This window comes from Streptomyces sp. NPDC051662 (assembly GCF_040681655.1).
Lineage (GTDB): Bacteria > Actinomycetota > Actinomycetes > Streptomycetales > Streptomycetaceae > Streptomyces.
In genome coordinates, this window is record NZ_JBFAZD010000009.1 from 113,566 (window position 1) to 313,131 (window position 199,566).

Annotated in this window: 170 protein-coding genes, 5 tRNA genes, 4 pseudogenes and 1 riboswitch (1 of these 180 only partly in view); of the genes and pseudogenes, 124 read left to right on the forward strand and 55 right to left on the reverse strand. The window is 70.4% G+C overall.

Features of this window, described 5'->3' with window-relative positions; translation table 11 throughout:
• The 11 genes from AB0M67_RS17105 to AB0M67_RS17155 form a co-directional block, all read left to right on the forward strand.
• A protein-coding gene (locus AB0M67_RS17105) for an AAA family ATPase (RefSeq protein WP_365746185.1) crosses the window boundary here: on the forward strand, positions 1-639 show its 3' portion. Its footprint begins 111 nt before the window's first position; 639 of the gene's 750 nt are visible here — the last part of the coding sequence; its start codon lies off the left edge, out of view; the stop codon is at positions 637-639.
• A 149-nt stretch (positions 640-788) separates the two neighbouring features.
• Positions 789-1,529 carry an enhanced serine sensitivity protein SseB gene (locus AB0M67_RS17110; RefSeq protein ID WP_365746186.1) on the forward strand — a complete coding sequence of 247 codons (741 nt, stop codon included), beginning with the start codon at positions 789-791 and terminating at the stop codon, positions 1,527-1,529.
• A gap of 277 nt (positions 1,530-1,806) precedes the next feature.
• Positions 1,807-2,592, forward strand: coding sequence for an enhanced serine sensitivity protein SseB C-terminal domain-containing protein (locus AB0M67_RS17115; RefSeq protein WP_365746187.1), 786 nt, complete (start codon positions 1,807-1,809; stop codon positions 2,590-2,592).
• Between the two features lie 382 nt (positions 2,593-2,974).
• Positions 2,975-3,973 carry an ABC transporter permease gene (locus AB0M67_RS17120; protein ID WP_365746188.1) on the forward strand — a complete coding sequence of 333 codons (999 nt, stop codon included), beginning with the start codon at positions 2,975-2,977 and terminating at the stop codon, positions 3,971-3,973.
• Between the two features lie 42 nt (positions 3,974-4,015).
• Positions 4,016-5,776 (forward strand): ABC transporter substrate-binding protein, encoded by a 1,761-nt coding sequence (locus AB0M67_RS17125; protein WP_365746189.1) that lies wholly within the window; start codon positions 4,016-4,018, stop codon positions 5,774-5,776.
• 137 nt (positions 5,777-5,913) lie between these two features.
• A complete protein-coding gene (locus tag AB0M67_RS17130) occupies positions 5,914-6,924 on the forward strand; it encodes an ABC transporter permease (protein ID WP_365746190.1) in 1,011 nt (336 codons plus the stop codon).
• The gene (locus AB0M67_RS17135; RefSeq protein ID WP_365746191.1) at positions 6,921-7,973 is read left to right on the forward strand and encodes an ABC transporter ATP-binding protein; all 1,053 of its coding nucleotides are present in this window, start codon (positions 6,921-6,923) and stop codon (positions 7,971-7,973) included. The genes AB0M67_RS17130 and AB0M67_RS17135 overlap by 4 nt, the downstream gene beginning before the upstream one ends.
• Positions 7,970-9,190: a dipeptide ABC transporter ATP-binding protein gene (locus AB0M67_RS17140; protein ID WP_365746192.1), complete on the forward strand. Its 1,221-nt coding sequence runs from the start codon at positions 7,970-7,972 to the stop codon at positions 9,188-9,190. The genes AB0M67_RS17135 and AB0M67_RS17140 overlap by 4 nt, the downstream gene beginning before the upstream one ends.
• Before the next feature lie 92 nt (positions 9,191-9,282).
• A complete protein-coding gene (locus tag AB0M67_RS17145; RefSeq protein ID WP_365746193.1) occupies positions 9,283-9,951 on the forward strand; it encodes a trimeric intracellular cation channel family protein in 669 nt (222 codons plus the stop codon).
• A gap of 45 nt (positions 9,952-9,996) precedes the next feature.
• Complete coding sequence (locus AB0M67_RS17150) at positions 9,997-10,830, forward strand: thioesterase family protein (RefSeq protein WP_365746195.1); 834 nt, start codon at positions 9,997-9,999, stop codon at positions 10,828-10,830.
• Between the two features lie 111 nt (positions 10,831-10,941).
• Positions 10,942-12,105 carry a cysteine desulfurase family protein gene (locus tag AB0M67_RS17155; protein ID WP_365746196.1) on the forward strand — a complete coding sequence of 388 codons (1,164 nt, stop codon included), beginning with the start codon at positions 10,942-10,944 and terminating at the stop codon, positions 12,103-12,105.
• Between the two features lie 18 nt (positions 12,106-12,123).
• Here AB0M67_RS17155 and AB0M67_RS17160 read toward each other — a convergent pair whose 3' ends face one another.
• From AB0M67_RS17160 to AB0M67_RS17170, 3 genes are all read right to left on the reverse strand, one after another.
• Complete coding sequence (locus AB0M67_RS17160; protein ID WP_365746197.1) at positions 12,124-13,461, reverse strand: ABC transporter permease; 1,338 nt, start codon at positions 13,459-13,461, stop codon at positions 12,124-12,126.
• A gap of 3 nt (positions 13,462-13,464) precedes the next feature.
• A complete protein-coding gene (locus AB0M67_RS17165; protein ID WP_365746198.1) occupies positions 13,465-14,298 on the reverse strand; it encodes an ABC transporter ATP-binding protein in 834 nt (277 codons plus the stop codon).
• Positions 14,299-14,526: 228 nt separating this feature from the next.
• The gene (locus AB0M67_RS17170; protein ID WP_365746199.1) at positions 14,527-15,231 is read right to left on the reverse strand and encodes an N-acetylmuramoyl-L-alanine amidase; all 705 of its coding nucleotides are present in this window, start codon (positions 15,229-15,231) and stop codon (positions 14,527-14,529) included.
• 60 nt (positions 15,232-15,291) lie between these two features.
• Here AB0M67_RS17170 and mnmA point away from each other — a divergent pair, with 60 nt between their 5' ends.
• Positions 15,292-16,425 (forward strand): tRNA 2-thiouridine(34) synthase MnmA, encoded by a 1,134-nt coding sequence (mnmA, locus tag AB0M67_RS17175; RefSeq protein ID WP_365746200.1) that lies wholly within the window; start codon positions 15,292-15,294, stop codon positions 16,423-16,425.
• Here the strand turns inward: mnmA and AB0M67_RS17180 are convergent, their stop codons facing one another.
• Positions 16,426-18,120, reverse strand: a complete 1,695-nt coding sequence (locus AB0M67_RS17180) for an alpha-amylase family glycosyl hydrolase (RefSeq protein ID WP_365746201.1) — start codon at positions 18,118-18,120, stop codon at positions 16,426-16,428. It abuts the gene before it with no gap.
• 211 nt (positions 18,121-18,331) lie between these two features.
• Here AB0M67_RS17180 and AB0M67_RS17185 point away from each other — a divergent pair, with 211 nt between their 5' ends.
• A complete protein-coding gene (locus tag AB0M67_RS17185; RefSeq protein ID WP_365746202.1) occupies positions 18,332-20,893 on the forward strand; it encodes a beta-galactosidase in 2,562 nt (853 codons plus the stop codon).
• A gap of 293 nt (positions 20,894-21,186) precedes the next feature.
• On the opposite strand, the gene AB0M67_RS17190 is transcribed toward AB0M67_RS17185, so the two are convergent.
• From AB0M67_RS17190 to AB0M67_RS17200, 3 genes are all read right to left on the reverse strand, one after another.
• Positions 21,187-22,800 carry a peptidoglycan-binding protein gene (locus AB0M67_RS17190; RefSeq protein ID WP_365746203.1) on the reverse strand — a complete coding sequence of 538 codons (1,614 nt, stop codon included), beginning with the start codon at positions 22,798-22,800 and terminating at the stop codon, positions 21,187-21,189.
• Between the two features lie 262 nt (positions 22,801-23,062).
• The gene (locus tag AB0M67_RS17195) at positions 23,063-23,848 is read right to left on the reverse strand and encodes an alpha/beta hydrolase (protein ID WP_365746204.1); all 786 of its coding nucleotides are present in this window, start codon (positions 23,846-23,848) and stop codon (positions 23,063-23,065) included.
• A 57-nt stretch (positions 23,849-23,905) separates the two neighbouring features.
• Entirely contained in the window at positions 23,906-24,241 is a 336-nt protein-coding gene (locus tag AB0M67_RS17200; RefSeq protein WP_365746397.1) for a DUF427 domain-containing protein, read from the reverse strand.
• Between the two features lie 109 nt (positions 24,242-24,350).
• Here AB0M67_RS17200 and AB0M67_RS17205 point away from each other — a divergent pair, with 109 nt between their 5' ends.
• From AB0M67_RS17205 to AB0M67_RS17285, 17 genes are all read left to right on the forward strand, one after another.
• Entirely contained in the window at positions 24,351-24,890 is a 540-nt protein-coding gene (locus AB0M67_RS17205) for a TIGR00730 family Rossman fold protein (RefSeq protein WP_365746205.1), read from the forward strand.
• Between the two features lie 29 nt (positions 24,891-24,919).
• The gene (locus AB0M67_RS17210; protein ID WP_365746206.1) at positions 24,920-25,609 is read left to right on the forward strand and encodes an SDR family oxidoreductase; all 690 of its coding nucleotides are present in this window, start codon (positions 24,920-24,922) and stop codon (positions 25,607-25,609) included.
• Positions 25,610-25,752: 143 nt separating this feature from the next.
• Complete coding sequence (locus AB0M67_RS17215; RefSeq protein ID WP_365746207.1) at positions 25,753-26,706, forward strand: methionine synthase; 954 nt, start codon at positions 25,753-25,755, stop codon at positions 26,704-26,706.
• A 41-nt stretch (positions 26,707-26,747) separates the two neighbouring features.
• On the forward strand, positions 26,748-28,952 hold the full coding sequence (gene ligA / locus AB0M67_RS17220; RefSeq protein WP_365746208.1) for an NAD-dependent DNA ligase LigA: 2,205 nt from the start codon (positions 26,748-26,750) through the stop codon (positions 28,950-28,952).
• Positions 28,953-29,214: 262 nt separating this feature from the next.
• Complete coding sequence (locus tag AB0M67_RS17225) at positions 29,215-31,350, forward strand: bifunctional diguanylate cyclase/phosphodiesterase (RefSeq protein WP_365746209.1); 2,136 nt, start codon at positions 29,215-29,217, stop codon at positions 31,348-31,350.
• A gap of 180 nt (positions 31,351-31,530) precedes the next feature.
• The gene (gene gatC / locus AB0M67_RS17230) at positions 31,531-31,827 is read left to right on the forward strand and encodes an Asp-tRNA(Asn)/Glu-tRNA(Gln) amidotransferase subunit GatC (RefSeq protein WP_010984178.1); all 297 of its coding nucleotides are present in this window, start codon (positions 31,531-31,533) and stop codon (positions 31,825-31,827) included.
• A 5-nt stretch (positions 31,828-31,832) separates the two neighbouring features.
• On the forward strand, positions 31,833-33,344 hold the full coding sequence (gene gatA / locus AB0M67_RS17235; RefSeq protein WP_365746210.1) for an Asp-tRNA(Asn)/Glu-tRNA(Gln) amidotransferase subunit GatA: 1,512 nt from the start codon (positions 31,833-31,835) through the stop codon (positions 33,342-33,344).
• Positions 33,341-33,583 carry a hypothetical protein gene (locus AB0M67_RS17240; RefSeq protein WP_365746211.1) on the forward strand — a complete coding sequence of 81 codons (243 nt, stop codon included), beginning with the start codon at positions 33,341-33,343 and terminating at the stop codon, positions 33,581-33,583. The genes gatA and AB0M67_RS17240 overlap by 4 nt, the downstream gene beginning before the upstream one ends.
• A 16-nt stretch (positions 33,584-33,599) precedes the next feature.
• Positions 33,600-35,108: an Asp-tRNA(Asn)/Glu-tRNA(Gln) amidotransferase subunit GatB gene (gene gatB, locus AB0M67_RS17245; RefSeq protein WP_365746212.1), complete on the forward strand. Its 1,509-nt coding sequence runs from the start codon at positions 33,600-33,602 to the stop codon at positions 35,106-35,108.
• 222 nt (positions 35,109-35,330) lie between these two features.
• The gene (locus tag AB0M67_RS17250; protein WP_365746213.1) at positions 35,331-36,587 is read left to right on the forward strand and encodes an SLC13 family permease; all 1,257 of its coding nucleotides are present in this window, start codon (positions 35,331-35,333) and stop codon (positions 36,585-36,587) included.
• Positions 36,588-36,592: 5 nt separating this feature from the next.
• Positions 36,593-37,069, forward strand: coding sequence for a universal stress protein (locus tag AB0M67_RS17255; protein ID WP_365746214.1), 477 nt, complete (start codon positions 36,593-36,595; stop codon positions 37,067-37,069).
• Between the two features lie 132 nt (positions 37,070-37,201).
• Complete coding sequence (locus AB0M67_RS17260) at positions 37,202-39,376, forward strand: phosphocholine-specific phospholipase C (protein ID WP_365746215.1); 2,175 nt, start codon at positions 37,202-37,204, stop codon at positions 39,374-39,376.
• Positions 39,377-39,498: 122 nt separating this feature from the next.
• Positions 39,499-41,733, forward strand: a complete 2,235-nt coding sequence (locus tag AB0M67_RS17265; RefSeq protein WP_365746216.1) for an MMPL family transporter — start codon at positions 39,499-39,501, stop codon at positions 41,731-41,733.
• Positions 41,734-41,794: 61 nt separating this feature from the next.
• Positions 41,795-42,373, forward strand: a complete 579-nt coding sequence (locus AB0M67_RS17270) for a GNAT family protein (RefSeq protein WP_365746217.1) — start codon at positions 41,795-41,797, stop codon at positions 42,371-42,373.
• Positions 42,374-42,469: 96 nt separating this feature from the next.
• Entirely contained in the window at positions 42,470-43,117 is a 648-nt protein-coding gene (locus tag AB0M67_RS17275) for a hypothetical protein (protein WP_365746218.1), read from the forward strand.
• Between the two features lie 186 nt (positions 43,118-43,303).
• Positions 43,304-43,480: a hypothetical protein gene (locus AB0M67_RS17280; protein ID WP_365746219.1), complete on the forward strand. Its 177-nt coding sequence runs from the start codon at positions 43,304-43,306 to the stop codon at positions 43,478-43,480.
• Between the two features lie 47 nt (positions 43,481-43,527).
• Positions 43,528-46,587, forward strand: a complete 3,060-nt coding sequence (locus tag AB0M67_RS17285; RefSeq protein WP_365746220.1) for an AAA family ATPase — start codon at positions 43,528-43,530, stop codon at positions 46,585-46,587.
• A 28-nt stretch (positions 46,588-46,615) separates the two neighbouring features.
• Here the strand turns inward: AB0M67_RS17285 and AB0M67_RS17290 are convergent, their stop codons facing one another.
• Together AB0M67_RS17290 and AB0M67_RS17295 are read right to left on the reverse strand one after the other, a co-directional pair.
• Positions 46,616-47,776, reverse strand: a complete 1,161-nt coding sequence (locus tag AB0M67_RS17290; protein WP_365746221.1) for a PQQ-dependent sugar dehydrogenase — start codon at positions 47,774-47,776, stop codon at positions 46,616-46,618.
• Positions 47,777-47,879: 103 nt separating this feature from the next.
• Positions 47,880-48,875: an aldo/keto reductase gene (locus tag AB0M67_RS17295; protein WP_365746222.1), complete on the reverse strand. Its 996-nt coding sequence runs from the start codon at positions 48,873-48,875 to the stop codon at positions 47,880-47,882.
• Positions 48,876-48,947: 72 nt separating this feature from the next.
• Between AB0M67_RS17295 and AB0M67_RS17300 the strand changes: the two genes are divergently transcribed.
• From AB0M67_RS17300 to serA, 6 genes are all read left to right on the forward strand, one after another.
• Positions 48,948-49,886 carry a 2-hydroxyacid dehydrogenase gene (locus AB0M67_RS17300; RefSeq protein WP_365746223.1) on the forward strand — a complete coding sequence of 313 codons (939 nt, stop codon included), beginning with the start codon at positions 48,948-48,950 and terminating at the stop codon, positions 49,884-49,886.
• Between the two features lie 409 nt (positions 49,887-50,295).
• Entirely contained in the window at positions 50,296-53,145 is a 2,850-nt protein-coding gene (locus tag AB0M67_RS17305; protein ID WP_365746400.1) for an EAL domain-containing protein, read from the forward strand.
• A gap of 238 nt (positions 53,146-53,383) precedes the next feature.
• A complete protein-coding gene (locus AB0M67_RS17310; RefSeq protein WP_365746224.1) occupies positions 53,384-55,234 on the forward strand; it encodes an acetolactate synthase large subunit in 1,851 nt (616 codons plus the stop codon).
• A 44-nt stretch (positions 55,235-55,278) separates the two neighbouring features.
• Positions 55,279-55,803: an acetolactate synthase small subunit gene (gene ilvN, locus AB0M67_RS17315; RefSeq protein ID WP_030351817.1), complete on the forward strand. Its 525-nt coding sequence runs from the start codon at positions 55,279-55,281 to the stop codon at positions 55,801-55,803.
• Positions 55,804-55,965: 162 nt separating this feature from the next.
• Positions 55,966-56,967: a ketol-acid reductoisomerase gene (gene ilvC, locus AB0M67_RS17320; RefSeq protein ID WP_365746225.1), complete on the forward strand. Its 1,002-nt coding sequence runs from the start codon at positions 55,966-55,968 to the stop codon at positions 56,965-56,967.
• 240 nt (positions 56,968-57,207) lie between these two features.
• Complete coding sequence (gene serA / locus AB0M67_RS17325; RefSeq protein WP_365746226.1) at positions 57,208-58,800, forward strand: phosphoglycerate dehydrogenase; 1,593 nt, start codon at positions 57,208-57,210, stop codon at positions 58,798-58,800.
• Between the two features lie 67 nt (positions 58,801-58,867).
• Here serA and AB0M67_RS17330 read toward each other — a convergent pair whose 3' ends face one another.
• Complete coding sequence (locus tag AB0M67_RS17330) at positions 58,868-60,118, reverse strand: helix-turn-helix domain-containing protein (protein WP_365746227.1); 1,251 nt, start codon at positions 60,116-60,118, stop codon at positions 58,868-58,870.
• A gap of 190 nt (positions 60,119-60,308) precedes the next feature.
• On the opposite strand from AB0M67_RS17330, the gene AB0M67_RS17335 reads away from it, so the two are divergent.
• The 4 genes from AB0M67_RS17335 to AB0M67_RS17350 all read left to right on the forward strand — a co-directional run bounded on the left by AB0M67_RS17335 (position 60,309) and on the right by AB0M67_RS17350 (position 64,055).
• Complete coding sequence (locus AB0M67_RS17335; protein WP_365746228.1) at positions 60,309-61,235, forward strand: proline dehydrogenase family protein; 927 nt, start codon at positions 60,309-60,311, stop codon at positions 61,233-61,235.
• 57 nt (positions 61,236-61,292) lie between these two features.
• Positions 61,293-62,924 (forward strand): L-glutamate gamma-semialdehyde dehydrogenase, encoded by a 1,632-nt coding sequence (pruA, locus tag AB0M67_RS17340; protein WP_365746229.1) that lies wholly within the window; start codon positions 61,293-61,295, stop codon positions 62,922-62,924.
• 140 nt (positions 62,925-63,064) lie between these two features.
• Positions 63,065-63,625 carry a GNAT family N-acetyltransferase gene (locus AB0M67_RS17345; RefSeq protein WP_365746230.1) on the forward strand — a complete coding sequence of 187 codons (561 nt, stop codon included), beginning with the start codon at positions 63,065-63,067 and terminating at the stop codon, positions 63,623-63,625.
• A 298-nt stretch (positions 63,626-63,923) separates the two neighbouring features.
• Positions 63,924-64,055 (forward strand): hypothetical protein, encoded by a 132-nt coding sequence (locus AB0M67_RS17350; RefSeq protein WP_106982032.1) that lies wholly within the window; start codon positions 63,924-63,926, stop codon positions 64,053-64,055.
• A gap of 12 nt (positions 64,056-64,067) precedes the next feature.
• On the opposite strand, the gene AB0M67_RS17355 is transcribed toward AB0M67_RS17350, so the two are convergent.
• The gene (locus AB0M67_RS17355) at positions 64,068-65,645 is read right to left on the reverse strand and encodes a metallophosphoesterase family protein (RefSeq protein WP_365746231.1); all 1,578 of its coding nucleotides are present in this window, start codon (positions 65,643-65,645) and stop codon (positions 64,068-64,070) included.
• Positions 65,646-65,773: 128 nt separating this feature from the next.
• On the opposite strand from AB0M67_RS17355, the gene AB0M67_RS17360 reads away from it, so the two are divergent.
• The 3 genes from AB0M67_RS17360 (at position 65,774) to cimA (ending at position 70,245) form a co-directional block, all read left to right on the forward strand.
• The gene (locus AB0M67_RS17360) at positions 65,774-66,823 is read left to right on the forward strand and encodes a 3-isopropylmalate dehydrogenase (RefSeq protein WP_365746232.1); all 1,050 of its coding nucleotides are present in this window, start codon (positions 65,774-65,776) and stop codon (positions 66,821-66,823) included.
• A gap of 224 nt (positions 66,824-67,047) precedes the next feature.
• A complete protein-coding gene (locus AB0M67_RS17365) occupies positions 67,048-68,136 on the forward strand; it encodes a branched-chain amino acid aminotransferase (protein WP_365746233.1) in 1,089 nt (362 codons plus the stop codon).
• Positions 68,137-68,628: 492 nt separating this feature from the next.
• Positions 68,629-70,245: a citramalate synthase gene (cimA, locus tag AB0M67_RS17370; RefSeq protein ID WP_365746234.1), complete on the forward strand. Its 1,617-nt coding sequence runs from the start codon at positions 68,629-68,631 to the stop codon at positions 70,243-70,245.
• A 61-nt stretch (positions 70,246-70,306) separates the two neighbouring features.
• Here the strand turns inward: cimA and AB0M67_RS17375 are convergent, their stop codons facing one another.
• On the reverse strand, positions 70,307-72,196 hold the full coding sequence (locus tag AB0M67_RS17375) for a ricin-type beta-trefoil lectin domain protein (protein WP_365746235.1): 1,890 nt from the start codon (positions 72,194-72,196) through the stop codon (positions 70,307-70,309).
• A gap of 301 nt (positions 72,197-72,497) precedes the next feature.
• Here AB0M67_RS17375 and AB0M67_RS17380 point away from each other — a divergent pair, with 301 nt between their 5' ends.
• Together AB0M67_RS17380 and AB0M67_RS17385 are read left to right on the forward strand one after the other, a co-directional pair.
• Entirely contained in the window at positions 72,498-73,478 is a 981-nt protein-coding gene (locus AB0M67_RS17380; RefSeq protein ID WP_365746236.1) for a LacI family DNA-binding transcriptional regulator, read from the forward strand.
• Between the two features lie 69 nt (positions 73,479-73,547).
• Positions 73,548-74,936 carry a hypothetical protein gene (locus AB0M67_RS17385; protein ID WP_365746237.1) on the forward strand — a complete coding sequence of 463 codons (1,389 nt, stop codon included), beginning with the start codon at positions 73,548-73,550 and terminating at the stop codon, positions 74,934-74,936.
• Between the two features lie 40 nt (positions 74,937-74,976).
• Here the strand turns inward: AB0M67_RS17385 and AB0M67_RS17390 are convergent, their stop codons facing one another.
• Positions 74,977-75,594: a YceI family protein gene (locus AB0M67_RS17390; protein ID WP_365746238.1), complete on the reverse strand. Its 618-nt coding sequence runs from the start codon at positions 75,592-75,594 to the stop codon at positions 74,977-74,979.
• Between the two features lie 250 nt (positions 75,595-75,844).
• Between AB0M67_RS17390 and AB0M67_RS17395 the strand changes: the two genes are divergently transcribed.
• Positions 75,845-76,354 carry a hypothetical protein gene (locus AB0M67_RS17395; RefSeq protein ID WP_365746239.1) on the forward strand — a complete coding sequence of 170 codons (510 nt, stop codon included), beginning with the start codon at positions 75,845-75,847 and terminating at the stop codon, positions 76,352-76,354.
• Between the two features lie 149 nt (positions 76,355-76,503).
• Here the strand turns inward: AB0M67_RS17395 and AB0M67_RS17400 are convergent, their stop codons facing one another.
• Positions 76,504-77,709: a glycoside hydrolase family 64 protein gene (locus tag AB0M67_RS17400; protein ID WP_365746240.1), complete on the reverse strand. Its 1,206-nt coding sequence runs from the start codon at positions 77,707-77,709 to the stop codon at positions 76,504-76,506.
• 263 nt (positions 77,710-77,972) lie between these two features.
• On the opposite strand from AB0M67_RS17400, the gene AB0M67_RS17405 reads away from it, so the two are divergent.
• From AB0M67_RS17405 to AB0M67_RS17415, 3 genes are all read left to right on the forward strand, one after another.
• Positions 77,973-80,318, forward strand: coding sequence for a polysaccharide lyase 8 family protein (locus AB0M67_RS17405; protein WP_365746403.1), 2,346 nt, complete (start codon positions 77,973-77,975; stop codon positions 80,316-80,318).
• Between the two features lie 151 nt (positions 80,319-80,469).
• Entirely contained in the window at positions 80,470-82,053 is a 1,584-nt protein-coding gene (locus AB0M67_RS17410; RefSeq protein WP_249953780.1) for an acyl-CoA carboxylase subunit beta, read from the forward strand.
• A gap of 46 nt (positions 82,054-82,099) precedes the next feature.
• On the forward strand, positions 82,100-82,303 hold the full coding sequence (locus tag AB0M67_RS17415; protein ID WP_249953779.1) for an acyl-CoA carboxylase subunit epsilon: 204 nt from the start codon (positions 82,100-82,102) through the stop codon (positions 82,301-82,303).
• Between the two features lie 111 nt (positions 82,304-82,414).
• Here the strand turns inward: AB0M67_RS17415 and AB0M67_RS17420 are convergent, their stop codons facing one another.
• From AB0M67_RS17420 to AB0M67_RS17455, 8 genes are all read right to left on the reverse strand, one after another.
• Positions 82,415-82,996: an ATP/GTP-binding protein gene (locus AB0M67_RS17420; RefSeq protein WP_031229389.1), complete on the reverse strand. Its 582-nt coding sequence runs from the start codon at positions 82,994-82,996 to the stop codon at positions 82,415-82,417.
• The gene (locus tag AB0M67_RS17425; protein ID WP_365746241.1) at positions 82,977-83,576 is read right to left on the reverse strand and encodes a DUF742 domain-containing protein; all 600 of its coding nucleotides are present in this window, start codon (positions 83,574-83,576) and stop codon (positions 82,977-82,979) included. The genes AB0M67_RS17420 and AB0M67_RS17425 overlap by 20 nt, the downstream gene beginning before the upstream one ends.
• Before the next feature lie 102 nt (positions 83,577-83,678).
• Complete coding sequence (locus AB0M67_RS17430) at positions 83,679-84,092, reverse strand: roadblock/LC7 domain-containing protein (protein WP_010984131.1); 414 nt, start codon at positions 84,090-84,092, stop codon at positions 83,679-83,681.
• A 10-nt stretch (positions 84,093-84,102) separates the two neighbouring features.
• Positions 84,103-87,423: a nitrate- and nitrite sensing domain-containing protein gene (locus AB0M67_RS17435; RefSeq protein WP_365746242.1), complete on the reverse strand. Its 3,321-nt coding sequence runs from the start codon at positions 87,421-87,423 to the stop codon at positions 84,103-84,105.
• A 339-nt stretch (positions 87,424-87,762) separates the two neighbouring features.
• Positions 87,763-88,344, reverse strand: coding sequence for an ATP/GTP-binding protein (locus tag AB0M67_RS17440; RefSeq protein ID WP_189282429.1), 582 nt, complete (start codon positions 88,342-88,344; stop codon positions 87,763-87,765).
• Positions 88,325-88,732 carry a DUF742 domain-containing protein gene (locus tag AB0M67_RS17445; protein WP_030351795.1) on the reverse strand — a complete coding sequence of 136 codons (408 nt, stop codon included), beginning with the start codon at positions 88,730-88,732 and terminating at the stop codon, positions 88,325-88,327. Before AB0M67_RS17445 ends, AB0M67_RS17440 begins: the two co-directional genes overlap by 20 nt.
• Before the next feature lie 107 nt (positions 88,733-88,839).
• Positions 88,840-89,253, reverse strand: a complete 414-nt coding sequence (locus tag AB0M67_RS17450; RefSeq protein WP_030351794.1) for a roadblock/LC7 domain-containing protein — start codon at positions 89,251-89,253, stop codon at positions 88,840-88,842.
• Positions 89,254-89,262: 9 nt separating this feature from the next.
• Positions 89,263-93,132 carry a nitrate- and nitrite sensing domain-containing protein gene (locus AB0M67_RS17455; RefSeq protein ID WP_365746243.1) on the reverse strand — a complete coding sequence of 1,290 codons (3,870 nt, stop codon included), beginning with the start codon at positions 93,130-93,132 and terminating at the stop codon, positions 89,263-89,265.
• Between the two features lie 576 nt (positions 93,133-93,708).
• Here AB0M67_RS17455 and AB0M67_RS17460 point away from each other — a divergent pair.
• The 9 genes from AB0M67_RS17460 to AB0M67_RS17500 all read left to right on the forward strand — a co-directional run bounded on the left by AB0M67_RS17460 (position 93,709) and on the right by AB0M67_RS17500 (position 97,628).
• Positions 93,709-93,885, forward strand: a complete 177-nt coding sequence (locus tag AB0M67_RS17460) for a hypothetical protein (protein ID WP_365746244.1) — start codon at positions 93,709-93,711, stop codon at positions 93,883-93,885.
• Between the two features lie 131 nt (positions 93,886-94,016).
• Complete coding sequence (locus AB0M67_RS17465; RefSeq protein WP_365746245.1) at positions 94,017-94,802, forward strand: fumarylacetoacetate hydrolase family protein; 786 nt, start codon at positions 94,017-94,019, stop codon at positions 94,800-94,802.
• On the forward strand, positions 94,795-96,267 hold the full coding sequence (gltX, locus tag AB0M67_RS17470) for a glutamate--tRNA ligase (protein WP_365746246.1): 1,473 nt from the start codon (positions 94,795-94,797) through the stop codon (positions 96,265-96,267). Before AB0M67_RS17465 ends, gltX begins: the two co-directional genes overlap by 8 nt.
• A gap of 78 nt (positions 96,268-96,345) precedes the next feature.
• Positions 96,346-97,065, forward strand: coding sequence for an HAD family hydrolase (locus AB0M67_RS17475; protein ID WP_365746248.1), 720 nt, complete (start codon positions 96,346-96,348; stop codon positions 97,063-97,065).
• An 87-nt stretch (positions 97,066-97,152) separates the two neighbouring features.
• Positions 97,153-97,224: transfer RNA gene (locus AB0M67_RS17480), tRNA-Gln, on the forward strand.
• Between the two features lie 19 nt (positions 97,225-97,243).
• Positions 97,244-97,316 (forward strand) — tRNA-Glu (locus tag AB0M67_RS17485).
• A gap of 61 nt (positions 97,317-97,377) precedes the next feature.
• A tRNA-Glu gene (locus tag AB0M67_RS17490) sits at positions 97,378-97,450 on the forward strand.
• Between the two features lie 17 nt (positions 97,451-97,467).
• Positions 97,468-97,539, forward strand: a tRNA-Gln gene (locus AB0M67_RS17495).
• Positions 97,540-97,555: 16 nt separating this feature from the next.
• A tRNA-Glu gene (locus AB0M67_RS17500) sits at positions 97,556-97,628 on the forward strand.
• A gap of 237 nt (positions 97,629-97,865) precedes the next feature.
• Here the strand turns inward: AB0M67_RS17500 and ndgR are convergent.
• Entirely contained in the window at positions 97,866-98,582 is a 717-nt protein-coding gene (gene ndgR, locus AB0M67_RS17505; protein WP_030351789.1) for an IclR family transcriptional regulator NdgR, read from the reverse strand.
• 181 nt (positions 98,583-98,763) lie between these two features.
• Here ndgR and leuC point away from each other — a divergent pair, with 181 nt between their 5' ends.
• The 4 genes from leuC (at position 98,764) to AB0M67_RS17525 (ending at position 101,931) form a co-directional block, all read left to right on the forward strand.
• The gene (leuC, locus tag AB0M67_RS17510; RefSeq protein WP_365746250.1) at positions 98,764-100,203 is read left to right on the forward strand and encodes a 3-isopropylmalate dehydratase large subunit; all 1,440 of its coding nucleotides are present in this window, start codon (positions 98,764-98,766) and stop codon (positions 100,201-100,203) included.
• A 2-nt stretch (positions 100,204-100,205) separates the two neighbouring features.
• Complete coding sequence (leuD, locus tag AB0M67_RS17515; protein WP_365746251.1) at positions 100,206-100,814, forward strand: 3-isopropylmalate dehydratase small subunit; 609 nt, start codon at positions 100,206-100,208, stop codon at positions 100,812-100,814.
• A 104-nt stretch (positions 100,815-100,918) separates the two neighbouring features.
• On the forward strand, positions 100,919-101,146 hold the full coding sequence (locus tag AB0M67_RS17520) for a hypothetical protein (RefSeq protein ID WP_249953757.1): 228 nt from the start codon (positions 100,919-100,921) through the stop codon (positions 101,144-101,146).
• Between the two features lie 143 nt (positions 101,147-101,289).
• A complete protein-coding gene (locus AB0M67_RS17525) occupies positions 101,290-101,931 on the forward strand; it encodes an HU family DNA-binding protein (RefSeq protein ID WP_365746253.1) in 642 nt (213 codons plus the stop codon).
• A gap of 113 nt (positions 101,932-102,044) precedes the next feature.
• Here AB0M67_RS17525 and AB0M67_RS17530 read toward each other — a convergent pair whose 3' ends face one another.
• Both AB0M67_RS17530 and cofC read right to left on the reverse strand, forming a co-directional pair.
• On the reverse strand, positions 102,045-102,248 hold the full coding sequence (locus AB0M67_RS17530; protein ID WP_365746255.1) for a hypothetical protein: 204 nt from the start codon (positions 102,246-102,248) through the stop codon (positions 102,045-102,047).
• 43 nt (positions 102,249-102,291) lie between these two features.
• Positions 102,292-102,981 carry a 2-phospho-L-lactate guanylyltransferase gene (gene cofC, locus AB0M67_RS17535; protein WP_365746257.1) on the reverse strand — a complete coding sequence of 230 codons (690 nt, stop codon included), beginning with the start codon at positions 102,979-102,981 and terminating at the stop codon, positions 102,292-102,294.
• 172 nt (positions 102,982-103,153) lie between these two features.
• Between cofC and AB0M67_RS17540 the strand changes: the two genes are divergently transcribed.
• The 3 genes from AB0M67_RS17540 to AB0M67_RS17550 all read left to right on the forward strand — a co-directional run bounded on the left by AB0M67_RS17540 (position 103,154) and on the right by AB0M67_RS17550 (position 106,182).
• Positions 103,154-103,900: a lysophospholipid acyltransferase family protein gene (locus AB0M67_RS17540; RefSeq protein WP_365746259.1), complete on the forward strand. Its 747-nt coding sequence runs from the start codon at positions 103,154-103,156 to the stop codon at positions 103,898-103,900.
• The gene (locus AB0M67_RS17545; protein WP_365746261.1) at positions 103,897-104,898 is read left to right on the forward strand and encodes an NAD(P)H-dependent glycerol-3-phosphate dehydrogenase; all 1,002 of its coding nucleotides are present in this window, start codon (positions 103,897-103,899) and stop codon (positions 104,896-104,898) included. The genes AB0M67_RS17540 and AB0M67_RS17545 overlap by 4 nt, the downstream gene beginning before the upstream one ends.
• A 111-nt stretch (positions 104,899-105,009) precedes the next feature.
• On the forward strand, positions 105,010-106,182 hold the full coding sequence (locus AB0M67_RS17550) for a D-alanine--D-alanine ligase family protein (RefSeq protein WP_365746263.1): 1,173 nt from the start codon (positions 105,010-105,012) through the stop codon (positions 106,180-106,182).
• A gap of 45 nt (positions 106,183-106,227) precedes the next feature.
• On the opposite strand, the gene AB0M67_RS17555 is transcribed toward AB0M67_RS17550, so the two are convergent.
• Both AB0M67_RS17555 and AB0M67_RS17560 read right to left on the reverse strand, forming a co-directional pair.
• Positions 106,228-106,722, reverse strand: coding sequence for a DUF3515 domain-containing protein (locus tag AB0M67_RS17555; protein WP_365746405.1), 495 nt, complete (start codon positions 106,720-106,722; stop codon positions 106,228-106,230).
• A 26-nt stretch (positions 106,723-106,748) separates the two neighbouring features.
• Positions 106,749-106,982, reverse strand: a complete 234-nt coding sequence (locus AB0M67_RS17560; protein ID WP_030351778.1) for an Lrp/AsnC ligand binding domain-containing protein — start codon at positions 106,980-106,982, stop codon at positions 106,749-106,751.
• 209 nt (positions 106,983-107,191) lie between these two features.
• Here AB0M67_RS17560 and AB0M67_RS17565 point away from each other — a divergent pair, with 209 nt between their 5' ends.
• Both AB0M67_RS17565 and thiD read left to right on the forward strand, forming a co-directional pair.
• Positions 107,192-108,163: a thiamine-phosphate kinase gene (locus AB0M67_RS17565; protein ID WP_249953751.1), complete on the forward strand. Its 972-nt coding sequence runs from the start codon at positions 107,192-107,194 to the stop codon at positions 108,161-108,163.
• Positions 108,164-108,173: 10 nt separating this feature from the next.
• Positions 108,174-108,989, forward strand: a complete 816-nt coding sequence (gene thiD / locus AB0M67_RS17570; RefSeq protein ID WP_365746264.1) for a bifunctional hydroxymethylpyrimidine kinase/phosphomethylpyrimidine kinase — start codon at positions 108,174-108,176, stop codon at positions 108,987-108,989.
• 98 nt (positions 108,990-109,087) lie between these two features.
• Here the strand turns inward: thiD and rpmB are convergent, their stop codons facing one another.
• A complete protein-coding gene (rpmB, locus tag AB0M67_RS17575; RefSeq protein WP_003957616.1) occupies positions 109,088-109,273 on the reverse strand; it encodes a 50S ribosomal protein L28 in 186 nt (61 codons plus the stop codon).
• Positions 109,274-109,528: 255 nt separating this feature from the next.
• On the opposite strand from rpmB, the gene AB0M67_RS17580 reads away from it, so the two are divergent.
• The 9 genes from AB0M67_RS17580 (at position 109,529) to mutM (ending at position 118,797) form a co-directional block, all read left to right on the forward strand.
• Positions 109,529-111,175: a DAK2 domain-containing protein gene (locus AB0M67_RS17580; RefSeq protein ID WP_365746266.1), complete on the forward strand. Its 1,647-nt coding sequence runs from the start codon at positions 109,529-109,531 to the stop codon at positions 111,173-111,175.
• Positions 111,176-111,200: 25 nt separating this feature from the next.
• Positions 111,201-113,423, forward strand: a complete 2,223-nt coding sequence (gene recG, locus AB0M67_RS17585; RefSeq protein WP_365746267.1) for an ATP-dependent DNA helicase RecG — start codon at positions 111,201-111,203, stop codon at positions 113,421-113,423.
• 145 nt (positions 113,424-113,568) lie between these two features.
• Positions 113,569-114,153 carry a 16S rRNA (guanine(966)-N(2))-methyltransferase RsmD gene (gene rsmD, locus AB0M67_RS17590; RefSeq protein WP_365746269.1) on the forward strand — a complete coding sequence of 195 codons (585 nt, stop codon included), beginning with the start codon at positions 113,569-113,571 and terminating at the stop codon, positions 114,151-114,153.
• 26 nt (positions 114,154-114,179) lie between these two features.
• A complete protein-coding gene (coaD, locus tag AB0M67_RS17595) occupies positions 114,180-114,659 on the forward strand; it encodes a pantetheine-phosphate adenylyltransferase (protein WP_365746407.1) in 480 nt (159 codons plus the stop codon).
• Between the two features lie 98 nt (positions 114,660-114,757).
• A complete protein-coding gene (locus tag AB0M67_RS17600) occupies positions 114,758-115,915 on the forward strand; it encodes a cell division initiation protein (RefSeq protein WP_365746271.1) in 1,158 nt (385 codons plus the stop codon).
• A gap of 161 nt (positions 115,916-116,076) precedes the next feature.
• Positions 116,077-116,745 (forward strand): DUF177 domain-containing protein, encoded by a 669-nt coding sequence (locus AB0M67_RS17605; RefSeq protein ID WP_365746409.1) that lies wholly within the window; start codon positions 116,077-116,079, stop codon positions 116,743-116,745.
• Positions 116,746-116,747: 2 nt separating this feature from the next.
• Positions 116,748-116,921, forward strand: a complete 174-nt coding sequence (rpmF, locus tag AB0M67_RS17610) for a 50S ribosomal protein L32 (RefSeq protein ID WP_003965982.1) — start codon at positions 116,748-116,750, stop codon at positions 116,919-116,921.
• A 19-nt stretch (positions 116,922-116,940) separates the two neighbouring features.
• Positions 116,941-117,840: a ribonuclease III gene (rnc, locus tag AB0M67_RS17615; RefSeq protein ID WP_365746273.1), complete on the forward strand. Its 900-nt coding sequence runs from the start codon at positions 116,941-116,943 to the stop codon at positions 117,838-117,840.
• A 96-nt stretch (positions 117,841-117,936) separates the two neighbouring features.
• A complete protein-coding gene (gene mutM / locus AB0M67_RS17620) occupies positions 117,937-118,797 on the forward strand; it encodes a bifunctional DNA-formamidopyrimidine glycosylase/DNA-(apurinic or apyrimidinic site) lyase (RefSeq protein WP_365746275.1) in 861 nt (286 codons plus the stop codon).
• Here mutM and AB0M67_RS17625 read toward each other — a convergent pair.
• Together AB0M67_RS17625 and AB0M67_RS17630 are read right to left on the reverse strand one after the other, a co-directional pair.
• Positions 118,770-119,138: a helix-turn-helix domain-containing protein gene (locus AB0M67_RS17625; protein ID WP_365746277.1), complete on the reverse strand. Its 369-nt coding sequence runs from the start codon at positions 119,136-119,138 to the stop codon at positions 118,770-118,772. The two genes, mutM and AB0M67_RS17625, sit on opposite strands and share 28 nt — an antisense overlap.
• 102 nt (positions 119,139-119,240) lie before the next feature.
• On the reverse strand, positions 119,241-120,152 hold the full coding sequence (locus tag AB0M67_RS17630) for a CAP domain-containing protein (RefSeq protein WP_365746279.1): 912 nt from the start codon (positions 120,150-120,152) through the stop codon (positions 119,241-119,243).
• Between the two features lie 134 nt (positions 120,153-120,286).
• Between AB0M67_RS17630 and AB0M67_RS17635 the strand changes: the two genes are divergently transcribed.
• The 4 genes from AB0M67_RS17635 (at position 120,287) to AB0M67_RS17650 (ending at position 126,608) form a co-directional block, all read left to right on the forward strand.
• Positions 120,287-120,568 (forward strand): acylphosphatase, encoded by a 282-nt coding sequence (locus AB0M67_RS17635; RefSeq protein WP_365746281.1) that lies wholly within the window; start codon positions 120,287-120,289, stop codon positions 120,566-120,568.
• 381 nt (positions 120,569-120,949) lie between these two features.
• Complete coding sequence (locus tag AB0M67_RS17640) at positions 120,950-121,168, forward strand: hypothetical protein (RefSeq protein WP_030351764.1); 219 nt, start codon at positions 120,950-120,952, stop codon at positions 121,166-121,168.
• A 199-nt stretch (positions 121,169-121,367) separates the two neighbouring features.
• Entirely contained in the window at positions 121,368-125,018 is a 3,651-nt protein-coding gene (locus AB0M67_RS17645; RefSeq protein ID WP_365746283.1) for an AAA family ATPase, read from the forward strand.
• 171 nt (positions 125,019-125,189) lie between these two features.
• Positions 125,190-126,608, forward strand: coding sequence for a sugar porter family MFS transporter (locus AB0M67_RS17650; protein ID WP_365746285.1), 1,419 nt, complete (start codon positions 125,190-125,192; stop codon positions 126,606-126,608).
• Between the two features lie 10 nt (positions 126,609-126,618).
• Here AB0M67_RS17650 and AB0M67_RS17655 read toward each other — a convergent pair whose 3' ends face one another.
• Positions 126,619-128,055: a cytosine permease gene (locus AB0M67_RS17655; RefSeq protein WP_365746286.1), complete on the reverse strand. Its 1,437-nt coding sequence runs from the start codon at positions 128,053-128,055 to the stop codon at positions 126,619-126,621.
• A gap of 165 nt (positions 128,056-128,220) precedes the next feature.
• Here AB0M67_RS17655 and ftsY point away from each other — a divergent pair, with 165 nt between their 5' ends.
• Positions 128,221-129,423 carry a signal recognition particle-docking protein FtsY gene (ftsY, locus tag AB0M67_RS17660; RefSeq protein ID WP_365746288.1) on the forward strand — a complete coding sequence of 401 codons (1,203 nt, stop codon included), beginning with the start codon at positions 128,221-128,223 and terminating at the stop codon, positions 129,421-129,423.
• Between the two features lie 578 nt (positions 129,424-130,001).
• Here ftsY and AB0M67_RS17665 read toward each other — a convergent pair.
• Entirely contained in the window at positions 130,002-130,664 is a 663-nt protein-coding gene (locus AB0M67_RS17665; protein ID WP_365746290.1) for a bifunctional DNA primase/polymerase, read from the reverse strand.
• Between the two features lie 428 nt (positions 130,665-131,092).
• Between AB0M67_RS17665 and AB0M67_RS17670 the strand changes: the two genes are divergently transcribed.
• From AB0M67_RS17670 to ffh, 5 genes are all read left to right on the forward strand, one after another.
• Entirely contained in the window at positions 131,093-132,574 is a 1,482-nt protein-coding gene (locus AB0M67_RS17670) for a hypothetical protein (RefSeq protein ID WP_365746292.1), read from the forward strand.
• Positions 132,575-132,916: 342 nt separating this feature from the next.
• Positions 132,917-134,209 (forward strand): ammonium transporter, encoded by a 1,293-nt coding sequence (locus tag AB0M67_RS17675; RefSeq protein WP_365746294.1) that lies wholly within the window; start codon positions 132,917-132,919, stop codon positions 134,207-134,209.
• Positions 134,206-134,544, forward strand: a complete 339-nt coding sequence (locus AB0M67_RS17680) for a P-II family nitrogen regulator (protein WP_030351756.1) — start codon at positions 134,206-134,208, stop codon at positions 134,542-134,544. Before AB0M67_RS17675 ends, AB0M67_RS17680 begins: the two co-directional genes overlap by 4 nt.
• Positions 134,545-134,560: 16 nt before the next feature.
• Positions 134,561-137,029 carry a [protein-PII] uridylyltransferase gene (locus tag AB0M67_RS17685; RefSeq protein WP_365746296.1) on the forward strand — a complete coding sequence of 823 codons (2,469 nt, stop codon included), beginning with the start codon at positions 134,561-134,563 and terminating at the stop codon, positions 137,027-137,029.
• A 157-nt stretch (positions 137,030-137,186) separates the two neighbouring features.
• Positions 137,187-138,725 carry a signal recognition particle protein gene (gene ffh / locus AB0M67_RS17690; RefSeq protein ID WP_365746298.1) on the forward strand — a complete coding sequence of 513 codons (1,539 nt, stop codon included), beginning with the start codon at positions 137,187-137,189 and terminating at the stop codon, positions 138,723-138,725.
• A gap of 512 nt (positions 138,726-139,237) precedes the next feature.
• Here ffh and AB0M67_RS17695 read toward each other — a convergent pair.
• From AB0M67_RS17695 to AB0M67_RS17735, 9 genes are all read right to left on the reverse strand, one after another.
• The gene (locus tag AB0M67_RS17695; RefSeq protein ID WP_365746299.1) at positions 139,238-140,446 is read right to left on the reverse strand and encodes a phosphopentomutase; all 1,209 of its coding nucleotides are present in this window, start codon (positions 140,444-140,446) and stop codon (positions 139,238-139,240) included.
• 12 nt (positions 140,447-140,458) lie between these two features.
• Positions 140,459-141,619 (reverse strand): alanine racemase, encoded by a 1,161-nt coding sequence (locus tag AB0M67_RS17700; protein ID WP_365746301.1) that lies wholly within the window; start codon positions 141,617-141,619, stop codon positions 140,459-140,461.
• A gap of 2 nt (positions 141,620-141,621) precedes the next feature.
• Complete coding sequence (locus AB0M67_RS17705) at positions 141,622-142,722, reverse strand: aminotransferase class V-fold PLP-dependent enzyme (protein WP_365746303.1); 1,101 nt, start codon at positions 142,720-142,722, stop codon at positions 141,622-141,624.
• A gap of 1 nt (position 142,723) precedes the next feature.
• Positions 142,724-143,695 carry a phosphotriesterase gene (locus AB0M67_RS17710; RefSeq protein ID WP_365746305.1) on the reverse strand — a complete coding sequence of 324 codons (972 nt, stop codon included), beginning with the start codon at positions 143,693-143,695 and terminating at the stop codon, positions 142,724-142,726.
• 57 nt (positions 143,696-143,752) lie between these two features.
• Positions 143,753-145,120, reverse strand: a complete 1,368-nt coding sequence (locus AB0M67_RS17715) for a YhfT family protein (RefSeq protein ID WP_365746307.1) — start codon at positions 145,118-145,120, stop codon at positions 143,753-143,755.
• 34 nt (positions 145,121-145,154) lie between these two features.
• Positions 145,155-145,511 carry a DUF2620 domain-containing protein gene (locus AB0M67_RS17720; RefSeq protein ID WP_365746309.1) on the reverse strand — a complete coding sequence of 119 codons (357 nt, stop codon included), beginning with the start codon at positions 145,509-145,511 and terminating at the stop codon, positions 145,155-145,157.
• 34 nt (positions 145,512-145,545) lie between these two features.
• The gene (locus AB0M67_RS17725) at positions 145,546-145,932 is read right to left on the reverse strand and encodes a PRD domain-containing protein (protein ID WP_365746310.1); all 387 of its coding nucleotides are present in this window, start codon (positions 145,930-145,932) and stop codon (positions 145,546-145,548) included.
• A gap of 130 nt (positions 145,933-146,062) precedes the next feature.
• On the reverse strand, positions 146,063-147,001 hold the full coding sequence (gene yhfZ / locus AB0M67_RS17730) for a GntR family transcriptional regulator YhfZ (RefSeq protein WP_365746311.1): 939 nt from the start codon (positions 146,999-147,001) through the stop codon (positions 146,063-146,065).
• A gap of 67 nt (positions 147,002-147,068) precedes the next feature.
• Entirely contained in the window at positions 147,069-148,010 is a 942-nt protein-coding gene (locus AB0M67_RS17735; RefSeq protein WP_365746313.1) for a methyltransferase domain-containing protein, read from the reverse strand.
• A 204-nt stretch (positions 148,011-148,214) separates the two neighbouring features.
• On the opposite strand from AB0M67_RS17735, the gene proS reads away from it, so the two are divergent.
• The 18 genes and pseudogenes from proS to AB0M67_RS17825 all read left to right on the forward strand — a co-directional run bounded on the left by proS (position 148,215) and on the right by AB0M67_RS17825 (position 163,144).
• On the forward strand, positions 148,215-149,630 hold the full coding sequence (gene proS, locus AB0M67_RS17740; protein ID WP_365746315.1) for a proline--tRNA ligase: 1,416 nt from the start codon (positions 148,215-148,217) through the stop codon (positions 149,628-149,630).
• Between the two features lie 273 nt (positions 149,631-149,903).
• Positions 149,904-150,497 carry a hypothetical protein gene (locus tag AB0M67_RS17745; RefSeq protein WP_030351743.1) on the forward strand — a complete coding sequence of 198 codons (594 nt, stop codon included), beginning with the start codon at positions 149,904-149,906 and terminating at the stop codon, positions 150,495-150,497.
• Between the two features lie 210 nt (positions 150,498-150,707).
• Positions 150,708-151,151, forward strand: a complete 444-nt coding sequence (gene rpsP / locus AB0M67_RS17750) for a 30S ribosomal protein S16 (protein ID WP_249953720.1) — start codon at positions 150,708-150,710, stop codon at positions 151,149-151,151.
• Positions 151,152-151,153: 2 nt separating this feature from the next.
• A complete protein-coding gene (locus AB0M67_RS17755; RefSeq protein ID WP_030351741.1) occupies positions 151,154-151,393 on the forward strand; it encodes an RNA-binding protein in 240 nt (79 codons plus the stop codon).
• 106 nt (positions 151,394-151,499) lie between these two features.
• Positions 151,500-152,120, forward strand: coding sequence for a ribosome maturation factor RimM (rimM, locus tag AB0M67_RS17760; protein ID WP_365746411.1), 621 nt, complete (start codon positions 151,500-151,502; stop codon positions 152,118-152,120).
• Positions 152,120-152,941 carry a tRNA (guanosine(37)-N1)-methyltransferase TrmD gene (gene trmD, locus AB0M67_RS17765; protein WP_365746318.1) on the forward strand — a complete coding sequence of 274 codons (822 nt, stop codon included), beginning with the start codon at positions 152,120-152,122 and terminating at the stop codon, positions 152,939-152,941. Before rimM ends, trmD begins: the two co-directional genes overlap by 1 nt.
• A gap of 129 nt (positions 152,942-153,070) precedes the next feature.
• Positions 153,071-153,421: a 50S ribosomal protein L19 gene (gene rplS, locus AB0M67_RS17770; RefSeq protein WP_129772195.1), complete on the forward strand. Its 351-nt coding sequence runs from the start codon at positions 153,071-153,073 to the stop codon at positions 153,419-153,421.
• 70 nt (positions 153,422-153,491) lie between these two features.
• Positions 153,492-154,385, forward strand: a complete 894-nt coding sequence (gene lepB, locus AB0M67_RS17775) for a signal peptidase I (RefSeq protein WP_365746320.1) — start codon at positions 153,492-153,494, stop codon at positions 154,383-154,385.
• Positions 154,378-155,506 (forward strand): annotated as a pseudogene (gene lepB, locus AB0M67_RS17780) (signal peptidase I). The gene lepB (AB0M67_RS17775) and the pseudogene lepB (AB0M67_RS17780) overlap by 8 nt, the downstream one beginning before the upstream one ends.
• Positions 155,448-156,317: a signal peptidase I gene (gene lepB, locus AB0M67_RS17785; RefSeq protein ID WP_365746322.1), complete on the forward strand. Its 870-nt coding sequence runs from the start codon at positions 155,448-155,450 to the stop codon at positions 156,315-156,317. The pseudogene lepB (AB0M67_RS17780) and the gene lepB (AB0M67_RS17785) overlap by 59 nt, the downstream one beginning before the upstream one ends.
• Before the next feature lie 84 nt (positions 156,318-156,401).
• On the forward strand, positions 156,402-157,172 hold the full coding sequence (gene lepB, locus AB0M67_RS17790) for a signal peptidase I (protein ID WP_365746324.1): 771 nt from the start codon (positions 156,402-156,404) through the stop codon (positions 157,170-157,172).
• 79 nt (positions 157,173-157,251) lie between these two features.
• A complete protein-coding gene (locus tag AB0M67_RS17795) occupies positions 157,252-157,746 on the forward strand; it encodes an NUDIX hydrolase (protein ID WP_365746325.1) in 495 nt (164 codons plus the stop codon).
• A gap of 54 nt (positions 157,747-157,800) precedes the next feature.
• On the forward strand, positions 157,801-158,109 hold the full coding sequence (locus AB0M67_RS17800; RefSeq protein ID WP_014675276.1) for a DUF2469 domain-containing protein: 309 nt from the start codon (positions 157,801-157,803) through the stop codon (positions 158,107-158,109).
• A 192-nt stretch (positions 158,110-158,301) separates the two neighbouring features.
• The gene (locus tag AB0M67_RS17805) at positions 158,302-158,679 is read left to right on the forward strand and encodes a YraN family protein (protein ID WP_365746327.1); all 378 of its coding nucleotides are present in this window, start codon (positions 158,302-158,304) and stop codon (positions 158,677-158,679) included.
• A complete protein-coding gene (locus AB0M67_RS17810) occupies positions 158,679-160,304 on the forward strand; it encodes a YifB family Mg chelatase-like AAA ATPase (RefSeq protein ID WP_365746329.1) in 1,626 nt (541 codons plus the stop codon). The genes AB0M67_RS17805 and AB0M67_RS17810 overlap by 1 nt, the downstream gene beginning before the upstream one ends.
• Positions 160,301-161,443: a DNA-processing protein DprA gene (gene dprA / locus AB0M67_RS17815; protein ID WP_365746331.1), complete on the forward strand. Its 1,143-nt coding sequence runs from the start codon at positions 160,301-160,303 to the stop codon at positions 161,441-161,443. The genes AB0M67_RS17810 and dprA overlap by 4 nt, the downstream gene beginning before the upstream one ends.
• A gap of 245 nt (positions 161,444-161,688) precedes the next feature.
• Entirely contained in the window at positions 161,689-162,525 is an 837-nt protein-coding gene (gene whiG / locus AB0M67_RS17820) for an RNA polymerase sigma factor WhiG (RefSeq protein ID WP_030351730.1), read from the forward strand.
• Between the two features lie 61 nt (positions 162,526-162,586).
• Positions 162,587-163,144, forward strand: a complete 558-nt coding sequence (locus tag AB0M67_RS17825; protein WP_365746413.1) for a TetR/AcrR family transcriptional regulator — start codon at positions 162,587-162,589, stop codon at positions 163,142-163,144.
• A gap of 206 nt (positions 163,145-163,350) precedes the next feature.
• Here the strand turns inward: AB0M67_RS17825 and AB0M67_RS17830 are convergent.
• Positions 163,351-163,899, reverse strand: a pseudogene (locus AB0M67_RS17830) (peptidoglycan DD-metalloendopeptidase family protein); the annotation flags it as partial.
• 242 nt (positions 163,900-164,141) lie between these two features.
• Between AB0M67_RS17830 and rpsB the strand changes: the two are divergent.
• The 9 genes from rpsB (at position 164,142) to AB0M67_RS17875 (ending at position 174,114) form a co-directional block, all read left to right on the forward strand.
• Complete coding sequence (gene rpsB / locus AB0M67_RS17835; protein ID WP_351393759.1) at positions 164,142-165,062, forward strand: 30S ribosomal protein S2; 921 nt, start codon at positions 164,142-164,144, stop codon at positions 165,060-165,062.
• Positions 165,063-165,155: 93 nt separating this feature from the next.
• The gene (gene tsf, locus AB0M67_RS17840) at positions 165,156-165,992 is read left to right on the forward strand and encodes a translation elongation factor Ts (RefSeq protein WP_365746333.1); all 837 of its coding nucleotides are present in this window, start codon (positions 165,156-165,158) and stop codon (positions 165,990-165,992) included.
• Between the two features lie 156 nt (positions 165,993-166,148).
• Entirely contained in the window at positions 166,149-166,928 is a 780-nt protein-coding gene (gene pyrH / locus AB0M67_RS17845) for a UMP kinase (protein WP_249953709.1), read from the forward strand.
• 127 nt (positions 166,929-167,055) lie between these two features.
• A complete protein-coding gene (gene frr, locus AB0M67_RS17850; RefSeq protein WP_030351725.1) occupies positions 167,056-167,613 on the forward strand; it encodes a ribosome recycling factor in 558 nt (185 codons plus the stop codon).
• The gene (locus AB0M67_RS17855) at positions 167,613-168,683 is read left to right on the forward strand and encodes a phosphatidate cytidylyltransferase (protein ID WP_365746336.1); all 1,071 of its coding nucleotides are present in this window, start codon (positions 167,613-167,615) and stop codon (positions 168,681-168,683) included. The genes frr and AB0M67_RS17855 overlap by 1 nt, the downstream gene beginning before the upstream one ends.
• Positions 168,684-168,855: 172 nt before the next feature.
• Entirely contained in the window at positions 168,856-169,968 is a 1,113-nt protein-coding gene (gene rlmN, locus AB0M67_RS17860) for a 23S rRNA (adenine(2503)-C(2))-methyltransferase RlmN (protein WP_365746338.1), read from the forward strand.
• Positions 169,969-170,015: 47 nt separating this feature from the next.
• A riboswitch (TPP riboswitch) is annotated at positions 170,016-170,141 on the forward strand.
• A gap of 78 nt (positions 170,142-170,219) precedes the next feature.
• Complete coding sequence (locus AB0M67_RS17865) at positions 170,220-171,341, forward strand: thiamine ABC transporter substrate-binding protein (protein ID WP_365746340.1); 1,122 nt, start codon at positions 170,220-170,222, stop codon at positions 171,339-171,341.
• A gap of 77 nt (positions 171,342-171,418) precedes the next feature.
• Entirely contained in the window at positions 171,419-173,032 is a 1,614-nt protein-coding gene (locus AB0M67_RS17870; protein WP_365746341.1) for an iron ABC transporter permease, read from the forward strand.
• Entirely contained in the window at positions 173,032-174,114 is a 1,083-nt protein-coding gene (locus AB0M67_RS17875) for an ABC transporter ATP-binding protein (protein ID WP_365746343.1), read from the forward strand. Before AB0M67_RS17870 ends, AB0M67_RS17875 begins: the two co-directional genes overlap by 1 nt.
• Here the strand turns inward: AB0M67_RS17875 and AB0M67_RS17880 are convergent.
• From AB0M67_RS17880 to AB0M67_RS17905, 6 genes are all read right to left on the reverse strand, one after another.
• Positions 174,063-174,494 (reverse strand): nuclear transport factor 2 family protein, encoded by a 432-nt coding sequence (locus AB0M67_RS17880; RefSeq protein ID WP_365746415.1) that lies wholly within the window; start codon positions 174,492-174,494, stop codon positions 174,063-174,065. The two genes, AB0M67_RS17875 and AB0M67_RS17880, sit on opposite strands and share 52 nt — an antisense overlap.
• A gap of 333 nt (positions 174,495-174,827) precedes the next feature.
• Positions 174,828-175,952, reverse strand: coding sequence for a Rossmann fold nucleotide-binding protein (locus AB0M67_RS17885; protein ID WP_365746345.1), 1,125 nt, complete (start codon positions 175,950-175,952; stop codon positions 174,828-174,830).
• A gap of 160 nt (positions 175,953-176,112) precedes the next feature.
• A complete protein-coding gene (locus AB0M67_RS17890; RefSeq protein WP_365746347.1) occupies positions 176,113-177,447 on the reverse strand; it encodes a hypothetical protein in 1,335 nt (444 codons plus the stop codon).
• Complete coding sequence (locus tag AB0M67_RS17895; RefSeq protein WP_365746349.1) at positions 177,429-178,157, reverse strand: ATP-binding cassette domain-containing protein; 729 nt, start codon at positions 178,155-178,157, stop codon at positions 177,429-177,431. The genes AB0M67_RS17890 and AB0M67_RS17895 overlap by 19 nt, the downstream gene beginning before the upstream one ends.
• 240 nt (positions 178,158-178,397) lie before the next feature.
• Positions 178,398-179,777 (reverse strand): aspartate aminotransferase family protein, encoded by a 1,380-nt coding sequence (locus tag AB0M67_RS17900; protein ID WP_365746350.1) that lies wholly within the window; start codon positions 179,775-179,777, stop codon positions 178,398-178,400.
• Positions 179,762-180,202, reverse strand: coding sequence for an Lrp/AsnC family transcriptional regulator (locus AB0M67_RS17905; protein WP_365746417.1), 441 nt, complete (start codon positions 180,200-180,202; stop codon positions 179,762-179,764). Before AB0M67_RS17905 ends, AB0M67_RS17900 begins: the two co-directional genes overlap by 16 nt.
• Positions 180,203-180,470: 268 nt before the next feature.
• On the opposite strand from AB0M67_RS17905, the gene AB0M67_RS17910 reads away from it, so the two are divergent.
• Positions 180,471-181,910, forward strand: coding sequence for a gamma-aminobutyraldehyde dehydrogenase (locus tag AB0M67_RS17910; RefSeq protein ID WP_365746352.1), 1,440 nt, complete (start codon positions 180,471-180,473; stop codon positions 181,908-181,910).
• 366 nt (positions 181,911-182,276) lie between these two features.
• Positions 182,277-183,149 (forward strand): MIP/aquaporin family protein, encoded by an 873-nt coding sequence (locus AB0M67_RS17915; RefSeq protein WP_365746419.1) that lies wholly within the window; start codon positions 182,277-182,279, stop codon positions 183,147-183,149.
• Between the two features lie 76 nt (positions 183,150-183,225).
• Here AB0M67_RS17915 and AB0M67_RS17920 read toward each other — a convergent pair.
• The 5 genes and pseudogenes from AB0M67_RS17920 to AB0M67_RS17940 all read right to left on the reverse strand — a co-directional run.
• A pseudogene (locus AB0M67_RS17920) lies at positions 183,226-183,786 on the reverse strand (serine hydrolase domain-containing protein); the annotation flags it as partial.
• 13 nt (positions 183,787-183,799) lie between these two features.
• Positions 183,800-184,080 (reverse strand): annotated as a pseudogene (locus tag AB0M67_RS17925) (sensor histidine kinase); the annotation flags it as partial.
• Between the two features lie 127 nt (positions 184,081-184,207).
• The gene (locus AB0M67_RS17930; protein ID WP_365746354.1) at positions 184,208-185,023 is read right to left on the reverse strand and encodes an SAM-dependent methyltransferase; all 816 of its coding nucleotides are present in this window, start codon (positions 185,021-185,023) and stop codon (positions 184,208-184,210) included.
• Positions 185,024-185,116: 93 nt separating this feature from the next.
• Positions 185,117-185,878, reverse strand: coding sequence for a glycerophosphodiester phosphodiesterase (locus AB0M67_RS17935; protein WP_365746421.1), 762 nt, complete (start codon positions 185,876-185,878; stop codon positions 185,117-185,119).
• Positions 185,879-185,880: 2 nt separating this feature from the next.
• The gene (locus tag AB0M67_RS17940) at positions 185,881-186,906 is read right to left on the reverse strand and encodes an adenosine deaminase (protein ID WP_365746356.1); all 1,026 of its coding nucleotides are present in this window, start codon (positions 186,904-186,906) and stop codon (positions 185,881-185,883) included.
• A gap of 166 nt (positions 186,907-187,072) precedes the next feature.
• Here AB0M67_RS17940 and AB0M67_RS17945 point away from each other — a divergent pair, with 166 nt between their 5' ends.
• Entirely contained in the window at positions 187,073-187,864 is a 792-nt protein-coding gene (locus AB0M67_RS17945) for a DUF4190 domain-containing protein (RefSeq protein ID WP_365746358.1), read from the forward strand.
• A 54-nt stretch (positions 187,865-187,918) separates the two neighbouring features.
• Here the strand turns inward: AB0M67_RS17945 and AB0M67_RS17950 are convergent, their stop codons facing one another.
• Positions 187,919-188,509 (reverse strand): NADAR family protein, encoded by a 591-nt coding sequence (locus AB0M67_RS17950; protein WP_365746360.1) that lies wholly within the window; start codon positions 188,507-188,509, stop codon positions 187,919-187,921.
• A gap of 181 nt (positions 188,510-188,690) precedes the next feature.
• Here AB0M67_RS17950 and AB0M67_RS17955 point away from each other — a divergent pair, with 181 nt between their 5' ends.
• The 8 genes from AB0M67_RS17955 to AB0M67_RS17990 all read left to right on the forward strand — a co-directional run bounded on the left by AB0M67_RS17955 (position 188,691) and on the right by AB0M67_RS17990 (position 198,549).
• Positions 188,691-190,208 carry a gamma-aminobutyraldehyde dehydrogenase gene (locus AB0M67_RS17955; RefSeq protein ID WP_365746362.1) on the forward strand — a complete coding sequence of 506 codons (1,518 nt, stop codon included), beginning with the start codon at positions 188,691-188,693 and terminating at the stop codon, positions 190,206-190,208.
• Positions 190,209-190,253: 45 nt separating this feature from the next.
• Positions 190,254-191,501 (forward strand): spermidine/putrescine ABC transporter substrate-binding protein, encoded by a 1,248-nt coding sequence (locus AB0M67_RS17960; RefSeq protein WP_365746364.1) that lies wholly within the window; start codon positions 190,254-190,256, stop codon positions 191,499-191,501.
• Between the two features lie 75 nt (positions 191,502-191,576).
• The gene (locus tag AB0M67_RS17965; RefSeq protein ID WP_365746366.1) at positions 191,577-192,743 is read left to right on the forward strand and encodes an ABC transporter ATP-binding protein; all 1,167 of its coding nucleotides are present in this window, start codon (positions 191,577-191,579) and stop codon (positions 192,741-192,743) included.
• Positions 192,740-193,672: an ABC transporter permease gene (locus tag AB0M67_RS17970; RefSeq protein WP_365746369.1), complete on the forward strand. Its 933-nt coding sequence runs from the start codon at positions 192,740-192,742 to the stop codon at positions 193,670-193,672. Before AB0M67_RS17965 ends, AB0M67_RS17970 begins: the two co-directional genes overlap by 4 nt.
• On the forward strand, positions 193,672-194,466 hold the full coding sequence (locus AB0M67_RS17975; protein WP_365746371.1) for an ABC transporter permease: 795 nt from the start codon (positions 193,672-193,674) through the stop codon (positions 194,464-194,466). The genes AB0M67_RS17970 and AB0M67_RS17975 overlap by 1 nt, the downstream gene beginning before the upstream one ends.
• A gap of 35 nt (positions 194,467-194,501) precedes the next feature.
• Positions 194,502-195,959 carry an FAD-binding oxidoreductase gene (locus AB0M67_RS17980; RefSeq protein WP_365746373.1) on the forward strand — a complete coding sequence of 486 codons (1,458 nt, stop codon included), beginning with the start codon at positions 194,502-194,504 and terminating at the stop codon, positions 195,957-195,959.
• Positions 195,960-196,106: 147 nt separating this feature from the next.
• On the forward strand, positions 196,107-196,595 hold the full coding sequence (locus AB0M67_RS17985; protein WP_365746375.1) for a hypothetical protein: 489 nt from the start codon (positions 196,107-196,109) through the stop codon (positions 196,593-196,595).
• Between the two features lie 127 nt (positions 196,596-196,722).
• The gene (locus tag AB0M67_RS17990; protein ID WP_365746378.1) at positions 196,723-198,549 is read left to right on the forward strand and encodes a glycoside hydrolase family 18 protein; all 1,827 of its coding nucleotides are present in this window, start codon (positions 196,723-196,725) and stop codon (positions 198,547-198,549) included.
• Here the strand turns inward: AB0M67_RS17990 and AB0M67_RS17995 are convergent.
• The gene (locus tag AB0M67_RS17995) at positions 198,503-199,360 is read right to left on the reverse strand and encodes a phosphatase PAP2 family protein (RefSeq protein ID WP_365746380.1); all 858 of its coding nucleotides are present in this window, start codon (positions 199,358-199,360) and stop codon (positions 198,503-198,505) included. The two genes, AB0M67_RS17990 and AB0M67_RS17995, sit on opposite strands and share 47 nt — an antisense overlap.
• Between the last annotated feature and the right edge of the window lie 206 nt (positions 199,361-199,566).

The window sequence follows — 199,566 nt, forward strand, 5'->3', positions numbered from 1 at the left end:
ACGTTCCGGGACGGCGCGGCCCGCCTCGCGCGGGTCGTCCGCGATCTGCGGGGGCGGGGGCCCGCGGTGGCGGGCGGCGCGCGAGGGCGCGGCACGAAGAGCCTGGTCTTCGCCGAGGGCGATCTGGTGGTCGTCTCCGGGCTGCCGGGCAGCGGCAAGTCGACCTTGATCCGGCGAGCCGCCGAGGCCACCGGTATCGACTCCCAGGACACCCGGGACCGCTGGGCGCGCAAGCTGCCGCGCGCCCTGCCCTACGCCGTCTACCGCCCGCTCGTCCGGATAGCGCACTACGCGGGCCTGTGGCGCGCGCTCGGCTCCGGCGGGAGCGTCGTCGTCCATGACTGCGGTACGCAGGCGTGGGTACGGCGCCGGCTGGCCCGTGAGGCGCGCAGGCGTGGCCGCCGGCTCCATCTCGTCCTGCTGGACGTCCCGCCCGAGGTGGCGCGCGAGGGGCAGCGGGAGCGCGGCCGGGGTGTGTCCGGCTACGCGTTCGCCCGGCACCGCCGCGCGGTCCGCCGGCTGCTCGCCGACGCCGAGACCGGCCGCCTCCCCCGGGGCTGCGCCTCTGCGGTCCTCCTGGACCGGGACGCGGCGGCGGCGCTGGAGCGGATCGCGTTCCCGGCCACCCGGGCGGAGTGAGCGACCGCCCCACCCGCGCGTGTGTCCTCGGAGCCGGGGACACGGTCCGGCCAACCGGCCGTACGGACGGAGCCGTTCGGGGGCGGCGCGGGGGCCCGCTCTCGGTCTAAGGTGCTGCCGCGGGGACGAGGGTGGCGAAGGAGAGCACGGTGAACACAGCATGGCCGGGCAACGAGCTGGAAGAGGTGCTCATGGCCTCGCTCGGCGCCGACGCGGCGGGCGGACGGCTGGTCGAGGTCCTGGGACGCAGTGAGGTCTGGGTGCCGCTGCCCCAGGGCGGCGGTCCCGACAGCCCCGACCTCGATCTGCCGACACTGGAGATAGAGGGCCTCCCCTATGTCCCGGTCTTCAGCTCCGAGCAGCAGTTCCTCCAGTGCGTCGGCGCCCATATGGCCTTCACCGTCGCGCCCGCCCGTGACTTCGCCCGGGGGCTGCCCCCGCAGCTCGGTATCGCGGTGAACCCGGGCGGTGTCGTCGGGATGCCGCTGCCGCCGCCGGCCGTCGCCGAGCTGTGCCGGGTGGGGCGCACGCCGCTCGACGGCCCGGCGAGCGGGGGCCGGGTGCGGCTCTTCGAGCCGGACTGGCAGGAGGATCCGGTCGAGTTCCTCGCCGCCGCCGGGGCCGAGTTCGAGGCCTCCGGCGTGGTGCTCTCGGCCCGCCGCGCGCTCGCCAGCGTCGAGGGTGAGCACCCCGCGCTCTTCATCGGTGTCCAGCTCTCCTCCTGGGAGGCCGCGGACCGTAACGCGCCCATGGACGCGCTCGGCCGGGCGCTGGGCCGGGTCGCGGTGGGCTGGCCCGTCAATCTCGTCCTGCTGGACGTGGCCCAGGACCCGGTCGGTGACTGGCTGCTGGAGAAGGTGCGGCCGTTCTATCAGCGCGCCCACGCATAGTCGAGGGCGGAACGGGCAGTCGGTACGGGCGGTCGGTGCGAGCCGACAACCACGGGCGGGGCAGGGAAAGAGACCGGCCACGCCCGCGCCCCTGTGGCGGGCGCGCCGGTCGTCAAGTCTGTGTCAGGAAGCCCCTCTAAGCTGGTTTGATGGCTGGGCCGTCGCACCGTGTGCCCGGCGGGTCGCCCTTCCCGCGGCGGACCGCCCCGGGCACCCGGGGACGCGCGGACTTCGGGGGGCTGGACGAGTGGTGGATCGAAGAGGGGCGGGACCCAGAGTGAGCGCGTCAGGCACCGCGGCGGCCGGGCAGGTCGAGCACATGCTGCGCCAGGTGACGCCGGGACGTTACGACGCGTACGAGGCGCTGCTCCAGGCGCTCGCCGACGACAGTGTCTGGATGCTGCTCTGGCACGGCCGCGCCGGATCGCCCGATGCCCAGTACGGCAACATGGAGATCGACGGCCTCGGGTACGCCCCGTGTGTCACCTCCGCCCAGGAGTTGGCGGTCAGCGGCTGGACGCGGGCCCATGAAGTGGTCTCGGGGCGCGACATCGCCCGCGCCCTCTACCCCGACCGCTGGGGGATCTGGCTCAATCCGCATGCTCCCGGCGGCGGTGTCGGCATCCCCTGGCTCGATCTGCGCCGGATCGCCACCGGTCTCGACCGGATGCCCGCGGGACCGCTCAGGCTCTCCGAGCCCGCCATCGAACTCCCGCAGTTCTACGCCCAGCTCACCCAGAACGCGCACCGCACGCCCGCCGTGCGCTCCCTGCGCCGCGCCTGGGTGCAGCCGGCCCTCGGCGCCCCGTATCTCGCGATCGGCCTCGACCTGTACGACACGGGTCCGGCCTCCGTCGACTCCGTACGCACGATGATGGGGCAGTCGATCGCCGCGGTCCCGGACGGGCTGCCGGTCTCGACGGTCGCGATGTCCGACGAGTACGACCCGGTCACGATGTGGCTGCGCGCCAACACCAGGCCCTTCTACGACCGCGAGGCGCATGCCGCGCCCGCGCCGTCTCCGGGATACGGCTACCCGCCGCCGGCCACCCGCGCGTACTGAGCGGCACCGCGCGGGGTACGGCGCCGCGTCACCGGGCGCGCATGCACTGGTTCCCCCCTGTATGGGGGGAAGTTGGGCGTCATGCCCGATCTGGGGGAATAGTGACCGAGATGGTCCGCTGAGAAGATCACAACGTCCGGATAACGGTAACCCTCGGATCGCATCACGGTTGAGCAAACATTCCCTGTGAGGGCTGGCGGGTGATCGCGATAGGACTGAAGACTCCCTGCAGCAGGTGGACTCGGCCTAGTGTGCGATGCGCTGACAGAAGCAGTTCCCCCCACATATTCCGGGGGACCACCATGCGACATGTGAAGTGAAAGAGCCGCTACAGCGGCGGTCATGGGCCGGCCACCGTCGGCCGAGAGGGGTCTCCAGCGTAATGACGGCACCTATCGAGACCACCGGGTCGGCGGCGCAGGCGCAGCCGGAAGCGGTGCTGGAAGGCGCCGGGGGCAAGCAGATCGAGGGCCGTTCGCTCGGCCGGATCGCGTGGACGCGTTTCAAGCGGGACAAGGTCGCCATGGCGGGCGGCGTCATCGTGATCCTGCTCGTCCTTGTCGCCGTACTCTCCAAACCGCTCCAGTCGGTCTTCGGTCTTGACCCCAACGCCTTCAACCAGGACCTCGTCGATCCGACGCTGCTCGCGCCCAAGGGCAGCTTCGGCGGCATCAGCTGGGATCACCCCCTGGGTGTCGAGCCGCAGACGGGCCGCGACATCCTCGCCCGCATCATCGAGGGCTCCTGGGTCTCCCTGGTCGTCGCGGCCGGGTCCACGCTGCTCTCCGTCGTCATCGGCGTCGTGATGGGCGTCGTGGCGGGCTTCTACGGCGGCTGGGTCGACAGCGCGATCAGCCGCATGATGGACACCTTCCTCGCCTTCCCGCTGCTCCTCTTCGCGATCTCCATCTCCGCGTCGCTCCAGGGCAGTGTGTTCGGGCTCGAAGGACTCTCGCTGCGCATCGCCGTACTGATCTTCGTCATCGGCTTCTTCAGCTGGCCGTACATCGGCCGGATCGTGCGCGCGCAGACACTCAGCCTGCGGGAGCGGGAGTTCGTGGAGGCGGCCAGGTCGCTCGGCGCGCGCGGCCCGTTCATCCTCTTCCGGGAGCTGCTGCCCAACCTGATCGCGCCGATCCTGGTCTACTCGACGCTGCTGATCCCCACCAACATCCTCTTCGAGGCTTCCCTGAGCTTCCTCGGCGTCGGTATCGCCCCGCCGCAGTCCTCATGGGGCGGCATGCTGTCCACCGCGGTCGATCTGTACCAGGTCGACCCGATGTTCATGATCATTCCCGGCATGGCGATCTTCGTCACCGTGCTGGCCTTCAATCTGCTGGGGGACGGGCTGCGTGACGCACTCGACCCCCGTGGCAAGTAATCGCGGCCTCGCCGCACCATCGATCGAGGGGGCTTTCCTCAGGTGAACAGCAGAAAGACAGCATCGGCCATAGCCGTCACGCTGGCGTTGGCGCTCGGTGCGACCGCCTGCGGCAGCGGTGACAGCAAGGACAAGGACGGCAATGGGGGCGGCAGCGCGAAGGCCGATGCCGGACTGAGCAGCATTGTCAACGCCAGCACCAAGAAGGGGGGAACGGTCACGTACGAGCACTCCAGTGGCCCGGACTCCCTGGACCCGGGCAACACGTACTACGGCTGGGTGCAGAACTTCTCCCGCCTGTACGGCCGTTCCCTGGTGACGTTCAAGCCGGCCGCCGGCAAGGAGGGCCTCCAGGTCGTTCCCGACCTGGCGACCTCGCTCGGTAAGGGCAGCCCCGACGCCAAGACCTGGACGTACACGCTCCGCAAGGGCGTCAAGTTCCAGGACGGCACCGAGGTCACCTCCGCGGACGTCAAGTACGCCATCGAGCGCTCCAACTTCGCGCCCGAGGCCCTCTCCAACGGCCCGACGTACTTCAAGTCGTACCTGGAGGGTGGCGAGAAGTACAAGGGACCGTACAAGGACAAGTCCCCCGAGGGTCTCAAGTCCATCGAGACGCCGGACAAGTACACGATCACCTTCAAGCTGAACAAGCCGTTCGCGGACATGGACTACCTGGCCGCGTTCTCGCAGACGGCCCCGGTCCCGCAGAAGGCCGACAAGGGTGCCGAGTACGTCCAGAACATCGTGTCCTCTGGCCCGTACAAGTTCGACTCGTACAGCGAGAGCCGCGGCGCGACGCTCTCCCGCAACCCCGAGTGGGACCCGGCGTCCGACCCGATCCGTAAGGCGCTGCCGGACAAGATCGAGCTGAAGTTCAACGTCAACGCCTCGACGATCGACGAGCACCTGCTCAGCGACTCGATCACCGCGGACATCGGTGGCACCGGGCTCCAGTCCAAGACGCAGCCGAAGGTGCTCGTCAAGGCCGCCGAGAAGGCCAAGACGGACAACCCCTACGCGGGCGCGCTCCAGTACCTGGCGATGAACGTCAACGTGAAGCCGTTCGACAACATCGACTGCCGCAAGGCCGTGCAGTACGCCGTGAACAAGGCCGGTGTGGTCGACTCCATCGGCGGTGCGGTCAAGGGCGAGCCCGCCTCCACGATGATCCCGCCGTCGGTCGCCGGGTACAAGAAGTTCGACCTGTACCCGACCCCGGGCAACAAGGGCGACGCCGCCAAGGCCAAGGAAGCGCTCACCAAGTGCGGTCAGCCGAAGGGCTTCAAGACCTCGCTGACGGCGCGTTCCGACCGTCCCGACGAGGTCCTGGCCGCGACGCAGATCCAGCAGAGCCTGCAGGCGATCGGCATCACCGCCGACATCAAGCAGTTCCCGGCCGACAAGTACTTCACGGACTTCGCGGGCTCCCCCAAGTGGGTCCACGACAACAACGCCGGTCTGATGATGATGGCGTGGGGCGCCGACTGGCCCACCGGGTACGGCTTCCTCGACCAGATCGTGAACGGCTCGGCCATCAAGCCGTCCGGTGGCACGAACCTGATGGAGCTGAACGACCCGACGATCAACAAGGCGCTGACCGACGGGATCGGCACCCTCGACGCCACCGCCCGCGGTGACAAGTGGGCCGAGGTCGACAAGCTGGTCATGGAGAACGCCTCCGCGGTTCCGCTCTTCTACCGCAAGAACCTGCTCTACCGCCCGGAGTCGGCGACCAACGTCACCGTCGCCGAGTCGTACCTCGGTATGTACGACTACGTGCTGATGAGCTCGTCCAAGTAAGTCCGCGGGACCCGCACAGCACATTCGGTAACACATTCAGTAACACCTGTTACATCAAACAGCACCCCCCGAAAGGCAGGTGAAGGTGTCGGGTCGTACGGGCGCACCCCGCCCGTACGACCCGACACCGCACGGCTGTGGCTGCGTACATCATCCGACGCGTATTCGCCGCGGTGTTGCTGCTGCTGGTGGTCAGCGCAGTCACGTTCGCGATCTTCTTCCTGGTGCCCCGGCTGGGCGGCCAGACGACCGATTCACTGGCCGCCCAGTACGTCGGTAAGGGCGCCGATCCCGCCGCCATCGCCGCCATCAAGGCGAACCTGGGACTGGACGATCCGCTCTACCTTCAGTACTGGCACTTCATCAAGGCCATCGTGGTCGGCGCCGAGTACAACCTCGGCCCCAACCCCTCGGTGTGCCACGCGCCGTGCTTCGGCTACTCCTTCAAGACCCATGTCGAGGTCTGGCCCGAGATCCTCCTGCGCATCCCGGTCACCTTCTCGCTGGCCATCGGCGCGGCGGTCATCTGGGTCGTCTCCGGTGTCGCCATCGGTGTCCTCTCCGCGCTCAAGCGGGGCTCGATCTTCGACCGGCTGACCATGGGCATCGCCCTGGCCGGCGTCTCGCTGCCGATGTTCTTCACCGGCCTGGTCTCCCTCGCCCTGTTCAGCTTCCACTGGACGATCTTTGAGAACGTCACGTTCGTGCCCTTCTCCGAGAACCCCGGCGAATGGGCGTGGAACCTCGTCCTTCCCTGGTGCACCCTCGCCTTCCTGTACTCCGCCCTCTACGCGCGGCTCACTCGCGCCGGGATGCTGGAGACCATGGGCGAGGACTACATCAGAACCGCGCGGGCGAAGGGTCTGCGCGAGCGCCAGGTGGTCGTCAAGCACGGCCTGCGCGCCGCACTGACCCCGCTCGTCACCATCTTCGGCATGGACTTCGCGCTGCTCCTGGGCGGCGCGGTCATCACCGAGGAGGTCTTCTCCTTCCAGGGGATGGGCGCCTACGCCATCCAGGGCGTGACCAAGAGCGACCTGCCCATCGTGATGGGTGTGACGCTGGTCGCCGCCTTCTTCATCGTCTTCTGCAATCTGCTGGTGGACCTCGTGTACGCCGCGATCGACCCCCGGGTGAGGCTCTCATGAGCGACGTGCGCACGACGAAGGACGCGGGCGGCTCGTTCCTCTCCGTACGGGACCTCCGTATCCACTTCGACACCGACGACGGGCTGGTGAAGTCCGTCGACGGCGTCAGCTTCGACCTCCAGGCGGGCAAGACCCTCGGTATCGTCGGTGAGTCCGGCTCCGGGAAGTCCGTGACCTCCCTGGGCATCATGGGGCTGCACAACTCCGAGCGCGCCCGGATCTCCGGCGAGATCTGGCTGGACGGCGAAGAGCTGATCGGCGCGGGCCCCGAGCGGGTGCGTGAGCTGCGCGGTCACAAGATGTCGATGATCTTCCAGGACCCGCTGTCCGCGCTGCACCCGTACTACAGCATCGGCGCGCAGATCGTGGAGGCGCATCGCGTCCACAACAAGGTCGACAAGAAGACCGCCAAGAAGCGGGCCATCGAGATGCTCGACCGGGTCGGGATCCCCGAGCCGGCCCGGCGCTTCCACGACTATCCGCACCAGTTCTCCGGCGGTATGCGCCAGCGCGCGATGATCGCCATGTCGCTGGTGAACAACCCCGAGCTGCTGATCGCCGACGAGCCGACGACCGCCCTGGACGTGACCGTCCAGGCGCAGATCCTCGACCTCATCCGGGACCTCCAGAAGGAGTTCCGCTCGGCGGTCGTCATCATCACCCACGACCTCGGCGTCGTCGCCGAGATCGCGGACGACCTGCTGGTGATGTACGCGGGGCGCTGTATCGAGCGCGGCTCCGCCGAGAAGGTCTTCTACCAGCCGCAGCACCCCTACACCTGGGGCCTGCTCGGCTCGATGCCGCGCATCGACCGGGAGCAGACCGACCGGCTGGTGCCGGTCAAGGGAACCCCGCCCAGTCTGATCAACGTCCCGTCCGGCTGTGCCTTCCATCCGCGCTGCCCGTACGCCGATGTCCCCAAGGACAACCTCACCCGCACCGAGCGTCCGGACCTGAGGGAGATCACCGACGGGCACTTCTCCGCCTGCCATATGTCGCGCGCGGAGCGGGAAAAGATCTGGACCGAAGAGATTGCGCCGAAGCTGTGACTGAGCTGAAGAAGAAGATTCCGGAGCAGGAGTCGGGGGCCGGGTCCGCGTCCGGGTCCGACAGTTCAGGACCCGAGCCGATCCTCAAGGTCAGCGGCCTGGTCAAGCACTTCCCGATCACCAAGGGCGTGCTGAAGCGCAAGGTCGGAGCGGTCCAGGCGGTCGACGGACTCTCCTTCGACGTGCGCCCCGGCGAGACCCTGGGCGTCGTCGGCGAGTCGGGCTGCGGCAAGTCGACCATGGGCCGGCTGATCACGCGGCTGCTCGAACCGACCGGCGGAAAGGTCGAGTTCGAGGGCCGGGACATCACGCATCTGTCCGCCGGAGCGCTGCGCCCGATGCGTCGCGACGTACAGATGATCTTCCAGGACCCGTACGGTTCGCTGAACCCGCGGCACACCATCGGCGGGATCGTCAGCACCCCCTTCAAGCTCCAGGGCATCGAGCCCGAGGGCGGCGTGAAGAAGGAGGTGCAGCGGCTGCTGGAGCTGGTGGGCCTCAGCCCCGAGCACTTCAACCGCTATCCGCACGAGTTCTCCGGCGGCCAGCGCCAGCGCATCGGTATCGCCCGGGCCCTGGCGCTCAATCCGAAGCTGGTCGTCGCGGACGAGCCGGTCTCGGCGCTGGACGTATCGATCCAGGCGCAGGTGGTCAACCTGCTGGACGACCTCCAGGACGAGCTGGGTCTGACGTACGTGATCATCGCGCATGACCTCTCGGTCATCCGCCATGTCTCGGACCGGATCGCGGTGATGTACCTCGGCAAGATCGTCGAGCTGGCCGACCGTACATCGCTGTACGAGTCGCCGATGCACCCGTACACCAAGGCGCTGCTCTCGGCGGTACCGGTGCCCGACCCGAGCAGGCGCGGCGGGAAGAGCGACCGGATCCTGCTCAAGGGCGATGTGCCGTCGCCGATCTCGCCGCCGAGCGGCTGCCGGTTCCACACCCGGTGCTGGAAGGCGACGGAGATCTGCAAGACGACCGAGCCGCCGCTGATCCAGCTGGCGCCGGGCCACCAGGCGGCCTGCCACCACCCGGAGAACGCTCCCGACCAGCGTCCGAAGGACACGGTGTCGGTGGCGGCGCGGGAGACGGTGGAGCTGGCGGCGGAGACACCGGCCGAGGCTCCGGATGTGACACCGGCCACCGGTGACGTGGCTGCCGAAGCGCCCGCGAAGGACGCGGAAGGCCCGGCCGGGGAAGCCAAGGAGTAGGGGCCCGCGCTCCTGAGCGCCCGGGACCGGACCGCTGGGTCCGCCGGGACCGTCCTTCGGGACGTGTCCCGGCGATCCCGCACAATGTCCGAGTGCTCCACGACCTCTTCACGCCCTCCGTCCAGCATGCGCTCGACCTCGCCGGGATCTTCGTCTTCGCGATATCCGGCGCCCTGCTCGCCGTACGCAAGAACTTCGATGTCTTCGGTATGGCGGTACTGGCCGAGATCACCGCGCTGGGCGGGGGGCTGCTCCGTGACCTGATCATCGGGGCCGTCCCGCCCGCCGCCTTCACGGATCTCGGCTATTTCTCCATGCCGTTGGTGGCCACCGCGCTGGTGTTCTTCCTCCATCCCCAGGTGGAACGCATCCAGGGGGCGGTCAATGTCTTCGACGCGGCGGGGCTCGGCCTCTTCTGCGTGACCGGCACGACCAAGGCGTACGAGTACGGTCTCGGCCTCACCGCCTCGGCGGCGCTCGGGCTGGCCACGGCGGTCGGCGGCGGTGTGCTCCGTGACGTCCTCGCCAATGAGGTGCCCTCGCTGCTGCGCTGGGACCGCGATCTGTACGCCGTCCCGGCCATCGTCGGCGCCGCGATGGTGGCGCTCTGTATCCGCTTCGACGCGCTCAATGGGCTGACCAGCGCCTTCGCCGTACTGACCGCGTTCGTCCTGCGCCTGCTCGCGATGCGGTTCCACTGGCGGGCGCCGCGTGCCTGGAACCGGCGCTCGGCCGCGGCCGAGGAGCCTTCGGCCTCGTAAACGTAAGCTACCGCTTAGTACAATCCTGTTGTACGGTTACCTGTCATGGCACAGGCATCCATCGGTGACAGCGAGTTCGACCGCGGTACCGCCGTCACCCTTCGCGAACCGGGCGTCTACGACGCACAGCTCTCCACGGGCTGGACGATCATGAACGTCGCCAACGGCGGCTATCTGCTGGCGCTGCTGGGCCGCGCCCTCGGGGACGCGCTGCCGCACTCCGACCCCTTCGCCGTCTCGGCCCACTACCTCACACCGTCGACACCCGGTCCCGCCGTGGTGCGCACCATCGCCGTTCGGACCGGCCGTACCCTCTCCACCGGACAGGCCTCCCTCTTCCAGACCGCCGAGGACGGCCGCGAGGTCGAACGGATCCGGGTCATCGCCTCCTACGGGGATCTGGACGCGCTGCCCGACGACGTACGGACGGCCGCCAAGCCGCCCGTCATCCCGCCGCTGGAGCGGTGCGTCGGCACGGACGCCGGCCCGCCGCCGCCCGGCGACTTCTCGATGCTGGACCGCCTCGCCATACGCATCGACCCGGCCACGGTCGGCTGGGCGGTGGGCGCGCCTTCCGGGCAGGGCGATATGCGCGCGTGGTTCGAGTTCGCGGACGGCCGCGACCCCGATCCGTACTCGCTGCTCCTCACCGTCGACGCCCTGCCGCCGACCTCCTTCGATCTGGGGCTGACGGGCTGGACCCCGACCATCGAACTGACCACGCACGTCCGCGCCCGTCCGGCTCCTGGCCCCCTCCGGGTGGCGATCACCACCCGCAACCTGGCCGGTGGCTTCCTGGAGGAGGACGCGGAGGTCTGGGACAGCGCGGACCGGCTGGTGGCCCAGTCGCGCCAACTGGCCCGCGCGCCCCGGGAATGAGCCGTCCGGCGCGGCCCGTGCGGAGAGCGGCCGGAACGGGGCTGTACACCGGACGTTCCGGCGGACCGGCTGCGTGCCCGGCGGGTCCCGGCTCGTAGAATCGGGACCACCATGGCTTACCTCGACCACGCCGCGACCACTCCGATGCTGCCGGAGGCGATCGAGGCGATGACCGCCCAGTTCGGCCTCGCCGGCAACGCCTCCTCGCTCCACGCCGCCGGGCGCCGGGCCCGCCGTACCGTCGAGGAGGCCCGCGAGACGCTCGCGGAAGCCCTTGGCGCACGGCCGAGCGAGGTGGTGTTCACCTCGGGCGGTACGGAGGCCGACAACCTCGCCGTGAAGGGCCTGTACTGGTCCCGGCGCGCCGCCGACCCGGCCAGGACCAGGGTGCTCGCCAGCCCCGTGGAGCACCATGCCGTCCTCGACGCGGTGGAGTGGCTGGGTGAGCACGAGGGCGCGACCGTCGAGTATCTGCCGGTCGACTCCTACGGCCGGGTGCGCCCCGAGGCGCTGCGCGAGGCCATCGGGCGCGACCCGCTGGATGTCGCGCTCGCCACCGTCATGTGGGCCAACAACGAGATCGGCACCATCACGCCGATGCGTGAACTGGCCGAGGTGGCGGCCGAGTTCGACATCCCCCTGCACTCCGACGCCGTCCAGGCGCTCGGCCAGACCGAGCTGGACTTCGGAGCCTCCGGGCTCGCCGCGATGACCGTCTCCGGCCATAAGGTCGGCGGCCCGTACGGAATCGGCGCGCTGCTCCTCGGCCGCCAGTACACCCCCGTACCCGTGCTGCACGGCGGCGGCCAGGAGCGGCATGTGCGCTCCGGGACCCTCGATGTCCCGGCGATCGCGTCCTTCGCCGTCGCGGGGAGGCTCGCCGCCGAACGGCGCGAGGACTTCGCGCGCGACATCGGCGCCCTGCGGGACGGACTGATCGAGGCGGTACGTACGGCCGTCCCCGACGTGGTACTCGGCGGCGACCCGGACCACCGGCTGCCCGCCAACGCCCACTTCAGCTTCCCGGGCTGTGAGGGCGATTCGCTGCTCCTGCTGCTGGACGCCCAGGGCATCGAGTGCTCGACAGGCTCCGCCTGTACGGCCGGAGTGGCCCAGCCCAGCCATGTCCTGCTGGCCACCGGCAGCGATCCCGACCTGGCCAGGGGCACCCTGCGCTTCTCCCTCGGCCACACCTCCACGGCGGCGGACGTGGAGGCGGTGGCGAAGGCCATCGGGCCGGCCGTGGACCGCGCCAGGAGCGCGGGCCTCAGCTGAGGCGGGGGCGGTGCCGTCTCAGGCCGGCGCCGCCACCGCCGCCACCGCCGGGCCACGCAGTGTCCTGTGCGCCGTACCGACACTCGTGATCAGCGTCGCCGCCGCGGCGACCGCCGTGACACCGAGCCAGATCCATGGCCCCTGGCCCGGCAGGACCTCGTCGGTACGCACCAGACTGAACGGCACGCTCCCCGCGAGCCCCGCCACCGCGCCGAAGAACACCCCGGTCACCGTCAGCGCCAGCCCTTCGACGCCGACCATCCCCAGCACCTGGCCCGGGGTGGCGCCCGCGAGCCGCTGCTGACCGAACTCGCGGCGGCGGTACGAGGTCGCCGCGTACAGGCTGTTGATCAGCGTGACGCAGGAGAAGACCACGATGATGCCGACGACCACCAGATTCACGGTCTCCAGGTTCTTGTCCTCGACCGATCTGGTGAGACCGGACGCCGCGATCGCGTCGTTCTCCAGCGACTGCATGGTGAGCGTCGCCGTGGCGATACCGGTGAAGAGGGTCAGCGGCATCAGCACGCCGGACAGCCGCGTGGCACGGTGGCGCATGGTGTGGACGCTCAGATAGCCGCTCGCCCCGGTGAGCGCGGTGAGGGGCCGCTCCAGCGCGCCCAGCAGCGCCCGCAGCAGCGCCGGGGCGAAGTGCGCGAGGCCCACGGCGAGCAGGATGGCGCCGCAGGCCGGTGCGGCCATGAGCGCGGGCGCCGTCGGATCGATCGTGAACGTGACGCACACCCCCGCCGTCCCGACGACGAGCGCGGCGGCGCCGGCGGCGTTCCTGCCCCGGCCCCGGGGCTCGGCGGCGCCCGCCAGGGCCCGGGTCGCGCGGCGCACCGCGAGGAACGCGGCGCCCGTCGCGGCCAGCAGCGTGATACCGAGTCCGGAACCGAGCGCGATGGGTCCGAAGGCGTAGGCGACGTCATCGGCGACCTGGCCGGTGTCCTGGAACACCGAGAGCAGCGCCCGTCCGCCGAGCATCGCCGGACCGATGGCCAGCACCGCCCCGGCCAGGGCGACCGCGGCCGATTCGCCCACGATCATCCGGGTGATCTGCGCCGGGGTGGCGCCGGTGCTGCGGAGCAGGGCGATCTCCGTACCCCGCTGCCGTACGTTCACGGTCAGCGTGGACGCGACGGCGAAGAAGACCAGCAGCGCGCCATAACCGCCGACGACGTTCGCCACCAGCCCGAGCGTCTCCGCGCTGGCGGAGTCGATGTCCCGGGCCCCGGCCGTGTCGTGCAGGGAATGGAACGCCATGATGATCCCCGCGCCCAGGAAGGCGGACAGCAGGGTGGCGAGAAAGCGCCCGGGACGCGTCGCGATGGATCGCAGGGCCAGCGAGAACATGGCTCACACCCCAGCCGTCAGGTCGTGCCGCGGCGGGTTCGTGCCATGCCGCGCCTGGTTCGCGCCGTGGTCCACCGCGTCGCCCAGATGCGCGAGCCGCTCGGCCACCGCGTCCACGGTGGGCGCGGTCAGCCGCCCGGCCAGCCGCCCGTCCGCGAGGAACAGCACGGAGTCGGCGTACGAGGCGGCGACCGGGTCATGCGTCACCATCACGACCGTCCCGCCGTGGACCCGTACGGTCCGCTGGAGCAGCGCCAGGACGTCCCGCGCGCTGCGGGTGTCCAGCGCGCCGGTCGGCTCGTCCGCGAAGATCACGGCGGGCTCGGTGACCAGCGCGCGGGCGATGGCGACGCGCTGGCGCTGACCGCCGGAGAGCTGGTCGGGACGGTGGGTCAGCCGGTCGCCGAGACCGACCTGGGCGAGGATCTCCCCGGCCCGTGCCCGGTCGACATGGCGCCCGGCCAGCTTCAGCGGCAGGGTGGTGTTCTGCGCCACGGTGAGCGTGTCCAGCAGGTTGTACTGCTGGAAGACGAAGCCGATCCGGCGGCGGCGGAACTTCGTCAGCGCCGCCTCGCTGCCGCCGGTCATCTCCGCGCCGTCCACCATGACCAGCCCGCTGTCCGGCCGGTCGAGCCCGGCCGCGCACTGGAGCAGGGTCGACTTGCCGGAGCCGGAGGGCCCCATGACCGCGGTGAAGCTCCCGGCGGGAAGGCTCAGCGACACATCGTCCAGCGCGGTCACGGCGTTCCCGGCGGACCCGTAGACCTTGCGGACCTTGACCAGGCGCAGCGCCTCGGCGCTCCTGGCGCGCTCGGTCGTTCTCGTACGGCGAAACATGGCGTTCCCTCCCCGTTCGGACGCTCTCGGCGCCCGGCGTGACGCCCGTGCGTCCCGCTCGTCCATGACGCTACGGACGGGGGAGGGCCGCCACATTGGGCATAGGGCCCGGATGCGGGGGTGGTGCTGGGTACACCTCCGCGTGCCGCACGGGGTACACCTCCGCGTGCCGCGCGGGGCTCAGGTTCGCGTGCCGCGCGGGGTTCAGGTCCGCGTGCCGCGCGGGGTTCAGGCGTCCGCCACGAACTTCATGTAGCGGTCCCAGTCCCACTTCGTCCCCGGGTCCGTGTGGTCCGTGCCGGGGACCTCCACATGCCCGACGATGTGCTCGCGGTCGACGGGTATCGCGTACCGCCTGCAGATATCGGCGGTCAGCCGCGCCGAGGAGCGGTACATCGCGTCCGTGAAGGACGAGGCGTTGTCCACCCAGCCCTCGTGCTCGATACCTATGGAGCGCTCGTTGTACTCGCGGTTGCCCGCGTGGTACGCCACGTCCAGCTCGCGGATCATCTGTGCCACATGGCCGTCCTTGCGCACCACATAGTGCGAGGCGGCGCCATGGCCGGGGTCGCGGAAGACCTTCAGCGCGACCTGGTAGCTGCCCTGGACGACATGGATCACCACCCGGTCGATCGTGTAGTCGTCGGGGCGGTCCGCCCGTCGCCAGTTCGCGGAGGACGCCGCCACCCACTCGGAGCCCGCGTAGTCCAGCTCACCCTCCTTGCGCGGCTTGGCGACGCCGGGAACGCGGTACCACAGATGCCCCAGCTCCTCCCGCGCGAGCACGCCCCCGCCGAGCACGGCCGCCGCGCCGCCGATCAGCACCGCCCGGCGGCGGACCTTCGTGCCGTCCGACGGCGCGCGACGGCTCCCGCCCGCGCGATGGCTCCCGCCCGCGCCGCTGCCCGTCGTGCCCTGTGTGTTCTCGCCCATGTGATCGTCAACGCATACTCGCGCGACTGTGGTTCCCCCGGGCCGTACCCTGGTTGGGCTATGACTCAGAATTCCCAGCGCACTCGCCCTCTTCGCGTACTCGCCGCCATGTCGGGCGGCGTGGACTCCGCCGTGGCCGCCGCCCGCGCCGCCGAGGCGGGCCACGACGTGACCGGCGTGCATCTCGCGCTCTCCGCGAATCCGCAGTCCTTCCGTACCGGCGCGCGCGGCTGCTGCACCATCGAGGACTCCCGCGACGCGCGCCGCGCCGCCGATGTCATCGGCATCCCGTTCTATGTGTGGGATCTCGCCGAACGCTTCCGTGAGGACGTCGTCGAGGACTTCGTCGCGGAGTACGAGGCGGGCCGCACCCCGAACCCGTGTCTGCGCTGCAACGAGAAGATCAAGTTCGCCGCGCTGCTCGACAAGGCGCTCGCCCTCGGCTTCGACGCCGTGTGCACGGGCCACTACGCGACGGTCGTCATGGGCCCCGACGGCGCCCGTGAGCTGCACCGCGCGAGCGACATGGCCAAGGACCAGTCGTACGTACTGGGAGTCCTCGACGAGCGTCAGCTCGCCCACGCGATGTTCCCGCTCGGCGACACCCTCACCACCAAGGACGAGATCCGCGCGGAGGCCGAGCGCCGGGGCCTGGCGGTGGCGAAGAAGCCCGACAGCCATGACATCTGCTTCATCGCGGACGGCGACACCCAGGGCTTCCTGGCGGACCGGCTCGGCCGGGCTGAGGGCGACATCCTCGACGAGTCCGGTACGAAGGTGGGCAGCCACGACGGCGCGTTCGGCTTCACCATCGGCCAGCGCAAGGGCCTGCGGATCGGCCACCCGGCCCCCGACGGCAAGCCGCGCTATGTGCTGGACATCTCACCGGTCGACAACACGGTGACGGTCGGTCCCGCCGCCGCGCTGGATGTCACGGCGCTGACCGCCCGCAAGCCCCGCTGGTGCGGCACGCCCCCCGCCGGCCCCGGCGGCTACACCGCCCAGCTGCGCGCCCACGGCGGCGAGACCGCGGTGACGGCGGAGCTGGCCGACGGCACACTCCATGTCCGCTTCGAGGAGCCCGTACGCGGCGTGGCGCCGGGCCAGGCGATCGTGCTGTACGACGGCACGCGTGTGGTCGGCTCGGCGACGATCGCGACGACGGAGCGGCGTACGGGAGCCCTGGCGGGCTGATCAGCCCGCGGGCTTCGGGGGTGTGAGGTCGAACACGCCGTACGCGAAGCCCTGGGCCGTGATCGTGTCGCCGTCGACCGCCACGCCGGAGACTTCGAGTGCGTGTGCGTACGTGGTGTCGAGGGCGTCCGCCGTGAAGTCGGCCGGGGTCGCGCGCGGGTTGACGACCACGAGATGGCGCCCGCCCCTGACGTAGACGAACGGGTAGCCGGAGTGGAGCACCTCGACGCCGCCCGCCGGGCCGAGTTCCGGCGTCGCCCGGCGCAGGGCGATCAGACGGCGTACGAGATGGAGCAGCGAGCCCTCGTCGGCCCGCTGGGCGGCGACGGTGGGGCGGTCGGGGCTCGGGTCGAGGGGGAGGTAGAGGCTGTCCGGGGCGGAGACGGCCGAGAAGCCCGCGTTCGGGGTGTCGTCCCACTGCATGGGCGTACGGGAGCCCGCCCGGTTGTAGCGCGGGCCCAGGACGCTGCCCTCGGTGTCGGGCAGGCCGGGGATGAAGCGCATGCCGATCTCGTCGCCGTAGTAGATCGCGGGCAGGGTCGGCCAGGTGAGCTGGAAGGCGAAGGCGGCGGGGAGCTGTTCGGCGGTGCGCGGGCCGCAGTTGAGGCGCGCGAAGTCGTGGTTCGCGGTGGGCAGGGCGACATGCCCGCCGGCACCGATGACGGAGACGGCGTCCCGCCAGGCGTCCACGAAGGTGCTCGGTGAGCCCTTGCCATCGGGGTCGAAGTAGCAGTCGACCGGGTCCCAGCCGTCATTGTCCGTGCCGTGCCGGTTGTTCCACAGGGAGCGCAGGGGACGTCCCTCGGTCGGGCCGCCGAACTGGAGGAAGAAATCGGTGTGGAATCCGGCGGGGACCGATACGGCAGGATCGCCCCACTCGGCGAGCAGGACCGCCTCGGGATGGGCGGCGTCGAGCCAGTGGCGCAGCTCGGTCCAGAGCTTGCGGGTCTCGTTCCGGCCGGGGTCGTCCTTGACGAGCGAGGCGGCCATGTCGACGCGGAAGCCGGCCAGCCCGAGACCGAGCCAGTGGTCCATGATCTCCCGCAGGGCGGCGCGGTTGGCCCGGGGACCCGGGGCGTCGGGGGCCTGACGCCAGGGTTCGGCCGGATCCCGGCGCGCGTAGCCGAAGTTGAGCGCGGGCTGCGAGTCGAAGAAGTTCGGCAGATAGGCGCCGGGGCGGGTGCCGGGAGAGGCCACGAACCCGGCGGGCGGTGGCGCGTCCGTCCCGGATCCGGTGTGCGGTGGCGCGTCCGTTCCGGATCCGGTGTGTGTGGTGTGGGGACCGGCCCAGATGTAGCGGTGGTCCTCGGGGTCGTCGGCGGATGCCGTGAACCAGGGGTGCCGGTCGGAGGTGTGTCCGGCGACGAGGTCGAGCAGGACGCGTATGCCGCGCCGGCGGGCCTCGTCCACCAGCCGGGCGAGATCGTCGTCGGTGCCGTAGCGGGGCGCGACGGTGAAGTAGTCGCTGACGTCGTATCCCGCGTCACGGAAGGGCGAGGCGAAACAGGGGTTGAGCCAGACCGTGTTCACGCCGAGCCAGGCGAGATGGTCGAGGCGGCCGGTGATACCGGCGAAGTCACCGATGCCGTCGCCGTCGGAGTCGGCGAACGACTGCGGGTAGATCTGGTAGAAGACGGCGTCGGCGAGCCAGGCGGGGGCGGGGCGGAACGGAGTCGCGGGTCGGTACGGAGTCATGGGTCGGCACGGCCTTTCCCTGCGGTGACCGGGAGTTCAGCTTGTCATGCCCGTTACAGAAGCGTGACCGGGCGGACTCTTGTGGGTGTCGAAGAGCCTCCCCCAGGGTTCTGTATGCGCATACAGGCAGCGCATACATGCTGCCATACGCACCCGGAGCCGCCACCCGCTCTCCTCCACTGAGGAAGTACGACTGAGGAAGTACGACGCCATGACGCATGTCCCCGCACCACGCCGCCGCACGGTCCTGGGCGGCGCCGCCCTCGGCACACTCGCCACCGCGGGCCTCTCCGCACCGGCCGCCCCGGCCGCGCACGCGGCGCAAGCCGTGCGGGAAGCGCCCGCGGCCCCGGCCGGCTCTGTCTCGTATCGGAACAAGCAGTTTCTTGTCGATGGCGAGCCCGCGCTCGTCCTCGCCGGCGAGATCCACTACTTCCGGCTGAAGCGGGCGGACTGGCAGTCACGGCTCGACCGGGCGAAGGCCGCCGGCCTCAACACCATCGCCTCGTACATCCCCTGGATGTGGCACGAGCTCCCGGACGGCACCATCGATGTCACCGGCCGTACCCGCCCCGAACGCGACCTCGGCGCCTTCATCGATCTCTGCCACCGCAACGGCTTCCTCTTCATAGCCCGCCCCGGCCCCTTCACGATGGCCGAACTCAAGGGCGAGGGCGTCCCCGACCGGGTGCGCGATGACCACCCGGAGATCGTCTCCACCGGCTGGTACGACGCCCCCGCCACCACCCCCACCGTCGACTACCTCGCGCCCGCCTTCCTGCAGGAGGCGCGCCGCTGGTACGCGGCGGTGATGCCGGTGCTCGCGGAACGGCTGCGCGGCAGGGGCGGCCCCGTCGTCTCCGTACAGCTCGACAACGAGATCGGCATGCTGGCGTGGGTCAGCAACTCGCCCGATCTGACGGACCATCTGACGGCGGACTTCGACGGCTGGCTGCGCGAGGAGTACGGGGACGAGCTGGCCGGCCGCTACCCGTTCGCCGGCGCGGACCCGGCCGGACGGCGCAAGGCGATCCGGCACCCCGAGGACGCCTATGGCGCGGCCCTGATGCACGATCTGGGCCGGTTCATGCGGGGCCGCTTCGCGCGGTACGTCACCGAGCTGCGCCGGGCCGCCGAGACGCACGGCGTCACGGGCGTCCCGTTCGTCATCAATATCCACGGCACCTCGGACAGCCGTGCCGAGCCGTTCCCCATCGGCATCAGCCAGCTGATGGAGACCTACGCGGGGATCGAGGGGACGATCTCCGGCGCGGACTTCTATCTGGGCGATCTGACGCTGCGCAATGTCACCGATCTGTATCTGATCAATGCCTTCATGGATGCGGTCAATGACAAGGATCAACCTGTCACGGCTCTGGAGTTCGACGCGGGGCATGCCGACTACGGGCAGAACATGGACAGTCAGACCAGCCCGTCCGGGGTCGATCTGAAGACCCGCCTCTGTGTCGCGCAGGGCGCGAAAATGATCAACTACTACCTGTTCGCGGGCGGATTCAACCCGAAGCTCGACACACCGGTGGGTGACGGTAACGACCGCATCGGCATCACGGGCGAGCGGCACGGCTTCGCGGCGCCGGTCGATCCGGAGGGCCGTCCGGGCGTCAGCTACGCGTCGACGCGCCGGACGGTACGTGCCATGGGCGGGCTGGCCGAGGTCCTCGCGCCGATGCGGGCGACCTATGACGAGGTGGCGCTCGGCTTCGTACCCGATCACTATCTGACCGAGTACCACCCGCCGAAGCTCGCGTCGGTCCAGCGCGTGCTGGACGAAGCGGTGAACACGCGCGGTGCCGGCCCCCGGGGCTCGCTGGCCCGCGCGATGCTCCTCGGCGGCTTCCGCTACCGGAGCGTCAACCTCCAGGCGGGCGAACTCGACCCGGCGCGCGTACCGGTGCTCGCGCTGGCCACCGGGGAGCATCTGGGGGCGGAGCTCCAGCGCCGGCTGGTCCGCTATCTGGAAGCGGGCGGAAAACTGCTGCTGTCCGGCAGGCTTCCGGTCAAGGACATGGCGGACCGGCGGTGCACGGTGCTCGCGGAAGCGCTGGGGCTCACGGCCGGCGACACACTGACCGACGCGAACCGTTTCTGGCTCTCGGTCACCGCGGCCGGCTGGGCGGCGCCCCTCCCGGAAGTACGCCTCTCGCGAGCCCAGTTGTGCGCGCCCGCGCGCGGTACGACGGTGCTGCGCGAGCTCTCCACGGGCAAGGGCTGTGGCTTCGACATCCCCGTGGGCCGGGGACGGGCCGTGGTGATCACCACCGACTACCAGTGCGATCTGACCTTCTGGAGCCGCGCGTTCCGTGCCCTGGACGCCACCCCCGCCCTCCGGCACAGCGCGACCGACCCGGGTGTCTTCCTGCTGACGACGGCGGACGAGGCGCGTGGACGGCTGCTGCACGCCTTCAACGTCTCCTCCGGATACGACCAGGACTTCACGGTCACCGAGCACGGCAAACCCCTCTTCGGCGGGGAGAGGCTGCGTCTGCCGGGGCGTACGGCGGCGATGCTGCCGCTCGGACTGGCGGCGGGCGGGATGCGGATCGCGTACGCGACGGCGGAACTCACCGGTGTCGCCGACGGCAGGGCGACCTTCCGCGCGCTCGGCGGGGAAGGCGGCGCGGGCGCGGAAGGCGGGGAATCGGTGGTCGCGGTGGAGGGCGGGGCGGTCTGCGACGGCGCCCGGGTGTCGACGGAGGGCGGACGGACAGTGCTGCGCGTACGGCGCGCCGAGTTCACCGTCCGCCGTGCCTGACGCACCGCGCGGCCCCGGGGAAAGCCCGGGGCCGCGCGGTGCGTCGGCACGATCAGTGCGCTTGCGATCGGCGCGATCGGCGCGATGGGACGGGTCGGCGCGGTCGGAGCGGGGGGCCAGGGCCTGTCGTTTGGATCTGGCCGGATCAGGGAGCGGGGTCTGGTGCCGTGGATCGCAAGGCGGAGGAGGGAGCCCACGCGGAGCGTAGGCGAGTGACGACAACGCGGCGAGGCGCGGTGCCAGGGCACGCGAGCCCGGCAAGATCCAAACGACAGGCCCCAGGCCCTGTCCGGCTACCGGCCCGCCTGAAGGGCCGACCAGGTCGCGGGACCGGCGATGCCGTCGGCGGACAGACCACGGCCGCTCTGGTACTCGCGGACGGCCTGGGCCGTACCCGGCCCGAACCGGCCGTCGGCGGACACGGTCCGGCCGAGGGCCGCCGTCAACGCGCGCTGAAGACGCTCCACCACGGCGCCCGTACTCCCCTCCCGCACCTCGGCGGTGGTCCCCGCGGCGAGCAGGGCCGTCCAGGTGCGGGCGCCGACAACACCGTCCGCGGACAGCCCGCGCGCGGTCTGGAAGGACTTGACCGCGTTCGCGGTTCCGGTGCCGAAGACGCCGTCCACGGCGCCGGCGTTGTGCCCCTGCTGGTTCAGCAGGGTCTGAGCGGCCTTCACCTGGGCACCGGTGGAACCGCCGCGCAGGGTGTCGTACGAGGGGAAGCCCAACTGGACGCTTCCGCCGCCCCCGCCGCCGGTGCCGCCTCCCACCAACTGCATGAAGTAGTTCCAGTTCCAGTTCGGTCCCGGATCGGTGTGGTCGTTGCCCGGCACCTCCGCGTGGCCGACGATATGCGCCCGGTCCTTGGGTATGCCGTACCGGTCGCACAGGTACCTGGTGAGGGCGGCCGACGACCGGTACATCGAGTCGGTGAACCAGCTCGGGTCGTTGACGAAGCCTTCGTGCTCTATCCCCAGGCTGGAGGAGTTGGCCGAGCGGGCGTGGTACGCGGTGTCGCTGTCGCGGACCATCTGGGTGATGGCGCCGTCCGAGGAGCGGACCACGTAGTGGGAGCTGACCTGCGAGGCCGGGTTCTGGAACCAGCTGATGGTCCCGGCGTAGGAGCCCTGCGTGACATGCATGACCACACTGCTGATCGACGCGGACCGGCCGGCGGCGTAGTTGGCCGAGCCGGCCGGCACCCATGCCGCGTCCGGGTAGTCGGGGGAGAGCGCGGCGCGCCGCCGGTCCGCGTCCGTGGCCGCGTACGGGCCGCGTTCGGGCTCGACGGCGCGGGGCCGTACGGTGACGCTCTCGCCGCCCGCGACGTCCGCGTCGATGCCCTGCGCGAGGAGCGTGTAGACGGTGTCGGCGTAGAGCCGCGCGGTGCTGATGTCGCTCGCCCCGCCGTACCGCGCCACCACCGGATACCACGCGTCGACGCTGTCGCGCTCCGCGGTGTCCAGCCCCAGCCCGTCGGCGTAGGCGCGCAACACGGCCGCGCCGCCACGGATGTTCGCCGCCGTGTCCTCCCGCAGCTCCGTGCTCGGCTCGCCGGTCAGCTCGGCGGCCTTCTCCAGGGTGCGGTGCGTGGGATTGCTCACCAGGTGCATCACCCCGTAGCCGTTGGCCTGGCTGGGTTCGCCCCGGTGCCCGTCGAGGTGGGTCTCGCCGTACCCGACCGCCACCAACAGGTCCCGGGGGACCTGGAATTCGGCCGCGGCCCGGGTGAAGGCCCGGCTCATGCCGTCCCGGTCCGAGGGGGTGACGGGCGCGGGCGCGGCGCCCGCGGACTGGGCCGTGGCGAGGAGCACCGTGGTGACCAGGCCGCCGAGTGCGGACAGCGCCGTTCTCTTCGACGGCGTCCTCCGCCATGGCCTGTTCCCTGGGGTCGATCGTCGGTACATGCTTCCTCCTGGCCGTTTCGCGGTCTCCGCCGGAGCGGATCTGTGGGGGCGACGCGAGGTGGGTCTACGCGCGTGGGTCTGCGTACGTGGGGGTAGGCGAGTGGGGGTCTACGCGAGTTGAACGCACCACTCCTATCGAGTGGTCATGCTCATGTCAAGATCGCGCGTCGCGTACGCCACTGAAGTGACCCATCGACCAGAAAGCGCGCTTACCGGTGAAAAGCCTTACGTGCAGAGCCTTACGCCCTGCCGGTGAGAAGCCCTACGCCGCGAAGAACTCCTCCAGGACCGGTGCCAGCACATGGGGCGCCACCTCATGCGTCTGACCCGTCAGTGTGCGGTGCCGGCCCCGGGGGAGTGCCTGGGCCACCGCACGGGCGGCGTCGCGCAGCGGCAGCGGGCTCGCGCCGCCGTCCACCACCATCGCGCGGGTCCTGATCGTCGCCAGCCGGTCGGCCGGGATGAGCCCCGGGCCCAGTACGGCGTTGTCGTACGCCAGGGTGTGCGCCAGCCCGGCCAGCTCCGGCCACGTCGGGGACCGGCGCACGCGGGCGATCATGTCGGGCACCATCCCCACCAGCGAGAGGAACAGCTCCACCGCCTCGCCCCGCCGCCCCCGCGCCAGCAGCTCCATGAGCCGCTCGCGATAGGCCGCGTTGCCCGGCAGCTCGGCCGGATCGGTCGCGTAAGGAGGCTCGTACACGGCGAACTGGGTGATCGGCACGCCCGCCGCCGTCGCCTCCAGGACCAGGGCCGCGCCCGAGGACATGCCGTACACGGACGCGCTCCCGCCCGCCACCTCGACGAGCGCGGCCAGATCCTCGGTCTCCCGCTCCACCGCGTACGGACCGCTCTCGCCGCTGGCGCCTCGCCCGCGCCGGTCATAGGTGATCACGTCGAAGCGCGGCGCGAGCAGCTTCGCCAACGGGGCGTCGGATTCGGCGGTGTTGAGCGCGCCCCCCACCAGAATCACCGACGGGCCGTCCCCCGACCGCCGGTACGCGATCGGGGTGCCGTCCCCCGATGTCACCGTGCACACATTGTCCATACCGACTCAGACCGGCGTGCCCGGCGCAACTCATCGTTCGCGGGGGAAGTTTTTTCCTCAGGCCCCGACGACCTCCGTGCCGTAGAAGCAGAAGTGGTCCTTGACCTGGGCGACTTCGGCCTTGGGCGTGGGGTACGCCCAGACGGCGTCCGGCGCGCCGGGCAGCGACCAGTACGAGGCGTCGCCCTTGAACGGGCAGTGGGTGGAGGTGTCGGAGGGCGTCAGCAGATCTGTGCGCACGTCCTCGGGCGGGAGGTAGTAGCGGACCGGACAGCCGGTCTCGCGCAGGAGCAGCGGGTTGTGGCTCTCCGCGACGATCTGTCCGTCGCTCACCACACGTACATGCTCGGTGCCCTGCTCGATGGTGATGGTGTGTCCTGCGGTCATGATGATCTGCCCCTTCGGAGGTGCGGCTGTTTCCCCCCGCGTCATCCTTGCGCGGTCCCTCTGTACGTTCAGCAACGAACCATGGCGGGCTCTTCCCGCCCGTACCGTTTACCTCATGAATATCTGTGTCTTCCTCTCCGCGGCCGATCTCCCCGAGCGCTACACCCGCCCCGCCCGTGAATTCGCCGAACTGATCGGCAAGGGCGGCCACACCCTCGTATGGGGCGGCTCCGACAGCGGGCTGATGAAAGTGGTCGCCGACGGTGTGAGTGCGACGGGCGGGCGGCTGGTCGGTGTCTCCGTGGACTTCCTCAGCGACGTCGCGCGCCCGGAGGCCGACGAGATGGTGATCGCCAAGGACCTCGCCGAGCGCAAGGCCCTGCTGCTCGCCAAGTCCGACGCGGTCGTGATCATGGTCGGTGGTACGGGGACGCTGGACGAGGCCACCGAGATCCTGGAGCTCAAGAAGCACGGCCTGCACACCAAGCCCGTGGTGCTGCTCAACACAGCCGGTTTCTACGACGGGCTGAAGCAGCAGTTCCGGCGGATGGACGAGGACGGCTTCCTGCCGCTGCCCCTCACCGACCTGGTGTTCTTCGCCGAGGACGGGGTGAGCGCGCTCGCTTATCTGGAGGAGTCCGCGGGCGTTCAGTGATCGGGGCGCGGTGATGCGACCATGACCGCATGGCTACCCATCTGATCACCGGTGCGGGCTCCGGCATCGGCGCCGCTGTCGCGCGCCGGCTGCACGAGCGCGGCGACGACCTGATCCTGTTCGCCCGTGACGCCGGCCGCGCCGGGGAACTCGCCTCGGCGTTCCCCGGCGCCGGTACCCTCGTCGGCGACCTCGCCAACCCGGACCGGCTCTCCTGGGCGCTGGCCCAGCAGTCGCTGCCGGACAGGCTCGACTCGCTGCTGCACATCGCGGGCGTCGTCGACCTGGCCGCTGTCGGGGACCTGACCCCCAAGACCTGGCACCACCAGCTGAATGTGAACCTGGTCGCCCCCGCCGAGCTGACCCGGCACCTGCTGCCCCAACTCCGGGTCTCCCATGGCCAGGTGATCTTCGTCAACTCGGGCGCCGGGCTCAGCGCGCACGCCGAGTGGGGGGCGTACGCCGCGTCCAAACACGGCCTCAAGGCGCTCGCCGACGCGCTGCGCGAGGAGGAGCGGGCGAGCGGCCTGCGGGTGACGTCCGTGTATCCGGGCCGTACGGCGAGCCCCATGCAGGCCAAGATCCACCAGCAGGAGGGCAAGGAGTACGACCCCGCCCGCTGGATCGACCCCGGGTCCGTGGCGACGACGATCCTCGCGGCGCTGGACCTGCCGCGCGACGCCCGGATCGACGATGTGACCGTACGGCCGGGCCGGTGAGCGCGCCGATGGACGAGTCGCGTAATGAGTCGCGCAACGAATCGCGTAATGAGCCGCGTAATGAGCCGCGGAACGAGCCGGGCGCCGGGGCGCCGGCAGAACCGGCCGGGAGGGTCTGGGGAGCCGCCACGGGGATCGGTTCGATGCCGGGCGGTGACGCGCGGGAGACCGCCAAGGCCGTGACCGGCAGCTTCGAGGACTTCCCGCATCTGCCCGAGCTGCCCGCCCGCGGCCCCGGCGCCGACATGATCGGCCGGACGACCGGGCTGCTCGTCGAGGTCTACGCGCGTGTGGAGCCCAGCGGCTGGCGGATCGGCGACCGGCCGGGCCGTGACACCAAGCGGGCCCGGTCCTGGATGGGCGAGGACCTGGACGCGCTGGAGGAGTTCACCCAGGGGTACGAGGGCCCGCTCAAGGTTCAGGCCGTCGGACCATGGACGCTGGCCGCGTCGCTGGAGCTGCGCAACGGCGAGTCGGCGCTGAGCGACCCCGGAGCCTGCCGGGATCTGACCGGCTCGCTGGTGGAGGGGCTGACCGCGCATCTCGCGGAGGTACGGCGCCGGGTGCCCGGCGCCGTGCCGGTGCTCCAGATCGACGAGCCGTCCCTCACCGCCGTACTGCGCGGCCATGTCAGGAGCGCCAGCGGCTACCGCACGCACCGCGCGGTGGACCGCCAGGTCGTGGAGAGCGCGCTGCGCGAGGTGACCGCGCTCAGTGCCGGGACGGCGGTCGTGCACTCCTGCGCGCCCGATGTCCCGTTCGCTCTGCTGAGGCGGGCGGGCGCGGCGGCGGTCTCGTTCGATTTCGGTCTGCTCACCGAGCGTGACGAGGACAGCATCGGTGAGGCGGTCGAGGGCGGAACGAAACTCCTCGCCGGAATCGTGCCGGGCACCGACGGCCCATTGTCAGACCCTGCCGGTAGCGTCATGGGTGTCAGGACGATGTGGCGCAGGCTGGGGCTGAGTCCGGGGATTCTCGCGGAGTCCGTGGTGCTCACCCCGTCGTGCGGGCTCGCGGGGGCCTCTCCCGCGTACGCGCGCGCCGCCATGGCGCACTGCGTCAGGGCCGCGAGATCCCTCGTGGACAACCCTGAGTGACGATCCGGATGACGGGTCATGGTGAACGGGAGGACGAAACGGTGGCTGGCGAACAGCGGACGGCGGTGCCCGCCGAGGCACGGGAGCGGCATGGCCGACTCGCCGAGCAGATCGAGGAACACCGCTTCCGGTACTACGTGAAGGACCAGCCGGTCATCAGCGACGGCGAGTTCGACACGCTGCTGCGGTCGCTGGAGGCGCTGGAGGAGGAGCATCCGGAGCTGCGTACGCCCGACTCGCCGACCCAGAAGGTCGCGGGGGCGTACGAGACGGACTTCACCGCGGTCCAGCACCGCGAGCGGATGCTCTCCCTGGACAACGCGTTCGACGACGAGGAGCTGGCGGCCTGGTCCGACCGGGTCGCCAAGGATGTGGGCACGCCCGATTTTCACTATCTGTGCGAGCTGAAGGTCGACGGGCTCGCGGTCAATCTCACCTATGAGCACGGCAGACTGACCCGCGCCGCCACCCGCGGCGACGGCCGTACGGGCGAGGACATCACACCCAACGTCCGTACGATCGCCGAGATTCCGCACCGGCTGGCGGGCGAGCACGTCCCGGCTCTGGTGGAGATCCGCGGCGAGGTCTACTTCCCGATGGAGGCGTTCCAGGAGCTGAACGCGCGTCTGGTGGCCGCCGGTGACAAGCCGTTCGCCAACCCGCGCAACGCGGCGGCGGGTTCACTGCGCCAGAAGGATCCCAAGATCACCGCCACGCGCCCGCTGCACATGGTGGTGCATGGCATCGGGGCCCGTGAGGGCTTCGACATCGACTGCCTCTCGCACGCGTACGAACTGCTGCGCGGGTGGGGGCTGCCGACCGCCCGGCACAACAAGGTGGTCGGATCGATCGAGGAGGTACGGGAGTTCATCGCGTACTTCGGCGAACACCGCCACTCCGTGGAGCACGAGATCGACGGTGTGGTCGTCAAGCTCGACGAGATCCCGCTCCAGGGCCGGCTGGGCTCCACCTCGCGCGCGCCGCGCTGGGCGATCGCCTGGAAGTACGCGCCCGAGGAGGTCAACACCAAGCTGGTGAACATCCGGGTGGGTGTCGGCCGCACCGGGCGCGTCACGCCGTACGCGCAGGTCGAGCCGGTCACGGTCGCCGGTTCCGAGGTCGAGTTCGCCACACTGCACAACCAGGACGTGGTGAAGGCCAAGGGCGTCTGGATCGGTGACACGGTCGTGATCCGCAAGGCTGGCGATGTCATCCCGGAGATCCTCGGCCCGGTCATCGATCTGCGGCCCGAGGACGCGTACGAGTTCGAGATGCCGGCGGTGTGTCCCGAGTGCGGTACGGAGCTGCGGGCCATGAAGGAGGGCGATATCGACCTCCGCTGTCCCAACGCCCGCACCTGCCCGGCCCAGTTGCGCGAGCGGCTGTTCTATCTCGCCGGCCGTAAGTGCCTGGACATCGAGAACTTCGGCTATGTGGCCGCCGCCGCCCTGACCAGACCGCTGGAGCCGGACACACCGCCGTTGGTGGACGAGGGCGATCTCTTCGATCTGACGGTCGAGCGGTTGCTGCCCATCAAGGCGTATGTACTCGACCAGGACAGCGGGCTGCCCAAGCGCGACCCGAAGACCGGCGAGGAGAAGGTCGCCACGGTCTTCGCCAATCAGGAGGGCGAGCCGAAGAAGAACGCCCTGGCGATGCTGGGGAATATCGCGGCGGCCAGGGAACGCCCACTGGCGCGGATCATCGCCGGGCTCTCCATCCGCCATGTGGGGCCGGTCGCCGCCGAGGCGCTGGCCAGGGAGTTCCGCTCGATCGACCGGATCGAGCAGGCGACGGAGCAGGAGCTCGCGGACGTCGACGGGGTCGGGGCGATCATCGCCACCTCCGTCAAGGATTGGTTCGAGGTCGACTGGCACCGCGAGATTCTGCGCAAGTGGCGGGCCGCCGGGGTACGTATGGAGGAGGAGGGCACCGGCGAGGACGAGGCACCACGGCCGTTGGAGGGCCTGACGGTCGTCGTCACGGGCACGCTGGAGCAGTTCACGAGGGATGGCGCGAAAGAGGCGCTTCAAACCCGTGGCGCGAAGGTGACCGGGGCTGTCTCGAAGAAGACCGCCTTCGTGGTGGTCGGGGAGAACCCTGGTTCGAAGTACGACAAAGCGATGCAACTGAAGGTTCCGGTCCTGGACGAACAAGGGTTCACCATCCTGCTCGAAGAGGGTCCGGACGCGGCCAGGGAGGCCGCGATCAGGCCGGAAGAGGCATCGGTCACACCCGAGGAGTAGCGCGACAATCCCCCGGAAAGCGGAGTCCCACCCCGTCCAATTCGGGCCGCAAAGCTCACCCGTTCGGCGCATACCAGATGGATAAGGATGGGCAGGTCGCATTCGGGCAACAGCTGTAGAGCGCTGCCCGTCGGAGCGTTCAGCGGCCTACTGTTGAGAGGTGCGCCTGTCGTGAACGGCTGAGTGGTGTGATTCCGGCCGTGTGTGCATGACAACGTGACATCGCGTGGCATCGGCTTCGCCGGCTGTGAGAGGGACGGGAATGAAACCGACCGAGAGCGCCGCCCCGGTCCCACCCCCGCGCGGATTCGCGCGAATTGCGGGCCTTGCGGCCAGGACGCCCGCTCTTGTGGTGGGATTCGCCGTCGTCGTCCTGGCGACGGGACTGTTCCATACGGTGCGCGACGGCCACGCGCTCTTCCCCGGTGGCACGGAGGGATGGGCACTGGCCGTGCTGACCGGCATCATCGTGGGCCATCTGGTCGCCCTCGGCCGGGACCGCTGGTGGGGCGGCACGGGCTCCGGCGCCGCCCTCACCCTGGCCGTCCTGCTGCTCTACGGCTGGGTGGCGGCCGGACTGGTCTCACTGGCCGTCGTGGTGCTGGTCGGGGTGGCCCGCAGACACCGCTGGCGGCTCGGCGTCCTGCACGGCGCGGCGGACATGCTGGGAATCGGCGCCGCCGCGCTCGTGCTCGCGTTGTTCGGTGTGGTTCCCACCGTCGAGCGCCCCTGGCAGCCGCTCGACTGGGATTTCGCCAGCGTTGTGGAAATCGTGCTGGCCGCCGCGGCCCATCTCGTGGTCACGCGGGTGCTGCTCTGGTACGCGCTCTCCCCGCAGAGCGGCGGGCTGCCGACCGTCGCCCGAACGGCCCTGTACCGGCAGGGTCTCGTCGCGGTCGCCCTGCTCGGTATCGCGCCGCTGATCTGTGTGGTCGCGGTCTCCCTGCCGGTGCTGCTGCCGCTCTTCGCGATTCCGCTGATCGCCCTCGACTCCACACTCTGGATCGCCCGGGCACGGGCCGAGGAGCAGCTGCGCGACCCGCTCACCAAACTGCCCAACCGGCAGTGGCTGCTGGAGCGCACCTGGGCGGCGCTGGAGGAGGCGGAGGGACTGGGCGCCAGGGCCGGACTGGTCCTGATCGACCTCGACCGCTTCCGCTCGGTCAATGACACGCTCGGTCACCTCGCGGGAGACCGGTTGCTGTTGCAGATAGCCGACCGGCTCCGGCTGGCCCTGCCACGCGGCGCCGAGGCCGCGCGGCTCGGCGGCGACGAGTTCGCGGTGCTGCTGCCCACCTGCGACTCCACGACCAGCGCCCAGCGGGTCGCCCGCCATCTGGTGGCCGCGCTGTCCTCGCCGCTGGACCTCGACGGGCTGACGCTCGTCCTGGAGGCGAGCGCCGGAGTCGCCGTCTATCCCGAGCACGCGGTGGACGCCGAAGGGCTGCTGCGGCGCGCGGACGTCGCGATGTACCAGGCGAAGCGGGACCGTACGGGCGTCGAGGTCTACGAGTCCAAGCGGGACTCCAACACCCCGGACCGCCTGGGCCTGCTGGGCGATCTGCGCCGCGCGCTGGACGCCGGCGAGGTGGAGCTGCACTACCAGCCCAAGGTCAGGTTCGACGGCCAGGTCGCCGGGCTGGAGGCGCTGGTGCGCTGGGTGCACCCGGAGCGCGGCCGGGTCCCTCCCGACGACTTCATCGCGATCGCCGAGTCCTCCGGTCTGATGCCTCATCTCACCGAATACGTACTGGAGATGGCGCTCGCCCAGGTCGCCCGCTGGCGGTCCCAGGGCCTGATGGTGCCGGTGGCGGTCAATGTCTCCCCGCGAGATGTGCACACCCCCGGGTTCGCGGGCGCGGTGGCGGCCCGGCTGGCCCGGCACGGCGTACCGGCCGGCTCCCTTCAGCTGGAGATAACGGAACACGTCCTGCTGGAGGACCCCCAGCGGGCGGCCGACACCCTCGCGGGGCTGACCGGGCACGGCGTGAAGATGTCCCTCGACGACTTCGGCACGGGGTACTCCTCCCTGGTGCATCTGCGGCGGCTGCCCGTCAGCGAGCTGAAGATCGACCGCTCCTTCGTGGCCAAGCTCGCCGTCGACACCGAGGACGCGGAGATCGTCCGCTGCACGGTCGATCTGGCGCACTCACTGGGCCTGCTGGTCGTCGCGGAGGGCGTCGAGGACGACGAGACATGGGAGCGGCTGCGAGATCTGGGCTGTGACGCGGTACAGGGCTGGCTGGTGGCCGCCGCGATGCCGCCGCACGAGGCGACGGCCTGGCTGCTGGCCAGGGGCGAGCGGGGCTGGCAGCGCCCGGCGGAGCTGGAGGCGGCGCGCGCCCGCAGGCTGGCCGTCGAGCGCGCCAGGGAGCAGTCGGGCCAGGTGGTCCAGTGACGGCCGCCCGGGCGGCGGCCCGCTGACGAGAGCGGGCCGCGGTGAGGACGGGCGGGGGCCTTTGGGACGGGGTTCCCGGGGCCCCTGGGACGGGGCGAGGGCAAACCGTTTCGTGGCCAGGGCGCCCGGCCCCATAGGATTGGGCGAAAACCAATCACACTCACCCCTGAGGATCGCTGCATGCCTGGCATTACGCGCGAGGAGGTCGCCCACCTCGCCCGGCTGGCGCGTCTGGAGCTGAAGGCCGAAGAGCTCGATCACTTCGCCGGACAGCTCGACGACATCATCGGCGCGGTCGCCCGCGTATCCGAGGTAGCCGACCAAGACGTACCGCCGACCTCCCACCCGCTGCCGCTGACCAATGTCATGCGCGCGGACGAGGTCCGTCCTTCGCTCACCCCCGAGCAGGCGCTCTCCGGCGCCCCTGCCCAGGAGCAGCAGCGTTTCAAGGTGCCGCAGATCCTGGGGGAGGACTAACAGCCATGACGGTCAACAGCAAGATCGAGAACTGCGTCAAGCTCACCGCCGCCGAGATCGCCGCGAAGATCGCCTCCGGCGAACTCACGGCCGTCGAGGTCACCGAGGCCCATCTCGCCAGGATCGAGGCCGTCGACGAGAAGGTCCACGCCTTCCTCCATGTCGACCGCGAGGGCGCGCTGGCCCAGGCCCGCGCCGTGGACGCGAAGCGGGCGGCGGGCGAGAAGCTCGGGCCGCTGGCCGGTGTCCCGCTCGCGCTCAAGGACATCTTCACCACCGAGGGCGTGCCGACCACGGTCGGTTCCAAGATCCTCGAAGGCTGGCTCCCGCCCTACGACGCGACGCTCACGAAGAAGCTCAAGGCGGCCGACGTCATCATCCTGGGCAAGACCAACATGGACGAGTTCGCCATGGGGTCCTCCACGGAGAACAGCGCGTACGGCACCACCGGCAACCCCTGGGACCTGACCCGGGTGCCCGGCGGCTCCGGCGGCGGCTCGTCCGCCTCGCTCGCCTCGTACCAGGCGCCGCTGGCCATCGGCACGGACACCGGCGGCTCCATCCGCCAGCCCGCCGCGCTGACCGGCACGGTCGGCGTGAAGCCGACGTACGGCGGGGTCTCCCGCTACGGCATGGTCGCCTTCTCGTCCTCCCTCGACCAGGGCGGCCCCTGCGCCCGTACGGTCCTGGACGCCGCCCTGCTGCACGAGGTGATCGCCGGCCACGACCCGCTCGACTCGACCTCCATCGACGCCCCGGTCCCGCCGGTCGTCGAGGCGGCCCGCAACGGCTCGGTCGACGGGATGCGCGTCGGGGTCGTCAAGCAGTTCCGCGGCGAGGGCTACCAGGCCGGTGTCGTCCAGCGCTTCGACGAGTCCGTCGAACTGCTCAAGGGGCTCGGCGCCGAGATCGTCGAGCTGGACTGCCCGTCCTTCGACCTCGGCCTCGCCGCGTACTACCTGATCGCGCCGTCCGAGTGCTCCTCGAACCTCGCACGCTTCGACGCCATGCGCTACGGCCTGCGGGTCGGCGACGACGGCACGCGGTCCGCCGAGGACGTCACGGCCCTGACCCGAGAGGCCGGCTTCGGCGACGAGGTCAAGCGCCGCATCATGCTCGGTACGTACGCGCTCAGCTCCGGCTACTACGACGCGTACTACGGTTCGGCGCAGAAGGTCCGCACACTCATCACCCGGGACTTCGAGAAGGCGTTCGAGCAGGTCGACGTGATCGTCTCGCCGACGACCCCGACCACCGCCTTCCCGATCGGCGAGCGCGCCGATGACCCGATGGCGATGTATCTCGCGGATCTGTGCACCATCCCGACCAACCTGGCCGGCAACGCCGCCATGTCGCTGCCCTGCGGTCTCGCGCCGGAGGACGGCCTCCCGGTCGGACTGCAGATCATCGCCCCCGCCATGAAGGACGACCGGCTCTACAAGGTCGGTGCGGCCGTCGAGGCGGCCTTCGTGGAAAAGTGGGGCCACCCGCTGCTTGAGGAGGCTCCGTCACTATGACCAGTGCAATGAGCAAGGCCAAGGGCTTCAAGAAGTCCAAGACCGGCACGTATCTGTCGATCGGGACCACCGCGTTCGGCGCGATCAGCGTCGTCAAGCAGGCCAGGACGGCCCGCAAGGACAACGACACGCTCCGGCTGGTCGACGCGGTCGTCTCCGCCGCCGCCATCGTCACGGGCGTCGCTCTGCTCCTGCGCGAGCTGAAGCGCCTGGGCGACGACGACGTTCTGCTGGGCTGAGAGGGAAAGTTTCACCGTGACTGTCACTGAACTCGTGTCGTACGAGGACGCCCTCGCGACGTACGACCCCGTCATGGGCCTGGAGGTCCATGTCGAGCTCGGCACCAGGACCAAGATGTTCTGCGGCTGCTCGACCGAGCTGGGCGCCGAGCCCAACTCGCAGACCTGCCCGACCTGTCTGGGCATGCCGGGCTCGCTCCCGGTCGTCAACGCGATCGGCGTCGAGTCGGCCGTCAAGATCGGTCTCGCGCTCAACTGCGAGATCGCCGAGTGGTGCCGCTTCGCCCGGAAGAACTACTTCTATCCGGACATGCCGAAGAACTTCCAGACCTCCCAGTACGACGAGCCGATCGCCTTCAACGGCTATCTGGACGTCCAGCTGGAGGACGGCGAGATCTTCCGCGTACAGATCGAGCGCGCCCACATGGAGGAGGACACCGGCAAGTCGCTGCACGTCGGCGGCGCCACCGGCCGGATCCACGGCGCGTCCCACTCCCTGCTCGACTACAACCGCGCGGGCATCCCGCTCATCGAGATCGTCACCAAGCCCATCGAGGGAGCGGGCGAGCGAGCCCCCGAGGTCGCCAAGGCGTATGTCGCCGAGCTGCGCGAGCTGATCAAGGCGCTCGGCGTCTCCGAGGCCCGGATGGAGATGGGCCAGATGCGGTGCGATGTGAACCTCTCGCTGCGCCCGCACGGGCGGGAGAAGTTCGGTACGCGCTCCGAGACGAAGAACGTCAACTCGCTGCGCAGCGTGGAGCGCGCGGCCCGTTACGAGATCCAGCGCCACGCCGCGGTGCTGAACTCCGGCGGCACGATCATCCAGGAGACCCGCCACTTCCACGAGGAGGACGGCTCCACCACCTCGGGACGGGTGAAGGAGGAGGCCGAGGACTACCGGTACTTCCCGGAGCCCGACCTCGTGCCCATCGCCCCGCCCCGTGACTGGGTGGAGCGGCTCAGGCAGGGGCTGCCCGAGCTGCCGCGGGTGCGGCGCAACCGGCTCCGCGAGGAGTGGGGCGTCTCCGAGCACGACATGCAGTCGATCCTCAACGCGGGCGCGATCGAGCCGATCGTCGCCACGATCGGCGCGGGCGCCCCGGCCGACCAGGCCCGCAAGTGGTGGATGGGCGAGCTGGCCAGGCACGCCAACGAGTCGGGCCGCGCGCTGGACGAACTGCCCATCACCCCGGCGCAGGTCGCGCGGGTCGCGGAGCTCGTCACATCAGGCGATCTCAACGACAAGCTGGCCCGTCAGGTGCTGGAGGGCGTACTCGCCGGCGAGGGCGACCCCGACACCGTCGTGGAGAAGCGCGGACTCAAGGTCGTCTCCGACGAGGGCGCGCTCGGCGCGGCCGTGGACGAGGCCATCGCGGGCAACGCGGCCATCGCCGACAAGATCCGCGCGGGCAAGGTCGCCGCGGCGGGCGCGCTGGTCGGCGCGGTCATGAAGGCCACGCGCGGCCAGGCGGACGCGGCGCGGGTGCGCGAACTGATCCTTGAGCGGCTCGCTCCGGCGGAATGATCCGGCGCGGCGCGCGGCAGCCGGGTGTCGAGGGCTGACGCCGGTTCGTCCGTACGCCACTGGGGGCGGCGCACCTGACGGGTGCGCCGCCCCCGTTCGTTCGTCACCGCATCGTTCGTCGCCGCACGTTCGACACCTCACCGCACGTTCGTCGCCGCATCGTTCTCACCGCAACGTTCACCGAAGCAGAGGCCGGCCCTTCCCCGTGAATGCCCGTGAACCGTGAACTCCGTCGTCGCTGAGATCGTCTCCGTCGCACTGCTACTCGGCGTGCTGGCGTTCGCCGTCGTACGGCCGCGCGGTCTGCCCGAGGCGGTCGCGGCCGTGCCCGCCGCGCTGCTGGTCATCGTGGTCGGCGCGGTCTCGCCCGAGGACGCCAGGGCACAGACGTCCACGCTGCTGCCCGTCGTCGTCTTCCTCGCGGCGGTGCTGGTGCTGGCTCAGCTCTGCGCCGAGGAAGGGCTGTTCACGGCGGCGGGCGAGCTGGTGGCCCGGTTCTGCGGCGGCCGGCCCCGGCGGCTGCTCGGCGGAGTGTTCGCCGTCGCCGCCGTCATCACCGCCGTACTGAGCCTGGACGCCACGGTGGTGCTGCTCACCCCGGTCGTCTTCGCGACCGCCGCCCGGGTCGGTGCCCGGCCCCGGCCGCATGTCTACGCCTGTACGCATCTCGCGAACTCCGCGTCCCTGCTGCTGCCGGTCTCCAACCTCACCAATCTGCTGGCGTTCACGGCGAGCGGGCTCTCCTTCACCCGGTTCGCCGCGCTGATGGCGCTGCCGTGGCTGGCCGCGATCGCCGTCGAGTACGCCGTCTTCCGCCGCTTCTTCGCCGCCGATCTGGCCGCCGGGGCGCACCCCACGAGCACGGACGAGCGCCGCGAGGTGCCGGTGTTCACGCTGGTGGTGCTGGGGCTGACCCTGGCCGGGTTCGTGGTCACCTCGTTCGCCGGGATCGAACCGCTGTGGGCGGCCGTCGCCGGCGCGGCCGTACTCGCGGTCCGCGCCCTCCGGCAGAAGCGGATCACCCTCGGGGGGCTGGTCCGGGCCGCCTCCCCGCTGTTCTGTCTCTTCGTCCTCGCGCTCGGCGTGGTGGTCAAGGCGGTCGTCGACAACGGCCTGGACGCCGGGATCAGCCGGCTGCTGCCGGACGGCTCGTCGCTCCCCTCGCTGCTGGCGATCGCGGCGATCGCCGCCGTACTGTCCAATCTGATCAACAACCTGCCGGCGATCCTGGCGCTGCTGCCGGTCGTCGCGCCCGCGGGCCCCGGACCGGTGCTCGCCGCGCTGATCGGCGTCAACCTCGGACCGAATCTCACGTATGTCGGTTCGCTCGCCACCCTGCTGTGGCGGCGCATCCTGCATGAGCACGACACCGAGCCCGCGCTGGGCGCTTTCACCCGGCTGGGTCTGCTGACCGTGCCCGCGACGCTCGTCGTCTCGACCGTGGCGCTGTGGGGCACGCTGCTCCTGATCGGAGGCTGACCGCTGTGACCGTACCGCCGCCCGCTCCACCGAGGACCGTTCTCGTCTGGATCACCGAGTCCACCTGGCCCGCCTGTGTCGACGCGGCGCGCGAACGCGCCCCGCACGACGACGTGGTGCTGCTCCATGTCAGTGACGACGAGATCGCCGCCGCCGCGCACCAGGCCTTCACGGGGCTGCTCGGCCGCGGCCACCGCCCCGACCGCGACCCCGGCGCCCGGCTCGAAGCCCTCTCGGGCACGGCCGCGGCCGATCTGCTGGAGGCCGCCGCGCACCGGCTCGGCCGGCCCTGCGAACTGCTCGACCACCATGGACGCGTGGAGCACGAGGTCGTACGCGCGGCGGCCGGCGCGGCGCTGCTGATCTGCGCGCGTGACGGGGAGCGCGACCGCCCGGGGCCGCACAGCCTGGGCCGGACGACCCGGTTCGTGGTCGACCACGCGGAGTGCCCGGTGCTGCTGGTGTGGCCGTACGGGGAGTAGGGGGAGCAGCGGGACGCGGGGCCGGGGCCGGCGGTGACGCCGCCGCAGGAGGGCATGGCTCTTTTTGGACGTTCACTCCTCGGCCGTTGCCGGGTCTTCTCGCGGACACCGGGCTTCACTACCGTCGCGGCCATGTCTCCGGAGATATCGCGCAGAAGAATGCTCGCCCTCGGCACCGGCGCCCTGGGTACGGCGGCGGTCGGATCGGTGCTGCCGCCGTCCTTGCAGGCCGCGCTGGCCGCCGAGCCGGCCTCGGGCGGGATGCGGGCGATCAAGCATGTGGTGATCCTCATGCAGGAGAACCGCTCCTTCGACCACTACTTCGGCACGCTGCGCGGCGTGCGGGGCTTCGGGGACCGTAACGCCGTCGAGCTGCCGTCGGGGAAGCCCGTCTTCGAGCAGCCGGGGCCGCTGGGGACCGTTCTGCCCTTCCCCATCCGGGACGCGGCCGAGACGCAGAAGAAGGACCTCCAGTACATCGGGGACCTGGACCACTCCTGGAACGGCGGCGCCGCGGCCTGGAACAACGGGTGGATGGACCGGTGGGTCTCCGCCAAGACCGCCGCCACCATGGCGTACTACGACCGCCAGGACCTCCCGCTGCACTACGAGCTGGCGGACACGTTCACCATCTGCGACGCGTACCACTCCTCCGTCCATACGTCGACGAGCCCCAACCGCAACCACCTGTGGAGCGGCTGGACCGGCTTCGAGGCCGACGGGCGGCGGGCCGTGGGCAATGACGCGTACGACGAGGCCAACCACCCGGGCTACCCGTGGCCGACCTACGCCGAGCGGCTGGAGAAGGCCGGGCGGAGCTGGCAGACGTACACGGAGTGGGAGAACTTCACCGACAACAACATCGAGTTCTTCACCACCTTCAAGGACATCGCACGCAAGGCGCTCACCAAGGCGCGTGCGCTGCCGGGCCAGGCGGGTGCGGCCGGCTTCACGTACATGGAGGCCTTCTACGCAGCCGTGCGCGACACCGAGGACACCGCCGAGCGCGAGCGGCTGCTCGCCGCGCTCGACGAGGGCGTGGCCGCGCTGACCCGGCGCGAGCGCTCGCTCTTCGAGCGCGGGCTGCGGCGGGTCGAGAGCGGCACCCTGGCCGAGCGGTTCCGGGCCGATGTGGCCGCCGGGACGCTGCCCGAGGTGTCCTATCTGGTGCCGTCGGCGATCGACTCCGAGCACCCGGGATCGTCGTCGCCGATCGCCAGCGCCACGCTCGTCTACAAGGTGCTCGACGCGCTCGGCGCGCACCCCGACGTCTGGCGGCACACCGTCGTACTGATCAACTACGACGAGAACGACGGCTTCTTCGACCATGTGCCGCCGCCCGTGCCGCCGGCCGAGGGCCCCTCCGGCTCCGCCGAGCGCTGGCAGGGCCGGCCGGTCGGGCTCGGTGTGCGGGTGCCCCTGCTGGTCGTCTCGCCCTGGACCGTCGGCGGCTATGTCTGCTCGCAGGTCTTCGACCACACGTCCGTGGTCCGCTTCCTGGAGAAGTGGACCGGTGTGGACGAGCCCAACATCACCGCGTGGCGGCGCACTGTCACCGGCGATCTGACCTCCGCCTTCGACTTCCAGCGCGGCCGGGGGCTGCCCGAGGTCGAACAGCCGGGCGAGATCCCGCCGTTCACCGGCCGCTGGCGGCCCGTACCGCCCGCCGAGCAGCGGATGCCCGTACAGGAGAAGGGCGTACGCCCGGCCAGGCCGCTGCCGTACCAGACCGACGCGTCCGGCCGGATCGAGGGGACGGACGAGAGGCGGGTGTTGAAGGTCGCGCTCAGCAACACGGGCCGCGCGAGCGCGCACTTCGCGCTCTATCCGTACGCCGGCGAGTTCGCGATCCCGCAGCACCGCGATGTAAGGGGCACGGCGCAATGGGAGGTACCCCTTACCGGGCTGACCGGTGACGCGTACCGCTTCACGATCACCGGGCCGAACGGCTTCCGCCGTGAGTTCGCCGGACCGGTGGCCGGACACGGCGCGGAGGTCTCCTCGACCGTCGACCACCACGACCGCGATCTCCATCTCGATCTGCGCAACAGGGGCGACCGGCCGATCACGTTCACGCTGCGGCCCCTGGGCTATGTCGACGAGGCGGATCTGGACGGCTGGACCCGGCAGATCACGGTGAAGCCGGGCCGCGGCAGGACCGTCGTGCACTCGGCGGCGGACGCGCACGGCTGGTACGACATCGAGATCACCACCGACGGGGACACCGGCGCCGGTGCCGACGGGACCGGTTTCCGCCGGCGTCTGATGGGCCACATCGAGAACGGGCGGGTGAGCGTCTCCGGCTGAGCGGCCGGAAGTCCGGCCGGGTTCCCGCACGCCGCACGCTGTGAGTAAACCCACCAAACGGACAAACGATCACTATTCGCTGCGACAGTGGATCTCCCACGAGTGACTCAGGGAGCAATCCGTTGGCAGCCATAGCACGGTGGTGCATCAGGCACCGTCTCCTGGCGGTTCTCCTCTGGCTGCTCGCCCTCGGCGGTGTCTCGACCGCCGCGGGCGTGCTGGGCTCCTCGTACTCCAACGACTACGAGGCTCCCGGCACCGAGTCGGGCCGCGCCGCCCAGCTGCTCAACGACGGTTTCCGCGGGCTCGGCGGCGACGACAACACCATCGTCTGGCACGCGGACCGCGGCTCCGGCACCGGTCCCGGGTACGGCTCCGTCCGTACCCCCGATGTCCAGCAGCGCATGGGGGAGATGCTCGACAAGGTCGGGAAGCTGCCGGGCGTCTCGTCCGTCGCCGGCCCCTACGCGGCCGACGGCGCCGCTCAGATCAGCGCGGACGGACGGACCGCCTACGCGCGGATCACCTTCGCGCAGCCGACGGACGAGATACCCGTGTCGCGGGCCGAGGCGGTGGTCGACACCGCGAAGGCAGCGGCCGACGACGGACTGGACGTACAGCTCGGCGGCAGCGCCGTCGCCCTCACCGAGTCCACCACGGCGCACACCGCCGAGATCGTGGGCGTGGGTGTCGCCGCCGTCGTTCTCTTCCTCGCCTTCGGCTCGCTCGCCGCCAGTCTGCTGCCCCTGGCCACGGCGCTGGTCTCGGTCGGCACGGCGTACGCGGGCATCGCGCTGCTCGGCCATGTGATGACGGTCGCCGACTTCGCGCCGATGCTCGGGCTGCTGATCGGCCTCGGGGTCGGTATCGACTACGCCCTGTTCATCGTGACCCGGCACCGGACGGGCCTCAAACGCGGCCTGAGCGTCCACGAGGCGGCGGTTGACGCGGTCGCGACCACCGGCAGAGCCGTCGTCTTCGCCGGGGCCACCGTCTGTATCGCGCTGCTGGGCATGCTGATCCTGGGGCTGAGCTTCCTCAACGGTGTCGCGATCGCCGCCTCGCTCACGGTCGTCCTGACCGTCGCCGCGTCGGTGACCCTGCTGCCCGCCCTGCTCTCGTACATCGGTACGCGGGCGCTGAACCGGCGCGAACGCGCGCGGCTCGCCGCGCACGGGCCCGAGCCCGAGCCCGAGCGGCCCACGACCTTCGCCGCCCGCTGGTCCCTCTTCGTCGAACGCCATCCCAAACTGCTCGGCGCCGTGGCCGCCGCGGTGATGCTGGTCCTCGCCCTGCCCACCTTCTCGCTGCATCTGGGCACCTCCGACCAGGGCAACAACCCGGCCTCCTCCACCACCCGGCAGGCGTACGACCGGCTCGCGGAGGGGTTCGGCCCCGGCGTCAACGGTCCATTGACGCTGGTCGCGCACCTGGACGGCGCCGACGACCGGCTCGCCATGGACCAGCTGCCCAGCACGCTGCGTACGACGGAGGGTGTCGCCTCCGTCGGCCCGATCACCTTCAACGGCAGCGGCGACACGGCGGCACTCACCGTCGTACCGGACACGGCGCCCCAGGCGAAGGACACCAGCGAGCTGGTCGACCGGCTGCGTACGGATGTCCTTCCCGAGGCCGAGGCCGGTACCTCCCTGGACGTCCACGTCGGCGGACTCACCGCGAGCTACGACGACTTCGCGGAGATCGTCATCGGCAAACTGCCGCTCTTCGTCGGGGTCGTGATCACCCTCGGCTGTCTGCTCCTGCTGCTCGCCTTCCGGTCCGTGGGCATCCCGGTCAAGGCCGCGCTGATGAATGTGGCCGCCGTCGCCTCGTCCTTCGGGGTTGTCGTCGCGATCTTCCAGTGGGGGTGGGGGAGTGAGCTGCTGGGGCTCGGCAGCGCGGGCCCGATCGAGCCCTTCCTGCCCGTGATCATGGTCTCGGTGCTCTTCGGGCTCTCCATGGACTACCAGGTCTTCCTGGTCGGCCGGATGTACGAGGAGTGGCTGGAGACGGGGGACAACCGGCGGGCGGTCCGCGTCGGCCTCGCCGAGACCGGGCGGGTGATCAACTCCGCGGCGGTCATCATGATCTCTGTCTTCCTCGCGTTCGTGCTGAGCGGCGAGCGGGTCATCGCCATGTTCGGGATCGCGCTGGCGGCGGCGGTCGCGCTGGACGCCTTCGTCCTCCGTACGCTGCTGGTCCCGGCCCTGATGCATATGCTCGGCGGCGCCAACTGGTGGCTGCCGCGCCGACTCGACCGCTGGCTGCCGCGGATCAGTATCGAGGCGCCCGAACGGCGCGAACGTGCGAAGATCCCCGAGCCGCGCGAGACCGAGGACAGCGTGCTCGTGCGGTGAACACCCGTACGGCTGTTCATTCGCAGGCAGCACCTGTTCACTCGCACGCTGAAGGAGCACGATGTTCGCGATACCACTGGGTGACGGCGCGGAACTGCGCCCGCTGGAACCATGGCGGGCCGAGGAGTTCCTCGCCCATATGGACCGTGCCAGGGATCTGGTCGATGAACACATCAAGCTGGCCGCCGCCGTCACCGATCCCGTGTCGGCCCGCGCGCTGCTCACCTCGTACGCGGAGAAGCAGGCGGCCGACAGCGGTCGGATCTACGGGATCTGGCTCGACTCCACCCTCGTCGGGGACTTCACTCTCGTCGGAGGCGTGCTCTTCCGCCTCTTCGACACGGCGACCGGCACCTGCGAGGTCGGCTGCTGGCTGGAGCCCGCCGCGACGGGGCGCGGTCTGGTCACGCGCGCGGCGCGGATGCTGATCGACTGGGCGGTGGAGGAGCGTGGGATGCACCGCGTGGAGTGGCGGGTGTCGTCCGCCAACACCGCGAGCGTCAACGTCGCGCGGCGGCTCGGTATGACACGGGACGGGGTGCTGCGGGAGAACTATCCGCACCGCGGTGTACGGCAGCACACCGAGATCTGGTCGGTTCTGGCGTCCGAGTGGCGCGAGCGCGCGGGCACCGCCGGCTGACCTCGCGGACCCTCGGCACCACCTCGAAACGCTCTTTTCACCACGAGTTTCGGCGTTCTCAGGAAGTTCTCAGACAGGGCCCCTAGCGTGCGCCGTATGAACCCGACCCCCGAGACCGAGACCGCCGCTCAGACCACCGACCCGGAGACGGCCGAGACCGCCGCCTCCGGCGCCGAGGCGGCGGCGGAGACCAAGACCGGCCCCAAGGCCGACCTCACGAAGGGGTCCGCCGCCGAGCACACCGACAAGGACGCCACCTCGGCCGAAGACCGTGACGACGACGCGGCGGACGCCGAGGACGCGGAGGACGCCGACCTGGACGCCGAGGAGGCCGCCGCGGCGAGCCGCCCGTCCGGGCTCGGCTCCGCCGCCGCCTCCATCGTCGCCGTCTGCCTCGGGATCGTCGCCCTCACCGGCACCTGGACCAGCCGAGTCCTCGCCGAGCGCCAGGGCCTCGTCGGACAGCTCAAGAGCGGCCAGACCAGCACCACGGAGCAGCAGATCTCCGCGATCTACGCCGACGGCTGGCACGTCACCGCCGCGATCAACGGCGGCGTGGCCCTGGTGGCGCTGCTCGCCGGAGTGATCGTGCTCGCCCTGCCGCAGCGCACCGGCTGGGTGCGGCCCGTCGCGCTGGCCGGAGCGATCCTCGGCTTCCTGGGGCTGCTGGTCTCCTTCGGCATGTACTTCGACCTCTTCGCGGCCCTGCCCACTGCGCCCGCCGCCCCCGCCCCCACCCCCTGAGCCCGAGAGGCCCTGAGGCCCACGCGGCGGCACAGCGGGGGCCTTAGGCCGTACGGCGGTCCGCGCCCCTGTTTCTAAGGCACCGGGGCCCGCCAAGATGCGGCACTCTCCCGATGTGGCCGTACCCCCTGGGAGACGAAGGTAGAGGCATCACCAGACGCCAGACACCTTCACCAGGGGGACCCGATGTTCGAGTACGAACTTCACAAGATCAACTCGGCCGAGCTGATCCGCAGGGCCGACCAGCGGCGGCTCGTACGCGAGATCCGCACCGCCCGCCGGCAGGCGCGACGAGCGGCCAAGGAAGCCCGGGAGGGCCGGGTGAACACGCCGCACCACCGGTTCGCGCGCGGCCTGACATGACGGCGCTCCACCCGATAACCAGTGCCGCGCTGTCAGACCCCTGTGCGATGCTCGGGCCCGTGCAGACCAGGTCAGTCAGCCCCGTGTTCGTCGGCAGATCCGGCGAACTCACCGCCCTCACCCAAGCGCTCGCCCGCGCCACCGCGGGCGAGCCGCAGGCGTTGCTCATCGGGGGCGAGGCCGGCGTCGGCAAGACACGGCTCATCGAGGAGCTGCACACGGCGGCCTGCGCGGAGAAGGCCGTCGTGGCGGTCGGCGGATGCGTCGAAATAGGCGCGGACGGGCTGCCGTTCGCGCCCTTCTCCACCGCGCTGCGCTCCCTGCGCCGTCAGCTGCCCGACGAGCTGGCGGCGGCGGCCGAGGGCCAGGAGGACGAGCTGGCCCGGATCCTGCCCGAGCTGGGGCAGTCGGACCGTGGCGCGCTCGGGGAGGACGGCACCGCCCGGCTCTTCGAGCTCACCGCGCGCCTGCTGGAGAGGCTGGCGGCCGACCGTACGGTCGTGCTCGTCCTGGAGGATCTTCACTGGGCGGACGCCTCCACGCGCCATCTCCTCGCCTATCTCTTCCGTGCCCTGCGCCGCGGCCGGCTCGTCGTGCTCGCCACGTACCGGGCCGACGACATACACCGCCGGCACCCGCTGCGCCCGCTCCTGGCCGAGCTGGACCGGCTGCGCTCCGTCCGCCGTATCGAGCTCTCCCGTTTCACCCGCGCCGAGGTACGGCGCCAGCTCACGGGCATCCTCGCGGCCGAACCGGACCCGGCCCTGCTGGAGCAGATCTTCGAACGCTCCGACGGCAACGCGTTCTTCGTGGAGGAGCTGGCCTGTTCCCTCGGGACGGGCTGCGGCACCGGTCTGAGCGACTCCCTGCGCGATCTGCTGCTCGTCAGGGTCGAGGCGCTGCCCGAGGACGCCCAGCGGGTCGCCAGGATCGTCGCCGAGGGCGGCACGACCGTCGAATACCGGCTGCTCGCCGCCGTAGGACGGCTCGCCGAGGACGAGCTGATCGAGGCGCTGCGGGCCGCCGTAGGCGCCAATATCCTGCTGCCCACGGCCGACGGGGACGGCTACCGCTTCCGGCACTCCCTGGTGCGTGAGGCGGTCAGCGACGATCTGCTGCCGGGCGAGCGCTCCCGGATCAACCGCCGCTACGCCGAGGTGCTGGAGGCCGACCCCTCGCTCGTACGGGCCGATGAGCGCACCACCCGCCTCGCCAGCCACTGGTACCACGCGCATGACGCGGCCAAGGCACTCCCCGCGGTGCTGAGCGCGGCCGTGGAGGCGCGCCGGCGCTACGCGTACTCCGAGCAACTGAGGCTGCTCGAACGGGCCATGGAGCTGTGGGACGACGCCCCCGGGGAAGTGCGCGGCACCCTGCGGCCACCGGACGACGTCGAGGTCTATCCGCCCTGCGGCGGCGATCCGAAATCCCCGCCACTGCGCTATCTGGATCTGATGGCGGAGGCGACGGTCGCCGCCCGCTTCGGCGGTGAGCGCGAACGCGCCCTGGCCATCTCCAAGAAGGCCCTGCGGTTCCTGGAGGGCGAGGACGGCGGGAAGGATCCGCTGCGCGCCGCCTGGTTCTGGATCCAGCGCTCCCGTCTGACGCAGGACCTCACGCGCGGCGACGGCTGGCGGGAACTGGCCACCGCCCAGGAGCTGGTGCGCGGGATGCGACCGTCCGCCGTGCACGCGGAGGTCCTCGCCACGGTCGCGAGCTGGGGCGCCCTGCACCAGCCGGGCCCCGACAGTCTGGCCGCGGCCGACCGGGCCGTGGAGTACGCCAGGCTGGTCGGCGCGGAACTCACCGAGTTGCACGCCCGCCTCACCCGCGGCTGGCTCACCGCCGACGCGGGCGGGGTCGAAGAGGGCATCACCGAGATGTACGAGGCCCGTGACCGCGCCGCCGAGCTGGGCGCCGTCGGGATCCTGGGCCGGGCCAGTGTCAATCTGCCGTCCACACTGGAGAGCATGGGCCGCTCCGGGGAAGCGGTGGCCGCCGCAGAGGAGGGCGTCGCCTTCAGTCATCGGCGCGGTCTCGCCGACACGGAGGCCTGGGTGCGGCACAACCTCGCCCACTCCCTCTTCTCCCTCGGACGCTGGACCGAGGCGGACGCCGTCCTCGACGACACGGTGGAGCTGGCCCAGTCCCACAAGGCACGCGGTCTGGTCGCCGGGCGCCGCGCGGAACTGGCCCTGGCCCGCGGTGACTTCGACGAGGCGCGCCGCCAGGTGGAGCTGACCAGGAGCTTCTTCGGCACCCATGACTTCCAGCCGCAGCACCTCATACCGCCGGCCCGGCTCGCGATGTGTATCGCCGCGCGGCGCGGCGCGCTGGCCGACGCCAGGGCCGAGTTCGAGCGGATCACCGAGCACGGCTTCCCGCCGGGCACCCGGCAGCACGCACTGCCACTGCTGTGCACGGCCGCCTCGATCGAGGCGGACGCCAGAGGGCTGCCGGACGCGGAGGCCGGACGCGCGGCGATACTCACGGCCATCCGCCTGCACGCCAAACGGATGCCCACGCTCGTGCCCGTCTGGCACGCGTACGGCCTCATGCTGGAAGCGGAGCTGGCGCGCGCGGAGGGCACCATGGCGCCGGAGCTGTGGGCGCGTGCCGTAGCCGCCTTCGAGGTGACGGAGCGGCCCTATGAACTGGCCCTCGTCCGGCAGCGCTGGGCCGCCGCTCTGCTGGACCACCACGCCGACCGCGCCGAAGCGGCCGAACCGCTCATCCTGGCCCACACGACGGCCCTGGGCCTCGGCGCGCGCCCGCTGACCGAGGAGATCGAATCGCTCGCGGGGCGGGCCCGGATCAGCCTCGCGCCGACGCCCGCCGATGTCCGCACGGCCGGGGGCACCGACCAGGATCCCGACCCGGTCCGCGCACTCGGGCTGACCCCACGGGAACAGGACGTCCTGCGGCTGGTCGCCGCCGGTCACAGCAACCGCGGGATCGCCGAGGAGCTGTACATCTCGCCCAAGACGGCGAGCGTCCATGTCTCCAACATCCTGGCCAAGTTGGGTGTGTCGGGCCGTACGGAAGCGGCGGCGCTCGCGCACCGCCTGCGCCTCTTCCCCGACTCCGCGGCGCCGGACAGGCCCTAAGCTAAGGGCAAGATCCAAACGAGAGGCCCTACGCGACCTCCAGCAGGAGGATCCTGTCGTCCCCCGGCTTCGGTGTGCCCCGGCCATCCGTATTGCTGGTCATCAGCCACACCTTGTCGCCGCCCACCGAAAGCACCGTGCGCAGGCGGCCGTACTCACCTTTCAGGAACGCCTGAGGGGCAGCCGCGGCTTTCCGGCCCGCCAGCGGAATCCGCCACAGCCGCTCGCCCCGCAGCGCCGCCATCCAGATCGAGCCCTCCGCGTACGCGATCCCGCTCGGCGACGACTCGTCCGTCTTCCATTGCACGACCGGGTCGACAAAGCCCGGCTTGTGGGCCTTTCCCTCCACGTCGGGCCAGCCGTAATTCTTGCCGGGCTCGATGAGATTCAGCTCGTCCCAGGTGTTCTGGCCGAACTCCGAGGCCCATAGCCGCCCCGCGGAATCCCAGGCGAGTCCCTGCACATTGCGGTGGCCCAGGGAATAGACGACCGAATTCGCCTCCGGATTGCCGTGCACGGGCTGCCCGTCGGGAGTCATCCGCAGAATCTTGCCGGCCAGCGACTTCTTGTCCTGCGCGAGGCCCGTCTCACCGGTCTCGCCGGTACCCGCGTACAGCATCTTGTCCGGGCCGAAGGCGATCCGCCCGCCATTGTGGATACTGCCCTTCGGAATGCCCCGCAGTACGGTGTCGGGCGCCCCCAACTGCTGCCCGGGGGGCCTCTTCTCGTTGTAGATCATCCGCGCGATGCGATTGTCCGACGTGGTGGTGAAATACGCGTACACCTGATGGTCCGAGGCGTACGAAGGAGAGAGCGCGATACCCAGCAACCCGCCCTCACCCGCCGGGGAGACCCCGGGCACGGAGCCGATCACGGTCTTCTGCCCGGTCTCCGCGTCCACCCGGGTGATCGTCCCCTCGTCGCGTGAGGACACCAGCGCGTCACCGTCCGGCAGAGCGGCCAGGCCCCAGGGCGACTTGAGCCCTTCCGTCAGGGTGGACACCACCTTCACCGAGCCCTTGGCGGGCGCGGCCGACGGGCTCGGCGCCGCGTCCCGCGACGTCGCGGCGGCCGGGGTCGTCATGGCGCTCCGGCCGGGCACGGGACCCGCGTCACCGCCGGAGCCGCATCCCGTCAACACGACCAGTGCGACAGCGGTCCCTACGGCCGTCACTGTTGAACGTTGCACGGTTCGATCCCTTCGAAGGCTGCGATTCCCCTGTGCTCTGCCGTTGTGCTCTATCGTTCCCAACGTCTCTCACACCGCCGCCGTTCGCGCACCGCGGCCACGCTCACTCCCATGACTCCCGTACCGGCGGCAGTTCCGCGATCTCGGCCAGATCCCGCGCGGTCAGCGTCAGCTCCGCCGCCCGCGCGTTCTCCACCGCCCACCGCTCCCGTTTCGTCCCCGGCAGTGGCACCACATGCCGCCCCCGGCTCAGTACCCACGCCAGCGCCACCTGCGCGGGGGTCGCGCCGTGCCGCGCCGCGATCCGCCGCAACCCCACCACCAGTGGCTGGTTCGCGGCCATCATCTCGGCCGTGAACCGCGGATGCCGCGCCCGCAGATCGTCCGGCTCGAAACCCTGCCCCGGCGTGAGCGTGCCGGTCAGAAAGCCATTGCCCAGCGGCATCGCCGCCAGGAACCCGATACCCCGCGCCTCGCACCACGGCAGCAGCCGCTCCAGCGCCTCCGTCGACCACACCGAGAGCTCCGCCTCCACCGCGCTCACCGGAAAGATCTGCTGCACCCGCTCCAGCTGGCGGATCGTCGACTCGTGCAGATGCGCCCCCGATCTGCGCCGGGACGCGCGCGCTCCCACCGCGCACAGCCCGAGCGCCCGCACCTTCCCCGCGGCCACCAGCTCGGCCATGGCGCCCCAGGTCTCCTCGACCGGTATCTCGGGATCGGCGCGGTGCAGCTGGTAGAGGTCGATCACATCGGTCTGGAGCCGCCGCAGCGACGCGTCACAGGCCCGCCGTACGTATCCGGGGCGGCCGTTGGCGACGATGTGCTGATCACCGACGAGCAGTCCGCACTTGGTCGAGACGAAGACATCCGCGCGCCGCTGCCCGAGCACCCGCCCCAGCAGCAGCTCATTGGTGAAGGGGCCGTACATGTCCGCCGTGTCGAGCAGGCTCGTACCGGCGTCGAGCGCCGCGTGCACCGTACGGAGTGAACGGTCGCCGTGCTGCTGCGAGCCGGTGTAGGCCCAGTGCATCGGCATGCACCCGAGGCCGATCGCGCCCACTTCGAGCGCCGCCGCACCGATTGTCCTGCGCTCCAACGCCGTACCCCTCCTTGTGCCGCCCACAAGCTAACCTCATCGCCCCGACACCCATCGCATAGCCTCCTGACCATGACTTCAGACGTATGGCTCCCCTTGCAGGCCGACGGGATCGAGGGACTTCCCGAGGGGCCGCGCTATCTCTTCTGGGACGGCGGCGAGGAGTACCCCGCCGACCCGGCCGACTGCGCCTTCTACGCCGTCCCGTACATGAAGGGACCCGAGATCGCGGTACGGCCGCTCGCCGCCATGACCTCCGTACGCGTCGTCCAGACCCTCTCGGCGGGCATAGACCATGTGACCCCCGGCCTCGGCTCGCTGCCCGCCGGCGTACGCCTGTGCAACGCCAAGGGTGTCCACGAGGCCAGCACCGCGGAACTCACCCTGGCCCTGATCCTCGCCTCCCTGCGCGGCATCCCCGGCTTCGTCACCGGCCAGCAGCGGGAGGAGTGGCGCTCCGGCTTCTACCCGGCGCTCGCCGACAAGTCCGTACTGATCGTCGGGTACGGCTCGATCGGCGCGGCCATCGAGGACCGGCTCGCGCCCTTCGAGTGCGCGCGGGTGGTGCGCGTCGCCCGCTCGGCCCGCACCACGGAGCGCGGCGCCGTCCACGCGTTCACCGATCTTCCCGAACTGCTCCCCGGCGCCGATGTGGTGATCCTCTCCACCCCGCTCACCGAGGGGACGAGAGGCCTGGCCGGGGCGGAGTTCCTGGCCCGGATGAAGGACGGCGCGCTGCTGGTCAATGTCGCGCGCGGCGCCGTCGTCTCCACCGACGCCCTGCTCGCCGAGACCGCGAGCGGACGGATCAGGGCCGCCCTGGACGTGACCGATCCGGAACCGCTGCCCGCCGGCCATCCCCTCTGGCACGCGCCCGGCGTCCTCATCAGCCCCCATGTCGGCGGCTCCACCTCGGCGTTCCTGCCGCGCGCCAAGCGGCTGCTGGCCGGCCAGCTCGCCCTGTTCGCCGCCGGGGACGAGCCGCGCAACATCGTCCTCACCACCGGCTGACCCCGGGCCGGAGAACCACTCGGCACCGCCGTACAACGGCATCCCGCGCCCCGGCGTCCGGCCGGGACCCGGCGCCGCAGCACCCCGCGGCAAGATCCGGAAGGCACTCCCTGGCCACTCTCCGCAGCCGTCCGGACACCCTCGTGGCCGACAACTCCCCTGGTCGTCACGGAGAGTAGAAGAACTATGTCCCTGAGTGACGAGACTGGTGTATCGTCCCGATCTGGGGGCTGCGGCGCGCCTGGGGCGGCGCAGCGGAGCGATCAGAATGCGAGGGGGGCGACGGGGCGATGTACGGCCAATGGACGAACGATCCGACGCGGCAGGGGCGCCGGCGACGGCCTCCGGACATCCCGGTCAACACGCGGGTTCCTTCGGCGGTGACCGCGACACCCCCCGGGGTTCTCCGGTGAGCGCCGAGGGCGTCCTCATCGGCAGGCGGGCGGTCTCCGGCAGCGGCTCGGGGCTGGTCGCGCAGCTCTTGCTCGCCCTGATCTGCGCGGGCTACGCGGCCGGCGCGGCGCTGGGCTGGGGCTCGCCCGAACTGGCCCTGTTCATGGGGGACTTCGGGCTGAGTCTGGCCGCCGCGATCGCCGCGGTCTCCTGCTTCTTCTACGCACGCGGCCGCGGCAGCCGCTTCCGGCCCGCCTGGCTGCTGTTCTCGTTCTCCTCCGCGATGGCCTCCGGAGGGAACGCCGTCTGGGGCTGGTACGAGGTCATCCTCGACGAGCCGGTGCCCAGCCCCTCACTCGCCGATCTCTTCTTCCTCTGCTTCGCGCCACCCGCCATCGTGGGGCTGCTCGTCCTCGCCAAGCGCCCCGTCAGCAGGGCCGGCTGGCTCTGTCTGGCGCTCGACTCCTGGCTGATCGGCGGCTCGCTGCTCACCCTCTCCTGGAGCCTCGCCCTCGCGCGCACGGCGCATTTCCAGGGCGAGAGCGTGACCCAGGCGGCGCTCTCCCTCGCCTATCCACTGCTCGACATCGTGCTGGTCAGCATGGTGCTCGCGCTGCACTTCCGACGGGCCACGGGCAGCCGCTCCGCCGTCAACACCGCGATCGCCGCACTCGCCCTGACGGTGCTGTGCGACGCCCTGTTCACCTCCCCGCTGCTGCGGGAGACCTATCGCTCGGGACAGCTGCTCGACGCGGGCTGGTTCGCCGGCTCGCTGCTCCTCGCGTACGCGCCCTGGGGCATGCGCCGTGTCCCCGAGAGCCCGCCGCCACGTCAGCCCCGTACCTCCAGCCGTCCGATCGCCGGCTCGCTCGCCGCGCTCACGCCGTATCTGGCCGCGGCCGTCTGCACGCTGGGCATCCTCTACAACGTGATCGAGGACCGCCGGGTCGACCGGGTGGTGGTCCTCACCGGCTGCACAGTCGTGCTCGCGCTGGTGGTACGGCAGGGCATCATGCTCGTCGACAACATCGCGCTCACCCATGAACTGGCCCAGAAGGAGAACCACTTCCGGTCCCTGGTGCAGGGCTCCAGCGATGTGATCATGATCGCCGCGCCCTCCGGCATACTCCGCTACGTCAGCCCCGCCGCCACGGGCGTGTACGGCCGGGAGGCGGAGGATCTCGTCGGCGCGGAACTGGCCTCGATCATCCACCCCGACGACCTCGGCAGGGTCGTCCACGAAGTACGGCGCTTCCTGGCCGCGCCCCCCTCCGAGGAACCCACGACCCGCATCGAGTGCCGCTTCAGATCAGGGACCGGCGACTGGCTCAATGTGGAGTCCACCGTCAACCGCCACCAGGGCGGGCTGATCTTCAACAGCCGGGACGTCACCGAACGGGTACGCCTCCAGGCGCAGCTCCAGCACAACGCCGAGCACGACCCGCTCACCGACCTGCCCAACCGCGCCCTGTTCACCGAGCGCGTACGACAAGCCCTCTCCGGCCGCCGTACGACCGATCCGGGCACGGCCGTGCTCTTCATCGACCTCGACGGCTTCAAGGGCGTCAACGACCGGCTGGGCCATCAGGTCGGGGACGAGCTGCTGATCCTCGCCGCCCACCGGCTCCAGGACTCCGTACGGGCCGGTGACACCGCGGCCAGACTCGGCGGCGACGAGTTCGCGGCCATCGTCCTCGGCGACGGGAACGACGACAGGACCGCCCGGGAGCACCAGGTCCACGAGATCGCCGACCGGCTGCGCCTCAGGCTCTCGCAGCCGTATCGGATCGACGGCAACGATGTCCGGGTCGCCGCCTCCATCGGCATCGCCTTCGCCGAACCGGGCATAACCCCCACCGAACTCATGCGCAACGCAGACCTCGCCATGTACCGCGCCAAGGCCGCGGGCAAGAACCGCGTCGAGCTGTACGCGCCCCAGATGCAGGCCGAGGTCGTCCGCAGGACCGAGCTGGCCACCCGGCTGCGCACCGCCCTGCACGACGGCGAATTCGCCCTGCTCCACCAGCCGGTGGTGCATCTCACCACCGGGCGGGTCTCCTCCGTCGCCGCCCAGGCACGCTGGCGCTCCGCCCAGGGCATCCTGTTCACCCCCGCGGAGTTCCTGCGCGTCGCCGACGACGGCGACCGCACCGCGGAGCTCGGCCGCTGGCTGCTCGAAGAGGCCGTCTCCCAGGCCGCGGAACGGGCGAGAACAGGCCATTCCGCGGCCGTCTCGGTACGGCTCCCGGCCCGCAGACTGCTCGACAAGTCCCTGCCGCCCGGCTCCATCGAGGCCCTGCTCACCCGCCATGGGCTGCCCTCGGGGGCCCTGATGATCGAGCTGTCCGACAGCGACCCGCGCGCCTCCATCGACGAGCTGGAGCACCGGCTCGTCGCGCTGCGCCGGATGGGGGTACGGATCGCCCTCGACGGCTTCGGCAGCGGCTACGCCGCGATCAGCTCCCTGCGCAGACTCCCGGTGGACGTACTGAAACTGGACCGCGGTCTGGTGGAGGGCGTCGTGGAGTCCGCGCGGCTGCACAAGATCACCGCGGGGCTGCTGCGGATCGCGGGCGATCTGGGCATGCAGTCCGTGGCCGACGGGGTCGACGTCCCCGAGCAGGTCCTCGCGCTGCGCGCCATGGGGTGCACCCACGGCCAGGGAATGGCCTTCTCCGGGCCGCTGGACGAGTACCGGCTGCGCCGCGCCCTGGTGGCCGGCGCGTACCCCCTGCCGGAGGGTGCGGCCCTGCCCGTGCTGACGGGCAGCGCGCTGCCCGGAAGCGCGCTGCCCGTCAGGCCTTCCCGGCAGTCCCCTGGCGACCGGATCCCACACCCTTCGATGCCCCTCGATCCGCTCAAATAGTGAGACTCCCGTCCCACCCGCTTGACAGCCATGGCGCGCCGGAGGGAGGGTCAGTGCCATGCGCACCCGAATTCTCGTACTTGGAAAGCGCGTCGGCTGAAGCAGAGCAGCGAACCGCTCCGCAGAACCACACCGACGCGCTCCCCTCGCTTGCCTCACGGCACGAGGGGTTTTTTGTTGCACCGGCACACCCCAAACCATCGCAAAAACCCTCAGCCTCTTCGAGAAGAGAATGCCGATGACCGAGCAGGCCACCGGGGCCCACCATCCGCAGCCGCGGGCCCGTAACGGCGGACCGTCCCCCGCCTCCGTTGAGCACGTCACGGGCGCGCAGTCCCTCGTCCGCTCGCTTGAGGAAGTGGGGGCCGACACGGTATTCGGCATCCCCGGCGGCGCCATCCTCCCCGCGTACGACCCGATGATGGACTCCACCCGGGTCCGCCACATCCTCGTCCGCCACGAGCAGGGCGCGGGCCACGCGGCCGAGGGCTACGCCCAGGCCACCGGCAAGGTGGGCGTCTGCATGGCCACCTCGGGCCCCGGCGCCACCAACCTGGTCACCCCGATCGCCGACGCGCACATGGACTCCGTGCCGATGGTCGCGATCACCGGCCAGGTGGCGAGCAAGGCCATCGGCACGGACGCCTTCCAGGAGGCGGACATCTGCGGCATCACCATGCCGATCACCAAGCACAACTTCCTCGTCACGAAGGCCGAGGACATCCCGCGCACCATCGCGGAGGCCTTCCACATCGCCTCCACCGGGCGCCCGGGGCCGGTCCTGGTGGACATCGCCAAGGACGCGCTCCAGGCCGAGACGACCTTCAGCTGGCCGCCCACCCAGGACCTGCCCGGCTACCGCCCGGTGACCAAGCCGCACGCCAAGCAGATCCGCGAGGCCGCCAAGCTGATCACACAGGCCAGGCGCCCGGTGCTGTACGTCGGCGGCGGTGTCCTCAAGGCCGGCGCCACCGCCGAGCTGAAGGTCCTCGCCGAGCTCACCGGCGCCCCCGTCACCACCACCTTGATGGCGCTGGGCGCGTTCCCCGACAGCCACCCGCTGCACGTGGGAATGCCGGGCATGCACGGATCGGTCACCGCCGTCACCGCGCTGCAGAAGGCCGACCTGATCGTCGCCCTCGGAGCCCGTTTCGACGACCGCGTCACCGGCAAGCTGGACAGCTTCGCGCCATACGCCAAGATCGTCCACGCCGATATCGACCCGGCCGAGATCGGCAAGAACCGCACCGCGGACGTGCCGATCGTCGGCGACGCGCGCGAGGTCCTGGCCGATCTGGTCCAGGCCGTCCAGTCCGAGCACACCGAGGGCCACATCGGCGACTACACCGCCTGGTGGCAGGACCTCAACCGCTGGCGCGAGACCTACCCCCTCGGCTACGACCAGCCCGGGGACGGCACCCTCTCGCCGCAGCAGGTCATCCAGCGCATCGGCCAACTCGCCCCCGAGGACACCATCTACGCGGCGGGCGTCGGCCAGCACCAGATGTGGGCCGCGCACTTCATCGAGTACGAGAAGCCCGCCACCTGGCTGAACTCCGGCGGCGCCGGGACCATGGGATACGCCGTGCCGGCCGCCATGGGCGCCAAGGCGGGGCAGCCGGACCGCACGGTCTGGGCCATCGACGGCGACGGCTGCTTCCAGATGACCAACCAGGAACTCACCACCTGCGCGCTCAACAACATCCCGATCAAGGTCGCGATCATCAACAACGGCGCGCTGGGCATGGTCCGCCAGTGGCAGACCCTCTTCTACAACCAGCGCTACTCCAACACCGTGCTGCACTCCGGCCAGGACACGGCCGAAGGGCCCAACGGCGGCACCCGCGTCCCGGACTTCGTCAAGCTCTCCGAGGCCATGGGCTGTGTCGCGATGCGCTGCGAGTCCCCGGACGAGCTGGACGCGGTGATCGCCAAGGCCAACGCCATCAACGACCGCCCCGTCGTGGTCGACTTCATCGTCCACGAGGACGCCCAGGTGTGGCCGATGGTCGCCGCGGGCACCTCGAACGACGAGGTCATGGCCGCTCTGGGCGTCCGCCCCGACTTCGGCGACGGCGCGGACGACTGAGCCGCGGAACGAGAGCACGAGAGACCGAGAGAAGAGACCGAGACATGACCAGGCACACGCTCTCCGTTCTGGTGGAGAACACCCCCGGCATCCTCGCCAGGATCGCCGCGCTGTTCTCCCGCCGCGGCTTCAACATCGACTCGCTCGCCGTCGGTGTCACCGAGCACCCCGACATCTCCCGCATCACCATCGTGGTCAATGTCGAGGAACTGCCCCTCGAACAGGTGACGAAGCAGCTCAACAAGCTGGTGAACGTCCTGAAGATCGTCGAACTTGAGCCCGGCGCCGCGATCCAGCGCGAGCTCGTCCTGGTGAAGGTCCGCGCCGACAACGAGACCCGCTCCCAGATCGTCGAGATCGTCCAGCTGTTCCGCGCCAAGACCGTGGACGTCTCGCCCGAGGCCGTCACGATCGAGGCCACCGGATCGAGCGACAAGCTCGACGCCATGCTGAAGATGCTGGAGCAGTACGGCATCAAGGAGCTGGTGCAGTCCGGCACGATCGCCATAGGACGTGGCGCGCGGTCCATCACGGACCGCAGCCTGCGGGCGCTCGACCGCAGCGCGTAGCCCGCCGGACCCCGTCCGTAACCCCGCCCCGTCATCCCCGGTCCGCTCGTATGGCGAGACCGGGACCCCCGCGTCGACCGTCCCGCCGTACGGTGGGACGCGAGCCGCGGCATTCACGAAGCCGCCTGCACCCCAAGCAGCGCACACCAAGGAGAAGACCCAGTGGCCGAGCTGTTCTACGACGACGACGCCGACCTGTCCATCATCCAGAACCGCAAGGTCGCGGTCATCGGTTACGGCAGCCAGGGCCACGCCCACGCGCTGTCGCTCCGTGACTCGGGTGTCGACGTCCGGGTCGGTCTGCACGAGGGCTCCAAGTCCAAGGCCAAGGCCGAGGAGCAGGGCCTGCGCGTGGTGACGCCCGCCGAGGCCGCCGCCGAGGCCGACGTCATCATGATCCTGGTGCCGGACCCGATCCAGGCCCAGGTCTACGAGGAGTCCATCAAGGACAACCTGAAGGACGGCGACGCGCTGTTCTTCGGCCACGGCCTCAACATCCGCTATGGCTTCATCAAGCCGCCGGCCAATGTCGATGTCGCGATGGTCGCCCCCAAGGGCCCCGGCCACCTGGTCCGCCGCCAGTACGAGGAGGGCCGCGGCGTGCCGTGCATCGCGGCCGTCGAGCAGGACTTCTCCGGTGGCGCCTTCGCGCTGGCCCTCTCGTACGCGAAGGGCATCGGCGGCACCCGCGCCGGCGTCATCAAGACGACCTTCACCGAGGAGACCGAGACCGACCTGTTCGGTGAGCAGGCCGTGCTCTGCGGTGGCACCGCCGCGCTGGTCAAGGCGGGCTTCGAGACGCTGACCGAGGCCGGCTACCAGCCGGAGATCGCGTACTTCGAGTGCCTCCACGAGCTGAAGCTGATCGTGGACCTGATGTACGAGGGCGGCCTGGAGAAGATGCGCTGGTCGGTCTCCGAGACCGCCGAGTGGGGCGACTACGTCAGCGGCCCGCGCGTCATCACCGACCAGACCAAGGTCGAGATGAAGAAGATCCTGGCCGAGATCCAGGACGGCACCTTCGCCAAGAACTGGATGGAGGAGTACCACGGCGGTCTGAAGAAGTACAACGAGTACAAGAAGGCCGACAGCGACAGCCTGCTCGCGACCACGGGCGCGGAGCTGCGCAAGCTCATGAGCTGGGTGGACGACGAGGACGCGTAACACCGCGCGCGGACGGCCCCGGCCAGGGATGAGCCGGGGCCGTCCGCACGGAACGCCGACGCGGGACCGCACGTACGGGTGATCCTTCCGCCGGGGCGGAAAACGGCCCGGTGACAGCACTAGACTGCACCACACATACGCGTCAGGCCCACAGCGTCGTGCGTCTTCCACGCGGCCAGAACCCTCCACCGCATGCGGCCGTCGGGACGGCCGTCCGCTATGGGACTTGTGAGGACTCACGTGAGCTCGAAACCTGTCGTACTCATCGCTGAAGAGCTTTCGCCCGCCACCGTCGACGCGCTCGGTCCGGACTTCGAGATCCGGCACTGCAACGGCGCCGACCGCGCGGAGCTGCTGCCCGCCATCGCCGACGTGGACGCGATCCTGGTCCGCTCCGCGACCAAGGTCGACGCGGAGGCCATCGCCGCCGCGGCCAAGCTGAGGGTGGTCGCCCGCGCCGGCGTCGGCCTCGACAACGTGGACGTCTCCGCCGCCACCAAGGCGGGCGTGATGGTCGTCAACGCGCCGACCTCGAACATCGTCACCGCCGCCGAGCTGGCCTGCGGTCTGCTGGTCGCCACCGCGCGCCATATCCCGCAGGCCAATACCGCCCTCAAGAACGGCGAGTGGAAGCGCTCCAAGTACACGGGCGTCGAGCTGAGCGAGAAGACGCTCGGAGTCGTCGGCCTCGGCCGTATCGGCGTGCTGGTCGCCCAGCGCATGTCCGCCTTCGGCATGAAGATCGTCGCGTACGACCCCTATGTGCAGGCCGCCCGCGCCGCGCAGATGGGCGTCAAGCTGCTGACGCTCGACGAGCTGCTCGAAGTGTCGGACTTCATCACCGTGCACCTGCCGAAGACCCCCGAGACGCTGGGGCTGATCGGCGACGAGGCGCTGCACAAGGTCAAGCCGACGGTACGGATCGTCAACGCCGCGCGTGGCGGGATCGTGGACGAGGAGGCGCTCGCCTCCGCGCTCAAGGAGGGCCGGGTGGCCGGCGCCGGTCTGGACGTGTACTCCAAGGAGCCCTGCACGGACTCCCCGCTGTTCCAGTTCGACCAGGTCGTCTGCACCCCGCACCTGGGCGCGTCCACCGACGAGGCGCAGGAGAAGGCGGGCATCGCGGTCGCCAGGTCCGTACGGCTCGCCCTCGCGGGCGAGTTGGTACCGGACGCGGTGAACGTCCAGGGCGGGGTCATCGCCGAGGACGTACGCCCGGGGCTGCCGCTCGCCGAGAAGCTCGGCCGGATCTTCACCGCGCTCGCGGGCGAGGTCGCGGTCCGGCTCGATGTCGAGGTGTACGGCGAGATCACCCAGCACGATGTGAAGGTGCTCGAACTCTCCGCGCTCAAGGGCGTGTTCGAGGATGTCGTCGCCGAGACCGTGTCGTATGTCAACGCCCCGCTGTTCGCCCAGGAGCGTGGTGTCGAGGTCAGGCTGACCACCTCCAGCGAGTCCCCGAACCACCGCAATGTGGTGACCGTGCGCGGCACGCTCTCCGGTGGCGAGGAGGTCTCGGTCTCCGGCACGCTGGCCGGGCCCAAGCACCTCCAGAAGATCGTCGCGATCGGCGAGTACGACGTGGAGCTGGCGCTGGCCGAGCACATGATCGTGCTCCGCTACGAGGACCGCCCGGGTGTGGTCGGCACGGTCGGCCGGATCCTCGGCGAGGCCGGGCTCAATATCGCGGGCATGCAGGTCTCGCGGGCGGAGGAGGGCGGCGAGGCGCTGGTCGTGCTCACCGTCGACGACAACGTACCGCCGACCGTGCTGGCGGAGATCTCGGAGGAGATCGGCGCGGCCTCCGCGCGCTCGGTGGATCTGACCGACTAGGTCCTGTCCGGCCGGACAGGACCTGGGTCCTGATCCGCGCGGAGCTGTGGGCGCCCCGGCCGGGCCGTCAGAGCCGGGTCGCCTTCAGGGCCATATGGAGCAGCAGCCGGTCCTCGCCGTCGTCCAGCTCCAGACCCGTCAGCTGCTCGATCCGGGAGAGCCGGTAGTAGAGCGTCTGACGGTGGATGCCAAGAGCCGAGGCCGTACGTCCCGCCTGGCCCGCATGGTCGAGGAACACCTCGGCGGTGTGGGCCAGTTCGGCGTGTACGGGGTCGAGCAGCGGCCGGATCACGGGGTCGGGCTCGGTCGGCAGCGCGGTCAGCAGCCGGTACGGGCCGATCGACGTCCACTGGGCCACTGGTCCGAAACGGGGCTGGGCGACCGAGGCACGGGCCGCCGACACCGCCTCGTGCCAGGCCGCGGGCAGCTCGGCCAGCCCGCGGCGCGGCGCGCAGGAACCGGCGGCGGCCCCCGGGCCCGCGTCCTCGCGCAGCCGCGCGACGGCCGTGAGGACGGGCGCGAGCGCGTCCGGTGAGCGGAGCCGTACGAGCAGGGCGAGCGTGTCCGCCTCGCCCGAGCCGTTCATCGAGACGTTCGCAGAGCCGGCCCGCAGGCCGCCGACCGGGCCCGTCGAGGAGCCGTTCAGACGCCCGGCCGCCGGGCCGTTCGCCCGGCCGCCCGTGGTCAACGCACCGTACGGCAGCGTGCAGAGCGCCGCCGTCCCCGGCACCGCCCGTACCCGTGGCTCCTCGCCGCGCCAGGGCGCCACGCAGAGCACCACATGCGATCCGCCCGCGCTCGGCCCCAGCGCCGCCCGGAGCGCCCCCAGCGCCATGTCCCGCTGCCAGCCGGGCTCCGCCGTCAGTACGGCGCGCAGCTCGCGGGCCAGATCCGCGCCCGCCCGTACCTCGTCCGCGAGCAGATCGCCGATCCGCGAGGTCACCTCCATGGCCGCCGCGAGCCGGGAGGCGCTCGGTCCCGGATCGGAGTCGTCGAGCAGCCAGACGTAACCGAGCACCGTGCCCCGGTGCCGTACCGGCAGACAGATCCGGCCCCGGAAGACCCCCGCGTCCGGGGCGGCGGGGATGCGGACCGGTTCCGTCGCGCGGGTGATGCCGAAGCCCTCGAACCAGGCGCGGACCGCCGGGGTGGACCTCCTCGTCAGGATCGAGCGCGTCCTGACCGGGTCCATGGCCGTGTCGTCCTCGCTGTCGTGCGCGCCGAAGGCGATCAGTCCGAAGTCGCGGTTCTCCAGCGTCGCGGGGACACCGAGCAGCGCCGAGATCTCGTCGACCAGCTCCTGATAATCGTCCTTCACTCGGACATTCTCCCACTGCTTTCAGACAGATGTCTGAGATACCGGCCACGGATGCGTGACAGGTGTCGATGGCAGAGGATCGGCCTGATCTTTAGGTTTCACAGTGGTTCTCCTTGCCGTACTGGACCGATCGCTTCTGTTTGGCGGATGTTCGGTCGCGGCTCTTTCGATCTCACCGTGGAGGTGCCCCGTGCTGGGTCCCGTGATCCTTGCCGCGTCGCGGAGCGACAGAATGCGCCGCGTCGTCTCGGCCGCACCCGTCACCAAGCCCGTGGTGAACCGTTTCATCGCCGGTGAGTCGGTCGAGGAGACGGTCCCGGTGATCCAGGACATGGCCGGTCGCGGCCTGGAGGTCACCCTCGACGTCCTCGGCGAGGACATCACCGACCCCACCGAGGCGCTGGCCGCCCGGGACGCGTATCTGCGGCTGATCGAGGCCCTCACCCCGCTGGAGCTGGGTGTACGCGCCGAGATGTCGGTCAAGCTCTCCTCCTTCGGCCAGGCGCTGCCCGGCGGACACGACCTCGCGCTGAAGAACGTCACCGCCGTCGTCGAGGCCGCCGCCGAGATCGGCACCACGGTCACCCTCGACATGGAGGACCACACCACCATCGACTCGACGCTCGCCATCCACGGCGAGCTGCGCGAGCGCTTCCCGGAGACCGGCGCGGTCGTCCAGTCGTACCTGTTCCGTACCGAGGAGGACTGCCGGGTCCTCGCCGAGGCCGGCTCGCGCGTGCGGCTCGTCAAGGGCGCCTACAAGGAGCCCGCGTCCGTCGCGTACCAGGACAAGCGAGAGGTCGACCGGGCGTATGTCCGCTGCCTCAAGATCCTGATGAACGGCGGCGGCTACCCGATGGTCGGCTCCCACGACCCGCGCGTCATCGCGATCGCCCAGAGCCTCGCCCGCCGCGCCGGACGTAAGCTCGATGAGTACGAGTTCCAGATGCTGTACGGCATCCGGGAGGCCGAGCAGGACCGGCTGGCCGCCGAGGGACACCGGATGCGTGTCTACATCGCGTACGGCACCGACTGGTACGGGTATTTCATGCGCCGCCTCGCCGAGCGCCCCGCCAACCTCGCGTTCTTCCTGCGTTCGCTGGTCAGCCGCGGCTGAGCCGCCGGCCCCGAAACCGACCGCCCCTGACCCACTGATGAAGGAGATTCGGCACCCATGGACGCTGTGACCCAGGTTCCCGCGCCGGTCAACGAGCCGGTGCACGGCTACGCCCCGGGCTCCCCGGAGCTGGCCCGTCTTGAGGTCAAGCTCAAGGAGCTGGCCGAGAACCCCGTCGATCTGCCGATGACGATCGGCGGCGAGAAGCGGATGGGCGGGGGCGAGCGCGTCGACGTCGTACAGCCGCACAACCACCGGGCCGTGCTCGGTACGTTCGCCGGCGCCACCCAGCAGGACGCCCGCGACGCGGTCGACGCGGCCCTGGCCGCCGCCCCCGGCTGGCGCGCCATGTCCTTCGACGACCGCGCCGCGATCATCCTGCGCGCCGCCGAGCTGCTCGCGGGACCCTGGCGCGAGACGCTGGCCGCCGCGACCATGCTCGGTCAGTCGAAGACCGCCCAGCAGGCCGAGATCGACACCCCCTGTGAGCTGGTCGACTTCTGGCGCTTCAATGTCAAGTACGCCCGTGACCTGCTCGCCGAGCAGCCGCCGGCCAACTCGCCCGGCGTCTGGAACCGGCTCGACCACCGGCCGCTCGAAGGCTTCGTCTACGCGATCACGCCGTTCAACTTCACGGCGATCGCGGGCAATCTGCCGACCGCGCCCGCGCTCATGGGCAATGTCGTGGTCTGGAAGCCGTCCCCGACCCAGACCCTCGCGGCCGTGCTGCTGATGGAACTGCTGGAGGAGGCAGGCCTGCCCAAGGGCGTCATCAACCTGGTGACGGGCGACGGCATCGCCGTCTCCGAGGTGGCCCTGAACCACCGTGACCTGGCGGGCATCCACTTCACCGGTTCGACCAGGACCTTCCAGCACCTGTGGAAGACCGTCGGCAACAACATCGAGACCTACCGCTCCTACCCGCGGATCGTCGGCGAGACCGGCGGCAAGGACTTCGTCGTCGCCCACCCGAGCGCCGACCGCGCGGTTCTCAAGACGGCGCTGACCCGGGGCTCGTTCGAGTACCAGGGCCAGAAGTGCTCCGCCTCCTCGCGCGCCTATGTCCCGGCGTCGATCTGGAACGACGGGTTCAAGGAGGAGTTCGCGGCCGAGGTCGACGGGATCGCCATGGGCGATGTCACCGATCTGTCGAACTTCATCGGCGCCGTCATCGACGAGCGCGCCTTCGCCAAGAACAAGGCCGCCATCGACCGCGCCGCCGCCGACCCGACATGCACGATCGTCGCGGGCGGTACCTACGACGACTCCGTCGGCTACTTCGTCCGGCCGACCGTCATCGCCTGCACCGACCCCGAGAACGAGGTCTTCACGACCGAGTACTTCGGCCCGATCCTCGCCGTGCACGTCTACGACGACGCCGACTACGAGACGGTGCTCGCCCAGATGGAGTCCGTCTCGGCGTACGCCCTGACCGGCTCGATCATCGCCGGTGACCGGGCCGCCGCGGCCGACGCGATGGAGAAGCTGCGGTACGCGGCGGGCAACTTCTACATCAACGACAAGTCGACGGGCGCCGTCGTCGGCCAGCAGCCCTTCGGCGGTGGCCGCGCGTCCGGCACCAACGACAAGGCGGGCGCCCCGCAGAACCTGATGCGCTGGACGCTGACCCGCGCCATCAAGGAGACGCTGGTCCCGCCGACGGACTACCGCTACCCGCACATGGGCTGACGGACCGACAGTCCCCTCGGGGCACCGAGCCCCGCAGACTCCGCCCCCGTACCGGCCGCCCCCCTTCGCCGGTACGGGGGCGGCTCCATGCCCGGAGTCCCCATGTCCCGGAGCGCCGGCCTCCTGAGAGAGTGGCGCGTATGACGGAGATCCTGCGCACCGCCCACACCTATGAGCTCTCCCCGGCCGAACTCACCGAGATCCGCGCCCTGTTGGACGACGCCTTCGAGGGCGGCTTCTCCGACGACGACTGGGACCACGGCCTCGGCGGTGTGCACGCCCTCGTACGGGACGGGGACGGCACGCTCCTCGCGCACGGCAGTGTGGTCCAGCGCCGGGTGCTGTACGACGGCCGCTCCTACCGCGTCGGCTATGTCGAGGCCGTGGGCGTACGGCCCGACCGGCGCGGGCAGGGCCATGGCGGCCGGGTGATGGCCGCGCTGGAGCGGGTGATCGACGGCGCGTACGCCGTCGGGGCGCTCTCCGCCTCTGACGCCGGGGCGCCGCTCTACCGGTCGCGCGGCTGGCAGGCCTGGCCGCACCGGATCGAGGCGCTGGCGCCCGGGGGAGTGGTCCGGCTGCCGGAGGAGGAGGGCTCCACCTATCTGCGTCCGGCGGCGGGGCGGCCCCTGCCGGGATCCGCGTCCCCCGGGGGCGCCGGTGCGCTGATCTTCGACTGGCGCGACGGCGATGTGCTGTAGGCCCCTGGCCGGATGATCCCGTGGCCCCGTGCCCCGCTGACCCACGAGGGATATCCGCAGGTCGGAACGATCACCGTCTCAGATAGTAGGAAGTCCGAGTAATCGTGGAGACAGAGCGGTGATCCTCGCTTAGCTTGGAATGAGCCGAACGTCTCGCTCCATCGAGCGAATGGCGGTCGTTGGCACGCGCCCCCACGCAGGTGACCCCTGCCGCGTATGCCCCCGCCCCTTCCGGCCGTGCCCCCCTTGGCGGTTCTGCCCCGCCGCGTGGCTCAGCTATCTCAAGGAGTCGATCATCATGGCCGAGACGACTGTCCGTCGCCGTGTCCGTCACACCTCTCGCACCAGCGAATCCGACCGCAAGAACGCCGCCGCCGCCCTGCAGCGTGCTCTCGACCGCAGGGACAACGGCGGCTCGACCGGCCACTGACCGGCGCATACGTCAGCGCGTGATCGTGAAGTGGTCCACGCGCTCGCCGCTCTCGGCGAGCGCGGAGACCTTGAGCGCCGGGCGGCGCCCCGTCGTCACCTCGACGGCGAGGAACGAGAACCCGGTGTAGCGCACGCGCGACCACTCCACGGTCTCGGTGGCCTTCGCGCCGCCCCGCTCCCAGTGGTACGAGGGAACGCTCTCGACATCGGCGACATGGCCCTCGTAGCTGTCCGGCACGGGGAAGTCGTAGAGCGCCTTGCCCGCGCCGCCCGCCGTGACGTACACGATGCCGTCACGCACCGAACTGACCGACTCGCCGATCGGCACCCGGCGCCCGACCTCGCCGCCGCGCAGCGCGTCGGTGCGCTCGTAGACATGGTTGTGGCCATTGACGACCAGATCGACGCGGTGCTTGTCGAAGAGCGGCACCCACGCGTCGCGCACCCCGCCGTCCGAGGCGTGCGCGTTCGTGGTCGAGAAGGCGCAGTGGTGGAAGAACACCACGATGAAGTCGATGTCCTTGTGCGCGCGCAGTTCGCCGAGCCGCCGGTCCAGCCAGCGGGTCTGGGCGCCGTCGGTGTAGCCGGTGTTGGCGCGGATCTCGTGGGAGACATCGTTCGCGTCGAGGGCGACCACGCCGACATTGCCGTAGGTGAACGAGTAGACGCCCGGCGACTTCACCGGATCGAGTCCGCCGCCCGGCAGGGACCAGCGCGCGTTCTGGCCGCCGTAACCGTCGGGGGAGTACCAGGCCTCCATGTCGTGGTTGCCGGTGGTCACCATCCACGGCACCCGCGAGGCCACCGACTCGGTCTGCGCCAGGAACTGGTCCCAGACCCGCGCGTCATAGATGTCCGTGGGCAGCCCCTGGCCGCTGCCGTCCGCGTAGCAGATGTCCCCCGCGTGCAGATGGAAGACCGGGTTCTGGCCCAGGATCACCTGGTCGTTGGCGAGGGCGTCGTACGAGACGCCCTGGTCGCCGAAGGCGGTGAAGACGAACGACTCGGCGCGCGCCGGGGCGGTGCGGAAGGTGCCGACCGTCCCCAGATTGCGGGTGTCCGCCGGGTCGAAGCCATCGTGTCCCACGCCGTAGTAGTACGTGGTCCCGGGGCGCAGCCGCTCCAGCGGGACATGCAGGTAGTACTGGTCCACGGCGGGCAGCTTGGCCGACAGCGACGGGGTGTGCAGCGACCGCACCTCCGCCTTGATCCTCTGGCTCAGGTCCCAGGGCTTGAGCCCGACCCGGACGTAGGGGTTCCGCACCGCGAACGGCACCTGCCAGGAGACCGACATCATCGTCTTCGGGTCGGCGCCGAAGGCCAGATGCCGGCCGAACGGGGCCACCAGCGATCCGTCCACCCGGACAGCGGCCGACGACGGCAGAAACGCGGGGGCGGTGTCCGCGGTGGCCCCCGCGGTGACGGCGCTGGAGCCGAGCAGACCGGCGCCCGCCACCGTCCCGGCGGCGAGCGTGCCCGCGCGCAGCAGACCGCGTCGGCCGATCCTCTCGCGCAGATACGCGTGCTGCTCCGGCATGGTCATACGGGAGGCGAGATGGTCGGGAATCCCGACGCGGGGAGTTTCCATGTGCCGACGATGGCACCAATGGGTGGCAAAGACATGTATCGCGGGCATACGGTCGACGACCGCTTCGCAATGTGTCCACAGAATGGACACGCGATGTCATGCACTGGGACGGAGGGTAGGGTGCCTCCATGTCTCGCAGCCTCAATCTCGCAGTGATCCCCGGTGACGGCATCGGCCAGGAGGTCGTGGCCCAGGGCCTGAAGGTCCTGAGCGCGGTCCTTCCCCAGGATGTGAAGCTGGAGACCAAGGAGTACGACCTCGGCGCGAGCCGCTGGCACCGCACCGGGGAGACCCTCCCGGACGCGGAGCTGGAAGCCCTCAAGGGGCATGACGCGATCCTGCTCGGCGCGATCGGCGACCCGACCGTGCCGTCCGGCGTCCTGGAGCGCGGGCTGCTGCTCAAGCTGCGCTTCGCCTTCGACCACTACGTCAACCTGCGGCCGTCGAAGCTCTTCCCCAACACGGCCACGCCGCTGGCGGGCCGCCCGGACATCGACTTCGTCGTCGTCCGTGAGGGCACCGAGGGCCCGTACACCGGCAACGGAGGTTCCCTGCGCACGGGCACGCCCGCCGAGGTGGCCACCGAAGTGAGCCTCAATACGGCGTACGGCGTGGAGCGGGTCGTCCGGGACGCGTACGAGCGTGCCAACTCCCGTCCGCGCAAGAAGCTGACGCTGGTCCACAAGAACAACGTCCTCGTCTACGCCGGTCACATGTGGAAGAACATCTTCGACCGCGTGGGCCAGGAGTACCCCGACGTCGCCACCGACTATCTGCATGTCGACGCCGCGACGATCTTCTTCGTCACCCAGCCCGACCGCTTCGACGTGATCGTCACCGACAACCTCTTCGGTGACATCCTCACCGACCTGGCCGCCGCCGTGACCGGCGGAATCGGCCTGGCCGCGTCCGCGAACATCAATCCGGACCGTACGTTCCCGTCCATGTTCGAGCCGGTCCACGGGTCGGCGCCGGACATCGCGGGCCAGGGGAAGGCCGACCCCACGGCCACGATCCTCTCCGTCGCCCTGCTGCTGCGACACCTCGGGTTCGACGCCGAGGCCGTCCGGGTGGAGGAGGCCGTCGCGGCCGACCTCGCCGGGCGTGACGGTACGGCGGCCGGCGCGCGTACGACCGACCAGATCGGTGACGCGCTCGCCGTACGAGTAGCGAGCTGACCCGTCGACTCCCACAGCCGCCGGGTCTTCGGAGCCCGGCGGCTGTTCTTTTGCGGCCACCGGGTGCCACCATCATCCCAGGGCCGCTTTCACCCCGTTTCAAGCACCGTCCCACCCACGCGATAATCGGCGTGGGCCGCGGCATGCGGGAATGCTCGGACGTCCTAGTAGCAGTAGCGGCGTGAACGCGGTCCGTCACATCAACCGGTGAAGGACGAGTACTCATGACCACGCCCACGATCGAACTCAAGCCCTCCTCGAACCCGCTGTCCGACGCGGAGCGCGAGGCGATCCTGGCCAACCCGGGGTTCGGCCGCCACTTCACCGACAACATGGTGACGATCCGGTGGACGGAAGGACGCGGCTGGCACGACGCGCAGCTCGTTCCGTACGGGCCCCTCTCGCTCGACCCGGCGAACATGACCCTGCACTACGCGCAGGAGATCTTCGAAGGGCTCAAGGCCTACCGCCGACCCGACGGCTCGGTCGCCACCTTCCGGCCCGAGTCCAACGCCGAGCGCTTCCGGGTCTCGGCCCGCCGGCTCGCCATGCCGGAGCTACCCGTCGAGACCTTCATCGCCGCGTGCGACGCGCTGGTCCAGCAGGACAGGGCATGGGTGCCGGCACACGGCGGGGAGGAATCCCTCTATCTACGCCCGTTCATGATCGCCACCGAGGTCGGGCTCGGGGTGCGGCCGGCGAACGAGTATCTGTTCCTGGTCATCGCCTCGCCCGCGGGCGCGTACTTCCCCGGCGGGGTGAAGCCGGTCTCGGTCTGGCTCTCGGAGAACTACGTCCGCGCGGTGCCGGGCGGCATCGGCTTCGCCAAGACCGGCGGCAACTACGCGGCGTCCTTGCTCGCCCAGGCGGAGGCGGCGGAGAAGGGCTGCGAGCAGGTCGTCTACCTGGACGCGGTGGAGCACCGCTGGGTCGAGGAACTGGGCGGGATGAATCTGTACTTCGTGTACGGCGACCGCATCGTCACCCCCGAGCTGACCGGCTCCCTGCTGGCGGGCGTCACCCGGGACTCGCTGCTGAGCCTCGCGGCCGACCTCGGTTACAGCTCCGAGGAGGGCCGGATCTCCAAGGAGGACTGGCGCCGCGACACCGAGAACGGCACGCTCACCGAGGTCTTCGCGTGCGGTACGGCCGCGGTGATCACCCCGGTCGGTGTGGTCAAGTCGACAGGCGGCGAGTGGACCCAGTCGGGCGGCCGGCCGGGTGAGGTCACGATGAAGCTGCGCGAGGCGCTGCTGGACATCCAGACGGGCCGCACGGCGGACACCCACGGCTGGATGCACGAGCTGGGCTGACGCCCGGCTGTCCCACGCCGTCCCGGGGGCGAGCGCGGGACGACCGTGGAGCGACCGCGGAGGCCCGCGTCCGGAACGAACCCGGGCGCGGGCCCCCGCCGGGCCCCCCGCCGGGCCCCCGCCAGGCACCTCCGCCGCGCCTCCGCCGGGCCTCCGTCCGGCCCTCGTCGTACGTCCCGTGGCCCGCTTTCGTCACGCACCGCTCATCTGTCCCGACCGCATCGTGAGACAGGCCTTCCCCGGAGCGGCAGGCATGCGAAAATCGGCCTGTGCTCTCGTTCGCCATGATTATCGGCAGCAAGCGCGCCGGTCCGCAGTGATCGCCTCGTACCACCATGTACGGCGCGGCCACCGTGCCTCAGACCCGCGCGCAGACCTCTCGCACCCGCGAGGGGTTTTTTCATTTTCCGGCCCCCACCCTCGCCGGAAATGAGGCGAGCGATGATGGGGGCAAGTGGAGCCAGTCCTTCCACTCGACAGGAGCTACACACCATGACCACTGAGTCCACTGGACCCACGGGGAAAGACGACAGTTTTCATGTCTTCGACACGACGCTGCGCGATGGCGCCCAGCGTGAAGGCATCAATCTGACCGTCGCCGACAAACTGGCCATCGCACGGTACCTGGACGACTTCGGCGTGAGCTTCATCGAGGGCGGCTGGCCCGGCGCCAACCCGCGGGACACCGAGTTCTTCGCGCGCGCCCAGCAGGAGATCGACTTCAAGAACGCCCAGCTCGTCGCGTTCGGTTCCACCCGCAGGCCGGGCGCCAGGGCGGCGGAGGACCCCCAGGTCAAGGCGCTGGTGGAATCCGGCGCGCCGGTGGTCACGCTGGTCGCCAAGTCGCATGACCGCCATGTCGAGCTGGCGCTGCGCACCACCCTCGACGAGAACGTCGACATGGTCCGCGACACCGTCTCCTACCTGCGCGAACAGGGCCGCCGCGTGTTCGTCGACTGCGAGCACTTCTTCGACGGCTACCGCGCCAACCCCGAGTACGCCAAGTCCGTCGTACGGGCCGCCACCGAAGCGGGCGCCGATGTCGTCGTCCTCTGTGACACCAACGGCGGCATGCTGCCCGCCCAGATCCAGGCCGTCGTCACCACCGTGCTCGCCGACACCGGCGCCCGCCTCGGTATCCACGCCCAGGACGACACCGGCTGCGCCGTCGCCAACACCCTCGCCGCCGTCGACGCCGGCGCCACCCATGTCCAGTGCACCGCCAACGGCTATGGCGAGCGCGTCGGCAACGCCAACCTCTTCCCGGTCGTCGCCGCGCTGGAGCTGAAGTACGACAAGCGCGTCCTGCCGGAGGGCGCGCTCGCCGAGATGACCCGGATCTCCCACGCCATCGCGGAGATCGTCAATCTCGCCCCCTCCACCCATCAGCCGTATGTCGGTGTCTCCGCCTTCGCCCACAAGGGTGGACTTCACGCCTCCGCGATCAAGGTCGATCCCGACCTGTACCAGCACATCGACCCCGAACGGGTCGGAAACACCATGCGGATGCTCGTCTCCGACATGGCGGGCCGCGCCTCCATCGAGCTGAAGGGCCGGGAGCTGGGTATCGACCTCAGCGGCGACCGCGATCTGGTCGGCCGGGTCGTGGGCCGGGTCAAGGAGCGCGAGCTCAAGGGGTACACCTACGAGGCGGCCGACGCGTCCTTCGAGCTGATGCTCCGCGAGGAGGTCGAGGGCCGGCCCCGTAACTACTTCCGTACGGAGTCCTGGCGCGCGATCGTCGAGGACCGGCCCGACGGTACGCACGCCAACGAGGCCACCGTGAAGCTGTGGGCCAAGGGCGAGCGGATCGTCGCCACGGCCGAGGGAAACGGCCCGGTCAACGCCCTGGACCGGGCCATGCGGGTCGGCCTGGAGCGGATCTATCCCCAGCTGGCCAAGCTGGAGCTGGTGGACTACAAGGTCCGCATCCTGGAAGGCAGACACGGTACGGAGTCCACCACGCGCGTGCTGATCACCACGGGGGACGGGGTCGGCGACTGGTCCACGGTCGGGGTCGCCGAGAATGTGATCGCGGCCTCCTGGCAGGCGCTGGAGGACGCGTATACGTACGGACTGCTGCGGGCCGGGGTCGAACCGGCGGAGTAGTCACCCACCACGCGCGGTCGCCCCGGCCTCTGAATCACCAGATCCTCTCGCCGGACATGTCCTAGCTCTGGAGCCGCCACTTCTGGTTGGCGGCTCCGGTGCAGGTCCAGATCTGGGCGCGCGCGCCGTTCGCCGAGGAATTGTCCGTCACATCGAGGCACTTGTCCGCCGCGTTGTTGACGATGTCACCGGTCCCCGCGTTGTACGTCCACTGCTGGGCACCGCTCCCGTTGCAGTCGTACAACTGCACCTTCGCGCCGTTCGCCGTCGACGCCGATGTCACGTCCAGGCACTTGCCGAGGGACCTGATCGTCGAGTCCGTGCCGACCGTCCAGCGCTGGGCCGTCGAGCCGTTGCAGTCGTAGAGCTGGACGGCCGTCCCATTGGCGCTCGCGCCGCCCGCCACGTCCAGGCACTTGCCGGCGAGCCCGGAGAAGGTGCCCGTGGTGCCGGTGCCGCCCCCGCCGGACTGGGTGCCGGACCAGGTGAAGGTCGCCGACGTCTTGCCGGGCAGGGAGTAGGTGAAGTTCTGCCCGCCCCAGTTGACCCGGAGTTCGCGGGCGGCCGACGCGTCGTTGTACGCGATGAGCGCCTTGGAGCCGTCCGGGTTGCGCCAGGCCACATTGGGCACCGCGGTGCTGGCGGTGGAGGCGACGCGCTCGGCGCCGGGCCTCACGAACTTCGTGAGATGGCCCATCGTGTAGTACTCGATGGTGTAGTCGACCTGGCCGTGCCTGCCGTCACCGTTGTGGACCGTGATCAGTCCGTCGCAGGTGCCGCAGCCGCCGTTGTGCGGGCCGCGGTTCTGGTCCACCGCGAGCGACCACTTGGTCACCGACTTCGCCCAGTTACGGGTGTAGTCGATGATGTTCGACATGTCCTCGCGCTGCTGATTGGCGATCCAGGTGCCGCCCGAGTGCTCGGTCTGGAAGGCGTTCAGCTGCGGATACTGGTTGTGGACGTCCGTCTGCTTCTGGACGTTGCCGCCGTAGCCGTGCCACGCGACGCCACCGAAGTTGGGGTGGTTGCGGACGGCCGCGTCGTTCACGGTCTCGGCGGCGTACGCGTCGTACGTGTCCCAGTTCCATTCGTGCGCCAGCACCTTGGAGGCCAGCCCGGCGCTCTGGAGCTTGGGCAGCAGTTCGTTCTTGGTGAAGTACGCGAGACCCGAGGCGTTCCAGCTCATCGACGGGTAACCGGCGCAGCAGGTCGGCTCGTTCTGCGCCGAGACATAGTCGACCGGGATGCCCTGGTCGCGGTAGGCCTGGAGATACTTCACGAAGTAGTCGGCGTAGGTGCCGTAGTTCTCCGCCTTCAGCCAGCCGCCGTTGAGCTGGCCGCTGTCCTTCATCCAGGCCGGCGCCGTCCACGGCGAGGCCATGGTCGTCAGCGCCGGGTTGAGCTGCTTGGCCTGCTTGGTCAGCGGCAGCACATCGGCCAGATCGTGCGCGAGGGAGAACCGCGCGAGGGTGGGATCGGTCTGGCCCGCGGGAAGGTCGTTGTACGTGTAACCGAAGCGCGCGAGGTCGGAACCGCCCATGGGGTTGCGGATGAAGGAGAGCCCGATGCCCTCGGTGGGGGAGAAGAGCTTCTTCATCGTGTCGTCACGGGTCGCCTGGGAGAGCGCGCCGCTGCCCTTCATCAGCCAGGCCGCCGTGTCCGTGAAGGAGGCGCCGCCGCCCGTGAAGGTCTGATAGCGGGTGCCCTCGTCGACGCTGACGTTCGTACCGCTGCCGCCGTTGCCCGGCTGGAAGTTGACGGGTGTCTGCTGCTGGAGACCGCGGGTGACATGGCGTCCACCGCTGTCGTCCGTGGTCGTCAGCCAGATATTGACCTGCTCGCCAGCGGCGTGCGCCGTCCCGGCGGAGAGTCCGGTGAGTCCGGCGGTGGTCAGGGCGCCCGCGAGGAGCGCCCTCGTCAGCCGTCGCCCGATGCCAGTCGATCTCGACATAAGTCTGCTGCCCTTCATCGGCAGTGCTGTGGGGGGTGAAGCCGTGCGGCGTGAGTGAACTGCCGTTACGAACCCCCGTCAAGAGGTCGCGTATTCAGGAACTGAACGCTCAACACCCCTGCGCCGCCTCTGACCTGCGGCCCGTCAGGTACGTAACAAAGGTTCGGACCAATCTCGGCGTGAAGTGTTGACGGCGGTCCGGCGCGCCGGTTAACTCACCGCCGAGCACCGGTACCGGTTCCGGGACCGGTACCGGCCCATGGGGCCGCGACCGGTTCCCGACTTCTTCGGGGAGGCCACGATGCGTGTCACCATCGCCGATGTCGCCCGTGAGGCCGGGGTCAGCAAGACGACCGTGTCGCGGGTGATCAATACCAAAGGTGAAGTCGACCGGGGCACGGCCGCGCGCGTCCGGGCCGTGATCGCCAGGCTCGGTTACGTACCCAGCTCGGGAGCTGTCGGACTGGCCCGTGGCCGGGGCCATACGATCGGCATGCTGGTGCCCGCGCTGAGCTGGCCATGGATGGGCGAGGTCCTTCAGGGGGTCGTGGACACCGTCGAGGCGGCCGGTTACGGCCTGCTGCTCTTCACCTGCAATCGAGGGCCCGATTCGGTGGAGCACTTCGTCACCCAGGTCTCGGCCCGGGCCTTCGACGGCCTGCTCGTCGTCGAGCCGGAGAACACCCTCGACACCATCGTCGGACTGCACCGCAAGGGGCTGCCCGTCGTACTGATCGACGACCGGGGCAGCCGCCCCGAGGGCTTTCCGTCCGTGGCGACCACCAACCACGAGGGCGGCGCCTCCGCGGCCCGCCATCTGCTGGCCGGCGGGCGCGGCAGACCGCTGGTGATCACCGGGCCCGCGCACTTCGGGTGTGTACGCGACCGGCTCCGGGGGTTCCGTGAGGTCCTGCCCACCGATCTCGTCATGGTGGGGGACTTCACCGAGCTGTCGGGACGGCTCGCGGTGGAGAAACTCCTCAACAGCGAGGTCCGCTTCGACTCCGTGTTCGCGCACAACGACATCAGCGCGGCCGGCGCGCTGCGGGCGCTGCGGGCGGCCGGGCGCACGGTCCCCGACGATGTCGCGGTGGTCGGCTTCGACAACATCCCGCTGGCCCGGCACACGGAGCCACCGCTGACCACGGTCCGCCAGCCCGCCCGGGAGATGGGCGAGACGGCGGCGCGGCTGCTGCTCGGACATCTCGCCGGGACGTCGCCCGGCCTCGACGGGCCGGTTGTCCTGCCTACCGAGATCATCGTCCGGGAGTCGGCTCCGTAAGCCTTCGGCCCGTCCTCGCCTGTCCCTCGCCCGTCCGGTTTGGCTGTACTTCGGGTAGCGTCAATAGGTATGAGGACGAGGCTGATCTCCCTGTTGTCCGGACTGCTTCTCGCCTTCCTCGCCACGGCCTTCCTGACGGCGCCGGGCGCGTGGGCGGCCCCCGACGTGTCAAAGGCCACCGGCGAGTCAACGGCCACCGGGCCCCAGGCGGTGGCCGAGGCCCTCAAGAAGAGTCCGGTCTATGTGGACCCACGGGCCACCGGACAGCTCTCGCCGTCCGAGGCCGGGGCTCTGGCGAAGAAGATCAAGGACGCGGACAAACCGCTCTTCGTGGCGGTCCTGCCGGCCACCGCCGAGTTCCCGGCCTCATCGGTGCTGAGGACCGTACGGGCCGAGACAGGCGTGACGGGGCTGTACGCCATCCGTCTCGGCGACGGGTTCAACGCGGGCGCCGACTCCGCGGTGCTGCCCAGCCAGGCCGTCCGTAATCTCACGGACGCGGTCAAGGCGGGCGGTCCGGTGGACGCCGCGACCGAGCTGAACAACTTCGTCGACCAGGCCCTTCCACAGACCCGGGGCCAGGCCCCGGCCTCCTGGGACACGGGGTCGGGACAGGACGGGGCCGGCAGTTCGTCCACCGGGCTGATCGTCCTCGGCTCGGTGATCGTGGTGGGCGGCGCGGGCGCGTACGCCGTGGCGCGCACCAACCGCCGCAAGCGCGCCGAGCGCACCCGCGAGGCGCTGGAGAAGCTGCGGGTCGTCGTGGACGAGGACATCACCGCCTTCGGCGAGGAGCTGGACCGGCTGGACTTCCACCCCGGCGAGCCGGGTGCCGACGACGCGATGCGCGCGGACTACGAACGCTCCCTGGACTCGTACGAGAAGGCCAAGTCCCTGATGGGCGCGGCGGAACGGCCCGAGGACGTACGCGGGGTGACCGAGGCGCTGGAGGACGGCCGGTTCGCGCTGGCCGCGCTGGCCGCGCGCCGGACGGGCGCCCCGCTTCCCGAGCGCCGGTCGCCGTGCTTCTTCGACCCGCGGCACGGCCCCTCGACGACGGACGCGGAGTGGGCCCCGTCCGGCGGTGTCGCGCGTACGGTCCCGGTCTGCGCGGCCGACGCCGCCCGGCTGGCGGACGGTACGGACCCGGCGACCCGTACGGTGCAGACCGAGCACGGCCCCCGCCCCTACTGGGAGGCCGGACCGGCGTACGGGCCGTGGGCCGGGGGCTACTTCGGCGGCGGGCTGCTGCCGGGACTGCTGGTCGGCACGATGCTCGGTTCGATGATGGCGACCCCCGCCTACGCCGCGGACTTCGGCGGCGGTGACCTGTCCGGCTTCAGCGGCGGAGACTACTCGGGCTCGGACTTCGACCCGGGCGACTTCGGCGGCGGAGGCTTCGGCGGGGGAGGGGACTTCGGCGGCGGAGGCGGGTTCGACGGGGGCGGCGGATTCTAGATCCGTTTCTGCCAGGACCTGGCGCCTGTCCCGCCGCCGGTCAGGCCTTCTTGATCGCGGAGATGTCGAAGCTCAGCTTGACCTTGTCGCTGACCATCACGCCGCCGGTCTCCAGCGCGGCGTTCCAGGTCAGACCCCAGTCGGAGCGCAGGATCGTGGCGCTGCCCTCGAAGCCGACGCGCTCGTTGCCGTACGGGTCGGTGGCCGAACCGTTGAACTCCAGGTCGATGGTGAGCGGTCGGGTGACGCCCTTGATGGAGAGGTCACCGGTGAGCCGGTAGGTCTCCGCGTCCACCTGCTCGACCGAGGTGGAGCGGAAGGACATCTTCGGGAACGTCTCGGCGTCGAAGAAGTCGGGGCTGCGCAGATGACCGTCGCGGTCGGCCATCCCGGTGTCGACACTGGCGATGGAGACATCGATCGACGCCGAGGAGTCCGCCGGGTTCGTACCGTCAAGGCTCAGTGAACCCTCGTGCTCGGTGAAGGTGCCCCGGACGTTGGTGACCATCGCGTGCCGGACGGTGAAGCTGATCGTGCTGTGCGCCGGGTCGATGGTGTATTCGCCGGTCAGGGCGGCGAGCGCCGGATCCACAGTGGCGACGGTGGCGGTGGGGGCCGAGGTCTGGGCGGAGTCGTTGTTGCGGCCGAAGAGTCCCATGGTTGCTCCTGAGAGAGAGTGGTGGTGCGAGGTGGTTGTTTAACCTTCAACGAGCATCACCATAGACGTGTCTGGTTCGGATTTCAACAATGTCACCCGATCGAGGCCGATTGAGCGCGTCGCCCTCTGGCGGACGCGCGTAGACATCGGGCACGATCTCCCTGTTCCACCTGCCCCACCGCCCCATTGGCCCCACCGCCCATCGGCACCAATCGGCTCCACGGTCTTCAGCAGGAGAGGGAATCCCCCCATGAGAATCCGCTCGGTCATCAGCGCGCTCGCCCTCGTGCTCGGCGCGCTCTTCGCCCCCGGCTTCGGTGTCCTCAGCACGGCCACCGACGCCCAGGCCGCCACCAAGATCAGCCACGCCACCGCCACCTCGATGTTCCGGTCGTCCGGGATCACATGGTCCTCGTCCGGTGGCTGTTCCGACCGCAACACCCCGACCTGTACCTCGTTCGACCAGCTCAACCTGGACACGGCCAAGGGAGCGCAGACCCTGAGGAGCGCCAGCGGCTGCGGTCTCAACATCACCGGCGGTACGGAGACCGGCCACGCGGGCGGCACGTACTCGCACTGGAACGGCTACAAGCTGGACTTCGGCAAGGCCACCTGCGTCAACAACTACGTCAAGAACACCTTCACGTACATCGGGGTGCGCGGCGACGGCGCTCCGCAGTGGCAGTCCGGCGCCGGCAACGTCTACGCCGACGAGGGCAACCACTGGGATGTGACGTTCTACAACTGCGGCGGCTGCTGACGCCGTTGGCGGTTCTCGGACAGGACGGTGCCCCGCCCTCCCGGTCATGGGAGGGCGGGGCACCGTTTTCGTGCGGACCCCTCGTGCGGAACCTTCGCGCGTGAGCCGTGGTGCCGGGACCGTGCTCTGTGCCGGGACCGGTGGCCGCGTCAGGAACCGACCGACACCGTCCAGCGCCGCGGATTGCCGTCGTGCGCCGCGCCCGAGACGTCCGGCTGGCCGTCCGGCTGCACATCGTCGTACGGGAAGGCGTAGCCGATCGGGGTGTTGGCGTGCACCACCCGGGCGAAGTGATTGGTGACCGGGTCCTTGTAGTAGTCCGCCGCCGTGGCGCCGTTCGGCTGGTCCGCGTGGCTGAGCACCGTCGAGCGGTTGAAGGCGGCCCCGAGCCGGGCGAGCAGGCCCTTCTTGTCGTCCGGGTCGGCGGGGTTGTTGGCGAACGGCCCGCTGTTGCAGGTGAAGATGTCCATCGAGGTCGGCTTGGCGAAGGTGTGGCCCCCGTTGAAGGTGAGCGTGTCGCCGCTGACCCGGCCGGTGAACACGCCTCGCCCGCCCTGGAGATCGATCCGCAGATCGGTGGAGCGGTACTTCTCCCAGACCTGGTCGACATAGCTGTCGAAGACATGCGCGAAGGGCGTCTGGCCGGCCAGGTTCTGCGGTGAGATGACCCGCAGGACCCGCCCGTCCCCGCCGCGCAGGACCAGCTGGTCCCAGGGGTGTCCGTCCACACCCGCCTGGGCGGTGAGCCCGTCCGCGATCCGCTCCAGGGCGCCCTCGGGCAGCGGGGCGACCGTATGGGTGGCGTCGCCCTCCAGCCTGATGCCGATGGGCAGGGCCGTCACCAGATCGACATAGCTGATGTTGGAGAACAGCTGGTCCTGGTTGAAGGTGAACTCGCAGAACGACCAGGTACGGCCGTAGTTGGGGTCGGCGGGGGTCGCGAAGGCGGGCTCGACCAGAGCGGGGCCCGGGTTGAGGAAGAAGTCCAGCTTGTCGTCGCGTACGAAGTAGACGCGGGCGCCGAACATCCGGGGCAGTGTCAGGACGACCGGTGCGCCGCCCGCGGGGTTCAGCGGGATCGCGCAGTCGACCGGCAGCGGGGTCCCGGGCGCGCCGGGCGACTCCGGCCGGTAGACACTTCCGTCGGCGCGCAGCAGCACCCAGCTGTTGGTGGCCTGGTCGTGGCCGGTGACATACGCGTTGACCGCGCCCGGCAGCGACGTGTTCTGCAGGGCCAGCTCACAGGTCTCCGGGGCGGCCGACGCGTGCGGGCTGAGGGCGCTTCCCCAGACGGGATAGGTGAGCGTCGTCGCGACCGCGGCCGTACCGGCGAGAAACAGTCTGCGGGATATCACGAATGTTCTCCTGAAATGTGGGGGAACGCAGGGAAGTTCGCGGTTTGTGGGGGGCCGCGCCTGCGTGGGCACCCACTCTTGCGACGCGTGGGGAACGCGTCAAGAGTTGAGCTGAGAGCGCTCTCAGAAATTCTGGGTCTTCACAACATGGCGGGTGCGGGCCGCCGTTGGGCGCGCGGGCGCCATTGAAAGCCGCCGGCCCCGGTGCTAAACCAACCACCAGCCGGTCTACACCACTTCCGATCGCGGGGGTCTCCGTGTCGCTGCCGTCCGCCTGGTCCCGTCGTGCCTTTCTGACCGCCACCGGAGCGGGCGCCGTCGCGCTCCCGCTCTCCCGCCCGGCCGCCGCCGGACAGCGCGCCGCCGTCGACGAGTTCGGGGAACTGCGGCGGCGCTGGGTGGATCTCCAGCTCGGCACGGGCTACGACCCGGCCGTCGAGCCGTACGCCTCCCGGCTCGCGCGGACCGGTGAACTGGCCGCGCGCTTCCGGCGATCGATGGCCCCGGCCGCCGCCTCCCTCTGGCCGGACCATCCCTTCGATCCACCCGCCGGGATCACCCAGAGCTACAGCCGGCTGTGGACCATGGCCCAGGCGTACGCCCAGCCGGGCACCGGCCTCACGGGCGACGCGGCGCTCCTCGCCGATGTCCTGCGCGGTCTCGGCCATCTCGCCGCCACCGTCTACCGACCCGCGACCACCCCGTACGGCAACTGGTGGGAGTGGCAGATCGGCTCCCCCCGGCTGCTCATGGATCTTGTGGCCGTCCTGTACGACCAGCTCACCGAGGAGCAGCGGGCCGCGGCCTGCGCCGCCGTCGACCACTTCGTCCCCGACAGGCTGCTCGCCGACTACTCCGGCACCAGCACCGGCGCCAACCGGGTGGACCTCTGCCGCTCCGTCGCCCTGCGCGGGGTGCTTGGCCGGGCCCCGGCCAAGCTGGCCCTCGCCCGCGACGCGCTCTCGCCCGTCTTCCCGTATGTCACGAAGGGCGACGGCCTCTACGCCGACGGCTCCTTCATCCAGCACACCTGGGTCGCCTACTCCGGTACGTACGGACAGGTCATGCTGGACGGGCTCGGCCGGCTGTTCACCCTGCTCGCCGGCTCCAGCTGGGCCGTCACCGACCCCGAGCGGCAGACCATCCTCGACAGCGTGGAGCGCGCCTACGCCCCGCTGATCTACAACGGACTCATGATGGACGGCGTCAACGGCCGGGCCATCAGCCGCGGTTACCTCAAGAGCGACGACCAGGGGGTGCTGCGCGGCGACCACTTCCACGGCCAGGGGCTGATCGCGGCCATCCCCCTGCTGGCCGGCGGCGCCTCCCCGGCCGAGCGTGACCGATGGACCGCCCTGGTCAAGGGGTGGATCGAGCGGGACACGGTCTCACCGATCCTCGCCGCCCGCCAGTTCGACGTCGCCGATCTCGCCCGGTTGGGTGCCATCGCCGCCTCGGCCGTCCCCGCCGCCCCCGAGCCGGTCGGCCATACGCTCTTCACGGCCATGGACCGGGCCGTGCACCGGCGGCCCGGCTGGGCCGCCGCGCTCTCCATGGCCTCGGACCGGATCACGTACTACGAGTGCGGCAACGGCGAGAATCCACGCGGCTGGCACACCGGCGCCGGAATGCTCTACTGGTGGGGCGCGGACCGGGGCAATGACCAGTACACCGACTGGTTCTGGCCCACGGTCGACCCGTACCGGCTGCCGGGCACGACGGTCTCCACCAAGCGGCTCGCGGACCGGGCCGGCGGCGAGTGGGGCGCACCCAAACCGGCCGTACGGTGGGTCGGCGGCGCGACCGACGGGGAGTTCGCCGCCGTGGGCCAGCATCTCAAAGGGCTCGGCTCCACCCTCCAAGCCCGCAAGTCCTGGTTCTTCGCGGCCGACGCCGTCATCTGTCTGGGCGCCGGGATCACCGCCACCGACGGGGTGCCGGCCGAGACGGTCGTGGACAACCGCAACCTCGGCGAGAACGGCGCCGACACCTTCACGCTCGACGACGGGCCACGCCCCCGCTGGGCCCATCTGGAAGGCCATGGCGGCTGGGTCTTCCCCGGCGGCGCCGGCGTACGCACCCTCGCGGAGGCGCGCACCGGCGCCTGGAGTGATATCAACACCACCAGTTCCACCGAACGGCGTACCCGCCGCTATCGGACTCTCTGGCTGGACCACGGCATCGATCCGGTGGACGCCTCGTACGCCTATCTGCTGCTGCCCGGCGCCTCCCGGCGTACCGTGGCGGCCCGCGCCGCCGACCGTCACTGGCTCGGGATCCTCGCCAATACGGCGGCCCTCCAGGCGGTGGAGATCCGCTCGCTCGGCTGTACCGCCGCGAACTTCTGGCAGCCGGGGACGGCGGGGCCGCTCACCGCCTCCGCTCCCGCGAGCGTGCTCGTCGTGGTCCGCGGCCGTACGGCGGTGCTCCTCGTGAGCGGTCCCACCCGCGACGGAGAGCCGCTGGAGATCCTCTGGGACCGGCCGGTACGCCGGGTCACGAGCCGGGACCCGGCCGTCGAGGTGCTCGCGGCGGGCCGGGGCGTACGGCTGAGGATCACCCCGGGAACAGCCGGCGCGAGCCACCGCTGTGAGTTTGCCGTGCGCTGACATCTAGGGGAATCCCACAAGAGCCGGGGGTAGCTTGCTGTTCAGGAACCCCGCATCGGGCCGGGTTCTGTCCAGGCCCACCAGGAATACCGCCGCGAGACTGTGTGGAGTCGACGGCGCGATTCCTTGGTGCTCTTCGTAGGGTTGGGACATGACCGTAGTGGACGAGACGCAGGGCGAGCCCGTGGACGCCCGGGGCCGTGTGGCCGAATTGCACGCCCTGCGCGAGGAGGCCCGTCGCGGGCCGAGCGAACGGGCGACCGAGGCACAGCGCGCGAAGGGCAAGCTGACCGCTCGGGAGCGTATCGAGCTGCTGCTTGACGAGGGGTCCTTCCAGGAGGTCGAGCAGCTGCGCAGGCACCGTGCCAGCGGCTTCGGCCTGGAGGCCAAGAAGCCGTACACCGACGGTGTCATCACCGGCTGGGGCACGGTCGAGGGCCGTACGGTCTTCGTGTACGCGCACGACTTCAGGATCTTCGGCGGCGCCCTGGGCGAGGCCCACGCCACCAAGATCCACAAGATCATGGACATGGCCATCTCGGCCGGCGCGCCCCTGGTCTCGCTGAACGACGGCGCGGGCGCCCGGATCCAGGAGGGTGTCTCCGCGCTCGCCGGCTACGGCGGGATCTTCCAGCGCAACACCCGCGCCTCCGGTGTCATCCCGCAGATCAGCGTGATGCTCGGGCCGTGCGCGGGCGGCGCCGCCTACAGTCCGGCGCTCACGGACTTCGTCTTCATGGTCCGTGAGACCTCGCAGATGTTCATCACCGGCCCCGATGTGGTCAAGGCCGTCACCGGCGAGGAGATCACCCAGAACGGCCTCGGCGGCGCCGATGTGCACGCCGAGACGTCGGGTGTCGCGCACTTCGCGTACGACGACGAGGAGACCTGCATCGCCGAGGTGCGCTACCTCCTGTCGATGCTGCCCCAGAACAACCGGGAGAACCCGCCCACGGTCGCCTCCGAGGACCCGGCGGACCGCCGCTCCGACGTGCTGCTCGACCTGGTCCCCGCGGACGGCAACCGCCCGTACGACATGCACAAGGTCATCGAGGAACTCGTCGACGAGGGCGACTTCCTGGAGATCCACGAGCGCTGGGCCCGTAACATCATCTGCGCCCTGGCGCGACTCGACGGTCAGGTCATCGGCATCGTCGCCAACCAGCCGCAGTCGCTCGCCGGGGTTCTGGACATCGAGGCATCGGAGAAAGCTGCGCGCTTTGTCCAGATGTGCGACGCTTTCAATATCCCCATTGTCACGCTGCTGGATGTCCCCGGCTTCCTGCCGGGCGTCGACCAGGAGCACGGCGGGATCATCCGGCACGGCGCCAAGCTCCTGTACGCCTACTGCAACGCCACCGTGCCGAGGATCTCCCTGATCCTGCGCAAGGCGTACGGAGGGGCCTACATCGTGATGGACTCCCAGTCCATCGGAGCCGACCTCACCTACGCCTGGCCGACCAACGAGATCGCGGTGATGGGCGCCGAAGGTGCCGCCAATGTCATCTTCCGCAAGCAGATCGCCGAAGCCGAGGACTCCGAGGCCATGCGAGCCCGCATGGTCAAGGAGTACAAGGCCGAGCTGATGCATCCCTACTACGCGGCGGAGCGCGGACTGGTCGACGACGTCATCGACCCCGCGGAGACCCGTGAGGTGCTCGCGAGCGCCCTCGCGATGCTCCGCACCAAACACGCCGACCTGCCGTCCCGCAAGCACGGCAACCCCCCGCAGTGATCCTGCGGCCCGCGCCCTCCCGCCGAGAAGACGGAGACACGACTCCATGAGCGATCCCACGAACGAATCCCTGCTGCGCGTCGAGAAGGGCCAGGCCGGCCCCGAGGAGCTGGCCGCCATCACGGCGGTACTGATGGCCCGTGCCGCCGCGCAGCCCGAGGCCCCCTCCCACCGGGGCCGCTCCACCGCCGGCTGGCGCCGTCTGGAGCGCACGCCCGGCTTCCGCGCCCCGCACAGCTGGCAGGGCTGAGCCACAGCCGGCAGGGCTGAGCCCATCCCATAGCACACGGCGCTGACACACGGCACCGACGAAGGCCCCCGCACTCCCAGGAGTGCGGGGGCCTTCGTATGACCGCCATGGTTACCGGAGTCGGGCCATGAGGGCGTGTTCGACGAGGGTGATGAGTCCGCTTTTGGCGTCGGCGCGGTGGCGGGCGTCGGTGGTGATGATGGGGGTGTCGGGGCCGATCTGGAGTGCTTCGCGTACTTCGTCGGGGGTGTAGGGCTGGTGTCCGTCGAAGCCGTTGAGGGCGATGACGAAGGGGAGTCCTGAGTTTTCGAAGTAGTCGACGGCGGGGAAGCAGTCGGCGAGGCGGCGGGTGTCGACGAGGACGACGGCGCCGATGGCGCCGCGGACGAGGTCGTCCCACATGAACCAGAAGCGGTCCTGTCCTGGGGTGCCGAAGAGGTACAGGATGAGGTCTTGGTCGAGGGTGATGCGGCCGAAGTCCATGGCCACGGTGGTGGTGGTCTTGTCTCCGGTGTGGGTGAGGTCGTCGATGCCCGCGGAGGCGCTGGTCATGACGGCTTCGGTACGCAGCGGGTTGATCTCCGAGACGGCGCCGACGAACGTGGTCTTGCCCACGCCGAAGCCGCCCGCCACCACGATCTTCGCGCTGGTGGTTGAGCGGGCTGCACCGCCGCTAGAGCTTGCGAAGTCCACTGAGCACCCTTTCGAGCAGTGTCACATCTGGCTGGCCCCCGACGGCCTCGTCGCCGCCGGGCTGATGAATGGCGACAAGTCCCGCCTCCGCCAGGTCGGCTACGAGGATCCGGGCCACGCCGAGGGGGATGGTGAGGAGCGCCGAAATCTCGGCGACCGATTTGATCTCGAAACACAGTTGGCAGATCCGCTGATGCTCGGGCAACTGCCCGTGCAACTGGGACGGATCGGCCGTCGTACTGACCAGCGCCTCGATGGCGAGCTGGTACCGCGGCCTGGTACGGCCGCCGGTCATGGCGTACGGGCGCACCAACGGGTTGTGTGTGCCCATGGGTTCTGGCTCGGGCGAGTGCCGCGGCTGCACCGGCTGGATGCGGGGCCGCCGCGGCTCCTCGTAAGGCTGCTGTGGTGGGGGATGGGGCTGCTGCCGTGGCGCGCGCTGTGGTGGGCGCGCGCCGTCCTGGCCTCCCTGGCCGACCTGACCGCTCGGCGTGGAGGGAAAGTTGAAGCGGTTCCGGGCATGCTCTCCCGGGGACCGCGCGCCATCGTCATAAGGATGTCCGCCTGGGGGTGTAGCCACGTTTCCTCCTCCGACTGCCGGTCGCCGGGCCCTATGTTGACGGACCTGTGGAATCCGCGCCACCGAACCTTAATGGTGCGGCGGCGGGCAGCGCACTGTCTGTCAGTTGAGCAGACTTCCCTGGAGCTCGGCGCGGAGGTCCGGGGTGAGGACCGTGCCCGCGCGGTCGACCAGCAGCGCCATCTCGTAACCCACCAGGCCGATATCGGCCTCCGGGTGGGCGAGGACGGCCAGTGAGGAACCGTCCGAGATGGACATCAGGAAGAGGAAGCCGCGCTCCATCTCCACCACGGTCTGGTTGACGGCGCCCCCCTCGAAGATCCGGGAAGCCCCCGCGGTGAGCGAGGTCAGACCGGACGCCACGGCCGCGAGCTGATCGGCGCGGTCGCGGGGGAAACCTTCGGACATGGCCAGCAGGAGTCCGTCGGCGGAGACCACCACGGTGTGGGACACCCCAGGGGTGTTGTCCACAAAGTTGGTGATCAACCAGTTCAGATTCTGCGCCGCCTGGCTCATCGGGCTCACACTAACGCTCCTGGTTGTAGGTACTGCCCGAGCCGTAGCCCGGTCCGTTCGTGTCCGCTCCCGCGTTGCGTCCCCGCTGGACACCGCGTCGCAGGTTGCTCAACCTGCCACGAATGTCCTCCGGGGCGCGGGACACCTGGGTACCGCTCTGCGGGGTCTGCTCCGCCGCTCCCTCGACCAGATTGGCCTTGGGTACGCGGCGGGGGAGACCGGACGAGGTGACTCCGCCGGCTTTGGGCTCACGCAGCTTCTCGGCGCGCTGCCAGCGGTCGTCGTTCGCGGAACGCCAGTCCTCGGAGCCGGCCGCCTCGCTCCGGCCGCTTCCGCCGCCGTCGCCGCTCCCGCCACCGCTGACCGCGCTGTCGCCATCGCCGTGCCCGTTGCTCCGCGCGTTGCCCTGGCCGCCGCCCCCGCCGAGTAGCGGGGTTTCCGCCGGCCGGCCGGTCTGTCCTTCGTCCTGACCGGAGGGCCCCCGCTCCTGCGGTTGCTGGCTGCTCCCCCGGCGCGGCAGACCCGCGTCCGTCAGCGCGTGGCTCGCGCTCGGGGACGGGCCCGGACGGTCGAAGCCTACGCGGTCCCCGGCCTTCTCGGGAGCGCCCCCGGCAGATTCCGCTTCGGTCCGCGACTCGGCTTCGTACGCGCCCTGGTAGCCGCTCTGAGCGGGCCACTCTTCCTGGTGGGGCTGGGCGCCGAAGGCGTTCTCATACGTTCCCCCGGGGCTCTGCGGAGGCTGGTACGACGCCTCCGTATAACCCTGCTGTCCCTGGTACGCGTCGGGCGCGCGGTACTCCTCGTAGCCGCCGCCCTGGTACGCCGTCCCGCTCTCCTCCGGCCGCGCCGCGAAACCGGCGTCGTACGACGCCTGCTGGGGCGTGTACCGGCCGTCGACCTCGTCGCGGTACTGGCCGTCGACCTGGTCGGTGTAGAGCGGCTGCGCGGCGTTCTGCGTACCGCCCAGCGCGGCCCGCCGCTCGTCGCGCCGCAGGTTGCGGTTGACGGGGTCCAGCGACCGGGAGTCGCCCGCCGCCGGCTGCTGCTCGTCGTAGCGGGAGTCGTCGAAGCCCAGATCGGCGGCGGTCAGCATCGGAGCGGTCGGGAAGACCTGCTCCTGAAGCGGCGCCGTCGGCTGGTCGGGGATGATCTGCGAGACGGTGAAGTCGTCGGGTGCGGCGGGTTCGCCGCCACCGCCGCCGTGGGTGATCGCGTCGGGGAGCATGACCAGCGAGGTCGTTCCCGCCTGTTCGCCCGAGGGGCGCAACTGGACGCGGATACCGTGCCGGTCGGCGAGCCGGCCGACCACGAAGAGCCCCATGCGCTGGGAGACGGCGGCGTCCACGGTCGGCGGGTTGGCCAGCTTGTGGTTGATGTCCGCGAAGTCCTCGGCGGTCAGGCCGATGCCCTTGTCGTGGATCTCGATCATCACGCGGCCGTCGGGCAGCCGGGTCGCGGTGACCCGCACCTTGGTCTGGGGCGAGGAGAACGTGGTGGCGTTCTCCAGCAGCTCCGCCAGCAGATGCACGAGGTCGGTCACGGACTGGCCGTGGATCTCGGTCTCGGGTACGCCGGACAGCTCGATGCGCTCGTACGACTCCACCTCGGAGGAGGCGGCGCGGAGCACGTCCACCAGCGGCACCGGCTGGTTCCAGCGGCGGCCGGGCTCCTCACCGGCGAGGACGAGCAGGTTCTCGCCGTTGCGCCGCATACGGGTCGCCAGATGGTCCAGCTTGAAGAGGTTCTCCAGCTGGTCCGGGTCGCCCTCGTTGTTCTCCAGATCGGAGATCAGGGACAACTGGCCCTCGATCAGCGACTGGTTGCGGCGCGAGAGGTTGGTGAAGATCGCGTTGACGTTGCCGCGGAGCATCGCCTGCTCGGCCGCGAGCCTGACCGCCTCACGGTGGACCTGGTCGAAGGCGCGGGCGACCTCACCGATCTCGTCGCGCGAATCGATCGGGATGGGCTGGACCCGGGTGTCGACCCGGCCGGGCTCGGCCCGGGAGAGCTGGTCGACCAGCATCGGCAGCCGCTGCTCGGCGATCCCGAACGCGGCCGTACGCAGCGAGCGCATCGACCGGCTCATCTGCCGGGCCATCATGCCCGCCAGGATGAACGCGGCCAGCAGCGCGAGGACCACGACGGCGCCGTTGATGATGGCGTCGTTCCTGGCGTTGTCCGAGATCTGGGCGGCGTCGGCGACGGCTTTGTCGACGAGCTCCTTCTCGATCACCGCGTAGCCGTCGAATGTGGCGGTGGAGGCGGCCATCCAGGTCTCGGGCGTGACCCCGCGCGCCGCGAGCTGCTCGGGGCTGTCCCCGGTGGCGATGGCCGCCACCATGCCGTCCAGGACCGAACCGTCCTTGCTCGGCGGCGCCTTGAAGTCCTGGCCGGCGGCCATGGCCTGCTGCTGCGCGGTGGCGAGCTTGCGCGCCCCGGCCGCCGCCTGCTCCCTCATCACGTCCTGGAGCCTGACGGTGTCCTCGGCGGTGCCGCCGGAGACGTACTCGGCGACGGCGATGTCCTCCAGATACGCGTACGAGGAGAACGCGATCGACTGGCCTTCCCTGACGTCGTCCTTCTGGCTCGGCCGCACCAGCAGATGCATCCCGATGGAGCGCTGGAGCGACCCGGCGGCCTTGGCGAGCTGGACCGCGTAGACGGTACGGCCGTAGCTGGTGATGTTGCCGGTCCCGAGCCCCAGTTCGTTGGCGAACTCCATGAGGGAGTGCTGCACCAGCACATAGCCCTCCTCGGTCGCCACGGGCCCGCCGTTGTCGCCGTTCTTGTCCGGGGTCTCGACGCCCGCGGTGTACGCGGTCTTCCGGATGTTCTCCAGCTTGGGCTCTTCGCCGCGGAACAGGCCGAGCCGGCGCTCAAGACCCTGCTTGGCCGGCATGTCCCGCACCGCCACGTCGAACTTCCTCTTCGCGGCGTCCGTGGCCGCGCGGGCCTGGACGACGCTCGGGGCGTCACGCTTGTTGGTGAGCAGCGGCTGCGCGGTGAGGTCGCGCTCATTGAGCAGTGCCTGGCCGTACTCCGAGGCGGCCCGTACGACGAGTGCCGTCTTCTCGGCGTCCTGTGCTTCCTGCCAGGTGTCGACGGCCCCCTTGACCTGGAAGCCGCCCATCACAAGGCCCACCAGCACCGGGACGAGCAGAATGGCGTTCAGCCGCGTGGGCACGCGCCAGTTGCGCGGCGAGAACCGGCTGGAGCTGCCCGCCACCGGCGGTGAGCCGGTCGCGACCGCAGGCGGCACCGCAGCGCGCGGCGGCGGGGTGAAGTTGCCCCGCGCCTGCTGCTCCGCGGAGCTCGTCTTGCTTCGCCTCACTCGACCAACAACCTCTCGGCGTCGGCACCTACGTTTGTGCCGTGTTCTGTTCAGGGCCGTACTACTCGGGAGTTGTCGAATTCCAGCACGGGGAAGGGTCCCATTCCAAACAGCAGGAATCAGCCATTCCGAGTGGTACAAGCCTCACATAAAACGGGCATAAAGAGCGAGCCCCGTCAAAAGGCGGGGCTGATGTGAGCGCAGCGGCACCGGATGAGTGCGTCGGGTGTCCGGAGACCGTGAATTCTCTGTCGAAATGTTATGAACATGGAGGCGGGCCGTGTCGAAGGACATAGCCCGCCTCTTGCGTTCCCTACGCCAACTACCGTAGTCGGCCGTCTACTTGAGTCGGGCCATGAGGGCGTGTTCGACAAGGGTGATGAGTCCGCTTTTGGCGTCGGCGCGGTGGCGGGCGTCGGTGGTGATGATGGGGGTGTCGGGGCCGATCTGGAGTGCTTCGCGTACTTCGTCGGGGGTGTAGGGCTGGTGTCCGTCGAAGCCGTTGAGGGCGATGACGAAGGGGAGTCCTGAGTTTTCGAAGTAGTCGACGGCGGGGAAGCAGTCGGCGAGGCGGCGGGTGTCGACGAGGACGACGGCGCCGATGGCGCCGCGGACGAGGTCGTCCCACATGAACCAGAAGCGGTCCTGTCCTGGGGTGCCGAAGAGGTACAGGATGAGGTCTTGGTCGAGGGTGATGCGGCCGAAGTCCATGGCCACGGTGGTGGTGGTCTTGTCTCCGGTGTGGGTGAGGTCGTCGATGCCCGCGGAGGCGCTGGTCATGACGGCTTCGGTACGCAGCGGGTTGATCTCCGAGACGGCGCCGACGAACGTGGTCTTGCCCACGCCGAAGCCGCCCGCCACCACGATCTTCGCGCTGGTGGTCGACCGTGCCGCTCCGCCGCTAGAGCTTGCGAAGTCCACTGAGCACCCTTTCGAGCAGTGTCACATCCGGCGTGCCGCCGGCCTCTCCGTTTCCCGGCTGGTGGATCGCGACCATGCCCGCTTCCGCCAGGTCGGCCACGAGAATGCGCGCGACGCCCAGCGGCATCGTCAGCAGCGCCGACACCTCGGCCACCGACTTGACCTCACGGCACAGGTGGCAGATTCGCTGGTGCTCGGGGAGCAGGGTGGCGAGATGCGCCGGGTCTGCCGTCGTACTGACCAGCGCCTCGATGGCGAGCTGGTACCGCGGCCTGGTCCGGCCGCCGGTCATGGCGTACGGACGTACCAGCGGCTGATCGCCTTCAGGACCGTACGACGCGTCGACCGAGGCGCCGTACGGATCGTGAGAGGCGGGTGGCGGGGTCATGAATCCTCCGGGCGTGACAGCAGGATGTCTGCGTGCCGTCTGACTTGGCCGGTGGGGGGCCGGTTGGGCGGCCTGACGGTATGGGGCTTGGGCGGTCCTCGGGAGCCTCAGTGCAACAGACTTCCCTGGAGCTCGGCGCGCAGGTCCGGAGTGAGGACCGTACCGGCGCGATCGACCAGGAGGGCCATTTCGTACCCCACCAGACCGATGTCGCACTCGGGGTGCGCGAGCACGGCCAGGGAGGAACCGTCGGAGACGGACATGAGGAAGAGGAAGCCGCGCTCCATCTCCACCACGGTCTGGTTGACCGGGCCGCCTTCGAAGATCCGGGAAGCCCCCGCGGTGAGCGAGGTCAGACCGGACGCCACGGCCGCGAGCTGATCGGCGCGGTCGCGGGGGAAGCCCTCGGACATGGCCAGCAGAAGTCCGTCGGCGGAGACCACGACCGTGTGGGACACCCCAGGGGTGTTGTCCACGAAGTTGGTGATCAACCAGTTCAGATTCTGCGCAGCCTGACTCATCGGACTCAACTAACGCTCCTGCTGGTGAGAGGTGCCGAGGTTGAAGCCGTTGTTCGCCGGGCCGGTGTTGCCCGCCTGACGACCCTGCTGGATACCCCGACGGAGATTGGTCAGCCGACCGCGTACGTCGGCCGGCGCACGCGAGACCTGCGGACCGGCCTGGTTGTTCTGTTCCTGCGCGGTCCCCGGCACCAGATTGGCACGCGGGACCCGGCGGGGCAGACCTGAGGTGGTGATGCCGCCGGCCTGGGGCTTTTTGACCCGCTCGGCCTGGCGTACCAGCTCGTCGTTGGGCGACGTACGCCAGGAGGAAGTGACGCCGACGCCATGGTCGCCGGAACCGTTCGTCCCCGAGGCGCCGAAACCGGAACCATTCGTACCGGACGGCTGGAAACCGGAGCCGTTGGTGCCCTGACCGCCCGGCCCCGAACCGTTGGCGGGCTCGCGCCGCGGCATCGGTTCGCGCTGCTGCGCGGGCGGCATGGGAGAGCGCTCGGCAGGACCGCGGTCCTGCGGCTGCTGCCCGCCACCCTGCTGAGCGCCATGGAACCAGTTGGTCTCCAGGGTGTCGTACAGCGGGGTACGGCCATCACCGGGACCGGCCGGGGGCAGCGCCTCCGGCTGTGGCTGCGGCGGCAGGCTCGGCGGGCGGTAGCCGCCCTCGGAACCGGGTGCCGGAGCCGGCGCCGGCGGCCGTGGCGCGTTGAAGCCCTGCTGCGGAGCGCTGTACTCCGACGGCGGGTACTGCGCCGACGGGTACTCCGCCTGCGGGCGGAAGTCGGACTGCGCGTTCTGGCCCTGCGGTACGCCGTACTCCCCGGAGCCGTAGCCCGCCGGGGCCGGCGCGTTGAAGTCCGGACGGGGGAACGCCGCCGTGGACGCCGCGTCCTGGGGGCCACCGCGCTGCGCCGGATTCTGGTCGGGCCGGGGCCCGTTGAAGTCCGGCCGCTGGAACTCCGCGGTGGCACCCGGGCCCTGCTGCTCGGCCGTCGGCCGCGCGAACTGGCCCGCGGACTCGTGCTCCTCGTGTCCGCGCGGGGTGTCCAGCGAGGCACGCGGCGGGGCGGCCTGCTGCTCGCTGCCCCAACTCGTCGTCTGCGGGCGCTGGGCCGGGGACCCCGGATTGCCGCCGGGCAGTTCGGCGCGCGGTCCGCCGGGCGGCGGGAGCTGCCGGCCGCGGTCGGGGGCGCCGCCCGGCTGACCCTGCTGGAAGGCGTTCTGGGCGTGGCCGCTGAAGCCGTTCTGACCGCCCTGGCCGGCCCGGACCCCTTGGTCCTGCCTGCTGTTGGGGCCGCTCTGCGCGCCGGGACGGTCCTCCGTACGGCCCTGTCCCTGGCCCTGTCCGCCCGGCCCTTGTCCCTGACCACCCTGGCCGGGACCGTTCTGGGGCGGTGCGCCGAAGGCGTTCTGGCTGAAGACACTGGGCTGACCCGAAGGCTGACCGGAACCCTGGCGCTGCGGATCGCGCGATCCACCGCCCTGAGCGCCGCCCTGAGTTCCGTCGCGGGACGGCAGCGCGGCGCGCGGTCCCGTACCGGCGCCGACCTGGCCGCGCGGCGCACCCGCGCCGAGCAGCCCGCCGCCGGTCGCGGCACCGGCACCGGGGCGGCCACCGGGAGCACCGGTCAACTGGCCGCCCGTACCGGCCGGAGCCTGGCCCGCGCCGTTCTGGCCACCGGGAGCGACCCCCGCGCCCGGCCGGCCGACCTGGCCCTTCTTGCCGCCATGGGCGACATCGACCGGCAGCATGACCAGCGCGGTCGTGCCGCCCGAGTCGGAGGGGCGCAGCTGGATCCGGATGCCGTGACGCAGGGAGAGCCGGCCGACCACGAACAGACCCATGCGGCGCGAGACCGAGACATCCACGGTGGGCGGCGAGGCGAGCCGCTCGTTGATCGCCGCGAGGTCCTCGGGCGAGAGGCCGATACCGGTGTCGTGGATCTCGACGAGCACCCGCCCGTCGGGCAGCGCGTGACCGGTGACCCGGACCTTCGTCTGCGGGCTGGAGAACGATGTGGCGTTCTCCAGCAGCTCGGCGAGGAGGTGCACGAGGTCGTTGACGACCCGGCCGGCGACCTCGGAGGTGGGAACGGAGGACAGTTCGATGCGCTCGTACTGCTCCACCTCGGAGGCGGCGGCACGGAGCACGTCGACCAGCGGGACGGGGCGGGTCCAGCGGCGGCCCGGCTCCTCGCCCGCGAGGACGAGGAGGTTCTCGCCGTTACGGCGCATACGGGTCGCGAGGTGGTCGAGCTTGAAGAGCGAGGAGAGCTGGTCCGGGTCGGCCTCGCGGGACTCCAGCTCGGAGATGAGGGAGAGCTGGCGCTGGATGAGGCCCTGGCTGCGACGCGAGAGGTTGGTGAACATCGCGTTGACGTTGCCTCGCAGAAGGGCCTGCTCGGCGGCGAGCCTGACCGCCTCGCGGTGCACGTCGTCGAAGGCCGCGGCGACCTTTCCGATCTCGTCCTTGGAGTGCACACCGACCGACTCGACCGAGGTGTCGACATCCTGCGGGTCCGAGTCGGAGAGCTGCTTGACCAGCTCGGGCAGCCGTTCCTGGGCGACCCGCGTCGCGGTGTCCTGGAGCCGGCGCAGCGAGCGGATCATGGAGCGGGCCACCACGAAGGCGCCGACCAGCGAGACCCCGAGCACCAGCAGGATCACGGCGGCGTTGATGATCGCGTCCTGCTGCGAACTGGAGCGCAGCTCGCGGGCCTTGCCCTCCATCTCGCCCAGCAGCGTGGCCTCGATGGTCTTCATCGCGTCGATCCGCGTAGAAGCCTGGTCCGTCCAGTCCAGATACGAGCGGTTGGGCTGCGCCTGGAGTCCGTCGGTGTTGCCGAGGACGCGGTCCGCGTACTTCTCGGACGCCTGGATCTCCGGGTTGCCCTGGCCGTTGAGCGGAGCCATCAGCTCTTCGGCGTCGCCGCCCATCGACTCGTACAGCCGGCTGAAGGAGGTGAGGGCGTTCTTCTCCTTGGTCGCCGCGGCCAGACCGTAGAGACGGTCGTTCTCGGTGAGCTTGCCCTTGGTCTTCGGGTTGGCCGGCAGCGCGGCGGCGATGATCGCGCGCTGGATGGACGCGTACTCCTTGGCGGACGAGAACGCGGCCAGCGCGCGGGTCCGCTTGATCATGTCCGGGTTGCTGGTCGCCTGCGCCATGTCCTGCGAGAGGCTCAGCAGCGAGTCGATCAGTCCGCTGTACGCGTCGACCGTCAGCGATTGCGCGTCCGACGTGTAGGCGCCCTCGCGGATCTCGCTGATCTTGTTGACCTGGGTGGCGATCTGGTTGACGTTGGAGCGGATGCTCTCCAGGGCCTGGTCGCCGTCGGTGTTCCCGATGTCGACCGTGGCACCGAGGAACGCCTTCTTCGCGCGGTCGGTCGCCGTACGGCGGTCCTGGACCTTGAAGTCCTTGGGGTTGACGCCGTTGTTGAGCGGACCCGCCGACTCGTCACGCTCCAACTGGAGCGCGGCGGCCAGGCTGGTCGCCTCCTTGGTCATCTTGGTGAGCAGCTGCATGTGCTCCAGCTGCTGCATGTCGTTCAGCGACTCGTTGATCCGGAGCCCACCCAGGGTGGTGGCCGCGACCACGGGGAGGGTGAGGAGCGCCACCAGGCGCGTACTGATACGCCAGTTGCGCAGCGCTATTCGTGACCCCGCGTCAGTCGGCGCCGCCGCCTTGGGCGCTGACTGGGGCGTGACCGGGGACCCGGCGCCGCCCGGAGCCGTCCCGGGGCGTCCGGCACGGCCGCCGGTCTCTCCCGACGGTGCCGGGCCCGGGTTCTGGGTGTGCTGGGGCGAGGAGCCGCGGTCGGTTCCGCCACGGGACTCCTGCTCCGCCGCAGCGCTGCTATCCCTCTTGAAACGTCCCTGCACTAGCGTCGCAACCTCTGGACCAGGCGTCCCCCCGCGAACGGCGGGACGGTGTCGGCGTCGTGGGGCGCTGAGCGCTCCCCATGGTGGTCGTGAGTGACCGGCGCTTGCTCCCCTTCCCCACCGCCACTCGGCGCTGCGTTGCGCCCTTGCGCGCCGGTACTTGAAACCCGCGGCGGTGGGGGGAATTCCAGCACAGTGCAGGATCTCCAACAAGGGCAGACGGGGGCCCTGTGACGTGAATGACACGGTGTGAGCGGCGCATCACAAGCCGTAGAAAGGGTTCGCGGAGGAAAGGGACTTTTATTGACGAGCTCCTTACGGGTGGGGGGTGTCCCAGTCCTCATGATCAGGAGCGGAATGTAACGTTCAGTAACGCATTGTCCGTTTCTTCGATCATCGAACCCTGCCCGTAATGCGGGAAATGCCCGGCGAGTCGTGAGCAAACTCACACGGTGATCGCCGGTGGAACCCAGCTCCGGCGGGGAATCGGGTGTTTAGCCTGACGCTTTACAGGGATGGCATATCCGACAAGTGGCGCCCCGGCGCCCGTACTACCGACAGGGTCTGACAGCAGAGATGAAGACGACGATGATCTTCCGCACCACCGCCAACCCCCGGCGCACCACGCTGGCGCATCTGAAGGACGCCGAGGAACTGGTCCCCGTGGAGCACCCGGAGCACTCTGTCGAGCTGCCGAACCGGACCGCCAACCCCCGCCGTACGACTCTCATGGACGCGCCGGCCGCCCAGTAGGTTCCCGCCGGCCAGGCCCTCACCCCTCCCACGTGGCTCAGGTGCGAGGGCGGCACCGCGTGCCGCCGCCGCGCTAGCCTGGAGCGTCAGTCTCCAGACCAGCCAGCAAGAGTGAGGGGCGACAGCTACCCGTGCGCATCGCCAGATTCTCCATCGACGGCAATGTCGCCTTCGGCGCGGTCGAGGGCGACGGCACCGGCGACCCCGCCGGCCTCGTCCTCGACATCATCAAGGGCATTCCGTACGCCGACTTCGAGCTCTCCGGTACCAAGGTCCCGCTGAGCAAGGTCCGCCTCCTGCCGCCCGTGATCGGCAACAAGATCCTGGGCATCGGCCGCAACTACGCCGATCACGCGGCCGAACTGGGCAACGCCGTACCGGAAGTCCCGGTCGTCTTCCTCAAGCCGACCACCGCGCTGATCGGAACCGGCGACGCCATCGAGTACCCCTCCTTCTCCCAGGAGGTCCACTACGAGGCCGAACTCGCCGTCGTCATCGGCCGGATGTGCCGTGAGGTCCCGCGCGAGCGCGTGAAGGACGTCATCTTCGGCTACACCTGTGCCAACGACGTCACGGCCCGTGACGCCCAGCGCAGCGAGAACCAGTGGTCCCGCGCCAAGGGCTTCGACACCTCGTGCCCGCTCGGCCCCTGGGTGGAGACCGACCTCGACCCCTCCGACCTCACCCTCCAGTGCACGGTCAACGGCGAGCAGCGCCAACTGGGCCGGACGAGCGACATGATCCGCTCCATCGAGGACGTGATCGTCCACATCACCGAGGCCATGACGCTGCTCCCGGGCGATGTCATCCTCACGGGCACCCCCGCCGGGGTCGGCCCCCTCAGCGTCGGCGACGAGGTCGCCGTCACCATCGAAGGCATCGGCACTCTCACCAACAAGGTGATCAAGCGTGGCTAACGGACCCGTCCGTGTACGTTTCTGTCCCTCGCCGACCGGCAACCCCCATGTGGGACTGGTCCGCACCGCCCTGTTCAACTGGGCGTTCGCCCGGCACAGCGGCGGCACCATGGTCTTCCGCATCGAGGACACCGACGCGGCGCGCGACTCCGAGGAGTCGTACGAGCAGCTGCTCGACTCGATGCGCTGGCTGGGGCTCGACTGGGACGAGGGCCCCGAGATCGGTGGTCCGCACGCGCCGTACCGCCAGTCGCAGCGGATGGACCTCTACCGCGACGCCGCGGAGAAGCTGCTCGCCGCGGGCCACGCGTACCACTGCTACTGCACCACCGAGGAGCTGGACGCGCGCCGCGAGGCGGCCCGCGCGGCCGGCCGGCCCTCGGGGTACGACGGCCACTGCCGGGATCTGACCGCGGAGCGGAAGGCGGCGTACGAGGCCGAGGGCCGGACCTCCATCGTCCGCTTCCGGATGCCCGACGAGCCGATCACCTTCACGGACCTGGTCCGCGGCGAGCTGACCTTCACCCCGGAGAACGTTCCGGACTACGGCATCGTGCGCGCCAACGGCGCCCCGCTCTACACGCTCGTCAACCCGGTCGACGACGCGCTGATGGAGATCACCCACGTTCTGCGCGGCGAGGACCTGCTCTCCTCCACTCCGCGCCAGGTCGCGCTCTACAAGGCGCTGATCGAGCTGGGTATCGCGAAGGAGATCCCGGCGTTCGGGCACCTCCCGTACGTCATGGGCGAGGGCAACAAGAAGCTCTCCAAGCGCGACCCGCAGGCGTCCCTCAACCTCTACCGCGAGCGCGGCTTCCTGCCCGAGGGGCTGCTCAACTACCTCTCGCTGCTGGGCTGGTCGCTCGCCGCGGACCGCGACATCTTCTCGATGGAGGAGATGGTCGCCGCGTTCGACATCGCGGACGTCAACGCCAATCCGGCCCGCTTCGACCTGAAGAAGGCCGAGGCGATCAACGCCGACCACATCCGGCTGCTGGACGTGAAGACGTTCATCGAGGCGTGCGGCCCCTGGCTGAAGGCCCCGCACGCGCCCTGGGCACCGGAGTCCTTCGACGCCACGGCCTTCGAGACGCTGGCCCCGCTGGCACAGACCCGGGTCACGGTCCTCTCGGACATCACCGCCAATGTCGACTTCCTCTTCCTCGACGCACCGGTGGAGGACGAGGCGTCCTGGACGAAGGCGATGAAGCCGGGCGCGGACGCGCTGCTGGCCACGGCCCGTACGAAGATCGCCGAGGCGGAGTGGAACGCCGAGGCGCTCAAGAACGCGGTGCTCGCGGCGGGCGAGGAGCACGGCCTCAAGCTGGGCAAGGCCCAGGCCCCGGTCCGTGTCGCGGTCACGGGCCGCACGGTGGGCCTGCCGCTCTTCGAGTCCCTGGAGATCCTGGGCCGCGAGCGCACCCTGTCCCGGATCGACACGGCGCTGGCGAAGCTGACGTCCTGAGAGCGGGCGGGGTCCGGGGGCGGGTGGATCGCCCCGGAACCCCGGCCGGGGGAGCCGTCGCGGGGTACCGTCGGGGTTATGCCGATACGTGCCGTCCTCTGGGACATCGACGACACCCTCTTCGACTACACCAGCGCGGACCGCGTCGGCATGCGAAGCCATCTCGCGGCCGAGGGCCTGGCCGACCGATTTCCCACGGTCGACCGGGCCCTCGGGCGTTGGCGGGAGATCACCGATCTGAACTGGGACCGGTTCGCCGCGGGGGAGACGGACTTCCAGGGGCAGCGGCGCGACCGCGTGCGGATGTTCCTCGGGGCGGAGCTGAGCGACGCGGAGGCGGACGCCTGGTTCGAGCGGTACATCGTTCACTTCGAGTCCGCCTGGTCGCTGTTCCCCGACAGCCTCCCTGTGCTCGACGGGCTGGCCGCCGACTACCGGCAGGCCGTCCTGTCCAACTCCAGCATCCACAACCAGGACCGAAAGCTCCGCGTCCTGGGGGTACGGGATCACTTCGAGGCCGTGCTGTGCGCGGCCGAGCTGGGCGTCGCCAAGCCCGACGCCGCCGCCTTCCACGCCGCTTGTGACGCGCTGGCGCTGGACCCCCGGGAGGTGGCCTACGTGGGCAATGAACCGGACATCGACGCGGGCGGCGCGGTGGCCGCGGGGCTCGCCGGGGTCTGGCTGGACCGGGGCGGCGTCGGCGGGCGTCCCGAGCTGGTGCGGATCACCGATCTCGGCCAGCTTCCCGGCCTGCTGCGGGGCGATACCCGTTTTGGAGCGCTGTCCGCGATCGGGTAATGTTCTTCCTGCGCCGCCCAAGAAGACCGAAAGGTTCGACGGGGAGACGCAAGCCAGACAAACCCCCGCATGGGGGTTCAGTTTTGGTGGGCTATGGTGTAATTGGCAGCACGACGGTTTCTGGTTCCGTTAGTCTAGGTTCGAGTCCTGGTAGCCCAGCGCAGATGTTTTCTGCAACGCCCCCGTTGTGTAGCGGCCTAGCACGCTGCCCTCTCACGGCAGTAGCGCCGGTTCGAATCCGGTCGGGGGTACAGATCCTTCTCTCCGATGTCTTCGGGTCGCACCCGGATACGTCGATGCAGGATCGCTAGGGCCCCCGTTGTGTAGCGGCCTAGCACGCTGCCCTCTCACGGCAGTAGCGCCGGTTCGAATCCGGTCGGGGGTACTGGTCTAAACCACCTTTGGGCTATGGTGTAATTGGCAACACGACGGTTTCTGGTTCCGTTGTTCTAGGTTCGAGTCCTGGTAGCCCAGCTGGACTTCGGTCCATGCCCCCGTTGTGTAGCGGCCTAGCACGCTGCCCTCTCACGGCAGTAGCGCCGGTTCGAATCCGGTCGGGGGTACATCAGTAGTACGAGAAGGCCCTTCCGTTCGCGGGAGGGCCTTTCCGCTGTCCGTCGGCACTGTCACCACGCTGTCAACCGCCGCTGCCGAAGCGCCTGTTGGACTCCGTCGCCGCCACCCGCGACGGTGATACCGGCCCGGCCGCTGCGACGCTGGAGCGGCCTGCCGGTGGAAACGGACAGTGGGACGTGCGTAACGGTGGGTGCGGTGAGAGGGGCGAGGGAGAGGGGGCGGCATCAGCCGCTGCGGCGCAGAGCCTCGCTCAACCGGCCCGCCGCGTCTATCACGGCCTGGGCATGCATCCGGCCCGGGTGTCTGGTGAGCCGCTCGATCGGTCCGGATACCGAGACCGCCGCGACCACGCGGTTGGAGGGCCCCCGTACCGGCGCGGAGACCGAGGCCACGCCCGGCTCGCGCTCACCGATCGACTGGGCCCAGCCCCTGCGCCGTACGCCCGAGAGCGCCGTCGCCGTGAACCTGGCCCCCTGGAGGCCGCGGTGCAGCCGCTCGGGCTCCTCCCAGGCCATCAGGATCTGGGCCGAGGAGCCCGCCTTCATCGTGAGCGTGGAACCGACCGGGACCGTGTCCCGCAGTCCGGAGAGCCGCTCCGCCGCCGCCACGCATATCCGCATGTCACCCTGGCGCCGGTAGAGCTGCGCGCTCTCGCCGGTCATGTCCCGCAGATGTGTGAGTACGGGCCCGGCCGTGGCCAGCAGACGGTCCTCGCCGGCCGCGGCGGCCAGCTCGGCCAGCCGCGGGCCGAGAATGAACCGGCCCTGCATGTCCCTCGCCACCAGCCGGTGATGTTCCAGTGCCACGGCCAGTCTGTGTGCCGTGGGCCGTGCGAGCCCGGTCGCCGCGACCAGTCCGGCGAGGGTGGCCGGACCGGACTCCAGGGCGCTCAATACCAGAGCAGCCTTGTCGAGAACGCCGACGCCGCTAGAGTTGTCCATGAAACGATACTCGCGTCTCACTCTGTGAAACGCAAGTTCAATTTCCCAAGGAACTTGCCAACCTGTATGTACGGGCCCGCGGACCGACGGGTCTCCAGTCGACGTCCGGTGCGTGGGGAACGGACGTGGGCCCACATATCTCTAGGAGCGCCGGCTGTGAGAGCCGGTCGGAGGGAAAGCGATGGGTAGGACACTCGCGGAGAAGGTCTGGGACGATCATGTCGTCCGGCGCGCGGAGGGCGAGCCCGACCTTCTCTTCATCGATCTGCACCTGCTGCACGAGGTGACCAGCCCCCAGGCCTTCGACGGCCTCCGGATGAGCGACCGCAAGGTCCGGCGGCTCGACCTCACCATCGCGACCGAGGACCACAACACCCCGACCCTCGACATCGACAAGCCCATCGCCGACCCCGTCTCCCGTGTCCAGTTGGAGACGCTGCGCAAGAACTGCGCCGACTTCGGGGTACGGCTGCATCCGCTCGGCGATGTCGAGCAGGGCGTCGTCCATGTCGTGGGCCCGCAGCTGGGGCTCACCCAGCCCGGCACCACCGTGGTCTGCGGCGACAGCCACACCTCCACCCACGGCGCGTTCGGCGCGCTGGCGTTCGGCATCGGCACCAGCCAGGTCGAGCATGTCCTGGCCACCCAGACGCTGCCGCTGGCCCGTCCCAAGACCATGGCGATCACGATCGAGGGCGAACTGCCCGCCGAGGTCACCGCCAAGGACCTGATCCTCGCGATCATCGCCAGGATCGGCACCGGCGGCGGCCAGGGCTACATCCTCGAATACCGGGGCTCCGCCATCGAGAAACTCTCGATGGAAGCGCGGATGACCATCTGCAACATGTCCATCGAAGCCGGGGCCAGGGCGGGCATGATCGCCCCCGACGAGACCACCTTCGCCTATCTCAAGGGCCGCGACCACGCCCCCGAGGGCGCGGACTGGGACGCGGCGGTCGCCTACTGGCGGACCCTGCGCACCGACGACGACGCGGTCTTCGACGCCGAGGTCTTCATCGACGCCGCGGAGCTGGCCCCGTTCGTCACCTGGGGCACCAACCCCGGCCAGGGAGCTCCGCTCTCCGCGAGCGTCCCCGACCCGGCTTCGTACGAGGACGCCTCGGAGCGCCACGCCGCGGAAAAGGCCCTGGAATACATGGGGTTGACTGCCGGGCAGGCGCTGCGCGACATCAGGGTCGACACCGTCTTCGTAGGCTCCTGCACCAACGGCCGTATCGAGGACCTGCGCTCGGCCGCCTCGCTGCTCGAAGGCCGCAAAGTCGCCGACGGCGTACGGATGCTGGTGGTCCCCGGTTCGGTACGGGTCGCCCTCCAGGCCGTCGAGGAGGGCCTGGACAAGGTCTTCACCGCCGCGGGAGCCGAGTGGCGGCACGCGGGCTGCTCGATGTGTCTGGGCATGAACCCCGACCAACTCGCCCCCGGCGAGCGCTCCGCGTCCACCTCCAACCGCAACTTCGAGGGCCGGCAGGGCAAGGGCGGCCGTACCCACCTGGTCTCTCCCCAGGTCGCCGCCGCCACCGCCGTGCTGGGTCATCTGGCCTCGCCCGCCGATCTGTCCGACACCGATGCCGGCGCCCGTACGCCCGCTGGAGCGCGATAACCATGGAAGCCTTCACCACCCACACCGGCCGGGCCGTACCGCTGCGCCGCAGCAACGTGGACACCGACCAGATCATCCCCGCCCACTGGCTCAAGAAGGTCACCCGCGACGGCTTCGAGGACGGGCTCTTCGAGGCCTGGCGCAAGGACCCCGAGTTCGTCCTCAACCGCCCCGTGTACGCGGGGGCGACGGTGCTGGTCGCGGGACCGGACTTCGGTACCGGATCGTCCCGTGAACACGCCGTCTGGGCCCTGCAGAACTTCGGCTTCAAGGCCGTCATCTCGTCCCGGTTCGCCGATATCTTCCGCGGCAACTCGCTCAAGAACGGTCTGCTGACCGTGGTTCTTGAGCAGCCGGTCGTGGACGCCCTCTGGGCGATCGCGGAGAGCGACCCCACGACGGAGGTCGCCGTGGACCTGGAGCAGCGCCAGGTGCGGGCGACCTCCCCCGACGGAGCAACGCTGACGGCTGATTTCGAGCTTGACGAGAACGCCCGCTGGAGGTTGCTGAACGGGCTCGACGACATCAGTCTCACCCTTCAGAACGAAGCGGACATCGCCGCGTACGAGGCCGCCAGGCCGTCCTTCAAACCGCGCACAATTACCGCCTGAGCAGCGCTTTTCCCCTACTGCACCCCCTGCCTCCCGGCAGGGGGTGCAGTTGCTTGTTGAGCCCCCGTCGGGCGACAACTCGCCCCAGATGGCACAATCGGTGCATGGAACGCGACAGCCAACTCAAGCTCTACGGGTTAGTCGCCGAACAACTCAAAGAAGCGCACGCGAGGGTGCGTGCGCTGCAAGTCCCGGATGGCGTACGGATGGCGCTCTCCCGGAAGCTGCTGGTCATCACGGCCGCGGCGAAACATGACCTCCCGGATGCGGCACGTCGTCTGGACCGCTTGATGAAGGACCTGGACGAGGGTCGATTTCCGGAAGGCGACTGACCTCCGCGGATCTCCGCCAGGTCGACTTCGTTGCGGCACTAGGGTGATTAGCCCGTTTCGTGTTTGATTTGCGGTATATATCTGCCTAACGTGCGAAAAAGCTTGAACACTTTCGTTCTGGCAATGTCTCCGAAGGGGAAGACGTGAACAAGGCGCAGCTCGTAGAAGCGATTGCGGACAAGGTCGGCGGCCGTCAGCAGGCCGCGGACGCGGTGGACGCGGTACTCGACGCGATCGTCCGCGCGGTGGTCGCCGGAGACCGGGTCTCGGTCACCGGATTCGGCTCGTTCGAGAAGGTCGACCGCCCGGCCCGTTACGCCCGTAACCCGCAGACCGGTGAGCGCGTCCGGGTCAAGAAGACCTCGGTGCCGCGGTTCCGCGCGGGACAGGGCTTCAAGGACCTGGTCAGCGGCTCGAAGAAGCTCCCGAAGAACGATGTGGCCGTCAAGAAGGCACCCAAGGGCAGCCTCTCGGGCGGCGTTTCCGCCCGTACGACCGTGAAGGCCGCGGCCAAGAAGGCCACCGCCAAGACCGCGGCGGCCCGCAAGACCGTCGCCAAGAAGGTCACGGCGGCCAAGAAGACAGCGGTCAAGAAGACCGCCGCCAAGAAGGCCACGGCGAAGAAGGCCACGCCGGCGAAGAAGACCGCCAAGACGGCGGCGGCCAAGAAGGCCACGGCGAAGAAGACCGCGCCGGCCAAGAAGGCGACGGCCAAGAAGGCCCCCGCGCGAAAGGCCACCGCGCGCACCACCACCGCGAAGAAGACCGCCGCCAGGAAGAAGTAGTCAGAAAGCGGCACAGGGCCACACGCGCCGGGCCGGGCTCCCCTCGGGGAGCCCGGCCCGCGGCGTTGTACGGGGTACGGAGCGGGGAAAGGCGCTGGGGGCGACGCGGGGCGTCAGAGCGTCTGGAGCGTCACCAGCGTGATCCTGAGGGACGCGCCCTCGCCCGCGGTCTCGATCCGGACGCGCTGCCCGGGCCGCAGCAGCCGCAGCCCGCCGGCGTCGAAGGCAGCCGCGTCGAACTCCACCGGAGTGCCGTCGTCCAGCAGCACACTCCCGGCACGGGTCTCGGAATCGTATGTGTACGAGGTCGCCTGCATAACCGCAGCGTAGCGGTCCCCGGCCGGCCCGCGGAGGCCGTCCTCAGCACCCCGGCCGGGGAGCGGGCAGCGGGCCGCGAGGGGCGTATCTGCGGGCCGTGTACGGGCCCAGGCCCAGCGCCGCGGCCGCCCGCAGATCATCGCCCGTGTCCACGTCCCGCCGTACGGAATCGACCCCGGTCAGGACTATTTCCACCGCGCCCGAGGACAAATGCCGATGTCGGGAGGGACCGCCGAAAGCCGGATTCAATTCGGCACCGGGCGCGGCCGTCAGCAATGTCGTACCGATTTCGGCGGCGTCCGCGAGAAAGGCGCGCGGAAATGCGTCCGCGGCGGAGAGCACCCGCGCCAGTTCCGCGGGCCGCAGCGCCGGCAGATCCGCGTTGAGCGCGGCCACGGCGGCCCGTGGCCTGACCGCCCTGACGGCGCGCGCGCCATGCGCCAGCGCCGCGTTGAGACCGTTCGCCGGGGCGTCCGGCACGATGCGCGCCCCCAGCTCGGCCAGTTCCGCGCTCGCCGTCGGGTCGTCCGTGACGACCACCACATCCCGGACCGCGGGGCTGGCCAGCGCGGCTGCCACGGTGTCCTGCGCGAACGCGAGGGCGAGCCGCGGGCGCAGGGTGTCGCCCGCCGTCCCCGCGAGCCTGCTCTTGGCCAGCCGGAGCGGTTTGAGGGGGACGACCAGAGACCAGCGGGCGGTCGGGTCGGTGTTCGTGGCGAACTCTCCGTCCATGCTGTAGCGGCCCAGGTGTATCCGCCCTCTATTGTGGCCCGGCACCGTCCCGGCCCACAGAGGCGGCCCCGGAGACGGGGCGTACGGTGTTCTCGACAGAGCAGGGGCCCGGGGCCACACTTGACCCCCGGCAGCCGGGCAATGAGCCGGGCGAGAAGAGAAAGGTGTCCGAGTGTCCCGCCGCAGAATCGGCTTCTGGTACCGCCTGGCGGCGGCCATCGCGAAACCGCCGCTGATCGTACTGCTCAAGCGGGACTGGAAGGGTGCGGAGCACATTCCGGCCGACGGCGGATTCATCACCGCGGTGAACCACAATTCGCATCTCGACCCGTTCGCGTACGCGCACTTCCAGTACAACACAGGCCGCGTTCCGCGCTTCCTCGCCAAGCACGGCCTATTCACCAAGGGATTCATCGGGGCCGTGATGCGCGGCACCGGCCAGATTCCCGTCTACCGCGAGACCAGCGACGCGCTGAGCGCCTTCCGCGCCGCCATCGATGCCGTCGAGCGCGGCGAGTGCGTGGCCTTCTATCCCGAGGGCACGATCACCCGCGACCCCGGGCAGTGGCCCATGACCGCCAAGACCGGCGTCGCCAGGGTCGCCCTCCAGACCAAGTGCCCGGTCATCCCGATCGCGCAGTGGGGCGCCAATCTGCTGCTGCCGCCGTACGCGAAGAAGCCGAACCTCCTCCCGCGCAAGACGCACCGTGTGCTCGTCGGACCGCCCGTGGACCTGGCCCGCTACTACGGCAGGGACATCACCCCCGAATTGCTGCGCGAGGTCACCGAGGTCATCATGGCCGCGATCACGGAACTGCTCTCCGAACTGCGCGGGGAGCCGGTGCCCACGGCCACGTACGACCATCGCAAGGCCAGGGCGGAACAGCGGCGCAAGGCCGCGGAAGAGGGGTCGAAGTGACGCGGGTCGCGGTCTTCGGAGCGGGTTCGTGGGGTACGGCGTTCGCCATGGTCCTCGCCGACGCGGGATGCGAGGTGACGGTCTGGGGCCGCCGCCGGGAGGTCGTCGACGCGATCAACACCGCGCACACCAACCCCGACTACCTGCCCGGCTTCGAACTGCCCGTGAGCGTACGGGCCACCACCGACCCCGCGGAGGCGGCGCGCGGCGCCGAGTTCACGGTGCTCACCGTGCCTTCGCAGACGCTGCGCGGCAATCTCGCCGAGTGGGCGCCCGTACTGCCCGCCAACACCGTGCTCGTCTCGCTGATGAAGGGCGTCGAACTCGGCACGGCCAAGCGGATGAGCGAGGTGATCGAGGAGGTCGCCAAGGCACCGGCCGAGCGGGTCGCCGTGATCACCGGCCCCAACCTCGCCAAGGAGATCGCCGGACGGATGCCGGCCGCCGCCGTCGTCGCGTGCCGGGACGAGGACGTGGCGCGCCGCCTCCAGTCCGCCTGCCACACGCCGTACTTCCGCCCGTACACCAACACCGATGTCGTCGGCTGTGAACTCGGCGGCGCGGTCAAGAACGTCATCGGTCTCGCCGTCGGAATCGCCGACGGCATGGGCCTCGGCGACAACACCAAAGCCTCCCTGATGACCCGGGGTCTCGCGGAGACCACCCGGCTCGGCCTCGCCATGGGCGCCGACCCGCACACCTTCTCCGGCCTCGCCGGCATGGGCGATCTGATCGCCACCTGCTCCTCGCCGCTCTCCCGCAACCACACCTTCGGTACCAACCTCGGCCGCGGGATGACCCTCCAGGAGACCATCGCGGTCACCAAGCAGACGGCGGAGGGCGTCAAATCCTGTGAGTCCGTGCTCGACCTCGCCCGCCGCCACGGCGTCGACATGCCGCTCACGGAGACGGTCGTGGACATCGTGCACAACGGCAAGCCGCCGCTCGTCGCGCTCAAGGAACTGATGTCGCGCAGCGCCAAGCCCGAGCGCAGCTGAGCCCGCGACCGCCGCCGTGGCCGACTCCGCCGCCGACTCCGGGCGACGGTCGCTGACTCGGCCGCGACCAACGCTGACTCCGGCGCTACCAACAGGTACGCTCATCGCGATATGAGCAGCGAGAACTCCCCCCAGAGCCCTGAGCAGCAGCTCCGCAAGCCGCGCGTGGCCGTCGTCTTCGGCGGACGGAGCTCCGAGCACGCCATTTCCGTGGTCACGGCCGGGGCCGTACTGCGGTCCATCGACCGGACGAAGTACGACGTCCTGCCCATCGGTATCACCACCGACGGCCGCTGGGCGCTCACCGCCGACGATCCGGAGCGGATGGCCATCGCCGACCGCGCGCTGCCGAGCGTCGACCAGATCGCCGAGTCGACCGACGGCGGCGTCGTACTCTCCGTCGACCCGGGCAACCGCGAGGTCGTCTACAGCGAGCCCGGTTCCGTGCCCAAGGCGCTCGGCGAGGTCGATGTCGTCTTCCCCGTACTGCACGGCCCGTACGGAGAGGACGGCACCCTCCAGGGCCTGCTGGAGCTCTCCGGCGTCCCGTATGTCGGCGCGGGCGTCCTCGCCTCCGCCGTCGGGCAGGACAAGGAGTACATGAAGCGGGTGTTCACCTCCTTCGGGCTGCCCGTCGGCCCGTATCTGGTGATCCGCCCCCGCGAATGGGAGCAGGGCCCCGAAGGAGCCAAGGGCGCCGCCGCCCGCAAGAAGATCACCGACTTCGCCGCCGAGCACGGCTGGCCGCTCTTCGTGAAGCCCGCCCGCGCCGGATCCTCCATGGGGATCACCAAGGTCGAAGACGCCTCGGGGCTGGACGAGGCGATCATCGAGGCGCGGCGCCACGACCCCAAGATCCTGGTGGAGTCGCTGCTACGGGGCCGCGAGATCGAGTGCGGGGTGCTGGAGTTCGAGGACGGCCCGCGTGCCAGTGTGCCCGCGGAGATCCCGCCGGTCACGGCGCACGACTTCTACGACTTCGAGGCCAAGTACATCGACTCGGCCACCGGCCTGGTGCCCGCGCCCCTCACCGAGGAGCAGACGGCCGAGGTACAGCGGCTCGCCGTCGAGGCGTTCGAGGCCGCCTCCTGCGAGGGTCTGGTCCGCGCGGACTTCTTCCTCACCGAGGACGGCGAGTTCGTCATCAACGAGATCAATACGCTGCCGGGCTTCACGCCCATCTCGATGTTCCCGCGGATGTGGCAGGAGAGCGGCGTCGGTTATCCGGAGCTGATCGACCGGCTGATCCAGGCGGCGCTGCGCCGGCCGACCGGGCTGCGCTGACACCCGTACCCGACCCTCCTCGGGGGCCGCGCCGGGCGCCTCCAGTCACAGACTGGACGGAATCGTCTTCTTGACCGGCGCGGCCAGCTCGGCGAGCGGTGTGGAGTCATGCGTGAACCGTTCGTCCATGGTGACCTCCACATACGTCTCGCGGTAGGTGGTCGTGAAGCGGGGCCCCGAGTCCCGTTCCTCCAGCATCCAGTTGACGCCGTTCGCCTCCACCGCGTCCGACTGGGCATCGCTCATCCCCTCGGGCCGGGGGACACCGCAGCGCAGTACGATCGCGGCGTCCCCCCACCCGGCGGTCAGTTCGGAAGACGGCTCGGGATCGGCCCGGCCGAGGTCGGAGACGGTCTTCGGCAGCTCCTTGTGGAGAGCCCGGCACAGCGCTGCCTCCCGCGCGGGCGGACGGGGAACCGCGACCGACATCGACGTGCCGGCGGAGGAACAGCCCGCCACCGCCGCCACCAGAACGACGGCGGACAGGCGGACGAGCGGACGGCCGGATAGCCTGCGGCGGGACGGCGGGCGACAGGAAATGGTCACCGGCCAAGGGTAGACGGGGGCTACAAGTGCACGACCGGGCAGGTCAGGGTGCGGGTGATGCCTTCCACTTGCTGGATTTTCGCGACCACCATGCGGCCCAGCTCATCGACGGTGTCCGCCTGAGCGCGCACGATCACGTCATAGGGACCGGTGACGTCCTCGGCCTGGATAACTCCCGGAATCTTGGCGATGGTCTCGGCGACGGTCGTCGCCTTGCCCACCTCGGTCTGGATAAGGATGTACGCCTGTACCACGGAACCTCCAGGGCGGCCACGAGGATCATGTGGGGGAAAGAGACGCCACGGTATCGCGTCGCCGAGTGCGGCGGGGAGACCCGGGTCCCGGGTGGCGCCCGTGGGGTGGCGTACGGAAGACCAAGTTGACGCGACTCACGACGGTACCGACAGCAGTGAAGGACCGCGACCGCGCGTGCGGCCCGGTAATGACAGAGAGGGGAGACTCGGTGAAGGGAACCGTGGGCGAGTTGGGGGAGTTCGGTCTCATCAGGGAACTCACCTCCCGGCTCACCACCACCCCGGCGGTCCGGCTCGGGCCGGGCGACGACGCCGCGGTCGTGGCCGCGCCCGACCGCAGGGTCGTGGCGAGTACGGACCTGTTGCTGGAGGGGCGGCACTTCCGCCGTGACTGGTCGACGGCCTACGACGTCGGCCGGAAGGCCGCCGCGCAGAACCTCGCCGATATCGCGGCGATGGGCGCGGTCCCCACCGCGCTGCTCCTCGGGCTCGTCGTCCCGGCCGAACTCCCGGTCACCTGGCCCACCGAGCTGATGGACGGCATCCGCGACGAGTGCCAGGTCGCGGGCGCGGCCGTGGTCGGCGGTGATGTCGTACGCGGCGACACGATCACCATCGCCATCACCGCGCTGGGCGATCTCCGTAACCACGAGCCGGTCACCCGGTCCGGCGCCCGGCCGGGCGATGTCATCGCCTACACCGGCTGGTTGGGCTGGTCGGCGGCCGGGCACGCGGTGCTCTCCCGCGGCTTCCGCTCGCCCCGCGCCTTTGTGGAGGCGCACCGCAGACCGGAACCGCCGTACCACGCGGGTCCCGCGGCGGCCGGGCTCGGTGCCACCGCCATGACCGACGTCAGCGACGGACTCGTCGCGGATCTGGGGCATATCGCGGAGGCCAGCAAGGTCCGTATCGATCTGCGCTCCGGTCTGATCGACATCCCCTCGCAGATGAACGACATCGGCCAGGCGGTCGGGATCGACCCGCTCCAGTGGGTGCTGACGGGCGGGGAGGATCACGCCATCGTCGCCACGTTCCCGCCGGACGTGAAGCTGCCGGCCCGCTGGAAGGTGATCGGTGAGGTGCTCAACCCGTCCGCGCTGCCGCAGGTGACGGTCGACGGGGCGCCCTGGACCCGCAAGGGCGGCTGGGACCACTTCGGGGACATCGAGGACGCCCAGTAGATTCGGCACCATGCCGATACCTGAGCGAGTTACGCCACCGTCCGTGCCACCGCGTGTGCTCACCGTCGCCGGATCGGACTCCGGCGGCGGTGCGGGCATCCAGGCGGATCTGAAGACGATGCTGGCGTTCGGTGTGCACGGCATGAGCGTGCTCACGGCGGTGACGGCCCAGAACTCCACGGGCGTACACGGCGCCTGGGAACTGCCGGTGGGGGCCGTACGCGCCCAGTACGGCGCGGTCGTCGACGACATCGGCGTCCAGGCGGTGAAGACCGGCATGCTCTCCTCCGCCGAACTGGTCGCGGCCGTAGCGGAACTGCTCGCCGGGACGGACGCCCCCGTGGTCGTCGACCCGGTCGGGGTCTCCAAGCACGGCGATCCACTGCTCGCCGCCTCGGCGCTGGACGGCGTACGGACGAGGCTGCTGCCGGTCGCGACCGTCGCCACCCCCAATCTGGACGAGGTGGCCCAGCTCACCGGCGTACGGGTGGAGGACGAGACGGGGCTGCGGCGCGCGGCCGGCGCCGTACTCGAATTCGGGCCGCGCTGGGCGCTGATCAAGGGCGGGCATCTGCCCGGGGACGCGGTGGATCTGCTGACCGACGGCGCCGAGGAACACTGGCTGCGCGCACCGCGCCACGACAACCGGCATACGCACGGCACGGGCTGCACCTACGCGTCGGCGATCGCCTCGGGCCTGGCCCGGGGGCAGGACGTGGTGGCGGCCGTCCGGACGGCCAAGGAGTATGTGACGGGCGCGATCGCGCACGGCTTTCCACTGGGCACGGGGATAGGCCCGGTGGATCACGGGTGGCGCTTCCGCTGACGGCGCCGCTCGGCCGCCCACGGCACGGCAAAAAGCCGGTCCACCGAGGTGGACCGGCTTTTCAAGGCAACCGCAGGGGCTGCGCTACGACGCAGGCGTCAGCGCGAGACCTTGCCGGCCTTGATGCACGATGTGCAGACGTTGAGCCGCTTCGGCGTCCGACCGACCACGGCACGCACGCGCTGGATGTTCGGGTTCCAGCGACGGGACGTACGGCGGTGCGAGTGCGAAATGTTGTTGCCGAAGCCCGGCCCCTTGCCGCAGACGTCGCAGTTGGCAGCCACGGGTCACTCCAAAGACTTCAGATGCTCGTACAGAGAAATCCGGCGTGCCGGGATCAGTGACTGATGTGGCGTTGCCGGGGGATTGGCCCGACTCTCATCGGGCAACCGCAGCAGCATACAACGCCTGCCTCGGTACAAGAAAACTACCATGACGGACAGCGGCTCCGTTCCGTGAGGTTGGCCCGCTGTTCGCCTCCCGTCCCCGGGCTACCCTGCGTGCAGCCCGCATCCAGGCCGCTCAAGGAGGACCCTCAGGTGCCGCAGACCCTCGACGCAGCAGCGGTACGGAGCTGGTGCTCGCTGGCGCTGGAGGCCCTGGGCCGGGAGCGCGAGGAGATCGACGCGATCAATGTCTATCCGGTCGCGGACGGTGACACCGGCACCAATCTCTATCTGACCGTGGAGTCCGCGGCGCAGGCGGTCGAGGCCGTCTTCGCGGCCCATGAGACCGGTGCGTCCGTGCCCGCGCCCGCCGATGCCGTACGGGCCATGGCGCATGGCGCGCTGCTCGGTGCCCGGGGGAATTCCGGGACGATCCTGGCGCAGCTGCTGCGCGGGATGGCGGAGGTGCTGGCGGACCCGGCGCCGACGGATCCCGAGGGGGCCGGCGGAGCGCGGCTCGCACCGGCGCTGCGGCGGGCCGCCGGGCTGGCCCGCGAGGCCGTCGCGCACCCCGTCGAGGGCACGATCCTCAGCGTGGCCTCCGCCGCGGCGGAGGCGGCGGAGGCGGCGGAACGGGGTGGTGCGGCGGACGTGGGCGCCACCGTACGCGCGGCGTACGCGGGCGCTCGCGCCGCGCTCGCGGCCACCCCCGACCAGCTGCCCGTGCTCGGACGCGCGGGAGTCGTCGACGCCGGCGGGCGCGGGCTGCTCGCCGTCCTCGGCGCCCTGGTGCGGTCCCTCACGGGCGAGACACCGGCCGCCTTCCCGATGCGCCACCGCCGGTACGAGGACCCGGCCGCGGTCGAGTCGTCGATCGAGTCCTGCGGCCCCGGGGGCGGACCCGCCTTCGAGGTGATCTATCTGCTGGAGGCGGACGACCGCGCCGTGGCCCGGCTCCGGGGCAGGCTCGACGGGCTGGGGGACTCCCTGGTCGTCGTCGGCGGCGACGGGCTGTGGAACGTACACGTCCATGTCGACGACGCGGGCGCCGCCGTGGAGGCCGGGGTCGAGGCGGGACGCCCGTACCGCATCCGTATCACCCACTTCGGCGCCGCCGCCGAGGAGCCGCCCGAGCGGGTCCAGCGGGCCGTCGTCGCGGTGGTCCCGGGAGAGGGGCTCGCGGGGCTGTGCGCCGAAGCCGGCGCGACGACCGTGCTCGCGCGCCCCGGGGAGCCGCCCGCCAGCGGGGAGCTGGTCGAGGCGATCCGGCGGGCCCACGCGCGCGAGGTGGTGCTCCTGCCGAACGACGCGGCGCTGCGGCACACCGCCGCCGCTGCCGCCGAACAGGCCCGTACCGAGGGCGTACGGGTCGCCCTCATCCCGACCAGGGCCGCCGTCCAGGGCATCGCGGCGCTCGCCGTCCACCAGCCGGACCGCCGCTTCGACGAGGACGTGGTCGCCATGACCACCGCGGCCGGCGCCACCCGCTACGCCGAACTGGCCGTCGCCGAACGGCAGTCCTGGACCATGGCGGGTATCTGCCAGGCCGGGGACGTCCTCGGCCTGATCGACGGGGACGTGGCGGTGATCGGCGCCGATCTCACCGCCACCGCCGAGGCGGTGCTCTCCCGGATGCTGGCGGCCGGCGGCGAACTGGTGACGCTGGTACTCGGCGACGAGGTGCCCGACGCGCTCGCCGACCGCCTGGAGATCTACGTACGGGACGGCCATCTGGCCGTCGACACCGTGGTCTACCGGGGCGGCCGGCAGTCCGTTCCGCTGCTCATCGGCGTGGAGTAGCAGCCTGTCAGTGGCGTGGTGTGCAATGGATCGCGTGTCCGCGCTGGATGAATCCCTCAAGAAGACGCTCGGCCCCGCCACCGCGAAGGTGATGGCCGAACACCTCGACCTGCACACGGTCGGCGATCTGCTGCATCACTACCCGAGGCGGTACGAGGAGCGCGGCCAGCTCACCAAGCTGGCCGAGCTGCCGCTGGACGAGGACGTCACGGTGGTCGCGCAGGTCGCCGACTCCCGGATCCTGACGTTCAACCACGGCCGGGGCCAGCGTCTGGAGATCACCCTCACCGACGGCAGCGGCCGGCTCCAACTGGTCTTCTTCGGCAGGGGAATCCACAAGCCGCACAAGGAGCTCCCGCCGGGCAGCCGCGGGATGTTCGCGGGCAAGGTCTCCGTCTTCAACCGCAAGCTCCAGCTCGCGCACCCCACCTATGTGCCGCTGGGCAGGGCCACCGACGACGACGGGTCCACGGAGGACACCGCGCAGGCCGTGGACGCCTTCGCGGGCAAGCTGATCCCGATCTATCCCGCCTGCAAGGGGCTGGAGTCCTGGAAGATCACCAAAGCGGTCGACGCGGTCCTGCCCAGAGCCGCGGAGGCCGTCGATCCGCTGCCGCCCGCGCTGCGCGACGGCCGTGGATTCTCCTCCCTGCCCGAGGCGCTGCTCAAGGTTCACCGGCCCGAGACCCGGGCCGACATCGAATCCGCCAGACAGCGGCTGAAGTGGGACGAGGCGTTCGTCCTCCAGGTCGCGCTGGCCCGGCGGCGGTACGCGGACGCGCAGCTGCCCGCCGTGGCCCGCAGGCCCGTGCCCGACGGGCTGCTGGACGCCTTCGACGCCGATCTGCCCTTCACCCTCACCGACGGCCAGCGGAAGGTCACCGGCGAGATCTTCGCGGACCTCGGCACCGAACACCCCATGCACCGGCTGCTCCAGGGCGAGGTCGGCTCGGGCAAGACGCTGGTCGCGCTCCGGGCGATGCTCGCGGTCGTCGACGCGGGCGGTCAGGCCGCCATGCTGGCGCCCACGGAAGTGCTCGCCCAGCAGCACCACCGATCGATCACGGAGATGATGGGCGAGCTGGCCCAGGGAGGAATGCTTGGCGGGGCCGAGCACGGCACCAAGGTCGTCCTGCTCACCGGCTCGATGGGCATGGCCGCGCGGCGTCAGGCGCTGCTCGATCTGGTCACCGGCGAGGCCGGGATCGTGATCGGTACGCACGCGCTGATCGAGGACAAGGTGCGGTTCCACGACCTCGGACTGGTCGTGGTGGACGAGCAGCACCGTTTCGGTGTGGAGCAGCGCGACGCGCTCCGCTCCAAGGGCAAACAGCCCCCGCATCTGCTGGTCATGACGGCCACGCCCATTCCCCGTACGGTCGCGATGACCGTCTTCGGCGATCTGGAGACCTCCGTCCTCGACCAGCTCCCGGCGGGCCGCTCGCCGATCGCCAGCCATGTGGTGCCGGCCCAGGACAAGCCGCACTTCCTCGCCCGCGCCTGGGAACGGGTGCGGGAGGAGGTCGGAAAGGGACATCAGGCGTATGTCGTCTGCCCCCGGATCGGCGGCGACGAGGAGGACGACAAGGCGAAGGGGAAGACCAAGCCGTCCAAGGAGGACGAGGCCGAGAAGCGGCCCCCGCTCGCGGTCGTGGAGGTCGCCGGGCAGCTCACCCAGGGACCGCTCCAGGGGCTGCGCGTCGAGATCCTGCACGGCCGGATGCAGCCGGACGACAAGGACGCCGTGATGCGCCGCTTCGCCGCGGGCGAGGTGGACGTGCTCGTCGCGACCACGGTCATCGAGGTCGGGGTGAACGTCCCCAACGCCACCGCCATGGTGATCATGGACGCGGACCGGTTCGGCGTCTCCCAGCTGCACCAGCTGCGCGGACGCGTCGGCCGCGGCTCGGCCCCCGGCCTCTGTCTGCTGGTCACGGACATGCCCGAGGCGAGCCCGGCCAGGGCCCGGCTCGGCGCGGTCGCCGCCACGCTCGACGGCTTCGAGCTGTCCCGTATCGACCTCGAACAGCGCCGTGAGGGCGATGTCCTCGGCCAGGCCCAGTCCGGGGTGCGCTCCTCGCTGCGGATGCTCGCGGTCATCGAGGACGAGGAGATCATCGCCGCCGCCCGGGAGGAGGCCGCCGCGGTGGTCGCCGAGGACCCGGAGCTGACCGGCTCCCCGGAGCTGCGTACGGCGCTGGACGCCCTGCTGGACACCGAACGCGAGCAGTACCTCGACAAGGGCTGACCCCGCGGGACCCGGCCATGCCGCACCGGGCCGGGCCCGCTCGGGGCGTACGCCATATCGTGGGGGCAGAGCCATAATCCGAGCCCCGCGCCCACCCGTACCCGACCACCGCCCACGACGCCATCGAACCGAGGACCCGACTCCCATGACCCGCGTGATCGCCGGTGCCGCCGGCGGACGCCGTCTCGCCGTACCGCCAGGCACCGGCACCCGCCCCACCTCCGACCGGGCGCGTGAGGGCCTCTTCTCCAGCTGGGAATCGCTCCTCGGCACCCTCGACGGCATCCGGATCGCCGATCTGTACGCGGGATCCGGCGCCGTGGGTCTGGAGGCGCTCTCCCGCGGCGCCGCGCACGCGCTGCTCGTCGAGGCGGACAGCCGCGCCGCCCGGACCGTCCGTGCGAACGTCGCGGCGCTCGGGCTTCCCGGCGCGGAGGTCCGTACCGGCAAAGCGGAACAGATCATCACGGGACAGGTCCCCGACACCCCCTACGACCTGGTCTTCCTCGATCCGCCGTACGCCGTCACCGACGACGATCTTCGGGAGATACTCCTCACACTCCGCACAAGGGGGTGGCTCAGCGCCGCCGCCGTCGCCACCGTGGAACGCAGCACCAGGGGTGGGGAGTTCGACTGGCCGGAGGGTTTCGAGCCATTGCGGTCCCGTCGTTACGGCGAGGGGACGCTTTGGTACGGTCGCGCCGCCTCTACGAGTGAAGACGCACCATGACCGGACCGGAGAGCGAGGGAATCACGTTGCGCCGCGCCGTCTGTCCGGGGTCCTTCGACCCCATCACCAATGGACATCTCGACATCATCGCCCGCGCCTCCAAGCTGTACGACGTCGTACATGTCGCGGTAATGATCAACCAGTCCAAGAAGGGGCTGTTCACGATCGAGGAACGGATCGATCTGATCCGTGAGGTCACCGCCGAGTTCGGCAATGTGGAGGTCGAGGCCTTCCACGGGCTGCTCGTCGACTTCTGCAAGCAGCGCGACATCCCCGCCATCGTCAAGGGGCTGCGCGCCGTCAGCGACTTCGACTACGAGCTGCAGATGGCCCAGATGAACAACGGACTCTCCGGGGTCGAGACGCTGTTCGTCCCCACCAACCCCACCTACAGCTTCCTCTCCTCCTCCCTGGTCAAAGAGGTCGCGACCTGGGGCGGAGACGTCTCCCACCTGCTGCCCGCGGCCGTCCACTCGGCCCTGATCGCGCGCCTCGGCGAGCGCTGAGGAACTGACGGCCCGTCATTCGGTGTCGGACGGGCTCGAACTGGCCGTACAGTCGTTGCGTCCGTCTCCAAACCAGCTGAGAGAGTGGCGAGCACACGGTGGACGTACAGAAGAAGCTCGACGAGATCGTCGACACGGTGGGCAGCGCCCGCTCCATGCCCATGTCGGCGTCCTGCGTGGTGAACCGCGCCGAGCTGCTCGCCATGCTGGAAGAGGTACGGGAAGCGCTCCCGGGCTCGCTGGCCCAGGCCCAGGAGCTGATCGGCGGCCGGGAGCAGCTGGCCGAGCAGGCCCGCCAGGAGGCGGAGCGCATCATCGAGGCGGCGCACGCCCAGCGCTCCGGGCTGATCTCCGACACCGCGGTCGCCCGGCAGTCCCAGGAGGAGGCCGACCGCATCCTCGCGGAGGCCCGCAGGGACGCCGAGGAGATCCGCGCCGAGGCCGACGACTACGTCGACTCCAAGCTCGCCAACTTCGAGGTCGTCCTCACCAAGACCATCGGCTCCGTCGACCGGGGCCGTGAGAAGCTGCTCGGCCGCGCGGCCGGCGGTGACGACGACGATGCCCCCGAGTACAGCGACGACCCCGGCACCCTGATCCGGCGGGCCGACGAGTACATCGACACCAAGTTCGGCGCCTTCGAGGCCGTTCTGTCCAAGACCCTCGAAGCGGTCGGCCGCGGCAGGCAGAAACTCCACGGCCGTACCGACTCGGACGATCTCGGCGCGCACATGGCCGCCCAGGACGCGGCGGGCCCGCAGGGGCGCACCAGCGACGCGGACTATCTGGCGGACCTCGCGGGGAGCCCCCGGGAAGGCGCCCAGGAGCCCGTGGCGGCGCGGCAGCCCCCGGTACCGGCCCAGCAGCCCTACGCCGAGCCCGCGTACCCGCAGACGCCGCCCCAGGCCCAGCCGGTGCCCCAGTACGCCGAGGCCGGCTACCACGACCCCGCGTACGCCGCGGAGACGGGCTACGGCGGCTACCAGCAGCAGGACGCGTACGGCTACCAGCAGGACCCGTACGCGTACCAGCAGCAGGGATACGGCCAGGACCAGAGCCACGCCCAGGACCAGAGCCACGGCCAGCCGCAGGGGTACGACCCGAACTACGGCTGGCAGCAGCAGCCCGAGGTCCAGCCCCAGCAGCACGCGCTGCCCCCGGCCCAGGAGCCCCGCAGCACCCTCGACGAGACCAGCCTCTTCGACACCAGCATGATCGACATCGAGCAGCTGCGCCGGTACGAGCAAGGACGCTGAGACCACCGGCCCCTCCGGCCGCCGGTTCGGCCGCCCGGTCCGGCCGCCCCCGAGGGGCCGGATTGGGCCTACGGCGGCCGGTCCAGTACCCTGGCTCTTCGGCCGCGTGTATGTCCGCGGCCCATGCCGCCCGCTCGCTCTCGCGACGGTGGCGGCCCCCCATCGATCCGAAAGCGGGAAAAGCCCTGAACGCGCGCCTCGACCACCGCGACCCCCTCGTGTTCGACACACACGAGCTGGGGCGGCGTCCTGGTGCGCTCCAGAAGCTGACCCGCTCGGTACCCGCCCCCAAGGACTTCGGTATCGCGGGGGTGATCGGGGCGCCCGAGGGCGCGCCCGTCGAGCTGGCCCTCCGTCTCGAATCCGTCATGGAGGGGGTGCTCATCACGGGCACCGCCCGTGCGGTGGCCGAGGGGGAGTGCGTAAGGTGTCTGGAGCCGCTCAGCCAGGAAGTGGCGGCGGACTTCCAGGAGATGTTCTCGTACCACGACGCCGATGACCGGGGCCGCACCCGTGCGGAGCCGGCCGCTGACGCCGAGTACAGCGAGGACGACGACAGACTCTTCATCGAAGATGGCCTGTTCGACCTCGAACCGGTGCTGCGTGACGCGGTGGTACTCGCACTGCCGATGCAGCCGGTGTGCCGGGAGACCTGTGCCGGTCTGTGTTCCACATGTGGGATCAGGCTGGACGAGAACCCGGACCACCACCACGACGCCGTCGACATCCGTTGGGCGGCACTGCAGGGACTCGCCGAGACCGTCAAGGACGGCGAGAAGGACAACATGGGCGGCGCCGAAGCGGGCGTCGACGAGAAGCAGGAGAAGTAGCCGTGGCTGTTCCGAAGCGGAAGATGTCGCGCAGCAACACGCGCCACCGCCGGTCGCAGTGGAAGGCTGCGGTCCCCACCCTGGTTTCGTGCGAGCGTTGCCAGGAGCCGAAGCTGCAGCACATCGCGTGCCCGAGCTGCGGCACCTATAACAAGCGCCAGGTCCTCGAGGTCTGAGCGGCTGGTGAGAGGCTCAATGTCTGAACTGTCCCATGCCAAGAAGCAGACAGACAATGTCAGCACAGCCTCGTCCCACACGCTTCTGGAAGGGCGGCTCGGGTATCAGCTCGAGACCGCCCTTCTGGTGCGTGCGCTGACCCATCGTTCGTACGCGTACGAGAACGGCGGTCTGCCCACCAACGAGCGGCTCGAATTCCTCGGGGATTCGGTGCTCGGACTGGTGGTCACGGACACGCTGTACCGCACCCACCCCGATCTGCCTGAAGGCCAGTTGGCCAAATTGCGGGCCGCGGTGGTCAACTCGCGTGCGCTTGCGGAAGTGGGCCGCGGCCTCGAACTCGGCTCCTTCATCCGGCTCGGCCGGGGCGAAGAGGGCACGGGCGGCCGGGACAAGGCGTCCATCCTCGCCGACACCCTTGAAGCGGTGATCGGCGCTGTCTATCTCGACAAGGGCCTCGACGCGGCGTCCGAGCTGGTGCACCGGCTCTTCGACCCGCTGATCGAGAAGTCCTCGAATCTCGGGGCCGGCCTGGACTGGAAGACCAGTCTCCAGGAGCTGACCGCGGCGGAGAGTCTCGGTGTTCCCGAGTATCTCGTCACGGAAACGGGCCCGGACCACGAGAAGACCTTCACCGCTGCCGCCCGCGTCGGTGGTGTCTCGTACGGCACCGGCACCGGCCGCAGCAAGAAGGAAGCGGAGCAGCAGGCGGCGGAGTCCGCCTGGCGGTCCATCCGGACCGCGGCGGACGAACGCGAGGCGGCGGGGAAGACCGACGCCGACTCCGACGTCGACGTGAAGGACGGCGTCGACGCCAAGGCCGAGGACAGCACGTCTGTCGACGCCACGTCTGAAGAGGCCGCCGACACCTCTTCAGCTCCCTCGGAGCAGACTCCCGCGGACACCGCCAACGCCTGAGCGTCCGTGCTCCCTCCTTCCGGGTGCGCCCCTCGCGTCGTCGTACGGCATGAGGGGCGCACCCGTTCCGGTTCCCTTCACCCCCAGGAGCGTCCCGTGCCCGAGCTGCCCGAGGTCGAAGTCGTCCGGCGTGGACTCGAACGCTGGGTCAGCGGCCGGACCGTCGCCGAGACCGAGGTGCTGCATCCGCGCGCGGTACGGCGGCACACCGCCGGAGGCGCGGACTTCGCGGCCCAGCTCAAGGGGCACACCATCGGTACGGCACGCCGGCGCGGCAAATACCTGTGGCTGCCCCTCGCCGACACGGACGCCTCGATCCTCGGCCATCTCGGCATGAGCGGCCAGCTGCTGGTCCAGCCGGAGAGCGCGCCCGACGAGAAGCATCTGCGCATCCGGATCCGCTTCGCCGACACCCTCGGAACCGAACTGCGCTTCGTCGACCAGCGCACCTTCGGCGGGCTCTCGCTGCATGAGAACACCCCCGACGGACTGCCCGATGTCATCGCGCATATCGCCAGGGATCCGCTGGACCCGGCCTTCGACGACGCGGCCTTCCTCACCGCGCTGAAGCTGCGCCGTACGACGGTCAAGCGCGCCCTGCTCGACCAGTCGCTGATCAGCGGCGTCGGCAATATCTACGCCGACGAGGCGCTGTGGCGCGGTCGCCTCCACTACGAACGCCCCACGGCCACCCTGCCCAGGCCGCGCGCCACGGAACTCCTCGGTCATGTACGGGACGTGATGAACGCGGCCCTCGATGTCGGCGGCACCAGTTTCGACAGCCTGTACGTCAATGTGAACGGTGAGTCGGGGTACTTCGACCGGTCGCTGGACGCGTACGGACGCGAGGACGAGCCGTGCCGGCGCTGTGGGACACCGATCCGCCGACGGCCCTGGATGAACCGGTCGAGCTACTTCTGTCCGCGCTGTCAGAGGGTTCCGCGCGTCGTGTCGTAACGCTCCCGCGCCGAGATCACCTCGGGCATCCGCCCCTCCACCAGCTTGATCAGCCCGAGCAGCCGCTCGGCGACCTCCCGGCCCAGCGCGGTCAGCTCGTAATCCACCCACGGCGGATTGACCGGCCGCGCCTCGCGCAGCACCAGACCGTCCCGCTCCAGCGCCTGAAGGGTCTGGGAGAGCATTTTCTCGCTCACGCCGTCGACGCGCCGCCGCAGTTCGTTGAAGCGGAGGCGGCTCTCGTACAGGGCGGTGAGCGTCAGACCGCCCCAGCGGCCCATCACATGCTCCAGTGTGGTGCGCGAGGGGCACTGCCGGGAGAAGACATCGAAGGCGTCCATGGCCGCGACTTTACAACCGAAAGCGCCACCCGACAGGTGGCGCTTTCGTATGGTTAGTGAGCTTTCCCGGGGGTGGCCGGGCCTCTGTCAGGGCGGCCTGGCTCAGAAGCCGAAGTCCTGCGTCCACCACGGGCCGCCGGAGCCGGTGTGGACACCGACACCCAGCCGGGTGTAATCGCAGTTCAGTATGTTCGCGCGATGGCCCTCGCTGTTCATCCACGAGTCCATCACGGACTGAGCGGTGGCCTGCCCCCTGGCTATGTTCTCGCCGCCCAGACCCTTGACGCCCGCCCTGTCGGCGCGGTCCCAGGGCGTCTTGCCGTCCGGGTCCGTGTGGTCGAAGAACCCGCGCTCCGCCATGTCGTCGCTGAAGTCCTGCGCCAGCCTGCCGAGCGAGGCATCGGCCCGCACCGGGCTGCACCCCACCTTCGCGCGCTCCTTGTTGACCAGGGAGAGCACGGCCGCCTCGGAGGAACTGGAGCCGGGGGCCGCGGGCGCCTCCACGGCGCGCTCGGTGGTCTGCTCGGGCGCCGGGGCCTCGCTGGAGCGGGTCGGTATCTCGGCCTTCGGCCGCGGTGGGGCGGCGGCGGGCTTCGTCGTCTTCTCCGACCGCTCGGCGGTCGGAGACGACGACGAAGCGTCCTTCGAAGGAGTGACGGACGGCTTGCGCGGAGTGGGTGACGCGGACGCCGACGGCGACTGGGTCCGCTCGGCGCCACGGCTCGGCGAGACCGAGGTCTCCCGCGTCGGCTCGCCGGACGAGCCGCCCTGCTGCTGAAGCTCCGGAGCGCCCTCGGTACGTATCTGTCCGCCGTTGGCGCTGCCGCCGACCGTGAAGTGGTCCCCGCCGCCGGGCAGCAGGCCCGAGGCGACGGCCACGGCTCCGACCGCCATGGCGGCGGAGGCGCCCAGCAGGCCGGTACGTACAGGGGTGGCGATCCGCCTCTTCCGGCGCGCACCGTCCACGTGGTCCTCGACGGGCGGGGCGGCGGCTGAGCGGCGGTGGCGTCCCATGTGCCTTCCTCATGCTCTCGACGGCAACGTGTCCAGATCTCACCCGAACGAGTGAGGCTATTGCGACGGGACTGTACGGCATGGTCCGCGGGGGCGCCGGGTGCCCGAGGCAATTGGCCGGTTAGCTTGCGTGCATGAAAGAAGACGTTCGAGTAACGGCCTGGGTACGCGGAAGAGTGCAAGGAGTGGGGTTCCGCTGGTTCACCAGGGCAAACGCTCTGGAGATCGGCGGCCTCACCGGATTCGCCCTCAATCTGGACGACGGCAGGGTGCAGGTCGTCGCCGAGGGGCCACGTGAGAATTGCCACCGTCTGCTGGAATGGCTGCGCTCCGCCGACACACCCGGGCGTGTGGACGGAGTCACTGAGATCTGGGACACCCCCCGCGGGGGCTACGAGACCTTCGCGATCCGCTGAGATCGCGCCGTCCCGGGCGGCGCCGGGAGGCTCGCGGATGCCGACGGCACATGCGCAAGTCCGCGGTGACCTGGTGGTTGCCAAGAACCGTCAGTCGTGCCAGGCTGCCCGGACAACGATGATCTCCACGCCCCAGGGGCCCCGTGACCGAACCGGGGCCGCACCCCTCGCGGGCGCCCGCCACCGGGCCGCCCGTCGGCACGGGCTGTGATCGTGTTGACCGTCAAACTTTTTGGTGAGAGTCTGGAATCCCCGCGCACCTTAGCTGTTTGGCAGTAAGAACCGCAGTGATGAACAAGCACTGCCAAGCACCGCGGGTGCGATTTCCCTCACGACCCACACCGCATCCGGTCGGTCACTCAGTGTGGAGGACCATTCATCATGGCAAAGGCGCTTCTCGGTTATGTCGGCGGTTCCGACCCGCGACTCCTCGCCGAGATGCGACGGCTCCAGCAGCGCGTCCAGGACCTCGAATCCGAACTCGTACGGATCCAGTCCGAGAACGACGTGTTGAACGCCGCCGTCGCACAGCACCCCGGAGAGTCGCTGCTCAATGGCATCGACATCGATGTACCCCAGGCGGAGCCGGCGCTCACCTGACAACAGCCCCCCTCGGGGTCGGGTGAGAAACACTCTCGCAAGATATGCAAGGGACGCTTCGGCGTCCCTTCTTTCTTTCCATCTTCCGCTGTACGAAGCATTGTTGGCGCTGCCACGCCTTTCTTAACGTCTGATGTGCCCTGCACGTTCGGCGGTGAAACCGGCGAGGGACGATCGGAGCCGGGTAGAGTCCGGCGGCGTGCATCTCAAGGCCATGACCCTGCGCGGGTTCAAATCCTTCGCCTCCGCCACGACGCTGCGCTTCGAGCCGGGGATCACCTGTGTGGTGGGTCCGAACGGCTCGGGAAAGTCCAATGTCGTGGACGCGCTCTCCTGGGTCATGGGGGAGCAGGGGGCGAAGTCGCTGCGCGGCGGCAAGATGGAGGATGTGATCTTCGCCGGGACGACCGGGCGCCCGCCGCTCGGCCGCGCGGAGGTCTCCCTGACCATCGACAACACCGACGGCGCGCTGCCCATCGACTACGCGGAAGTCACCATTACGCGGATCATGTTCCGCAACGGCGGCAGCGAATACCAGCTCAACGGCGACACCTGCCGCCTTCTCGATATCCAGGAACTGCTGTCCGACAGCGGTATCGGCCGCGAGATGCATGTCATCGTCGGCCAGGGCCAGCTCGACTCCGTTCTGCACGCCGACCCCATGGGACGCAGGGCGTTCATCGAAGAGGCCGCCGGAGTACTCAAACACCGCAAGCGCAAAGAGAAGGCGCTGCGGAAGCTGGACTCGATGCAGGCGAACCTGGCCCGCGTCCAGGACCTCACCGACGAGCTGCGCCGCCAGCTCAAACCCCTCGGACGGCAGGCGGCGGTCGCCCGGCGGGCCGCCGTCATACAGGCGGATCTGCGTGACGCGCGGCTGCGGCTGCTCGCCGACGATCTGGTGAGGCTGCGCGACGCGCTCCGTTCGGAGATCGCCGACGAGGCCGAACTGAAGCAGCGCAAGGAATCCACCGAGGCCAGGCTCAAGGCCGCGCTGACCAGGGAAGCCGAGCTGGAGGACGAGGTACGGCGGCTGGCGCCGCGCCTCCAGCGGGCCCAGCAGACCTGGTACGAACTGTCCCAGCTGGCCGAGCGGGTACGGGGCACGGTCTCGCTGGCCGACGCGCGGGTGAAGAGCGCGACCGCGGCCCCCACGGACGAGCGGCGTGGCCGCGACCCCGAGGACATGGAGCGCGAGGCCGCCCGGATCCGGGAGCAGGAGGCGGAGCTGGAGGCCGCGCTGGAGGCGGCCGAGCACGCCCGCGAGGACACCGTCGCGCACCGCGCCGAGCTGGAACGGCAACTGGCGGCGGAGGAACGCCGGCTCAAGGACGCCGCCCGCGCGATCGCCGACCGCCGCGAGGGCCTCGCCAGGCTGCATGGCCAGGTCAACGCCGCCCGTGGCCGGGCGGCGTCGGCCCAGGCGGAGATCGGCCGCCTCGCCGCGTCCCGTGACGAGGCGCGCGAGCGCGCCGTGGCCGCCCAGGAGGAGTACGAACAGCTCAAGGCCGAGGTGGACGGGCTGGACGCCGAGGACCATGAACTGGGCGAGCGGTACGACAGCGCCCGCGGCGCCCTGTCCGCGGCGGAGGCCGAGCTGACGGCGGCGCGCGAGGCCGCCACCACGGCGGAACGCGAACGGGCGGCCCTCGCGGCCCGCCATGAAGCGCTCGCCCTCGGCCTGCGCCGCAAGGACGGCACCGGCGCGCTGCTCGCGTCCCGCGAGAGCCTCTCCGGCCTGCTCGGTCCTGCCGCCGAACTGCTCACCGTCACCCCCGGGTACGAGATCCCGGTGGCCGCGGCGCTCGGCGCCGCCGCGGACGCGATCGCCGTCGCCGATCCGACGGCGGCGGCCGAGGCCATCCGGCTGCTGCGCAAACAGGACGCGGGCCGGGCAGCCCTGCTGCCGGCCGGCCCTCCCGGGGAGGACGGGCCAGGTCCGCCGACCGGCTCCGGGACGGGCCCCGGCGTGCCCGGCCAGACGGCGGCGGAGGGACGCGGTACGGACGCCGCCGGCCGTTCCGTACGTACCGCGGTCTCCGCGGGCGCCGTGCCGTATGTCATCGACCTGGTGAGCGGACCCGCCGAGCTGCTGGGCGCCATACGGCGGCTCGTACACGACACGGTGGTCGTCGGGACGCTGGAGGACGCCGAGGATCTCATCGCCGCGCGGCCCGCGCTCACCGCCGTGACCGCCGAGGGAGATGTGCTCAGCGCGCACTTCGCGCAGGGCGGCTCGGCGGGCGCGCCGAGCCTGCTGGAGGTACAGGCCTCCGTCGACGAGGCCGCCGCCGACCTCGCGGAGCTGGCCGTACGGTGCGAGGAACTGGCCGGGGCGCAGCGCCGCGCCACCGAGCGGCGGGCCGAGTGCGCCGCGCTGGTCGAGGAGCTCGGGGAGCGGCGCCGGGCCGCCGACCGGGAGAAGTCCGCCGTGTCCGGGCAGCTGGGACGGCTCTCCGGACAGGCCCGCGCGGCCGCGGGCGAGGCCGAGCGTACGACCGCGGCCGCGGGCAGGGCCCAGGAGGCGCTGGAGCGCGCCACCGCCGAGGCGGAGGAACTCGCGGAACGGCTGCTGGTCGCGGAGGAGGCCCCGGTCCAGGAGGAGCCGGACACCTCCGTACGGGACCGGCTCGCCGCCGACGGAGCCAACGCCAGGCAGACCGAGATGGAGGCCAGGCTCCAGGTCCGTACCCATGAGGAGCGGGTGAAGGGGCTCGCGGGCCGGGCCGACGCGCTCGACCGGGGAGCGCGTGCCGAGCGCGAGGCGCGGGCGCGCGCGGAACAGCGCCGTGCGCGACTGCGCCACGAGGCCCAGGTGGCCGGGGCCGTCGCGGCCGGCGCCCGGCAGCTGCTGGCGCATGTGGAGGTGTCGGTCGTACGGGCCGAGGCCGAGCGCGTCGCCGCCGAGGCGGCCAAGGCCGAACGGGAACGGGAGCTGGCCGCCGAGCGCAACCAGGGCCGCGACCTCAAGGCCGAGCTGGACAAGCTCACCGACTCCGTGCACCGCGGTGAGGTCATGGGCGCCGAGAAGCGGATGCGGATCGAGCAACTGGAGGCCAAGGCCCTGGAGGAGCTGGGCGTTGAGCCGGCCGGGCTGATCTCCGAGTACGGCCCCGATCAGCTCGTACCGCCGTCCCCGCCCGCGGAGGGCGAGGAACTGCCCGAGGACCCGGCGGATCCGCGCAACCAGCCGAAGCCGTACGTGCGAGCCGAGCAGGAGAAGCGGCTCAAGGCGGCCGAACGGGCGCATCAGCAGCTCGGGAAGGTGAATCCGCTCGCCCTGGAGGAGTTCGCGGCGCTGGAGGAACGCCACAAGTTCCTCTCCGAGCAGCTCGAAGACCTGAAGAAGACCCGGGCGGATCTGCTGCTCGTGGTGAAGGAGGTCGACGAACGCGTCGAGCAGGTCTTCACCGAGGCGTACCGGGACACGGCGGAACAGTTCGAGGGGGTCTTCTCACGGCTCTTCCCGGGCGGCGAGGGACGGCTCATCCTCACCGACCCCGAGAACATGCTCACCACGGGGGTGGACGTGGAGGCCAGGCCGCCGGGCAAGAAGGTCAAGCGGCTGTCGCTGCTCTCCGGCGGCGAGCGGTCCCTGACGGCGGTGGCGCTGCTGGTGTCGATCTTCAAGGCGCGGCCGAGCCCGTTCTATGTGATGGACGAGGTCGAGGCGGCGCTCGACGACACCAATCTCCAGCGGCTGATCCGCATCATGCAGGAGCTCCAGGAGAGCTCCCAGCTGATCGTGATCACGCATCAGAAGCGGACGATGGAGGTCGCCGACGCGCTGTACGGGGTCTCCATGCAGGGCGACGGGGTCTCCAAGGTCATCAGCCAGCGGCTGCGCTGACCCCGTATCACCGCCGGCTCGCGTCACCTTCCGCCCCGCGTCATCTCCGGCTCGCGTCGGGCCCGCGTACAGCACGCGTACAAGTGGTGGCCGGGGATGAGCTGTGACCCACTGGAAGGGCTCGCCCACCCCACGTCCGGCGATGGCAGCCGGGCGGCACCAGGAGCACATGTGACCAGCACAGCGCGGGTACCGCCGTCCGGAGGCCACGCGGCCCCGCCGGAACACCTCGGCCATGTCATCTTCATCACGGCCGCGGCAGCGATGGGCGGCTTCCTCTTCGGCTACGACAGCTCGGTGATCAACGGCGCCGTCGAAGCCATCAGGAGCAGATACGACATCGGCGCGGCGGCCCTCGCACAGGTCATCGCCATCGCCCTGATCGGCTGTGCGATCGGTGCCGCCACGGCGGGCCGGATCGCCGACCGGATCGGCCGGATCCGCTGTATGCGGATCTCCGCCGCCCTCTTCACCGTCAGCGCCGTCGGCTCCGCGCTGCCGTTCGACATCTACGATCTGGCGGTCTGGCGGATCATCGGCGGCTTCGCCATCGGCATGGCGTCGGTGATCGGCCCCGCGTACATCGCCGAGGTCTCCCCGCCCGCCTACCGGGGCCGGCTCGGCTCCTTCCAGCAGGCCGCGATCGTCGTCGGTATCGCCATCTCCCAGCTGGTGAACTTCGGCATCCTCCAGCTCGCCGACGGCGAGCAGCGCGGCAAGCTGCTGGGGCTGGAGGCGTGGCAGTGGATGCTCGGAGTGATGGTCGTCCCGGCGCTTCTGTACGGTCTGCTCACCCTCGCGATCCCCGAGTCACCGCGCTATCTGATCTCCGTGGGCCGGGTGGACCACGCCAAGAAGGTGCTCGCGGAGGTCGAGAACAAGGATGTCGATCTGGACGCCCGGGTCGCCGAGATCGACCACGCCATGCGCCGCGAGCACAAGTCGACCTTCAAGGACCTGAAGGGCAGCCGCTTCTCCTTCCTGCCCATCGTGTGGGTCGGCATCGGACTGTCGATGTTCCAGCAGCTCGTCGGCATCAATGTCGCCTTCTACTACTCGGCGACGCTCTGGCAGTCGGTCGGTATCAACCCGTCGAGCTCGTTCTTCTACTCGTTCACCACGTCGATCGTGAACATCATCGGCACCGTGATCGCGATGGTCCTGGTGGACAGGGTCGGCCGCAAGCCCCTCGCGCTCGTCGGCTCGGCGGGGATGGCCGTCGCGCTCGCCTTCGAGGCGTGGGCGTTCTCCGCGCCCCTGGTGAACGGCGAACTGCCGAACACGCAGGGGACGGTCGCCCTGATCGCGGCCCATGTGTTCGTGCTCTTCTTCGCGCTGTCCTGGGGCGTCGTCGTCTGGGTCTTCCTCGGCGAGATGTTCCCGAACAGGATCCGCGCCGCCGCGCTCGGGGTGGCGGCCTCGGCGCAGTGGATCGCCAACTGGGTCATCACCGCGAGCTTTCCGAGCCTCGCCGAGTGGAACCTCTCGGGCACGTACATCATCTACACCTGCTTCGCCGTGCTCTCCATCCCCTTCGTGCTGCTGTTCGTGAAGGAGACGAAGGGCAAGTCGCTCGAAGAGATGGGCTGAGGGCTGTCCCTCAGACGGGCAGCTTCTCCTCCGCGGGCCGCGCGCAGGCCGCCGGGACCTGGGCCCGTTCGCGCGGCAGGACCGCGTAGAGAGCCGCCGCCACGACGATCGTGATGACCCAGCCCAGACCGTTCTCACCGGGCCAGGTGTCGGCGAACGGGCCCGAGAACCAGTCCACCTCGGTGAACAGCAGCCCCAGCACCAGCGCCGCACCCCAGGCGGCCGTCGCCGACCACGCGAAGCCGCCCCGGTACCAGTAGGCGCTGGTCCGCGTGGTGTCCATCAGCGCCGCGCCGTCGTACGTACGCCGCCGCAGCATGTCCACGCCGAAGACGCCGATCCACGCCGAGAACGCCACCGCGAGCAGCGTCAGGAACGAGATGAACGAGCCGATGAAGCTGGTGGCCACCACCATCAGCAGGAAGCCGAGGACCAGACTGATCACCGCGTTCACACTGACCGCCCAGGCGCGCGGCACCTTGATGCCCAGGGTCTGCGCGGTGAAGCCCGCCGAATACATCGACATCGAGTTGATCAGCAACATCCCGACCAGCGCGATCAGTAGATACGGCACCGCGATCCAGGCGGGCAGCAGCTCGCCGATGAACGACACCGGGTCCTTCGCCGTGGCGAGATCCGGGGTGCCGACCGCCATCACCGCGCCCATCAGCACCATCGGCAGCACCACGATCCCCGCGCCGCCGATGGTCCAGCCGACCATCGACCGGCCGGAGGCGGACCGGGGCAGATAGCGCGTGAAGTCCGGGCCCGAGGGCACCCAGCTGATCCCGCCCGCCGCGAGGGTCCCGATCCCGGCGACCATCATCGCCGTCGACCCCGCCGGCTGGTCGAAGACCGACGACCAGTCCGTGTGCGCCACCAGATACACCAGCACCAGCACGCTGAAGGCACCGAAGAGATACGTCGACCAGGTGCTGCACACCCGCAGCGCGCTGATACCGAGGCCCGAGACCAGGAAGGTGCAGGCCACGAAGAGCAGCAGTGTGATCACGATCAGCGGAGTGTTGCGCTTGACGCCGAAGAGCAAGTCGAGAACCGTCAGCACGGCATAGGCGCCGGTGACCGCGTTGATCGTCTCCCAGCCCCAGCGGGCGACCCAGATCAGCGCCCCGGGGAAGAGATTCCCCCGCTGGCCGAAGACAGCCCGGGAGAGCGCCATACCCGGGGAGCCGCCGCGCTTCCCGGCGAGGGAGACCAGCCCCACGATGCCGTACGACACGACGGGCGCCGCGACGGCGACGGTCAGCACCTGCCAGAAGTTCAGACCGTTGAAGACGATCAGACCCGCGCCGATCGTGAGCAGCAGCACGCTGATGTTCGCGGCCACCCAGGTGGGGAAGAGTTGGCGGGCATGGCCGGTGCGCTCGTCATCGGGGACGGGTTCCAGACCGCGGGTCTCTATCGCGCCTTCGGGGGCGTGGGGCATGAAGAGGCTCCGTACAGGGTGGGGGCTCCAGAAAGGGGTGTCCGGGCGGACCCAGAACCCCCAGCATCGTACGTTCAACGCAAAAGGTCCAAATCGTAACGGGGATCTTCGTGTGATCCTCTGAAGCCAGGGCCGGTCCCGGCCGTAGCCGATACTGGGAGCGTTATGGAAATCGTCATCCTTGTTGTAGTCATCGCCCTGGTCGCGGTCGGCCTGATCAGCGGGCTCGTGGTCGGCAGCCGCAAGAAGAAGAAGCTGCCGCCCGAGGCGCCGTCGAGCACGCCGACCCTCACAGCTCCCCCTGCCGAGCCACATGTCGGCGACGAGGCGGAGGCACCGCACGACGAATCGCGCGGCACGATCGAGGAGGTCGGCCTCCCGGACGGTACGCAGACGCCGGTCGCCGTCGAGGCGGAGGCGCCGGCGCCCGCGATCGAGATCCCCGAGCCGTCCGCCGGCCGGCTGATCCGGCTGCGCGCCCGGCTCGCCCGCTCGCAGAACTCCCTCGGCAAGGGGCTGCTCACGCTGCTCTCCCGTGAGCACCTCGACGAGGAGACCTGGGAGGAGATCGAGGAGACCCTCCTGATCGCGGACGTCGGTGTCGCACCGACCCAGGAGCTGGTCGAGCGGCTGCGCGAGCGGGTACGCGTACTCGGCACACGGACGCCGGAGGAGCTGCGCGCGCTGCTCAAGGAGGAGCTTGTCCACCTCCTCGGCACGGACTTCGACCGTGCGGTGAAGACCGAGAGCGGCCTCGACACCCCGGCGGTCATGATGGTCGTCGGCGTCAACGGCACCGGCAAGACCACGACCACCGGCAAGCTGGCACGGGTCCTGATCGCGGACGGCCGCTCGGTCGTGCTGGGCGCGGCCGACACATTCCGCGCCGCCGCCGCCGATCAGCTCCAGACGTGGGGCGAGCGGGTCGGCGCGCGTACGGTACGCGGCCCCGAGGGCGGCGACCCGGCGTCGATCGCCTTCGACGCGGTCAAGGAGGGCATCGCGGAGGGCGCGGACGTCGTCCTCATCGACACGGCGGGCCGGCTGCACACCAAGACCGGGCTGATGGACGAGCTGGGCAAGGTCAAGCGGGTCGTGGAGAAGCACGGGCCGCTGGACGAGGTACTGCTGGTACTGGACGCCACGACGGGCCAGAACGGGCTGGTGCAGGCGCGGGTGTTCGCGGAGGTCGTGGACATCACCGGCATCGTCCTCACGAAGCTGGACGGCACGGCCAAGGGGGGCATCGTGATCGCGGTGCAGCGGGAGCTGGGGGTGCCGGTGAAGCTGGTGGGGCTGGGGGAGGGCCCGGACGACTTGGCGCCGTTCGAACCCGAGGCGTTCGTCAACGCGCTGATCGGGGACTAGGGGGTTTGTTTCGGCTCCGGCCGGTGGTCGTGTGCGGTCTCGTTGTCGTGGCTGGGCCGGGGGCGGGGCGCCTCTGGCGGGGGCGTGGTGCGGTGCGCCTGCGGCGCTGGGGCCGGTGGGCGGTACCGGGTGCCGGGGCCTCCGGAGGTGCGTGTCCGGACTGCTTTCCTCACCGCGCTTCGCGCGAGCTGCGACGCTTTGCGTCCGGACACGCACCTCCTCCGACCCCGACCCCCTCGCGTCACCGACCACGCGGCCGTGCCCGGGGCGGGCGGACCGTCCCGCACCAGCCCATTCACCCCCGCCGGGACGGCGAATGGCCGGGGCCACCGGGCCGCACCCGCCCCCAACACCCCGCCGAGGCGGCGCTTGGAGGCGACCACCGGGGGAGGGGGTCGGGGTCGTAGGAGGTGCGTGTCCGGACACTAAAGCGTGATTTGTGGCGCCGGACGCCCGAACCATCGTCGGGGCGGAGTCGCGCCGTAAATCGTGCCGTCCGGACATGTACCTCCGGAGGCCCCGGCCCCCGGCCCACGGCGACGCGGCCGCAACCGCACCCCGCCGGACGGCGACTCCCGTCAAGCCAGGCGGTGGCAGATGTACGCCAGCGTGCCCAGGAGCAGCCGCGCCGGTGGGGGTTCCGCCCCCGTGTCCAGGGACGGCGGTCGCAGCCACCGCACCGGCCCCACGCCCGGCACCTCCGACGGCGGCGCCATCACATACGCTCCCGGTCCCAGAGCGTGCAGATCCAGGTCCGCGTCGTCCCAGCCCATCCGGTACAGCAGCTCCGGCAGCTCCGCCGCCGCGCCCGGTGCCACCAGGAAGTGGGCGCGGCCCGTGGGTGTCGCCATGACCGGGCCCAGGGGGAGTCCCATCCGTTCGAGGCGTACGAGGGCCCGGCTCCCCGCCGGTTCCGCCACGTCGATGATGTCGAAGCCGCGGCCCACCGGCAGCAGCACCGCCGCGCCCGGCACCTCCGACCACACCTTGGTGACGTCGTCGAGGGTGGCGCCCGCCGACACCTCGGGGCTGAACGCCAGCGGATGGGCGCCCGGCGACGCGCAGTCGGGCTCGCCGCAGGAGCACCGCGCGCCCGAGGCCCGCGCCGCGGGAACCGCGCCGGGAACGACGTCCCAGCCCCACAGGCCCGTGTACTCCGCCACCGCGGTGCACTCAGTGGTGCGGCCGCGGCGGCGCGAGCCGGACCGCATCTCCCGGATGCCGCCGATCGTGAAGCCCATGCCCCCTCCAACGGGTCGAACTCGCCGGTGGTTACGTCTCGCAGTCTGCCCGTGACACTCCGTCGCCATCGGGGCGGTCGAGGCGGCGCGAAGTGGCATTGGGGGTAGTGGGGCCGGATTCGCGCGCCCCGGCGTGCAGCGCTTCGGCCCGTTCCGATCGAAGTGTGTCAAGTCAATCGCGCCCCGCCGTGGGCGAGTTCATTCGAAGGGGTGGCGAATGGTGGCGATTGTGGAATCACCCTCGCTGGGGCAGTGATCGTAGGATTACTTTCAGTACACGAACTCGGGGTAAGACACTCCCGCGGGTATGCCAAGGGCAACTCGGTTTCCTGTTCGAAGGGGGGCAACGGGCGGACAGGCACCCCGTGCTCACGGCATTCTGATAGCGGTTCGCGCGACAAGTGGCTTCAGCGGATGGGGGCGTTCCAGTGGGCGGCAGCGGCGCAGGCGGTACGAATACCGGCAAGCGCCCGAATGGGCAACTCGGCTCGTGGTTCCTGCGCAGTGGCTGGTCGAAGGGCGAACTGGCGCGGCAGGTCAACCGCAGGGCACGTCAGATGGGCGCGCATCACATCAGCACGGACACATCGCGGGTGCGCCGCTGGCTCGACGGCGAGCAGCCCCGCGAGCCGATCCCGCGCATCCTCGCCGAGCTGTTCTCCGAGCGCTTCGGCGCCGTCGTGGCCGTGGAGGAGCTGGGGCTGCGCTCCGCGCATCAGTCGCCCTCGGTGTCCGGGGTCGATCTGCCCTGGGCAGGCCCCCAGACCGTCGCGCTGATCAGTGAGTTCTCCCGCAGCGATCTGATGCTGGCGCGGCGCGGCTTCCTCGGCACCTCACTGGCGCTGGCCGCGGGGCCCGCGCTGGTGGAGCCCATGCAGCGCTGGCTGGTGCCCACCTCGGCGGGCGGCCAGGAGCAGCCCGCCGAGGAGCCCGTCGCCACCCCGTCCCGCGCCAACCGGCTCTCCGGGCCCGAGCTGGATCTGCTGGAGTCGACCACCGCGATGTTCCGGCTCTGGGACGCGCAGTGCGGCGGCGGACTCCGGCGCAAGGCCGTCGTCGGCCAACTCCACGAGGTCACCGACCTGCTCCAGGAGCCCCAGCCCGAGGCCACCTCGCGGCGGCTCTTCCGGTGCGCGGCCGAACTGGCCGAGCTGGCCGGCTGGATGAGTTACGACGTCGGCCTCCAGCCCAATGCCCAGAAGTACTTCGTCCTCGCCCTGCACGCCGCCAAGGAGGCCGGGGACAAGCCGCTCGGCTCGTACATCCTCTCGTCCATGAGCCGCCAGATGATCCATCTCGGCCGGCCCGACGACGCGCTGGAGCTGATCCATCTCGCGCAGTACGGCAGCCGGGACTGCGCCACCCCCCGGACCCAGGCCATGCTGTATGCGATGGAGGCGCGCGCGTACGCCAACATGGGCCAGCCGAGCAAGACGAAGCGGGCCGTCAGGATGGCCGAGGACACCTTCTCCGACGCCGGGGTCGACGGCGAGGTCGAGCCCGACTGGATCCGTTTCTTCTCCGAGGCCGAGCTCAACGGCGAGAACGCCCACTCGTACCGCGACCTCGCCTATGTCGCCGGCCGCAGCCCCACCTACGCCTCCCTCGCCGAACCGGTCATGCGGCGCGCCGTCGACCTGTTCGCCGAGGACACCGACCACCAGCGGTCGTATGCGCTGAACCTGATCGGTCTGGCCACCGTCCATCTGCTCAAGAAGGAGCCCGAGCAGTCCACGGCCCTTGCCGAGAAGGCCCTGCGGGTGGCGGAGAGCGTGCGTTCCGAGCGGGTCAACACCCGGCTGCGCAAGACGCTCGACACCGCCGCCAGGGACTTCGGCGATGTCGACGGCGTGGTCGATCTCACCGAGCGGCTCACCGCCCAGCTGCCCGAGTCCGCGGAGGCCGTCTGAGCGACTGGACGCACCCCGGCCGCCCGGCCGGACCCGCCCACCGCCCCGCCGAAAGCTCCGGCCGCGGCAGTCACCCCGTACAGCCCGACACGGCTCCCCCGCCGCCAGGACACAGGGTGACCGCCGCGGCCGGTTTCCGATGTCCGCAGAGGGTATCCACGGGCGGCCGCCGAGATCCGTCGGTTCATCGGCACGTAACACACAGGACGTCTTCGTCACTGCCGCGAAACATCGTGCGGCATTGGCCGAAACCGCGCTGCGCCAATCTCCTCAGCACAGTCGGCCCACACCTAGCTTGAGCATCCGCACGGGGCCGTTCCCACCCACGAGGAGACGCTGGCCTTGAATGGCGCAGATACCGCATTCGTATTGATCAGTGCCGCGCTCGTCATGCTGATGACGCCCGGCCTGGCATTCTTCTACGGCGGCATGGTGCGGGTGAAGAGCGCCCTCAACATGCTCATGATGTCCTTGATCTCGCTGGGGATCGTCAGCGTGCTCTGGGTGCTCTACGGGTACTCGCTGACCTTCGGTGATGACATCGGCGCCGGTCTGCTGGGCAACTTCGACCACATCGGCCTCAAGGGCATCACGGTCGACACCCTGACCGGGGGCGAGGAAGGCATTCCGGTCTTCGCCTTCGCCCTCTTCCAGCTGATGTTCGCCATCCTGACCCCCGCGCTGATGAGCGGGGCGCTCGCGGACCGTGTGAAGTTCAGCGCCTGGGCGCTGTTCATCGCGCTCTGGGTCTCCGTCGTGTACTTCCCGATCGCGCACTGGGTCTGGCAGTCCGACGGCTGGCTCTTCAAGCTCGGGGTGATCGACTTCGCCGGTGGTACGGCGGTGCATATCAACGCGGGTGTCGGAGCGCTCGCCGCGGTCCTTGTCGTCGGCAAGCGGATCGGCTTCAAGAAGGACCCGATGCGGCCGCACAGCCTGCCGCTCGTTGTCCTCGGCGCCGCGCTGCTGTGGTTCGGCTGGTTCGGCTTCAACGCCGGATCGGCGCTGGCCGCCAATGGCACCGCCGCCCTCATGGCCTTCAACACGCAGATCGCCACCGGCGCCGCGATGCTCGGCTGGCTGATCTACGAGCGCGTCAGGCACGGCGCGTTCACCACGCTGGGCGCCGCCTCCGGCGCCGTCGCGGGCCTTGTCGCGATCACCCCCTCCGGCGCGGCCGTCAACCCCTTCGGCGCCCTGCTCATCGGTGTCGTCGCCGGCGCGGTCTGCTCCTGGGCCGTCAGCCTCAAGTTCAAGCTGGGCTACGACGACTCCCTCGACGTGGTCGGCGTCCACCTCGTCGGCGGTGTCATCGGCACCCTGCTCGTGGGTGTCCTCGCCACCGGTGGCGTCGGCGGACTCTCGCAGCTGGGCAAGCAGGCCGTCGGCGCCTTCGCGGTGATGGCCTACTCCTTCGTGGTCTCCTGGATCCTCGCCAAGATCGTCGATGTCACCATCGGCTTCCGGGCCTCCGAGGACGACGAGACGAGCGGCGTCGACATGGCGTACCACGCCGAGTCCGCCTACGACTTCAGCGCGGTCGGGGGTTCGCCCTCGGGCCGTAGTAGCGTCGCCGCCGCCAGCCAGGACGAGACCCTCGCCACCGCGGCGAAGACCAAGAAGGTGGACGCATGAAGCTCATCACCGCAGTCGTGAAGCCACACCGGCTGGACGAGATCAAGGAGGCCCTGCAGGCCTTCGGCGTCCAGGGGCTCACGGTCACGGAGGCCAGTGGCTACGGCCGCCAGCGCGGCCACACCGAGGTCTACCGCGGTGCCGAGTACACCGTCGACCTCGTACCGAAGATCCGCATCGAGGTACTGGTCGAGGACGGCGACGCCGAACAGCTCATCGATGTGGTGGTCAAGGCCGCCCGCACCGGCAAGATCGGTGACGGGAAGGTATGGAGCGTGCCGGTCGACACGGCGGTCCGGGTACGGACCGGCGAGCGCGGCCCGGACGCACTCTAGAGACGGGAACGACTGGGTGACGAGCCTCGAAGAGACGACCGAACAGGCAGACTCGGGACCCAGCGGCTACGCGGCGGCCCGGCTGCGCCTCCTCCAGGAGAAGGCGCGGTCCGGGCCGCCGCGCCGTGCCGCCCTGGCCAGACTGACCGACGGCTGGCTGAACGCGCTGTTCACCACCGCCGCCCTGGAGGCCGGGGTGCGCGGCGCCGCGCTCGTCGCCGTCGGCGGCTACGGCCGCGGCGAACTCTCCCCGCGCAGCGACCTCGATCTGCTGCTCCTGCACGACGGCAGATCCGGCCCCGCCGCGATCGCCGCGCTCGCCGACCGCGTCTGGTACCCGGTGTGGGACCTCGGGCTCGCCCTCGACCACTCCGTACGCACCCCGGCCGAGGCGCGCAAGACCGCCGCCGAGGACCTGAAGGCGCAGCTCGGACTCCTCGACGCCCGGCATGTCGCCGGGGATCTGGGCCTGGTCAGCGGCGTACGCACCGCGATCCTCGCCGACTGGCGCAACAGCGCCCCCAAACGCCTTCCCGAACTGGACGAACTCTGCCGGGAGCGCGCCGAGCGCCAGGGCGAGCTCCAGTTCCTGCTGGAACCCGACCTCAAGGAAGCCAGGGGCGGACTGCGCGACGCCACCGCGCTGCGCGCCGTCGCCGCCTCCTGGCTCGCCGACGCGCCCCGCGAAGGGCTCTACGACGCCCGGCGCCGGCTCCTCGACGCCCGTGACGCCCTGCATCTGACCACCGGCCGCGCCACCGACCGGCTCGCCCTCCAGGAACAGGACCCGGTCGCCGCGGAACTCGGCCTGCTCGACGCCGACGCGCTGCTGCGGCAGGTGTACGAGGCGGGGCGCACCGTCTCGTACGCCTCCGACGTCACCTGGCGCGAGGTCAACCGCGTACTGCGCTCCCGGGCCGTGCGCCCCCGGCTGCGGGCCATGCTCGGCGGCAAGCCCGCCCAGGACCGCAGCCCGCTCGCCGAAAGCGTGGTCGAGCAGGACGGCGAGGTCGTCCTCGCCCGTACCGCCCGCCCCGAGCGCGATCTCGTCCTGCCCCTGCGGGCCGCCGCTGCCGCCGCCCAGGCCGGTCTGCCGATCTCGCTGCACGCCGTGCGCCGGCTGGCCGCCGCCTCGAAGCCGCTGCCGGTGCCCTGGCCCGCCGAGGCCCGCCAGGAACTGATCACCCTGCTCGGCGCCGGTGAGTCGACCGTCCCCGTCTGGGAGGCGCTGGAGGCCGAGGGCCTGATCACCCAGTTCCTGCCCGACTGGGAGCGGGTCCGCTGCCGGCCCCAGCGCAACCCCGTACACACCTGGACCGTCGACCGCCATCTCGTGGAGACCGCCGTCCAGGCCTCCTCGCTGACCCGCCGCGTGGGCCGTCCCGACCTGCTGCTGATCTGCGCCCTGCTGCACGACATCGGCAAGGGCTGGCCGGGCGACCACTCCGTGGCCGGTGAGGTCATCGCCCGCGACGTCGCCGCCCGGATCGGCTTCGATCGCGAGGACATGGACGTCATCGCCACGGTCGTACGCCACCATCTGCTGCTCATCGACACCGCGACCCGGCGCGACCTGGACGACCCCGCGACCGTCAGCGCCGTCGCCGGCCGGGTCGGCTCACTCGCCACCCTGGAACTGCTGCACGCGCTCACCGAGGCCGACGCGCTCGCCACCGGACCGGCGGCCTGGTCGTCCTGGCGCGCCTCGCTCGTCAACGATCTCGTCGCCCGCGTGGCCGCCGTCCTCGCGGGCGACGCCGTCGCCGAACCGGAACCCGCCGCGCCCAGCGCCGAGCAGGAACGGCTGGCAGTCGAGGCACTGCGCACCGGCGGTCCCGTACTGGCGCTGCACGCCCAGACCGAGGCCCCGCAGGACGACGGCGAACCCGAACCCGTCGGTGTCGAACTGCTCATCGCCCTGCCCGACCAGCCGGGAGTGCTGCCTGCCGCGGCCGGGGTGCTCGCCCTGCACCGGCTGACCGTACGCGCGGCCGATCTGCGCGCCGTCGAGCTGCCCGCGGAACTGGGCAAGGGCACCGGACAGGGGAGGAAGACCACCGAGGTCCTGCTGCTGAGCTGGCGGGTGGCCGCGGAGTACGGCTCCCTGCCGCAGGCCGCCCGGCTCCGCGCCGATCTCGTACGGGCCCTCGACGGCTCGCTCGACATCCCCTCCAGGCTCGCCGAGCGGGAGGCCGCGTATCCGCGCCGCCGGGGCGTCACCGCCCCGCCGCCCCGCGTGACCGTCGCGCCGACCGCCTCCCAGCTCGCGACGGTCATCGAGGTACGCGCCCAGGACGCACCGGGGCTGCTGCACCGCATCGGCCGTGCCCTGGAGGAGGCGAAGGTACGGGTGCGCAGCGCGCATGTGTCGACGCTGGGCGCGAACGCCGTCGACGCGTTCTATGTGACGAACGAGCGGGGCCGGCCGCTGCCCGAGAAGGCCGCCGCCGGGCTGGCCCACGCGGTGGAGGCCGCGCTGCGCTGACGGTGCGCCCCGTCCACGCTTCGTATGCCGCGGTTGTCCACAGGGCAGACCGCACCGCGCGCGGCCGGATACCCTGGGGGACGGTCTGTCCTGCACAGCGCGCAGCTGTCGGGGCCGGCCCCCTCATCCGCCCCCGACCTGAGGATTCGCGACCACCGTGTTCGACACTCTCTCCGACCGCCTCGCAGCCACATTCAAGAGCCTCCGGGGCAAAGGGCGCCTCAGCCCGGAGGACATCGACGCCACGGCCCGCGAGATCCGTATCGCCCTGCTCGAAGCCGACGTCGCGCTGCCCGTCGTCCGCGCCTTCATCGCCAAGGTCAAGGAGCGCGCGGCCGGCGCCGAGGTCTCCCAGGCGCTGAACCCGGCGCAGCAGGTCATCAAGATCGTCAACGATGAGCTCATCGGCATCCTCGGCGGCGAGACCCGCGTCCTGCGCTTCGCCAAGCAGCCGCCCACCGTGATCATGCTCGCCGGTCTCCAGGGCGCCGGTAAGACCACCCTCGCCGGAAAGCTCGGCCTCTGGCTCAAGGGCCAGGGCCACACCCCCCTGCTCGTCGCCTGTGACCTCCAGCGCCCCAACGCCGTCACGCAGCTCTCCGTGGTCGCCGACCGCGCGGGCGTCGCGGTGTACGCGCCCGAGCCGGGCAACGGGGTCGGCGACCCGGTCAAGGTCGCCAAGGACTCCATCGAGTACGCGAAGACCAAGCAGCACGACGTGGTGATCGTCGACACCGCGGGCCGCCTCGGTATCGACGAGGAGCTGATGAAGCAGGCCGCGGACATCCGCGACGCGGTCAGCCCGGACGAGGTCCTCTTCGTCGTCGACGCGATGATCGGTCAGGACGCGGTCAACACCGCGGAGGCGTTCCGCGACGGTGTCGGCTTCGACGGCGTGGTCCTCTCCAAGCTCGACGGCGACGCCCGCGGTGGCGCGGCCCTCTCCATCGCGCATGTCACCGGCAAGCAGATCATGTTCGCCTCGAACGGCGAGAAGCTGGACGAGTTCGACGCGTTCCACCCGGACCGTATGGCGTCCCGCATCCTCGACATGGGTGACCTGCTCACCCTGATCGAGCAGGCGGAGAAGACGTTCAGCCAGGCCGAGGCCGAGAAGATGGCCTCCAAGCTGGCGAGCAGCAAGGGCAAGGACTTCACGCTCGACGACTTCCTGGCGCAGATGGAGCAGGTCAGGAAGATGGGCAGCATCAGCAAGCTGCTCGGCATGCTCCCGGGCATGGGGCAGATCAAGGACCAGATCAACAACATCGACGAGAAGGACGTGGACCGCACCGCCGCGATCATCAAGTCGATGACCCCGGGGGAGCGTCAGGACCCGGTCATCATCAACGGCTCACGCCGGGCCCGGATCGCGCGGGGTTCGGGCGTCGAGGTCAGCGCCGTGAAGAACCTGGTGGAGCGGTTCTTCGACGCTCGCAAGATGATGTCGAAGATGGCGCAGGGCGGCGGGATGCCGGGGATGCCGGGCGTTCCGGGGATGGGCGGCGGGCCGGGCCGCGCGAAGAAGAAGACGAAGCAGGCGAAGGGGAAGCAGCGGTCGGGGAACCCGATGAAGCGCAAGGCGGAGGAGCAGGCGGCGCTGGCGCGCCGTGAGGAGGCGGCGAATGGCCTGCCGGCCGGGGGGCAGGACAAGTCGTTCGAACTCCCGGACGAGTTCAAGAAGTTCATGAGCTGACCCCCTGGGCGGTGCGCCGTCCGGCGAGGGTGCGGTGCGCCTCCGGCGGGGGTCGTGGCGGGGGGTGCGTTGTGGTGCCGGGGGCCGGGGCCTCCGGAGGTACATGTCCGGACGGCATGATTTACGGCGCGACCCTGCCCAGTCGATGGTTCGGGCGGTCGTGCGCCACAAATCACGCTTTAGTGTCCGGACACGCACCTCCTACGACCCCGACCCCCTCCCGCCGGTGGTCGCACTCGGCCTCGTGGTCGGCCGGGCCCGCTTGTGCGGGCGGTGAAGGGGGGCGCGCAGGGGTCGTGTCCGGGACGTAGAGCGTGATTTGTGGCGCGCGACCGCCCGAACCAACGACAGGGCAGCTGTGCGCCGTAAATCATGCAGTCCCGGGCGCGAGCCCGGAGGGCACCCCGGCGACAACCCGCACCCGGCCACGCACCCGCACCCCGCCGGAGGCGCACCGCACCCGGCCACGCACCCGCACCCCGCCGGAGGCGCACCGCACCGCACCACCGGGTTCAGCCCGAGACCACCTGGGCCCCGCGCACACAGTGCCGCAGCCACGCCCACGCATCCGCTCCCACCGACGCCAGCGTCCCCGCGTCCCGCGCCAGTTCCGGGCCCCCGCCGTCCGGGCTGTACGTCAGGACCGGGACGTATTCGCGCGTGTGGTACGCGTGGCCGATCGTCGGGTCGTTGCCGTGGTCGCCCGTCACCGTCAGCCGGTCGCCCGGCCCGGACAGCAGCCCGAGCAGCGCCGACAGGCCCGCGTCGGTCTGTTCCAGGATCCGGCCGTAGCGGTCGGTGTCCTGCTGGTGCCCGGCGAGGTCCGTCTCCTGGACGTTGGTGACGATGAGCCCGTCGCCGGGGGCGCGTACCGCCTCCAGCGTGTGCGCGAGGACATCCGCCGTCCCGACGGCCGGCCGTCGTACGGCGGCATCGCACGCCAGGATGTCCGCCGCCTTGCCGACCAGCGTCACCGGGATGCCCGCGCGGGCCGCCAGGTCCGGGAGTTGGCGGGTGTGGTCGATGTCCGCGCCCAGGTGCTGGACCTGGAGTCCGCCGTTGCGGTAGAAGCCGCTCGCCGGGGTGTCCAGACCGACCGTGCCGCCGTCCCCGTCGCGTACGTACGCACTGAGGGGGCCGTCCGCGTGGCCGCCGACCGCGATGACGCGGGCGACGGGCGCCACGGTCCGTACCGTACGGGCGATCGCGAGGATCCGGTCGAAGGGCAGGTCGTCCAGGCGGCCCGAGACGTTCCAGTTGATGCCCGGGTCGGCCTCCAGGTTGTCGTGGACGAGTATCGCGCCGTCGACGAGGAGCAGAGGCCGGCCGTCGAGTGGTTCGGCGCGGTGGCCGGCCGTGGACAGGGCCGAGATCACCTCGGGGAGGTGGTCGGCCAGCCGGGCCACGGTGACCCGGCTGAAGTCCGCGCCCATCATGGTCTGGTGGCCCGCGTACGTGTCCGCGCCCGGGTAGCCGAGTGCTGCGCGGCCCGCCGTCACCGGCAGCCGGGTGGACCGGGCCAGGTCGGGGTGGGGATGGACCATGCCGAGGCCCAGCTGTCCCAGCGCGGGCAGCCGCAGCGGGCGGCCCAGGGACGTGCGGCAGTGGTCCAGTACGTGCCCGCAGGTGTCGGCCGCGCTGTCGCCGGGCCGCAGCGCCCCCGCGTCCGGCATCGCGCCGATCCCGAATCCGTCGATGACGAGGATGACGGTCTTGCTCATGGCGGTGGCTCCTTACAGGGCCCGGCCCCGCGCGTCGTACAGGCCGGTCAGCCGGGGTTTCCCGGTGGAGAGGCCGGCGACGACCGCGACGGTCGAGCGGGTGACGAAGATCTGGGTGCGGAAGGCGAGTACGGCGGTGTCCCCGGCCCGCACCTCGCCGGAGGGGGGCGCGTCCAGCAGGCGGTAGTAGTCGATATTCTCGGCGGGGGCGCCCTGGACCGGAAGGCGCAGACCGGTGCGCGGCAGCAGAGCGGTGCGGATGCCGGCGCGGCCGTAGAACCCGCCGCCGTGGAGCGCGGGCCGGCCGTCCGCGAGGGTGTGGGCGACCTCGCTGACGTAGACGTAGGCGGGCCGTTCCGGCTGGCGCGGGTCGATGGCGTGGAGCGGGGTGGTACCGGTGAGGGAGTGGCCGGGCTCGCCGTGGGTGGCGCCCAGCTCGGCCAGCAGCGGCAGGGACGCCATGGAGGTGGCGCTGGGGGCGCTGAGCGCGACGGGGTGGTGGCCGCGGGCGGTGAGCAGTTCCCTTGCCTTGAGGGCGAGTTCGAAGTTGGGGGTGGGGGTCGGCAGGCCGGTGACCGGGTCGCACAGAACGCAGGGGAACGCGGTGACCCCCGCGATACGGATCGACGGCAGCTGTTCGGCGCCGGCCGCGAACTCGTCCAGCGCGTCGAGCGGTACGCCGCCTTCCTGGCCCGGATAGACGGAGCCGGGCACGCCTTCGAGGCGTACGAACACGTCCTGGACGAAGCCCAGTTCACCGGCGGCCTCCGAGACGGCCCGCGCGTTGGCGAGGTCGAAGACGGTCACCGCCTCGGGCCGCCAGGCCAGCATCTCGGGGAGGTCGCGGCGGGGGATCTGGACGAGATGGCCGAGGTTGCCCGCCCGTGCCCCGGCGGCGTGCAGGATGCGGGCCTCGGAGGGGTCGATCGCGGCGAACCGGGGGATGTGCCGGGCGACGGCCCGGATCAGCGCGGGGTTGCGGCCGAACTGTTTGACCACGAACCACAGCGAGATCCCGAGCCGCTCGGCCTCGGCCGCCAGCAGCGCGGCGTTGGCCTCGATGGCGTCCGCGTCCATGACGTATGTGTCGGGCGGGATGGCACCGGAGCGGTGCAGCGCGGTCGCCGTCTCGACGAGCGCGGGATTGCGGGAGAGGACGGTGTCCAGGAACACGATCAGCCCTTCAGGTCGTGCAGCGAACGGCGGAGGATCTCGATCACGAGATCGGCTCCGGCCCGCATGGGGTTGATCCGTACGGTCCAGTCGGCGAGTCCGGGTTCGTCGTCGAGTGACGAGCTGGACATCCGGTAGACGAGCGGGGCGATCTCGTAGCGGGAGTTGGAGCCCACGGGGTAGGGCGCGGCGCCGTGCCGCGCGGCGACGGCGGGCAGCTCACGGGCGACGGGGCGGTCGAGCCGTACCAGCAGACAGCGGTCCTGGGCGTTGGCGATCCGTACCTCGGCGACCCCTGGCACCTCGCCGGCGGTGAGCCGCTTCGCGATCTCCGCGCCCACCTGGGACTGGAGCGCCCACAGGACGGGGACATGGGTGAGGGCGCGCAGCGCGTCGAGCGCCTGGTGGCCCTGGACCTGGCCGCCGCCGGAGTAGTTGTCGGCGCGGAGGCGGCCGACGAGATCGCGGGCGCCGACGACCGCGCCGACGCCTTCGGGGCCGTGCAGCTTGAAGAGGGAGAAGCACGAGGCGTCCGCGCCCAGTTCCACCCCGGAGGCGGGTACGCGCATCACCGCGTAGTTGTCGTCGACGACCGTACGGACCCCGGCGGCGCGGCAGTCCGCGAGGACCTCGCCCGGATCGTAGGAGTCGGCGAGCCGCTGCCGGCTGTGCTGGACGTACGCCCAGGAGAACGCGCCGGACTCCAGGGCGCGCCGGAGCGCCGGGCGGTCGTTGAAGTCGGCCTCGGTGGTACGGACCCCGAGGCCGCGCAGGGTGACGGCGGTCGTCCGGTATACCGGGGCCCGGTGGATCAGCAGCGGGTCACCGGGGGAGACGGCCGCGCCGAGCGCGGCGCGGATCGCGCCCGTACCGGCGCCCTGGACGAGCGCCGCGTCCTCGGCGCCGAAGTAGTCGGCGAGTACGGCCTCGACGCGGGCGGTCGTACGGGGGCGGCCGAGCCCCGGTACGACACCGGCGTCCGCCTCGAAGAGCTGCGGTCCCTCGAAGTGCGCGGCGGTGCACTCCAGGAGCCGGAACTGCCGCCGGGCCGCGTCCTCCAGGGTGACGGTCGCCAGCGGGAAGGTCGGCGGGAGCACGGGCATCTCAGATCACCTCGGTGTCGGTGTCGGATTCGGCGGCGTTGTCCGGGTCGGCGCCCGTCAGGAAGCGCAGCGGGTTGCGCCGGGTCATCAGATCGATCAGGTCGTCGTCCACGCCCGCCGCGCGCGCCTTGGGCAGGAAGGACCGGAAGAGATGTCCGTACCCCTGGCCGCCCTCCGACTCCAGATAGCCGTGGCGCGAGATATCGCAGCTGAGCAGGGCGCGGTCCGCGTGACCGGCCTCCAGCAGGGCGAGCAGCAGCCGCAGCCGGGTGTCGTCGCTCTGGTAGGACTCCTTGCCGACGGTGTCGAAGGCGACATACGCGCCGCTCGCCGCCAGCTCGCGGTGGACGGCGGGATCGTCCAGCAGATCCTGGTGGCCGATGGAGATCCGGTGCGGCGCGAGGCCCGTACCGGTGAGCAGTTCGAGCTGGGCGAGTCCGCCCCGGCCGAGCTGGGCATGGGTCGCGACCGACAGACCGGTGGCGAGCGCCGCGTGCGCCGAGGCGAGCAGCGCGCGGCTCTCCGGCTCGCTGGGCCGGTCGCCATGGCTGCCGATCTCGCCGAGGACGCCGGGGCGGATCCCGGTGGAGTCGAGCCCGTCGGTGATCTCCCGGACCAGGGTCGCGGTGAGCCGGTCGACGGGCGTGCCGCCGATCTCGTCCCGGTGGAAGGGCTCGTAGTACCAGCCGGTGGCCGCGACCACCGCGACCCCGGACTCCTCGGCGATCCGGGCCAGGGCGCGCGGGTCGCGGCCCATGCCGCGGCAGGTCAGCTCGATGATCAGGGAGAGCCCGAACTCGGCGCGCAGGGCGGCCAGTTCGGAGGTGACCGCGCCCAGATGGCGCCCGGGGGCGAGGACGGCGGCGCCGTCGCCCGTGCGGTCGAGATCGACGACGAGATGTTCATGGGAGAGCGCCGGGCCGCGCACGGCGGAGACGGGCAGCGGCCCGGCGACGGTGGTGAGATGAGGCATGAGTGGGGGTGCCTTCCAAGCGGGTCTGTCCGCGGGTCTGTCCGGACCGTCGTGGGGTCAGCCCTTGAGGGGGGTGAACAGATCCAGCCAGTAGAGGATGTTGAGGAGAACGCCGCCGACGATGACCGCCGCGGGTGCCGCCGCCATCCGCACCACGGGTCTGCCCATCGCCTCGTTGAGGAGATAGAGCCCGCCGACGATGAGGATCGCGAGTCCGCCGCCCATGACATTGGCCGCGAGCAGTGAGCCGAAGAGGATCGCCAGTTGCAGGGTGTCGGTGATCGCGCTCCGCAGATGCTCGGAGGAGTCCCGTACGCTCGGCAGCTTGCCCAGGACCTTGCCGATGGAGGACAGGGCCAGCACTTCGAGGGCGAAGACCGCGGCGCCGACGACGGCCGCCAGGATCGGGTTCGGCATCAGATAGCCGATGGGGTAGACGAGCGTGAAACCGGCGATGCCGTACGCGCCGGAGGCGAGCGCGGTCGTCGCGATGAGCGGGATGAAGCCGAAGACCCGGTAGAAGTCGACCTGCGCGGCCTCGCTGTACTGCCCCTTGGCGATCAGGAAGCTGGTCGCCTCGCCGCCGCCGAAGATATGCATCTGCGCCAGCACACAGACTCCGGCGCCCAGCACCATGAACAGCGGCAGATACCGGCGCAGCCGCAGCGCGCTGGCGCTGAAGAGCGAGGCCATCGGATCGTCTCCGGCCGCCTCGGACTGTCCCGTACCCGAGGTCTCCTCGCCGGCCGCCAACGCGGCGGCCCGGTCCTCCTTGCGCTGGAGCAGGTCCTTCCGTACGGCGAAGCCGATGAGCAGCAGCACACCGGCCGCCATCGCCAGTGAACCGGCGAAGACATTGGGCCAGAGCTTCATCGTCATGATCACGAGCGCCAGTTCCAGCACGGCGGCCAGGCCACCGCGCAGCCGCCCGAACTGCTTGGTGATCGCGAGCACCGGGAAGAGCGTGAAGAGGAAGAGGATCGGCGTCGACATCTGCTGCATCGCCGTCAGGAAGTCGACGGGCAGATCGTGCGCCACGTCATTGGCCCCGTTGAGGCCGAAGACGACCACCGCGCCCCAGGCGCCGCCGAGCAGCGGCGCGAGCCACTTCCTCGGCGCGAGGATGCCCAGGATGTCGGTGGGGAGGAAGAGCAGCCAGGGGTTGAGTACACCGCTGGACAGCGCCATCGGGGCGCCGAGGCCGAAGATGAAGCCCGCCGAGAGGCCGAAGGAGACCGCGGTGGTGGCGCTCCGCTTCGCGCGTCCCTGGATGAAGTCGAGCATGAAGGGGCGTACGCCGTCGTTGAACACGGCCAGCGCCATATGCGAGATGAAGGCGGTCAGCGCGCACAGGGCTATGACAAAAAGCTTCTGCGTCAGCGAGAAGTCCAGACTGGTACTCGCTGCGAGGACGGTGCTGCTCACGGGGTCTCTCCTCCGGTCCCTGGCAGGTCTTCGGTCAGCCGCGCGCGGCGATGGCGCGGGCCATGATCGGGGCGATCACGTCGATCTGGTCGATGGCGAAGCCGAAGACCTTCTTGCCGTCCGCCAGCAGCGCGGCGACCTCGTCCTCGGTGGGGACATGGCGGCCGAAGGTGTGGCAGAGGGGCCGGCCGAGGAGGCCGACCAGGATGCCGAGGGAGGCGCCTGCGCCGGTGTGACAGGTGCCGAGGTAGTAATCGGCCTGTCCGGCGCGGAGCTTCATCGCGGCGTCCATGTCGTTGGAGACCGTGATCTCCAGGCCGTCGAGGCCGAGTCCGGAGACGGTGTTCGCGACCTCGGTCTTGCCGACGCCGCCGGTGAGGATCTTCGTCATGGCTGGGTCCTTCGCGCTACGAGTGGGGTGCTGTCTACGAGTGGGGTGCGGCGGGGGAGTTCTGGGCCAGTACGGCGAGATGCAGGCCCAGGAAGTTGATCTCGGAGTCGGGAAGCGGAGCGCCCAACTTCCGTTCGGCGCGTACGGAGACCGCGCGGGCCCGGGCCACGGCCTCGGGATGTCCGGCCAGTTCGGCCGCCACCTGCTCGTCGGTCCTGAACTCCTCGATCGGCGCGCCGTCGAGCAGCCGGTTGAGGGCCATCATCAGATGGCTGGTGAGCATGCCCGCCGTGGCCTCGGTGACGGTATGGCCCTCGGCGGCCAGGGCGGCCAGCTCCTCGGTCACGAACGCGGCGACCTCGGGCCTGACCTGGCCGCTCTCGCGGAACAGCTGGACGCGGAGGGCGAGCTGGTCGTCCATGGTTGTCCTTTCCTTCGATTCCTTGGGGGCCGAATCCTCGGGCGACGCGATCGAACAGTAACCAGGATTCTGTATTTTCCGCCTACGCGTGGGCTCCCGGGGTGTCCTTTCGCGCGGGCGGGCCGGGCGGTCAGTACGAGGGCGTGCGCTCACCACGCAACACCTCGGCCTGGAGGGTGGTGATCACCGACAGATCGAGGGACTCCCGTACGGCGCCGAGCGCCTTCGCTCCCTCCGTCCTGCCGATGATCGCCGCTCTGGAGTTGCGCAGTGACAGATCGCGGGTGACCTCGTCACCGAGCGGCAGGACGTCCACGCTCATACCGAGCAGCCCCTGCACCTCATCGAGGTTCCAGACGGTGGCGTCCGCCCGATTGTGTTCGAACAGCTCGCGCAACTGCATGTACGAGGCCTCGATCCACTCGATGTCCGAGCGCCCGGCGAACGCGCGCTCGGCGAGCATCCGCTGGTCCTCGGAGGCGTGGTCGATGGCGACGCGCAGCCCCGGGGTCTCCGGGTCCGAGCCGCGCCGTACCAGCAGTCCGTGCGCCCCGACGTAGGTGGCCGGGCCCAGATCCGCGACCAGCTCGACCGGATGGTCCTCGATCAGCCGGTCGGCGGCGAAGCGCGAGAGGACGACGAGATCGACCTTGCCTTCGAGGAGTGCGGTCGTACGGGCGCCGGCTCCTCGCATGAAGGTGATCGCGAACGGCGCGCCGGCCTCCTCGAAGGCGGAGCGCAGCCCCGTCGCCAGCCCCTCGTACCGACGGGAGTACGGCAGCGGCATCGCGGCGAGGAGCGTGCCGAGCCCGGAGAGCCGCCACAGTATGGAGCGGTCCGAGCGGACGAGGAAGGTGCCGAGATGGCCCCTGGCTGTCGTCTCGATCGCCTCGGCGTTCTCCAGCAGCTGGAGCGCGGCCTGGACGGTGCCGTTCCCGACGCCCAGCTCCACGGCGAAGTCCCGCACGCGCGGCAGCCGGGTCTCCGGCTCGTGGTTCAGCAGGAGAACCGCCAGCTGCCGGGCCGCGAGGCCGTTGCGGGTCAGGAAACGCTCGTCGAAGCCAGTCACGGATGAGACAGTAAACAGAATTCTGGATACTGTCCAGAGTCTCGTACCCGTCCGTTAGGGGCGGCCCTCAGGGCGTACGGGCGATCAGATACCGGAAGACATTCGGCATCCAGACCGTGCCGTCACGGCGCAGATGCGGATGGAGCGCCTCGCCGATCTCCTTCTCCACCAGCCGTCTGTTCGTCGTCCGGATCGCACCGTCGAACACCCCCGTCGACAACAGGCCCCGGACGGCGCTCTCCTGGTCCGCGTATCCGAACGGGCAGGCCACCCGCCCCGAACCGTCCGGCTTCAGACCGGCCCGCGCCGCGATCTCCTCCAGATCGTCGCGGTGCCCCCGCCGCCGGGCGTCCTCGCGGGGGCGCTCGCTCAGCCGGCCCGCCACCCGCAGCACCCCGTCCGTGGCGCAGCGCTCCGGCGGACCCCAGCCCGCGAGGACCACGGGTGTGCCGCGCCGGGCCAGTGGTATCGCCTCGTCGAGCGCCGGCCCGAGCCCCTTCGCGTCGCCCGCCACGGAGCCGATCGGCTGAAAGGCGGTGATCAGGTCGTACGGTGAACGGCCGGGCCCCGGCGCGGCGTCCGCCATCCGGTCCACCGGCAGCAGCGTGCCCGCGTCGGCCCCTCGGTCCGCCCGGCCGTCCCGCTCCCGGCCGTCCCGCTCCCGGCCGTCCCGCTCCCGGCCGTCCCGCTCCCGGCCGTCCCGCTCCCGGTCGGCGCGCAGCCGCTCGCGGGCCAGCGCCAGCCGCGCGGTGTCGGAGTCGACACCGGTCACCCGCGCACCCCGCGCGGTCGCGAGCAGCAGGGCGAGCCCCGAACCGCAGCCGAGGCCGAGCACCCGGGTCCCGTCGCGGACCTCCAGCCGCTCGTACACCGCTTCGTAGAGCGGCACCAGCATCCGTTCCTGGATCTCGGCCCAGTCACGGGCACGCGCGCCCGCGTCCGGGAGAACCGCCGGTGCTGTGCCCGTGTGCGCGAACCGCTGGTGGTGCCGGCCGAGCGTACGTGTCATGGATAGCGCCCCAATCCGCCAAGAGGTCGGTCGTGCCCTGATGGACAGCCCCCCGTGTGCGTGTGCGCGTTCTTCCCCCGTATGCCAGAGAACTCCGCATCCGTGCCCGCGTCCAGTGGGCGGCGGGCAAAGCGTGTATGCCCCGGGCGTGCGCCCCCGCGCGGATGGCCGGTTCTTTTCGCCCGAACCCGTACGATGCGCGCCATGGCGAAGGCACCTGTTCTCACGCCCCGGGCGGACGACTTCCCGCGCTGGTACCAGGATCTGATCAACAAGGCCGAACTGGCCGACAACGGGCCGGTGCGCGGCACGATGGTGATGAGGCCATACGGGTACGGTCTGTGGGAACGGATGCAGCAGGAGCTGGATACCCGTATCAAGGCCGCCGGCGCCTCGAACGCGTACTTCCCGCTCTTCATCCCGCAGTCGTATCTGACCCGGGAGGCGGCGCACGTCGAGGGCTTCGCGCCCGAACTGGCGGTGGTCACCCACGGCGGCGGCAAGGACCTGGAGGAGCCGGTCGTCGTACGGCCCACCTCCGAGACGATCGTCAACGAGTACTTCGCCAAGTGGGTGCGCAGCTACCGCGATCTGCCGCTGCTGATCAACCAGTGGGCCAATGTCGTCCGCTGGGAGATGCGCCCCCGCGTCTTCCTGCGCACCACCGAATTCCTCTGGCAGGAGGGCCACACCGCCCACGCCACCTACGAGGACGCCAGGGACTACGCCGCGCACATCCACCGGAACGTCTACGCGGACTTCATGACCGAGATCCTCGGGATCGATGTCGTCCTGGGCCGCAAGACCGCGCGTGAGCGCTTCGCCGGGGCCGTCAACACCCTGACGCTCGAAGGGATGATGGGCGACGGCAAGGCCCTCCAGCTGGGCACGAGCCATGAGTTGGGACAGAACTTCGCGCGGGCCTTCCACATCCGGTATCTGTCCAAGGAGGGCACCGAGGAGCTGGTCTGGCAGACCTCCTGGGGCGCCTCGACCCGGATGGTCGGCGGACTGATCATGTCGCACGGCGACGACGACGGGCTGCGCGTGCCGCCCCGCCTCGCCGCCGTACAGGCCGTCGTGCTGGCCATCAAGGACGACGAGCAGGTCCTGGCCGCCGTCCGTGAGACCGCCGACCGGCTCCGGCTCGCCGGCGTCCGGGTCCGGATCGACGACCGCACGGACATCCCCTTCGGCCGCCGGGCCGTCGACTGGGAGCTGAAGGGCGTGCCCGTACGGATCGAGATCGGCCCGCGCGACCTGGAGAACGGCACCGCGATGCTCGTACGCCGGATCCCCGGCGGCAAGGAGCCGGTGGCCGTCGAGGCCCTCGCCGGGCTGCTGCCCACGGTCCTGGAGGACGACCAGGCGCTGCTGTTGACGGAGTCCAGGGCGCGCCGCGAGGCCCGTACCGCCGAGGTCTCCACCGTCGAGGAGGCCGCCGAGGCCGCCGCCGCGGGCGGTTGGGCACGTATCCCCTGGGCGACGCTGGGTGCCAGGGGAGAGGCGGCTCTCGCCGAGCTCGGGGTCTCCGTACGGTGTCTGGTCGCCGAGGACGGGGCGGTGCCGGAAACGGATGATGCGGCGGGTAGTGTCGCCATTGTGGCCCGTGCGTATTGAGCGCATCCGTCACCAGGAGTCCAGCGAGTCCCCTGCGGAGTCGCCCCCGCGGCGGACTTCCTCTTCAAAGGGAAGCGCCGGTGTACGTAGATCGTCTACGCGTCGAAGCGTACGAGTCGCTACGTACCACCTTGGTAGGAGCTGTGAGGCTTCTCCGCAGATCAGCGCACCCGCCCTCGTCCGGACGCATCAATGGCAACTGACGGGTACGTGCAAATTATTTGAGATGCCCCGTAATGGAACCCGGGAGGGCTCCGGCTCGTTGTTCACGACGTGAGCACGACACCACCTGTTCTCGCCGCAGAGCTGGCGCAGGCGTGGGCCGATATTCAGCGGTCCCACCCCGAGCTGCCGGATCTTGCCGCGCCAGAGTCCCTGATCGGAGAGTCGTCGTCCGCCTGTGGCGCCGAGCTCTCTTTCGAACGACTGCTTCACGAAGCGGTCCATGGCATCGCCGCGGCCAGAGGTGTCCGCGACACCTCGCGCGCGGGCCGCTATCACAACCGCCGATTCCTCGCGATCGCCGAGGAGATGGGCCTGGACCATCCCGAGGAGCCGCATCCCAGCAGCGGCTTCTCCCTGGTCTCGCTCAGCCCCGAAGCGAAGCGGCGCTACCGCCCCACCATCGAGCGATTGCAGCGCGCCCTCAAGGCGCACACGGTCGCGACGGCCGCCGACACCAAGCGCAGCTTCCGCGGCCCGGCCGCGAGACACGGCTCGTCCGGTGGCGGGGTGCGCGTCAAGGCGGTCTGTGACTGCGGCCGGAACGTACGGGTCGTACCGTCGGTCCTCGCCCAGGCCCCGATCGTCTGCGGCGGCTGCGGCAAGCCCTTCCGTATCCCCGAAGTGGTCGGTGCCGCGGGCTGAGTCACCGGCCGTCCCGGCCGCTCCCGGCCCCTGCCCGCCGCCGCGTCATGCCCGGTCGCGGTCGTATGGCAGAATGACCAGCTGTACTCGACAGTCGCACAGGACCCCTCTCTCCTCCGGCTGACGCGTCCATCGGGCGGATCGGGTACCGCAACCCCACGCGGCATCCCGTTGTGCCCAACCACGTCAAGACCAGGAGACACCACTCCAGTGGCAGTCAAGATCAAGCTGAAGCGTCTGGGCAAGATCCGTTCGCCTCACTACCGCATCATCGTCGCCGACTCCCGTACCCGCCGTGACGGCCGGGCCATCGAGGAGATCGGTCTGTACCACCCGGTGCAGAACCCCTCGCGCATCGAGGTCGACTCGGAGCGCGCGCGTTACTGGCTGTCCGTCGGCGCCCAGCCGACCGAGCCGGTTCTCGCGATCCTCAAGCTCACCGGTGACTGGCAGGCGCACAAGGGTCTGCCGGCCCCCGCGCCGCTGCTCCAGCCGGAGCCGAAGGCCGACAAGCGCGCCCTCTTCGAGGCCGCCGCGAAGGACGCCGGCGACGAGCCCAAGGGTGAGGCGATCACTCAGAAGGCCAAGAAGTCCGACAAGAAGGCCGACGAAGCCGGGACCGAGTCCTCGGCCGCCGAGTCGACCGAGGCCTGAGCATGCTCGAGGAGGCTCTTGAGCACCTCGTGAAGGGCATCGTCGACAATCCGGACGAAGTGCAGGTGGCCTCGCGCAACCTGCGCCGCGGCCGTGTGCTGGAGGTCCGGGTGCACCCGGACGACCTCGGCAAGGTGATCGGCCGCAACGGCCGCACCGCACGTGCTCTGCGGACCGTCGTGGGCGCCATCGGCGGCCGGGGTATCCGTGTCGATCTCATCGACGTGGACCAGGTCCGCTGAGACAGCAGAACACCGGCAGGGGCCGGGAGGGCCACGGCCTTCCCGGCCTTCGCTGTTTCCCGCGCGTGACCGTGACGCGTGATCGTGACAAGAAGGTGGAGTGTCAGTGCAGTTGGTGGTCGGGCGGGTGGGCCGCGCCCATGGGATCAAGGGTGAGGTCACCGTAGAGGTACGCACGGACGAGCCCGAACTGCGGCTCGGCCCCGGCGCCGTACTCGCCACGGAACCGGCCCAGGCCGGACCGCTGAGGATCGAGACGGGCCGGGTGCACAGCGGCAGGCTGCTGCTGCGCTTCGAGGGCGTACGCGACCGTACGGGCGCCGAGGCGCTGCGCAATGTCCTGTTGATCGCGGAGGTCGACCCCGAGGAACTCCCCGAGGATCCGGAGGAGTTCTACGACCATCAGCTGATGGATCTGGATGTGGTGCTGGCCGACGGCACGGAGGTCGGGCGGATCACCGAGATCTCGCATCTGCCCTCGCAGGACCTGTTCATCGTGGAACGGCCGGACGGCAGCGAGGTGATGATCCCCTTCGTGGAGGAGATCGTCACCGAGATCGATCTGGAGGAGCAGCGGGCCGTCATCGACCCGCCGCCGGGGCTGATCGACGACAGGGCGGAGATCGCCTCCGGCCGGGACGCCGACCCCGCCGCCTCCGACCCCGCCGCTGACAACACCGGCGAAGTCACCGGCGAGGACGGCGTGACCGGTAGGGACGGCGGCTGATGCGGCTCGATGTGGTCACGATCTTCCCGGAGTACCTGGAGCCGCTGAACGTCTCACTCGTCGGCAAGGCCCGCGCGCGCGGCCGGCTCGACGTCCATGTGCACGACCTCCGGGAGTGGACGTACGACCGCCACAACACGGTCGACGACACCCCGTACGGCGGTGGTCCCGGCATGGTGATGAAGACCGAGCCCTGGGGCGACGCGCTGGACGACGTTCTGGCGAGCGGCTACGAGTCGGGCGCCCATGGCCCGGTCCTGGTCGTCCCCACGCCCAGTGGCCGCCCCTTCACCCAGGAGCTGGCCGTCGGACTCTCCGAGCGGCCCTGGCTGGTCTTCACCCCCGCGCGCTACGAGGGCATCGACCGCCGGGTTATCGACGAGTACGCGACCCGGATACCGGTGGTCGAGGTCTCCATCGGCGACTATGTGCTCGCCGGCGGCGAGGCCGCCGTACTGGTGATCACGGAGGCGGTGGCCCGGCTGCTGCCCGGTGTGCTCGGCAACGCGGAGTCGCACCGCGACGATTCCTTCGCCCCCGGCGCGATGGCGAATCTGCTGGAGGGCCCCGTCTACACGAAGCCGCCTGAGTGGCGCGGGCGCGGGATTCCGGATGTGCTGCTCAGCGGCCACCACGGCAGGATCGCGCGCTGGCGGCGGGACGAGGCGTTCCGGCGTACGGCCCTCAACCGGCCCGATCTGATCGAACGTTGCGATCCCGCGTCCTTCGACAAGAAGGACCGCGAGATGCTCTCCATCCTGGGCTGGTCACCGGAGCCCGATGGCCGATTTTGGCGCAGGCCCGAGGCCATGGAAGAATAGGCCGCTGCCGTACGTCCGGCGCGCGCCCCTGCCACAGGGGGAACGACGCCCGCCCGACGCGAACGGCACATCGGACTCCCTCTCGATATCCGCTGATGACCTGTGGCATCAGCGAGGAAGCAGACCTTCATGGCCAGCCTGCTCGACGTCGTCGACGCATCGTCGCTCCGCAGCGACCTCCCCGCTTTCCGTCCCGGTGACACCGTGAACGTTCACGTGCGTGTCATCGAGGGCAACCGCTCCCGTATCCAGCAGTTCAAGGGCGTGGTCATCCGCCGCCAGGGCTCCGGTGTCCGTGAGACCTTCACGGTCCGCAAGGTCTCCTTCTCCGTCGGCGTCGAGCGCACCTTCCCGGTGCACAGCCCGATCTTCGAGAAGATCGAGCTGGTCAGCCGCGGTGACGTCCGTCGCGCGAAGCTGTACTACCTCCGTGAGCTGCGCGGCAAGGCCGCGAAGATCAAGGAGAAGCGCGACAGGTAAGCCCGCGGTGTCCGGGTCGGCCCGGGCACGCACCCGGGTTCACAGGGCCGCCGGATAAGATCTGGCCCCGATGGACACCGAAGAACGGCAGACGGAGCGCGATCGCTCCTCCGGATCCCCTGACGGGACGGAGGAGGGGTCGCGCTCCGCGCGTTCCTCCCGGCGACTCCGTTCCTCCCGGCGGCTCCCCGGGCTCCGCGCACTCCCCGGGCTTCCTGGATCCGCCGGGCCGGCCGGGCCGTCCTGGCGCAGGGCGGGGCTCCTCGGGCTCGCCTGCGCCGTCTTCGCACTGCTGCTCAGCAGCTTCGTGGTGCAGCCGTTCCTGATCCCCAGTGGTTCGATGCGGCCCACTCTCCAGGTCGGCGACCGCGTGCTCGTCAACAAGTTGGCGTACCGTTTCGGTACCGCGCCGGAGCGCGGTGATGTGGTGGTCTTCGACGGCACCGGATCCTTCGTCCAGGAGCCGCCGGAGGAGAATCCCGTCACCGGGCTGCTGCACGGGGCGGCAGCGGCCCTGGGGCTCGCCGCACCCGCCGAGACCGACTTCGTCAAGCGTGTGGTCGGTGTGGGGGGTGACCGCGTGGTCTGCTGCGACAAGGGGGGCAGGGTCGAGGTGAACGGCCGGGCTGTGGACGAGCGGTATCTGTACGCCGGCGACGCCCCCTCCAGCGTCCCCTTCGACATCGTCGTCCCCCAGGGCACGCTCTGGGTGATGGGCGACCACCGCAGTAATTCGCGCGACTCCCGCGATCATCTCGGCGACCCCGGCGGCGGCATGGTGCCCTTGGACAAGGTCATCGGACGGGCGGACTGGATCGGCTGGCCGCTGGGCCGCTGGGCCGTTCTGGAGCCGACAGGGGCCTTCCGCGAGGTACGGAGCCCGCGAGGTGCCGCGACCCCGGAGGACGCGGGGACCACAGGGACCGCGGGTGACACGGGGGCCGTGGGCGGTGCCCATGGGTAAGCGGGGGCGCCGTCGCCCCAGCCATGGGTCGGACGCCCGGCTGCCGACCGGCTCCCGGCCCACCACCGGCCGGACGCTGCCGGGGCGCGCGGAGCGCCGTAAACTCGCCCGCCGGGTCAAACAGCGCCGTCGCAGATCCGCGGCGAAGGAAATACCGATACTCATCACCGTGGCGGTGCTGATCGCGCTGGTCCTCAAGACGTTTCTGGTGCAGGCGTTCGTGATCCCCTCGGGATCGATGGAGCAGACGATCAGGATCAGCGACCGGGTGCTGGTGGACAAGCTGACGCCGTGGTTCGGCTCGAAGCCGGAGCGGGGCGATGTCGTGGTCTTCAAGGACCCGGGCAACTGGCTCCGCGACGAGAAGCCGCCGCCGGACAACTCACCGGTCGTGATCAAGCAGGTCAAGCAGGGCCTGACCTTTATCGGACTGCTGCCGTCCGCCGACGAACAGGATCTGATCAAGCGTGTCGTCGCGACCGGCGGGGACACCGTCAAGTGCTGCGACCGGGACGGCAAGGTCACCGTCAACGGCACCCCGCTCACCGAGCCGTATCTCAACCCCGGGAACGTGCCCTCCACGATCCCCTTCGAAGTGCGGGTGCCGGAGGGACGTATCTTCGTGATGGGGGACCACCGGTCCAATTCGGCCGACTCACGCTTCCATCTCCAGGAGGCGGACAAGGGGACCGTCTCGGAGGACGAGGTCGTGGGCCGCGCGGTCGTCATCGCCTGGCCCGTCGGTCACTGGCGGCGACTGGAGGAACGGGAGACCTACGCGTCGGTTCCGGACCCGCGTGCCGCGCCGACGACGGCACTGGGGCCGTCGGCGTCGCCTAATGTGTCTTACCAGGATCTGAACGGATTGATCCGGCTCCCGAGCCCTGCGGAACTCCCGCTCGTTATGGGAGTGGTGGGCCTGTCCCGTCTCCGGGGCAGGCGATCGCACGGAGTAATCGCACGGAGTGAGGAGTGGATGTGGGGGATGTGGCGGTCGGCGCACGATCCGGACACGATGATCCCGAGGAGGGACACGAGCAGCTCGCCGAGTCGCCCGAAAACGTGACGGACCGGTCGGCGGAACGCGGGAACGGATCCGGTGGGATCCACGACGGCGATAGGGACGGCGACAGCGACAACGACGGATCGGACGCGAGGAAACCGCGCTCCTTCTGGAAGGAGCTGCCCCTTCTCATCGGGATCGCGCTTCTGCTGGCGCTTCTGATCAAGACTTTCCTGGTACAGGCGTTCTCGATCCCCTCGGACTCGATGCAGGACACCCTGCAACGGGGCGACCGGGTGCTGGTGGACAAGCTCACCCCCTGGTTCGGCTCCGAGCCGGAGCGTGGTGAGGTCGTCGTCTTCCATGACCCGGGCGGCTGGCTGGACAGCACCCAGGCACCCGAGCCGAATGTGGCGCAGCGGTTCCTGAGCTTCATCGGACTGATGCCGTCCGCCGAGGAGAAGGACCTGATCAAGCGGGTCATCGCGGTCGGCGGCGACACGGTGGAGTGCAAGAAGGGGGAAAAGGTCCACGTCAACGGGGTTCCGTTGAACGAGACCGACTACATCTACCCGGGCAACACTCCCTGTGACGACAAGCCCTTCGGGCCGATCGATGTGCCCAAGGGCAGCATCTGGGTGATGGGTGACCACCGGCAGAACTCGCTGGACTCCCGCTACCACCAGGAGCTGACCGGAAACGGCACGGTCTCCAACGACGAGGTCGTCGGGCGCGCCTTCGTGGTGGCCTGGCCGATCAACCGCTGGTCACTGCTTCCGGTGCCCGACACGTTCGACCAGTCCGGGCTGAGCGCGGCGGCGGCGTCGGTGGCCTCGGCCGCGGCTCCGGGGGCGCTGGGCCTGGCCGGAGCGGTGCCGCTCGTACTGTGGCGCCGAAGGAGGCTGACCCGGGGGCGTACCGCCGGGTAGGGTGCCGTCCCGGATCGTCGATCTCCGAGGATCATTCTCCGGAACGGTGGAGTGATCGTTCTGCGGAACGGGGGGAGTGCTGGGATGAGCGGAACAGGACGGGCGGAACGTTCGAACGGCGGCCACGGCCGCCTCGGCAGTGTGCTGTCGGGGCTGGCCGTGGCCGTCGGCTGTGTGCTCTTCCTCGGCGGGTTCGTCTGGGGAGCCGTGGAGTACCGGCCGTACACGGTCCCGACCAATTCGATGGACCCGACCGTGAAGGCCGGTGACCGGGTGCTGGCGCAGCGGATATCCGGCGACGAGGTACGCCGCGGCGATGTGGTGGTCTTCAAGGACGCGGACTGGGCCAATATGCCGATGCTGAAGCGCGTGGTCGCGGTCGGCGGCGACAAGATCGCCTGTTGTGACACGGGCGGCCGGCTCACCGTCAACGGCACGGCGATCGAGGAACCGTACGTACGGGGACTGGTCGGCGGGCGGGCGTCCACGACCGATTTCGACGCGGTCGTGCCCGAAGGGAAGCTGTTCCTGCTCGGCGATGAACGCAGCGGTTCGCTGGATTCCCGGGTCCATCTGGAGGATGTGGGGCAGGGGTCGGTGCCGCGCTCGGCGGTCGACGCGCGCGTCGACGCCGTGGCCTGGCCCATGGGCGGGGTGATCGACCGGCCCGCGAGCTTCGCGGCGCTGCCGGGCGGGGTGTCCGGGCCGGGGCCGGTGCGCTTGATCGTGGTGGCGGTGGTGGCCGGGGCGCTGCTGATCTTCGGCGGGGCGGCGTACGGGCCGATCGCCCGCCTGTTCTCGAAGCCGCGGACCGGCGGCAGGAGCGGTGAAGAGGTGTCCACGGGTGTCCGCTGAATCGGCTGGGACCGCTGGTTCGGCTGGGACCGCTGAATCGGCAGGGGGCGCTGGGACTGGGGGGACCGGGGGGACCGCGGTGTCGGGCGGGCAAGCGCTGCGGAAGGTGGCGCGGGTGGTGCTGCTGGATCCAGAGGACCGGATTCTGCTGCTGCACGGATACGAGCCCAGTGATCCGGACAACGACTGGTGGTTCACGCCCGGCGGAGGCCTGGAGGGCGACGAGACCCGGGAAGAGGCCGCGCTGCGCGAACTGGCGGAGGAGACGGGGATCACACAGGTCGAGCTGGGACCCGTGCTGTGGCGCCGGACCTGTTCCTTTCCGTTCGACGGGCGTCGCTGGGATCAGGACGAGTGGTACTTCCTGGCACGTACGACACAGACCGAGACGTCGGTCGAGGGGCTGACCGAGCTGGAGCTGCGAAGCGTCGCGGGGTTGAGGTGGTGGACCTCCGCCGAACTGTCGGCGGCGCGTGAGACGGTGTATCCGACCAGGCTCGCCGAGCTGCTGCGCACGCTGCTCGCCGAGGGTCCTCCGGGTGAGCCGGTGGACCTCGCCCCCGAGAGCGTCTAGGGGCGCGGGGGCCGGAGCACAATAGGGGGACGTACGGCTGAAGGGGAACATGCCATGAGCGCCGAGGACCTCGAAAAGTACGAGACCGAGATGGAGCTGAAGCTCTACCGGGAGTATCGAGATGTCGTCGGTCTGTTCAAATACGTGATCGAGACAGAGCGTCGCTTTTATCTCACGAATGACTACGAGATGCAGGTGCACTCGGTGCAGGGTGAGGTCTTCTTCGAGGTCACGATGGCGGACGCCTGGGTCTGGGACATGTACAGGCCGGCCCGGTTCGTCAAGCAGGTACGGGTGCTCACGTTCAAGGACGTGAATATCGAGGAGCTGAACAAGAGCGACCTCGAACTCCCCGGCGGCTGAAGAGCGTGATCGGGCGGTGGCGGTGGCGGTGACCGGGGTGGGGGCGGTGGCCGGGGCGGGGCCATGGGCTGGGGCTGGGGCGCTGGGGCGTCACGAACGGGTGAGCGAGTTTTCCACAACCTCCGGGTTGTCCACCAAGATCCACTAGTTACGGACGGTCGCGTCAGAGTCGGTACCGGAGGTGGTGCCGAAATGAACGCGACGGGGGCACTGGGGCGGTACGGCGAGGATCTGGCGGCGCGGCGGCTGGCCGACGCGGGGATGACCGTGCTGGCGCGCAACTGGCGGTGCGGCAGGGTCGGCGAGATCGACATCGTGGCCCGCGACAAGGACAGCGGGGGCCGGGACGTACTGGTCGTCTGCGAGGTGAAGACCCGCAGAGCCGGCTGGTTCGAACATCCGATGGCCGCGGTCACGCCGGTGAAGGCGGACCGGCTGAGACGGCTCGCGGACTGCTGGCTGGAGCGGTACGGCGGTCCGCCGTCGGGCGGGGTGCGTATCGATCTGATCGGGGTGCTGCTGCCTGGCCGGGGAGCCCCGGTGGTCGAGCACGCGCAGGGGGTGGCCTGATGGGTTTCGCGCGTGCGTGCTCGGTGGCGCTGGTGGGCGTCGAGGGAGTGGTGGTCGAGGTCCAGGCGGACCTGGAGCCGGGGGTGGCCGCGTTCACCCTGGTGGGGCTGCCGGACAAGAGTCTGGTGGAGAGCCGGGACCGGGTGCGGGCGGCCGTGGTGAACTCCGGCGGCGAGTGGCCGCAGAAGAAACTCACGGTGGGGCTGAGCCCCGCCTCCGTGCCGAAGGGCGGCAGCGGCTTCGATCTCGCCGTGGCGGCGGCGGTGCTCGGAGCCGCCGAACGGATCGATCCCGGCGCCATCGCCGATCTGGTACTGATCGGTGAGCTGGGCCTGGACGGACGGGTCAGGCCGGTGCGCGGGGTGCTGCCGGCCGTGCTCGCGGCGGCGGAGGCCGGGTACCGCCAGGTCGTCGTGCCCGAGCAGACCGCGGGCGAGGCCTCCCTGGTGCCGGGGGTGTCGGTCCTCGGGGTACGGACCCTGCGTCAGCTCATCGCCGTACTGAGCGGCGAGCCGGTGCCCGAGGAGGTGCCGGAGGCCGCGCAGGGGCGTCCTGACGCGATGCTCGCGGGGCTGATGGTGCCCGGTGCCGGGGTGGGCACCGGGCTGGCCGCGGGCGCGGGGACGGGCGACGGACACCGGCCGGATCTCGCGGATGTGGCCGGCCAGGAGCCGGCCCGTACGGCGCTGGAGGTGGCCGCGGCGGGCGGGCACCATCTGCTGCTCCATGGACCACCAGGGGCCGGCAAGACGATGCTGGCCGAGCGGCTGCCTGGCGTCCTGCCGCCCCTGACCAGGCAGGAATCCCTGGAGGTCACCGCCGTGCACTCGGTGGCGGGCATGCTGCCGCCAGGCGAACCGCTCGTCCACACCCCGCCCTACTGCGCACCGCACCACTCGGCGACCATGCAGTCCCTGGTCGGCGGTGGCAATGGGCTGCCGCGACCGGGCGCGGTGTCGCTGGCCCACCGGGGCGTGCTGTTTCTCGACGAGGCGCCGGAGTTCTCGGGCCGGGCGCTGGACGCCCTGCGGCAGCCGCTGGAATCCGGCCATGTGGTGGTGGCCCGCAGCGCCGGGGTGGTGCGGCTGCCCGCGCGGTTTCTGATGATCCTCGCGGCGAATCCCTGCCCGTGCGGACGGCACACGCTGGTGGGAGCCGGGTGTGACTGCCCGCCCTCGGCGATCCGCCGGTACCAGGCCCGGCTGTCCGGGCCGCTGCTCGACCGCGTCGATCTACGGGTCGGTGTCCAGCCCGTCCACCGAGCGGATCTGCTGGGACAGGGCGGCAGGGGTGAGCCCACGTCGGTGGTCGCCGCGCGGGTACGGGACGCCCGGCGGCGGTCGGCGGCCCGACTGGACGGCACACCGTGGACGGTCAACAGCGAGGTGCCCGGCCATGAGCTGCGCACGCGCTGGCCCGTCGCCCCCGGAGCGCTCGCGGCGGCCGAACGGGATCTGGAGCGTGGCCTGCTCACCGCTCGTGGCCTGGACCGGGTGCTGCGGGTGGCCTGGACGGTCGCGGACCTCGCCGGGCGCGCCCGGCCCGAATCGCGGGATGTGGCTCTGGCGCTGGAGCTGCGTACCGGTGTCGCTCGGGGTACGGCGGCGGCCGGAGCGGCGTCATGACCTCCGTCGGTCCGCGGGAGCGGCTGGCGCGGGCCGCGCTCACACGGATCCTGGAGCCGGGGGACGAGAACGGCGGACAGTGGCTGCGGAGGTTCGGGGCGGTCGGGCTGCTGGAGCGGCTCACCTCACCGGACGCCGAGCCGGAGCGGTTCGCCGAGGTCGGTGAGCGACGGCTCGGCGGCTATCGGATACGGGCGGCGGTGGCCGACCCCGAGCGCGATCTGGCGGCGGTGAGCGCGCTCGGCGGCCGGTTCGTCTGCCCCGGTGACCGGGAGTGGCCCAGCCAGCTCGACGATCTGGAGACGGCCGCGCCCGTCGGGCTGTGGGTGCGGGGCGCCGCGGATCTGCGGCTCTGGTCACTGCGCTCCGTCGCCGTGGTCGGCGCCAGGGCGTGTACTCCGTACGGGGCACATATGGCGGCGAGTCTGGGCGCGGGTCTGGCCGAGCGCGGCTGGGTGGTGACCTCCGGCGCGGCGTTCGGTGTCGACGGCGCGGCGCACCGCGGTGCGCTGGCGGCCGACGGTGCCACCGTGGCCGTACTCGCCTGCGGTGTCGATGTGGCCTATCCGCGCGGTCACACCGAACTGATCGGACGCATCGCCGAACAGGGGCTGGTCATCGGGGAATTGCCGCCGGGCGACCACCCCACCCGCAGCAGGTTCGTCCTCCGCAACCGCGTGATCGCCGCGCTCACCAGGGGGACCGTCGTCGTGGAGGCGGAGTACCGCAGCGGATCCCTGGTCACCGCGCGCGCCGCGCAGCGGCTCGGCCGCTTCACGATGGGCGTGCCCGGCCCCGCCACCAGCGGCCTCTCGGCGGGCGTCCACGAACTGCTGCGCGGTGAGGGAGTGCTGGTCACGGACGCCGCGGAAGTGGTCGAGCTGGTGGGCGACATGGGTGAACTGGCACCGCTCCGACGCGGCCCCGTCCTTCCCAGGGATCTGCTCGACCCGGTCAGCGCGAGGGTTCTGGAGGCGCTGCCCGCCCGGGGGGTCTCGCGGGGGCCGGAGATCGCGCGCGGCGCGGGCACGACCACCGACGAGGCGCTCGGCAGATTGTACGAACTGCACTCGTTGGGGTTCGTCGAACGGCAGGGGGACGGCTGGCAGTTGGCCGCCGCGCGGCGAGGCGGTACTTGATCCGGGGCATTCGGGTGAAAAGGTGATGCGGATGACCCCTGTCTCCCGGTCGGTGACACGCCAGGGGCCGGCGCGAGCGGCGTCGGCCCCCGATCGAAGGTGTGGTCGACGGCGTCCATCGAGGCGGGTGCGGGCGCCCGTTCCTCGCTCAGCGCGATGCCCCAGTCACGCTACGCTCACATGCGTTCCGGCCACTTCGACAGATGTCCCCCCGCACGTCACAGCAGAACGGCTCAAGGCAACGCATGCCCCAGCACACCTCCGGGTCTGACCGCGCGGCGGCGCCCCCTGCCGCCCGGAGCGGCGTGCGGCCCCCCGCGCCCTCGTCGCTCGACGAGTTGTGGCGGTCGTACAAGACCACGGGCGACGAGCGGCTGCGCGAGCAGTTGATCCTGCACTACTCGCCCCTGGTGAAGTATGTGGCGGGCCGGGTGAGTGTGGGGCTGCCGTCCAATGTCGAGCAGGCCGATTTCGTCTCCTCCGGGGTCTTCGGTCTGATCGACGCGATCGAGAAGTTCGACATCGAGCGGTCCATCAAGTTCGAGACCTACGCGATCACCCGTATCCGCGGAGCGATGATCGACGAACTCCGGGCCCTCGACTGGATCCCGCGCTCCGTACGGCAGAAGGCCAGAGCCGTCGAGCGTGCCTACGCCACCCTTGAGGCCCAGCTGCGGCGTACGCCCACGGAGCCCGAGGTCGCCGCCGAGATGGGGATCGCGCTGGAGGAACTGCATGCGGTTTTCAGCCAGTTGTCCCTCGCGAACGTCGTGGCGCTGGAGGAGTTGCTGCATGTCGGCGGCGAGGGTGGCGACCGGCTCAGCCTCATGGACACCCTGGAGGACACGGCCGCCGACAATCCGGTGGAGGTCGCCGAGGACCGTGAGCTGAGACGGTTGCTCGCGCGGGCCATCAACACCCTCCCCGACCGGGAGAAGACCGTCGTCACGCTCTACTACTACGAGGGCCTCACGCTCGCCGAGATCGGCCATGTCCTCGGGGTGACCGAGAGCAGGGTCAGCCAGATCCACACAAAGTCCGTGCTGCAGCTGCGGGCGAAGCTGGCCGACGTCGGACGCTGACGCTGTGCCGCCGCCCGCTCATCCGTAGAGTGGAGGCGTGCCCAGGATTCGAGCGGCCTCCGTGGCCGAGCACCGGACCATGCAGCGAGGCGCCCTGCTGGACGCCGCGCGCTCCCTCCTGTCCGAAGGCGGAACGGACGCACTGACCTTCCCCGCACTCGCCGAGCGCACCGGACTCGCCAGGTCCTCGGTCTATGAGTACTTCCGCTCGCGCGCCGCCGTCGTCGAGGAGCTGTGCGCCGTCGACTTCCCGGTCTGGGCGGCCGAGGTCGAGGCGGCCATGGCCGGGGCCGAGACACCCGAGGCCAAGATCGAGGCGTATGTGCGCCGTCAGCTCGCGCTGGTCGGGGACCGACGGCACCGCGCGGTGGTCGCCATCTCCGCGAGCGAGCTGGACGACGGCGCCCGGGAGAAGATCCGCGCCGCGCACGGCGGTCTGATCGCCATGATCGTGGAGGCCCTCGGTGAACTGGGCCACCAGCAGCCCCGGCTCGCCGCCATGCTGCTCCAGGGCGTCGTGGACGCGGCGGTCAGACGTATCGAACTCGGCGCGGCCGAGGCGCCCCCGGAGATCGCCGAGGCGGCCGTCTCCATGGTGCTGCGCGGCGTACGGGGCTGAGAGCCGGGCGCGTACACCGGCGCACGCGCCGCTGATGTCCACCACGCACCCCGCCGGAGTCGTCCAGGCTCCGGCTCGGGAACGCCGAAGACCGGCAGGAGCCGCGACGGCCCCCGGCGCAGCAGCTCACGGGGCAGCAGGGACAGCGGGTTCAGATAGACCGCACCCCGCAGCAGACCCCAGTGCAGACAGCCCGGCGCGCAGTGGGACGGCGCGCCCGTCACCGTGGCGACCGGCCGGCCCGCCCATACGTCGTCCCCTTCGGCGACAAGCGGTGACACCGGTTCGTAGGTGGTCCGCAGCGGCGGATCGCCCGTACCGGACAGCGTGATCGAGAGCACCCCGCGCCCCGCCACCCGTCCCGCGAAGGAGACGCGGCCGGCCGCCGCCGCCCGGACCGGCGCCCCGGCCGACGCGGCCAGATCCACCCCGCGATGACCGGGACCGTACGCCGAAGCGGGCGGCTCCCAGCCCCGCAGCAACGCCGGACGTGAGCCCACGGGCCACACCCGGTCGGTTCGGTGCCCGGCCCCGCCCCCGGGTGCTTCGGCCGCCACCGCCTCCGGGGCCGGTCGAAGCCCGAGCGGAGCCAGGACGACAGCCGGGACGACGGCCAGGACAACAGCGAGGAGCGCGGAGCGGAGGAGAGGGAGCGCCGGAAGCCGTGGAAGCCGTGGGACGGGTGCGCCGAAGCGATTACGGAGAGTGGTCATGTGTTCCACGGTCGCGCACGAGGGCCCCATCGCGCTGATCATGAACGGGATCTGTGGAGTACTGACGGGTTGTGGACAGCGCCGTCACCCGGGGGTGCGAAGGTCCCGTACACTTCTTGTGGCGATCCGGGTCACCGGGTCGACTTCGCACGCCCCGCCATCGGCCCTTTCGCGCCGATGTCAGCGCTTCTCGGTCTCGGATTTCCGTGGCACGGCGCATCGGGGCGTCAGGCGCGACTGCCGTCCGGCGGACGCGACAACCGAGTATCTCAAGGAGTACGGCCATGGCCGTCGTCACGATGCGGGAGCTGCTGGAGAGCGGCGTCCACTTCGGTCACCAGACCCGTCGCTGGAACCCGAAGATGAAGCGCTTCATCTTCACCGAGCGCAACGGCATCTACATCATCGACCTGCTCCAGTCGCTGTCGTACATCGACCGCGCCTACGAGTTCGTCAAGGAGACCGTCGCGCACGGCGGCTCCATCATGTTCGTCGGTACGAAGAAGCAGGCCCAGGAGGCCATCGCCGAGCAGGCGACGCGCGTCGGCATGCCCTACGTCAACCAGCGCTGGCTGGGCGGCATGCTCACCAACTTCTCCACCGTCTACAAGCGCCTTCAGCGTCTGAAGGAGCTTGAGCAGATCGACTTCGAGGACGTGGCCGCCTCCGGCCTCACCAAGAAGGAGCTGCTGGTCCTCTCCCGCGAGAAGGCCAAGCTGGAGAAGACCCTCGGTGGTATCCGCGAGATGCAGAAGGTGCCCAGCGCCGTCTGGATCGTCGACACCAAGAAGGAGCACATCGCCGTCGGTGAGGCGCGCAAGCTCCACATCCCGGTCGTCGCGATCCTCGACACCAACTGCGACCCCGACGAGGTCGACTACAAGATCCCGGGCAACGACGACGCGATCCGCTCCGTCACCCTGCTCACCCGCGTGATCGCCGACGCCGTCGCCGAGGGCCTCATCGCCCGTTCCGGCGTCGCCACCGGTGACTCGAAGCCGGGCGAGAAGGCCGCCGGCGAGCCGCTCGCCGAGTGGGAGCGCGACCTGCTTGAGGGCGAGAAGAAGGACGACGCCGAGAAGCCGGCCGAGGCCAAGGCCGAGGGCGAAGTCCAGACCTCCGCGGAGACGGAGAAGGTCGCCGACGCGGAGCAGGCCGAGGCGCCCGCCGAGGCCGCTCCGGCCGCGGACACCGAGCAGGCCTGACCTTTACCAGGTTCGGTAGTTGACGGCGGGGGCCCACCGGCCCCCGCCGTTCACCCGTAGATCCTTCAGACCTTCGAGAGAGAATTACAGATCATGGCGAATTACACCGCCGCTGACGTCAAGAAGCTCCGTGAGCTCACCGGCGCCGGCATGATGGACTGCAAGAAGGCGCTCGACGAGGCGGACGGCAACGTCGACAAGGCCGTCGAGCTTCTCCGTGTCAAGGGCCAGAAGGGCGTCGCCAAGCGCGAGGGCCGTTCGGCCGAGAACGGCGCCGTCGTCTCCCTCATCTCCGAGGACAAGACGTCCGGTGTCCTGCTTGAGCTGAAGTGCGAGACGGACTTCGTCGCCAAGGGCGACAAGTTCCAGACCGTCGCCAACACCCTCGCCGCCCACGTCGCGGCGACGTCCCCGGCCGACCTCCCGGCGCTGCTCGCCTCCGAAATCGAGGCTGGCAAGACCGTGCAGGCGTATGTCGACGAGGCGAACGCCAACCTTGGCGAGAAGATCGTCCTGGACCGCTTCGCGCAGTTCACCGGCGGTTACGTGGCCGCCTACATGCACCGCACCATGCCCGACCTCCCGCCGCAGGTCGGCGTCCTCGTCCAGCTGGACAAGGAGAACGCCGAGGTGGCCAAGGACGTCGCGCAGCACATCGCCGCCTTCGCCCCGAAGTACCTGAGCCGCGACGAGGTCCCGGCCGAGACGGTCGAGAACGAGCGCCGCGTGGCCGAGGCCACCTCGCGCGAGGAGGGCAAGCCCGAGGCCGCCCTGCCGAAGATCGTCGAGGGTCGCGTCAACGGCTTCTTCAAGGAGGTCGTCGTCACGGAGCAGGCGTTCGCCAAGGACAACAAGAAGTCCGTTCAGAAGATCCTGGACGAGGCCGGTGTCGCCCTGACGCGCTTCGTGCGCATCAAGGTCGGCGTCTGAGTCTGTACGCGATCAACCGAAGACCCCGATAGGGTCTGACGCAGTCGTCCGGGTACCTGCCGGGCGGCCGCAGATCTGACGAGGAGGCCATTGCCGCACAGGGAACCGCGAGGACCCCGGCAGTGGCCTTCTTCGTATGCGCACGAGGAGATCTCCATGGAACAGGCCGACACAAGCGACGACGGCAACAAGAGTGACGACGGCAGGGGCCACGGTCACGGCCGCTTCATGCTGAAGCTGTCCGGTGAGGCGTTCGCCGGCCGGGGAGCGCTCGGCGTCGACCCCGATGTCGTCCACGCCATCGCCCGCGAGATCGCCGCCGTCGTCCGTGACGGCGCCCAGATCGCGGTCGTCATCGGCGGGGGCAACTTCTTCCGGGGCGCCGAACTCCAGCAGCGCGGCATGGACCGGGCGCGCTCCGACTACATGGGCATGCTCGGCACGGTCATGAACTGCCTCGCCCTCCAGGACTTCCTGGAGAAGGAGGGCATCGACTCCCGTGTCCAGACCGCCATCACCATGGGCCAGGTCGCGGAGCCCTACATCCCCCTCCGCGCCGTGCGTCACCTGGAGAAGGGACGTGTCGTGATCTTCGGCGCCGGTATGGGCATGCCGTACTTCTCGACGGACACCACGGCCGCCCAGCGCGCGCTGGAAATCGACGCCGAGGCATTGTTGATGGGGAAGAACGGGGTCGACGGGGTGTATGACTCCGACCCCAAGACCAATCCCGCCGCGGTCAAGTTCGACGCCCTGGAGTACGGCGAGGTGATCGCCGGTGATCTCCGTGTCGCCGACATGACCGCCATCACGCTGTGCCAGGACAACAAGTTGCCGATCCTCGTCTTCGAATTGCTGAAGGAAGGCAATATCGCGCGTGCGGTCAAGGGTGAGAAGATCGGCACACTCGTGAGCGACCAGGGCACCCGGAGCTGATCCGGGGCTGCCCCATACGGGGATGGACAAAGCCCTGCCGGTCGGACACCGTGCAGGACAAGACGCGACGCAGGTTCCGCCGGCCGATTCGTACGCCGGGCCCACTCAAGACACGCAGGAGCAAGTGGTGATCGAAGAGACCCTCCTCGAGGCCGAGGAGAAGATGGAGAAGGCCGTCCTGGTCGCCAAAGACGACTTCGCCGCGATCCGCACAGGGCGGGCGCACCCGGCGATGTTCAACAAGATCGTGGCGGACTACTACGGTGCCCTGACCCCGATCAACCAGCTGGCCTCGTTCGCCGTGCCCGAGGCGCGGATGGCCGTGGTGACCCCGTTCGACAAGAGCGCGCTGCGCAATATCGAGCAGGCGATCCGCGACTCCGACCTCGGTGTCAATCCGAGCAACGACGGCAACATCATCCGGGTGGTGTTCCCCGAGCTGACGCAGGACCGCCGCAAGGAGTTCATCAAGGTCGCCAAGACCAAGGCCGAGGACTCGAAGATCTCGATCCGCGCGGTCCGCCGCAAGGCCAAGGAGACCATCGACAAGCTGATCAAGGACGGCGAGGTCGGCGAGGACGAGGGCCGCCGCGCCGAGAAGGAGCTCGACGACACCACCGCGAAGTATGTCGCGCAGGTGGACGAGCTGCTCAAGCACAAGGAAGCCGAGCTGCTCGAAGTCTGATGAACGACTCTTTCCGGGGAGCCTCGTCGACAGCCGGATACTGGGGACCGACCGACCCGGGGGCCCTCCCGGCGGGTCCCGCGTACGATGAGCATCCCGCACAGCAGACTCGGCCCATGCCCATCGTGCCCGACGGACCCGTCGACAACGGGGACCAGCGTGACGACCGGGGGGCTGCCCGGCCGGGCGGCCCCCTGTTCCGTGACAAGACTCCGCAGGAGCCCATGGCAGCGCCTCCGCCTCCCCCGCCGAAGAAGCGGGCCGGACGTGACCTGCGTGCGGCCATAGGGGTCGGCGTCGGGCTCGGCGCGGTGGTCGCGGCCTCGCTCTTCATCGTCAAGGCCGTCTTCATCGGTGTCATAGCGATCGCGGTGGTGATCGGGCTGTGGGAGCTGACCTCACGGCTCGATGAGAAGAAGGGCATCAAGGCACCGCTCGTCCCGCTGGCCGTCGGTGGCGCCGCGATGGTCATCGCCGGATACGCGCGGGGGGCGGAGGGTGCCTGGGTCGCGATGGCCCTCACCGCGCTCGCGGTGCTGATCTGGCGGATGACGGAACCGCCCGAGGGCTATCTCAGAGATGTCACGGCGGGGGTCTTCGCCGCGTTCTACGTACCGTTCCTGGCCACCTTCGTCGCGATGATGCTCACGGCGCACGACGGTCCCTGGCGGGTGCTGATGTTCCTCGTGCTGACGGTCGTCAGCGACACGGGCGCGTACGCGGTCGGCTGGCGCTTCGGCACGCACAAGCTGGCGCCCCGTATCAGCCCGGGCAAGACCAGGGAGGGACTGGCCGGAGCCGTCGTCTTCGCGATGGCGGCGGGTGCGCTCTGCATGGAGTTCCTGATCGACGACGGTGTCTGGTGGCAGGGGCTGCTGCTGGGCCTCGCGGTCGCGGCCAGTGCCACCCTCGGTGATCTCGGCGAGTCCATGATCAAGCGGGATCTCGGCATCAAGGACATGGGCACACTGCTGCCCGGCCACGGCGGGATCATGGACCGGCTGGACTCCCTGCTGCCCACGGCGCCGGTGGTCTGGCTGCTGCTGGTCCTCTTCGTGGGCTCGGGCTGAGCGGTACCGGTTACCCTGAAAGGGCTCGCCACTCACGGGTGGCGGGCCCTTTTGAGCCCCGCGGCTGTGAAGCCGTTCCCGTGAGGTCTCCCGGCACCGGCACAGCCCTGCCGTACCCCCCGCCACGGCGGGGGGAGCCCGGCCTCGCCGCACCGAGGAGATTTGGTTTTTCATGGCCCCGCCGACACCCGGAGAACTCACTTTCGTCGCGCCCCGCGGAGCCAAGAAGCCCCCGCGGCATCTCGCCGATCTCAGCCCCGCCGAGCGACGCGAGGCCGTCGCCGCGATCGGCGAGAAGCCGTTCCGCGCCAAGCAGCTGTCCCAGCACTACTTCGCGCGGTACGCGCACGACCCCGAGCAGTGGACCGACATCCCGGCCGCCGCGCGCCAGAAGCTCGCCACGGAGCTGCTGCCCGACCTGATGTCGGTGGTACGGCACATCTCGTGCGACGACGACACCACCCGTAAGACCCTCTGGCGGCTGCATGACGGCACCCTCGTCGAGTCGGTGCTGATGCGCTACCCGGACCGGGTCACCATGTGCATCTCCTCGCAGGCGGGCTGCGGGATGAACTGCCCGTTCTGCGCCACCGGCCAGGCCGGTCTTGACCGTAACCTCTCCACCGCCGAGATCGTGCACCAGATCGTCGACGGGATGCGCGCGCTGCGGGACGGCGAGGTCCCCGGCGGTCCTTCGCGGCTGTCCAACATCGTCTTCATGGGTATGGGCGAGCCGCTCGCCAACTACAAGCGGGTGGTCGGGGCGATCCGCCGGCTGACCGACCCCGAGCCGGACGGCCTGGGCCTCTCGCAGCGCGGGATCACCGTCTCGACGGTCGGTCTGGTGCCCGCGATGCTGCGCTTCGCCGACGAGGGCTTCAAATGCCGGCTCGCGGTCTCCCTGCACGCTCCCGACGACGAGTTGCGCGACACCCTCGTCCCGGTCAACACGCGGTGGAAGGTGCGGGAAGTACTGGACGCCGCCTGGGAGTACGCGGAGAAGTCGGGCCGCCGGGTCTCCATCGAGTACGCGCTGATCCGCGACATCAACGACCAGGCGTGGCGCGGCGACCGGCTGGGCCGGCTGCTCAAGGGCAAGCGGGTGCACGTCAATCTGATCCCGCTCAACCCGACGCCCGGCTCGAAGTGGACGGCGTCGCGCCCCGAGGACGAGAAGGCGTTCGTCGAGGCGATCGCGGCCCATGGGGTGCCGGTGACCGTACGGGACACGCGGGGCCAGGAGATCGACGGAGCGTGCGGACAGTTGGCCGCCTCGGAGCGGTAGGAGCCCGTACGGCGCCAGGGGGTAACCTTGGCCTGAACGCTTTGCATATTTTCCGACAGGGGAGCGCCACAGCGCTGAGAGTGCGGCACATGTCCGTGGGAGCGGGCAGCGGTCGCAGACCCTCTGAACCTTGCCCAGGTCATTCTGGGTAGGAAGTTCGGACACCACTCAAGCTGTAGCGCCCTGCCCGGAGTCCGGCCGGACTCCGGGCAGGGCCGCGTCTTCTCCTGGACATCCCAGGAGGAAAGTCAGTGAGCAGTACCCGTAGCAGTTCCCGTGCCAGTACGAGAAGGGCCGCCGCCGGCGCGCTCGCCGCCGCGCTGGGTGTCTCGGCGCTCGCCGCCTGCGGCGGGTCCGACGGCTCCACGTCGTCCGGCGACGGCGGTTCGCGGTCGAAGACCGTCACCCTCGTCAGCCATGACTCGTTCAACGCCTCGCCCGCCGTGCTGAAGGAGTTCACCAAGGAGACCGGATACACGGTCAAGGTGCTGAAGAGCGGCGACGCCGGTGAGGCACTCAACAAGGAGATCCTGACGAAGGGTTCGCCCCAGGGCGATGTCTTCTTCGGTGTCGACAACACCCTTCTGTCCCGTGCCCTCGACAACGGCCTGTTCACGCCGTACGAGGCGAAGGGCCTGGACCGCGTCGAGGAGAGCACGCGGCTCGACAAGGACAAGAACCGCGTCACCCCCATCGACACCGGCGACATCTGTGTGAACTACGACAAGAAGTACTTCGCGGACAAGAAGCTCGCGCCGCCGCGGTCCTTCGACGATCTGATCAAGCCCCAGTACAAGAACCTGCTCGTCACCGAGAACGCGGCCACCTCCTCACCCGGCCTCGGCTTCCTCCTCGGCACGGTCGCGCGCTACGGCGACAACGGCTGGCAGGACTACTGGAAGAAGCTGAAGGACAACGGCGTCCAGGTCGTGGACAGCTGGGAGCAGGCGTACAACGACACCTTCTCCGGCTCAGCCGGCGGCAAGAAGGCCAAGGCCGACCGGCCGCTCGTCGTCTCGTACGCCTCCAGCCCGCCGGTCGAGGTGCTGTACGCCGAGCCCCGGCCCGAGGAGGCGCCGACCGGGGTCGCCACCGGTACCTGCTTCCGGCAGACCGAGTTCGCCGGTCTGCTGGACGGCGCGAAGAACGAGGCCGGCGGCAAGGCGCTGCTGGACTTCCTGATCGGGGAGAAGTTCCAGGCGGACATGCCGCTGAACATGTTCGTCAACCCCGTGGTCAAGGACGTCCCGCTGCCCGAGCTGTTCACGAAGTTCGGCGCGACCGTCGACACCCCCGGGACCGTGGCGCCCGAGACGATCGCCGCCCACCGTGAGCAGTGGATCCAGTCGTGGTCCTCACTCGTAGTGAAGTAACACCCAGGACGCCAGGGGGAGGACGGTCGGGGCGCGGCCGGGGCCGGGGGCGCGGAAACGCCGTCCGGCTCGCCCTCATGGCCCTGCCCGTCGCGTTCTTCGCGGTCTTCTTCGCCTACCCGGTGGCCGCGATCGTCGGCCGGGGGCTGAAGACGGACGGTGGCTGGCGGCTCGGCCGGATCGGGGACGTACTGACCCGCCCGGACATCCTCGACGTCCTGTGGTTCACCACCTGGCAGGCGCTCGCCTCCACCGCGCTCACCCTGCTGATCGCGCTGCCGGGCGCCTATGTCTTCGCACGTTTCGACTTCCCCGGCAAACAGCTGCTGCGCGCGGTCGTCACCGTCCCGTTCGTACTGCCGACGGTGGTCGTCGGCACCGCCTTCCTGGCGCTGCTCGGGCGCGGCGGACTCCTCGACGAGCTGTGGGGCCCCCGGCTCGACACCTCCGTCTGGGCGATCCTTCTCGCGCATGTCTTCTTCAACTACGCGGTCGTCGTCAGGACGGTGGGCGGCCTGTGGTCGCAGCTCGACCCGCGTCAGGAAGAAGCGGCGCGGGTACTCGGCGCGGGACGGCTCGCGGCCTGGTGGCGGGTGACCCTGCCCGCCCTCGGCCCCGCCGTCGCCGCCGCCGCGCTGATGGTCTTCCTCTTCACCTTCACCTCCTTCGGGGTCGTACAGATCCTGGGCGGCCCCGGCTTCTCCACCCTGGAGGTGGAGATCTACCGGCAGACCGCGCAACTCCTCGATCTGCCCACCGCCGCCGTGCTCACGCTGGTGCAGTTCGCGGCGGTCGGCGCGGTCCTCGCGGTGCACGCGTGGACCGTACGGAAGCGGGAGGGCGCCCTGCGGCTGGTCGACCCCGCGCTGACCGCCCACCGGCCGCGCGGCGCCGGGCAGTGGGCGCTGCTCGGCGGGGTGCTCGGCACCGTACTGCTGCTGATCCTGGTGCCGTTGGGGGTCCTCGTCGAACGCTCCCTGAGCGGTTCCGGCGGGTACGGACTCGACTACTACCGGGCCCTCGGTTCGGTGGATTCCAGCGGCGGCACCTTCCTCGTACCGCCGCTGGAGGCGGTCTGGAACTCCCTGCGGTACGCGCTCGTCGCGACCGCCATCGCGCTGGTGGTGGGCGGACTGGCCGCCGCCGCGCTCACCCGGCGCGCGGGCCGTCTCGTACGGGGCCTCGACGCGCTGCTGATGCTGCCGCTCGGGGTCTCGGCCGTGACCGTCGGCTTCGGCTTCCTGATCACGCTCGACAAGCCGCCACTGGATCTGCGGGCTTCCTGGATCCTGGTGCCGCTCGCCCAGGCGCTGGTGGGGGTCCCCTTCGTCGTACGGACGATGCTGCCGGTGCTGCGCGCGGTGGACGGACGGCTGCGCGAGGCGGCGGCCGTCCTCGGGGCGTCGCCGCTGCGCGCCTGGCGGGAGGTGGATCTGCCGATGGTACGGCGGGCGTCGCTGGTCGCCGCCGGATTCGCGTTCGCCGTCTCGCTCGGCGAGTTCGGCGCGACGGTCTTCATCGCGCGACCGGACCGGCCGACGCTGCCGGTGGCCGTGGCGCGGCTGCTGGGGCGGCCCGGCGAGCTGAACTACGGGCAGGCGATGGCCCTTTCCACGGTCCTGATGGTGGTGTGCGCGGTGTCGCTGCTGGCGCTGGAACGTATCCGTACCGACCGCTCGGGAGAGTTCTGATGGCCTTGCTGACCCTGTCGGACGTGACCGTACGGTTCGGCGCCCGCACCGCGCTCGACGCGGTGGATCTGGAGATCGCCGAGCACGAGATCGTCTGTGTGCTCGGGCCGAGCGGCAGCGGCAAATCGACTCTGCTGCGGGTGGTCGCCGGGCTCCAGGAGCCGGCCGGCGGACGGGTGGCGCTCGACGGCGCCGACCAGTCGGGGGTACCCGTACACCGGCGCGGGGTCGGCCTGATGTTCCAGGACCATCAGCTCTTCCCACAGCGTGACGTGCGCGGCAATGTCGCCTTCGGGCTGCGGATGCGCGGCGCCGCCCGGGACGAACAGGCCCGCCGGGTCGAGGAGTTGCTCGACCTCGTCGGACTGCCGGGGGCCGGCCGCCGGGCCGTCGCCGAGCTGTCCGGCGGCGAACAGCAGCGGGTCGCGCTGGCCCGCGCGCTCGCGCCGAGCCCGCGGCTGCTGATGCTGGACGAACCGCTCGGCCAGCTGGACCGGGGCCTTCGCGAACGGCTCGTGGTCGAACTGCGCGGCCTGTTCGGACGGTTGGGTACGACCGTGCTCGCCGTCACCCATGACCAGGGCGAGGCCTTCGCGCTCGCCGACCGGGTGGTGGTGATGCGCGACGGCCGCATCGCCCAGACCGGCACGCCGCTGGAGGTCTGGCAGCAGCCCGCCTCCGCCTTCGTCGCGCGCTTCCTCGGCTTCGGCAATGTCGTGGACGCGACGGTGAGCGGCGCGCTCGCCGACACGGTCTGGGGCGGGATCCCGGTCCCCGGCGGATCGGCCCAGGGCGAGCGGACGGTACTGGTACGGCCCGCCGGCGTACGTCTCGTGGCCCCCGGCGAAGGGCTGCGCTGCACGGTCGGGGCGCGTACGTTCACGGGTGGCCGCGTCACCGTACTGCTACAGCCCGACGGACCCGTCGGCGCGCCGGACATCGAGGCCGAGTGCGGGCTGCGCGACGCGCCGGAGGAGGGCGCCGAGGTGGGGGTCGCCTTCGCCGTCGAGGAGGTGGTGGTACTGGCCGCTCAGGACCGACCGGGCGTGCAGGCGGCGGCGATGGCCAAGCTGTCCTCGTAGACGCGATAGCCGGTGATCAGGCCGTCCTCGACGGTGAGCCGCATCGCGAAGGGTGAGCGGAACGCCTTGCCCGTGGTCCGTACGGTCCCCGCGAGCGTGCCGCTGAGCATCGCCTCCGTACCCTCCACGACGAGGGCGTCGACCGAACCCGCGGCCGGATCGGGGGTCTGGCCCTCGGCCAGTTCACGGAAGTGGTCCGCGACATCGGCGCGGATGGCGCGCGGCCGGAGCCATGGGACGGCGGGGTTCTCGGCGATCCGCCAGTCGACCCGTTCCGCGAAGAGGGCGGCGATCCGGCCGGGATCGCCCTCCGCTATGCGGCGCAGCAGCTCCTGGACGGTGGCGCGGGTCCGGTCGGTGCCCGTGTGGTCGGTGTCCATGCGGCCGGTGCCGGTGTGGTCGGTACGGAGGGTGGCCGCGCTGTCGGTCATCTCGTCGTCTCCTTGTGTTCGCGCCGGGCCCGTACGGGCCCGACGAGGACGACCCTGCCGCGTGGCGCGCCGCCGCGTCGATTACCTCGCGGGTCATTGCGCCGCGGTGCCCGGCCGCACCGACGAGATCACGGACCGGCTCGTGGCGCTGCTCCGCGACCCCGGGACCGCCCGGGAGATGGGGCGCAAGGGACGCGAGTGGGTGCGTACGGAGTGGGACCGGGACCGTTCCTACGAACGGCCGGCCGCACTGCTCGCCCGAACCGTCGGCAGGCCCGCTTCTCAGCCCGCCGCGAGCCGGGCGAGCGCCGCCGGTGCCTCGTCCACCGTGTCGACGAGCGCGATACGGGACTCCATCCGGCGTTCTCGCGCGAGCGCCGTCAGCAGCGGCCAGGCAGGCAGCCGCTCCGTCCAGTGGGCCCGGTCGACCAGGACCATCGGGGTCGGCTCGCCACGCGACTCGTAGTAGTTCGGCGTCGCGTTGTCGAAGATCTCCTGGACCGTGCCCGCCGCGCCCGGCAGGAAGACCACTCCCGCGTTGGAGCGTGCCAGCAGGCCGTCCTCGCGGGTGGCGTTGGCGAAGTACTTGGCGATGTGCGCCGCGAAGGCGTTGGGCGGCTCATGACCGTAGAACCAGGTGGGGATCCCGACCGACGCCTCGCCCTTGGGCCAGCGCGTACGTATGTCGAAGGCGGCCTGTGCCCAGTCGGATATGGAGGGGACGAACGACGGCGCCTTCGCGAGGATGCCGAGCGCCTCGTCCAGCATGTCGTCGGGGTGGGCGGCCGCGTACGCGCCGAGGTTCGCGGCCTCCATGGCGCCGGGGCCGCCGCCGGTCGCCACGGTCAGTCCTGAACGGGTGAGCGAGCGGCCGAGCCGTGCCGCGCCGGCGTACGCGTCGGTGCCGCGCGCCATCGCGTGCCCGCCCATCACCCCCACCACCCGGGTGCCGACGAGGAGTTCGTCCAGGGCGTCGGAGATCGCGTCGTCATGCACCGCGCGCACCATGGACGCGAGGATGTCGCCGTCCGACTTCGTCCGCTGGAACCACGCGTACGCGCGGGCGTCGGGCGTGGCCTCGTAACCGCCTTCCGCCAGCCCCTCGAAGAGGTGGTCGGGCGAGTAGACGAAGCCCCGGTACGGATCGAACGGGAGATGGGGAACGGGCGGGAAGACCATGGCGCCGTCGGCCCGTACCTTGTCGGCGGCGCGGGGCTCCATGGGACAGCCGAGGAAGACGGCGTCGGCGGTGTCGGTACGGAGCAGTTCGGGTGTACGGGCCGTCAGATCGACGGACTGCACCCGGTATCCGCCGAGCGTTCCCGCCCGGACGACGTGGTCGAACTCGTCGAGGGACTCGATCTCACGGTCCTGGGCGTGCGCGGGAGACGCTGCGTCGTTCGGCATGGGGTCACGATAGGGCGTGGCCGTCGGGGAGTTGCGGCCCGGGCCCCGAGCAGCCGGCCTCCGTGCGCCGGGCCCGAGCAGCCGAACAGCCCCCGGACAGCCGGAACCGGCCGTGCCCCGCGCTCGGGCGGGGCACGGCCGGTTCCGGGAGAAGCGCCGCTCAGGTGGTCAGCGGAATCGCGGCCAGGGCCGCCACTGCCCAGGTCAGCGGGGCGAAGACCACAAGGATCGTGGTCGCCCGCACCGCCGCCGCCGTACGCAGGAGCGCGGCGGGTGCGCCGAGCCGGGACAGCGACTCGGTGGTGGCGATCCGGGCCTGTCTGGCCTCCAGGAACGCCGTCAGGACCGTGGCCGCCGTACAGCCGATGACCAGGGCGGCGCCGAGGCCGGTGAGCGGGCCGAAGGGCCGTTCGTCACCGGGCCCGTACAGGGACGCCGCGGCGAACGCGCCCGAGACCACCGCGCACAGCACACCCAGCGGGCGGCCGATACGGCGTGCCTCGGCCATCAGCGTGCGGCCTGCCAGCAGCCGGACCGCGCCGGGGCGCATGGCCTGGAGCAGCAAGCCGCAGAGATGGGTGATCCCCGGTCCGGCCAGGGCCAGGCCGATCGCCGTCAGCGCCCAGCCCGCCAGCACTCCGGCCGAACTGCCGTCGAAGTGGCCCGGCAGCGGCGGCGGGGTGCCGCCACCGCCCCGGCTCGCGTAGGTCTCGACGGCGAGCCCCGCCGCCGCGATCGCGACGCCCCACGGCAGACCGGCCGGCGCCGGTGCCGGGTCGGGGACGCGCACGGGCGTCATGACCCGGGCCTCCTCGACGACCGGGTCCGGGGCCATGGCCGCATCCGCATCCGCATCCTCGGCCGTCGCCGTCGCCGTCGCCGTCTCCAGGGCCTGGTCCGAAGCCGGGTCCATGGCCGCCGGGTCCGCGGTCGCCGCCATGGCGATGGCGGGTCTGGCCGGCGCCCTGATGGGAGCGGGCCGCGGCCCGGTCGTGGTGCGCGTCCGCAGCGCCAGCCAGGTCGCCACCGTCGCCACCACCGGCACCGCCGCCAGCAGCGTCAGCGCCGCGCCCAGCGGCAGCGGCCGGCCGGCGGCGAGCAGTTTCGCGGCGTCGCCGTCGAACGGCATCCCGGTCAGATCACCGCGCAGATGCAGGAAGAACAGCAGCGCGACCGCGCTGCCCAGCGTGCAGGTCACGGCGGTCGACGAGGCGGCAAGCGCGGCGAGCCGGGACGGCCCGAGGCCCACCGCGGACAGCCCGGAGCGCGGCAGGGTGCTCTGATCCGTACGGGCCGTGGCGACCGCGAACTGCACCGCGGCGGCCAGCGGGATCAGACACCAGAGCAGCCGCGACTGGGATCCGGCCGGATGGTCCAGCGCCCAGCCCAGCGTGCACAGCAGAAGGAAACCGACCCCGGCCGAGGACGCGGCGACCAGCAGCCGGCGCAGCAGGACCAGGGGGTGTGTGCCGAGGCTTAGACGGAGAGCGAGCACGCGGCCCGGCCTTCCGCCTCGGACGGCCGGGTCGAGTTGACCCGTCGTCCGTCCATCAGTGAGACCGTACGGTCGGCGAGCGCCATGAGTTCCTCGTCCAGGGTGGCCAGGACGACGGTGATCCGGTGCGAGCGTGCCGCGGTGGTCAGCGTGCGCAGCACCTGCGCACCGTCCGAGAGATGCAGCGCCGCCGTCGGCTCGTCGGCGAAGAGCACCGAGGGCGTGGTGACCAGCGCACGGGCGACGGCGACGCGCTGCCGCTGGGCCTGGTACAGGGCGTAGGGACGCTTTCGGGCGCAGTCGCCGATGTCGAGGCGTTCCAGCCACTCCATCGCCGCCGTCCTGGCGGCGCGATGGGACGCGCCGAGCATCAGCAGGGGCAGGGCCGCGTTCTCCCAGGCGTTGAGCTCGGGGACGAGGGACGGCTCCGGGCCGATCCAGCTGAAGCGGTCGCGGCGCAGCTGTTCGCGGAGCGGAGCGCTCATGGTGTGGACCGGCGAGCTGTTGAACCAGACCTCGCCCTCCTGCGGCACCAACTGGCCCGACAGGCACTGCAGCAGAGTCGTCTTGCCGCTGCCGCGCGGGCCGCTCACGGCGAGGATCTCCCCCTCGCGTACGCCGAGCGAGACGCTGTCGAGTGCGGGGGAGCCGTTGTGGGAGTAGTTCAGAGAACGCGCCCAGAGCACGTCGTTGTCGGGTGGGGCCACCATTGGCGTACACCTCGGTTCGGATTTACCTCCCCCGTCCGGGGGAACGAAGGCTGCGACGATCGGTCACAGGGCACGGTAGGGATTCGAAGCCGGGAGTACGGACAGCACACGGCCCGGGTGCCGCCCTTCTCACTCGAAAGGCGGCACCCGGGCCGTCATGCGGGGTGGGTTCCGTACGGTCGATCCGGTAAGGGAACCGGCCGGCGGAACCCGGTGGAACCGGGCGGAGGACCGGCACCGTCAGAGCTTGGTCCACGCCTCCGTCAGCACGGACCGCAGGATTCCCTCGATCTCGTTGAACGTCGACTGGTCGGAGATCAGCGGCGGCGCCAGCTGCACGACCGGGTCGCCTCGGTCGTCGGCCCGGCAGTACAGACCGTTCTCGTACAGCTCCTTGGAGAGGAAGCCGTACAGGACGCGCTCGGTCTCCTCGTCCGTGAACGTCTCCTTCGTGGCCTTGTCCTTCACCAGCTCGATGCCGTAGAAGAAGCCGTTGCCGCGCACGTCGCCGACGATCGGCAGATCGTGCAGCTTCTTCAGCGTGTCGAAGAAGGCGGACTCGTTGTCCAGGACGTGCTGGTTCAGGCCCTCGCGCTCGAAGATGTCGAGGTTCGCGAGACCGACGGCCGCCGAGACCGGGTGGCCGCCGAAGGTGTAGCCGTGCAGGAAGGTGTTGTCACCCTCGTAGAACGGCTCGGCGAGCCGGTCGGAGACGATGCACGCGCCGATCGGGGAGTAGCCCGAGGTCATGCCCTTGGCGCAGGTGATCATGTCCGGTACGTAGTCGAACTTGTCGCACGCGAACATCGTGCCGAGCCGGCCGAAGGCGCAGATGACCTCGTCGGAGACGAGCAGGACGTCGTACTGGTCGCAGATCTCGCGGACCCGCTGGAAGTAGCCGGGCGGCGGGGGGAAACAGCCGCCTGCGTTCTGCACCGGCTCCAGGAAGACCGCTGCGACCGTCTCGGGGCCCTCGAAGAGGATCTGCTGCTCGATCTGGTCGGCGGCCCAGCGGCCAAAGGCCTCGGGGTCGTCGCCGTGGATCGGGGCGCGGTAGATATTGGTGTTCGGGACCTTGTGCGCGCCGGGGACCAGCGGTTCGAACGGCGCCTTCAGGGCCGGCAGACCGGTGATGGACAGGGCTCCCTGCGGTGTGCCGTGGTAGGCGACGGCGCGCGAGATGACCTTGTACTTGGTCGGCTTGCCGGTCAGCTTGAAGTACTGCTTGGCGAGCTTCCAGGCGGTCTCGACCGCCTCGCCGCCGCCGGTGGTGAAGAAGACCTTGTTGAGGTCGCCCGGCGCGTAGTGGGCGAGCCGCTCGGCCAGCTCGACGGCCTTGGGGTGCGCGTACGACCAGACCGGGAAGAAGGCCAGCTCCTGCGCCTGCTTATAGGCGGTCTCGGCCAGTTCGTGGCGGCCGTGCCCGGCGTTGACCACGAACAGTCCCGAGAGACCGTCCAGATAGCGCTTGCCCTGGTCGTCGTAGATGTAGGTGCCCTCACCACGCACGATGGTGGGCACGGGTGCGTTCTCGTACGACGACATGCGGGTGAAGTGCATCCACAGGTGGTCGTACGCGGTCTTGGAGAGGTCCTTGCTCACGGCTATCGGGTTCCCCACATGTAGGTCTGCTTCTTCAACTTGAGGTAGACGAAGCTCTCGGTGGAGCGCACGCCGGGGAGCGCGCGGATCCGTTTGTTGATCACATCCAGCAGGTGGTCGTCGTCCTCGCAGACGATCTCCACCATCAGGTCGAACGAGCCCGCGGTCATCACCACGTACTCGCACTCGTCCATGGCCGACAGCGCGTCGGCGACGGGATCCAGATCGCCCTCGACATTGATGCCGACCATCGCCTGGCGCCGGAAACCCACGGTGAGCGGGTCGGTCACGGCGACGATCTGCATCACGCCCTGGTCGAGCAGCTTCTGGACGCGCTGGCGCACGGCCGCCTCGGAGAGGCCCACGGCCTTGCCGATCGCGGCGTACGGGCGCCGCCCGTCCTCCTGGAGCTGCTCGATGATGGCGAGGGACACGGCATCGATGGACGGCGATGATCCGTTCCCGGTCCTGGAATCGGTCCTGGACTCTGTCCTGGAGTCTGCGCTACGACTGGCCACGCGCTTCACTGTGCCCTGCGACTCGTCTGTCCCGCAACCCCGTAGCGATGGAATTCGTTGTTGAGGCGACCAAATCTCACCGAATCCGAAGTTATGGAGGGGTCGGCCTGTCGAAAGCGTCGACCGACCGATTAAGGTGGGTGTCTCACCCATCGGACATTCCGATACGTAACTTCTGACAGGAGGGGTGGCAGTGACCACCGAGCTGCGCCGGCTGCGTAACTACATCAACGGAGAGTTCCGGGACGCCGCGGACGGGCGGACCATCGAGGTGGTCAACCCGGCCACGGGCGAGGTGTACGCCACCTCCCCGCTCTCGGGGCAGGCCGACGTCGACGCCGCCATGGAGGCCGCCGCGGCGGCCTTCCCGGCCTGGCGCGACACCACTCCGGCCGAACGCCAGAAGGTACTGCTCAAGATCGCGGACGCCTTCGAGGAGCGGGCGGAGGACCTGATCGCCGCGGAGTCCGAGAACACCGGCAAGCCGCTGGAACTGACCCGTACCGAAGAGCTCCCGCCGATGGTGGACCAGATCCGCTTCTTCGCGGGCGCCGCCCGGATGCTCGAAGGCCGCTCGGCCGGGGAGTACATGGAGGGGCTCACCTCCATCATCCGCCGCGAGCCGGTCGGCGTCTGCGCGCAGGTCGCGCCGTGGAACTACCCGATGATGATGGCCGTGTGGAAGTTCGCGCCGGCCCTCGCCGCGGGCAACACCGTGGTGCTCAAGCCGTCGGACACCACCCCGGCCTCGACCACACTGATGGCGGAGATCATCGGCGCGATCGTCCCCAAGGGCGTCTTCAACGTCATCTGCGGCGACCGCGACAGCGGCCGGGCGATGGTCGAGCACCCGATTCCGGCGATGGCCTCGATCACCGGTTCCGTACGGGCCGGCATGCAGGTCGCCGCGTCGGCGGCCAAGGACGTCAAGCGCGTCCATCTGGAGCTGGGCGGCAAGGCGCCGGTCGTCGTCTTCGAGGATGTCGATATCGCCAAGGCCGTCGAGGACATCGCGGTGGCGGGGTACTTCAACGCCGGACAGGACTGTACGGCCGCCACCCGCGTCCTCGTCCATGAGTCGATCCACGACGAGTTCGTGACGGCGCTCGCGAAGGCCGCCGCCGACACGAAGACCGGCGCGGCGGACGACGAGGACGTGCTGTACGGCCCGCTCAACAACGCCAACCAGCTGAAGCAGGTCTCCGGCTTCATCGAGCGGCTGCCCGCCCACGCCAAGGTCGAGGCGGGCGGCCACCAGGTCGGTGACAAGGGCTACTTCTACGCCCCGACCGTCGTCTCGGGCCTCAAGCAGGACGACGAGATCATCCAGAACGAGGTCTTCGGCCCGGTCATCACCGTCCAGTCCTTCACGGACGAGGCGCAGGCCCTGGAGTACGCCAACGGTGTCGAGTTCGCCCTCGCTTCCTCGGTGTGGACCAAGGACCACGGGCGGGCGATGCGGATGTCGAAGTCGCTGGACTTCGGCTGTGTGTGGATCAACACCCACATTCCGCTGGTCGCGGAGATGCCCCACGGCGGCTTCAAGAAGTCCGGCTACGGCAAGGACCTCTCGGCGTACGGCTTCGACGACTACACGCGTATCAAGCACGTGATGACCTCGCTCGACAGCTGACCCGGCCACGGGAGCGCGTCCCGGCGGGGCGCGGAATTCCCGCTCAGGGGGCGGGTGATGGACTTCTTGTCCATCGCCCGCCCCTTTCGTATGCGCAGGGCGAAAAATCCTCACCCGAATGGCTCTCCTGGCTGTGTGACATTCCCTCAGCTGCGCGCCGGGCTCACCGGGCGCATTCCGCCGGACGGTCCTACAGTCGCTTCTACCAAGGTCCGCTCGGGTCGTCCGAAGGCTGTCCAAACGCTGTTCGCGGGCCGCCCGGAGACTTCCCGAAGACCGTCAGGAGCAGGAGGAGCGATGGCGACCACCAGTACGGCGACCACCAGTACAAAACGTCGCGGCTACCGGGAAGGACTCAATGGCGAGCTGCTCGCGGAATTCCTGGGAACGTTTGTGCTGATCCTGCTGGGCTGCGGGTCGGTCGCCGTGGCCGTCGCCGGACTCCCCGGATCGGGCCGCCAGACGGTCGCGTTCGGCCCGGCGAACTGGCTGATCATCTCGTGGGGCTGGGGTCTCGGCGTGGTCTTCGGCGTGTATGTCTCCGGAGGTATCAGCGGAGGGCATATCAACCCCGCCGTCACGCTCGCCTTCGCCGCGCGCCGCGGATTCCCCTGGAAAAAGGTCCTTCCGTACTGGGGCGCGCAACTCCTCGGCGCCTTCCTCGGCGCCGCCGTGGTCTTTTCCGCGTACAGCTGGGCCATCGACGATTTCAATGGCAAGGCCGGAATCGACAGGGACCAGTCGCTCTCCACCTTCTCGATTTTCGCCACCTTCCCGGCCGAATACTTCGGTAGTTCCTGGTGGGGTCCTTTCCTTGACCAGCTCATCGGCACCGCGATTCTCCTCATCCTGGTCTGCGCGCTCATCGACACACGCAACAGCGGACCTCTGTCCAATCTCGCACCGTTCCTGATCGGGCTGGTCGTCTTCGCGATCGGACTGAGCATCGGAACGAACGCCGGATACGCGATCAACCCCGCGCGTGACTTCGGGCCACGGCTGTGGACGTACTTCGTCGGCTGGGGGGATATCGCGCTACCGGGCACTTTCCAGTGGTTCAGCGGCTACTTCTGGATCCCGATCATCGGACCGCTGGTCGGCGGACTCATCGGCGTCTTCGTCTACGACCTGTTCATCGGGAAGGTGCTGACGGAGCGCGCCAAGGAGGTGAAGCCGCCGGAGACGCTCAGGGCGGAGGAGCCGGGACCGTCGAGGGGGGACCCGGGCGTGGACCTGTGACGGCGCGGCCGGGGTCCGCCTATACGGACGGGACCCGGCTACGCGGCCGGGACCGGCCTATACGGACAGGATCCGGTTACGCGGCCGGGACCGGACCATCGGACGGCGCGCCGAATGCGGCGACCATCAGCTTCAGCGCGGTCGGGTTCATGTCCCGGCCCTTCGCGTCCGTCGCGTTGACGCTGTACACCAGGGTCCGGGAGAGGTCCCGGGTGGCGGCGATCGCCGTGTTGTAGCCCCACCGTCCGCCCGTCTTGCCCCACACCTGGCGGCCCCCGAGCGTCTTCACCGACAGACCGGCGCTGTACGCGGCGGGGTCGCCCGAGACATGGTCACGCACGGACGGGTCCGGCAGGGTGAACATCTCCGCCAGCTGCGGCTCCGGCACCACCCGGCCCCGGAACAGAGCCTGGACGAACCGTTCGAGATCGGCGGTGGTGGAGATGAGGTCGCCCGCCGCCCAGCTGTCCGTGGTTCCCCACACCGTCACATCGCGCAGCTCGACGTCCCCCTCGGAGCCGCCGCCGGCCCGGGGGAAGGACTGGTAGCCGTGGTTGTGCGGGCCCCTGATACGCGGGTCGTCGCCGGGGAAGTACGTGTCGAGCAGACCGAGCGGTGCCAGAACGCGGCGATGGACCCCGTCCGCGTACGACGCGGCGGCGCGCCGGGGACAGCGCGGCGACCGTGTAGAGCGCCATCAGGCTGGTGTACGGCAGGGTCTGGCCCGGACCGTCGAGCGTGAACCTGTAGAGGATCTGTGCCGCCAGCACGGCGAGCAGCACGGTCACGGGCGCCCCGCGCCGCCAGATCAGCGGCAGCACGGCCAGCGTGGTCAGTCCGTACGACGGCCAGTCGGCGGGCGGCAGTCCCGGTCCGCGCGGCACGACGAACGGAATGGTCACCGCGGCCTGGATGAGCAGGGCCCCCCGATGTCGACGGCCCACGGACCGGCACCGGACGGCGCTCCGGCTCCCGGTCTGCCGGCTCCCGGTCTCCCTGTTCCCGCCGTCCCTGTTTCCGCTGTTCCCGCTGTTCCCGCTGTTCCGGTTCCAGGCACGTCAGGGCTTGCGGGCCACCACGCCGAACTGGGCCACTTCCACCGCGCCGTCGTCCCGGCGGGGGTCGGGGCGCCAGCGCGCGCAGGAGACGATGCCCGGCTCCAGCAGCTCAAGACCGGCCACGAAGGACTCGATGTCCGCCCGGCCGCGGGCGGTGATCGGCGGAGTCGCGTTCTCGTTCCAGAACCGCATCGCCTCAGCATTGCCGTCGCCGCCCAGTTCCAGCGTGGGGTGGGTCAGTACCAGATAGCTGCCGGACGGTACGGCGGCCAGCAGCTTGCGTACGATCGACCGCGCGTCGTCGGTGTCGAGGACGAAGTTCAGGATGCCGAGCAGTATCACCGCCACCGGCTGCCGCAGGTCGAGCGTCGGCTCGACGGCGGCCAGGATCCCGTCCGGGTCATGGGCGTCCGCGTCGATGTACTCGGTGGCGCCCGCGGCGGAACCCGTCAGCAGCGCGCGGGCGTGCGCCAGCACGATCGGGTCGTTGTCCACATAGACGATCCGGGACTCGGGCGCGATCCGCTGCGCGACCTCATGGGTGTTGTCGACGGTGGGCAGGCCCGTGCCGATGTCGAGGAACTGCCGTATGCCCAGATCACCGGTGAGATGACGGACCACACGGCCGAGGAACGCCCGGTCCGCGCGCGCCACTTCACCGATGCTCGGGTAGAGGCCGGTGACCTGGTCGCCGACCGCGCGGTCCACCAGATAGTTGTCTTTGCCGCCCAACCAGTAGTTCCAGACACGCGCGTTGTGGGCGATGTCGGAGCGGATACGCCCCGTCGCACGCGGGTTGTTGTGGTCGTCGGCCATATCTTCTCCTCTGCTCGACTCCGCACCTGCCGCGCTCGCCGTGATCACGGGAGGGACCGTCGGCTCATCATGCCCGACCGTATGCCGGGGGGTTCATGAACGACGAGTGCCCAGGAGCCCGGACAGGACATCGATCCGGTTGGTGGTGACGGAGTCGACGCCGTGCGCGATCAGCCGGCGCATGCTCCGCCGGGTGTCCACGGTCCAGGCGGAGACCAGCAGCCCGTCCCGGTGGTTGCGGTCGGCCAGCTCCCGACTGACCAGCCCGAACCGGTAGTTGAGCCAGCGTGGCCGCATCGCCGCCAGCAGCGCCGGACGCGGTGGCGCGAGCGTCGTCCATGTCAGAGCGATCTCGGCGTGCGCGTCGGCGGCGCGTACGGCGAGCATCGCGCTCGGGCCCGCGCAGTAGTACACGCGCTCGGCGGCGCCGCACTCGCGCACGGTGCCGACGATCGTGCGTACCGCCTCCTCGGTCGCGCCGGGCAGGTCCACCATGAACCGGGTCCCGTCCGCACCCGCGTGCGCGCCGCCGCCGGCCCCGGCCGGGTCCTCCGCCGTGAGCGCCTCACGCAGCGTCGGGACCCCACCGTCGGTGAGCTCGCGCAGCTCCTCGTACGTCAGCTCCGCCAGCCGCCGTTCATGGCCCCAGAGCCGCTCCAGCGTGGAGTCGTGCAGCAGCACGGGCTCACCGTCGCGGGTGAGCCTGACGTCGATCTCGACCGCGTCCGCGCCCCGCCGCCGCGCGGAGTGCACGGACGGGAGGGTGTTCTCCCGTACGCGGTAGGGGTCGCCGCGGTGGCCGACGGCGACGACGGTCCGCGCGGCGGTGTCCCGGTCCGTCCGGTCGCCGGCCATCGTCAGCGCGCGAGCCACTGGGCGGTGTACGCGTCGATCTCGGCGGTGAGCCGCTTCTTGCCGTCCGTGTCGAGGAACGAGGCCTCGACACCGTTCTTCGCGAGATCGGCCAGACCACGCTCGTCCAGGCCGAGCAGCCGGGCGGCCACGCCGTACTCCTGGTTGAGGTCCGTGCCGAACATCGGCGGGTCGTCGCTGTTGACCGTCACCAGCACTCCCGCCGCGACCATCGCCTTGATCGGGTGCTCTTCGAGATCGAGGACGGCGCGGGTGGCGATATTGGAGGTCGGGCACACCTCAAGCGGGATGCGGTGCTGGGCGAGGTACGCCAGCAGCCCCGGGTCCTGGACGGCGCTCGTGCCATGGCCGATGCGCTCCGCGCCCAGCTCGCGCAGCGCGTCCCAGATCGTTTCGGGGCCCGTCGTCTCACCGGCGTGCGGCACGGAGTGCAGGCCCGCGGCGATCGCGCGGTCGAAGTACGGCTTGAACTGCGGCCGGGGCACCCCGATCTCCGGGCCGCCGAGACCGAAGGCGATCAGCCCCTCGGGCCGCAGGTCCACCGCGAGCCTGGTCGTCTCCTCGGCCGCGGGCAGCCCTGCCTCGCCGGGGATGTCGAAGCACCAGCGCAGCAGGACGCCGAACTCGGCCTCGGCGCTCTTCCGGGCGTCCTCGATCGCCTCCATGAAGCCCTGCTCGGGGATGCCGCGGCTGGTCGAGCTGAACGGTGTGACCGTCAACTCGGCGTAGCGGATGTTCTGCCGGGCCATGTCACGGGCGATCTCGAAGGTCAGCAGCCGGACGTCCTCGGGCGTACGGATCAGATCGACGACGGAGAGATAGACGTCGATGAAGTGCGCGAAGTCGGTGAAGGTGAAGTATTCGGCGAGCGCCTCGGGGTCGGCGGGCACCTTGGAGTCCGCGTGCCGGCCGGCCAGTTCGGCCACGATACGGGGCGATGCCGAGCCGACATGGTGGACATGCAGTTCGGCCTTGGGCAGCCCCGCGATGAAGGGGTGCAGATCGGTCATCGGGGTCCTCCGGGTGCTGGGGCGGTTGCCAGGAATTCACGGCGTCGGCAGGGGCGGTACGTCCGCGCTCCGCCGGGCGCCGTTCGGGTCAGGGATCATCGTAGGCCGGGCCGTTTCCGTAGAGGGCGGAGGCCGTAGCATGACGGAATTACGATGGGGGAGGCCCATGTCGAACGAGAGCGAGCCGCCGCCGGGCGGCCACGAGCCGAGTGATCCCTGGGCTCCGCCCGAGCAGCGGATCCCGCTGGACAAGCCGGCGCCACTGCCGCCGCCACCGATATCACCCGACTCACCCGAGCTTCCGGGACAGCGGTCCCCGGGGGGCCCGGGGTTCCCGCAGTCGTCGCCGGGATCGGTGCACAACATGCCGACGGTCATCGGTATGCCGACCGGAGGGCCCGAGTCCGGCGCCGTACCGCCGCCGCCCACCGCTCCCGGGGGCCCGGCTCAGCCCGCGCCCGGTCCCTACGGATACCCGCCCGCCCCGCCCGCCCCGCACCCCGCCGCTCCGTACGGCGCCGGCGCGGGACCGGGAGCGGCTCCCGGCTACGGCTATCCCGGCTATCCGGCGGCTCCCCAGCCGTACCCGGGCGTGCCGGGGTACGGCCAGCCCGGCTGGGGAGCCCCGGCGAACGGTATGGGTGTCGCCGCGATGGTGCTCGGCATCCTGTCCGTCTGTCTGTTCTGTCTGTACGGCATCGGCGGCATCGTCCTCGGCGTACTCGCGCTGATCTTCGGCATCGTCGGCAGGAAGCGGGTACAGCGAGGCGAGGCCACCAACGAGGGACAGGCCCGCGCCGGTGTCATCCTCGGGTCGATCGGCATCGCCCTCGGCGTCATCTTCCTCGGCTTCATCATCTGGGGCATCACCCAGGCGATCAACGAGGAGAACAACAACGACTACGACAGCACTTACGACGACTACAGCACCTCGCTGGTGCTTGAGGTCACTCGGTAGGCCCGGTAGGTCCGGCAGACCTGTCAGACCCGGCAGGCCCTGAGCCGGCCGGCCTCAGCCCGTAGATCCCCCGCCGTCCGAGGCCGCGCCCGCGGCCTCGGTCCGGAGCCGCTCACGCGCCTCCATCAGCGCCAGGCCCAGCAGATTCAGCCCGCGCCAGCGCTCGGGATCCCGCGCCCGCTCGTCGTCGGCGGCCAGCCCGATGCCCCAGATCCGGTCCATCGGGCTGGCCTCCACGAGTATCCGGTCGCCCGTGGCCAGCAGGAATCCGCGCAGCGCGGCGTCCTGCCCGAATTTGTGGACGCTGCCCTCCACCACGATTCCGAGGCGCTCACGCTCCCAGACGGCCTCGTCGAATCCGCGCACCAGCCGCCCCGCCGTCTTGGCGAGCGCGGGATTCGCCGCCTCCACAGCGGCGCGCTCGGCCCGCTCGTCCCCGAAGAGGCGCGCCTTGCCCGCCATCATCCAGTGCTCGGCCGTGGCGTACTCCACCCCGTCCACCGTGAACGGCGAGGGCCACCACTGACTGAGGCAGCTCGCGCCGAGCGTGCCGTCCCGGCGCGGCGCGTGTCCCCAGAAGAGCAGGTACTTCTGACGTCCCGCGTTCTTCCCCATGCATGCGAGTCTGGCAGTCACCACGGACATTCCGTCCGCCGATCGGCACGCTGACGCGACACATGGTCGACCGATTCCGTCGCGTAACCAAAAGGCAACAACGGAATCCCTTGTTGAGGTGGCGGTGCTCTGTCAGGATCGGCACTCAATTGAAGCCGGAACAACAACCGGGACAACAGCTGACCAACCAGCTGGAACATCGGAGAGCGTCATGGCCAACCGCTTCCAGGTGCGGGACCGCTTCGCGGACGGTGCGCAGTTCATCGGCGGGCGGGCGCGAGCGGGCACCTCGGGACGTACGCACGCCGTCGTGAACCCGGCGACCGGCGAGGAACTGTACGCGTACGAACTGGCGGGCCCGGCCGATGTCGACGCCGCCGTCACCGCCGCGCGCGAGGCGTTCCCCGGCTGGTCGGGCACCACTCCGGGGGAACGTTCCGACGCCCTGCACCGGTTCGCGGACGTCCTCGCCGAACAGGCCGACGACTTCGCGTACGCGGAATCGCTCCAGTGCGGCAAACCGATCAAGCTGTCCACCGAGTTCGATGTTCCCGGCACCATCGACAACACCGCGTTCTTCGCGGGCGCCGCGCGCCATCTCCAGGGCGCCTCGGCCGGTGAGTACAGCGCCGATCACACCTCGTACGTACGCCGCGAGCCGATCGGGGCCGTCGGCTCCATCGCGCCCTGGAACTACCCGCTCCAGATGGCCGCGTGGAAGATCCTGCCGGCCGTCGCCGCGGGCAACACCATCGTCCTGAAGCCCGCCGAGATCACCCCCTTCACCTCGCTGATGTTCGCGCACGCCGCCCAGCGGGCCGGACTGCCCGACGGCGTGATCAATATCGTCAGCGGCGCGGGGCCCGACGCCGGGGAACGTCTCGTCGGCCACCCCGATGTCGTGATGACCTCCTTCACCGGCTCCACCGCCGTCGGCAAGCGCGTCGCCGAGATCGCCACCGCCACCGTCAAACGCCTCCATCTGGAACTCGGCGGCAAGGCACCCTTCCTGGTCTTCGACGACGCGGACCTGGAGGCCGCCGTCCACGGGGCGGTGGCGGGCTCCCTCATCAACGGCGGCCAGGACTGTACGGCCGCCACCCGTGCCTATGTGCAACGGCCGCTCTACGACGCCTTCGTCAGCGGTGTCGCCGAACTGATGGAGACCGTGCGCCTCGGCGACCCCTTCGACCCGGCCACGGACCTCGGCCCGCTGATCTCGCACACCCACCGCGACCGCGTGGCCGGCTTCGTGGAACGGGCCCGCGGCTACGCCCGGATCGTCACCGGTGGCGGGGCGCCCGGCGGGATGTGGAAGGACGGCGCGTACTACCGTCCCACCCTCGTCGCGGACGCCGCCCAGGACAGCGAGATCGTCCAGTCCGAGATCTTCGGCCCGGTCCTGGTCGTCCTGCCCTTCGACTCCGACGACGAGGGCATCCGGCTCGCCAATGACACCCCGTACGGCCTCGCCGCCTCCGCCTGGACCCGCGATGTCCACCGCGCGGGCCGGGCCACCCGTGAGATCAAGGCCGGCTGCGTCTGGGTCAACGACCACATCCCGATCATCAGCGAGATGCCGCACGGCGGATACAAGGCCAGCGGGTTCGGCAAGGACATGTCGACGTACTCCTTCGAGGAGTACACGCAGGTCAAGCATGTGATGTACGACAACACCGCGGTGGCCAGGAAGGACTGGCACCGCACGATCTTCGGTGACCGTCCCTAGGGACCGTCCGTCCGCAGTGACCATCCACCCGAAAGGGCACAGCGCATGGAGCAGTACGAGCCCGACCGTCTCTCCGGGGCCCAACTGGCCGCGATGCGGCGCAGCCTGACCAGCGGCAGGGGCGCCCTCACCCGCCGTTCCATGCTGCGCGCCACCGGTGTCGGCGCGCTCACGATCGGCGCTCTCGCCGGTCTGAGCGGCTGCGGGATCCCGCCCGCCAAGCGGGAGGGCGACGGGCCCGCGTCCACCGACCACTCGGCGGAGGAGAAACGGGTCGTCTTCTCCAACTGGACCGAGTACATGGATGTCAGCGAGGACGAGAAGGACTACCCGACGCTGCGGGAGTTCACCAAGCGCACCGGCATCAGCGTCAAGTACACGGCGGACATCAACGACAACGTCGAGTTCTTCGGCAAGATCCAGCCGCAGCTGGCGGCCGGCCAGGACATCGGCCGCGATCTCATATGTGTCACCGACTGGCTCGCCGCCCGCATGATCAGGCTCGGTTACGCGCAGAAGCTGGACCCCGCCCAGCTGCCCCACGCGTTCACGAACCTCTCCGACCAGTTCCGTTCACCCGACTGGGACCCGGGCCGCGCCCACAGCTACCCCTGGACCGGTATCCCCACCGTCATCGCGTACAACGCGAAGGCCACCGGCGGACGCACGGTCGACTCCGTCTCCCAGCTGCTCGACGACCCGCGGCTGAAAGGCCGCGTCTCCTTCCTCTCCGAGATGCGCGACTCCATCGGAATGACCCTGCTCGATCTGGGCAAGGACCCGGGCAGCTTCACGGACGACGATTTCGACGCCGCCGTCGCCCGTATCCAGAAGGCCGTCGACAAGAAGCAGATCCGCCGCTTCACCGGCAACGACTACACCGCGGATCTCGACAAGGGCGATATCGCGGCCTGTGTCGCCTGGGCCGGCGATGTCGTCCAGCTCCAGAACGACAACCCGGACATCAAGTTCGCCATCCCCCGCAGCGGCTACATCATCTCCAGCGACAATCTGCTGGTCCCGGCCAAGGCACGGCACAAGACCAACGCCGAGATGCTCATCGACCACTACTACCGGCCGCCGGTCGCCGCCCAGCTCGCCGCGTACATCAACTACGTCTGCCCGGTCGACGGAGTGCGGGCCGAACTCACGAAGATCGACAAGTCGATGGCCGACAACACCCTGATCCTCCCGGACGCGGCGATGGCCGCCGCCTCGCACGCCTTCCGCTCCCTCAGCGCAGCGGAAGAGACGGCGTACGAGCAGAAGTTCGCCAAGCTCATCGGCGCCTGACGCCGTACCTCCTCCATCGCCGGGGACGGCCTGGTCTCAGCCCGTCCACCTCTCTCATCCCCGGGACCGTTACCCATGACAGAGACTGCATCCACCAGCCGGGGCGGCGGCGACGTCCGCCTGTCCGGGATCAGCAAGACGTACGGCTCCTTCCGCGCCGTCAAGCCGCTCGATCTCACCGTGCCGCAGGGCTCCTTCTTCGCTCTCCTCGGCGCGTCGGGGTGCGGCAAGACCACCACCCTGCGGATGATCGCGGGCCTGGAGGAGCCGACCACCGGCACGGTCTTCCTGGGCGACAAGGACGTCACCGGTCTGCCTCCCTACCAGCGTCCGGTCAACACCGTCTTCCAGAGCTACGCGCTCTTCCCGCACCTCGACATCTACGAGAACGTCGCCTTCGGACTGCGGCGCCGCGGCATCAAGTCCGTACGCGGGCAGGTCGGCCAGATGCTGGATCTCGTCCAGCTCGGCGACTTCGCCAAGCGCAAGCCGCACCAGCTCTCCGGCGGCCAGCAGCAGCGGGTCGCGGTCGCCCGCGCACTGATCAACCACCCGCAGGTACTGCTGCTCGACGAACCCCTCGGCGCCCTCGACCTCAAGCTGCGCCGGCAGATGCAGCTTGAGCTGAAGCGCATCCAGACCGAGGTCGGCATCACCTTCATCCATGTCACCCATGACCAGGAGGAGGCCATGACCATGGCCGACACGGTCGCGGTGATGAACGGCGGTCTGGTCGAGCAGCTGGGCAGCCCCGCCGATCTCTACGAGAACCCGCAGACCACCTTCGTCGCCAACTTCCTCGGCACCTCCAACCTCATCGAGGCCGAGGTCGCCGAGAGCCATGGCGACGACGTGGTGGTCACGGCGGGCGGCGCCACACTGCGGCTGCCCGCGGGACGGTGCTCCGCCCCGACCACGAGCGGCGGCAGACTGCTGGTCGGCATACGGCCCGAGAAGATCTCGCTGGCACACGCGGACGACGCGGACACCATCCCCGACGGCCGCAACCGGATCACCGGGCGGATCGCCGACTCCAGCTTCATCGGGGTCTCCACGCAGTATGTGATCGACAGCCCGGTCTGTCCGGAGTTCGAGGTGTACGCGCAGAACATCGAGCGGGACAGCCGGCTCGCCCCCGGCGCCGAGGTGGTCCTGCACTGGAACCCGGCGCACAGCTTCGGGCTGGACGCCGCCCAAGATATCGACGCGGGCATCGAGACGGTCGACGAGGAGGTCTCGTGACGCTCACCGAGGCACCCCCCGCCGCGCCCGCCACCCCGCCGGAACCCCCGCTACGCAAGGCGTCCACGCGCAAGCGGCTCGTCCCGTACTGGCTGCTGCTGCCCGGCATCCTCTGGCTGCTGGTCTTCTTCGCGCTGCCGATGGTCTACCAGGCGTCGACGTCCGTACAGACCGGCTCCCTGGAGAAGGGCTTCGAGGTCACCTGGCACTTCTCGACCTACTGGGACGCGCTCCAGGAGTACTACCCGCAGTTCGTGCGCTCCCTGCTGTACGCGGGCACGGCCACGATCCTGTGTCTGCTGCTCGGCTATCCGCTCGCGTATCTCATCGCCTTCAAGGCCGGACGGTGGCGCAATCTGCTGCTGGTCCTGGTCATCGCGCCGTTCTTCACCAGCTTCCTGATCCGTACGCTCGCCTGGAAGACGATCCTCGCCGACGGTGGCACGGTCGTCGGCATCCTGGACTCCCTGCATGTGCTCGATGTGACCAGCTGGCTCGGCTGGACCGAGGGCAACCGCGTACTCGCCACACCCATGGCGGTGGTCTGCGGGCTCACCTACAACTTCCTGCCCTTCATGATCCTGCCCCTCTACACCTCGCTGGAGCGCATCGACGGGCGGTTGCACGAGGCCGCGGGCGATCTGTACGCCAGGCCGCTGACCACGTTCCGGAAGGTGACCTTCCCGCTCTCCATGCCGGGGGTCGTCTCCGGCACGCTGCTCACCTTCATCCCGGCGAGCGGCGACTACGTCAACGCCGAACTGCTCGGCTCCACCGACACCAAGATGGTGGGCAGCGTCATCCAGACGCAGTTCCTGCGGGTCCTGGACTATCCGACGGCCGCCGCGCTCTCGTTCATCCTCATGGCGATCGTCCTGCTGATGGTCACCTTCTACATCCGCCGAGCAGGGACGGAGGACCTGGTCTGATGCGCTGGCTCCGACGCAACATCGTCGTCATCGCGGGCGTGCTGACGCTCGGCTATCTGATCGTGCCCAATCTCGTCGTGATGGTCTTCTCCTTCAACAAGCCGAACGGGCGGTTCAACTACTCCTGGCAGCGCTTCTCGCTGGACGCCTGGAAGGATCCCTGCGGAGTCGCGGATCTGTGCGGCTCGCTGACGCTCTCCCTCCAGATCGCCGCCTGGGCGACGCTCGGCGCCACCGTCCTGGGCACGATGATCGCGTTCGCGCTGGTCCGCTACCGCTTCCGGGCGCGCGGCTCGATCAATTCACTGATCTTCCTGCCGATGGCGATGCCCGAGGTGGTGATGGCCGCCTCGCTGCTGACGCTCTTCCTCAACCTGGGCGCGCGGCTCGGCTTCTGGACCGTGCTCATCGCACACATCATGTTCTGTCTCAGCTTTGTGGTGACCGCCGTCAAGGCGCGCGTCATGTCGATGGACCCGAGACTGGAGGAGGCGGCGCGGGATCTCTACGCGGGGCCCGTACAGACGTTCGTACGGGTCACGCTGCCGATCGCCGCCCCCGGGATCGCGGCGGGCGCCCTGCTCGCCTTCGCGCTCTCGTTCGACGACTTCATCATCACCAACTTCAACGCCGGTTCGACCGTGACCTTCCCCATGTTCGTCTGGGGCTCCGCGCAGCGCGGTACGCCGGTACAGATCAATGTCATCGGAACGGCGATGTTCATCATCGCCGTACTGCTGGTGGTCGGCGGCCAGCTGGTCAGCAACCGCCGGAAGAAGACCGCCACCACCTGACCGGGTCCCACCCTCCCCCGAAGGAGTTGGAAGACATGGCCCCAAGCGCCATGCGTACCGCCACCGCGGCGCTCTCCGCCGCATCACTCTCCGACGCGCGGCCGGTCCCGTACTGGCTGGACGACCCCGGCAGGCCAGGGGCCCTGCCGGCCCTCACCGGCGACGAACACTGCGATCTGCTGGTCATCGGCGGCGGCTACAGCGGGCTGTGGACCGCGCTGCTCGCCAAGGAACGCGACCCGGAGCGGGACGTCGTACTGATCGAGGGCCGCGAGGTGGGCTGGGCCGCCTCCGGCCGCAACGGCGGCTTCTGCGCCGCCTCCCTCACGCACGGCTTCAGCAACGGGCTCGCACGGTGGCCGGGTGAGCTGCGGAAGCTGGAGGAACTGGGCGAGCGCAATCTCGACGGCATCGAGGCGACCGTCACCCGCTACGCCATCGACTGCTCATTCGAGCGCACCGGCGAGATCGATGTCGCCACGGAGCCGTACCAACTGGACGACCTCCATGAGCTGTACGAGGAGGCGACGCGGCTCGGCCACACCGGTCTGGAGCCGCTCGACCGGGACGCGGTGCGCGCCGAGGTCGACTCGCCGACCTTCCTGGGCGGGCTGTGGGACCGGCGCGGCGTCGCCATGCTGCACCCGGCCAAGCTCGCCTGGGGCCTCAAGCGCGTCTGCGCGGAGCTGGGGGTACGCGTCTACGAGAACACCCGCGCGCTGGAGCTGGCGCGCTGCCGGCGCTCCGGTGTCAGGCCGGGTGCCGGGGCCGGGATGGCCGTCCGTACGCCGTACGGCCGGGTCTTCGCGCGCAAGGTCGCGCTCGGTACCAATGTGTTCCCCTCGCTCGTCCGACGGGTACGGCCGTACACCGTCCCGGTCTACGACTACGCACTGATGACCGAGCCGCTCACCGAGGCGCAGCGCGCCGCGATCGGCTGGAAGAACCGTCAGGGGCTCGGCGACAGCGCCAATCAGTTCCACTACTTCCGGATCACCGACGACCACCGCATCCTGTGGGGCGGTTACGACGCGATCTATCCGTACGGAGGTCGGCTCGACCCGGCGCTCAACCACCGTCCGGAGACCTATCTCAAGCTCGCCGGCCACTTCTTCCGCTGCTTCCCGCAGCTGGAGGGGGTGCGCTTCAGCCACGCCTGGGGCGGTGCCATCGACACCTGTTCGCGCTTCTCGGCCTTCTTCGGCACGGCCTACGACGGCCGGGTCGCGTACGCCGCCGGGTACACCGGGCTCGGTGTCGGGGCGACCCGCTTCGGCGGGGAGGTGATGCTCGATCTCCTGGCGGGCGAGCGGACCGAGCGCACCGCGCTGGAGATGGTCAGGAGCAAGCCGCTGCCGTTCCCGCCGGAACCGGCCGCGTGGGCGGGGATCGGCCTCACGAAATGGTCGCTGGCCCGCGCGGACGCCCGGGGCGGTCAGCGCAATCTGTGGCTGCGGACCATGGACCGGCTGGGTCTCGGTTTCGACAGCTGAGCCGCCCGCCCGCCGAGGTCCGCGCCCAGGGCCTTGTGATCCAGATCACCGCGAGATCGTCGGTCGAACTCGCGTAATCGCCCGGCCCCCCTCGTGTCTCCCCCTTGTGGACAGATTGTCCAACAATACGGAGGGGAGGCCGGGCAGATGACCGGCTCAGGGGCGAACAACGCGGTGGAGTGGCTGACTTCGGTGGCACCGGATCCCGAAGCCTGCCGGTGGGAGTGGCAGCGCAACCCGCTGGGGGTGGCTCTGCTGCCCGCCGGCCGGCTCTGGGACGTGCTGATCCTCCCCGGCGAGCTCGGCTATCCGACCCTCGACGTGCTGACCAGGCTCGTCGACCGGCCGGGGCCCGTGCTCGCCGACTTCGGCGACTCCCGGATGGGGTTCTTCGTGCCGCCGGGCACGGTCGCGCGCTGGCTCGGTACCGGCGTACGCGGCGCCGGCTCCGGCACCTGGATCGTCGTGCCGCACCCGGGGCGGACGAGCGGCGGTCTGCGCTGGCTGATTCCGCCGGACGGCTCGGGCACGCTCACCGACGCGTCGCTGCTGGAGCTGGCGATGCACGAGGCGGCGGCGAGTCTCGCGGCGGGACACGGGATTGGGGGCGGGGGCGGGGAGGGCGGCGCCGTGTGACCCCCAGGGGCGGCGAGGGCGTGGGGCGGTTCCGGGGTGGCACTGTCACAGGTCTTGACCAACGAATTGGTCTGGACCATGCTGTGCGCGCTCCGCCACCTCATTTCCCCCATGCCCGGAGGCAGTTGTGGAACGCACCAGACGTCCTGCTCTGTACCCAAGACTGGTGGCCGCCCTCGCGGCCGCCGTGCTCACCGCCGGCGGACTCGTCGCCGCCGCCCAGACGGCACGGGCCGCCGACGCGGACATCGCCCGTAACGGCGGCTTCGAGTCCGGCCTGACCGGCTGGAGCTGTACGGCGGGCAGCGGCTCCGTCGTCACCACACCGGTGCACGCCGGCGCCGGCGCGCTCAAGGGGACCCCCGCGGGCAACGACAACGCCAAGTGCTCGCAGACCGTCACGGTCAAGCCCGACTCCGCGTACACACTCAGCTCCTGGGTCCGCGGCGGCTATGTCTATCTCGGCGCCTCCGGCACGGGCACCACCGATGTCTCGACCTGGACGCAGTCCGCGGCCGACTGGCAGAAGCTGACCACGAGCTTCCGCACCGGCCCGAGCACCACCTCGGTGACCGTCTACACCCACGGGTGGTACGGCACGCCCGCCTATTACGCCGACGACCTCACCCTCGTCGGCCCCGGCGGCGCGCCCGAGCAGCCCCCGGCCGTCCCCACCGGCCTGAAGGCGAACAGCGTCACCTCGACCTCCGTGGCGCTGTCCTGGACGCCCGTCACGGGAGCCACCGGCTACACCGTCTACCGGGGCGGCGCGAAGGCCCTGGACGTCAGCGGCACCTCCGCGACCGTCACCGGGCTCAGCCCCGCCACGGCCTACAGCTTCCAGGTCGCCGCGACCAACGCCGTCGGCGCGTCCGCGCTCTCGCCCGCCGTCACCGCGACCACCGCCACCTCGGGCGGCGGCGGAGGAGGAGGCGCGGACCTGCCCGCCCACGCGCTGGTCGGCTATCTGCACTCCAGCTTCGCCAACGGCTCCGGGTACACGCGGATGGCCGATGTGCCCGCCTCATGGGACGTCATCAACCTCGCCTTCGGCGAACCCACCTCGGTCACCTCCGGCGACATCCGCTTCAGCCTCTGCCCGGTCGCCGAATGCCCGAACGTCGAGTCCGTCGCCGAGTTCAAGGCGGCGATCAAGGCCAAGCAGGCCGCGGGCAAGAAGGTCCTGATCTCCATCGGCGGCGCGAACGGCCAGGTCCAGCTCTCCACCACCGCCGCCCGCGACGCCTTCGTCTCCTCGGTCTCCAAGATCATCGACGAGTACGGTCTGGACGGCCTGGACATCGACTTCGAGGGCCACTCGCTCTCGCTGAACACCGGTGACACCGACTTCCGCAACCCCACGACGCCGGTCGTCGTCAATCTGATCTCCGCGATCAAGACCCTCAAGGCCAAGTACGGCGCGGACTTCGTCCTCACCATGGCCCCCGAGACCTTCTTCGTGCAGCTCGGCTACCAGTTCTACGGCTCCGGTCCCTGGGGCGGCCAGGACCCGCGCGCCGGATCGTATCTCCCGGTGATCCACGCCCTGCGCGACGATCTCACCCTGCTGCACGTCCAGGACTACAACTCCGGCCCGATCATGGGCCTGGACAACCAGTACCACTCGATGGGCGGCGCCGATTTCCATATCGCGATGACCGACATGCTGCTCACCGGCTTCCCGGTCGCCGGTGACACCACGAAGGTCTTCCCGGCGCTCCGCCCCGAGCAGGTGGCCATCGGCCTGCCGGCCTCGACCCAGGCGGGCAACGGCCATACGTCACCGGCCGAGGTGAACAAGGCGCTGAACTGCCTGACCAAGAAGACCGACTGCGGCTCGTACCAGACCCATGGCACCTGGCCCGCCCTGCGCGGGCTGATGACCTGGTCGATCAACTGGGACCGCTTCAACCAGTGGGAGTTCTCGAAGAATTTCGACGCGTACTTCGGCTGAGATCACGCGATCCGGCCGCGCGGAGTGCCCGCTCCAGAGCCAGGAGCGGCATTCCGCAGAGCGCCAGGCTGCCGAGGACGTCCAGCGGCCAGTGGTAGCCACGCAGCAGGAGACCGATGCCCGTCGCCAGGGTGAGCAGGACGGCGGCGGGCATCGCCCAGTTCCGCCCGACGGGCGCGAGGAGGAGGGCGGCGGCGCCGTACGCGACCATCGCCGTGGCCGTATGCCCGGACGGGTAGTACCCGGTGGCATCGGTGAGCGGGCCGGGCCGGTCGATCCAGATCTTGAGCGGTACGACCAGGAGAGGAACGGCGGCCATCGCGAGCGCCGCCATCAGCGGCCTCGCGCGCTGCCCGCGCCACAGCGCGTATCCGATCGCCACGGCCAGTACGGGCACGGCGACGAGCATGCTGCCCAGATCGGCGAGGAGTTCCGTCATTGGTCTGGGCCCCTGGCCCGCCAGCGCGCGACTCAGACGTTCATCGGCGGAGCGCAGCGGCCCAGCCGCGGAAACCTGCCAGGTCAGGAGCGCGAAGACGGCCGCGCAGACCGCGAAGGGAAGCCAGAACCGCCACATGGGGCGGGAGAAAGAAGCCGGCCGCCCGGGAACAGGGGGGGTGGTTCCGGGGCGGCCGTACGGACCGGTGTGCCGCACGCCCCGGGGGGTTTGGGGCGGGCGGCCGTCCGATCGGTGAGGTGTTCCAGAGCCGGAGGCTCCAGTGGTGTGCGCGAAGGCACGACCAAAGCGGTGCTGGGGATGCCCCGCTCCGGTGTCGCCCGCAGTCCCCTGCGAGCGGGGTGTTTCTCTCATCTGCGGAAACGGTACGTCAGGCACGCGGGCACCGACAGCCCGAAACGCATCCCGCCATCGGCCTCGCACACCTTCTTCACAGGCCCTGACAGGTGTGGCGGACCGGGGGCGGCGGCCGCGCCCCCCGACCCCGCGCCGGCGCCCGAACACGTGGGCCAATCCGGGTCGGAGTTTTTGAAGGCCGCCGTCAAAAAGGAAAAGGCCGA

Bases quoted from the DNA above. Each gene is read 5' to 3' on its own strand.
- AB0M67_RS17120 (WP_365746188.1), top strand. From the start codon at position 2,975: ATGACGGCACCTATCGAGACCACCGGGTCGGCGGCGCAGGCGCAGCCG.
- AB0M67_RS17135 (WP_365746191.1), top strand. From the start codon at position 6,921: ATGAGCGACGTGCGCACGACGAAGGACGCGGGCGGCTCGTTCCTCTCC.
- AB0M67_RS17150 (WP_365746195.1), top strand. From the start codon at position 9,997: ATGGCACAGGCATCCATCGGTGACAGCGAGTTCGACCGCGGTACCGCC.
- AB0M67_RS17155 (WP_365746196.1), top strand. From the start codon at position 10,942: ATGGCTTACCTCGACCACGCCGCGACCACTCCGATGCTGCCGGAGGCG.
- AB0M67_RS17160 (WP_365746197.1), bottom strand. From the start codon at position 13,461: ATGTTCTCGCTGGCCCTGCGATCCATCGCGACGCGTCCCGGGCGCTTT.
- AB0M67_RS17165 (WP_365746198.1), bottom strand. From the start codon at position 14,298: ATGTTTCGCCGTACGAGAACGACCGAGCGCGCCAGGAGCGCCGAGGCG.
- AB0M67_RS17170 (WP_365746199.1), bottom strand. From the start codon at position 15,231: ATGGGCGAGAACACACAGGGCACGACGGGCAGCGGCGCGGGCGGGAGC.
- mnmA (WP_365746200.1), top strand. From the start codon at position 15,292: ATGACTCAGAATTCCCAGCGCACTCGCCCTCTTCGCGTACTCGCCGCC.
- AB0M67_RS17180 (WP_365746201.1), bottom strand. From the start codon at position 18,120: ATGACTCCGTACCGACCCGCGACTCCGTTCCGCCCCGCCCCCGCCTGG.
- AB0M67_RS17185 (WP_365746202.1), top strand. From the start codon at position 18,332: ATGACGCATGTCCCCGCACCACGCCGCCGCACGGTCCTGGGCGGCGCC.
- AB0M67_RS17190 (WP_365746203.1), bottom strand. From the start codon at position 22,800: ATGTACCGACGATCGACCCCAGGGAACAGGCCATGGCGGAGGACGCCG.
- AB0M67_RS17195 (WP_365746204.1), bottom strand. From the start codon at position 23,848: ATGGACAATGTGTGCACGGTGACATCGGGGGACGGCACCCCGATCGCG.
- AB0M67_RS17205 (WP_365746205.1), top strand. From the start codon at position 24,351: ATGAATATCTGTGTCTTCCTCTCCGCGGCCGATCTCCCCGAGCGCTAC.
- AB0M67_RS17210 (WP_365746206.1), top strand. From the start codon at position 24,920: ATGGCTACCCATCTGATCACCGGTGCGGGCTCCGGCATCGGCGCCGCT.
- AB0M67_RS17215 (WP_365746207.1), top strand. From the start codon at position 25,753: ATGCCGGGCGGTGACGCGCGGGAGACCGCCAAGGCCGTGACCGGCAGC.
- AB0M67_RS17225 (WP_365746209.1), top strand. From the start codon at position 29,215: ATGAAACCGACCGAGAGCGCCGCCCCGGTCCCACCCCCGCGCGGATTC.
- gatC (WP_010984178.1), top strand. From the start codon at position 31,531: ATGCCTGGCATTACGCGCGAGGAGGTCGCCCACCTCGCCCGGCTGGCG.
- gatA (WP_365746210.1), top strand. From the start codon at position 31,833: ATGACGGTCAACAGCAAGATCGAGAACTGCGTCAAGCTCACCGCCGCC.
- AB0M67_RS17240 (WP_365746211.1), top strand. From the start codon at position 33,341: ATGACCAGTGCAATGAGCAAGGCCAAGGGCTTCAAGAAGTCCAAGACC.
- AB0M67_RS17260 (WP_365746215.1), top strand. From the start codon at position 37,202: ATGTCTCCGGAGATATCGCGCAGAAGAATGCTCGCCCTCGGCACCGGC.
- AB0M67_RS17270 (WP_365746217.1), top strand. From the start codon at position 41,795: ATGTTCGCGATACCACTGGGTGACGGCGCGGAACTGCGCCCGCTGGAA.
- AB0M67_RS17275 (WP_365746218.1), top strand. From the start codon at position 42,470: ATGAACCCGACCCCCGAGACCGAGACCGCCGCTCAGACCACCGACCCG.
- AB0M67_RS17280 (WP_365746219.1), top strand. From the start codon at position 43,304: ATGTTCGAGTACGAACTTCACAAGATCAACTCGGCCGAGCTGATCCGC.
- AB0M67_RS17285 (WP_365746220.1), top strand. From the start codon at position 43,528: ATGCTCGGGCCCGTGCAGACCAGGTCAGTCAGCCCCGTGTTCGTCGGC.
- AB0M67_RS17300 (WP_365746223.1), top strand. From the start codon at position 48,948: ATGACTTCAGACGTATGGCTCCCCTTGCAGGCCGACGGGATCGAGGGA.
- AB0M67_RS17310 (WP_365746224.1), top strand. From the start codon at position 53,384: ATGACCGAGCAGGCCACCGGGGCCCACCATCCGCAGCCGCGGGCCCGT.
- ilvN (WP_030351817.1), top strand. From the start codon at position 55,279: ATGACCAGGCACACGCTCTCCGTTCTGGTGGAGAACACCCCCGGCATC.
- pruA (WP_365746229.1), top strand. From the start codon at position 61,293: ATGGACGCTGTGACCCAGGTTCCCGCGCCGGTCAACGAGCCGGTGCAC.
- AB0M67_RS17345 (WP_365746230.1), top strand. From the start codon at position 63,065: ATGACGGAGATCCTGCGCACCGCCCACACCTATGAGCTCTCCCCGGCC.
- AB0M67_RS17350 (WP_106982032.1), top strand. From the start codon at position 63,924: ATGGCCGAGACGACTGTCCGTCGCCGTGTCCGTCACACCTCTCGCACC.
- AB0M67_RS17355 (WP_365746231.1), bottom strand. From the start codon at position 65,645: ATGGAAACTCCCCGCGTCGGGATTCCCGACCATCTCGCCTCCCGTATG.
- AB0M67_RS17360 (WP_365746232.1), top strand. From the start codon at position 65,774: ATGTCTCGCAGCCTCAATCTCGCAGTGATCCCCGGTGACGGCATCGGC.
- AB0M67_RS17365 (WP_365746233.1), top strand. From the start codon at position 67,048: ATGACCACGCCCACGATCGAACTCAAGCCCTCCTCGAACCCGCTGTCC.
- cimA (WP_365746234.1), top strand. From the start codon at position 68,629: ATGACCACTGAGTCCACTGGACCCACGGGGAAAGACGACAGTTTTCAT.
- AB0M67_RS17375 (WP_365746235.1), bottom strand. From the start codon at position 72,196: ATGTCGAGATCGACTGGCATCGGGCGACGGCTGACGAGGGCGCTCCTC.
- AB0M67_RS17380 (WP_365746236.1), top strand. From the start codon at position 72,498: ATGCGTGTCACCATCGCCGATGTCGCCCGTGAGGCCGGGGTCAGCAAG.
- AB0M67_RS17385 (WP_365746237.1), top strand. From the start codon at position 73,548: ATGAGGACGAGGCTGATCTCCCTGTTGTCCGGACTGCTTCTCGCCTTC.
- AB0M67_RS17390 (WP_365746238.1), bottom strand. From the start codon at position 75,594: ATGGGACTCTTCGGCCGCAACAACGACTCCGCCCAGACCTCGGCCCCC.
- AB0M67_RS17395 (WP_365746239.1), top strand. From the start codon at position 75,845: ATGAGAATCCGCTCGGTCATCAGCGCGCTCGCCCTCGTGCTCGGCGCG.
- AB0M67_RS17410 (WP_249953780.1), top strand. From the start codon at position 80,470: ATGACCGTAGTGGACGAGACGCAGGGCGAGCCCGTGGACGCCCGGGGC.
- AB0M67_RS17415 (WP_249953779.1), top strand. From the start codon at position 82,100: ATGAGCGATCCCACGAACGAATCCCTGCTGCGCGTCGAGAAGGGCCAG.
- AB0M67_RS17430 (WP_010984131.1), bottom strand. From the start codon at position 84,092: ATGAGCCAGGCGGCGCAGAATCTGAACTGGTTGATCACCAACTTTGTG.
- AB0M67_RS17445 (WP_030351795.1), bottom strand. From the start codon at position 88,732: ATGACCCCGCCACCCGCCTCTCACGATCCGTACGGCGCCTCGGTCGAC.
- AB0M67_RS17450 (WP_030351794.1), bottom strand. From the start codon at position 89,253: ATGAGTCAGGCTGCGCAGAATCTGAACTGGTTGATCACCAACTTCGTG.
- AB0M67_RS17460 (WP_365746244.1), top strand. From the start codon at position 93,709: ATGAAGACGACGATGATCTTCCGCACCACCGCCAACCCCCGGCGCACC.
- AB0M67_RS17475 (WP_365746248.1), top strand. From the start codon at position 96,346: ATGCCGATACGTGCCGTCCTCTGGGACATCGACGACACCCTCTTCGAC.
- ndgR (WP_030351789.1), bottom strand. From the start codon at position 98,582: ATGGACAACTCTAGCGGCGTCGGCGTTCTCGACAAGGCTGCTCTGGTA.
- leuC (WP_365746250.1), top strand. From the start codon at position 98,764: ATGGGTAGGACACTCGCGGAGAAGGTCTGGGACGATCATGTCGTCCGG.
- leuD (WP_365746251.1), top strand. From the start codon at position 100,206: ATGGAAGCCTTCACCACCCACACCGGCCGGGCCGTACCGCTGCGCCGC.
- AB0M67_RS17520 (WP_249953757.1), top strand. From the start codon at position 100,919: ATGGAACGCGACAGCCAACTCAAGCTCTACGGGTTAGTCGCCGAACAA.
- AB0M67_RS17530 (WP_365746255.1), bottom strand. From the start codon at position 102,248: ATGCAGGCGACCTCGTACACATACGATTCCGAGACCCGTGCCGGGAGT.
- cofC (WP_365746257.1), bottom strand. From the start codon at position 102,981: ATGGACGGAGAGTTCGCCACGAACACCGACCCGACCGCCCGCTGGTCT.
- AB0M67_RS17550 (WP_365746263.1), top strand. From the start codon at position 105,010: ATGAGCAGCGAGAACTCCCCCCAGAGCCCTGAGCAGCAGCTCCGCAAG.
- thiD (WP_365746264.1), top strand. From the start codon at position 108,174: ATGCCGATACCTGAGCGAGTTACGCCACCGTCCGTGCCACCGCGTGTG.
- recG (WP_365746267.1), top strand. From the start codon at position 111,201: ATGGATCGCGTGTCCGCGCTGGATGAATCCCTCAAGAAGACGCTCGGC.
- rsmD (WP_365746269.1), top strand. From the start codon at position 113,569: ATGACCCGCGTGATCGCCGGTGCCGCCGGCGGACGCCGTCTCGCCGTA.
- rnc (WP_365746273.1), top strand. From the start codon at position 116,941: ATGTCTGAACTGTCCCATGCCAAGAAGCAGACAGACAATGTCAGCACA.
- AB0M67_RS17625 (WP_365746277.1), bottom strand. From the start codon at position 119,138: ATGGACGCCTTCGATGTCTTCTCCCGGCAGTGCCCCTCGCGCACCACA.
- AB0M67_RS17630 (WP_365746279.1), bottom strand. From the start codon at position 120,152: ATGGGACGCCACCGCCGCTCAGCCGCCGCCCCGCCCGTCGAGGACCAC.
- AB0M67_RS17635 (WP_365746281.1), top strand. From the start codon at position 120,287: ATGAAAGAAGACGTTCGAGTAACGGCCTGGGTACGCGGAAGAGTGCAA.
- AB0M67_RS17640 (WP_030351764.1), top strand. From the start codon at position 120,950: ATGGCAAAGGCGCTTCTCGGTTATGTCGGCGGTTCCGACCCGCGACTC.
- AB0M67_RS17655 (WP_365746286.1), bottom strand. From the start codon at position 128,055: ATGCCCCACGCCCCCGAAGGCGCGATAGAGACCCGCGGTCTGGAACCC.
- ftsY (WP_365746288.1), top strand. From the start codon at position 128,221: ATGGAAATCGTCATCCTTGTTGTAGTCATCGCCCTGGTCGCGGTCGGC.
- AB0M67_RS17665 (WP_365746290.1), bottom strand. From the start codon at position 130,664: ATGGGCTTCACGATCGGCGGCATCCGGGAGATGCGGTCCGGCTCGCGC.
- AB0M67_RS17680 (WP_030351756.1), top strand. From the start codon at position 134,206: ATGAAGCTCATCACCGCAGTCGTGAAGCCACACCGGCTGGACGAGATC.
- AB0M67_RS17695 (WP_365746299.1), bottom strand. From the start codon at position 140,446: ATGAGCAAGACCGTCATCCTCGTCATCGACGGATTCGGGATCGGCGCG.
- AB0M67_RS17705 (WP_365746303.1), bottom strand. From the start codon at position 142,722: ATGCCCGTGCTCCCGCCGACCTTCCCGCTGGCGACCGTCACCCTGGAG.
- AB0M67_RS17710 (WP_365746305.1), bottom strand. From the start codon at position 143,695: ATGCCTCATCTCACCACCGTCGCCGGGCCGCTGCCCGTCTCCGCCGTG.
- AB0M67_RS17720 (WP_365746309.1), bottom strand. From the start codon at position 145,511: ATGACGAAGATCCTCACCGGCGGCGTCGGCAAGACCGAGGTCGCGAAC.
- AB0M67_RS17725 (WP_365746310.1), bottom strand. From the start codon at position 145,932: ATGGACGACCAGCTCGCCCTCCGCGTCCAGCTGTTCCGCGAGAGCGGC.
- AB0M67_RS17735 (WP_365746313.1), bottom strand. From the start codon at position 148,010: ATGACACGTACGCTCGGCCGGCACCACCAGCGGTTCGCGCACACGGGC.
- proS (WP_365746315.1), top strand. From the start codon at position 148,215: ATGGCGAAGGCACCTGTTCTCACGCCCCGGGCGGACGACTTCCCGCGC.
- AB0M67_RS17755 (WP_030351741.1), top strand. From the start codon at position 151,154: ATGCTCGAGGAGGCTCTTGAGCACCTCGTGAAGGGCATCGTCGACAAT.
- trmD (WP_365746318.1), top strand. From the start codon at position 152,120: ATGCGGCTCGATGTGGTCACGATCTTCCCGGAGTACCTGGAGCCGCTG.
- rplS (WP_129772195.1), top strand. From the start codon at position 153,071: ATGGCCAGCCTGCTCGACGTCGTCGACGCATCGTCGCTCCGCAGCGAC.
- lepB (WP_365746320.1), top strand. From the start codon at position 153,492: ATGGACACCGAAGAACGGCAGACGGAGCGCGATCGCTCCTCCGGATCC.
- lepB (WP_365746324.1), top strand. From the start codon at position 156,402: ATGAGCGGAACAGGACGGGCGGAACGTTCGAACGGCGGCCACGGCCGC.
- AB0M67_RS17800 (WP_014675276.1), top strand. From the start codon at position 157,801: ATGAGCGCCGAGGACCTCGAAAAGTACGAGACCGAGATGGAGCTGAAG.
- AB0M67_RS17805 (WP_365746327.1), top strand. From the start codon at position 158,302: ATGAACGCGACGGGGGCACTGGGGCGGTACGGCGAGGATCTGGCGGCG.
- AB0M67_RS17810 (WP_365746329.1), top strand. From the start codon at position 158,679: ATGGGTTTCGCGCGTGCGTGCTCGGTGGCGCTGGTGGGCGTCGAGGGA.
- dprA (WP_365746331.1), top strand. From the start codon at position 160,301: ATGACCTCCGTCGGTCCGCGGGAGCGGCTGGCGCGGGCCGCGCTCACA.
- whiG (WP_030351730.1), top strand. From the start codon at position 161,689: ATGCCCCAGCACACCTCCGGGTCTGACCGCGCGGCGGCGCCCCCTGCC.
- rpsB (WP_351393759.1), top strand. From the start codon at position 164,142: ATGGCCGTCGTCACGATGCGGGAGCTGCTGGAGAGCGGCGTCCACTTC.
- tsf (WP_365746333.1), top strand. From the start codon at position 165,156: ATGGCGAATTACACCGCCGCTGACGTCAAGAAGCTCCGTGAGCTCACC.
- pyrH (WP_249953709.1), top strand. From the start codon at position 166,149: ATGGAACAGGCCGACACAAGCGACGACGGCAACAAGAGTGACGACGGC.
- AB0M67_RS17855 (WP_365746336.1), top strand. From the start codon at position 167,613: ATGAACGACTCTTTCCGGGGAGCCTCGTCGACAGCCGGATACTGGGGA.
- rlmN (WP_365746338.1), top strand. From the start codon at position 168,856: ATGGCCCCGCCGACACCCGGAGAACTCACTTTCGTCGCGCCCCGCGGA.
- AB0M67_RS17870 (WP_365746341.1), top strand. From the start codon at position 171,419: ATGGCCCTGCCCGTCGCGTTCTTCGCGGTCTTCTTCGCCTACCCGGTG.
- AB0M67_RS17875 (WP_365746343.1), top strand. From the start codon at position 173,032: ATGGCCTTGCTGACCCTGTCGGACGTGACCGTACGGTTCGGCGCCCGC.
- AB0M67_RS17880 (WP_365746415.1), bottom strand. From the start codon at position 174,494: ATGGACACCGACCACACGGGCACCGACCGGACCCGCGCCACCGTCCAG.
- AB0M67_RS17885 (WP_365746345.1), bottom strand. From the start codon at position 175,952: ATGCCGAACGACGCAGCGTCTCCCGCGCACGCCCAGGACCGTGAGATC.
- AB0M67_RS17895 (WP_365746349.1), bottom strand. From the start codon at position 178,157: ATGGTGGCCCCACCCGACAACGACGTGCTCTGGGCGCGTTCTCTGAAC.
- AB0M67_RS17930 (WP_365746354.1), bottom strand. From the start codon at position 185,023: ATGGCCGACGACCACAACAACCCGCGTGCGACGGGGCGTATCCGCTCC.
- AB0M67_RS17935 (WP_365746421.1), bottom strand. From the start codon at position 185,878: ATGGCCGGCGACCGGACGGACCGGGACACCGCCGCGCGGACCGTCGTC.
- AB0M67_RS17940 (WP_365746356.1), bottom strand. From the start codon at position 186,906: ATGACCGATCTGCACCCCTTCATCGCGGGGCTGCCCAAGGCCGAACTG.
- AB0M67_RS17945 (WP_365746358.1), top strand. From the start codon at position 187,073: ATGTCGAACGAGAGCGAGCCGCCGCCGGGCGGCCACGAGCCGAGTGAT.
- AB0M67_RS17950 (WP_365746360.1), bottom strand. From the start codon at position 188,509: ATGTCCGTGGTGACTGCCAGACTCGCATGCATGGGGAAGAACGCGGGA.
- AB0M67_RS17955 (WP_365746362.1), top strand. From the start codon at position 188,691: ATGGCCAACCGCTTCCAGGTGCGGGACCGCTTCGCGGACGGTGCGCAG.
- AB0M67_RS17960 (WP_365746364.1), top strand. From the start codon at position 190,254: ATGGAGCAGTACGAGCCCGACCGTCTCTCCGGGGCCCAACTGGCCGCG.
- AB0M67_RS17965 (WP_365746366.1), top strand. From the start codon at position 191,577: ATGACAGAGACTGCATCCACCAGCCGGGGCGGCGGCGACGTCCGCCTG.
- AB0M67_RS17975 (WP_365746371.1), top strand. From the start codon at position 193,672: ATGCGCTGGCTCCGACGCAACATCGTCGTCATCGCGGGCGTGCTGACG.
- AB0M67_RS17980 (WP_365746373.1), top strand. From the start codon at position 194,502: ATGGCCCCAAGCGCCATGCGTACCGCCACCGCGGCGCTCTCCGCCGCA.
- AB0M67_RS17985 (WP_365746375.1), top strand. From the start codon at position 196,107: ATGACCGGCTCAGGGGCGAACAACGCGGTGGAGTGGCTGACTTCGGTG.
- AB0M67_RS17995 (WP_365746380.1), bottom strand. From the start codon at position 199,360: ATGAGAGAAACACCCCGCTCGCAGGGGACTGCGGGCGACACCGGAGCG.